Raw genomic sequence first — 196,545 nt, 5'->3', positions numbered from 1 at the left:
ACCTGGGGCGGTTCCGCTCGTGGTTTCGACCAGATCGATAACGCGCCGGAAGAAAAGGCTCGCGGTATCACCATCAACACCTCCCACGTTGAGTACGACTCGGCGATCCGTCACTACGCGCACGTCGACTGCCCCGGCCACGCCGACTACGTGAAGAACATGATCACCGGTGCTGCCCAGATGGACGGCGCGATTCTGGTTTGCTCGGCTGCTGACGGCCCCATGCCGCAGACCCGCGAGCACATCCTGCTGTCCCGTCAGGTAGGTGTTCCCTACATCGTCGTGTTCCTGAACAAGGCCGACATGGTTGACGACGCCGAGCTGCTGGAACTGGTCGAAATGGAAGTTCGCGATCTGCTGAACACCTACGACTTCCCGGGCGACGACACTCCGATCGTTATCGGCTCCGCGCTGATGGCTCTGAACGGTCAGGATGACAACGAGATGGGCGTTTCCGCCGTGCGCAAGCTGGTCGAGACCCTGGACTCCTACATCCCCGAGCCCGAGCGCGCCATCGACAAGCCGTTCCTGATGCCGATCGAAGACGTGTTCTCGATCTCCGGTCGCGGCACCGTGGTAACCGGTCGTGTCGAGCGTGGCATCGTCAAGGTCCAGGAAGAAGTCGAGATCGTGGGCATCAAGGCCACCGTCAAGACCACCTGCACCGGCGTTGAAATGTTCCGCAAGCTGCTGGACGAAGGCCGTGCTGGCGAGAACGTCGGCGTGCTGCTGCGTGGCACCAAGCGTGAAGACGTGGAGCGTGGCCAGGTTCTGGCCAAGCCGAACACCATCAAGCCGCACACCAAGTTCGAGTGCGAAGTGTACGTGCTGTCCAAGGAAGAAGGTGGTCGTCACACCCCGTTCTTCAAGGGCTACCGTCCGCAGTTCTACTTCCGCACCACCGACGTGACCGGTAACTGCGAACTGCCGGAAGGCGTCGAGATGGTGATGCCGGGCGACAACATCAAGATGGTTGTCACCCTGATCGCTCCGATCGCGATGGAAGATGGTCTGCGTTTCGCCATCCGTGAAGGCGGTCGTACCGTCGGCGCCGGCGTGGTTGCCAAGATCATCGAGTAATCGATTGATCTGAAACGAAAAAAGGCCCTTCGGGGCCTTTTTTCTTGCCTCATGAAATTGACAGATGGCAAAAGAGGCGTTCTTGACAGCTGTCAGCGACATCCTTAGAATTGCGCCTCCTTTAATCGGGCACCTTTTTGCCCGAGGGGAAAGCTTGGAGTCTGAGGTCAAATGCAAAATCAACAAATCCGTATTCGGTTGAAGGCTTTTGATCATCGCCTGATCGATCAATCTACCCAGGAAATCGTGGAAACCGCGAAACGTACTGGTGCTCAGGTGCGTGGTCCGATTCCTCTGCCAACCCGCAAGGAACGTTACACAGTGCTGATTTCTCCGCACGTCAACAAGGACGCTCGTGACCAGTACGAAATTCGTACCCACAAGCGTGTGCTCGACATCGTTCAGCCCACCGACAAGACCGTCGATGCGCTGATGAAGCTCGATCTCGCCGCTGGCGTTGAAGTGCAAATCAGCCTCGGCTGAGACCGTCAAGGTTTCAGTCGTGTAACGCTCTGAAATGGGCGGCCATAGCGGGTGAAAGCCCCGTACACTCAAGAGGTTCTCAACATGACGATTGGTTTAGTCGGTCGTAAATGCGGTATGACCCGCGTTTTCACCGAAGAAGGCGTTTCCGTTCCGGTTACGGTCATTGAGATCGAGCCGAATCGCGTAACCCAATTCAAAAGCGAAGAAACCGATGGCTACCGTGCCATTCAGGTAACCGTGGGCGAGCGTCGTGCTTCCCGCGTGACCAAGGCGCAAGCCGGTCACTTCGCCAAGGCCAGCGTTGCTGCTGGTCGTAGCGTCCTCGAATTCCGCCTGGAAGACGGTGAGTACAAGGCTGGCGACGAAGTCACCGTAGCCCTGTTCGAAGCCGGTCAGATGGTTGATGTCACTGGTCAGTCCAAAGGTAAGGGCTACGCCGGTACCATCAAGCGCTGGAACTTCCGTGGTCAGGACAACACCCACGGTAACTCCGTTTCCCACCGTGCACCTGGTTCCATCGGCCAGTGCCAGACTCCTGGTCGAGTGTTCAAGGGCAAGAAAATGTCCGGTCACCTGGGTGCGGAGCGTGTAACCGTTCAGTCGCTGGAAGTCGTGCGTGTAGACGCCGAGCGCAACCTGCTGCTGGTCAAGGGTGCCGTCCCCGGCGCGCCGGGTGGTGACGTGATCGTGCGTCCCGCTGTCAAGGCCCGTGGTTGAGAGGAGAGAGAACATGCAACTCAATGTGAATGGCTCTCAAGCTATCGAAGTCTCCGAGCACACCTTCGGCGGTGAATTCAACGAGACCCTGGTTCACCAGGCAGTCGTTGCCTACATGGCTGGCGGTCGTCAGGGCACCCGTGCCCAGAAGACCCGTTCCGAAGTCAGCGGCGGCGGCAAGAAGCCCTGGCGTCAGAAGGGCAGCGGTCGTGCCCGTGCCGGTACCATCCGCAGCCCCATCTGGCGTTCCGGTGGCGTGGCTTTCGCAGCCAAGCCCCAGGATCACAGCCAGAAGCTGAACAAGAAGATGTACCGCGCTGCACTGCGCTCCATCCTCGCCGAGCTGGTCCGTCTGGATCGTCTGGTCGTGGTTGACGACTTCGCCGTCGACGCGCCCAAGACCAAGACCCTGGTCAGCAAGCTGGACGGCCTGGGCCTGAGCGACGTGCTGATCGTGACCGACGCTGTCGACCAGAATCTGTATCTGGCCGCCCGCAACCTGCCTTTCGTCGACGTGCGTGATGTCCAGGGTTCCGACCCGGTCAGCCTGATCGCCTACGACAAGGTGCTGGTCACTGTGTCCGCCGTGAAGAAATTCGAGGAGCTGCTGGCATGAACCAGGAACGCGTATTCAAAGTGCTGCTTGGCCCGCACATCTCCGAGAAGGCCACCATGCTGGCGGACAGCCAGAAGCAGTTCGTATTCAAGGTTGCCACCGATGCAACCAAGCTGGAAATCAAGAAGGCCGTCGAGCAGCTGTTCGAGGTCAAGGTTCGCAGCGTCAGCACCCTGAACGTCCAGGGCAAGACCAAGCGCACCGCTCGTGGTCTGGGCAAGCGTAACGACTGGAAAAAAGCGTACATCGCGCTCCAGCCGGGCCAGGATCTCGACTTTTCCAGCAGCGCCGAGTAATCAGGGGGCATCATGGCAATCGTAAAATGCAAGCCGACCTCCGCTGGCCGCCGCTTTGTGGTCAAGGTGGTCAACTCTGATCTGCACAAAGGCGCGCCCTACGCTCCTTTGCTGGAGAAGAAGAGCAAGTCCGGCGGCCGTAACAACAATGGTCGTATCACCACTCGCCACATCGGCGGTGGTCACAAGCAGCACTATCGTCTGGTCGATTTCCGTCGCAACAAGGATGGCATCCCTGCCGTCGTTGAGCGTATCGAATACGATCCGAACCGTACTGCACACATCGCTCTGCTGAAGTACGCCGATGGCGAGCGTCGCTACATCATCGCCCCCAAGGGCGTTGCTGCCGGTGACCAGCTGCTGTCCGGCGCTGGCGCGCCCATCAAGGCCGGCAACAACCTGCCGCTGCGTAACGTGCCGGTCGGTAGCACCATCCACGGTATCGAGCTGAAGCCTGGCAAAGGCGCTCAGATCGCTCGTTCCGCGGGTACCTCCGCTCAGCTGGTCGCCCGCGAAGGCGCCTACGTCACCGTGCGTCTGCGCAGCGGTGAAATGCGCAAGGTGCTGTCCGAGTGCCGTGCCACCCTGGGCGAAGTGTCCAACGGTGAGCACAGCCTGCGTTCGCTGGGTAAGGCCGGTGCCACCCGCTGGCGTGGCGTGCGTCCGACTGTTCGTGGTGTTGCCATGAACCCGGTCGATCACCCGCACGGTGGTGGTGAAGGTCGTACTTCCGGTGGCCGTCATCCGGTTTCGCCGTGGGGCGTCAAGACCAAGGGTCTCAAGACGCGCTCCAACAAGCGTACCGACAAGATGATTGTCCGTCGCGGCAAGTAATCAGTAGAGGATTCGACTGTGCCCCGTTCTCTGAAGAAAGGTCCTTTTATCGATCTTCACCTGTTGAAGAAGATCGAAGTCGCGGTGGAAAAAAACGAACGCAAGCCGATCAAGACCTGGTCGCGTCGTTCGATGATCCTGCCGCAGATGGTCGGCCTGACCATCGCTGTGCACAACGGTCGTCAACATGTCCCCGTTCTGGTGAACGAAGACATGGTCGGCCACAAACTCGGCGAGTTCGCTGCTACCCGCACCTATCGCGGTCATGCGGCTGACAAGAAAGCCAAGCGTTAAGGGGTAAGGAAGATGGAAGTAGCCGCTAAGCTGTCGGGCGCTCGTATCTCCGCCCAGAAAGCCCGCTTGGTCGCCGACCAGATTCGCGGGAAGAAGGTGGGCGAAGCGCTCAACCTGTTGACTTTCAGCAGCAAGAAAGCCGCTGAAATCATGAAGAAGGTGCTGGAGTCGGCTGTTGCCAACGCCGAGCACAATGAAGGCGCCGACGTGGACGACCTGAAGGTCTCCACCGTCTTCGTAAACGAAGGTCGTTCGCTCAAGCGCATCATGCCGCGTGCCAAAGGTCGTGCTGATCGCATCGTGAAGCGGTCTTGCCATATCACGGTCAAGGTTGCGGACAAGTAACGGAGTCGATCAGATGGGTCAGAAAGTACATCCCAATGGCATTCGCCTGGGTATCGTCAAGGAGCACACTTCGGTCTGGTACGCGGATAAGCGCACTTATGCGGACTATCTGCTGGCCGACCTGAAGGTTCGTGAGTACCTCCAGGACAAACTAAAAAGCGCGTCCGTAAGCCGTATCGATATTCATCGCCCGGCTCAAACCGCACGCATCACCATCCACACCGCCCGTCCCGGTATCGTGATCGGCAAGAAAGGTGAGGATGTCGAGAAGCTGCGTCAGGACCTGACCGCAAGAATGGGTGTGCCCGTGCACATCAACATCGAAGAGATCCGCAAGCCGGAGCTCGACGGTGCCCTGGTTGCGCAGAGCGTTGCGCAGCAGCTTGAGCGTCGTGTGATGTTCCGTCGCGCCATGAAGCGCGCCGTGCAGAACGCGATCCGCATTGGTGCCAAGGGCATCAAGATTCAAGTGAGCGGTCGTCTGGGCGGTGCTGAAATCGCCCGTACCGAGTGGTATCGCGAAGGTCGTGTGCCCCTGCACACCCTGCGTGCCGATATCGACTACGCCACTGCGGAAGCTCACACCACCTACGGTGTGATCGGTGTGAAGGTCTGGATCTTCAAGGGTGAGGTCATTGGTGGCCGCCAGGAAGAGCTCAAGCCCGTCGCCCCGGCTCCGCGCAAAAAAGCTGCTGCTAAGTAAGGAGTACGCAACATGCTGCAACCCAAGCGTACAAAATTCCGCAAGCAGATGACCGGCCACAACCGTGGTCTGGCTCATCGCGGTAGCAAGGTCAGCTTCGGCGAGTACGCGCTGAAGGCTGTCGGCCGTGGCCGTCTGACCGCTCGCCAGATCGAATCCGCACGTCGTGCGCTGACCCGTCACGTGAAGCGTGGCGGCAAGATCTGGATCCGCGTCTTCCCTGACAAGCCTGTCACCAAGAAGCCTCTCGAAGTGCGGATGGGTAAAGGTAAGGGTAGTGTCGAGTACTGGGTAGCCCAGATCCAGCCGGGCAAGGTCCTGTACGAGATCGAGGGTGTTTCCGAGGATCTGGCTCGTCAGGCATTCGCCCTGGCCGCTGCCAAGCTTCCCGTCGAAACCTCCTTTGTTAAGCGGACGGTGATGTGATGAAAGCGAAAGATTTGCGTGAGAAATCCGTAGAGGAGCTGAACGAGCAGCTTCTCAACCTGCTGCGTGACCAGTTCAATCTGCGTATGCAGAAGGCAACTGGCCAGTTGGGTCAGTCTCACATGCTCTCGCAAGTGAAGCGCGACATCGCTCGCGTCAAGACTGTGCTGAACCAGCAAGCAGGTAAGTGATCATGGCTGAAGCTGAAAAAACTGTCCGTACGCTGACCGGCCGAGTGGTCAGCGACAAGATGGACAAAACCGTGACCGTACTGATCGAGCGTCGCGTAAAACACCCGATCTACGGCAAATACGTGAAGCGTTCCACCAAGCTGCACGCTCACGACGAAACCAATCAGTGCCGCATTGGTGACCTGGTCACCATTCGCGAAACCCGCCCGCTGGCCAAGACCAAGGCGTGGACCCTGGTTGACGTCGTCGAGCGCGCCGTTCAGGTATAAGGGTAGAGAGCCATGATCCAGACTCAATCCATGCTTGACGTCGCCGACAACAGCGGCGCTCGTCGCGTGATGTGCATCAAGGTGCTCGGCGGTTCCCACCGCCGCTACGCCGGCATCGGCGACATCATCAAAGTCACCGTCAAGGAAGCAATTCCGCGCGGCAAGGTGAAGAAAGGTCAGGTGATGACTGCTGTCGTCGTGCGTACCAAGCACGGCGTCCGCCGCACCGACGGTTCCATCATCCGCTTCGACGGCAACGCCGCGGTTCTGCTGAACAACAAGCAAGAGCCGATTGGCACCCGTATCTTTGGGCCGGTGACCCGTGAACTTCGCTCCGAGAAGTTCATGAAGATCGTCTCCCTTGCCCCCGAAGTGCTGTAAGGAGTAGCCGACATGCAAAAGATTCGTCGTGACGACGAGGTAATCGTCATTGCCGGCAAGGACAAGGGCAAACGTGGCAAGGTGCTGAAGGTGCTCGCAGATGACCGTCTGGTCGTTGGCGGGGTCAACCTGGTCAAGCGCCACACCAAGCCCAACCCCATGCTGGGCGTTCAGGGTGGCATCGTAGAGAAAGAAGCCCCTCTGCATGTCTCCAACGTTGCCATTTTCAACTCCGAGACCAACAAGGCTGACCGCGTTGGTTTCAAAGTCGAAGACGGCAAGAAGATTCGTATCTTCAAGTCGACCCAAAAAGCGGTCCAGGCCTGAAGCTGCTAGGTAGATCACCATGGCTCGATTGAAAGAGATTTATCGGAAGGAAATCGCGCCCAAGCTGAAAGAGCAGCTTCAGCTGGGTAACGTGATGGAAGTTCCGCGCATCACCAAGATCACCTTGAACATGGGTCTGGGCGAAGCAGTCGGTGACAAGAAGATCATCGACAACGCTGTAGCTGACCTGGAAAAGATCGCTGGTCAAAAGCCGGTCGTGACTTATGCCCGCAATTCCATTGCTGGCTTCAAGATCCGCGAAGGCTGGCCGATTGGCGTCAAGGTGACCCTGCGTAGCGATCGCATGTATGAATTCCTGGATCGTCTGCTGTCCATCTCCCTGCCGCGCGTGCGTGACTTCCGCGGCCTGAATGCCAAGTCCTTCGATGGTCGTGGCAACTACAGCATGGGCGTGAAAGAGCAGATCATTTTCCCGGAAATCGATTACGACAAGATCGATGCGCTGCGTGGCATGGACATCACCCTGACCACCACCGCTCGTACCGACGAGGAAGGCCGTGCGCTGCTGCGCGCGTTCAACTTCCCGTTCCGTAACTGATTGAGGTCTTCAAATGGCTAAGCAAAGCATGATTAACCGTGAGCTGAAGCGTCAGCAAACGGTTGCCAAGTACGCCAAGAAGCGCGCCGAGCTGAAGGCGACCATCGGTAACGTCAACGCCTCTCCCGAGGAGCGTTGGAATGCCCAGGTCGCCCTGCAGAAGCAGCCCCGTGACGCCAGCGCCAGCCGCATGCGTAACCGCTGCCGCCTGACCGGTCGTCCGCATGGCGTGTACCGCAAGTTCGGTCTGTCCCGCATCAAGCTGCGTGAAGCAGCAATGCGCGGTGACGTGCCCGGCCTGGTGAAGGCCAGCTGGTAACAGCTAGCGCCTTTCATCGCGGTAACTGAATCAAGCCCCTTTTGGGGCTTGATTCGTTTCAGGCCGATCTCTAGAATGCTCGGCTCGCCCGAATCGGCCTATTGCCGAGGGGTGATTTTGAGAGCCGGTAGGCTCAATTTCTGTATTAGGAGCTAATAGCCCATGAGTATGCAGGACCCGTTAGCAGACATGCTAACTCGTATCCGTAATGCCCAGATGGCTGAAAAGGCCGTTGTGAGCATGCCTTCTTCCAAGCTGAAGGCTGCCGTCGCCAAAGTCCTCAAGGACGAAGGTTACATCGCGGATTTTCAGGTCAGCGCGGAATCCAAGCCGTCGCTGTCCATCGAGCTGAAGTACTTCGAAGGCAAGCCTGTCATCGAAGAGCTGAAGCGTAGCAGCCGTCCCGGTCTGCGCCAGTACAAAGCCGTTGACCAGCTGCCGAAAGTGCGTGGCGGTCTGGGCGTGTCGATCGTTTCCACCAACAAAGGTGTGATGACTGATCGCGCAGCCCGTGCTGCTGGTGTTGGCGGCGAAGTGCTCTGCACAGTCTTCTAAGGGGAATCAGCATGTCTCGCGTTGCTAAAAACCCTGTAAGACTGCCTGCAGGCGTCGAAGTTAATCTGGCCGGTCAGGCCCTTTCGATCAAGGGTGCCAAGGGCGCTCTGGAGCTGAAGGTCCATCCGTCCGTTGAAGTCACTCAAGAGTCCGGTGAGCTGCGTTTCGCTGCTCGCAATGGCGATCAGCAGACCCGTGCGATGGCCGGCACTACCCGTGCCCTGGTCAACAACATGGTGGTCGGCGTCAGCCAGGGCTTCGAGCGCAAGCTGCAACTGGTCGGTGTGGGCTACAAGGCCCAAGCCAAAGGTCAGGTGCTGAACCTCGCTCTGGGCTTCTCTCACCCCGTGGACTACGACCTGCCGCAAGGCATCACCGCAGAAACCCCCAACCAGACCGAAATCCTGATCAAGGGTATCGACAAGCAGCTGGTCGGCCAGGTTGCGGCTGAGATTCGTGGTTTCCGTCCGCCGGAGCCTTACAAGGGCAAGGGCGTACGGTATGCCGACGAAGTCGTCCACCGTAAAGAAGCCAAGAAAAAGTAGGGCATAGCAAATGACCGTCAAGAAAGAAACCCGACTGCGTCGCGCTCGCAAGGCTCGCCTGAAGATGCGCGAGCTGGAAGTGGTGCGTCTGTGCGTGTACCGCTCTTCCCAGCACATCTATGCCCAGGTCATCGCGGCCGACGGCAGCAAGGTCCTGGCCAGCGCTTCTACGCTGGACAAAGAACTGCGCGAAAGCGCTACCAGCAACGTCGAGGCGGCCAAGAAAGTTGGTCTGCTGGTCGCCGAGCGTGCCAAGGCCGCTGGCGTTACCCAGGTGGCCTTTGATCGTTCTGGCTTCAAGTACCATGGTCGCGTCAAAGCGCTGGCCGACGCTGCTCGTGAAGGCGGGCTGGAGTTCTAAGTCATGGCAAATAACGATCAAAAGCGCGACGAAGGCTACATCGAGAAGCTGGTTCAAGTTAACCGCGTAGCCAAAACCGTGAAAGGCGGCCGTATCTTCGCCTTCACCGCTCTGACCGTGGTTGGCGATGGCAAAGGCCGCGTTGGCTTCGGCCGTGGCAAGGCGCGTGAAGTGCCTGCTGCCATCCAGAAGGCTATGGAAGCTGCTCGCCGCAACATGATCCAGGTGGATCTGAACGGCACCACCCTGCAGTACCCGGTCAAGGCCGCCCATGGCGCCTCCAAGGTGTACATGCAGCCCGCTTCCGACGGTACCGGCATCATCGCCGGCGGTGCCATGCGCGCCGTGCTGGAAGTCGCCGGTGTGCAGAACGTCCTGGCCAAGTGCTACGGCTCCACCAACCCGGTAAACGTGGTGTACGCGACCTTCGAAGGTCTCAAGCACATGCAGGCGCCGGAAGCTGTTGCCGCCAAGCGTGGCAAGAGCGTCGAGGAGATTCTCTGATCATGGCTAACGCAACCGTCAAGGTCACGCTGATCAAGAGCGTCCATGGCCGTCTGGCCAATCACAAGGCTTGCGTCAAGGGTCTCGGCCTGCGTCGCATTGGTCACACCGTCGAAGTTCAGGACACCCCTGAGAATCGCGGCATGATCAACAAGGCCTATTACCTTCTGCGTGTGGAGGGTTAAGTCATGAAATTGAATGATCTGCGTTCCGCTCCCGGCGCTCGCCGCGAGAAGCTGCGTCCCGGTCGTGGTATCGGTAGCGGCCTGGGCAAAACCGGTGGCCGCGGCCACAAGGGTCTGACCTCCCGCTCCGGTGGCAAGGTTGCCCCCGGCTTCGAGGGCGGCCAGCAGCCGCTGCACCGTCGTCTGCCCAAGTTCGGCTTCGTTTCGCTGAAGGCCCTGGACCGCGCCGAGGTTCGTACCTCCGAGCTGGCCAAGGTTGATGTCGATGTCGTCGATCTGCAGGCGCTGAAAGACGCCAACGTGATCAGCCGAGACATCAAGCGTGTCAAGGTTGTGCTGTCCGGCGACGTCACTCGTGCCGTCACCCTGAAGGGCATTGGTGCCACCAAGGGCGCACGTGCAGCCATCGAAGCAGCTGGCGGCAAGATCGAGGAATAAATGGCTAAGCAAGGTGCTCTCTCTGCGCTCAGCAAGACCGGTGGTATGTCCGAGCTGTGGACCCGCCTCCGATTCCTGTTCCTGGCGATCATCGTCTACAGGATCGGTGCGCACATCCCTGTTCCGGGTATCAATCCCGATCAGCTGGCCGCACTGTTCAGGCAGAACGAGGGGACCATTCTTAGCCTCTTCAACATGTTCTCTGGCGGTGCGCTGGAGCGGATGAGCATCTTTGCACTGGGGATCATGCCGTACATCTCGGCATCGATCATCATGCAGCTGCTTACCGCGATCAGCCCACAGCTGGAGCAATTGAAGAAAGAGGGTGAGTCTGGTCGTCGCAAGATCAGCCAGTACACCCGTTACGGCACACTGGTTCTGGCGCTCGTTCAGGCCACCGGGATGTCGGTTGGACTTGCCAGTCAGGGCGTGGCGTTCAGTGTGGGCTTCAGCTTCTACTTCGTAGCTGTCACCACCTTTGTCGCCGGCGCACTGTTCATGATGTGGCTGGGTGAGCAGATCACCGAGCGCGGTATCGGCAACGGCATCTCGATGCTGATCTTCGCCGGTATCGTCGCGGGCTTGCCTCGCGCCATCGGTCAGTCCTTCGAGTCGGCACGGCAGGGCGATATCAACATCTTCGCGCTGATCATGGTCGGTGTGGTGGCGGTTGCCATCATCGCCTTCGTGGTGTTCATCGAGCGTGGGCAGCGTCGTATTGCCGTGCACTACGCCAAGCGTCAGCAGGGTCGCAAGGTCTTCGCTGCGCAGAACAGCCATCTGCCGCTCAAGGTGAACATGGCCGGGGTCATCCCGGCGATCTTCGCCAGCAGCATCCTGCTGTTTCCGGCATCGCTCGGTTCGTGGTTCGGTCAGTCCGAAGGTCTCGGTTGGTTGCAGGACGTGGCTCAGGCCATCGCGCCCGGTCAGCCGCTGAACATCTTGCTGTTTAGTGCAGGGATCATCTTCTTCTGCTTCTTCTATACGGCGCTGATGTTCAACCCCAAGGACGTGGCAGAGAACCTGAAGAAATCCGGGGCGTTCATCCCGGGTATTCGTCCTGGTGAGCAGTCCGCGCGCTATATCGATGGCGTGCTGACCCGACTGACCATGTTCGGTGCCCTGTACATGACGGCGGTGTGCTTGTTGCCCCAGTTCCTGGTGGTCGCGGCGAACGTGCCGTTCTATCTCGGCGGGACCTCGTTGCTGATCGTGGTGGTAGTGGTCATGGACTTCATGTCCCAGGTCCAATCCCATCTCGTATCTCATCAATACGAGTCCCTGATGAAGAAAGCCAACCTGAAGGGCTACGGCAGCGGCATGATGCGCTGATCCGTTACCCGTAAGGTTAGAGGAGTTGTCATGAAAGTTCGTGCATCGGTCAAGAAGCTGTGCCGTAACTGCAAGATCATTCGCCGCGAAGGCGTCGTGCGCGTGATCTGCAGCGCTGAACCGCGTCACAAGCAGCGCCAAGGCTGAGTGTGAATCACGCGTCTAACCCGGCAGCTAGTGTGCTGCCGGGTTGATCATTTGTTCCTACAGCGTTAATATCGCGCGCCCTTTTCTTGGCTTCCGGGGCGTCGGTAGCTGTCAATTGGAGTTTTTCTGAATGGCCCGTATTGCAGGCGTCAACATTCCAGATAACAAGCACACTGTTATCTCGCTGACCTACATCTATGGTGTCGGTCGCACCACCTCTCAGAAGATCTGCGCGGCCACCGGCATCGAGCCGACCGCCAAGATCAAAGAACTGAGCGACGAGCAGGTCGATCAGCTGCGTAACGAGGTCGCCAAAATCCTCACCGAGGGTGACCTGCGCCGCGAAATCAACATGAACATCAAGCGCCTGATGGATCTGGGTTGCTACCGCGGTCTGCGTCACCGCCGTGGTCTGCCGGTCCGTGGTCAGCGCACCAAGACCAATGCCCGTACCCGTAAGGGCCCGCGCAAGCCGATCCGCAAGTAATCGCATCCGCGAATCGACAGGAATCTAGTCATGGCAAAACCTGCTGCTCGTCCTCGTAAGAAAGTCAAAAAGACAGTGGTTGATGGCATCGCCCACATCCATGCGTCTTTCAACAACACCATCGTGACCATCACCGATCGTCAGGGCAATGCTTTGTCCTGGGCGACCTCCGGTGGCTCCGGCTTCCGTGGCTCCCGTAAGAGCACCCCGTTCGCTGCCCAGATTGCAGCCGAACGTGCCGGCCAAGCCGCTCTGGAATATGGTCTGAAGAATCTGGACGTGAACGTCAAAGGTCCCGGCCCCGGCCGCGAGTCCGCTGTTCGCGCCCTGAATGCCTGTGGTTACAAGATCGCCAGCATCACCGACGTGACGCCCATCCCGCATAACGGGTGCCGTCCGCCGAAGAAGCGTCGCGTGTAATAGGAGACAGTGAGAAATGGCTCGTTACATTGGTCCCAAGTGCAAACTGTCCCGCCGCGAAGGCACTGACCTCTTCCTGAAGAGCGGCGCTCGTGCCCTCGACTCGAAGTGCAAGCTGGAAACCGTTCCTGGCCAGCATGGTCAGCGTCGCGGTCGTCTGTCGGACTACGGTCTGCAGCTGCGTGAAAAGCAGAAAGTCCGCCGCATGTACGGTGTCCTCGAGCGTCAGTTCGCCGGTTACTACCAGGAAGCTGCCCGTCGCAAGGGCGCTACCGGTGAAAACCTGCTGCAACTGCTCGAGTGCCGTCTGGACAACGTGGTGTATCGCATGGGCTTTGGTGCCACTCGCGCTGAATCGCGCCAGCTGGTCTCCCACAAGTCGATCACCGTCAACGGTCAGACCGTCAACATTCCCTCCTATCAGGTCAAGGTCGGCGACGTCGTCGCGGTCCGCGAGAAGGCCAAGAACCAGCTGCGTATCGCTCAAGCTCTCGAGCTGTGCGGCCAGCGTGGCCGTGTTGAGTGGGTCGAAGTGAGCACCGAGAAAAAGGAAGGCACCTTCAAGAGCGTGCCGGCCCGTGGTGATCTCTCCGCCGACATCAACGAAAACCTGATTGTCGAGCTCTACTCCAAGTAAGGGCTAGAAAGTAGGTGCATCCATGCAGAGTTCGGTAAATGAGTTCCTGACCCCCCGCCATATCGATGTGCAGGCGGTTAGTCAGACCCGTGCCAAGATCACCCTCGAGCCTCTCGAGCGTGGTTTCGGCCATACCTTGGGCAACGCGCTGCGGCGTATCCTGTTGTCCTCCATGCCTGGCTGCGCGGTAGTCGAAGCAGAGATCGACGGTGTCCTGCACGAGTACAGCGCCATCGAAGGCGTGCAGGAAGACGTGATCGAGATCCTGCTCAATCTCAAGGGTCTGGCCATTAAGTTGCACGGCCGTGACGAAGTCACCCTGAGCCTGAGCAAGAAAGGTCAGGGGCCGGTTCTGGCCTCTGACATTCAGGTCGATCACGACGTCGAGATCGTCAACGGTGAGCACGTCATCGCCCACCTGGCGGACAACGGTTCGCTGAACATGAAGCTGAAAATCGCCCGCGGTCGTGGCTATGAGCCCGCCGACGCGCGTCAGAGCGAAGAAGACGAAACCCGCGCAATCGGTCGTCTGCAGCTCGATGCTTCGTTCAGCCCGGTTCGTCGCGTGGCCTATGTGGTGGAAAACGCCCGGGTCGAACAGCGTACCAACCTGGACAAGCTCGTGCTTGACCTGGAAACCAACGGTACCCTGGATCCGGAAGAAGCCATCCGTCGTGCCGCCACCATCCTGCAGCAGCAGCTGGCAGCGTTTGTCGACCTCAAGGGCGACAGCGAGCCGGTCGTGGTCGAGCAGGAAGACGAGATCGATCCGATCCTGCTGCGTCCGGTGGACGATCTGGAACTGACCGTTCGTTCGGCCAACTGCCTCAAGGCGGAGAACATCTACTACATCGGTGACCTGATTCAGCGTACCGAAGTGGAGCTGCTCAAGACCCCGAACCTGGGTAAGAAGTCCCTGACCGAAATCAAGGACGTCCTGGCCTCCCGTGGTCTGTCGCTCGGTATGCGCCTGGACAACTGGCCCCCTGCAAGCCTTAAGAAGGACGACAAGGCTACTGCCTGATCGTCATTGTTCACCGAACGATAGTTTGGGAAGGAATTTCAATCATGCGTCATCGTAAAAGTGGTCGTCATCTGAGCCGCACGAGCGCACACCGCAAGGCCATGTTCCAGAACATGGCTGTGTCGCTGTTCGAGCACGAGCTGATCAAAACTACCCTGCCGAAAGCCAAGGAACTGCGCCGCGTTGCCGAGCCGCTGATCACCCTGGCCAAGGAAGACAGCGTCGCCAACCGTCGTCTGGCTTTCGACCGTACCCGTTCGAAAGCTGCCGTTGGCAAGCTGTTCAACGACCTGGGCAAGCGCTACGCCAACCGTCCGGGTGGCTACCTGCGTATCCTGAAGTGCGGCTTCCGCGCTGGCGACAATGCGCCCATGGCGTATGTCGAGCTGATCGACCGTCCGGTCGGCGGTACCGTGGAACAGGCTGCTGAATAAGTAGCTGCGTTCTGGAAAAAGCCGGGCTCTTGCCCGGCTTTTTCATGCCCGGCGTTTGGTGAAGACCAGGCCCTTCGCATCCGACTTCTGATCGCAGATTTTTCTATCAGGATGCTAGGATCAATAAATTAGTCCTAAAGTATTGCCGTGGCGATACTTCTCTCAAGCGATCAGCCAACGCTTTTAGAGGGAGATACCTGTGACTGATACCAAGATCCTCACCACCGCCAGCGGCATTCCGGTGGCCGACAACCAGAATTCCCGCACCGCCGGTCCGCGCGGTCCGCTGATGCTCGACGACTTCCATTTGATCGAGAAGCTGGCGCATTTCAACCGTGAAGTCATTCCCGAGCGACGCGTGCATGCCAAGGGCTCCGCGGCCTATGGCACCTTTACCGTCACCCGGGACATCACGCACCTCAGCAGCGCCAGGCTGTTCGCCGAGGTGGGCAAGCGGACCGAGACCCTGCTGCGCTTTTCCACCGTGGGCGGTGAGCGCGGCTCGGCGGATACCGAGCGCGATCCCCGCGGTTTCGCCGTGAAGTTCTATACCGAAGAAGGCAACTGGGACATCGTCGGCAACAACACCCCGGTGTTCTTCATCCGCGATCCGTTGAAATTCCCCGACTTCATCCATACCCAGAAGCGCGATCCCTGGAGCAACCTGAAGAGTCCGCAGATGATGTGGGATTTCTGGTCGCTGTCGCCCGAATCGCTGCATCAGGTCACCATCCTGTTCTCCGATCGCGGCATTCCGGACGGCTATCGCTTCATGCATGGCTTCGGCAGCCATACCTTCAGCCTGATCAACGCCCAGGGCGAGCGGCACTTCGTGAAGTTTCACTTCAAGAGCCAACAGGGGATCAAGAACCTGGCGCCGGCCGACGCGGCACGCCTGGCCGGTACCGATCCGGACTACAGCCAGCGCGACCTGTTCCAGGCCATCGAGCGCGGCGAATTCCCGCGCTGGACGCTGTGCATCCAGGTGATGAGCGAACAGGAAGCAGCTAGCCGTGCCGAGAATCCCTTCGACGTGACCAAGGTCTGGTCGCAGCAGGACTATCCGCTGCAGGAGGTGGGGGTGCTGGAGCTCAACCGTAATCCGCAGAACTACTTCGCCGAGGTGGAGCAGGCCTCCTTTGCGCCGAGCAACGTGGTGCCGGGCGTGGGGCTGTCGCCCGATCGCATGCTGCAGGGCAGGGTATTCGCCTATGCCGACGCCCAGCGCTACCGGGTGGGCACCAACTATCAGCAACTGCCGGTCAACGCACCCCGTTGCCCCTACGCCAACAACCAGCGTGACGGGGCCATGAGATTCGATGGCAATGGCGGTTCGAAGCCGAACTACGAGCCGAACAGCTATGGCCACTCGCCCAAGCAGGCGCCCCAGTATCGCGAGCCGGCGCTGAACTTCGCCGGGCCGGCCGATCGCTATGATCACCGGGTGGACGAGGACTACTTCAGCCAGGCCGGAGCGCTGTTCCGCCTGATGAATGCCGACCAGCAGGCGCTGCTGATCGACAACATCGTCGGCGCCCTGGGTACGGTAACCCGCGAGGTGCAGCTGCGGCAGATCGGTCACTTCCTCAAGGCCGATCCCGCCTATGGCGTGGGCGTGGCCAAGGGCCTGGGGATAGATCCCAGCGAAGTGGCCTGATCCAGGGGTAGAAAAGAGCCCGGCAACCGCCGGGCTTTTTTTCGTCCGCGAAAAAAGTGCGGGAAAGGCTGTCTCGGACGCCGCTTGCGACGTCGCAGTGCTAAGGTTCGCATCAAGCGCGAAAACACGAGGCTCGCTCTCCCGTCATGACTGTGTTTGGAGTGTCTTTGCGCCAGCTCTGGGCGCACGAAAAGGCCAGCTATGGCGTTCGCGTCTTTGTCGCCCTGAGCGGCGCCATGGCGGTCTGCTGGTCGCTGGGCGATCTGCGCGCGCTGTCGCCGGTATTCCTTGGCATCATCGCCAGCGCCCTGGCGGAAACCGACGACAGCTGGCTGGGGCGACTCAAGTCGCTGGCGGTGACGCTGCTGTGCTTCACCGTGGCGGCCTTCGCGGTCGAGCTGCTGTTTCCCTATCCCTGGATCTTCGTGGTGGGCCTGGGCCTGGCCACCTTCAGCCTGACGATGCTGGGCGCCATCGGCGAGCGCTACGCCTCGGTGGCCCAGGCCACGGTGATCCTGTCCATCTATGCCATGATCGGGGTGGATCAGCGCCTCGGCGCCCAGGTGCCGCTGTGGTACGAGCCGGCACACCTGCTGGCCGGGGCATTGTGGTACGGCCTGCTCTCGGTGCTCTGGTGCGCGCTCTTCGCCCACCAGCCGGTGCGACAGAATCTGTCCGCTCTGTATGGCGAACTGGGGACGCTACTCAGGCTCAAGGCCGAGATGCTCGAGCCGGTGCGCGGGGTGGATCTGCACCGGCGGCGGGTGCTGCTGGCCCAGCAGAACGGCAAGGTGGTGCAGGCGCTGAACCAGGCCAAGGCGACCATCCTCAATCGCTTCGGCCGCTCGGGACGGCCCGGTGCGCGTTCGGGGCGCTATTTCCGCCTGTATTTCATGGCGCAGGACATCCACGAGCGCGCCAGCTCTTCGCACTATCCCTACAGTGCCCTGACCGAGGCCTTCTTTCACAGCGACATCCTCTTTCGCTGCCAGCGCCTGCTCAAGTTGCAGGCCACGGCCTGCCTCAACATGGGCGAGGCGATCCGGCTCGGGCAGCCTTTCGAATATGGCCAGCAGAGTCAGCAGGGACTGACCGATCTGCAGGCCTCGCTGGAGTATCTCAAGCAGCAGCAGAATCCGCGCTGGCGGGGCCTGCTGCGCTCCCTGGACCTGCTCGGACACAACCTTTCGACCCTGGAGCGACAATTCTCCGAGGCGGGCAACAGCGACTCGGGGGCGGCGGATCTGGATACCAGCCTGCTGGATCCGGCGGCACGCTCCCTGCGCGAGGTGTTCCAGCGTATCCGCCTGCAGCTGACCCCGACCTCGCTGCTGTTCCGCCATGGCCTGCGCATGGCGCTGGCGCTGATGGCCGGCTATGGCGTGCTGCACCTGATTCACCCGGTGAATGGCTACTGGATCCTCTTGACCACGGTGTTCGTCTGCCGGCCGCAGTACGGAGCGACCCGGGTGCGGCTGGTGCAGCGGATCGTGGGTACGGTGATCGGGCTGTTGCTGGGCAGCGCCCTGCTGGAGCTGTTCGGGCAGCCGGAGATCCAGCTCTTGCTGGCGCTGGTGGGCGGCCTGGTGTTCTTTATCACCCGGACGGATCGCTACACCGTCGCCACCGCGGCCATCACCCTCATGGTGCTGTTCTGCTTCAACCAGGTGGGCAACGGTTTCATGCTGATCTGGCCGCGGCTGCTGGATACCCTGCTGGGCTGCCTGATCGCGGTACTGGCGGTGTTCTTCGTCCTGCCGGACTGGCAGGGGCGGCGGCTGCACCAGGTGATGGCCAATACCCTGCGTACCAATGCGCTCTATCTGCGCCGACTGCACGAGCAGTACCGCACCGGCAAGCGTGACGATCTCGACTACCGGGTGGCGCGGCGCAACGCCCACAACGCCGATGCGACGCTGTCGGCCGCGCTGGCCAACATGCTGCGCGATCCCGGGCACTTCCGTCGTAACCTGGAAGCGGGCTTTCGCTATCTGGCGCTGTCCAACACCCTGCTGGGCTACCTGTCGGCCCTGGGCGCCCATCGCCGCCAGCTGGAGGCGGCCGAGCACGATGCCCTGGTGGAGCGCGCCGTGACCCGCATCGCCGAGGGTATGGAGTCCATCGCGGCGGCGGTGGCGGAACGCCGCAGTCTGCCGCCGACCGCCGAGGAGGAGACCAGCCTGGCCGATGAGCTGGAGGCCGCGGCCGAGGACAACGACGACGGCTACCGGCTGGTGTGCACCCAGCTGGCGCTGATCTGCCGCCTGCTGCCCAATCTCAAGAGCGCCGCCAACCATACCCTGCGCGAACAAACCCGCGAGCAACCGGCCGCAGGTACCGCCGATGCTTGAGCAAGGTTGGCGCGACGCGCTATGTTGACCGATGTCCGTCGAGTCTTTCGACGCCTGTTTATGCTGGTTTGAAGGCTGTTCCAACACATGCGTATGCGTCTTCTAGTAGTGGGCGGGGAGAGCGCCCTGGGCAAGGCGCTACTCGCCGCCGGTGCCGAAGCGGGCATCGAATTCGTCGCCCCCGAGACTCCCACGGAGGGCTGGTACGCCGCCGGGCTGACCGAGGTCCTCGACCGGGTCCGACCTGGGGCGGTGGTCAATCTCGCCTATTACCACGACTGGCTGCAGGCCGCGGACTTCGATCCGGCGCTGATGCAGCGTCAGGCGCTGGCCGTGCAGCGCCTGGCCGGCCTGTGCCAGCACTATCAGATTCCGCTGATCCAGCCGTCCAGCTATCAGCTGTTCGATGGCTCGCGCGTGGCCGGCTATAGTGAAAAGGATCTTCCGCGGCCCCCTGGGGCACGGGGCGAGGCGCTCTGGCGGGTCGAGCAGCTGGTGCGGGCGCTGTGCCCGATGCACATCCTGCTGCGCCTGGGCTGGGTCCTGGATGACTCCCGTGACGGTCGCCTGGGGCGGTTGCTGCGGCAGCTGGGCACCGAGCAGGTGGTGCCGATGGCGGGCGACCGGCGCGGCAATCCGACCACCGTGGGCGATGCCGCCCGGGTGCTGCTGGCCGTGGTCAAGCAGCTCGACTGCGGCGCGCCACTCTGGGGGACCTATCACTACGGCGCCCAGGAAGCGGTGTCGGAGTTGGGTCTGGCTGAGACCGTCGCCCAGCTCTGGCAGGAATTCGACCGGCCGGTGCGCTGCGAGTGGCAGGAGGTGGCGCACCTCGAGCGTGCGGATGCCGCGGAAGAGCCACAACAGGGGGTGTTGATCAGTCGCAAGCTGCTCAACACCTTTGGCATCAAGGCGCGGCGCTGGCAGCAGGAGCTGCCGGCGCTGTTGCAGGGCTTTCGGCAGGACGAGGTAGGTTTAGATGAGTGATGCGCCCATTCTGATCACTGGCGGTGCCGGTTTCATCGGCTCCCACCTGGCGGACGCGCTGCTGGCGCGGGGCAGGCGGGTGCGGGTGCTGGACGACCTGAGCACCGGCAAGCGCGAGAATCTGCCGCTGGACGACGACCGCATCGAATTGCGGGTGGGAGACGTGGCCGATGTCGCGACCCTGGAAGCGGCGATGGCCGGCTGCGCGGCGGTGGTGCACCTGGCCGCGGTGGCCTCGGTGCAGGCGTCGGTGGAGGACCCGGTGGGCACCCACAGGGCCAACTTCATCGGCACCCTGAATCTGTGCGAGGCCATGCGCAAGGCCGGGATCAAGCGGGTGGTCTATGCCTCCAGCGCGGCGGTCTATGGCGCCAACGGCCAGGGGCAGGCCATCGACGAGGAGTTGCCCAAGGCGCCGCTGACGCCCTATGCGGCGGACAAGCTGGCGGGCGAATACTACTTCGACTTCTATCGTCGCGAGCACGGTCTGGAGCCGGCGATCTTCCGCTTCTTCAACATCTATGGTCCGCGTCAGGATCCGTCTTCGCCCTATTCGGGGGTGATCAGCATCTTCACCGAACGCGCCCGCCGGCAGACGCCGATCACGGTGTTCGGTGATGGCGAGCAGACCCGCGATTTCGTCTATGTCGCCGATCTGGTGGGCATCCTGGTGCAGGCGCTGGAAGCCCCCGAAGTGACGGCCGGGGCGGTGAACGTGGGGCGCGGCGAGACCATCAGCCTGAACGGCCTGCTGGCGGAGATCGGCCAGGTGCTGGGTGGCCTGCCGCCGGTAACCCATGGCGCGGCGCGGGCCGGGGACATCCGCCATTCGAAGGCGGACAACCGCCGCCTGCGCGAGCGCTTCGATTTCAGTCAGCCCACGAGCATGGGCACGGGGCTGGCAGCACTGCTGCGGGATTAGCGGACGCGGCCAGGGGCACTCCCTGGCCGGTTGGGCGTCGACGCTGGAGCTGCCCAGCGCCAACCTGCGGGCGAGTGGCTTGCGCTGGCCTAGAAGCGATAGCCCAGGCCGACCATGTAGACCCAGGGATCCACGTCCAGATCGACCTTGGCGCGGGCGCCGAGGGCGGTGTTGTCGACATGGGCGGTGGTGGCGATGTCGATATAGCGGATCTGGGCGTTGAGCATCACCCGGTCGGTGAGCATGAGATCGGCGCCGACCTGGGCGGACCAGCCCCAGGAGTTGTCGGCGCGGAAGTTGTCGAAGCCGGCCGCGCTGGCGCCGCTGCCGACGTGCTCGTCGTAGATCCAGGTGTAGTTGAGGCCGGCGCCGACATAGGGCTGGAACGTCGCCTTGGCGTCCAGCGGGTAGTAGACCAGGCTCAGGGTCGGCGGCAGGTGCTTGAGGCTGCCGAGCTTGCCGTTGGCGGCGTCCAGCCCGGTGCCCTTGATATTGACCTGGTGCTCGAAGGGCGTGGCCGCCAGCAATTCGAGGCCCAGGTGGTCGGTGAGCATGTAGGCGACGTTTAGCCCCAGCTGGGTGTCGCTGTCCATGGTCGCCTTGCCGCCCAGATTGGCGCCGCTCAGGGCGCCTCTGTCGATCTTGACGTCGGAGCTGCGCTCGTGGGGATCCACGGTGATGGCGCCGGCGCGGAGGATGATGTCGCCGGCCTGGTGGGCCTGGGCGAAGGGCGCGGCCAGGGCAAGGGCGAGCAGGCTGAGACGGAAGAGGGGACGCATGGCGAGGGCTCCGAAGGCATTGAAAAAGGGCTGGGAGCAGCCTAGCGAAGCTGAAACGGCGGACTCTTGATCTCGCTCAAGGGTGGGGCGGATCGCCTTAGGAACCGTCACCCTTGAGAATGTAGGGCTGGATGCGTTGGGCCTGCAGCCAATAGCCGGCGACGGCCACCTCGCTGCGCTGGCTGCCCACGCCCAGGCGGCCTTCCACCCAGTAGGGCAGGTGCAGTTTGGACAGCCAGAGGTCGTGGCTGCCTTTCACGTAGACGATCTGGTTGCCGGGCGGCGGCGGTACGTGGATGCAGGCGCCGTAATAGGGGACCAGCAGGAATTCGGTGACCTCGCCCTCGTCGGTGACCATCAGCGGCACCACGTAACCGGGCAGGCGCACGTCCTGGCCATCCAGGGCGGCCACCGTGGGGGCGTCCGGCCAGGGCTGGCTGGCGGCCGGGCCGTCTTCGCCGAGGCCGTGGTCGACGCTGCCGGGATTGAAGCGCGGCGCATCGGCCGGCACCAGTTCGCGCCAGGCGAGTTGGCGGGGTTCGGCCTGGGCCCAGGGCAGCCAGCAGAGCAACAGCAGGAGCGCCAGGCGCATGGTGGGGCCTCGTCTAGAGTCGCACGGACAACCCGTCCGTGAGGGCCTGGCGACAGCCGCGCCAGGCCGGGATGCAGCCGAGCACCAGGGCCGCGAGCAGGATGCCGCCGAGCAGTTGCCCATCGTAGAGCGAGGGCCAGTCCAGCGGCAATGCTAGGCCGTATTCCGCCAGCAGCCAGGGCCGGCCCAGGGCGATGGCGCCATAGAGCAGCGCCAGCCCGGCGAGACAGCCGGCCAGGGTGAGGGTCAGGGCCTCTGCCAGCAACAGGCCGAACAGGTGGCGCGGCTGGGCGCCCACCGAGCGCAGGATGGCCATCTCCCGGCGTCTTTCGTTGAGGCTGGCGAGCAGGGCGGTGAGCATGCCCACCAGCCCGGTGAGCACCACGCACAGCGACATCACCAGCAGCGCCTGTTCCGCCGTGCCGAGCAGGCCCCAGAGCTCCTGCAGGGCCACACCGGGCAGGATGGCCAGCAGCGGCTCGCCACGGTACTCGTTGACCGCGCGCTGCACGGCAAAGGTGGCCACCCGACTCTTGAGGCCGACCAGGGCGGCGGTCAGGTCCTGGGGCGTGAGATCGCGCCGGCGCACCTCGGCGTCGCTCAGCGAAGGCCCGGGCAGGCCGCCGCGCCAGTCCAGGTGCAGGGCGGTCATGCCGCTCAGCGGGATGTGCAGGGTGCGATCGACCGGGGTGCCGGTGGGGGCGAGGATGCCGACCACGGTGAAGGGGTGGTCGCTGTGCTCGGTCAGACTGATGGTGGCGACGCCATGGGCCAGCACGACCTTGTCGCCCAGCCGATAGTGCAGCGCCTTGGCTACCTCGGCGCCCAGCACCACCTCGAAGACGTCGTTGAAGGGCCGGCCCTGGGCCAGCCGCAGCGGCTGGTTGCGCCCGTAGTGGTAGTAGGTGAAGTAGTTGCCGTCGGTACCCAGCACCCGGTAGCCGCGGTGGGAATCGCCCAGGGACAGCGGGATGGTCCAGGCGACGCGGGGATCGGCAGCGAGCTTCTCGTAGCTCTCCCAGCGGATGTTGTTGGTGGCGTTGCCGATGCGGAACACCGAATAGAGCAGCAGGTTGACCGCGCCGGAACGCGCGCCCACCACCAGGTCGGTGCCGGCGATGGTGCTGGCGAAACTGGCCTTGGCCTCGGTGCGCAGGCGTTCGACACCCAGCAGCAGGGCCACCGAGACGGCGATGGTGAAGACGGTGAGCAGGGCGGTGGCGCGGCGATTGCGCAGGCTGGCCCAGGCCAGTTGCAGGAGCGGCATCCTAGGTCTCCGGCCGGGCGGCGTTGAGCTGGGCCAGGGTCAGGTGGCGGTCGAAGCGACTGGCCAGACTGCGGTCGTGGCTGACGAACAGCAGGCCGGCACCGGCGGCGGCGCACTCGGCGAACAGCAGTTGCAGGAAGGCATCGCGGTGGTCGCTGTCCAGCGCCGAGGTGGGTTCGTCAGCGATCACCAGTTCCGGCTGGCCGATCAGGGCGCGGGCGGCGGCGACGCGCTGCTGCTGGCCGATGGAGAGTTCGCGGGCCGGACGGCGGGGCAGCGCGGGATCGCTCAGCCCCAGGGCGCGGAGCAGGGTCAGGGCCGCGCCCTGGGGATCGCCATGCCGCGCCGAAGCGCGCTCGCGGCGCAGCGCCGAGAACTGGCAGGGCAACAGGACGTTGTCCAAGACCGAGAGAAAGGGCAGCAGATTGAATTGCTGGAAGAGAAAGCCGGTGTGGTCGACGCGAAAACGGTCGCGCCGGGCGGTGGCGAGGGCTCCCAGGTCCTGACCGAGCAGGCGCACCTGGCCGCGACTGGGACGCTGCACGCCGCCGAGCAGGCCGAGCAGGGTGGTCTTGCCGCTGCCGGAAGGGCCTTCGAGAAACAGCGCCTCGCCGGGCGCCAGCTGGAAGTGCCGGATGTCCAGGCATTCCGCCTGGCCGGGCCAGGCGAAGCCGAGGTCCTGGATCTCGACCAGGGGGGCAGAGGTCACGACCGTCCTACCACTTGAGTTGCGGCTGCCGGGCGGTCAGTTCGGCGCCCTGCTGGCCGCTGGCGACGATGGCCTGGACCTCGACGCTGTGACTGTTGGGGAAGCGGGCGAACCAGCCGGAGAGATCCAGGCTGGCGAGCGCGCCCGGCTTGCTGCAGTTGAAGCTCATGCTGGCCTCCACGTCGAGATGGCCGCTGGCGCTGGAATCCTTGGCGAACAGCGGGCTGATGGCGCTGGCTTCGGTCAGGCGGCAATCGGCGGCGGCGGGCAGCTTCACCAGGGCCTGGGGATTTTCCAGACTCTGGCGCAGGGCGGCGACGGCGTCTTCTTCCTGCCGATTGCGCGGGGCATGTTCGAAGCCCAGCAGATCGGCCGCCGGACTGCGCCACTGGAGTTCCAGGCCGCTGTCGGTCTGGGCCACGTCGAGGTGGGATTCGCCGTGCACATGGGCGCCCAGGGCGCCGTGCTCGTGTTCGTCATGGTCGTCATCGGTACCATGAGCAAAGGCCGGTTGGGCGAGCACGGCGGCAAGACAGAGGGTCAGCAGGGGCAGGCGCATGGTGGACTTCCAAAGGGTGGAGAGGCGCTATGTTATGTTGTTGCATTTATGCGCTGCAACCTCGGTTTGGCGTGGGCCGATGGCTGTGGGAGCATGGGCCTCTGCACGACGAGGAGAACACCATGGTACGCATTCGCGGAACCATCGGCAGCCAGCCCGTGGATCTCACGGTGGAACTGGAGGAGGCCGACTGGCAACGCCTGGCCGCCGCCCTGCGGCCGACCGAGGCGCCCCTGCCTGCCGCGGCCGTGAGCGCCGCACCCAGCGGACCCAAGTCGGGTGGCGACATGCTCTGGGATCAGGTGGTGAAGCTGCTCAGCTCCGCCGGACGGCTCAGCGGGCCTGACATCCTCGTGGCGCTGGAAAAGCTGACCGGCAATCTGGGCGTGGCCAAGCAGCTGCTGGTGCGGCTGAGGCACAGTCCCCAGGTGCGCATGGAGCGGGTGGGCGAAGCGCAGTTCTATATCTGGCAGGGGTGAGGCTGGAGCGGTGGAGTGGAAAACGCTGCGCGGTTTTCCACGCTACCGAATGTCCACCGCGCTGGGAGGACGCCCGCGGTGGATAAGGCTGCGTCCGAGGCGACGCAGCCATGGTTGACCGGCGCTTAGTACAGCGCCTGGTACAGGCGGCGGCGATAGGTGGCGACCAGCGGATGGTCATTGCCCAGCAGATCGAAGACCTGCACCAGGGTCTTGCGTGGCAGGTCGTCGCCGTAGCCGCGATTGCGGCGGAACAGATCCAGCAGGCCATCCAGTGCCGGTTCGTATTGCTGGCGGGCCAGTTGCTGCACGGCCAGTTGGTAGGCGGCCTCGTCGTCGCCGGCATCGCGAGCCAGGCGGCTCTTCAGGTCGGCGACCTCGGGCAGGCTGGCGGCCTGGCGCAGGAAGGTCAGCTGGGCACGGGCACCAGCCAGAGCCTGCTTGTGTTCGTCACCCTTGACCGCGTCCAGCACGGCCTGGGCATCGTCCAGTTCATTGCGCTCGGCCAGGCAGCGGGCATAGAGGATCAGCGCCAGGGCGTCGCTGTTGTCTTCTTCCAGCACGGCCTTGAGCAGCGCCTCGGCTTCGGCGAAACGACCCTCGGCGAACAAGGCCTGGGCGGCGTCCAGCGGATCTTCCTCGGCCGGCGGCAGGGCCTGGACATGGGGTTCGAGCAGGGCGCGGATGGCCGATTCCGGCTGGGCGCCGGCGAAGCCGTCCACCGGCTGGCCATCCTTGAACAGCACCACGGTGGGCAGGCTGCGGATGCCGAATCTCATCACCAGTTCCTGCTCGATGTCGCAGTTGACCTTGGCCAGGTGCAGGGCGCCGCCATAGGACTCGGTGATCTTGGCCAGCAGCGGCATCAGCACCTTGCAGGGCGCGCACCACTCGGCCCAGAAGTCCACCAGCACCGGGGTGCTGAAGGAGGCATCGATGACCTGTTGCTGAAAGGTGTCGAGGGTGGCGTCGAAGATGTAGGGGACCTGGCTCATGGCGGACTCGGCAGACGAAAGTTGCACTATAGGTGGGGGCGCCGGGCTTGGAAACAAGGCGGGCCGGCTCAGCCCCGATAGAGCGCCACGCGGCGGAATTCGTCCGGCTCGGCCAGATCCGGCAGGGTGCAGGCCTGGAGCATGGCGACGCGGGTGAAGCCGGGGTGGGCGAGGTCGCGTACCCGCGAATCGGCCAGCAGGATCCGCTCGGCGCGCGCCTGCAGGAGGTCCAGCAAGGGCAGATTGGCACGGTCGTAGAGGACGTCGGCGGCCAGGATGAGATCGAAGCGCTCGGTGCTGGCAGAGAAATCGTCCAGCGTCTCGATCTGCACGGCGTTGGCCTGGGCATTGGCGCGACAGGCCGCCAGGGCCAGGGGATCGAGGTCGCAGCAGACCACCCGCGCCGCGCCGGCCCGGGCGGCGGCGAGTCCGGCGATGCCCGAGCCGCTGCCGAAATCCAGGACCTGGCGCCCGGCAACGTGCTCGGGATGGGCGACGATCCAGCGCGCCAGGGCCAGGCCACTGGCCCAGCAGAAGGCCCAGTAGGGTGGTGCCTCCAACAGGCGCTGGGTTTCCGCGGGGGAAAAGGCCCGCGCCATGTTGGCCGGATCGATCAACCACAGCGACAGATCGCTGTCGGGCAACGCCTGCAGACAGAGACGGGCGTCGCCGAGCAGAGCCGTCAGGGCGGCGACAAGGTCGTCTGGGGGCGTCACGGGGTCTGGTTCAGCACCAGTTCGCCGAGATTCTGCGTGGTCGGTCCGCCGACATTCACCGGCGGCAGATAGCTGGCCAGCTGACCGGCCTGGATCAGGCGCGCGTGGAATTCCACCTTGAGATCCGGGCGGGTGGGAAAGATCTCGGGATTGAAGGGCAGGCGGAAGGCCAGGGGCGCGCCCTTGCCGGTCACCGTCTCGCTGGCCAGCAGGCGCTGCGGCAGGCCCTTGGCATTGACCGCCAGCAGGGCGATCTCCACCTGGGCGCCGGCCGGGACCAGGCCCTGGGCATTGCGCAGCACCCCGGAGATCTCGCGCAGATTGGCCGGGGTGGGAGCGCCGGCCACCGGGACCGGCTCGTCGGCCGGGGTGGTGGGCTGCGGCGGCGTGGTTTCGGGTGGGCTGGAGCAGGCCACGAGCAGACCGGTGAGCAGCAGGGGCAGGAGGACGCGTGGGGTCATGGCGGGATCCGGAGGTCGCCGCCGGCGAGGGCGGCACGGGAGGCTGGAGAGGGGTCGTCGAACACAGTGCGCTCTTATAGCCCGGCGGCTCCTGGCTGTCGATTCGTCTGGTACCCGGAGGTTCCCGCCAGGGGGTGATCGGGTACCATGAGGGCTTTCCCTTCCGGCGGTCGACTCCCCCATGCATTGTCCCTTCTGCGGCGCCCACGACACCAAGGTCACGGATTCCCGGCTGGTTGCGGCCGGCGAGCAGGTGCGCCGGCGGCGTGAGTGCCTGGCCTGCCAGGAACGCTTCACCACCTTCGAGACCGCCGAGCTGGTGCTGCCACGGCTGATCAAGCAGGACGGCACCCGCCAGCCCTTCGACGAGGACAAGTTGCGCGCCGGCATGCAGCGCGCCTTGGAGAAGCGCCCGGTCAGCGTCGAGCGCCTGGAAGAGGCCATCGCCCTGATCAAGCACCGGCTGCGCGCCACCGGCGAGCGGGAGATCCGTTCGCGGGTGGTGGGTGAACTGGTGATGGATGAACTGCGCAAGCTGGACCAGGTGGCCTATATCCGCTTCGCCTCGGTCTATCGGCAATTCCAGGACCTGGCCGAATTCCGCGACGAGATCGAGCGGCTGGCCCAGGATCCGGGCAAGCAACCGGTATGAGCGACACGGACGCGGTGAACGACGAATTCTGGATGGCCCGCGCCCTGGCGCTGGCCGCCTGCGGCCGCTACAGCACGGCGCCCAATCCGCGGGTGGGCTGCGTGATCGTCCGTGACGGCCAGGTGGTGGGCGAGGGCTGGCATCGCCAGGCCGGCGGTCCCCATGCCGAGGTGCATGCGCTGCGCCAGGCAGGAGAGGCCGCACGTGGCGCCACCGCCTATGTGACCCTGGAACCCTGCAGCCACCATGGCCGCACCCCGCCCTGCGCGGATGCCCTGGTGGCCGCCGGGGTGGCCGAGGTGGTGGCGGCCATGACCGATCCTAATCCGCTGGTGGCCGGTCGCGGCCTGGCGCGCCTCGCCGCCGCCGGCATCGCCACCCGCGCCGGGGTGCTGGAAGCCGAGGCGCGGGCGCTCAATGCCGGTTTCATCCAGCGCATGCTGACCGGGCGGCCCTTCGTGCGGGTCAAGCTGGCGCTGAGCCTGGATGGCCGCACCGCCATGGCCAACGGCGAAAGCCAGTGGATCACCGGGCCGGCGGCGCGCCAGAGCGTGCAGCGACTGCGTGCCGAGGCGGGGGTGGTGATCACCGGCGCCGACACCGTGCTGGGCGATGGCGCGCGCCTGACCGTGCGCCCGAGCGAATTGGGCCTGAGTGACCCAGAACTGGAGCTGGCCACCCTGCGCACGCCGCAGCGGCTGCTGGTGGACGGTCGTGGCCGGGTACCGTTGGACGCCCCCTTTTTCCAGGCCGGCACGGCGCGGGTCGTCGGTATGGCCGGCGAGGCGCCGGCCTATGCGGCGGCCGGGCACGACTACCTGGCGCTGCCCGGCGCCCAGGGCCAAGTCGATCTGGCGGCGCTGCTGACCCGCCTGGGCCGCGAGCAGGTCAACGATGTGCTGGTGGAAGCCGGACCGCGTCTGGCCGGTGCCTTCGCCCAGGCCGGACTGGTCGATGAATATCACCTGTTCCTGGCGCCCAAGTTCCTCGGTTCCAGCGCCCGGCCGTTGCTGGACTGGCCGCTGGAGCACCTGGCCCAGGCGCCGCAGCTGGAAATCCTCAGTGCCACGCCGGTGGGCGCGGACCTGCACCTGATCGCCCGACCGGCCAGGGACACCTGACGCCCCTGGCCCCGCGGCGGCGAACTGTGTTACAAAACCTGCGCTGCCTGCGGGCGGCGAGTTCTCAGGGCGGGGTGCAATTCCCCACCGGCGGTAACGCCCGATCAGTCGGGACTAGCCCGCGAGCGCTCTCTCGTCCTCTGCGGCGGGGGAGGTCAGCAGACCCGGTTGGATTCCGGGGCCGACGGTCATAGTCCGGATGAGAGAGAACGGGATAGCCTCGCCTGGCAGGGGTGCGAGCCCCTCGTCCGTCTGATTTCCCTTCTGTCCGTGCGCCCTGTTTTTTCACCGAAACAGGAGTTCGTCGATGTCTAGCTGCACCGCCTTTCTGGCTCTACCTCTCGGAGGCCTGAGCTGATGTTTACCGGAATCATCGAAGCCCTCGGCGAGATCCGCGCCCTCACGCCCAAGGGCGGCGACGTGCGCCTCTATGTCGCCACCGGCAAGCTCGACCTTGCCGACGTCAAGCTCGGCGACAGCATCGCCGTCAATGGCGTCTGCCTCACCGCCGTGGAATTGCCCGGCGACGGCTTCTGGGCCGACGTCAGTCGCGAGACCCTGAGCCTCACCAGCCTGGGCGGTCTCAAGCCCGGCAGCCGGGTCAATCTGGAAAAGGCGCTGATGCCCACTAGTCGCCTTGGCGGCCACCTGGTCAGCGGCCACGTGGACGGACTCGGCGAAGTGGTCTCCCGCGCCGATAACGCCCGCGCCGTGCAATTCCGCCTGCGCGCCCCGGCCGAGCTGGCCCGCTACATCGCGCTCAAGGGCTCGATCACCGTGGACGGCGTCAGCCTCACGGTGAACGCCGTGGACGGCGCCGAATTCGAGCTGACCATCGTCCCCCATACCCTCGGCGAGACCATCATGGCCGACTACCGGCCCGGACGCCGGGTGAACCTGGAGGTGGACCTGCTGGCCCGCTACCTGGAGCGCCTGCTGCTGGGCGACAAGGCCGCCGAGTCCAGCAAGGGCGGCGTCACCGAACACTTTCTCGCCGAACACGGCTATCTGCAGCGCTAAGGACGACACCGTGGCACTTTCCAGCATCGAAGACATCATCCAGGACATCCGCGCGGGCAAGATGGTCATCCTCATGGACGACGAGGACCGCGAGAACGAAGGCGACATCATCATCGCCTCCGAATGCGTCACCGCCGAACACATCAACTTCATGGCCCGCCATGCCCGCGGCCTGATCTGCATGCCCATGAGCAAGGGCCTCTGCGAACGCCTCAACCTGCCGATGATGGCCAGCCGCAACGCCTCTGGCTTCGGCACCAAGTTCACCGTGTCCATCGAGGCCGCCGAAGGCATCAGCACCGGCATCTCCGCCGCCGACCGCGCGCGCACCGTGCAGGCCGCCATCGCCAAGGACGCCAAGGCCGGCGACGTGGTCAGCCCCGGCCACATGTTTCCGCTGATGGCCCAGCCCGGCGGCGTGCTGGCGCGTGCCGGCCACACCGAAGCCGCCTGCGACCTGGCGCGCATGGCCGGTTTCGCCGAGAGCGGGGTGATCTGCGAGGTGATGAACGACGACGGCACCATGGCCCGGCGCGACGAACTCGAAGCCTTCGCCGAGCAGCACGGCCTCAAGGTCGGCACCATCGCCGATCTGATCCACTACCGTCTGCTCCACGAGCACACCGTCAAGCGTATCGACGAGCAGCAGCTGGAGACCGAACTCGGTCCGTTCAAGCTGGTGACCTACCGCGACGAGGTGGAGGGCGACGTCCACCTGGCGCTGATCCGTGGCGACCTGGCCGGCCAGGAGCTGCCGCTGGTGCGGGTGCACAACATGGATCCGCTGCGCGACCTCCTGCAGGTGCACCAGCCGGGTCGCTGGAGTCTGCGCAGTGCCATGGAGCGCGTGGCCCGGGAAGGCACCGGCGTGGTGCTGCTGCTCGGTCACTCGATCGAGGGCGACGACCTGCTGGCGCACCTGCGCGAGCCGCTGCCGGTGCCCAAGGCGCTGTCCACCTACAGCACCGTCGGGGCCGGTTCGCAGATCCTCCGCGACCTGGGCATTCGTCAGATGCGCCTGCTCAGCTCGCCGATGAAGTTCAATGCCATATCCGGCTTCGACCTGGAAGTAGTAGACTATCTGCCTCCTGAAGAATGACCCTTCCGCCTGGCGCGCCCCGCCCGGGTGGCATGGCGCGCTTCACCTGGATTTCCACGGACGGCCTGGCACTGCCGGCCGTCCGGCTCTTTGACAACTGGACCCGCACATGAACATCAAGACCTTTGAAGGCACCTTCATCGCTCCTCAGGGCCGTTTCGCCCTGGTGGTCGGTCGCTTCAACAGCTTCGTCGTCGAAAGCCTGCTGCAGGGCGCCATCGACGCCCTGGTGCGTCACGGCATCAAGCCGGACGACCTGACCATCATCCGCGTCCCCGGCGCCTTCGAGATCCCGCTGGCGGTGCAGAAGATCGCCCAGCGCGACGAATTCGACGCCATCATCGCCCTCGGCGCGGTGATCCGTGGCGGCACCCCCCACTTCGAATACGTGGCCGGCGAGTGCACCAAGGGTTTGGCCCAGGTCTCCATGGAATTCGGCGTGCCGGTGTCCTTTGGCGTCCTGACCGTCGATTCCATCGAGCAGGCCATCGAGCGCTCCGGCACCAAGGCCGGCAACAAGGGCGCCGAAGCCGCCCTGTCCGCCCTGGAAATGGTCAGCCTGCTGGCGCAGCTGGAGGCCAAGTGAGCGGCGATCTGACTCCGCCCGCGGCCGGCAAGCCCGCGGGCAAGAAGGCCCCCACCGGCAAACTGGCTGCCCGCCGCGAAGCGCGCAGCCTGTCGGTCCAGGCCCTGTACCAGTGGCACATGGCGGGCCAGGCGATCAACGAGATCGAGGCGCAGTTTCGCGTCGACAACGATTTCGCCAAGGTCGATGGCGCCTATTTCCATGAAATCCTCCACGGCGTCCCGGCCAACAAGGGCGAGATCGACGGTCTGATCCTGCCCTGCCTGGACCGTGCCATGGACGAGGTCGACCCGGTCGAACTGGCCGTGCTGCGACTGTCCTGCTACGAGCTGCTCAAGCGCATCGACGTGCCCTATCGCGTGGTGATCAACGAGGGCATCGAGCTGGCCAAGATCTTCGGCGCCACCGACGGCCACAAGTTCGTCAACGGCGTGCTGGACAAGCTGGCGCCCAAGCTGCGCAGCGCCGAGTTGCGCGGCAAGCGCTGATCGCCCGCGGGCATGGGTGAATTCGAACTCATCCGTCGCTATTTCGCCGCGGCGCCCTGCGCCCGTGGCGGACCCGGCGTGGCCCTGGGCATCGGTGACGACTGCGCGCTGCTGGCACCCGCCCCGGGTGAACAGCTGGCGGTCTCCACCGATACCCTGACCGCCGGGGTGCATTTCCCCGATCCCTGCCCGGATGCCCATGGCCTCGGCCAGCGCGCCCTGGCGGTGAGCGCCAGCGACCTTGCCGCCATGGGCGCCACGCCGCTGGGCTTCACCCTGGCGCTGACCCTGCCGAGCATCGAGCCCGCCTGGCTGGAAGGCCTGGCGGCAGGCCTTGCGCAGATGGCCGAGCAGTGCGAGCTGCGCCTGGTCGGTGGTGACACCACCCGCGGTCCGCTGTCCCTCACCCTCACGGTCTTCGGTCAGGTGCCGGCCGGTCAGGCGCTCTTGCGCAGCGGCGCCCGCCCGGGTGATCTGCTGTGCCTGGGCGGTGCGCCGGGCGAGGCCGGCGGGGCCTTGCCCTTCGTCCTCGGTCAGCGTGCCGCGGAGGGTGCCGCCAGTCGGCACCTGCTGGCACGCTACTGGGCCCCCCAGCCGCAATTCGACCTGGGCCTCTGGCTGCGGGGTCGGGCGACGGCGGCCCAGGACGTCTCCGATGGCCTGGTGGCCGATTGCGGCCATATCGCCACGGCCTCCGGCGTCCGCCTGGTCGTGGAGACGGCGCGGCTGCCGGTGAGTCCGGCGCTGGCCGAACTCTTTCCCGCCGACGACGTGCTGCGCCTGGCCCTCGGCGCAGGCGACGACTATCTGCTGGTCTTCACCCTGCCGCCGGACCAGGCGCCGGCCCTGGCCGCCGCCTGGCCCCAGGCGCAGGTGATCGGGCGAGTCGAGGCGGGCAGTGGCGTTGGCGTCCTCGCCGCCGACGGTCAACCCATGATCCCGGCGCAGGCCGGCTTCCAACATTTCTAGCGCCCCGGCGCGGAGTCCTCTCTTGAGCGAACAGCAAGCCCCCGCCCAGCCGGTCCCCCCGTCGGTCTGGCGCGATCCCTGGCACTTCCTGGCCTTCGGCCTGGGTTCCGGTACCCTGCCCAAGGCGCCCGGGACCTGGGGTTCGCTGATCGCCTTGCCCTTCCTGCCGCTCTGGCAGCTGCTCGGCGGCTGGAGCTATCCGCTGCTGCTGGTGCTGCTGACCGTCTTCGGCTTTTGGCTATGCGGCAAGGTCGCCCGCGAGCTGGGCGTGCACGATCACGAGGGCATCGTCTGGGACGAGATGGTCGGCATCTGGATCACCTTCTGGCTGGCGCCGCCGGGCCTGATCTGGCTGCTGGTGGGTTTCGTCGCCTTCCGCGTGCTGGACATCTGCAAGCCCTGGCCAATCCGCTGGCTGGATGTCAATGTCCGCGGCGGCGTCGGCATCATGGTCGACGATGTACTGGCCGGCATCCTCGCCTGGCTGGTGGTTCAGGGATTACACATCGGTTGGGGTCATCTCGTCGGCTGACGAGACGCAGGCCCAAGGAGCAGGGCAGTGAAAAGACTGGGCGCGTACGGCCTCCTGTTGGCCGTCGGTTCGCTCGCCTGGGCGCAACCCCAGGTCAGGGTCGTGGGGTTGTTCAATGGCGCGGCGGTGGTCAACGTCAATGGCCAGCGCAAGTTGCTGCGGGTCGGCCAGCGCCTGGACGACGTCGAGGTGGTCAGCGCGGATCCCCAGCAGGCGGTGCTGCGCATCGACGGCCGGACCCAGGCCTTTACCCTCGACCGCGAATATAGCGATGGCTACAGCGCCCCGCAGCGCCGCGAATTCAGCGTGCCGCGCAGCAACAACGGCCATTACCAGGTCACCGCCAACGTCAATGGCCGTCCGGTGTCGCTGCTGGTGGACACCGGTGCCACCAGCGTCGCCCTGAGTGGCGCCCAGGCCGATCAGCTGGGCATCAGCTATCGCGACGGCACCCCGGGCTGGGTGGAGACCGCCAGCGGCCATGCCCGCGCCTGGCGCACCACGCTCAAGCAGGTGCGCCTGGGCGATGTCGAGGTGGTCGGGGTGGACGCCATGGTCCTGGAAGGCAACTATCCCAGCCAAGGCCTGCTGGGCATGAGTTTCCTCAACCGCGTGGGCTGGCGCGAGGCTCAGGGCATCTTCTACGTCCAGGCACGCTGATAGATCATCGGGTATCGACGTCATAACCCCTGGCGATGACGCCGGAGCCGGGGAAAAGGTTACAATGTACGTCTTTCCCCGCCAGGAGCCCGCAGGTGTCCGTCGTCTTTGTTGCCGCCTCCCAACTGCCCACCCCCTTTGGCCTGTTCACCATGCACGGTTTCCTCGACGAAACCGATGGCAAGGAGCACGTCGCCCTGACCTTCGGTGACGTGGCCGATGGCGAGCCGGTCCTGGGACGGCTGCATTCCGAGTGCCTGACCGGCGACGCGCTGTTCAGCCTGAGATGCGACTGTGGCTTCCAGCTGGAAGCGGCGCTGCGCGCCATCGCCGAAGCCGGGCGTGGCGTGCTGCTCTATCTGCGCCAGGAAGGACGCGGCATCGGCCTGCTCAACAAGATCCGCGCCTATGAGTTGCAGGATGCCGGCGCCGATACCGTGGAAGCCAACGAGCGCCTGGGTTTCGGCGCCGACCAGCGTACCTATGCGCTGTGCAAGCCGATGCTCGAACACCTCGGCATCACCTCGCTGCGGCTGATGACCAACAATCCGCGCAAGGTGAAGGCGCTCGAGGTCCTGGGCATCCCGGTCGCTGAGCGGGTGCCGCTGCAGGAAGGCCTCAATCCGCACAACCGCCGCTATCTGCTGACCAAGGCCGGCAAGCTCGGCCACATGCTCGGCAATCTGCATCAGAACGAAGAGACCGCCGATCCGGCCTCCTGATCAGCCGGCTGCGCGCGCCGGTTCCAGGCGCTGCGCGGCTTCCTGCAATTCCAGTACCTGTTGATCCACGTTGCGACTGGCGCCCAGGGTGGTCTGGGCCAGCTCGGCGCTGCGCCGTGCCTGGTCCTGGGCCGCCTGGCTGCGTAGCTGCAGCTGGTTGCCGCTGGTATCCAGGGCCTCCAGGGTGTGGCCGATGTGGGTCAGGTGCTCCTGCAGCGCGCCGACATCGCGATCGATGGCGCCCAAGGCCTCCTGGGCCTGGTCCGAACGACTGCGCGAGGTCTGGGCGTCCGCCTTGCAGCGCTGCATGGCGGCCACCGCCTGTTCCGACAGCAGGCGGATCTGGTCGAGGATGCTGGCGATCTCGCGGGTGGAATCCGCCGAATGATTGGCCAGGCGCCGCACCTCGTCGGCGACCACGGCGAAGCCGCGTCCCTGATCGCCGGCGCGGGCCGCTTCGATGGCGGCGTTGAGCGCCAGCAGGTTGGTCTGTTCGGCGATGCCGCGGATGGTGTCGGTGACATGGCGCACCGCGTGGGTCTGCTCGTTGAGCGCGCTGATGGTGCCGGCCGAGGTGCCGATGGTGCCATCGAGGATTTCCAGATCGCGGGCCACCTGGCCGACCAGAAGATTGCCGTGGTCGCTGCCGTTGCGTGCCCGAGTCGAGAGGCCACTGCTGTCGCGCACATGGGCGGCCATCTCCTGGCTGCCCTGCAGCATCGTCTGCATGGCCTGGGTGTTGGCCTCGGCCGCCTGCCATTGCTGTTCGGCTTCCTGGCTGGCGTGCTGGGCCCCGCGCTGCAGACTGGCGGCATCGGCGCTGAGGGCGCGGGTGACCTGCTTGACGGTCTGCAGCGAGGTGTCGAGGCGATCGACGAAGCTGTTGATCCAGACCGCCAGCTCGCCGGTCTCGTCGGCGCGAAAGCCCTGGCGATCCAGGCGCTGGTCGAGACTGGCGCCGCATTCGGCGATGTCGAGGAAGAAGTCGCCCAGGCGTTGCAGACGGCGGGTACAGGGCCTGACCACCAAGCCGGCGTACAGGACCAGCGCCAGGGCGGCGCTGCCCAGGGCGAAGGCCCCTTGCCAGGCCGGTTGCCAGAGACTCAGGGCGGCTTGCAGGCCCCAGGCGCCCGCGCCCAGCAGCAGGGCGCCGAGCAGCAGGTGCTGGGTCAGGCTGCCGCCACGATAGGCTTCTTCCAGATCCGCTTCGCAGAGCAGGCCCCAGGTATCCGGCGAACCGGGCAATTGCAGGGTGAGGCCGGCGCCGATCACCGGGACGTGGCGGTAATCGGAATAGCCTGGATAGGCGACGAACAGATTGCGCCCCTTGCGAATGGTCTCGCGCACCCCAGGGTGCAATTCCTTGGTCGCCGGGGCGGTGAATTTCAGCTCGAACTCGGTGTGCTCGCGGATCCGTACCGTCCCGAAGGGGGTGGCGACCCCTTGCTTGAGGTTATCGCCGGCGGTGAAGGTGGCGTCTTCGAAGCGCGAGCGCGACAGCGCGGTGCCGGGCGCTATGCTGGGGTCGGCGACCGCCTTGACCATGAACAGGTAGTTGTCGCCGGAATCCGGAAAGACATGCCCGGCCTCGCGCTGGATGAGATCGCTGAGGACATCGTTGGGCAGGCGCAGACAGAGACAGCCCAGCGGCTTGCCGGCTTGGCGCAGCGGCTGGTGGAACAGCAGGGTGACGGCGTCGTGGAAGGCCGAGGTGGTCGGGCCCAGGGCGAGGGTGACCGGATCGCGATAGGGGCCTTGCAGAAAGGGCGCCTGCAGACCGCGGGCGAGGGCCGCGGCGTCGTGCCGCTGCCCCTGGCGCTGACGTGCGGTGGAGGCGAGGACCAGGCCCTGGGTATCCACCACGAAGAGTTCGGAGGCCGCGCCCAGGTGCAGCAGGGCGTCGTCCAGGATTTGGGGATCCAGCGCGGGCCAGCTGGTCTCCACCGCCCCGGCGATCCGTTCCAGTTGCTGCCAGTGTCTCTGGGTCCAGGTCAGCAGCAGATCACGACGGGTGCCGGCCAGGCCGGCAAAGGTCTTTTCCAGGCGTGCCTGTCGACCTCCGTTGCGCAGGCAGGCCCAGCCACGGGCAATCTTTCCATTGCGCCCCAGCCAGGGCAGCCAGCGGCGCTCGGGGCCGCTCAGATCCATGTCACTCATAACACCCATCCTTGTCGCCACGCTGATTGCAGTCAGCAGCCAGCATGGTGGGGGCTCCAGCCGCGCACTAGAGCGGCTGGACGAGGTGTCGGTGCCTTCAGATCAGCGGTGCGCGGCCCTTTAGGCGGAGGCACCGCGGGCCAGGCGTGGCGAGGTATCGGCCTGGGCGGCTTCCAGCCGTGCCAGGCGCTCGCGTACCGCGCGCTCGATCCCGGCGACGTCCAGACCGCACTCGGCCAGCATGTCGGCCGGCTTGGCGTGTTCGATGTAGCTGTCCGGCAGGCCCAGGTTGAGCACCGGCTGGACCAGGGCATTGGCCTGCAGGAATTCGTTGACCGCACTGCCGGCACCGCCCATGACGCTGTTTTCCTCGACGGTGACCAGCAGGTCGTGGTCGGCGGCGAACTGGCGGATCAGGGCTTCGTCCAGCGGCTTGACGAATCTCATGTCGGCCACGCTGGCGTCCAGGCGCTCAGCGACCTGCAGGGCCTCGGCCAGTTGCACGCCAAACACCAGGAAGCCGACCTTGGGGCCGTTTTTCAGGCTGCTCTGGCGACGCACCACGCCCTTGCCGATGGGCAGGGGTTCCAGGCCCGGATCGAGGGCGGCATTGGGACCGCTGCCGCGCGGGTAGCGCACCGCGGCGGGACCCTGATGGCGATAGCCGGTGGTGAGCAGTCGCCGTAGCTCGTTCTCGTCACTGGGCGCCATGATGACCATGCCGGGGATGCAGCGCAGGTACGACAGGTCGAAGCTGCCGGCATGGGTCGGACCGTCTTCGCCGACCAGGCCGGCGCGGTCGATGGCGAAGAGCACGTCCAGATGCTGCACCGCCACGTCGTGGATCAGCTGATCGTAGCCACGCTGCAGGAAGGTGGAGTAGATGGCCACCACCGGCTTCATGCCGTCGCAGGCGAGGCCCGCGGCCAGGGTCACCGCGTGCTGCTCGGCGATGGCCACGTCGAAGTAGCGCTCGGGATAGCGTTCGGCGAAGCGGATCAGGTCGGAGCCTTCCTTCATCGCCGGGGTGATGCCCACCAGCTTGGCATCGGCGGCGGCCATGTCGCACAGCCAGTCGCCAAAGATGTTGGAGTACTTGGGCGCGCCCGGGCGCTTGGGCTTGGCGTCCAGCGGCTCCAGCTTGGTGATGGCGTGGTAGCCGATGGGGTCTGCCTCGGCGATGGACAGGCCCTTGCCCTTGCGGGTGATGACATGGAGGAACTGCGGGCCCTTGGCGTCGCGCAGATTGCGCAGGGTGGTGACCAGGGTCGGCAGGTCATGACCGTCGATGGGGCCGATGTAGTTCCAGCCCAGTTCCTCGAACAGGGTGCCGGGTACCAGCATGCCCTTGGCGGCTTCTTCGGTGCGGCGGGCGATTTCCCAGGCACCGGGCAGCTTGGAGAGGGCCTTCTTGCCGTTCTCGCGCAGGTGCTGGTAGGTGCGGCTGGAGAGCAGTCGCGCCAGGTAGTTGGACAGGCCACCGACATTGCGCGAGATGGACATGTCGTTGTCGTTGAGCACCACCAGCATGTTGGCGCCGGTATCCGAGGCGTGGTTGAGGGCCTCGAAGGCCATGCCCGCGGTCAGGGCGCCGTCGCCGATCACCGCCACCGACTTGCGCTCGATGCCTTGCAGCTGGGCGGCGATGGCCATGCCCAGGGCGGCGCCGATGGAGGTGCTGGAGTGACCGACGCCAAAGGTGTCGTACTCGCTCTCGCTGCGGCGCGGGAAGGCGGCCAGGCCGTCCTTCTGGCGCAGGCTGGCCATGCCTTCGCGGCGACCGGTGAGGATCTTGTGCGGATAGGCCTGGTGGCCGACGTCCCACACCAGCCGGTCTTCCGGGGTGTTGAAGACATAGTGCAGGGCCACGGTCAGTTCGATGACGCCGAGGCCGGCGCCGAAGTGACCGCCGGTCTGGCCCACGGTCCACAGGAGAAAGGCGCGCAGTTCGTCGGCGACGGCTTCCAGCTCGGCGTCACCGAGCTGGCGCAGCTGGACCGGCGAGTCGATGCGGTCGAGCAGGGGCGTCGCGGGACGCTGGCGGGGAATCTCGTGAAACGTCTTGGGCATCTGGCTGATCACTTTGCGCAGAGAATTAGGCAGTTTACCCGATGCCCGCGTGGCATCCCAACAGCGGACAGGGCGTCTTGTTATGCCCCTGTGACAACGGACCCGGGGGCAAATGCGGCCCGGGTCACGAGTTTTTCCGCCGGGAAGCGGCTAGCTGCGCCTGGCGACGATGTAGCGGGCCAGGGCGCGCAGGGGTTCGGCGGGCTCGCCCAGGGCCTCGATGGCGGCCAGGGCAGTGTCGCGCAGCTCCAGGGCATAGGCCTTGGCCGCGTCCAGGCCGAGCAGCGCCGGGTAGGTCGGTTTGTCGCGGGCGAGATCGGCGCCCTGGCGTTTGCCCAGGGTCTGGGTATCGCTTTCGATGTCGAGCACGTCGTCCCAGACCTGGAAGGCCAGGCCGATGGCCTCGGCATAGCGGCCCAGGGCCTCACGCTCGCCGGCACCGGCGGCTTCGCTGGCCAGGGCGCCGAGTTGCACGCTGGCGGCGATCAGGGCGCCGGTCTTGTGCAGGTGCATGGTTTCCAGCGCCGGCTGGTCGATGCGCCGGCCGACCGATTCCAGGTCGATGGCCTGGCCGCCGACCATGCCCGCCGGGCCGCTGGCGCGCGCCAGCACCGCGACCATCTCCAGCCGCACCGCGGCGTCCTGGGGCGCCGCCAGCAGGGTCTCGAAGGCCAGGGTCTGCAGGCCGTCGCCGGCGAGGATGGCGCAGGCCTCGTCATAGGCCTTGTGGGTGGTGGGCCGGCCGCGGCGCAGGTCGTCGTCGTCCATGGCCGGCAGGTCGTCGTGGACCAGGGAATAGGCGTGGATCAGCTCCACCGCGCAGGCGGCCTGGTCGGCGCGCGCCGGATCGCCGCCCAGGGCTTCGCAGGCGGCATAGACCAGCAGCGGCCGCACCCGCTTGCCGCCGCCCATGACGCTGTAGGCCATGGCCGCATAGAGCCGGGCGAGTTCGGCGCGCGGGGCGGTGAAGAGCGGGGCGAGGGCGGTGTCGACGCGGGTCTGGCAGCGTTGCTGGTAGGCCTCGATCATGCGTCGTCCCCAACCGGGGCGAAGGGCGCGGCGCTGAGTTCGCCGTCCTTTTCCAGCAGGATCTGCACCTTCTGCTCGGCCTGGGCCAGGGCGCCCTGGCATTCGCGGGTCAGGCGGATGCCCTGTTCGAAGGCGCCGAGGGAGTCCTCCAGGGACAGCTCGCCACTTTCCAGGCGTTCCACCAGGGTCTGCAACTCGGCCAGGGATTGTTCGAAGTCGGGAGCTTTCTTGCGGGCCATCGGGATTCTCGACAGAGGCGATCGGGTCGCGGGAAGGGGGCAATGGGTCGGCCATTGTGCCACAGCCATCGGCGCCGCTTGACGCCATGCCCGGCCAGGCCCTAGGGTAGCGGTCATGAAAACGCGCAGCCACCAACGCCCCAGCATTATTACCGCCATTACCTGATGGCGGGACAGCGTTAGCTGCGCAACCAGACCCGCCCAAGAGGCGGGTTTGTACTTTCTGACTCCTGGGCCCCGATGAAACACCCCAGGAGCCCGCCATGACCGCCCAGGAACCCGCCACCGATCTCTTGCAGCGCTATGCCCGCAAGATCCTCGAAGCCCCCGTCTACGACGTGGCGATCGAAACGCCCCTGCAACCGGCACGGGCGCTGTCCGAGCGGCTGGGTTGCCAGGTGCTGCTCAAGCGCGAAGACCTGCAGCCGGTGTTCTCCTTCAAGATCCGTGGTGCCTACACCAAGCTGGCCAGCCTTTCGGCCAGCGAAAAGGCCCGTGGCGTCATCACCGCCAGCGCCGGCAACCACGCCCAGGGCCTGTCCCTGGCGGCCCGCGAACTGGGCGTGCGGGCGATCATCGTCATGCCGCGGACCACCCCCGAGCTCAAGGTCATCGGCGTGCAATCCCGCGGTGGCGAGGTGGTGCTGCATGGCGACGCCTTTCCCGATGCCCTAGCCGAGGCTCTGCGCCTGGTCGAGGAGCAGGGCTATACCTTCGTACCGCCCTATGACGATCCCGACGTCATCGCCGGCCAGGGTACCGTGGCCATGGAGATCCTGCGCCAGCATCCGGGNCGNNTGGANNCCATCTTCGTCCCGGTNGGNGGCGGNGGNCTGATCGCCGGNNTCGCNGCCTANGTGAANTACCTGCGGCCCGAGATCANGNTCATCGGNGTCGANCCGGACGATTCCAACTGCCTGCAGCAGGCCATGGCCGCCGATGAGCGCGTGGTGCTGCCGCGAGTCGGGCTGTTCGCCGACGGCGTGGCCGTGGCCCAGATCGGCCATCACACCTTCGAGATCTGCCGGCGCCATGTCGACGAGGTGATCACCGTCAGCTCCGACGAGATTTGCGCAGCGATCAAGGACATCTACGACGACACCCGCTCCATCACCGAACCGGCCGGCGCCCTAGGCGTGGCCGGGATCAAGAAATACGCCGAGCGGGAAGGCTCCGGCGGCCAGGTGCTGGTGGCCATCGATTCGGGTGCCAATATCAACTTCGACCGGCTGCGGCACGTAGCCGAGCGCGCGGAGCTGGGCGAGCAGCGCGAAGCCATCATCGCCGTGACCATCCCCGAGCGGCCGGGCAGCTTCCGCGCCTTCTGCGAGGCCCTGGGCCGGCGGCAGATCACCGAATTCAACTACCGCTACCACACAGGCGAAGAGGCCCATATCTTCGTCGGCGTCCAGACCCATCCCCAGCGCGATCCGCGTGACGCCCTGATCCAGGGCCTGCGCGACCAGGGCTTCCCGGTGCTGGACCTGACCGACAACGAACTGGCCAAGCTGCATATCCGCCACACCGTGGGCGGCCATGCGCCGCGGGTCGGCCAGGAGCAGGTGTTCCGCTTTGAATTCCCCGAGCGGCCCCGAGCGCTGTTCGATTTCCTCGACCGCCTGGGCGGGCGCTGGAACATCAGCATGTTCCACTACCGCAACCACGGCGCGGCGGATGGGCGGGTGTTCGCGGCGCTGGAGGCTAGCCAGGCCGAGCGGCCGGAGCTGTTGGCTACCCTGGATGCCATCGGCTATCGCTATTGGGACGAGACCGAGAATCCGGCGTACCGGTTGTTCATTGGATAGACCGAGTCAGAGGGATCGCGGCCATGGCGGTCCGCAAATGTGGTCAATTCCGGAGATTGGAGTATCGCCAAATCGTGGCCATGGGCCGCTCCTACCTCGTACCTACGGTCACACCTGAGCCTGTAGGAGCGGCCCATGGCCGCGATTGGCACTGGGGCCTATCAGTGGAAAACGCTGCGCGGTTTTCCACGCTACGAAGCGGGCACAAGACGCCGGACCTCAATCCGCGTCATAGCGGGCACTGAACGCCTGTACGAAGGCGTTGCGCAGGATATTGAAGAAGGCCTGCAGCGGGCTGATGTCCTGATCCTTCACGCTGCCGGAGAGATCCACCCGGGTGGCGAACTGGTCGCGGGGCTGGTTCTTCAGCAGCGTCTGGGCAGTGCCGACCACGGCTTCCCAGGCGCTTTCCAGGGCGTTCTTGTTGCGATTCTCGACGTCCTGCTGCCAGTCGAAGATATCGACGTTCTTCATCAGGGGTTTGACGTAGCCGCTGAGCCGGCCATCCACCGCCTTGGCTTCGACCACCACGTCACCGCTGCCGGCGCGGAAATCGAACTTGCCATAGGCACGGGCGAAGTCGTTGAGCTTGGGCAGGTCGATGTCGGTCACGCGCAGACGGAAGTGGAAGTCGGTGAAGTCCTTGAAGGGATCGAAGCGGGCACTGGCTTCCAGCGGCGCGCTGCCGAGCACGGCGGCCTTGCCTTCGAAGTGGGCGATGCGTTCGCCCTGGGCATCGGCGGCGTTGGTCAGGTTGTAGAGGCTAGCATTGACGTCGGTGGCCGCCAGATTCACCTGGGGCCTGGAGTTGAAGTTGCGGAAGGTCACCCGTCCATTGACCACCCGCACCTCGTCGAGGGTGATGGAGATCAGCTTGTCCACCTGGTCCTGCCAATCGGTGCCTTCACCGGTCTGCGACTGCTCCTTGCGTGCGCCGCCGTCGACGAAGTTGAGTTCGGGGCGATCAAAGAGGATGCGTCCGACGATGGCATGCTCCTGCCACAGCGAACGCCAGCTCACTGCGATGTCGATGCCGGGTGCCTTGAGGAAGGGCACCGGCACCTTGCCGTTGACCTTGACGATCTCCAGCCCCTCGATGCGATAGGCGCCGCGCCACCAGGCCAGGTCCACGTCGGTTACCTGGCCGCGGTAGTCGCCCATGTCCGCCAGCTTGTCGTTGAGGTAGTGACGGATCAGCAGGGGCGCGGCCAGGTGCAGGCACAGCAGCAGGACGACCAGGCCGATGAGAATATAAAGAGGCAGGCGCAGACGACGGGACATGACGGTGGCTCGGGACAAACTTCGTCCCCGGTCGACCCTGGGCGCCCCGCCTGAGTTTCTTGCGACCAGGCGTGACGGGAGGAGCCGGTCGCGGCGCTGGCAACGAAGGGCTCTGGCTTGCCGCCTGGCGAACACCAGACCTCGGCGCCGGTCGTCGGTCCGCTCGAATCGCAGATGCAAAAAAGCCGGCTTGTGGCCGGCTTTCGAGGGCGGGTTGAGCTGATTTTTGGTGAGCCCGGCCCGCCCGGGTTGCCCTTGCCGGGCAGATGAGAAAGAGGCCTGGGGCCTCCGGCGGCGATCGGCAGATGGCGGATCGGCGCAGGGTCGCGGATGGCGACGAGGGGTGCAGGGTAGTCGCTTTGCCGCCGGATAGGAAGCCCGGCGTGGCCGCTGTGACGTCCGGAAACAGAAAAGCCCGGCGAACCGGGCTTTGCGACAGCGGCGTGGATCAGCCCTTGTAGGCGGCCACGGCCTTGGTGATCTCGGCGCGGGCGGCGTCGGCGTCGCCCCAGCCTTCGACCTTGACCCACTTGCCCTTCTCCAGATCCTTGTAGTTCTCGAAGAAGTGCTTGATCTGCTCCAGCAGCAGGGCCGGCAGGTCGGTGTATTCCTTCACGTCCTTGTACAGGACGCTCAGCTTGTCGTGGGGGACGGCGATCAGCTTGGCGTCACCGCCGGCTTCGTCGGTCATGTGCAGCACGCCGACCGGACGGGCGCGGATCACGGCGCCGGGAGCGACCGGGTAGGGGGTCACGACCAGCACGTCCAGGGGATCGCCATCGTCGGCCAGGGTGTTGGGGATGTAGCCGTAGTTGGCCGGGTAGAACATGGGTGTGGCCATGAAACGGTCGACGAAGAGGGCGTCGCTGTCCTTGTCGATCTCGTACTTGATCGGCGCGTGGTTGGCCGGAATCTCGATGGCGACGTAGATGTCGTTCGGCAGGTCTTTGCCGGCGGGAATCTTGCTGTAGCTCATGAACGGGTCCCTCTGGTCGGTTGGGAAAAGTGGCCGGGAGTATAGGCGCTTTCAGATCGGGGTTCGAGCCTCGGACCCCGGGGGTGTCGGCTGTTGCACGCTCGCCAGGCTGACGGCGAGACGCTGGCGCGGATCCTGGCGGAACAGCTGCTGCAGCTGGGCATAGACCGCCGGATAGTGTTCGCCGAGCAGGTCGGGCGCGCTGAAGAAGTACTCGCAGGCGACGGCGAAGAATTCCTCGGGGCTTTCCGCCGCATAGGGGTCGAGTGCGGTCTCGGCGTCCGGATCGGCGTCGAGCTGGCGATTGAGTTCGTCATAGGCGTGCTGCAGGGCGCCGGTCCAGGCCGCCTGGGGCATGCCTGGGTGCAGTGGTGGCTGACCGTTGCACAGGCCGCCGGCGAGCAGGTCGATCAGGTGGGCGAATTCATGGATGACCAGGTTGTAGGCCTCCCAGCCGCCACTGGCCTGGATGCCGGGCCAGGCCAGCACCACCTGGCCGCGATCCCAGGCTTCGCCGTCGCGCTCCTCGTCCCATTCGTGCTCCAGGCCGCCCTCGTCGCGATGGCGCTGGGGACTGACGAAGGCGTCCGGGTAGACGACGATCTCGCGGAGGTTGGGGTAGAGCGCCGCTTCCGGCAGGTGCAGCAGCGGCAGCAGGGCTTGGGCGGCCAGCAAGAGGCGGTCGCCGTCGTCCAGTTCCAGGCCCTGGAGCAGGGTAAGGCGCTTCTCGGCGAGAAACAGCACGCAGTGCTCGCGCAGCCAGGCGTCTTCCGCGACGGTCAGGCCATCGAGGATCGGCAGGCGCTGACGCAGGCGCGCCCAGAGCTCGTCGGCGATGGCGACCCACGCAAGCAGGCGCCGCTCGCGCCAGGCGCGCCAGAAACCCAAGGACTCAGACTCCGCTCTGGACCGCGGCGCGTCGGCTCTTGATCAGACCGAGGATCATCGGCAGCAGGGAGATGCCGATGATGGCCAGCACCATCAGGGTGAGATTCTGCTTGATGAAGGGCACGTTGCCGAAGAAGTAGCCCAGGCTCACCAGACCGCCGACCCAGAGCAGCGAGCCGAGCACGCTGTACGCCAGGAAGTAGGGATAGTGCATGCGGCCGACGCCGGCGACGAAGGGGGCGAAGGTGCGGATGATGGGCAGGAAGCGCGCCAGGGTGATGGTCTTGCCGCCATGGTGCTCGTAGAAGGCCTGGGTGCGCAGCAGATAGTCGCGGCGGAACACCTTGGAATGGGGGTTGCTGAACAGCTTGTCGCCGGCGAAGCGGCCGATCAGGTAGTTGGTGCTGTCGCCCGCCACCGCGGCGAACATCAGCAGTCCGGCCAGCAGATAGGGGTCCATGTCGCCGAGGGCGGAGAGCGCGCCGGCGATGAACAGCAGGGAGTCGCCGGGCAGGAAGGGCATGACCACCAGGCCCGTCTCGCAGAAGATCACGGCGAAGAGAATGGCGTAGATCCAGGTGCCGTACTGGGCGACCAACCCGCTGAGATAGACGTCGAGGTGCAGGATCAGATCGATCGGGTTGAATTCCATGGGGCGTGCCTACCGTGGTTGCGAGGGTCCGGCGGCGATTATAAAGGCAGCCGGGACCGGGTTTTGTGGCCTGGTCGAGATCGGCGCCGGGAAAAAACGCCAGCCGCTCAGAGGTCAGGGTAGGGCAAAGGTTCAGTCCCGCGCCCGGATGGGCGCGGGAGTGGCGAGCCAGGTCTCAGCTCAGCGCCATGTCGATCACCACCCGACCCTCGATGCCGCCGCCGTGCATGCGGGCGAAGATGTCATTGATGTTCTCCAGCGGTTCGGCGCTCACCGTGGCCTTGACCTTGCCCTCGCCGGCAAAGTCCAGCGCCTCCTGCAGGTCCAGGCGGGTGCCGACGATGGAGCCGCGCACCGTGGTGCCGTTGAGCACCATGTCGAAGATCGACAGCGGGAAATCGCCCGGCGGCAGGCCATTGAGGGCGATGGTGCCGCCGCGGCGGGTCATGCCGATGGCCTGTTCGAAGGCCTTGGGCGAGACCGCCGTGACCAGGGCGCCGTGGGCGCCGCCGATCTCCTTCTTGAGGTAGGCCGCCGGATCCTGCTCGCGGGCGTTGACCGTGACCTCGGCGCCCAGCCGGCGGGCGAGGTCGAGTTTCCGGTCATCCACGTCTACCGCCGCCACGTTGAGGCCCATGGCCCGGGCGTACTGCACCGCCATGTGGCCAAGCCCGCCGATGCCGGAAATCACCACCCAGTTGCCCGGCTTGGTATCGGTCATCTTCAGGCCCTTGTAGACGGTGACCCCGGCGCAGAGGATGGGCGCGACCTCGACGAAGCCGACGTTGTCCGGCAGGCGGCCGACGTAGCCGGCATCGGCCAGGGTGTATTCGGCGAAGCCGCCGTTCACCGAGTAGCCGGTGTTCTGCTGGGATTCGCAGAGGGTCTCCCAGCCGCCCAGGCAGTGTTCGCAGTGGCCGCAGGTGGAATACAGCCAGGGCACCCCGACCCGGTCGCCTTCCTTGACGTGGGTGACCCCGGCGCCTACTGCCACCACATGGCCGACGCCTTCGTGGCCGGGGATGAAGGGCGGATTGGGCTTGACCGGCCAATCGCCCTGGGCGGCGTGCAGGTCGGTGTGGCAGACGCCGCTGGCGGCGATCTTGACCAGTACCTGGCCGGCACCCGGGGTCGGCACCTCGACTTCGCGGAATTCCAGGGGTTTGCCAAAGGCGGTGACGACAGCGGCTTTCATTGTTTTGGGCATGACGAGTCCCTCATGGAGGCATGATGCGTGGATGAAGCCAGACGGGGCCTGCGCCGGGACGCACCTGTCCACCACGGGCGGCCGTTGCGTCTAGCGTCGGCCACCCACGGGGAGGGGGTGTTGATCCAGGTCAGGCGGGAGGCGCGCCCCGACGTCCTGCTGAGGCGCGCGATCCAGGCGTCGTCTTCGCGGAGCGGCGTTGGCCCCGGGGCACAGTCAGTGGCGGCCGTACCCCGGGGTCTGCCGGTCGCTCCTAGAAGAAGCCCAGCGGATTGATGTCGTAGCTGACCAGCAGATTCTTGGTCTGCTGGTAGTGGTCGAGCATCATCTTGTGGGTTTCCCGGCCGACGCCGGATTTCTTGTAGCCACCGAAGGCGGCATGGGCGGGGTAGAGGTGGTAGCAGTTGGTCCAGACGCGACCGGCCTTGATGCCGCGGCCCATGCGGTAGGCGCGGTTGATGTCGCGGGTCCAGACGCCGGCGCCGAGGCCGAACTCGGTGTCGTTGGCGATGGCCAGGGCCTCGGCTTCGTCCTTGAAGGTGGTCACGCCGATCACCGGGCCGAAGATCTCTTCCTGGAAGACGCGCATCTTGTTGTGACCCTTGAGCAGGGTCGGCTGGATGTAATAGCCGCTGGCCAGGTCACCCTGCAGCTTCTCGACGTTGCCGCCGGTGAGGAATTCGGCGCCTTCCTGACGGGCGATCTCCAGGTAGGAGACGATCTTCTCGAATTGCTGCTGGGAGGCTTGGGCGCCGACCATGGTGTCGGTGTCCAGCGGATCGCCACGCTTGATCTGGGCGATCTTCTTCATCACCGCTTCCATGAAGGGGGCGTAGATGGATTCCTGCACCAGGGCGCGCGAGGGGCAGGTGCAGACCTCGCCCTGGTTGAAGAAGCCCAGGACGAGACCTTCGGCAGCCTTTTCGATGAAGCTCGGCTCGGCCTGCATGATGTCTTCGAAGTAGATGTTGGGCGACTTGCCGCCCAGCTCCACGGTGCTCGGGATGATGTTCTTGGCCGCGCAGGAGAGGATGTGCGAACCCACCGGGGTGGAGCCGGTAAAGGCGATCTTGGCGATGCGGGTGCTGGTGGCCAGGGCCTCGCCGGCCTCCTTGCCGTAGCCCTGCACCACGTTGAGCACGCCGGGCGGCAGCAGGTCGCCGACCAGCTCAACGAACAGGGTGATGGACAGCGGGGTCTGCTCGGCGGGCTTGAGTACCACGCAGTTGCCGGCGGCCAGCGCCGGGGCCAGCTTCCAGGCGGCCATCAGCAGCGGGAAGTTCCAGGGGATGATCTGGCCGACCACGCCCAGCGGCTCGTGGAAATGGTAGCTGGCGGTCTTGTCGTTGATCTCGGCGGCGCTGCCTTCCTGGGCGCGGATGCAGCCGGCGAAGTAGCGGAAGTGGTCGGCGGCCAGGGGCACGTCGGCGTTGAGCGTCTCGCGCACCGCCTTGCCGTTGTCCCAGGTTTCGGCGACGGCCAGTTTTTCCAGATTCTGTTCGATGCGGTCGGCGATCTTGAGCAGGATCAGCGAGCGCTCCTGCACCGAGGTGCGGCCCCAGGCATCGGCGGCGGCATGGGCGGCGTCCAGGGCGCGCTCGATGTCGGCGGCGTCGGAGCAGGGGAATTCACCGATCACCGAGCCGTTCACCGGGGAGGTGTTGGTGAAGTACTGGCCTTTCACCGGGGCGACGAATTCGCCGCCGATGTAGTTGCCGTAGCGGGCCTGCAGGGTCAGCAGGGCGTCTTGGGTGCCGGGAGCTGCGTAGCGCATGGTGGGTCTCCTGTTTGTTCTTGTATGAAGCGGCGCACCGATCCTGAGCAAGGTGCGGGCCAAGTCGGGCGAACCCGCATGGTTGCGGCCTTGCGGCCTGTCTCGGGGAAAGCCGCTCCCTGTCACTGTGACAGAGGTGTCACCCCTTGGCGTGACAGCCTGTCACCTGGGGGTGACAGAGTGCCCAGTCCGCCCGATTTGGCCTATGCTGGGGACCGCGCAGACGCCCCCGCGGAGGACAACAACAATGGCCGCCACCCCGTCCGATCGTCATGCCAGCCAGGTGCTCGAACTCGCTCGCGGCGCCGTCCTTGACGGCCCGGCCAGCGATCCGGCCATCGCCCGCTCCTGGCGGCGCTGTCTCGACGAACACCAGCTCGACCCGGCCGCTCCGGTAGCGCCCTGGGTGCTGGAGCGCGCCCGCTTCGACGAGCATCGCCAGCGCCAGCAACGGGTCCTGCAGATCGCCCGCGGGCAGATGAATGCTCTGCACCAGCAACTGGGCGGCGCCGGCCATGCCGTGCTGCTCACCGATGCCCGCGGGTTGATCCTCGATTGCGTCACCGCCGAGGCCGAGCGCGAGACCTTCCAGCAGGCCGGGCTGTGGCTGGGCGCCGACTGGAGCGAGGCCTGCGAGGGCACCAACGGCATCGGCACCTGCGTGGTGGAGCGCCAGGCGCTGACCATCCACCGCGACGAACACTTTCGCAGTCGCCATACCCAGCTGACCTGCTCGGCCAGTCCGGTCTTCGATCCGGCCGGCGAGCTGCTGGCGGTGCTGGACGTCTCCACCGCCCGCCAGGAAGCCTCGCGCCAGGGCCAGTTCCATACCATGGCACTGGTCAATCTTTCGGCCAAGCTGATCGAGAGTTGCTACTTCCTCGACCGCTACGCCGACGGCTACCTGCTGCGCTTCCATGCCCAGGCGGCCTATGTCGGTCTGCTCAGCGAGGGACTGCTGGCCTTCGACGACGAGGGTCGCGTCCAGGCCGCCAACGAGACCGCCCTGATGCTGCTGGGCCTGGCACGTAGCGCGGTGCTGGGGCAGCGGATGGAGAGCCTGTTCGAGTTGCGGCAGGACGACCTGCTGGAGCGCGCCCGTCCACAACCCAGCGCCTGCTGGGCGCTGCGTGGCCGCCAGGGCCAGGGCTTCCACGGCCTGGTGCGCGGTCCCCAGGTACGGCCGGTCACCTCGGTGGCGGTGCCCAAGGCGCCCCTGCCCAGCGGCATCTGCCTGGCCGATCCGGCCCTGGCGCGGGATTTCAGCCGGGCGCTCAGGGTCCTGGAGCGCGACGTGCCGGTGCTGCTGCACGGCGAGACCGGCACCGGCAAGGAAGCCTTCGCCAGCGCCCTGCACCGCGCCAGCAGTCGCGCCGGCCAGGCTTTCGTCGCTCTCAATTGCGCGGCCATCCCGGAGACGCTGATCGAAAGCGAGCTGTTCGGCTATCGCGGCGGCAGTTTCACCGGGGCGCGCAAGGAGGGCATGGCCGGCAAGTTGCAGCAGGCCGATGGCGGCATCCTCTTTCTCGACGAGATCGGCGACATGCCGCTGGCGCTGCAGACCCGCTTGCTCAGGGTGCTGGAAGAGCGCCAGGTGGTCCCCCTCGGCGGCGGCGCGCCCCGGGCCCTGGACCTGCGCCTGGTCAGCGCCAGTCACCGCGATCTGGAAGCCCTGGTGGCCGCCGGCAGCTTTCGCGAAGACCTCTACTATCGCCTGCGCGGCCTGGTGGTGACCCTGCCGGCGCTGCGCGAACGCAGTGACCGTGGCGAATTGCTCGATCAGCTGCTGGCCGAAGAGGCGCGTGGCGAGTCGATCCGCCTCGACCCGGCGGCGCGCGCCTGCCTGCTGGCCCAGCCCTGGCCCGGCAACGTCCGCCAGTTGCGCACCGTGCTACGCACCCTGGTGGCCCTGAGCGAAGACGGCCATATCGGCCTGGACGAGCTACCGGCGGAGTGTCGTGGCGCCCGGCTGCCCCTGCCGTCCAGCGCGGTGCCGGTCGACAGCGCCCGGGAGGAGCTGCGCGCGGTGCTGGACGACTGCCACTGGCAGATGACCCGTGCCGCCAAGCGCCTGGGGGTGAGTCGCAACACACTCTATCGCTGGCTGCATCAACACGGCCTGCAGCGCCCCCAGGACTAAGAGCCTGTTCAAAGTCTGCTGCGCGTCGGCCAAACGGCGTTAAAAATGGCCTGGAAGGCCAGCCCCGTCGGAATGCTCATTTACTCTTTGTAAACTCGAGCGCGAGTCCGATCCGCTTCCTCAGCTATTTTCGCGGGGCCGCCTAGGCCTTGTTTGTCTCTAGCTCGCGAGCCTTTGAAAAAGCTCTAACGCACCTTCCTGCACAGGTGGGCGATGCAGGGCGAGACGAACAGACCGCCCCGGTAGGCTCCGGCCAGTGTCCGGCTGGCGACCAGCAGCCACAGCAGGGCCAGCAACACCACCAGCGCGGCGCCCAGGCCGGTGAAGAAGGGTGCCGCCAGGGCCTCTCCCAGGCGCAGGGTGGTCAGGGCATAGACGCCCAGGGGAAAGGTGAAGCCCCACCAGCCCAGGTTGAAGGGCATGCCCTCGCGGGCCTGACGCTGGGTCACCAGCACCGCCAGCGCCAGCCACCAGAGTCCCAGGCCCCAGAGCAGCAGCGCGCCCAGCAGGCCCAGGCCCCGGGCGATCTCGCCAATGCCGGCCAGGCCATGGGCGGCGAACACCGCGGGCGCCGCGCTGCCCAGTACCAGGAGACCCAGGGCACCGGTGGCGATCGGACCCAGCGCCAGCCAGCTCGACGCCGCCATACTGGCCGGCGGCAGCCTGTGCAGCGCCAGGCGCAGCAGCAGGATCACCAGCAGGCTGAGGGCGACCGGCACCGAATAGGCCCAGAGCACATAGCTGGCGACGAGTACGGTGAATTGCTCGCCGGCCGCCAGATGCGGCACCAGCAGGCCACCACTGGCCGCCGCCACCTCCGAGGCTACCACCGGCAACAGCCAGACGGCGGTCATCTGGTCGATGCGATGCGCCTGGCGAGTAAACATCAGATAGGGGATCAGCACCCCGCAAGCCAGTGCCATGGCCACATCCAGCCACCAGAGGCCGAGTGCCAGGGGCAGCACCGCCGCGCCCCAGCGCGGCAGGCCGAACAGCAGCAGGCCGTTGATCAGCGTGGCCAGGCCCATGGGGATGGTACCGATAGACATCGAGACGGTGGCGTGGGCGAAGATCTCGCGGGCCTCGTCGAAGAACAGCAGCCATCGAGCGGCATAGAGCCCGGTGAACAGGCCGAACAGCAACACAGCGAGCAGCCAGAGCCCCTCGGCGAGGGCGTGCAACCCAGGAAGCTGCCAGGGAAAGGCGGCCAGAGCGAGGGCCAACACGCCAGTGCCCATGGTCACGGCGAACCAGTTGGGGGTGAACTGGCGGATGACCTCCAGGGGGCGGTCGAGCTGCCTGAAGGGTCTGAGGGCCTGCGCTGGGACAGCGGTGAAAAACGGCATGGCCGGGCTCCTGAAAGGGAAGGCCCTCAGGCTAAGCCTGCTCGCTTATCATTAAAAATGAATGATCATGAAATATTAAACCATAGGATAGATAAGGCGCTGCCCGCATGGGGCAGACAGCGCCCGGGCATCAGGGCTTGGCCACGTGCCAGACCTGATTGACGCCATCCCCGGTGGTATCGCCCGGCTTGCTGTCCTTGACCCAGGTATACAGCGGCTTGCCCTGGTAGGCCCATTGCTGGCTGCCGTCGTCGCGAGTGACCAGGCTGTAGCCATCGGTAGCCTTGGCGCCCGCTTCGGCTGTCAGCGGTGGCCAGTTCTGGGCACAGGGACCGTTGCAGGCGGACTTGCCCGCGCTGTCCTTGGCGAAGGTGTAGAGCGTCATGCCCTTGCCGTCGACGAGCACCTTGCCCAGGGCGGTGTCGGCGACCTTGGTCGGCGCGGCGGCCAGGGCCAGGCTGGCGAAGGAAAGGGTTGCAGCGGTGATCAGCAGGTGTTTCAGCATGGTCGACCTCTTGTGCTTGTTATCAGGGCGAACGGAGCCACGGCTACTTGGGCATCCGCAAAGCCAGGGATGCCTTGCGCACTCTAGTCGAAATCCTGCCGTCCGGGGCCGGCGCAGCGCCGGGTATCCGCGACGGCCATCGCTCCGGCGGCGCGGCCCCCCGTGCTAACCTTGCCGCCGTTCAATCTGCAGCGGAGCCCGCCTGTCATGCACATCCACATCCTCGGTATCTGCGGCACCTTCATGGGGTCGCTCGCGGTGCTGGCCAAGGAAGCCGGCCATCGCGTGACCGGCTCCGACGCCAACGTCTATCCGCCCATGAGCACCCAGCTGGAAGCCCAGGGCATCGAGCTGACCCAGGGCTACGATCCGGCACAACTGGATCCGGCACCGGACCTGGTTGTGATCGGCAACGCCCTGTCGCGCGGCAATCCGGCGGTGGAATACGTGCTGGATAAGGGCCTGCCCTATGTCTCCGGCCCCCAGTGGCTGGCCGAGCACGTCCTGCAGGGCCGCTGGGTGCTGGCGGTCGCCGGCACCCATGGCAAGACCACCACCACCAGCATGCTGGCCTGGGTGCTGGAGCACGCCGGCATGAGTCCGGGCTTTCTCATCGGCGGGGTGCCGCAGAATTTCGGCATCTCGGCGCGCCTGGGCGGCACGCCCTTCTTCGTGGTGGAAGCCGACGAATACGACAGCGCCTTCTTCGACAAGAGGTCCAAGTTCGTCCACTACCGACCGCGAACCACCATCCTCAACAACCTGGAATACGATCACGCGGACATCTTCCCGGATCTCGCGGCCATCGAGCGGCAGTTCCACCATCTGGTGCGGACCATCCCCAGCAGCGGCCTGATCATCCACCCCACCGCCGAAACGGCCCTGGTGCGGGTGCTGGAGATGGGCTGCTGGACCCCGGTGCAGACCACTGGCGCAGGTGGCCAGTGGCAGGCCCGCCTGCTGGCCGAGGACGGCTCGCGCTTCGAGGTGCTGTTCGACGGCGCGGTGCAGGGCACGGTGAACTGGGAACTGACCGGCCAGCACAACGTGGCCAATGCCCTGGCCACCCTGGCCGCGGCTCGTCATGTCGGCGTGGTGCCGAGCCTGGGTGTCGCCGCCCTGAGCGAATTCCGCAGCGTGAAGCGGCGCATGGAAAAGGTCGCCGAGGTGCGCGGCGTGACCGTCTACGACGACTTCGCCCACCATCCCACCGCCATCGCCACCACCCTGCAGGGGCTGCGTGCCCGGGTCGGCAGCGAGCGGATCATCGCCGTCATCGAGCCGCGCTCCAATTCCATGAAGCTGGGCGCCCACCGTGACGGCCTGCCGGCCAGCGTCACCGGCGCCGACAGCGTCATCTGGTACGCCCCGCCGAAGCTGGGCTGGGACCTGGCCGGCACCGCCGAGGCCTGCGCCGTACCGGCCGTGGTCTGCGATTCCCTGGAGGCGATCATCACCCGGGTCCAGGCCGAGCTGGACGGCCCCACCCACGTGGTGATCATGAGCAACGGCGGCTTCGGCGGCCTGCACGGCAAGCTGGCCGCCGCCCTGGAGCAGGCATGATGGCCGGCCCGGAACGCATCACCCTGGCGCTGACCGGCGCCTCCGGCTCCCAGTACGGCCTGCGCCTGCTGGACTGCCTGGTGCAGGAGGAGCGCGAGGTGCACTTCCTCATCTCCAAGGCCGCGCAGCTGGTGATGGCCACCGAGACCGACGTGGTGCTGCCGCCCAAGCCCCAGGCCATGCAGGCCTTTCTCACCGAATATACCGGCGCGGCGCCGGGCCAGGTGCGGGTGTTCGGCCAGAGCGACTGGATGGCGCCGCCGGCGTCCGGTTCCAGCGCTCCGGCGGCCATGGTGGTCTGCCCCTGTTCCACCGGCACCCTCTCGGCCATCGCCACCGGTGCCAGCAACAACCTCATCGAGCGCGCCGCCGACGTGGCCCTCAAGGAGCGGCGGCAACTGATCCTGGTGCCGCGCGAGTCGCCGTTCTCCAGCATCCACCTGGAAAACATGCTCAAGCTGTCCAACCTGGGCGTGACCATCCTGCCGGCCTCGCCGGGCTTCTACCACCAGCCGCAAACCCTCGACGACCTGGTGGACTTCGTGGTGGCGCGCATCCTCAACACCCTGGGCATCCCCCAGGACATGCTGCCGCGCTGGGGCGAACATCACCTGTCCGGCAACGATGACTAGGTTCTGTACGAAAAGTCGCCGAGCGAAGGTCAGGCAAGGCAAAAATCAGCGAGGAAGCGGACCGGGCTCGCGCTCGAGTTTACGAATGGTAAATGAGCATTCCGACTGGGCTGGCATTCCAGCTGATTTTTAACGCAGCATCACCGAGCGCAGGCAGTTTTCGTATAGAACCTAGGGCCGTCGCGCGCCTCGGCCTGCTGCTGACGACTGTCCTGGTCCTCGGCGGCTGCGCCACGGCGCGCACCCTGGACGCCGCCAAGCCCGGCGCGCCGGTGGTCTATGCCGGCACGCGGCTGGATCTCTATGCTCTGCAGGGCGGCTGTTGCGCTTGGGAGCGCTTTGGCGCCGAGGCACCGGCCTGGCCGGTGCTGGACCTGCCTGCCAGCGCCCTGCTCGACACCCTGCTGCTGCCGCTGTCCCTGCCGGCCGCCATCGGTGGGCGCGGCAGTGTGCGTGGCGGCCTCTAGAACGCCTTCAGCAACTCGCCGAGCCTGGCCATGGCCGCCTCGCTGCGGGCGTCCCAGGGATGCCCGCAATTGAGTCTGATGCAGTGGCGAAAGCCCTGCTGCGCGGAAAAGATCGGGCCCGGCGCCAGGCTGATGCCTTCGGCGAGGGCCTGGCGGTAGAGCGCCAGGCTGTCCACCCGGGTGGGCAATTCGAACCAGAGAAAGTAGCCGCCCTGGGGTCGGCTGACGTGGGTGTCGGCGGGAAAGTAGCGCCGCGCCGCAGTCAGCATGGCCTGGCGCTGGCGATCGAGACTCAGGCGCAGACGACGCAGGTGGCGATCGTAGCCGCCGTGCTGGAGGTAGTCGGCCAGGGCGGCCTGGGCCGGCATCGAGGGGGTGATGGTGGTCATCAGCCGCAACCGCGCGACGACGCCGGCCTGGCGACCGGCGGCGATCCAGCCGATGCGATAGCCGGGCGCCAGGCACTTGGAAAAGGAGCCGCAGTGCAGCACCAGGCCGTCGCGGTCGAAGCGCTTGACCGGGCGGTGCGGTTCGCTGCCGCTGTAGAGTTCGGCGTAGACATCGTCTTCCAACAGCGGAACCTGATGGCGTTGCAGCAGGCCATAGAGGCGCTGCTGGGCGCTATCGTCGAGACTGACCCCGGTGGGATTCTGCAGGCCGCTCATGAACCAGCAGGCCTTGATCGGCAGGCGACTCAGGGCTTCTTCCAGGGCGTCCAGGTTGAGCCCGCGCTCGGCATCGACGGGAATCTCCACCGCCTTGAGCTGCAGCCGCTCCAGCACCTGCAGGCTGGCGTAGAAGGCCGGGCTTTCCACCGCCACCAGATCGCCGGGACGGGTCAGGCTCTGCAGTCCCAGATTCAGCGCCTCCAGGGCGCCGTGGGTGATCACCAGTTCTTCGCCGACCTCCGGCATGCCGGCCAGGCCGTAGCGCCGGGCGATCTGCCGGCGCAACTCGGGATGACCGGGGGTGACGTAGGCGGTGAGGTCTTGGGCGGGCAGATCGCGCAGGCCGTGGGCCATGCTGCGGGCCAGGCGCGCCAGGGGAAAGAGATCAGGGCTGGGAAAGGCCGAGCCGAAGGGCACGATGTCCGGATCCTGCAGCGACTGCAGCACCGAATAGACCAGGTCGCTCACCGCGACCTCGGTGCCTTCCAGAGGCGCCAACAGCGGCGCCGCGTCGCGCGCCCGGGCCGGTTCGCGGACAAAATAGCCGGACCGCTCGCGGGCCTCGATCAGCCCGCGACTCTCCAGCAGGTAATAGGCCTGGAACACCGTGGAGGGGCTGATGCCATGGGTCTGGCTGGCGCTGCGTACCGAGGGCAGCCGCTCGCCGGGGGCGAGGACACCGCGGGTCATGAGGGTGGCGAGCTGATTGGCGAATCTTTCGTAGCGCTTCATGCAGGGCCAGGGCAGGGGAGACCGTCACTATAGCGAGCCGGGCCCCATCTGATCCGGTTTTTCATGTGTCTACCTGCTGCTGTAACGCGGGCGGCGGGAGGCCTAAGCTTTATCCATCCCTTTCTGGCATCCCTCGGAGGCAGCCATGGACGATGGTATCTTCATGATTCTCTTCAGCCTGCTCGCACTCATCCTGCTCGGCGGCGGCTACTACGCCTGCGTGGTGTTGAACAAGGACCGGCGCGACGTGGAAAAGAACGATCAGCTGCGCTGATCGCCCACCTCGCAGACATCCACCCAGCGCGCCTCGCTGAGGGCGGCCAGCCGCTCCGGGGTGAGGCGCACGCAGCTGTGGATGGCACCCGCGGCCGGTAGCACCTCGTCGAAGGCTTTCAGCGATTCATCGCAATAGACCGGCAGCGGGGTGGCCAGCCCGAACGGGCAGACGCCGCCCACCGGATGCCCGGTGAGGCCTTCCACGGTGGCGGCATCGAGCAGCTTGGCCTTGCCACCGAAGGCGGCCTTGAGCTTGCGGTTGTCCAGGCGCGCATCGCCGCGAGCCACCAGCAGCAACTGCTGCTCCCCGACTTTCAGCCCCAGGGTCTTGGCGATCCGCCCCGGCTCCACGCCATGGGCGGCCGCGGCCAGGGTGACGGTCGCGGTACTGGTGGTGGCCTCGAGGATCTCGAGATCGGGGGCGATGCGGGCGAGGTGCTGGCGGACGGAGTCGAGGCTCATGGGGCTTCCCGTGCAGGTAAACCCCGACTTTCGGCAATCCGTACCGCCCGCGTCAAGGCTGACTCAGCACTCCACGAAGGTCACGGCCAGGCCGCCGCGCGAGGTTTCCTTGTACTTGCTGTGCATGTCCGCGCCGGTTTCCTTCATGGTGCGGATCACCTGGTCGAGGGAGATGAAGTGCTCGCCGTCGCCGCGCAGGGCCATCTGGGCGGCGTTGATCGCCTTGACCGCGGCGATGGCGTTGCGCTCGATGCAGGGCACCTGCACCAGGCCGCCGACCGGATCGCAGGTCAGTCCCAGGTTGTGCTCCAGGCCGATCTCGGCGGCGTTTTCCAGCTGCGCCGGACTGGCGCCCAGCACCTCGGCCAGACCGGCCGCGGCCATGGCGCAGGCCGAGCCGACCTCGCCCTGGCAGCCCACCTCGGCACCGGAGATGGAGGCGTTCTTCTTGCACAGGATGCCGACCGCGGCGGCGGCGAGCATGAAGCGCACCACGTCGTCGTCGCAGGCGTCGGGATTGAATTTCATGTAGTACATCAGCACCGCCGGGATGATCCCGGCCGCGCCGTTGGTGGGCGCGGTGACCATGCGTCCGCCGGCGGCGTTCTCCTCGTTCACCGCCAGGGCGAAGAGGTTGACCCATTCCATGGCGGAGAGCGTGGAGCCGATGACGTTGGGCTTGCCGATGGCCTGCAGACTCTGGTGCAGGCGGGCGGCGCGGCGACGCACCTTGAGGCCGCCGGGCAGGATGCCCTCGTTGGCGAGACCGTTCTGCACGCATTCGCGCATCACGCTCCAGATGCGCAGCAGGCCGCTGCGGATCTCTTCCTCGGAGCGCCAGCTCTTTTCGTTGGCCAGCATCAGCTCGGCCACGCCCAGGCCATGACGGCGACACAGCTGCAGCAGCTCGGCGCCGCTGGAGAAGTCGTAGGGCAGTTCGGTGGTGTCGTTGTCCAGCACGCCGCTGGCGGCCTGGGCGGCGTCCACCACGAAGCCACCACCGATGGAATAGTAGGTCGCTTCGGCCACCTCGCCGGTGGCGCCAAAGGCGGTCAGGGTCATGGCATTGGGGTGATAGGGCAGGCTCTCGTCCAGGAGCAGCAGGTCTTCCTGCCAGTCGAAGTGGATCGCCTGGCGCCCGGCCAGCAGCAGCTGGCGCTCGTTGCGCAGGGCTTCGATGCGCGGCTCCACGGCGGCGGGATCGACGCGATCCGGCCATTCGCCCATGAGGCCGATCAGGGTGGCGCGGTCGGTGCCATGGCCGACGCCGGTGGCCGAGAGCGAACCGTAAAGGCGTACCTCGACCCGCTTGACCTGTTCCAGCAGACCTTCGTCGACCAGGCGCTGGGCGAACAGGGCGCCCGCCCGCATCGGGCCCACGGTATGGGAACTGGACGGACCCACGCCGATTTTGAACAGGTCGAAGACGCTGATGGCCATGACGATAATCCCTGATTGAGCTTGAATGGTCGCCAGACAAGCTGCCGGCGGATGGCTCATAGTGGTGATAAGCCCTCAGCTCGCACAAACGAAAGCTTCTAAGCGATCCTTTAGCGGAACTCATCGATGAGCCGGATCCTCAACGCCCAAACCCAGGCTTGGTTGCAGGTCTTCGCCTGCGCCGCCCGGCACCTGTCCTTCACGCGCTGCGCCGAAGAGCTGCACGTGACGCCTGGCGCCATCAGCCAGCAGATGCGCCAGCTGGAAGAGCGCCTGGGCTTCAAGCTGTTTCACCGCGTGGCCCGTGGCCTGGAGCTGACCGCCGAAGGCCAGCGCCTGGCAACCACCCTGAATCAGGCCTATGGGCTGATCGACGCCGAATTGCGCCGTCTCAACGCCGGTCAGTTCGGCGGCGTGGTGCGCCTCAGGTCGATCCCTTCGTTCCTGGGCAAGTGGCTGACGCCGCGACTGCCGCGGCTGCAGGCGCGCTTTCCCGACCTGCAACTGCGGCTGGTGGCCGAAGACAGCAGCTGGTCGCTGCGTGAGGGCGAATTCGATCTGGCCATCGACCTCAACGACGGCAGCTATCCGGGCCTGGCCTCGACGCCGCTGATGGAGGAAGAGATCTTTCCGGTCTGCGCGCCCAGCCTGCTGGCGGGGCGACCGCCGCTGGAGCGGCCGGAGGACCTGGAGTTCTATCCGCTGCTGCACGACATCACCGCCTGGCGCGGCAGCTACGAATACGCCGAATGGGAATTCTATCTGGCCAGCATCGGCGCGCCGGCGCTGGATGTGCGCCGGGGTCACACCTTCAACCGCAACCACCTCACCATAGAGGCGGCCATCGCCGGCATGGGCGTCGCCATCGCCCGCCGCGCCTTGATCACCGACGAGCTGGCCCGTGGCGTGCTGGTGGTGCCGCCCTTCGGCCGTTCGGTACCGGCGCACAAGAGGTACATGCTGCTCTATGCCCAGGGCGCCCTGGCCGATCCCCGCCTGCGCGCCCTGCACGACTGGCTGGTGCAAGAGGTCGACCAGATGGTGCTGGCCCAGCCGGCCTGAGGGCCGCGATAGCTCCGTAGCGTGGAAAACGGCGCAGCCTTTTCCGCTGGTGAGTTTGTCGTGAAGCGCGCCCTCACCCCAGCCCTCTCCCAGAGGGAGAGGGGGCTTATCCGAGCATGTGCAGGCGCCGTAGCGTGGAAAACGGCGCAGCCTTTTCCGCGGGTGGCTTCGTCGTGAGGCGTGCCCTCACTCCAGCCCTCTCCCGGAGGGAGAGGGAGCTGTCCGAGCGGGGAGTGGCCGCATCGGCGGACCGCCATGACCGTGAGGGCGGCAACTCTGCCCCTGGCTCTACGCCTCTATCGCCCCAGCTTGCGCAATTCGTCCGATTCCACCACGCGCACGCCCTTGCCTTCTTCCAGGGCCAGGCGCCAGAGCGCGCGGGCCAGCACGGCGGCTTCGATGCCGTGCCACTTGCCGGGCAGCCATTGCGACAAGGGGGCGGCCAGGCGCTCGCCCAGGCGTTCTTCCTGGCGCTGGCCGATCAGCAGCGACGGTCGCGCCAGGGTCAGTTGCGTCCAGCCCTGGGCGCGCAGGGCTTCTTCCAGTTCGCCCTTGACCTTGTTGTAGAAGATCGATGACTGAGGGTCGGCGCCGATGGCGCTGACCACGATGTAGTGACGGGCGCCCAGTTCCAGGGCGCGCTGGCCGACCGCCAGGGGCAGGCCATAGTCCACGGCGCGAAAGGCGGCTTCGGAGCCGGCCTGCTTCATGGTGGTGCCCAGGCAGCAGAAGGCCACATCCAGCGGGCCTTCCAGGGTCGGCAGCAGGCTGTTTAGGTCACCCACCGGATTGTCCAGCCGGGCGTGTTCCGCCAGCGGGCGACGGGTCGGCGCCAGCACCCGGGGGACCGTCGGCTCGTTGAGGAGGCGGTCGAGCAGGTGTTCGCCGGTCAGGCCAGTGGCGCCGGCGATGAGGGCATGCTGAGGCGTCAGGTACACGGGGCTCTCCTTGTAGCGGCGACCGCTGATGTCAGGTTGGACCTCAGGCGTTCCGGTTGTTCGTCAAAGCCCCAAGGCAAAGGCGGCTCTCAGCGACCCGCGCGCCAGGCGCGCCACTTCTGCAGCACGGCCGGCGGCGCCCAGAGCTGCGGCTCGGACGGGTCGAAGCCTTCGGTCTTCTCGCGCACCGACACGGTGTCGCGGGCGCGCTGGAAGGCCTGCTCGGGATCGTCGGTGTGCTGGAAGGCCTCGGCGAACAGGGCGCGGCCGAAGTAGGTGAAATCGGCTTCGTCGGTGCAGCCGAAGGAGGTGCGATCGGCCTTGGAGGCGGTCATCACCAGGGTATGGTCGTCCTGCAGTTGCGGGATGAAGCCGCCGCTGTAGCAGCTGGAGACGATGATCAGCTTGTCGCGACCGCGCAGCGGCGCGAGCAGGCGGCCGAGCTCCGCCGCCGGCAGGCTGGAAAGATCCAGGCCCGGCTGGGAGAGCACCAGCTGATGGTCGGCCGAGCCGTGGCTGGTCAGGTAGATGAGGATCAGGTCTTCCGGACCGGTGCGCTGGGCCAGCGCCTGCAGACTCTGGTAGAGATTCTCGCGGGTGGCCAGCGGATGGTCGCTGCGGATGTCCTTGGCGTTGATCAGGTGGACGACGTCGCGGGCACCCCAGGTGGTGGTCAGGAAGTTGGCCACATAGTTGGCCTCGCGCTGGAACACGCCCTGGCCGCCGTCGCCGGCCAGGACCAGGCCATAGAGTTCGGTGGCGGGGGTGGAGGCAGGGATCTGCTGCAATTCCTGGTCGAGCACCTTGCCCTGGTCGAGCAGGGCGCGCTCCAGGGGATCGGCGATGTACTGGCCCTGGTCGTCGCGGATGCGCTTGCCGCCTTCCCAGAGGCCCCGTTCCACCTGGCCGTCGGCGCGGGTCAGGACGCCCATGCCGGCATAGACGCCATCGGCGAAGTTGCCGCGATAGACGCTGCCGTCGCTGTTGGTGAGCACGCCCTGGCCATCGAATTTCCAGTTGCGGAAGGCGCCGCGGTACTGGCTGCTGTCGCTGCCGACGAATTCGCCGTTGCCGGTCAGCTCGCCGCCACTGAAGCGCCCGCGCCAGAGATCGCCACCGGCGCTGCGATAGACGCCGGCGCCTTCGAACTGGTCGTCGACGAATTCGCCGTCATAGCGATCGCCGCCCGGCTCCTGCCACTGGCCGACGCCGTTGAGGTGGCCGTCGTTGAAGGTGCCGATGGTCTGGGTGCCGTCGCTGTCGAGCTTGGAGCCCTGGCCCTGCATGCGGCCATTGACGAAGCTGCCGTGGTACTCCCAGCCGCTGCTGCTGATCAGATTGCCCTGGCCATGGTAGAGACCGCGGCGAAAGGTGCCCTGGTAGTAGGTACCGTCGGCGAATTGCTGTTCGCCGGGGCCCTCGGCCAGGCCGTCCTTGAAGCGGCCCTTGAGCCAGTTGCCGTTGGGCCACTCGATGCGCCCGCTGCCGTTGAGCAGACCGCTGACGATCTCGCCGGTATAGACCCCGCCATCGGGCAGTCGCACGCTGCTCGCGTTGGGCGCCGCCTGGGCAGCGCAGGCCGCCAGCAACAGCGCAACGAGGGCGAGACGGGGCAGGAGGGCGCTCATAGGTGGGGTCGGGTGGGCGCTTTAACGCGCCTCGAGCCGGACCAGATGACGCTCCAGCGTCGCGGAGTAGGGTTCCAGGAGACGTTCCACGCAACTGGCCCCGGCGGGGCTGGCGATGGTGCGGATACGGGCGCGTTTACGCAGCAGCTCGTCCTCGGCGATGCTCTGCTCGACCAGCAACAGGTTGCGACTGTGGCGACTCAGCGCCTGGGCATTGCGCACGGTGGTGTTTTCCAGCAATTGGGCAAGCTCCAGGCCGGCGAGGCGTTCGCCCTGCGTCAGACCCAGTTGCAGCTGCAGGGTTGCACCGCTGCCAACCACTTCCACCTGCAGCGCATGACCCAGGGCACGCATGATCTCGCCGCAGCACAGCGCGCGGGTCAGGTAGTCGTCGTCGTCGCTGCGCTCGTGGAAGAGGATCAGGCTGCCCCCGTCCTTGAGGGTGTGGAGTTCGCCGTCATAGAGCTCGGTCGCCTGCTGCAGGCAGTCGCGATAGCGCTCTAGCAGCTGTTCGAGGCGGCTGCGCGGCAGCCGGCTGAGCTGGTCCTGGGCGCCGAGCTGGATGGCCAGCACCGCGGAGGTGACGATATCGGGTTCGGTGGGCACCACCGGAGCGGGCGTGGGCGGCGGCTCGGTGAAGGAGTCCGGTACCAGCTCGGCGAAGGCGTCGGCGTCCAGCTCGCTGTCGGCGTCCGCCACGGGCGCCTTGCGCGCGGCCGGTTTGGCGGCGGCCTTGCGCGCAGGCGGCTTGACGCTCAGGCCACCCTGCTCGTCGGCGAAGGGATCGTCGTCTTCGTCGGCCACTTCCGCCTTGGGCGGCTTGGGCGGTACCAGGCGGCTCTGCAGCTGACGAGCCAGGTCGCCCAGTTCGTCGAGGCGACCGGCGCCCGGTGCGGGGTCATCGGGATCGCGCAGCCAGACGCGCAGCTCCAGCAGCGGCGTCGACAGCTGGCGCCCGAGGCGCAGGCTGAGGATCAGCGTCAGGGCCAACAGGATGAGGCCCAGCAGTCCCATGTTCTGCAGGCTGATCATCATCGGCTGCTGGAACTGGTCCATGTCCAGCGCCAGGCGCACCTGGCCGGCGGTGACGTCCTGAAAGCGGATCGGCGTGCTGTAGATGCCGTCGGTAGCGGTCAGCAGGCCCTGGCTCGGGCGCGTGCCGGATTCGGCCAGCACCCGGTTGTCCGGACTGTAGACCGCGGCATGGGCCACCAGCGGATTGCGCGCCAGGTTGCTCAGCAGCACATTGAGGCTGAGGTTGTCGTTGGCCACCAGCAATTCGGCGGCGGAGTTGGCCGTCTGGGTCACCAGGCTCTGGCCGACGGCGTCGGCCTGCTGCTGCATGGCATGGCGAAACTGCATGCTCATGATGCCGGCATAGATCACCAGGGCGGCCGCCACCAGCAGCAGGCTGTGGGAAACGATGCGCAAGGCCACCGGCACACGACGCTGGCGCAGGGCTCGGTAGATCAGCAGGAAGAAATTATCGGGCTTGACGGTCGCGGGGCGGGTCACAGAAATCGTTTCTTTGGACAAAAAATGTGCGGCCAGTATAACCAGCGCGCCAGGGGTGCGAAAACGGCGAATGCAGGGCTTCGCCCGCAAAAGAGGCCGGCGGTGGACTCCCGCCGCCAGCCGGTGCCCATGGCTCGGCACCGTCGGGGCGAAAGGGTAGACTGCGCGCTTTTCCGCGAGGGGATCGCCATGCAAGACGTTATCGGACTCCAGGCCGTGGGCATCCTGCCCGCCGACTGGTTGGCTGCTCTCACCGGCGCCCTGGCCGCGGCCGGTGCCCGGCTGGAATCGCTGCAGCAGCAGGGGCTGGACAACAGTGCCGCCGTGACCCTGCTGGTCAGCCCGGCAAGTGCTGGCGCCGCGTTGCAGCAGGCGCTGCAGGCCCTGGGCCTGCAGGTGGCGCCCCTGGCGCAGCCGGCGCCGGAAACCGGCGAAGCCCATGTCCTGACGCTGATGGGTCGTACCCTGGCCGATCTGCCGCTGACCCGCCTGGCCGCGCTGTGCCGCGAGCAGGGCCTGAACATCCATGCCATCCGCGCCCTGAGCGAGCCGGGCGCGACCACGCGCGCCGCCCTGGAGCTGCGCGTCACCGGCGAGCCGCACGAGCCCCAGGCGCTGCGCGCGGGGCTGCTGGCGCTGGCCCAGGAAGGCCAGGCCGACATCGGCTGGCAACCTGACGATCTGCCGCGGCAGCATCGCCGCCTGGCGGTGTTCGACATGGACAGCACCCTGATCCAGGCCGAGGTCATCGATGAACTGGCCAAGGCCGCCGGCATCGGCGAGCGGGTGGCGGCCATCACCGAGCGCGCCATGCGTGGCGAGATCGACTTCCGCGCCAGCTTCACCGAGCGCATGGCGCTGCTGCAGGGCCTGTCCGAAGAGGTACTGGAAGACATCGGTGCCGGGCTGCGCCTGACCGAGGGCGCCGAGCGGCTGTTTGCCGAGTTGAAGCGGCTGGGCTACAAGACCGCCATCCTTTCCGGCGGCTTCACCTATTTCGCCCGCCAGGTGCAGGCGCGGCTGGGCATCGACTACGTCTATGCCAACGAACTGGAGATCGTCGACGGCAAGCTGACCGGCCGCGCCGTCGAGCCCATCGTCGATGCCCAGCGCAAGGCCGACCTGCTGCAGGAACTGGCCAGCCGTGAAGGCCTGACGCTGGAGCAGACCATCGCCGTGGGCGACGGCGCCAACGACCTGCCGATGCTGGCCCTGGCCGGGCTGGGCGTGGCCTTTCGCGCCAAGCCGCTGGTGCGCCAGTCCGCGCGCCAGTCGGTGAGCGTGCTGGGCCTGGATGGCGTGCTCTATCTGCTCGGCGTGGAAGACCGGCTTACCCGCGGCTGAGGTCCCGTTCGACGGCCACCCCGAGCCCTAGTGCTCGGGGTGGAATTCGTAGTCCATCGCCTGACTGGGCTCCTGCAGGTAGTAGCCCTGGATGAAGTGCACCCCGACCTGCCAGAGCTGGGCCAGCACGCTGGCGCTCTCGACGAAGGGCGCGATGGTCTGGACGTTCTGGGCGCTCAACTCGGCGACCATGGCCTTGAGCCGCTCCTGGTGCTCCGGCTGTCCCAGATCCTTGATCAGCTTGCCCGACAGCTTGACGTAATCCGGTACCAGCAGCCGCAGCGCCGCCAGGGGCGGATCGCCGGCGGCAAAGCCGCTCAGGGTGACCGGATGACCCTGGCGGCGCAGGCGCTGCGCCATGGCCAGGGCCTGCTCCGGCTGGGCCAGCAGGTCTTCTTCGCTGAGCTGGAAGATCACCGCCTCGGCGTCCAGCTGTTGCCCCTGCAGGGTTTCCCGCAGCCAGGGCAGCAACTCCAGATCGCCCAGGGTCGCGCCCGAGAGGTGCACGAAGATGCGGGTACCGTGGCCGCGGGCGCGGTGTTCGCCCAGCTGACGCACCGCCTGCTGGATCACCCAGCGATCGATCTGGCCGCTCAGGCCGCTGTCGCGGGCGGTGCGGGCGAATTCGGCCGGGGAGACCTCTTCGCCCTGGGGATTGACCAGCCGCAGCAGCGCCTCGTAGTACTCGTGGCTGCTGCCGCGCAGGCCGATCACCGGCTGGAACAGCAGGCGGAAGCCGTTCTGCTGCAGGGCCTGCTTGACCATGGCCACCAGATTGCCGCGATTGGCGGCGGCGGCCAGCTCTTCCTGGGGATCGTAGCGTTTGCAGGCGTTGCCGCCGCGCTGGGCGACCTGGCGCGCGGAGCGGTGCGCCCGGTCCACCAGATCACCGGCGCTCTTGGTGTGGTTGTCCAGGCTTACCACGCCGATGGAATAGCTGATCGCCAGGGTGCGTCCGGCCAGGGTCAGCGGCTGCCGCTCCTGACGACCCAGCAGGCGCTCGAAGGCGCTGTCCAGGCTGGCGTCGGCCGCCTGCGGCAGGAGGGCGGTAAAGGCATCATCGGCGAAGCGCGAGAGGGTAACCAGGGTGCCGAAGTGCTCGCGCAGGCGCTCGGCCAGGGCTACCAGCAACTCGTCCATGGCGCCTATGCCCAGCTCCGCCAGCAGGGTCGGATAGCGATCGATGCTCAGGTAGGCGAAGCTGGCCGGCGCGCCGAGTCGGGCGCGTTCCAGGGCGTCTTCGAGCAGTTCGAGCATGCGGCTGCGATTGAGCAGACCGGTGAGGGTGTCCTGGAAGCGCACCTCGCGCAGCTGTTCCTCGAGGGCCTCGGCGGCCGGGGCCGCGCGTTCCTCGCGCAGGTGCAGCTGCACGCAGGGTTCGTCGAGGTAGATGGCCGGCGTCAGGCGCAGGCGCACACCGAGGGTGCTGCCGTCCTGGCGGACGCACCGGCAGTCCAGTTCGAGGGGACTGGGGTCGTCGCGCAACTGGCGAAAGGCCTCGCGCAGCGCCGGCTGGTCGGCGGCGGCGATGAGGTCCATCAGCGGCGTGATCTCCAGGTCTTCCGCGGATGGATAGCCCAGCAGCTCCACATAGGCCGAGTTGACGTGGATATGCAGGCCGTCGTGGACATAGGCGACCGCCTCCACGGCGTTGGCCAGCAGCAGCTGGCAGCGCTGTTCGGCCTCGGCCAGGGCCTGCTCCAGGCGGCGGCGCTCGTGGCGCTCGGCCAGGTTGCCGAGTTCGCGCAGACTGGCCAGCAGCAGGTGCTCGTCGTTGTCGCTGGCGATGCCATCGCGGGCGCCCAGGCGCAGGGCGTCGAGCACCGCTGCGGGATCGTCCGGCGGCACCCGCTGGATGACGGCGAGCTGGGGCACGCGGCGACGCAACTGGCGCAGCGCGCTCAGGCTGTCGAGCTCGGGAGAGGGCGGGGCGAGGATGGCGAGGTCCCAGGGCTGGGACAGCAGTTCGTCGAGACCTGCGGGGTCGGTCAGACGCTGGGCCCGCGTCGCCCGTCCGGCATTGCGGAACAGACTGACCAGGCGTTCCGCCTCGTTCTGCGATGCTTCGAGCAGTAACAGGCGGATCGCACTGTGTTCGGCGGCCATGGTCTATTCGCGCCCTGGCGATAACGATGATTTATCGAAGCTACAGAGACTTCCACAGCGAGTCAAAGTCTTCTTCCTGCCGGGCGCCACCGCCGGCAGGGCCGCCGCTGGGCTTGGCACCGCTCTGTTCCAGCAGGTGATATTCGAAGACGCTGAAGCTGACCGTCATGCTGCGACGCCGGTCGAGCATGCCGCGCTGCTCGTTGCCCTGCTGATTGATCTGCACCTTGCTGCCCTCCTGAAAGGGTAGTCGCGGCGCGATCAGGGTCGGCGCCTGGTCGATGGCCTTGATCTCCGGCAGCAGCAGGGCACGCAGGTACTGACTGTTCTGCTCGGCCTTGCGCAGCAGCTGCAGCCCGCAGGGCCGTGCGGTGGGGGCCAGCAGTTCGACGCCCATGTGGGTTCCGCTGCCGGGCACCTGGCGTACCCAGCGCACCACCGCCGGGCCCCAGTTGTGATCCTCGGGCAGGCGCACGCCGAGCAGTTCGCCGGCCTGCAGCTGCTCGGGGACCTCGCCGCTCCAGCTCAGGCAATAGCCGCCCGGACTGTGGTTGACCACCTGCACCGCATGGATCGGAAAGGCCGGACTGGCCGCCTCGCCGTCGCCGGGCAGGACGTCGTAATGGATTTCTTCCAGGGACTCGGCGCTCCAGTCCAGGGCGTCGGGTGCGCGGGTATCGGCATCGAAGGCCAGCGACCAGACGTCTTCCTTGGGCTTGGGCGCGAAGGCGTCCGGCACGGCCTGCGCCGACAGGCGCAGGGTGTCGGCGAACGCCTGCCCCCCCGCGAGCTGGTAGTGCAGGGCGCTCATGCCGATGCAGACCTGCACCTGGCCCTGGCCGGGCATGCGCTGGAAGGCGCGGTCCGCTTCCTGGCCCCAGGCGCCGACCAGGTGCTGCAGCAGATCCAGGGACAGGTCGCCGTGCACCGGCAGGCGCGCGCGCGGCCGCTGCTCCGGCGCCAGCGCCAGATAGTCCTCGATGGCCTGCACCAGTTGCTGCGGCGCGAGACCGAGCAGACCGTTGAGATTGGCTTCGCGCAACAGCGAGCGATAGCGCGGGGGAGCGTCGATCTGCGGCGCCACCACCATCAGGGTGCCGTTCTGTTCGGGACCTTGCAGGCGGATCAGGCTGGCCCAGTCGTCCAGGTGCAGCGTCAGCTGGGCGATATGGCTCTGGCGCAACTGGTTGCAGCGGGCGGCGCCAAACAGCAGGGCGGCGCCATATGCCTGGGTGATGGTCTGGCTGCCGTCGCCGGGCAGCAGTTCGTCGCGAATCTTCTGGTTGTGCAGGCCAGTGGTCACTGCCAGCCGATAGAGCTGGTGCAGCTCCAGCCAGAGGTTGTCGTGCACCGGGGTATAGAGCTGGGCGGCGCGGATCAGCGGCCCGAGCAGCGCGCGCAGGGCGCGCTGGATGGCAGTGGCCAGCAGGGTGCTGCGTTCGCCGCGCTCGCTTTCCTCGATCACGATCAGCTTGTAGCCGGCGGCCAGCAGGTTCTGCAGGGCCTGGCAGAGATTGGCCACCTTGCGCGAGCGTTCGTCGAGCACGATGGCCTGGTTGAGCACATGACGCTCGAGCTGCTGGCAGACCCGCTGCACGTCCGGGCGCAGGGCTTCGAGCAGGCGCAGGCGCGCTTCCGGCGTCAGGATCAGCCGGTTGAGTTCCAGCAGGCCCTGATAGAGCAGTCGGGCGAATTCGCCCAGCTTGGCCCGTGGCAATTGCTCCAGCCAGCGCTTGAGGCCGGCCGGGGTGGCGTCACAAAACGTCAGGCTGCGCTGATCGGGCGTCGGTACCCGCAACATGAGCTGTGGCCTTTTGCTATCCATTCGCCGCGCACACTCCTGGTTCGATGGGCAATGAACCGCGCATCTAGGCGAGAGGCCCTGGCTCGGAAACGGTGGTCAAGGGGGCCAGCGTGGTCGGAACCCCCAGCAGTTGCCCCATGTTGACGGTGGACAGCGCGCCGAGTTCAGCGGACCAGTTCACCGCGTCCGGGCCGAACAGCACGATGGCGGTGGAGCCCAGCTTGAAGCGCCCCAGCTCGTCGCCGGTACGCAGGGTGATGGGCGCGCGGGCGGCCTCGTCGTAGGCAAAGCTCTTGAGTTCGCGCTTGGGCGGCGTGACCAGGCCGGCCCAGACCGTCTCGATGCTGGCGACGATCATGGCGCCGACCAGGATGACCGCCATGGGGCCCACGGCGGTATCGAAGATGCAGACCACCCGCTCGTTGCGGGCGAACAGTTCGGGCACGTTCTCGGCGGTGAGCTGGTTGACCGAGAAGATGCGGCCGGGCACATAGACCATCTCCTTCAAGGTGCCGGTGAGCGGCATGTGCACCCGGTGGTAGTCCTTGGGCGACAGGTAGATGGTGGCGAAATGGCCGCCCATGAAGGGCGCGGCGCGCAGGCCATCGCCGCCGAGCAGCTCCAGCAGGCTGTAGCTATGGCCCTTGGCCTGGAAGATGCGGCCGTGCTCTATGCGACCGAGCTGGCTGATGGCGCCGTCGCTCGGGCTCACCACCACACCGGCTTCGGCCGGCAGCGGGCGGGCGCCGGGCTTCAGGGCGCGGGTGAAGAAGGCGTTGAAGTTCTCGTAGGCGGTGGGGTCTTCCACCTGGGCCTGGCGCATGTCGACGTCATAGTGACGGACGAACCAGCGGGTCAGTAGATTCTTGAACCAGGGCGCCCGGCACTCGGCGAAGCCACCGATCACCCGCGACAGCAGATGGTGCGGCAGCAGGTGCTGGGCGAGGATGAACAGTCGGTCTTGCAGTTTCATGGGAGGTCCTTGGCAGTCATTCGATGGGGGTGTCGGGGTGGTTGCCCCATTCGCCCCAGGAGCCGGCATAGGCTTTGACCCGCGGATAGCCCAGGGCCTTGGCCGCGAGGTAGGTGAAGCCGGATCGGTGATGGGTCTGGCAGTGGGTGATGATTTCCTTGTCGCGGGTGATGCCCAGGCGTTCGAGCTCGGCGCCCAGGTCCTCGCGGAGGCGCAGCTGGCGCTCGCGATCCATGCCGGCGGTCCACTCGAAGTTGATCGCTCCGGGAATGTGGCCGCCACGGGCGGTCAGCACCTTTTCGCCACGGTATTCATCGGCGCCGCGGGCGTCCCAGATGGCCAGGTCCTCGGCGCCCAGCCGGCTCTGCAGATAGGCGCGGCTGGCGGTGGGCTCCTCGTGCAGGGTCAGGGCGACCGGTGCCCCGGCCGGCGCGGGCACCGCGGTGCTCAGCGGCAGGCCGGCGGCGATCCAGCCCTGGCGGCCGCCGTTGAGGTAGTGATAGTGGCCGTGCCCGATGACATCGAGCAGCCAGATGAAGCGTCCGGCCCAGCCGCCGCCTTCGTCGTCATAGACCACGTAGACGGCTTCGTCGCACTGGCCCAGTTCGCCGAACAGCTGCTCCAGGTCCGCCTGGGCCGGCAGCAGGCCGGGCGCCGGCTTGCTGCCCAGCTGGGTGCGGGCGGGCGCGACATGGCGCGCGCCGGGCAGATGGCCCTCGGCATAGTGGGCGGCGCTGCAGAGATCCACCAGGATGAGTTCGGGCGCATCCAGGCGCGCCGCGAGATCGGCCGGTTCGATCACCAGGGGCAGGGCGGAAAAGGGCATCGCGGATTTCCCGTCGGTCCGTAGCAAAGGTGAAGTGTACCGAGGTTGACCGGCCAGCGTCAGGTCGGTCGTACCCGCGGACGATTGGCGAAGGTGCCGATGGCGCGCTCGATGCAGGTGAAGGTCTTGTCCAGCGCCGCGGTCCGACGGGGATCCGCCGGCTGCAGTTCGCTGTCCAGGATCGCCAGCAGCACCACCCGCTCGCCAAAGCCCAGACTGCGCAGCCAGAGCCGTTCGTTGCTGAACAGCCGGCGCAGATCGGCGGGCAGGTGCGGCGCGAAACGCGCGCGGTTGCCGTCATCGATGCGCAACTGGCCGGGGCTGCCGAACAGCTTGGCCAGCAGCGGATGGCTGGCGATGTCCAGTTGCAGGCCGGGGGCGTCGTCCAGGCCATGGTGCAGCTGGACATTGCCCTTCTGGCCGTTGCGATCCGGGGTCAGCAGCAGCAGCCGCGGCAGGCCGCAGGCCACCAGCGCCTGGCGGGCGCAATCGAACAGCTGGGGCAGGGTGGCGAAGGCGCTGGGCGTGTGCAGCAGCTGTTCGCAGAGGCCGCGCCAGCGCTGCGCCTGACTCTCGCTGGCGACCTGGATCCGGGGCACCGGCTTGAGGCGCCGTTCGCCCGGCGGCCAGACCAGGCCTTCGGCCGGGTGCCAGAGGCCGGGCCGGGCATGGCGCTGGGCATCCTGCACCGCCAGTTCGTGGCTGCGACTCTGTACCCGCGCCAGCGGCAGTTGCAGGTAGAGGGCGCTGAAGCGTTGCCAGCGCAGGGTGTGGGGACCGTCCCAGGCATGGTGGCTGGCCAGCGCCAGGCCATTGGCCAGGAGGATGGTGTTGCCGGGGTGGGTCAGCCAGCGCCGCAGATTGGGGTCGTCGTCGAGGCGCTGCTGCTGTTCGAGGGGATCGTCGCCATGGGCGATGTGCAGCGCCCTGACCAGTTGCCGGCGATCCTGGTCCAGCAGCCGATAGCCTTCGACGATCCACTCGGGCAGCTGCCAGTGGCGGGCCAGCGCCTGGCACAGGCGGATCGCCGGCACGCCGAGCAGCTCGCGCTCGACCTTTATCGCCGGTTCGCCTTCGCCCAGCACCCGGCGTTCCCATTCCTCGAAGAGTTCCGGATAGCGGGTCGCCAGCGGCCAGAGCGGCGCCAGAAAGAGCAGGGCGGCCAGACGGATGTCCGGCCACAGTCGCGCCAGGGGCACGCCGAACAGGCCCAGCCCCAGGGTCATGGCGTGCTGGCTGACCAGGCACAGCTGCCGCAGCGGACGCGGCAGGCGTTCCTCCGGCAGAGTCGGCTGGCGGGCGATCAGGTACTCCGCCGGGCCGAGCCCGACACGGCCGAGCACGGCTTCCAGACTGGCGGCCGGATCGCCGAGGCTGGCATGGCCGCGATTGGCCTCGCGCAGCAGGGCCAGCGCCAGGGGGGGGGACTCGCAGAGCCGTTCGGCGATCTCATGCAACGCCAGACGGCCATCGGCCAGGGCGCGGCGCAGACGCTCCGCGGTGGCGGTGGCCACCGGCAGGCGCACGCCTTCCAGGTGTTTGACCCAGTCTTCGACGGTGTTCGGGCGGCTGGACATACGACGGTCGCCTTGAAATTTGATGAAAGGCCTTCAGTCCGGGGCGCCGGGTCCGATAAAGGGGGCGTGAGGGTGATTCCCCGGCTCAATTTTCCTTAGCACACAGTATTCCCAACCATGGCAAAAATCATCGGCATCATCGTGATATTCGCGGCTGTCCTCGGCGGCTACATCCTCGCGCATGGCAAGATCGCTGCGATCATCCAGCCGCTCGAGGTCCTGATCATCGGCGGTGCCGCCCTGGGGGCCTTCCTGCAGGCCAACCCGGGCAGCACCTTCATGCAGGTGTTCAAGAAGTCGCTGAAGATGTTTGGCAATCGCTTCACCCACGCCTTCTACCTGGACGTGCTGAAGCTGCTCTACGAGATCCTCAACAAGAGCCGGCGCGAGGGCATGATGTCCATCGAGGCGGACGTCGAGGACCCCAAGGCCAGTCCGATCTTCAGCAAGTACCCGAACATCCTCAAGGATGAGCGGATGACCGCCTACGTCGCCGACTACCTGCGACTGATGTCCTCCGGCAACATGGCCCCCCACGAGCTGGAAGGCCTGTTCGACATGGAACTGGCCGGCATCAAGGAAGAGCTGGAGCATCCGTCCCACGCGGTATCGCGGGTCGCCGACGGCCTGCCCGGCTTCGGCATCGTCGCCGCGGTACTGGGCATCGTGATCACCATGGGCATGCTCGGCGAGGGCGACCAGGCGGCCATCGGTGGCCACGTGGGCGCGGCTCTGGTGGGGACCTTCCTCGGTATTCTCGCGGCCTACGGCTTCTTCGGTCCGCTGGCGACCTGCCTGGAGCACGACGCCAAGGAAGAACTCAATGTGCTGGAGGCCATCAAGGCCTGCCTGGTCGCCGCTGCCAGCGGCATGCCGCCCACCGTCGCCGTGGAATTCGGTCGCAAGGTGCTGTTCCCGGCGCACCGGCCGTCCTTCAGTGAACTCGAGCAGGCGATGCGGGGCAGCTGATGGACAACAACCAGCCGATCATCGTCAAGCGCGTCAAGAAGAGCGCCGCCGGCCACCACGGCGGCGCCTGGAAGATCGCCTTCGCCGACTTCGCCACCGCCATGATGGCGTTCTTCCTGGTGCTCTGGCTGATGTCCTCGGCCACCCCGGAACAGAAGAAGGCCATCGCCGGCTACTTCCAGGATCCGATCGGCTTCACCGAAAGTGCCAGCCCCTATGTCATCGACCTGGGCGGTACGCCGACGCCGGCGCCCGACCGCACCCTGAATCCCGAGATCCAGGCCCAGCCGGATTCGACCCAGAACAAGGTCAACCCGGACATGCAGGAGCGCGCCGACCCCAACGATTCCAACCGCGTCACCCCCGACCCCACCCAGGCGCCCGATCCGTCCGACAAGCGTCAGCCCAACGACGCCGCCCAGCAGCAGAAGGATGCCAGCCAGGCGAAGATGGATCCGAGCCAGGCGGAAAAGATCGCCGAGCAGGTCGAGAAGCAGCGCCTGGAGCTGCTGTTGCAGGAGTTACAGAACAAGATCAACGAGAATCCGGAGCTACAGAAGTTCAAGGACCAGATCCTGATGGAGATCACCCAGGATGGCCTGCGCATCCAGATCGTCGATGCCGACAATCGCTCGATGTTCGATTCGGGCAGTCCGCGGCTGAAGTCCTATTTCGAGGACATCCTGCTGGCCATGGCCGACACCATTCGCCAGGTGCCGAACAAGATCAGCATCAGTGGCCATACCGATGCGGCGCGCTACGCCGGCAAGGGCGACTTCAGCAACTGGGAACTGTCCGCCGGCCGGGCCAATTCGGCGCGGCGCGCCCTGGAGGCCGGTGGTTATCCGGACGAGCAGGTGGCACGGATCGTCGGTTATGCGGCTTCGGCTCCCTTCGACCGTGACCACCCGCTCAACCCGGTCAACCGCCGCATCGACATCATCGTGCTGACCAAGAAGGCCCAGCAGGCCATCGAGGGTCGCAACGGTAACAAGGGCTCCTCCGCGACGCCGGCCCCGGGTACGCCCGGGGCCAATCGCGGCGGGGTCTCCAGTGGAGGCGTATCCGCCACCGGCAACCTGGCGCAACCCATCAACAACGCGGCCTTCAAGCAGCAGATCAATGCCTTCGATGCGGGTGTCATCCAGAGCAAGCCCTGAACGGTCGCGCTGATAGATAGGAAAATTCGCTGCTAGCGTTCGGTTTTTTCGTCCGTTGACGTGAAGACGGCTGGTTAAGCTGCAGGGGTTTCATGACGGATCGGGCACCTTGCGCCCTCGTGCGCGGTCTCCCGATCTCCGATTCCCTTGCAGGAGCCTTCCGATGAGCAACGCCTTTATCGACACCATCAAGCGCCGCCGCAGCCAGTACGCGCTGGGCAAGAATCTGCCGCTGGCCCAGGACCAGGTCACCGCGCTGATCCAGGAGGCCGTCGAGCTGTCGCCCTCCGCCTTCAATTCGCAGAGTTCGCGCGCGGTGATCCTGTTCGGCGCCGAGAGCGACAAGTTCTGGGGCTTCGTCATGCAGGCGCTGCGGCAGATCGTGCCGGCCGACGCCTTCGCCGCCACCGAAGGCAAGATCAACAGCTTCGCGGCCGGCGCCGGCACCGTGCTGTTCTACGAGGATCGGCATGTGGTCGCCGGCCTGCAGGACAAGTATCCGGCCTACGCCGACAACTTCCCGATCTGGTCGGAGCAGGCCAGCGGTATCGCCCAGTTCTCGGTGTGGACGGCCCTGGCCAATGCCGGTATCGGCGCCAGCCTGCAGCACTACAATCCGCTGCCCGACGCCCTGGCCGCCGCCGAGTGGAAGCTGCCGGAGACCTGGCACCTGCGCGCCCAGATGCCCTTCGGCTCCAACGAAGGCGACTTCCCCGAGAAGGGCTTCATGGACGACGCCGAGCGCTTCCGCGTCTTTGGCTGATGGTCGTCGACTGATAGAGCAAAACGCCGGGCTTGCCCGGCGTTTTGCCTAGTAGTGCGACTCGCCTTCGAGGCTAGCCAGGATATGCCGGTAACTGGCCATCCGCTGCGGATGGATGTCGCCGCGCTCCAAGGCAGCGAGCAGGGCGCAACCGGGCTCCCGCTCGTGCTTGCAGTCGCGGAAACGGCAGTGGCCCAGGTAGTCGCCGAATTCCTTGAAGCCGGCTTCGACATCATCACGGCTGACGTGACTGAGGCCGAATTCGCGGATACCGGGCGAGTCGATCAGGTCGCCGCCGTCGGGAAAGTGGAAGAGCCGGGCGGTGGTAGTGGTGTGGGTGCCCTTGTTGGTCAGCTCGGACAGCGGGCCGACGCGGGTATCGACGCCCGGCAGCAGGGCATTCACCAGCGACGACTTGCCCACCCCGGACTGACCGACGAAGACACTGACGTGCTCGTCCAGGGCGCTCTTGAGCTGGTCCATGCTCAGGCCATTGTGGGCCGAGACCTCCAGCAGCGGATAGTCCAGTTCGCGGTAGATGCCCAGCAGGTCGTCCAGCGCCGGGCCGTTGTGCTCGTCGATCAGGTCGGCCTTGTTGAGCAGCAGCAGCGGCTGGATGCCGGCGTGCTCGGCGGCCACCAGGTAGCGGTCGATGAGGTTGGCGTGGGGCGTGGGCAGCGGGGCGAAGACGATCACCAGGCGGTCGACGTTGGCCGCCACCGGCTTGAGCAGGCCGCGCATGTCCGGCCGGCAGATTTCCGAGCGGCGCGGCAGCTGGGCGACGATGACGCCATTGCCCTGGAGGCTGGCGCGAAACACCACCCGGTCGCCGGTGACCAGGGTCGGCAGGTTGGCGCGCAGGTGACAGCGCTGCAGCTGGCCTTCGTCATCCTCGACCTCCACCTGAACGCCGAAGTGGGCGATCACCAGGCCCTGTTGCTCCGGTCCCAGATCGCCGCCTTCGAGTTCGTCGATCAGCTTGGATTCGCGCTTTTCCGCGCGAGCGGCGCGTTCGGTCTGGATTTTTTCGATCCGCCAGCTCTGGCGACGGGTCAGGTGGCGTTTGGCCATGGGATGTCCGCGGGTTTCAGGACCGCTGAGTCTAGCATTGGCCGCCTCTCGCGGATTACCTAAACTTGGCGGACCTCGTCGCTTCGGAGCCCCCATGCTGGCCCATCTCGCCTCGCGCTATCCGCTGTTGCTGGCCGTGCTGGTGCAACTGGCCGCCCTGGTGGTCGCCGTCGTCGGCATCCGCCTGTGGGCCAGCTTCGCCGGCCAGCGCCCCTCGCTGCTGGCGCTGGTCTGCCTGCAGGCGGTACTGGCGGCCCTGCTGGGCGAGTTGCTGGGACTCGCCCGCTGGTGGGTCTTCATCAATCTGCTGTTCGCCCCGGCGCTCTATCTGGTCAGCGGTCGCGGGCTCTCGGCGGGCATCGCCGCGCTCGGCTTCCTGCTGCTCCTGCTGCTGAACTGGAACAGCCTGCGCGAGCGGGTACCGCTCTATCTCACCGGCCGCCAGACCCGCGAACGACTGGCCGAACTGCTCGCCGAGCGCGAGCCGACCTTTCGCTTCGTCGACCTGGGCTGCGGCCTGGGCGATACCCTGGTCGATCTGTCCCGGCGCTTTCCGCAGGCCACCTTCGTCGGCGTGGAGACGGCGCCGCTGAGCTTCGCCCTGGCCTGGCTGCGCTGCCTGCCGCGACGCAATTGCCAGGTGCGCTATCGCGATCTCTGGCGGGTGGAGCTGGGCGAGTTCGACGTCGTCTACTGCTTTCTCTCGCCGGCGCCCATGCCACGCCTGGGCGACAAGGCCCGCACGGAGCAGCGCGCCGGCAGCTGGCTGATCAGCAACACCTTCGAGATTCCCGGCCAGCCCGCGGATCGGGTGCTGGAGGTAGGGGACCTGCGCGGCAGCCGGCTGCTGCTCTGGCACCGTTAGGTGCGCGGCAGGCGCGCTGCTACACTGGTGCCATCATCAAGGAGTTCACCATGACCGCCCCCAATCCTCAGCACCTGATCTGGATCGACCTGGAAATGACCGGCCTGGATCCGGATCGGGACGTGATCATCGAGATGGCCACCATCGTCACCGACAGCGATCTCAATGTGCTGGCCGAGGGCCCGGTACTGGCCATCCACCAGTCGGACGAGATCCTGGCCGGCATGGACGAGTGGAATACCCGTCAGCACGGCGGCTCGGGCCTGACCCAGCGGGTGCGCGAGAGCACCGTCGACACCGCCCAGGCCGAGGCCCTGACCCTGGACTTCCTGCGTCAATGGGTGCCCAAGGGCAAGTCGCCGATCTGCGGCAACAGCATCTGCCAGGATCGGCGCTTTCTCTATCGCCGCATGCCGGAGCTGGAAGCCTACTTCCACTACCGCAACCTGGACGTCTCCACCCTCAAGGAACTGGCCGCGCGCTGGGCGCCCCATGTGCGTGACGGCGTGAAGAAGAGCGGCAGCCACCTGGCGCTGGACGACATCCGCGATTCCATCGCCGAGCTGCGTCACTACCGCGAGCACTTCATCAAGGTCTGACGGCCACCCGTCCGTGCTGCTGTCCATCCTCTACCTGGTCGCCATCACCGCCGAAGCCATGACCGGCGCCCTGTCCGCGGGGCGCCGCGGCATGGACCTGTTCGGCGTGGCGCTGATCGCCAGCGTCACCGCCCTCGGCGGCGGCTCGGTGCGTGATGTGCTGCTGGGGCACTATCCGCTAGGCTGGGTAAAGCACCCGGAGTACCTCGCGCTCACCGTCGGCGCGGGCCTCGCCACCGTGGCCATCGCGCGGGTCATGCGCTATCTGCGCCGGTTGTTCCTGGTGCTCGACGCCCTGGGCCTGGTGGCCTTTACCGTGATCGGCTGCCAGGTGGCCCTGGAAATGGGCCTGAGTCCGGCCATCGTCATCGTCAGCGGCACCCTGACCGGCACCTGCGGCGGCATCCTGCGCGACATCCTCTGCAACGACGTACCCCTGATCCTCAGGCGCGAGCTCTATGCCAGCGTGGCGGTACTCTCCGCCGGCTGCTACCTGCTCTGCCGCCCGTGGCTCGGCGAAGAGCAGGCACTGCTCATCACCCTGGCCGCGGGGCTGCTGCTGCGCCTGCTGGCGCTGAGATTCAACTGGCAGATGCCGACCTTCACCTATCCGGACGATCCCCGCGGCTAAGGCCATGACGATTTGCGCGGTATCGCGCTGAAAGGCTTGTCCTAGAGCCTTTTGTGCGGCATTTTTCAGGCCCCAGTTACCGATAGGGAGATCGGTCATGTCTGGAAAGCCCGCTGCTCGCCTGGGCGACGCCGTCGCCTGCCCCAAATGTGGTTCCACTGCTCTGGTCCAGGGCTCCGCCGATGTCACCTTCGATGGCCTGCCCGCCGCGACCCTCGGCCATGCCTGCGGCTGTGGCGCGGCCCTTAGCGCCGCGGTCATCCCCAACGTCCTGATCAACGGCCGGCCTGCGGCGGTGCTCGGCAGCCTCACCAGCCATGGCGGCGTGGTGATCGGTGGTTCCGGCACCGTCATCATCGGCCTGGACGCAGGCGGCGCGGCCAAGGGCGCCTGTGCAAGCCATGCAGGCACTACCGGCCTGGCACCGGGGCAGGGCAAGCCTTCGGCGCTGCGCGACCGGGAGCGACAGGGCAGCGAGGGACCGGCCAAGCGCCCGGACAGCGCGCCCGTCGCCAGGGATGAAGTCGCCGAACAGGCGGAGCGCCCGCTGGAACAGCGCATCACCCTGCGCATCGGCGTCTTCTTCGACGGTACCGGCAACAACCTCTTCAACGCCGCCACCGGCGCCGCCTGCCGGGCGGAAGAGCAGGGGTTTGATACCAATCAAGCCGAGAGCATCGCTCGGCACTGCCAGGCGTTCATGGGCAATCCGGACAGCAGTTATGCCAATGCCGATACGAACATCGTGCGGTTGTATCGGCTCTATCAAGACGATACTCAGCGTGCCGTCGAGCAGGACGAAAAGTCAGCGGCTATTCCGGTCTATATCGAAGGTATCGGCACTCGGGCCGGACAACCTGATAGCGCCTTGTCCATGGGAACGGGCTTGGGTGCCAGTGGTGTGCTGGGATGTGTTCAGACGTTTCCAGTCGCGTTCGGTGAGCGCTACGATCAATTCAAGCGCATCAATCCCAATGTCGTCGTTGAAGCCATCAAATTCGATATTTTTGGCTTTAGCCGGGGTGCCGCGGCTGCACGCCACTTCGCAAACGAGGTGCTCAAGGCGGGCGGCGGTATTGCTGCGGCGGGTTTAGCCAGGTGCTTTTCGTGGCAGAGCGCCAAGGTCAGGCTCAACTTCATCGGACTATTCGATACCGTAACGGCGATAGCGGACCCCAGGCGTGGCGACTTTACCCCGACCAATATCGCCAACCCTGGCGTCAACCTCTATCTGCCGGCAGGATGTGCCGACAAGGTGGTGCACCTGGTCGCACGTGACGAGCACCGGCGTAACTTCGCCCTTACCAGTGTTGCGCCCCAGCATCAAGAAATTGCCCTGCCGGGTGCTCATGCCGACTTAGGTGGAGGCTATGCGCCCGAGATGACCGAGCGCCTGCTGTTGACGCGACCACGCGCCTCGCGAGAGCGCTATGGCACCGACAGCCAGGCGGCCTGGAGCTATCGCCAAGCCCAGCGGGAGCTGGCGCAGTTGCAACGAGAGCCCTGGTACGACCCAGGCTCCACCACCTTGGCAATCGATACCTGGCGCAACAACTTGCCACGTACCCGCGGCGAGATGCCGGAAACCGAGGTTATCGCCGCGATCCGCCTGGAACGTCAGGTGCGCGGTGAGCTGTCCTTGGTCTACTTGCGTGTGATGCATCGCCTCGCCGTTGCCAACGGAGTGCTCCTGGCGGCCATCGATGAAGCTGATCCTGAATTACGCCTGCCCGATGAGTTGAAGGAGATTGCTACCAAGCTGCAAGCCAACGTCCAGGGTGTTCCGCTGCATATCGACCAAGCTGAGGCTCGCCTGCTGTTCGGTCGCTATGTACATCTTTCCGCTCACTGGAACGCGCTATTGGGTAAAGACCTTAGCAACCTGGGCATCTTCTTCGTCAACGCCCCTACGGCCGCTGGTAAACGCAACGTCTATCCCAACCGTCCCCAGGCAGGTTATCCCGAATGAATCGCTGGCTGCTGTGCCTTGTTCTCGCGCTCGGCCTCGCTGGCTGCCAATCCAGCGCCGTGCCAAAGCCTAAGCTTCCTTACGACGCTTGGTACCTGGGTTTTCTAGCACCCAATTACATGGAGGTCTGGTTGGAGTTGGCCAATGTCAGTGACATCGATGGCAGCTTTTTTCCTAATGCCATGGGTGGCGTGGTTGCCATGGGACAGCCCGCGAGTCTGTCAGCGACTGCCAAGGGCTGGCCTAGGAGAATCGGGTCGGGCAAAGGCCTCTACATGACCGGGCTAGATCTGCCCTATATGGTAGCGCTGCGCTGGCAGTCAATGGTTGAGCCCCAAACCTATCAGGCGGTATTCGCCATTCCCGCCTGGGCGCGGGCAAAAATGCTCGAACGCCTGCCAGCCGAGTGTCCGGTCAGTGGTCGCACTTCGGATTATCGCAAGGACCTCACCATCGGCCTGGCGCCCGGCGGGGTGGTCAAGGTCTGGATCATGGGCCCCTGCCTCGACCCCATCGAGGTCCTGACCCTCCAGGCCGAGATTGAGCCGAAGGGGCCCTATGGCGGCAAATCCAACGGCAAGTACCGGCCGCTGTCGCCGGTGGTCAAGCGCTATGTCGACAAGTACGGCGTCCCCTACGGCAGCTGGTGGGCACCCATCCCCTACACTACGGTAGGGCCCTGAGCGCCTAGCTGGCCGCGTGTCGCTGCAGCGCCCATTCCACGTGCTCGCGCACCAGGGGGGAGGGGTGTTCGCGCTGCAGCTTCAGGGCTTCCACCACCGGGATGCTGGTCGGGGCGTTGCCCAGGCCCACGGCCAGGTTGCGCAGCCAGCGCTCGTAGCCGGCGCGGCGTAGCGGCGAGCCTTCGGTGCGGCTGAGGAATTCGGCTTCGGTCCAGCGAAAGAGTTCGGCCAGACTGGCGCTGTCCAGACTGTGGCGTGGCTGGAAATCGCCTTCGGCGGTGGGCTTGGCGAAGCGGTTCCAGGGGCAGACCAGCTGGCAGTCGTCGCAGCCAAAGACCCGGTTGCCGATCAAGGGGCGCAGCTCCGGCGGAATGCTGCCCTTGAACTCGATGGTCAGGTAGGAAATGCAGCGCCGGGCGTCGAGCTGATAGGGGCCGACGAAGGCCCGGGTCGGGCAGATGTCCAGGCAGGCGCGGCAGGTGCCGCAGTGGTCACGCGGGGTGGGTTCGTCCACCGGCAGCGGCACGTCGACGAAGAGTTCGCCGAGAAAGAACCAGCTGCCGGCCTTGCGATTGAGCACCAGGGTGTTCTTGCCGATCCAGCCCAGGCCGGCCTGTTCGGCGATGGCCTTCTCCAGCACCGGCGCACTGTCGACGAAGGCGCGATAGCCGAAGGGGCCGATCTCGCCCTGGATGCGTTCGGCCAGATGCTGCAGGCGCTTGCGGATCAGCTTGTGATAGTCGCGGCCCAAGGCGTAGCGCGAAACATAGGCTGCCGCGCCGTCGGCCAGGCGTTCGCTCATGCGGGTGTCGCCGGGCAGGTAATCCATGCGCAGGGAAATCACCCTCAGGGTTCCCGGGACCAGTTCGGCCGGTCGCGAACGTTTGCTGCCGTGCGCGGCCATATAGTCCATCTCGCCGTGGAAACCGGCGGCCAGCCAGCGCTCCAGATGTTCCTCGTGACGTGCCAGATCCAGCCCGGCGATGCCGGTCTGCTGAAAGCCCAATTCCCGACCCCAGGTCTTGATGAGGTCGGCCAGGGCGGCGAGATCGAGAGCGACAGCGGACATCGATGGGAACGCACAGGCAGGAGGGCCGCCTATTTTGCCAGACTCCGGAGGCTTTCCCAGCATGCACGACGAACTGCCGTTCCAGCTCTACAGCGCCCAGCAGGTGCGGGATCTCGACGCCCAACTGATCGCCGGCGGTCTGCCCGGCCTCGAGTTGATGAGACGCGCGGCGGCCGCGGCCTGGCGCTCGTTGCGCCACGGCTGGCCCCATGCCGGTGCCCTCTGCGTGCTGGCCGGCGGTGGCAACAATGCCGGCGACGGCTATCTGGTCGCGGCGCTGGCGCGCAAGGCCGGCTGGCAGGCACGGGTCTGGCACCTGGCCGATCCGACCGGACTCCAGGGGGATGCCGCCCTGGCCCATGCCGAGGCCCTGGCCGCCGGCGTGGACATCCAGCCCTGGCGCGCGGATGCCCCGCTGGAGGGTCTGGTGGTCGACGCCCTGCTGGGCACCGGCCTCAAGGGCGCGGCGCGCGAGCCCTATGCCGCGGCCATCGAACGGATCAACGCCAGCGAATTGCCGGTGGTGGCCATCGACCTCCCTTCCGGACTGGATGCCGACACCGGCGCCGCGGCGGGCCCTCTGGTGCGCGCCGATCTGACCATCACCTTCATCGGCCTCAAGCTCGGCCTGTTCACCGGCAAGGGGCCTGACCATGTCGGCAGTCTGGTGTTCGAGCCGCTGATGGAGGAACCGCAGAATCCCGCCCACGCCACCGCCCAGCGCCTGGCGCCCGGCAACCTGCCGCGGCTGGCCAGGCGCCCGCTCAATGCGCACAAGGGGCAGTACGGCCATCTGCTGGTGATCGGCGGCGACGAAGGCACCGGTGGCGCAGCCATCATGACCAGCGAGGCGGCGCTGCGTTGCGGCGCCGGCATGCTCAGCCTGGCGACCCGGCCCTCCAATGTCACCGCGGCGCTGGCGCGGCGGCCGGAGGTCATGGTCGCCGGGGTGCATTCCAGTTTCGCCGTGCTGGAACTGGCCAACAAGGCCGATGTGCTCGCCGTCGGGCCGGGCCTGGGGCAGGGCGCCTGGGGCAAGGCCCTGGCCAGTGCCGCCGCGACGCTGGACGCGGCCCAGGTCTGGGACGCCGATGCCCTCAACCTGCTGGCCGCCGGGGTGGTCCAGGCGCCGCGCGGGCCCTGGGTGATGACGCCCCATCCGGGCGAGGCGGCGCGGCTGCTGGAGGTCTCGATCAAGGACATCGAGGCCGATCGTCCCGGCAGCGCCCGCGAACTGGCGCGGCGCTATGGCGGCGTGGCGCTGCTCAAGGGCTTCGGTACCCTGATCGCCCATCCGGACGGTCGCATGGCACTGTGCGGCGAAGGTCATCCGGCGATGGCTACCGGTGGCCTGGGGGACATCCTCACCGGTATCATCGCCGCCCTGCTGGGGCAGGGGCTGGCCCCCTTCGAGGCCGCCTGCCTGGGCGCCTGGCTGCACGGCCGCGCCGGCGCCGAGCTGGGTCGCCAGGGCCGCGGTCTCGCCGCCAGCGATCTGCCCCCGGTCGCCCGCCAGTTGCTCGAGGAACTCCAGCCATGCCTGAACTGACCCTGCACGCCGCCGACGAAGACGCCATGTACGCCCTGGGTGCCCGCCTGGCCCAGGCCAGCGGCGGTCGTGGCGTACTCTATCTGCACGGCGATCTGGGCGCCGGCAAGACCACCCTGTCGCGGGGCATCCTGCGTGGCCTCGGCCACACCGGGGCGGTGAAGAGTCCCACCTTCACCCTGGTCGAGCCCTACGAACTGGCCAGTGGCGCGGTCTATCACTTCGATCTCTATCGCCTGGCCGATCCGGAAGAACTGGAATTCATGGGGATTCGCGACTACTTCACACCCGAGGCCTTGTGCCTGGTGGAATGGCCCGAGCGCGGTCAGGGCTTTTTGCCAAAGCCGGACCTGGACATTACCATTACGCCACGCGCCGACGGCCGTGATCTGCGCCTGACTAGTCATGGCGCTCACGGCGAGGCCTGGTGCGCCGCCCTCGCGCCCTAGGCGCCGATCCCTCGTTCTCCAGCTATACGGTCGCAGGCATGCGCAAGCGTTTTTTCAGGTCGGGACTCGGCCTGTTGTTGTTGATTCTCAGCAGTCAGCTGCTGGCCGCCACCCAGATCAAGGGCATGCGCGTCTGGCGTGCGCCCGACAACACCCGTCTGGTGTTCGATCTGACCGGCCCGGTCAAGGCCAGCGTCTTCACCCTCAGTGCCCCGGATCGCATCGTCATCGACCTGTCCGGCGCGCAGCTCGACGGTGGGCTGAACGAAAAGCCGCTGCGCAACACCCCCATTACCGGTCTGCGCGCGGCCCAGCGTTCGCCGGGCGAGGTGCGCCTGGTGCTGGACACCAAGGGTGCCCTGACGCCCAAGAGCTTTACCCTGGCGCCCAACAAGGAATACGGCAATCGCCTGGTGGTCGACCTCTACGACCAGGGCACCGATCCCGCCACCAGCGACATTCCCGCCACCGTCACGCCCAATCTGCCGGCCACGCCGGTGACCCCGGCGCAGCCGGCGACCCGTCTGCCGTCCAGCCCCAGCGGCAAGCGCGACGTGGTGGTGGTGATCGACCCCGGCCACGGCGGCGAAGACCCGGGTGCCATCGGTCGCGGTCGGTTGTACGAGAAGAACGTGGTGCTGGCCATCGCCAAGCAATTGCAGGCCAATCTCAATCGGCAGAAGGGCTTTCGCGCCGAGCTGACCCGCACCAGCGACTACTTCATCCCGTTGCGCCAGCGGCAGATCATCGCCCGCAAGAAGGGCGCCGACCTGTTCATTTCGATTCACGCCGATTCGGCGCCCAGTGCCAGCGCCGAGGGCGTCACCGTCTTCGCCCTGTCCCAGCGCGGCGCCACCTCCGAGGCGGCGCGCTGGCTGGCCGATGCGGAAAACCGCTCCGACCAGGTCGGCGGGGTGTCCGATGCCCTGGACAACAAGGATCCCATGCTCGCCGGGGTGCTCATGGACCTGTCCATGACCGCCACCGTGGCCTCCAGCCTGGAGGTCGGCCAGACCATCCTCAGCCAGGTCGGGCGCGCCACCAAGCTCTTGCACACGCGGGTGGAGCAGGCCGGCTTCATGGTGCTGAAGTCGCCGGACATCCCCTCGATCCTGGTGGAAACCGGCTTCATCACCAATGCCAACGAATCGGCCAAGCTGGCCAGTCCGGCGCACCAGGGGCTGCTCGCCCGGCAGATCCAGGCCGGTATCGTGCAGTACTTCCAGCACCGTCCGCCGCCCGGCACCTACCTGGCCTGGCAGCGTGAACAGCGGGGCGACAAGGTCGGCAGCGTGCGCGGCTTCGATCAGCACCGGGTGCAGCCCGGCGAAAGCCTGAGCCTCATCGCCCGTCGCTATGACGTCGATCTCTCCACCCTGCGGGCGGCCAATGGGCTGCGCGGCAATCGCATCCGCTCCGGCCAGGTATTGACCATCCCCACCCACGAACTGGCGGCCAGCAATGACTGAACCCCGGCGCATCCAGCTGCTCAGCCCGCGGCTGTCCAACCAGATCGCCGCCGGCGAGGTGGTCGAACGACCCGCCTCGGTGGCCAAGGAGCTGCTGGAGAACAGCCTGGACGCCGGGGCCCGGCGCATCGATATCGAGGTGGAGCAGGGCGGGGTCAAGCTGCTGCGCATCCGCGACGACGGCCATGGCATCCCGCCGGACGACCTGCATCTGGCCCTGGCGCGCCATGCCACCAGCAAGATCTACCACCTGGACGAACTGGAAAGCGTCACCAGCCTGGGCTTTCGCGGTGAGGCCCTGGCGTCGGTCAGTTCGGTGTCGCGCCTCACCCTGACCTCGCGCTTTCGCGGCGAAGACCAGGCCTGGCAGGTGGAGACCGAAGGCCGCGAGATGCAACCGCGGGTGCAGCCCGCCGCCCATCCCCAGGGCACCTCGGTGGAGGTGCGCGACCTGTTCTTCAATACCCCGGCGCGACGCAAGTTCCTGCGCGCCGAAAAGACCGAATTCGATCACCTGCAGGAAGTGGTGCGGCGCCTGGCGCTGGCGCGCTTCGACGTCGGCTTTCATCTGAGACACAACGGCAAGAGCGTGCTGGCCCTGCATCCGGCGGGCGATCCCCAGAGCCAGGGTCGGCGGGTCGGCGCGGTCTGCAGTCCGGCCTTTCTCGAGCAGGCCCTGCCACTGGAGCACGAGCGCAACGGCCTGCGCCTCTGGGGCTGGGTCGGCCTGCCGACCTTTTCGCGCAGCCAGGCGGATCTGCAGTACTTCTACGTCAACGGCCGCATGGTGCGCGACAAGCTGGTCGCCCATGCCGTACGCCAGGCCTATCGCGACGTCCTCTACAACGGTCGCCACCCGGCCTTCGTGCTGTTCCTGGAAGTGGATCCGGCGGCGGTGGACGTCAACGTCCACCCCACCAAACACGAGGTGCGCTTCCGCGACAGCCGCCAGGTGCACGACTTTCTCTACGGCACCCTGCACCGGGCACTGGGCGACATCCGCCCGGATGACCAGCTCGCCGTGGTGGCGCCCACCGCACCGACGCCGCTGAGCGGTCCGGCCGCCGGTGAATTCGGCCCCCAGGGCGAGATGCGCCTGGCCGCCGCCGTGTTGCACGACAGCCCTGCGCCGCCGGCCCAGCCCTTCGCCGGTGGCGGCGGGTCGGGTGGTGCCGCGCACTACAGTCCCACTCCGCAGCCCTATGCGGGTGCGCCGGTGGCCGAGGTGCAGAGCGCCTACAAGGCCTTCTTCGCACCGCTGCCGGAGGGTACCGAGGCCGCGGCCCTGCCCGCGGAGCAGGGCGACGTGCCGCCGCTGGGCTATGCCCTGGCGCAGCTCAAGGGCATCTACATCCTGGCCGAGAACGCCCAGGGCCTGATCCTGGTGGACATGCACGCCGCCCACGAGCGCATCACCTACGAACGCCTCAAGGTAGCCATGGCCAGCGAAGGCCTGCGCGGCCAGCCGCTCTTGGTGCCGGAGTCCCTGGCCGTCAGCGAGCGCGAGGCCGACTGCGCCGAAGAGCATGGTCAGTGGTTCGAGCGCCTCGGCTTCGAACTGCAGCGGCTGGGTCCCGAGACCCTCGCCATCCGCCAGATCCCCGCCCTGCTCAAGCAGGCCCAGGCGGCGCGGCTGGTGCAGGACGTGCTCGCCGACCTGCTGGACTATGGCACCAGCGACCGCATCCAGGCGCACCTCAACGAATTGCTCGGCACCATGGCCTGCCACGGCTCGGTACGGGCCAACCGGCGGCTGACCCTGCCGGAAATGAATGCCCTGCTGCGCGACATGGAAACCACCGAGCGCAGCGGCCAGTGCAACCACGGTCGTCCCACCTGGGCCCAGCTCAGCCTGGACGATCTGGACAAACTCTTCCTGCGCGGCCGCTGACCGCCCGCCGCGCCCAGCGCGGCGCCCCTTCGAGAATCCGCAATGACCGCCCCTCTGCCGCCCGCCATCTTTATCATGGGGCCGACCGCCTCCGGCAAGACCGATCTCGCCCTCGAGCTGGCGCGGCTGCTGCCCATCGAGCTGATCAGCGTGGATTCGGCGCTCATCTATCGCGGCATGGACATAGGCACCGCCAAGCCCAGCGCCGAGCTGCTGGCCGCCCATCCGCACCGGCTGGTGGACATCCGCGACCCTGCGGAGAGCTATTCCGCCGCCGAATTTCGCGCCGATGCCCTGGCGGCCATGGCCGAGATCACCGCGGCCGGACGCATCCCGCTGCTGGTGGGTGGCACCATGCTCTACTTCAAGGCCCTGCTCGAAGGCCTGGCCGACATGCCCGGTGCCGACGCCGAGGTGCGGGCCGAGATCGAGGCGCTGGCGGCCACGGCCGGCTGGGGCGAAATCCACCGGCAACTGGCCGAGGTCGATCCGGTATCGGCCGCGCGCATCCATCCCAACGATCCCCAGCGCCTGCTGCGTGCGCTCGAGGTGTATCGCGTCAGCGGCCAGTCGATGACCGAGCACCGCGCGCTGCAATTGCGCGCCAATGCCGATTCGAACGGGGCGCCCCAGACGCAATTACCCTATACTGTGGCCCAATTGATCCTGGCGCCCGGCCGGCGTGAGGTGCTCCATGCGCGTATCGCCGAGCGCTTCAGCCTGATGCTGGAACAGGGCTTCATCGACGAAGTCTCAGCCTTGCGGGAACGTCCCGATCTGCATCCTGGTCTGCCGTCCATGCGATCCGTAGGCTATCGTCAGGTGTGGGAGTTCCTGGAAGGGCGTTGCACGCAGGAAGAGATGGTGGCGCGTGGCGTTGCGGCGACGCGGCAGTTGGCGAAGCGGCAGTTGACCTGGTTGCGTGGCTGGCCCGCCGCACACACCTTCGACAGCCTGGCTTGTGACAATCTGCCGCGGATCTTGAAATGCCTGGCCGGTGACACCATATCGCCCCGCAGCTGAATCGTTTTTGTCCGCGTGTCCATGGTGGGCAGCGGAAACTGGCATGTCGCCAGATCGGTATTTTCATTTCCTTAGGAGAGCGACACGATGTCAAAAGGGCATTCGCTACAAGACCCTTACCTGAACACCCTGCGTAAAGAGCGCGTTCCGGTTTCCATCTATCTCGTCAACGGTATCAAGCTGCAGGGTCAGATCGAGTCCTTCGACCAGTTCGTGATTCTGCTCAAGAACACCGTCAGCCAGATGGTCTACAAGCATGCAATCTCCACCGTGGTGCCGAGCCGCCCGGTCCGTCTGCCCAGCTCCGAGACGAGCGAGTCGGATAGCGAATAAATAACGAGAGGAGCGCCCTGTTGTTCTTCGAGCGTCACGAAGGTGGTGAGCGGGCCATTCTGGTCCATTTGGAAGGCCTGCATCCCGAGGCGCGCGAAGATCCTCAGGAGTTCCTCGAACTCGCGCGATCGGCGGGTGCGGAGACCGTGGCGTTCGTCACGGTGAACCGCAGCCAGCCGACGGCGCGTTATCTCATCGGTACCGGCAAGGTCGAAGAGCTGCACGACCAGGTGCATGCCCATGCCGCCGATCTGGTCATCTTCAACCATGACCTCACGCCCAGCCAGGAACGCAACCTCGAAAAAGCCTTCGAGTGCCGCGTCCTCGATCGCACGGGCCTCATTCTCGACATCTTCGCCCAGCGCGCCCGTACCCACGAGGGCAAGCTGCAGGTGGAACTCGCCCAGCTCGAGCACATGAGCACCCGGCTGGTGCGCGGCTGGACTCACCTCGAGCGCCAGAAGGGCGGTATCGGTCTGCGCGGCCCGGGTGAAACCCAGCTGGAAACCGACCGTCGTCTCCTGCGGATCCGCATCCGCCAGATCCGCCAGCGCCTGGACAAGGTGCGCAGCCAGCGCGAGCAGGCCCGGCGTGGTCGGCGGCGCGCCGAGATTCCCTCGGTGTCCCTGGTCGGCTACACCAACGCCGGCAAGTCCACCCTGTTCAACAGCCTCACCGAATCCGGCGTCTACGCGGCCAACCTGCTGTTCGCCACCCTCGATCCCACCCTGCGCCGTCTGGAATTGCCGGACCTGGGGCCGATCGTGCTGGCCGATACCGTGGGTTTCATCCGCCATCTGCCGCACAAGTTGGTGGAGGCCTTCCGGGCGACCCTGGAGGAATCCAGCAACTCCGACCTGCTGCTGCACGTGATCGATGCCCACGAGGACGATCGCCAGCTGCAGATCGAGCAGGTCGAGGCGGTGCTGCACGAAATCGGTGCCGACGAGCTGCCGATGCTGGAGGTCTACAACAAGCTCGATCTGCTCGACGGGGTCGAGCCGCATATCCAGCGTGACGATGAAACCGGACGACCGATCCGGGTCTGGGTCTCGGCGCGCGAAGGCCGTGGTCTGGAGCTGGTCGGTCAGGCCGTGGCCGAACTGCTCGGCGAAGATCTTTTCGTCGGGGTGCTGCGCCTGCCCCAGCGGCATGCCCGGCTGCGGGCTCAGCTGTTCGAGCTGGGCGTGGTTCGCCAGGACGATCATGATGACGAAGGCAACATCCTGTTGTCTGTACGAGTACCCCGCGCCGAACTCAATCGACTGCTCAGCCGGGCCGGTGAAGAACCGGAAGTCTTTATCCAGCAACATGTTTTGCAATAAACCCCCGCTCGGCGCTTTTGTTCGGGCAGGGACCATCCGGTAGCATTGGTCGGCGCGCCATTTCGGCGCGTTTTCGCGTTATCAGTAGGGAGAGCGCTATGGCTTGGAACGAGCCCGGTGGCAACTCGAACAATCAAGACCCCTGGGGCGGCCGCAACAACAACGGTGGCGGCAATGGTGGACGCAAGGGGCCGCCGGATCTCGACGAAGCCTTGCGTAAGTTTCAGGACCGCATCAACCGCCTGGTCGGCGGCAAGAAGCGCTCCGGCGGCAGTGGCGGCGACAGCTTTGGCTCGGGTGGTGGCAAGGGTTTGCTGCTGCTGGGCGTGCTGCTGGTCGGCGCTCTCTGGCTGTACAACGCCGTCTACGTCGTGGACGAGCAGGAGCAGGCGGTGGTGCTGCGCCTGGGCAAATACCATGAGACGGTAGGGCCCGGCCTGAACATCTATTTCCCGCCCTTCGAGACCAAGTACCAGGAAAACGTCACCCGTGAGCGGGCCTACAGCAAGCAGGGCGCCATGCTGACCCAGGACGAGAACATCGTCGAGGTGCCACTGACCGTCCAGTACCGCATCACCAATCTCAAGGACTTCGTCCTCAACGTCGACCAGCCCGAGGTCAGCCTGCAGCAGGCGACCGACAGCGCCGTGCGCCACGTGGCCGGCTCCTCGACCATGGACCAGTTGCTGACCGACGGCCGCGAGCAGGTCGCCACCAACGTCCGCGAACGTCTGCAGCGCTTCCTCGATACCTACGGGACCGGCATCACCGTGACCCAGGTGAACATCCAGAGCGCCTCGGCGCCGCGTGAAGTTCAGGAAGCCTTCGACGACGTGATCCGTGCCCGTGAAGACGAGCAGCGCGAGAAGAACCAGGCCGAAGCCTATGCCAACGGCGTGATCCCCGAGGCCCGCGGTGCTGCCCAGCGCATCATCGAGGAAGCCAACGGCTATCGCGACGAAGTCGTCGCCCGGGCCCAGGGTGATGCCTCGCGCTTCAGCCAGCTGGCGGTCCAGTACGCGGCCAATCCGCAGCTGACCCGCGAGCGTCTGTACATCGAGACGATGCAGGAAGTGCTCGGTCAGGCGAGCAAGGTCATGGTCACCGGTCAGGCCGGCCAGAACCTGCTCTATCTGCCGCTCGACAAGCTGATGCAGAACCGTGCCCCGGCACCGACCTCGGCGATCAGCAGTGGCGCTGCCCCGGCGGCGTCGAGCGATACGGCGGCCTCGGTCATTCGCAATCTGCCGCAGTCCACCGAAGCGCGTACGAGGGAGAGCCGCTGATGAGCAATAAATCGCTGGCCGCGCTGATCGTCGTGGTCGTTCTGGGCCTTGCCGCCTGGAGCAGTCTGTTCGTGGTGAAGGAGACCGAGCGGGCGGTGATGCTGCGCTTCGGTCGTGTGGTCGAGCCCAATCTGGAGCCCGGCCTGCACTTCAAGATTCCCTACGTCAACCGGGTGCGCAAGTTCGATGCCCGCCTGCAGACCCTGGATACCCCGACGCAGCGTTTCCTGACCCTGGAAAAGAAAGCGGTGATGGTGGATGCCTACGCCAAGTGGCGCATCTTCAATGCCGATCGCTACTACACCGCGACCTCGGGTCTCAAGCAGATCGCCGACGAACGCCTGCTGCGCCGCCTGGAGGCGGGGCTGCGTGACCAGTTTGGTCGTCGCACCTTGCACGAGGTGGTGTCCGGTGAGCGGGATGCCATGGTCGGTTCGCTGACCGCGGCGCTGAACAAGATGGCCAACCAGGAGCTGGGTATCGAGGTGCTGGACGTGCGCGTCAAGGCCATCGACCTGCCCAAGGAAGTCAGTCGCAGCGTCTATGAGCGGATGAGCACCGAGCGCGAGCGGGAAGCCCGCGAGCATCGCGCCAAGGGTCGCGAACTGGCGGAAGGCATCCGTGCCGACGCCGATCGTCAGCGCCGCGTGCTGCTGGCCGAAGCCTATCGCCAGGCCGAACAGGCCCGCGGTGAAGGTGATGCCCAGGCGGCCCAGGTGTACTCCCAGGCCTACTCGAAGAATCCGGCGTTCTTCTCCTTCTATCGCAGCCTGCAGGCCTATCGCTCCAGCTTCTCCAGCAAGAGCGACGTCCTGGTGCTGGATCCGAAGAGCGATTTCTTCAAGTATTTCCAGAGTCCGGGGCAGTGAGGTCAGGGATGAACGGCGCCTAGGCTTCGCTCGTCGTTCATCCCCGATCGCCGATTTTTTCGTGTTATCATGAATCAGCCGGGGCCATCCCCGGCTTTTTTGCGTCCGTACGAAACCCGTGGAAGGGCGACGCCCTGGCTGATCCGGGTAGCAATCCACGGCAGAGCGGCTCGATCCGGCGGCAGGATTCTCCAGGAATCCACTGCGCCGACCTCGGCAGCCGCGTGCCGATCCATGACATGGAGAAGAGGCCTAATGGCTACGGTAGACCGCTGGCTGCTGCCTGACGGTATCGAGGAAATCCTGCCGCCCGACGCGGCGCGCATCGAAGGCGCTCGGCGTCGGGTGCTGGAACTGTTCCATTGCTGGGGCTACGAGTTCGTCATCACCCCGCACCTGGAATTCCTGGAATCGCTGCTCACCGGCGCGGCCAAGGAACTGGAACTGCGCACCTTCAAGGTGACCGATCCCAATTCCGGCCGCCTCATGGGCTTCCGCTCCGACATCACGCCCCAGGTGGCGCGCATGGAAGCCCATAGCCTCAAGCAGAGCGGTCCGAGTCGACTGTGCTATGCCGGCAGCGTGCTGCATACCCGTCCCCGTGCGCTGTCCACCTCGCGCAGCCCGATCCAGGTCGGCGCCGAGCTCTATGGCGTGCCCGGCAGCGAAGGGGATCTGGAAGTCATCAGCCTGATGCTCGACGTGCTCGAGCAGGCCCAGGTGCCCGACGTCCACATGGATCTGGGGCATGTGGGCATCTATCGCGGGCTGTGCCAGGCGGCCGGCGTCTCTGGCGCCAGCGAGCAGCAGCTGTTCGATGCCTTGCAGCGCAAGGCGGTCGACGAGATCGCCGAATTGACCGCCGGCCTGCCCGCCGCCGAGCGCGGCTGGCTGCGGGCGCTGGTGGAGCTCAGTGGCGATGCCATGGTGCTCGAGCAGGCGCGGCAGCGCCTGGCGGGTGCGCCCGCGGGCGTCCTGCAGGCACTGGACGAGCTGATCGCCCTGGCCGATTCGCTCAAGGGGCGTTTCCCGGGCGTGCCGCTGTATTTCGATCTGGGCGAGTTGCGCGGTTATCACTACCACACCGGGGTGGTCTTCGCCGCTTTCGTGCCGGGCACCGGTCAATCCATCGCCCAGGGCGGTCGCTATGACAACATCGGCGCCGACTTCGGCCGTTCGCGTCCGGCCACCGGCTTTTCCACCGATCTCAAGACCCTCGTCGAGCTGGGCACCGCCGTGCTTGACGAGCCACGCCGCGGCATCTGGGCGCCGGCGGGCGATGCGCCGGTGCTCTGGCAGGCCGTGCGCGAATTGCGTGCCGCGGGCGAGCGGGTGGTCCAGGCCACCGCTCATGACGACGCGGACCAGCTGCACAGCTCGGGCTGCGATCGCCGCCTGATCGAGCAGCAGGGCGCCTGGGTCGTGGTGCCCTTGAATTCCTAAACACCGGATCTGGCATCCGGGTGAACGTGAGCATCGTCGGCCTGGCCGACAGAAATCTTCCTGACAGGGGATAAGGTTATGGGTAAGAACGTCGTCGTCCTGGGCACCCAGTGGGGTGATGAGGGCAAGGGCAAGATCGTGGACCTGCTGACCGACCAGGCCGCTGCCGTGGTGCGTTATCAAGGCGGTCACAACGCCGGCCATACACTGGTCATCGATGGTCAGAAGACCATCCTGCGGCTGATTCCCTCGGGCATCCTGCGCGCCGACACCCAGTGCCTGATCGGCAATGGCGTGGTGCTCTCGCCGGAAGCCCTGTTCAAGGAAGTCGGCGAGCTGGAAGCCCGCGGCGTGCCGGTGCGCGAGCGCCTGCGCATCAGCTCGGCCTGCTCGCTGATCCTGCCCTATCACGTGGCCCTGGATCAGGCGCGCGAGAAGGCGCGCGGCGAAGCCAAGATCGGCACCACCGGTCGCGGCATCGGCCCGGCCTACGAAGACAAGATCGCCCGTCGCGGTCTGCGCGTCGGCGATCTGTTCCACCCCGAGCGTTTCGCCGTCAAGCTCAAGGAAGTGCTGGACTACCACAACTTCGTCCTGCAGAACTACTTCAACGAGCCGCCGGTGGACTTCCAGAAGACCTACGACGAGGCCATGGAACACGCCAAGGTCATGCAGCCGCTGGTCATGGACGTCGTCAGCCGTCTTCACGAGCTGCGCAAGGCCGGTGAGAACCTGATGTTCGAAGGCGCCCAGGGCACCCTGCTGGACATCGACCACGGCACCTATCCCTTCGTCACCAGTTCCAACACCACCGCCGGTGGCGTGGCGACCGGTTCCGGCGTGGGTCCGCTGTACCTGGACTACATCCTCGGCATCACCAAGGCCTACACCACCCGCGTCGGCTCCGGTCCCTTCCCGACCGAGCTGTTCGACGAAACCGGTGCCTACCTGGCCAAGCAGGGCCACGAATTCGGCTCCGTGACCGGCCGTCCGCGCCGTTGCGGCTGGTTCGATGCCGTCATCCTGCGTCGCTCCATCGAGATCAACAGCATCTCCGGTCTGTGCCTGACCAAGCTAGACGTGCTCGACGGTCTGGAAACCGTGCGCATCTGCACCGGTTACAAGGATGCCGCCGGCAACCTGCTGACCGAGGCGCCCACCGACGCCGACAGCTACATCGGTCTGCAGCCGGTCTACGAAGAGATGCCGGGCTGGAGCGAATCCACCGTGGGTGCCCAGAGTCTCGAGGCGCTCCCGGCCAACGCCCAGGCTTACATCCGCCGCATCGCCGAGCTGGTCGAGGCGCCGATCGACATCGTCTCGACCGGTCCGGATCGCAAGGAAACCATCGTGCTGCGCCATCCTTTCGCCTGATGCGCTAAAAGGATGCAGCCGGAAAAGCCCCGCCCCGCGGGGCTTTTCCATTTCTGGCGGGCGAGAGACGCTGGTAGGCCGGGGACGGCCGCTGGTCCGAAATGGCCAGCATATTGCTATGACTATTTACCGCTGAGCCTCCAGCTCCCCTCGAGCTGGCCGACAGCCTGTAAATGTCCCTTGTCGCTGGAGACCTCCATGTCGTTTCTCTTGTCGCTGCTGCGCAGTCGCCTGTTGCTGCCGGTATTCATCAGTCTTTTGCTCGCGGTCATGCTCCAGGTAGCCCTGGCGCTGTGGCTGACCCAGGATGCGGTGAAGGGGCTGCAGTCAGGCCTGGCCACCCGCCTGTCCGGCGAGTCCGAGCAGCTCGCCGACACCCTGCGCCAGGCCGGGGGCGAGGTGGATGGCAGTCTTGCCGAACTGGCGGGGCAGACCCGTGCGCGGCTGGCCGAGGGGCTTGCGCAGCGCCTGGCGCGCGAGCGGCAGCAGGTGGGTGAGACCCTGGCCGCTACCCTCAAGAGCAATGCGCAGAATCTGGCCGAGCTGCTTGCGGGCGTCGCGCCCAAGGCGATGTGGGACGCCGATGTGCCGGCCCTGTCCGACCTGGCGCGGCGGGCGCAAGGCAATCCCGAGGTGCTCTTCGTGGTCTTCCAGGACGCCCAGGGCCAGAATCTGACCCGCTATCTCAATCGCCAGGACGAGCGCGTGGCCCGCCTGCTCGCCGTGGGCCAGGGCGAGGGCGCCCTGGCCAAGGTGCTGGATGCCGCGACGCGGGATCCTTCGGTCTATCGCGTGGAGGCTTCCATCAGTCCCAATGGCGTCGAGATCGGCAAGGTGGTGGTGGGCTTTTCCACCCAGACCATCGAGCGCACCGGCGCGGCCCTGGACAAGAGCTTCAAGACCCTGATCGACGATGCCGGCGGTCTGGTCTCCAGCAGCGTGACGGCCGCGGCCAAGGGCAGTGCGGCGACCCTGGCGACGCGCCTGGAAGGCACGCGCCAGGCTGCCCTGGCCATGAGTCGCAATGCCGGTGAAACGGTCGCCACCCTGGCGGGCGCGCTGCGCTGGCAGATCGCCCTGGGGTTGATCGGGGTCGGCGTGGTGATGGTCGTGGCCGTGGCGCTGGTGCTGGGGCGCCGGGTGCTGCGGCGGATCGGCGTGCTGCAGCGGGCGCTGAACGATCTGGCAGCCGGAGAAGGTGATCTCACCCGCCGCCTGCAACTGGGGCAGGGTGATGAGATCCAGGCGCTGGGTGGCGCGGTCGATCGCTTCCTGGCCAAGCTGCAGCCGCTGGTGGGCGAGGCCCATGGCGTCGCGGCGCGTACCGGCGAGGAAATCCGCGGTCTGGCCGGTAGCAGTGCCACCGCCGAAGCGGCGGCGTTGCGCCAACGCGAAGAGGTGGCGCGTAGTCTGGAGGCCTTGTCCGGCATCGCCGCGGAAGCCCAGGGCGAAAGTCAGGCCATGCAGGGCGCCCTGCAGCAGGTGGAGGCCATTCGCAGTTCCACCCAGAGCAATGCCCGCATCGCCACCGAGGTGGCCGAAGGTATCGAGGGGCTGGTGACCCAGGTCGAGTCCGGCGCCCAGGTGATCGAGCGGCTGGCCGCGCAAAGCGAGCAGATCGAGGTGGTGCTGGACGTGATCCGCGGCATCGCCGAGCAGACCAACCTGCTGGCGCTCAATGCGGCCATCGAGGCGGCCCGGGCCGGCGAGAGCGGACGTGGCTTCGCGGTGGTCGCCGACGAGGTGCGGGCGCTGGCCAGCAAGACCCAGGAATCCACCGGCAGCATCCGGACGCACATCGCCGGTCTGCAGGAAGGCGCGCGCGAAGCCGTCGCCGCCATAGGCGCGGCGCGCCAGCAGGCCGGCAGCGGGCTGGCGGTGCTGCGCGACAGCAAGCGCATCCAGCAGGATGTCCACCGCGCCGTGGATCAGGTGCATGCCAGCATGACCACGGCTGCCCAGGCGGCCCAGCGTCAGGCGGAGGGCGCCGCGGCGGTACGCCAGCGGGTCGAGGTCATCCATGGCGAGACGCTGCGCGCAGCGGAATCGGTGGCGGCCACTGCGCACAGCAGTCGGACTCTGGCGGAGCTGGCCGCCCAGTTGCGCGGCAGTCTGGGGCAGTTCAAGGCGTAGGGGAGGGCCCCACGCCTTTTCGCAGGCAAGAAAAAACCGGCCGAAGCCGGTTTTTTCTGTTGCGTCCGATCCGGGATCGTCCGCTTGGTATTGGTGCCCAGGAGAAGACTCGAACTTCCACGGTGTTGCCACCGCTAGGACCTGAACCTAGTGCGTCTACCAATTCCGCCACCTGGGCCTGCAGTGCGACTTCTGGTCGCTTCCCGTCACCCTTGCGGGTTTCAGGATTAAAAAACCGGCTAGTGCCGGCTTTTCGTCGACCGATCTGCAAATCGATCGACTATAATGAGTGGTGCCCAGGAGAAGACTCGAACTTCCACGGTGTTGCCACCGCTAGGACCTGAACCTAGTGCGTCTACCAATTCCGCCACCTGGGCACTCAAGGCGATGATTGCTCATCTCCGGCGTCGTGATTGCTCACGGCGTCGTGGGGCGGCACTTTACTCAGGGGGCGTTTGCTTGTAAACCCCTGCTGTGAAAAATATTTTATTGAGCATGCCAGGCTAACTATTGCGTGGTTTTCACGTTTCAATAGGCGCCATGGCAGTTCCTACCGAACCAAGACACAGAAGGTAACCCCAGACTGATGGCCGATTGGCAATCCCTCGATCCCGAGGCCGCCCGGGAAGCGGAAAAGTACGATAACCCCATTCCGAGTCGCGAACTCATTCTGGCTCATCTCGCCGATCGCGGCGCCCCGGCCACACGGCCACAGCTCGCCGAAGAATTCGGTCTCGTCACCGAAGACCAGCTCGAAGCCTTGCGGCGCCGCATGCGCGCCATGGAGCGCGACGGTCAGGTGATCTACACCCGCCGCGGTGCCTATGCGCCCATCGACAAGCTGGACCTGGTGCGTGGCCGCATCGCCGGCCATCGCGATGGCTTCGGCTTCATGATCCCCGACGACGGCAGCGACGACCTCTTCCTCAGCCCGGCGCAGATGCGCCTGGTGTTCGATGGCGACATCGCCCTGGCGCGGGTCGCCGGCCATGATCGGCGCGGTCGTCGCGAAGGCGGCCTGGTCGAGGTGGTCACCCGGGCGCACGAGTCGCTGGTCGGGCGCTTCTTCCAGGAGAGCGGCCTGGCCTACGTGGTGCCGGACAATCCCAAGATCGGTCAGCAGGTGCTGGTGCCCGAGGGCAAGCACGGCGGCGCCGCTCACGGCCAGTTCGTGCAGGTGCGCATCGACGAGTGGCCCACCACCTTCCGCCAGGCCCAGGGCGAAGTGGTCGAGATCCTGGGCGACTACATGGCACCGGGCATGGAGATCGAGGTCGCCCTGCGCAGCTACGACATCCCCAACGAATGGCCCAAGGCCGTCGAGAAGGAGGCTGCCAAGCTCAAGCCCGAGGTGGAGGAGAAGGACAAGCAGAAGCGCATCGATCTGCGCCAGCTGCCCTTCGTGACCATCGATGGCGAAGATGCTCGCGACTTCGACGATGCCGTCTATGCCGAGGCCAAGAAGTCCGGCGGCTGGCGGCTGTACGTGGCCATCGCTGACGTCTCCCACTACGTCAAGGTCGGCTCGGCGCTGGATGCCGAGGCGGAAAAGCGCGGCAACTCGGTGTATTTTCCCGAGCGGGTGATTCCCATGCTGCCGGAGGCGCTGTCCAACGGCCTCTGTTCGCTCAATCCCCAGGTGGATCGCCTGGCCATGGTCTGCGAGATGACCATCGCCGCTTCCGGGCGCATGACCGGCTACCAGTTCTACGAAGCGGTCATCCACTCCCATGCCCGTCTGACCTACAACAAGGTCTCGGCGGTGCTTGAACAGCCCAAGTCGGCCGAAGGCAAGCAGTTGCGCAAGCAGCTCGGCGACGTGGTGCCGCACCTGGAGCAGCTCTACAGCCTGTACAAGGTGCTGCTGGCCGCTCGTCATGTGCGCGGTGCCATCGATTTCGAGACCCAGGAAACGCGCATCGTCTTTGGCGCCGACCGCAAGATCTCGGAGATCCGTCCGACCCAGCGCAACGATGCCCACAAGCTGATCGAGGAGTGCATGCTGTGCGCCAACGTGGCCACCGCCAAGTTCCTCGAAAAGCACAAGGTGCCGGCCCTCTACCGGGTGCACGAGGCGCCGCCGCTGGAAAAGCAGACCAATCTGCGCCAGTTCCTCGGTGAGATGGGACTGTCGCTGACCAAGGGCAAGGCCAATCCGGTGCCGTCGGACTACCAGGCGCTGCTGCAGCAGATCCGTGAGCGGCCGGATTTCCGGCTGATCCAGACGGTGATGCTCAGATCCCTGAGTCAGGCGGTCTACAGCCCGGACAACAACGGTCACTTCGGTCTCAACTACGAGGCCTACACCCATTTCACCTCGCCGATCCGGCGTTATCCGGATCTGCTGGTGCACCGGGCGATCCGCAGCGTCATCCGCTCCAAGCTGGAGACCAAGCACGTCAAGCGCGCAGGCGCGACGAGCATGGCCAAGGCGCGCATCTATCCCTACGACGAGTTGCGCCTGGATCAGCTCGGTGAGCAGTGCTCCATGACCGAGCGCCGCGCCGACGAGGCCACGCGTGACGTGTCCAACTGGCTCAAGTGCGAGTTCATGAAGGATCGCGTCGGCGAGACCTATGCCGGCGTCATTACCGCGGTGACCGGTTTCGGCCTGTTCGTCGAACTGTCCGAGGTCTTTGTCGAGGGCTTGGTGCACGTCACCGCGCTGCCGGACGACTACTACCATTTCGACAGCGTCCATCATCGCCTCTCCGGCGAGCGCAGTGGGCGCAGCTATCGCCTGGGCGATCCCATCGAGGTGGTGGTGGCCCGGGTCGACCTGGACGAGCGCAAGATCGACTTCGTGCTGCCGGCCTCGGCCGGCGCGCCGCGGGTCCGTGAAGAGCGCGAGCCGCGCCGCAAGCGTGACGGTCGCGGTCGTCGCCGCGAGGCGCCGGCAGCGGAAGACCAGGCCGTCGCCCCGACGCCGGAAGCCCCGGCTACCTCGGTGTCGCCGGAGTTGCTGGAGCAGGCCGACAAGTTGCTGGGCAATACCGACGTCAAGCGCAGTCGTGCGGTGAAGCAGGCGCTGCTGGCGGAAGCCAAGGTCGAGGGCGGCAAGCCCAAGGCCAAGGGCAAGTCCAGCGGTCAGGACAAGGCCGGCGCCCAGGGCCAGGCCACGGCTCAGGGCAAGACTGCCAAGGGCAAGGCCAGTGCCACGGCCAAGGCGCGTACCGCTCCGGCGAAGCGCCCGGCGCAGGGCACGGCCGCCGAGGGCGCCGCCGCGGTGGAGGCCAAGGTCAAGAAGTCCAAGGCCGCTGCCGCCAAGAAGAAGTCGGCTGCCAAGCCCAAGGTCGAAGGCCAGGCCCAGGCCGCGGCCAAGAGCAGGACCAAGGCCAAGGCCAAGAAGCCGCATCGCAAGGGCCAGGCGCGCCCCAAGGATGACGCATGAGCCAGCTGGAAACCGTCTACGGTATCCACGCCGTGGAAGCGCTGCTGCGCTTCCACCCGCGGCGGGTGAAGCAGCTCTGGATCGCCGAAGGGCGGCGTGAGCCGCGGGTCGAGGCCCTGCTGGAGCTGGCCGCCGGTCAGCGCCTGGCGGTGGAAACCAAGCCGCGGGCGCTGCTCGACGAACTGGCCGAGGGCGTGCATCAGGGCGTGGTGGCCCAGGTCAGCCCCAGCCAGGTCTGGGGCGAGGCCATGCTCGAGGAGTTGCTCGATCGGGCCGAGGGCCCGCCACTGCTGCTGGTGCTCGATGGTGTGACCGATCCGCACAACCTCGGCGCCTGCCTGCGCAGCGCCGATGCCGCCGGAGCCCTGGCGGTGATCGTGCCCAAGGACAAGTCGGCCACCCTGACCGCCGTGGTGCGCAAGGTCGCCTGTGGGGCCGCCGAGGTGCTGCCGCTGGTGGCCGTCACCAACCTGGCGCGGACCCTGGAAAAACTGCAGAAGCGTGGCCTGTGGATCGTCGGGACTGCCGGTGAGGCGACCCAGGAGATCTATGACGTCGACATGAGTGGGCCGACCGTGGTGGTCATGGGGGCCGAGGGCAAGGGCATGCGCCGACTGACCCGTGAGCATTGTGATCATCTGGCCCGGCTGCCCATGGCCGGCAGTGTCAGCAGTCTCAACGTTTCGGTGGCGACCGGGGTCTGCCTGTTCGAGGCCGTGCGTCAAAGACGCGCCTCTGCGCCCAGCTAGCCCGCGCTAAGAAACGTCTGGGTACCGACGCAGCGCGTATCGCACTATACGAATCGCGCTGCAGTGCGCAGAATATCGGCCTCGCTCCGGGAATGCCGGGGCGAGGCCTGTCAACAAGAGGACGCCCGCGTGAGTCAGGAGATCCAGGAGCCGGTAGGCTTGCGAGTGCTGCTCGTCGAAGACGATGCCACGCTGCGCATGCTGACCACCGAAGTCATCGAGGAGCTGGACCACCAGGTCACGGCCGTCGCCTCGGCGGAGGCCGCCCTCGAGTTGCTGCCGCAACGCGAACACGATGTGCTGTTCACCGATATCGGGCTGGGCGGCATGTCCGGCATCGAGTTGACCCGCCGCGCCCTGGCGATGGATCCGACGCTGCGCATCGTGGTCGCCTCGGGTTATGCCTTCGAGCGCGAGCCGGGCATGGAAGCGCGGGTCGGGGTGCTGATCAAGCCCTATGACCTGAACAAGATCCGTCAGGCCCTGGCCGACGTGCAACGCTGAGTACCTGGGGCTGCCCGGCGGTCGCGTCGGTCATGCCTGCGGTTGCGCCCCCCGACGCCCTTCTCTAGAATGTTGCCCCTTGCCCGGAGTGCGTCCGCATTCCGCAGGGCAAGTCATCCGAACTATTCACTCCTTGTCTGACCGCGTTTCCGCGGCAGGCTGCAACCCGTAAGGAGCATTAAATGCGTCATTACGAAGTCGTGTTCCTGGTTCATCCGGACCAGAGCGAACAGGTGGGCGGCATGGTCGAGCGCTACACCAAGGCTATCGAAGAAGACGGTGGCAAAGTCCATCGTCTGGAAGACTGGGGCCGTCGTCAGCTGGCTTACGCCATCGACAACGTTCACAAGGCTCACTATGTACTCATGAACATCGAGTGCAGCGCCAAGGCCCTGGCCGAGCTGGAAGACAACTTCCGCTACAACGACGCCGTGATCCGCAACATGATCCTGCGCCGTGACGAGGCCGTCACCGGTCAGTCCGAGATGCTCAAGGCCGAAGAAAACCGCAACGAGCGTCGCGAGCGTCGCGAGCGTCCTGCCGAGTCCGAGTCCGAGTCCGCCGAAGGCAACTCCGACGACGCCGACAGCGCCGAGTAATCTGGATCTAGCGAGGAATCATTGTCATGGCACGTTTCTTCCGTCGTCGTAAGTTCTGCCGTTTCACCGCCGAAGGCGTGAAAGAGATCGACTACAAGGATCTCAACACCCTGAAGGCCTACGTCTCCGAAACCGGCAAGATCGTCCCGAGCCGTATCACTGGCACCAAGGCCAAGTACCAGCGTCAGCTGGGTACCGCCATCAAGCGTGCCCGTTACCTGGCCCTGCTGCCCTACACCGACAGCCACGGTCGTTGATCGACGCCTGATCACGAATAACGGATAAACACGGCATGCGGCCTCTGGCTGAGTTCATCATGCGCGGCCGTACTCAAGCCACCCTCGTGGTGGTGCTGGGTGCAGTCGTGCCGCTGCTGTACTGGATGACCGCTGCCGGTGGCAGCCTGGTGCTGTTGCGCCGGGGACCTGCCGCGGCGGCCGGGGTGCTGGTCTGGGCCCTGTTGCCAGCGCTGTTCTGGCTGTATCTGGGTGATGCCAGCATCGTGCTGGTGTTGCTGGGTTCGACGCTGCTGGCGGCCATCTTGCGCCAGAGTCTGTCCTGGACCCGGGTGCTGTTGGCCAGTGTCCCCCTGGGGCTGGTCTTCGCCCTGGTGCTGGGCCAGGTCTATGCCGAGGGCATCGCGCAACTGGCGGAGGAAATCCGTCGGCTGCTGCCCCAGGTGTTGGGCCCGAGCGCGGCGCAGTTGCCGCCGGAAAAGCAGGCGCAGTTGCAGCAGTTGCTGCTGCCCGTGCTGACCGGTCTGATGGCGGCGTTCTTCCAGATCACCTGCCTCCTGTGCCTGATGCTCGGGCGCTACTGGCAGGCGGCGCTGTACAACCCCCAGGGGTTCGGTCGCGAATTTCGCGCCCTGCGTCTGCGTCCGGCCATCGCGCTCGGCCTCCTGGCCCTGCTGGTGCTGGCGCCGAACCTGGGCAGCGGGCTTGGCCTGCTGACCCCGCTGTGCAGCGTGCCGCTGGCCTTTGCCGGCATCGCCCTGCTGCACGGGCTGGTGGCGGCCAAGCGCCTGGCAGGATTCTGGCTGGTAGGGCTGTACGTGACGCTGTTGCTGTTCGGGCAGCTGATCTATCCGTTGTTGGTGATTCTGGCTGTGATCGATAGCGTGTTCGATTTCCGTGGGCGGTCCGCGCAAGAGCCGCAGGGGCCCGCGGACGGTGAAGGTTAAAAGTTAAGAGGAAAGACTCAATGGATGTCATCCTGCTGGAAAAGATCGCCAACCTGGGCAACCTGGGCGACAAAGTGAACGTCAAGGGCGGTTACGCCCGTAACTTCCTGCTGCCGCAGGGCAAGGCCACCGCAGCCACCGCTGCCAACGTCGAGGCTTTCGAAGCTCGTCGCGCCGAGCTCGAGAAGCAGGCTGCCGAGAAGAAGGCCGAGGCTGATGCCCGTGCCGCCAAGCTGGCCGACCTGACCGTTACCATCGCCGCCAACTCCGGCGACGAAGGCAAGCTGTTCGGTTCCATCGGCACCCGCGACATCGCCGAAGCCGTCAGCGCCGCCGGCGTTGAGCTGGACAAGAGCGAAGTTCGCCTGCCCAACGGCGCCCTGCGCAGCGTTGGCGAATACGATGTCGAAGTGCACCTGCACACCGACGTCGAAGCTACCGTCAAGGTCGTCGTCGTCGCTGAATAAGCGCGCCGTCGCCTGACTGGCGGACTTGCGCCCCGGCGCCGGTCTGTCGACAATCGGGCACGTCATTGCCGAGGCAGTGACGTGCCCTTTGTCTTTTCTGCCCTATCGAAAATCATTTCGCCGCCCGCAATGGGGGCCCAAGACCTGCGCATGAACGAGATTTCCCTGCCCGAGCAGTACGATCTGCAGACCGCTGCCCTCAAGGTCCCGCCGCATTCCATCGAGGCCGAACAGGCCGTGCTGGGTGGTCTGATGCTGGACAACAACGCCTGGGAGCGCGTGCTCGATCAGGTGTCCGATGGCGACTTCTATCGCCACGACCACAGACTCATCTTTCGCGCCGTGGCCCGTCTGGCCGAGCGCAACCAGCCGTTCGACGTGGTGACCCTGTCCGAACAGCTGGACAACGAAGGTCAGCTGCCCCAGGTGGGCGGCCTGGCCTATCTGGCCGAGCTGGCCAAGAACACCCCCTCGGTGGCCAACATCAAGGCCTATGCGCAGATCGTCCGCGAGCGGGCCACCCTGCGCCAGTTGATCGGCATCAGCGCCGACATCGCCGACAGCGCCTACAACCCGGAAGGGCGCGGGGCCAACGAGTTGCTCGACGAAGCCGAGCGCAAGATCTTCGAGATTGCCGAAGCGCGGCCGAAGTCCGGCGGGCCGGTCGGGGTCAACGACATCCTGACCAAGGCCATCGACCGCATCGATACCCTGTTCAACTCCAGCGATGCCATCACCGGGGTGTCCACCGGCTTCGCCGACCTGGACGAGAAGACCAGCGGCCTGCAGCCGGCGGACCTGATCATCGTGGCCGGCCGCCCCTCCATGGGCAAGACCACCTTCGCCATGAACCTGGTGGAGAACGCAGTGCTGCGCACCGACAAGGCGGTGCTGGTGTTCTCCCTGGAGATGCCCGCCGACTCCATCGTGCTGCGGATGCTGTCGTCCCTCGGCCGCATCGACCAGACCAAGGTGCGTTCCGGCAAGCTGGACGACGATGACTGGCCGCGGCTGACCTCGGCGGTCAACCTGCTCAATGACCGCAAGCTGTTCATCGACGATACCGCGGGCATCAGTCCTTCGGAAATGCGCGCCCGCACCCGGCGCCTGGTGCGCGAGCACGGCGATTTGGCGCTGATCATGGTCGACTACCTGCAGCTGATGCAGATCGGCGGCAGCAGCGGCGAGAACCGCACCAACGAGATTTCCGAGATCTCGCGCTCGCTCAAGGGCCTGGCCAAGGAGTTCAACTGCCCGGTGGTGGCGCTCTCCCAGCTCAACCGCTCGCTGGAACAGCGGCCGAACAAGCGTCCGGTGAACTCCGACCTGCGCGAATCGGGCGCCATCGAGCAGGACGCCGACGTCATCATGTTCGTCTACCGGGACGAGGTGTACCACCCGGAGACCGAGTACAAGGGCGTGGCGGAAATCATCATCGGCAAGCAGCGTAACGGTCCGATCGGTACCACGCGGCTGGCCTTCATCGGCAAATACACCCGGTTCGAGAATCTCGCGCCCGGCAGCTACGTTTTCGAGGACGAATGATGGTCAAGGACAAGCTGAAGATCGCGGTCCTGCTCGGCGGCACCAGCGAAGAACGCGACGTGTCCATCGCCAGCGGTGCCCAGGTGGTGGCGGCGCTGCGCCGGCGTGGGCATCAGGTGGTGACCGTGGATACCGCCCTGGGGCTGCTCGATGAAGACGCCGAGCGCGCCCTGCTGGAAGCCCGCGTCGGCCTCGAACCGCCGGAGCGGACCGCCCTGGTGCGGATGCGCGGCCAGGATGCCGGCGCGGTGCTCAGCCGTGCCCAGCTGGGCGACCAGGATCTGCTGTTCCTCGCCCTGCACGGCGGGACCGGCGAGAACGGCACCCTGCAGACCCTGCTCGACCTGGCCGAGTTGCGCTACACCGGCAGCGGCCGGGTGGGCAGCGCCGTGGCCATGGACAAGGACCTCAGCAAGCGGCTGTTCCGGGCCGCTGGCGTACCCACCGCCGACTGGCTGATGGCGCCGGTGGATGCCGCGACCGTGGCCGACACCCTGGGCTTTCCGGTGATCGTCAAACCCAGCCAGCAGGGTTCCACCGTGGGCCTGAGCAAGGTCAGCCGCGCCGAGGACCTGCAACCGGCCATCGAGCTGGCGCTGCGCTATGACCGCGAGGTGATGATCGAGCGCTTCGTCGCCGGGCGCGAGCTGACCGTGGGCGTACTGGGCGACCAGCCACTGGCGGTGGGCGAGATCGTCCTCGGCCAGAGTGGCGTGTTCGACTACACCAGCAAATACCAGCCCAAGGGCGCTGTGGAAGTCTTTCCGGCCGAGGTCTCCGCGGAGATCGCCGAGGAAGCGCGCCGGCTGGCCCTGGCCGCGCATCGGGCGCTCAAGCTCGACGGCTACAGTCGCGCCGACTTCCGCCTGGACGCCGAGGGACGGCTCTGGTGTCTGGAGGTCAACACGCTGCCGGGCATGACCGCCACCAGTCTGCTGCCGCAATCGGCCGCGGCCATGGGCATCGACTTCGACGAACTCTGCGAGCGCATCTGCCAGCTGGCCCTGCAGGACTGACCCCACGCAGCCGGCGCCGCTATCGCTTCGGGTGGTGGCGGCTGCGTCTCCCGTCGAAGCCGGATCCGGATCCGCCGCCATGCCCCAGACGCTCACCCCGGTGCAGACCCGGGCGCTGTTCTTTTCCGCACTGCTGCTGTTCGTCCTGCCCTTCATCCTGGTCGACTTTCCCTATGTCGACGACAACTGGCGCATCCAGCTGGAGAACGGCCCGGAGTGGCGCCAGCAGGGGCGGGTGCTCACCGAGGTCTTCTATCGGCTGCTGACCTTCAGCGGCAGCACCTTCAACCTCTTTCCCCTGCCGCTGCTGATCGCCTGCGCGGCCGCCGCCTGGGCCCTGACCGATCTGGCCTGCCACTGCTTCGGCGCGCCGCGACCGACCCAGTGCCTGGCCCTGCTGCCGCTGTGGTTCTCGCCGTTCTGGCTGGGCAACCTGACCTACCAGTACGACGGCCCGACCATGGCCCTGAGTCTGGTGGCGGTGATCTATGCGGCGATCTTTCGCAGTCGCCACACCGTGCTGGCGCTGCTGGTGCCGGCGGCGCTGCTGGCGGCGGCCATCGCCTTCTACCAGGTGGCCCTCAATGTCTTCGTCGGCCTCTGCTGCCTGGAATTCATCCGCGCCGTGCAACGCCGCGAGGCCCCGGCGCAGGCCCTGCGGCTGGTTCTGCGCCAGGGCCTGCAGTTGCTGCTGGGTTGCGCCCTCTACTTCCTCACCGCTTATCAGCTGATGGCGACCACGCGACACGCCGGTGTGGGTGGCCAGGTACTGCCCGAGCTCTGGCATCGGCTGGGCGAGGTGCTGCAGAGCGTCGGCCTGCTGGTCACCCCCGGCAATCTCTGGCTGTGGTGGCTGTTTGGTGGGCTGGCGGCGATCGGCTATGGCCTGGGCGGCCTGACCTATGCCCGCGCCTATGGCCGCCGGGCGCTGCTGCCCCTGCTGCTGTACGGCGCGACGCTGCCGGTGCTGGCCGCCTGCGTGGCCGGCATCACCCTGCTGTTCAGCGATTTCATCCTCGAGGCGCGCACCCTGATGGGCCTGGCGGTCATCCTGACCCTGGCCCTGCTGCTGGCCCACGACCTGCTGGAGCGCCTCCAGCCACGGCTGACCTGGCTGCTGGTGCTGCCCGTGCTGTGGATGCTGTCGCTGGCCTATGCCTATGGCCAGGTGCTCTCGGCGCAAAAGACCTTCGAGCGCGGTTTCGTCCAGGAACTGCACCATGACCTCAGCAGCCTTCCGGAGCTGCGGCCGCTCAAGCGGCTGCTCTGGACCGGAGGTCCGCTGGAGGTGGCCTGGCTGCCGCTGGCGCAGAAGACCTTCGAGCAGGTGCCGGTGCTGCCCTTCATCCTCGGCCTGTCGCCGGGCAACTTCATGATCGCCGAACGCCTGCTGGATCTGGGGGTGATCGACGATGCCGACAGCGACAGCTGCACCCAGCGGGTGGCCGTGCCCGGTGCCGCCACGCGCCTCGTGGACAATCGCTTCTACGACATCTGGGCGGTGGACGAGGACGGCTGCATCATCATGAAGCCGCAGCGACCCTGGGTGCCGTTCGAGTAGGGTGTAGGTTGGGCTGAGACGGCTCGATCGTCGAAGCCTAACGAGCGGTGCCTACCCCAGGTGTTGGGCTTCGCTTGTGCTCAGCCCAACCTACCCGTGGTGATCAGCCGCGACGCAGCCGGTAGCAGAGGAACAGGAAGGCCAGCCAGACCGGGATGGCATAGACCGAGACGGCGATGCCGGGGATGCGCAGCATCAGCACCAAGATCATGCCGACGAAGGCCAGGCACAGCCAGTTGGCGAAGGGCGACCAGAAGGCCGGGAAGTGCGAGGTGCGCCCGGCCTGGCGCTGGGCGGCGCGGAATTTCAGGTGGGTCAGGCTGATCAGCGCCCAGGCGATCACCAGCGAGGCCACCACCAGCGACATCAGCAGCTCCAGGGCATTCTGCGGCAGCAGGTAGTTGACCACCACGCAGAGCAGGGTCACCGCCGAGGACACCGCGATGCCCAGCAGCGGCACGCCACGGCGATTGGTGCGCAGCAGGGCGCGCGGGGCGTCGCCCTGTTCCGCCAGGCCGTAGAGCATGCGGCTGGTGCAGTAGACGCCGCTGTTGTAGACCGACAGCGCCGCGGTCAGCACCACGAAGTTGAGCAGGTGAGCGGCGGTGTCGCTGCCGAGCAGGGCGAAGGTCTGCACGAAGGGACTGCCGGCGTAGTCGTCACCGCCGGCGCCGATGCTGCGCACCAGTTCGTCCCAGGGATGCAGCGACAAAAGGATGGTCAGGGCGCCGACATAGAAGATCAGGATGCGCCAGACCACCTGGTTGATGGCCTTGGGGATCACGCTGCGCGGCTGGTCGGCTTCGGCGGCGGTGATGCCCACCAGTTCCAGGCCGCCAAAGGAGAACATGATGATCGCCAGCACGGCGAACAGACCGCTCCAGCCGTTGGGCAAGAAGCCGCCATGACTCCAGAGATTGCTCACCGAGGCCTCGGGACCGCCGCTGCCACTGACCAGCAGCCAGAGCCCGAAGGCCATCATGCCGAGGATGGCCACCACCTTGATCAGCGCGAACCAGAACTCGGTCTCGCCAAAGGCCTTCACGTTGAACAGGTTGATGGCGTTGACCAGCACGAAGAACACCAGGGCGCTGGCCCAGGTCGGCACCTCGGGCCACCAGTACTGCACGTACTTGCCCACTGCGGTGAGTTCCGACATGCCCACCAGCACATAGAGCACCCAGTAGTTCCAGCCGGAGAGAAAGCCCGGGAAGCGGCCCCAGTAGCGACTGGCGAAGTGGCTGAAGGAGCCGGCGACTGGTTCCTCGACGATCATCTCGCCGAGCTGGCGCATGATCAGGAAGGCGATGAAGCCGGCGATGGCGTAGCCGAGGATCATCGCCGGACCGGCGGATTTCAGCACCCCGGCGGAGCCGAGGAACAGACCGGTGCCGATGGCTCCGCCGAGGGCGATCAGCTGGATATGACGATTCTTCAGGCCGCGCTGCAACTGGCCGGCGGCGGGTTGGGGCTGGGACATGGACGGGGGCGTCTCGGTGGTGAAGGGGAGCGGGCGGCTATGGTAGCACTCCTGTCGAGTTGGGCCGCTGAGTGGACTTTCCCTCACTCCGTCCCTCTCCCGGAGGGCGAGGGGGAAGAGCATGCTGCCGTTGGGTAGCGTTCCTCGGTCCTCTCTGGGGAGAAGGGGGCAGCTACGCGTGGACAAGGCTGCGCCGTTATCCACCCTACGGCTGAAGGGCATTGCCGATGGGCTTCCCTAGCCCCGACCCTCTCCCCAAGGGAGAGGGGGACGAATAGCTGCGCGGTGTGCTTTTGCCCCCTCTCCCCCGGGGAGAGGGTTGGGGTGAGGGCGGGTCCAGAGCCACCGTCGATAGCCAAAGGCAATCGATGTCCGGGGGCTGAACTGGTCATTTTTTGTGCTATTCTTCGCGCCCTCCTAAAAACCCCCCTTTCCCGGAAGCTGCCATGCAAGCCGCCACGCCGCTGTTCGACTATCCGAAATACTGGGCCGAGTGCTTTGGTCCTGCACCCTTCCTGCCCATGAGTCGGGCGGAGATGGAGCAACTCGGCTGGGACAGCTGCGACATCATCATCGTCACCGGGGACGCCTACGTCGATCATCCGTCCTTTGGCATGGCCATCATCGGCCGGCTGCTGGAGGCCCAGGGCTTCCGCGTGGGCATCATCGCCCAGCCGGACTGGCAGTCGAAGGACGACTTCATGAAGCTCGGCGAGCCGAATCTGTTCTTCGGGGTGGCCGCGGGTAACATGGACTCCATGATCAACCGCTACACCGCGGACAAGAAGGTCCGGTCCGACGATGCCTATACCCCGGGCAACGTCGCCGGCAAGCGACCGGATCGCGCCAGCCTGGTCTACAGCCAGCGCTGCAAGGAGGCCTACAGCCACGTGCCGATCGTGCTCGGCGGCATCGAGGCCTCGCTGCGCCGGATCGCCCACTACGACTACTGGCAGGACAAGGTCCGCCGCTCGATCCTGATGGACGCCACCGCCGACATCCTGCTCTATGGCAACGCCGAGCGGGCGGTGGTGGAGATCGCCCAGCGCCTGTCGCGTGGCGAGCGCGTCGAGTCCATCACCGATGTGCGCGGCACCGCCTTCATCCGTCGCGATACGCCCGAGGGCTGGTTCGAGGTCGACTCGACCCGCATCGACCGTCCCGGTCGCGTCGACAAGATCATCAATCCCTATGTGAACACCCAGGACACCGAGGCCTGCGCCATCGAGCAAGCCAAGGGTGAGGTTGAGGATCCCAACGAAGCCAAGGTGGTGCAGTTGCTGGAAAGCCCGCGCATGACCCGCGACAAGACGGTGATCCGCCTGCCGTCCTTCGAGAAGGTCCGCAACGACCCGGTGCTCTATGCCCACGCCAACCGGGTGCTGCACCTGGAGACCAACCCGGGCAACGCCCGGGCGCTGGTGCAGCGGCATGGCGACGTGGACGTCTGGTTCACGCCGCCGCCCATCCCCATGACCACCGAGGAAATGGACTACGTGTTCGGCATGCCCTATGCGCGCGTGCCGCACCCGGCCTATGGCAAGGAAAAGATTCCGGCCTACGAGATGATCCGTTTCTCGGTGAACATCATGCGTGGCTGCTTTGGTGGCTGCACCTTCTGCTCCATCACCGAGCACGAAGGCCGGATCATCCAGAATCGCTCCCACGACTCGATCATCCGCGAGATCGAGGAGATGCGCGACAAGGTACCGGGCTTCACCGGCGTGGTCTCGGACCTCGGCGGGCCGACCGCCAACATGTACCGCATCGCCTGCAAGGATCCGGAGATCGAGCGCCACTGCCGCAAGCCGTCGTGCGTGTTCCCCGGCATCTGCGAGAACCTCAACACCGATCACTCGTCCTTGATCGAGCTCTACCGCAAGGCGCGGGCGCTGCCGGGGGTGAAGAAGATCCTGATCGCCTCGGGGCTGAGATACGACCTGGCCGTGGAATCGCCCGAGTACGTCAAGGAACTGGTCACCCACCATGTCGGCGGCTACCTGAAGATCGCGCCCGAGCACACCGAGCGCGGTCCGCTGGACAAGATGATGAAGCCCGGCATCGGCAGCTATGACCGCTTCAAGCAGATGTTCGAGAAGTACACCAAGGAGGCGGGCAAGGAGCAGTACCTGATCCCGTACTTCATCGCCGCGCACCCGGGCACCACGGACGAGGACATGATGAACCTCGCCCTCTGGCTCAAGCGCAACGGCTTCCGTGCGGACCAGGTGCAGGCCTTCTATCCCTCGCCGATGGCCACCGCCACGGCCATGTACCACTCGGGCAAGAATCCGCTGCGCAAGGTCACCTACAAGAGCGATGGCGTGACCATCGTCAAGAGCGACCAGCAGCGCCGCCTGCACAAGGCCTTCCTGCGCTATCACGATCCCAAGGGCTGGCCGATGCTGCGCGAGGCGCTCAAGGAAATGGGTCGCGCCGACCTGATCGGGCCGGGCAAGCACCAGTTGATCCCGGCCACCCAGCCGGTGGGCGACACCGGTTACCAGAGCGCGCGACGCAAGAATTCCACCCCGGTGGGCAGCAAGAAGGCCAGTAACGGCGGCGGACGCATCCTGACCCAGCACAACGGCCTGCCGCCCCGCGCCAGCGACGGCAGCAAGGCCTGGGACAAGGGCCAGGAAGGCCAGGCCGCCGGCTACGCCAAGGGCGGTCCGCGCAAGAAGTCGCGGCGCCAGCCGAACATGCCGCGCTGAGAAGGCATAGGAAAAGGGGAGGCCGAGGCCTCCCCTTTTTTATGGGCAGTAGATCAGGAGCAGGGGTTGTTGGGCTTCGACGGTGGAGCCGTCTCAACCCAACCTACGGGTGGCGTAGGTTGGGTTGAGCGTAGCGAAGCCCAACGCTGAGGACTAGCCGCGCAATTCGGCGAAATGGGCCTGCATGCGGTCGGCGTTGGCGGTACGGCCGCTGAAGAGTTCGAAGGCCTTGACCGCCTGGAAGACGGCCATGGTGCCGCCGTCCAGGGTGCGGCAGCCGAGGGCGCGGGCCTGGCGCAGCAGTTCGGTCTCCAGCGGGAAATAGATGATCTCGGCGACCCACAGGCCGGGATGCAGCAACTCGGCCGGCAGTGGCATGCCGGGCAGCTTGGCCATGCCCACCGGCGAGGTGTTGACCAGGCCATCGGCGGCGGCGACCGCGGCGGCCCGGTCGGTGCCGACCGCGGCGCGCCCGGGGCCGAAGTGGCGGGTCAGGTTGTCCACCAGCGCCTGGGCGCGCTCGGCCTCGACGTCGAAGATGAACAACTGGTCGACGCCCTCGGCGAGCAGGGCGTGGGCCACGGCGCTGCCGGCGCCGCCGGCGCCCAACTGCACCACCAGCCGCTTGGCCACGCCCGGCAGGCCGCGGCGAAAGCCTTCGGCGAAGCCCAGGCAGTCGGTGTTGTGGCCCACAGTGCGGCCGTCGGCCAGCACCACGGTGTTCACCGCGCCGATGCCGCGCGCCTCGGGGGAGAGGTCGTCGAGCAGCGGGATGATCGCCTGCTTGCAGGGAAAGGTGATGTTGAGACCGGTGAAGCCGGTGCGCTGGGCGGCCTGCAGCAGCTCGGGCAGGGCGTCGGCGGAGAGGCCGAGCACGTCCAGGTCGATCAGGCGGTAGAGGTATCTGAGGCCCTGGGCGTCGCCTTCGCGTTCGTGCATGGCGGGCGTCAGCGAAGCCTGGATGCCGGCACCGATGAGGCCGGCGAGAACGGATTTGGGTGCGGTCATGGCGTTAGTTTCCCTGGTGGGCGATGAGGGCGCTGATGGCGGCGCGATACCCCTGGCTGCCGAGGCCGCAGATGATGCCGACGGCGATGCCCGAGACATAGGAATGGTGACGGAAGGCTTCGCGGCGATGCACGTTGGACAGGTGCACCTCGTAGACCGGCAACTCGCTGGCCACCAGGGCATCGCGCAGGGCCACCGAGGTGTGGGTCCAGGCGGCGGGATTGATCACCACCCCGGCATAGGCGCCGCGGGCCGCGTGGATCCAGTCGAGCAATTCGCCTTCGTGGTTGGTCTGGCGGAAATCCACCTCGTACCCCTCGGCAGCGGCGGTCTCGGCACATAGCCGGGCGACGTCGGCCAGGGTCTCGTAACCATAGGTGGCGGGTTCGCGGGTGCCGAGCAGGTTGAGGTTGGGTCCGTTGAGGACCAGGATGCGACGGGAGGACATGACAGCCTTCTCTCTTCGGGTCTTGCCAGGCAAGCACTGCCCGGCGCTGGAGAGAAAATGTACCAGTCGGTTAATTTCGTCAATCGAGGCGAACAGGCGGGCGGCCGGGCAGACCGCGGAAGCGTTCGATTATCGACCTTGGTAGCTCAGATCGCCACCAGTCCCCGTACCCCTTCGGCCTCCATGTCAGCGCCGCGACCGCGCTGGACGATCTCGCCACGGGACATCACCAGATAGCCGTCGGCCAGTTCGCTGGCGAAGTCGTAGAACTGCTCCACCAGCAGGATGGCCATGTCGCCACGCTTGGCCAGGTGGGCGATGACGGTGCCGATCTCCTTGATCACCGAGGGCTGGATGCCTTCGGTGGGTTCGTCGAGGATCAGCAGCCGCGGGCGGCTGGCCAGGGCGCGGCCGATGGCCAGTTGCTGCTGCTGGCCGCCGGAGAGGTCGCCGCCGCGGCGCTGGCGCATCTGCCGCAGCACGGGGAAGAGTTCGTAGATGGACTCGGGCACCTCGCGGGCCTCGCGGGCGGGAAAGCGTGACAGGCCCATGAGCAGATTTTCCTCGACGGTGAGGCGCGGAAAGATCTCGCGGCCCTGGGGCACGTAGGCGATGCCGGATTGCACGCGCTGGTGCGGCTTGCGACTGGTGATGTCCTGGCCTTCCCAGGTGACGCTGCCGCGCTTGGCCGGGATCAGGCCCATGAGGCAGCGCAGCAGGGTGGTCTTGCCGACGCCGTTGCGGCCGAGCAGGCTGGTGACCTCGCCGATGGGGGCGTCGAAGGACAGGCCACGCAGGATGTGGCTGCCGCCGTAGTACTGATGGAGTTCGTTGACCTGGAGCATGGGTGCCTCGGGAAGGTTCTATCGCGGCCATGGGCCGCTCCTACGATAGGGTTTCGCTCGCGGCCATGGCGGTTTGCCGTTGTGACCGCTCCAGGTAGGAGCGGCCCATGGCCGCGATATGCATTCAATTCGGCGCGGTGCTAGCGCCCCAGGTACACCTCGATCACCTGTTCGTTGGCCTGGACCTGGTCCAGCGAGCCTTCGGCGAGGACGTGGCCCTGGTGCAGCACGGTGACGTGGTCGGCGATGCTGCCGACGAAGCCCATGTCGTGCTCCACCACCATCAGCGAGTGCCGGGGCACCAGCGACTTGAACAGCTCGGCGGTGAATTCGGTCTCGGCGTCGGTCATGCCGGCCACGGGTTCGTCGAGCAGCAGCAGTTGCGGCTCCTGCACCAGCAGCATGCCGATCTCGAGGAATTGCTTCTGGCCGTGGGAGAGCAGGCCAGCGGTGCGGCCGCGGGATTCCTGCAGGCGGATGGTGGTGAGCACCTCTTCCAAGCGGTCGCGCTGTTCGCCGGAGAGGCGCGCGCGCAGGCTGGCCCAGACCGACTTGTCGGTCCGTTGCGCCAGCTCGAGGTTTTCCCAGACCGTCAGGGCCTCGAACACCGTGGGCTTCTGGAATTTGCGACCGATGCCGGCCTGGGCGATTTCCACCGGTTGCAGGCGGGTCAGGTCCAGGGTCTCGCCGAACCAGGCGCTGCCACGGTCGGGGCGGGTCTTGCCGGTGATGACGTCCATCATGGTGGTCTTGCCGGCGCCGTTGGGGCCGATGATGCAGCGCAATTCGCCGACGCCGATGTAGAGATTGAGGTCGCGCAGGGCCTTGAAGCCATCGAAGCTGACCTCGATGCCTTCCAGGCTGAGGATGGTGCCGTGGCGGGTATCCAGGCCCGTGCCGGCGCGATGGCCGAGACCGCTGGCTTCCGCGCCAATGCCGGCATCGAGCACTTCCGCGGCGGTGGGAGGTACGGGGGCGGCTTTCATGCGTCGCGCTCCTTCTTGATGAGGCCGATCACGCCACGCGGCAGATAGAGGGTGACGACGATGAACAGGGCGCCGAGAAAGAACAGCCAGTATTCCGGGAAGGCCACGGTGAACCAGCTCTTGGCACCGTTGACGATGCCGGCGCCGAGCACCGGGCCGATCAGGCTGCCGCGTCCGCCGAGGGCGACCCAGATGGCCGCTTCGATGGAGTTGGTGGGGGCCATCTCGCTGGGGTTGATGATGCCCACCTGGGGTACGTAGAGCGCCCCGGCCAGGCCGCAGAGCACCGCCGAGAGCACCCAGACGAACAGCTTGAAGCCGCGCGGATCGTAGCCGCAGAAGGTCACCCGGTTCTCGGCGTCGCGAATCGCCGTGAGGATGCGGCCGAACTTGCTCTGCGCCAGGCGCCAGCCCAGCCAGAGGCTGGCCACCAGCAGGGCCACGGTGAGCAGGAAGAGCACCGCCCGGGTGCCCTGGGCGGCGACCGGAAAGCCCAGCAGGGTGGTGAAGCCGGTGAAGCCGTTGTTGCCGCCGAAGCCGGTCTCGTTGCGAAAGAACAGCAGCATGCCGGCAAAGGTCAGCGCCTGGGTCATGATCGAGAAGTAGACGCCCTTGATCTTCGAACGGAAGGCGAAGAAGCCGAACGCCAGGGCCAGCAGACCGGGGGCCAGCACCGCCAGGCACAGCGCCCAGAGGAAGTGGTCGGTGCCGGCCCAGAACCAGGGATAGCGGGTCCAGGAGAGAAAGCTCATGAACGGCGGCAGACCGTCACCGGCGGCCTGGCGCATCAGGTACATGCCCATGGCGTAGCCGCCCAGGGCAAAGAACAGCCCGTGGCCGAGGGAGAGCATCCCGGCGTACCCCCAGACCAGGTCCAGCGCCAGGGCGACGATGGCGTAGCAGAGGATCTTGCCCACCAGGGTGAGGGTGTAGGCCGAGACCTGGAAGGGGTTGTCGGCCGGCAGCAGGGACAAGAGCGGCAGGGCGATCAGCACGGCGAGGGCAAGGCCGAGCACGGCCAGGCTCAGGCGCGGGCCGGCCTTCTGCACAGCGGTAAGCGCGAGTGGCTGGTTCAATCGATGACCCTCCCCTTGAGGGCGAACAGGCCCTGGGGCCGCTTCTGGATGAACAGGATGATCAGGCCGAGGATGAGAATCTTGCCCAGCACGGCGCCGATCTGGGGTTCGAGGATCTTGTTGACGATGCCCAGGCCGAAGGCCGCCAGCACGCTGCCGGCCAGTTGGCCGACGCCGCCGAGCACCACCACCAGGAAGGAGTCGATGATGTAGCTCTGGCCAAGGTCCGGACCGACGTTGCCGATCTGCGACAGAGCCACGCCGCCGAGGCCGGCGATGCCGGAACCGAGGCCGAAGGCGAGCATGTCGATGCGACCCGTGGGTACCCCGCAGCAGGCGGCCATGTTGCGATTCTGGGTCACGGCGCGCACGTTGAGGCCCAGGCGGGTCTTGTTCAGCAGGGTCCAGGTGAGGATCAGCACGAAGACCACGAAGCCGAGGATGATCACCCGGTTCCACGGCAGGAGCAGGTTGGGCAGCACCTGGATGCCGCCGGACAGCCAGGCCGGGTTGGCCACCTCGACGTTCTGGGCGCCGAACAGCACCCGCACCGCCTGGATCAGCATCAGGCTGATGCCCCAGGTGGCCAGCAGGGTTTCCAGCGGGCGGCCATAGAGGTGGCGGATCACGGTGCGCTCCAGCGCCATGCCGATGGCGGCGGTGACGGCGAAGGCCACCGGCAGTGCCAGCAGCGGATACCAGGCCAGCCATTCGGGCGCCAGGCGTTGCAGGGTCAGTTGCACCACATAGGTGCTGTAGGCGCCGAGCATCAGCATCTCGCCGTGGGCCATGTTGATGACGCCGAGCAGGCCATAGGTGATGGCCAGACCCAGAGCGGCCAGCAGCAGGATGGAGCCGAGCGACAACCCGGTGAAGGCCTGGCCGAGCAGGTCGCCCAGCAGCAGCTTGCGGTCCACCTGGGCAAGGCCGGTGGCAGCGGCCTTGCGGACGTCTTCGTTGGCTTCCACGGCCGGGTCGAGGAGGGCCTGCAGGCGGGTCTTGGCCTGGGGCTCACCGGATTCGCCGAGTAGCCGCACCGCGGCCAGGCGCACGGCGGGATCGGGATCGGTCAGCTGCAGATTGGCCAGGGCGGCGGCAAGGGCGCCTTTGACGTCCTTGTCGGCTTCGCTCTGCAGGCGCTTTTCCAGGAAGGCACGCTGCTCGGGCTTGGCCTCCTGGCGCAGGGCCTGGGCGGCGGCCAGGCGCACGCTGGCATCGGGCGACAGCAGCCCGCCGCTGGCCTGGGCGGCGCCGATGAGGATGCGCAGACGGTTGTTCAGGCGTACCGGCTTGGGTGTGCCGGTGGGAGGGGTGGCGTCGCCTTCGGCGGCGCTGTAGCTGTCGCCGGTCTTGTAGAAGGGCCGCTTGTCTTCATCGACATAGAAGCGGCCGTCCTGCAGTGCCTGGAGCACCGGGAGCTGGGCGGGATCGGGCGCGGCGGCCCAGTCCTGGAGGAGTTTGGCCTGGTCGTTGGCGCTGGCGGCGGCCAGGTCGGCGGCGGGGCCGGCCTGGGCGGTGCCCATGAGCAGCAACAGCAGGGGCAGTAGAAAAAGGCGTAGGGACATACTCGGCCTCGTGGGTGGGTAAAGGCTCCCGCACGGCGTCTCCCGGGGGAGGGCGGGCGTGGCCTCGTTTCTGGTGCCGGCGCCCGGCGGTCTGGCCGGGTGCGCTGGCGGGCCCTCACCCCGGCCCTCTCCCAGGGGGAGAGGGGGCGGAGCGGAGCGTTGGTGTTGCGGGCGCTTCCGGTTCTGGCGGGCAGCGCCTCTTGCCCTCACCCCGGCCCTCTCCCAAGGGGAGAGGGGGAAGAGCTGATGGCCTTAGAGCGTCTCTTGCCCCTCACCCCAACCCTCTCCCCGAGGGAGAGGGGGCAAGAGCTACAAGCTGAGCTGCGTTTTGCTCCCCTTCCCTCGGAGTGAGGGGCCGGGAGTGAGGGCGGGCCGTTACTGGCCGCTCTTCACCGGTTCGTCGGACTTCTTGTCGTTGCCGGGGATGTAGGGGCTCCAGGGCTGGGCGCGGACCGGGCCCTCGGTCTGCCAGACGACGTTGAACTGGCCGTCGTCCTGGACCTCGCCGATCATCACCGGCTTGTGCAGGTGATGGTTTTTCTCGTCCATCTTCACGGTGTAGCCGTCCGGCGCGGCGAAGGTCTGGCCGGCCATGGCCTTGCGCACCTTGTCGACGTCGGTGCTGCCGGCCTTTTCCACCGCCTGGGCCCACATGTGGATGCCGATGTAGGTGGCTTCCATGGGGTCGTTGGTCACGGCGGTCTGGTAGTTGGGCAGGTTCTTGGCCTTGGCGTAGGCCTTCCAGGCCTCGACGAACTTCTTGTTCACCGGGTTATCCAGCGACTCGAAGTAGTTCCAGGCGGCCAGCTGGCCCACCAGCGGCTTGGTGTCGATGCCGCGCAGTTCTTCCTCGCCCACCGAGAAGGCCACTACCGGCACGTCGGTGGCCTTCAGGCCCTGGTTGCCCAGTTCCTTGTAGAAGGGCACGTTGGAGTCGCCGTTGATGGTGGAGACCACCGCGGTCTTGCCGCCGGCGGAGAATTTCTTGATGTTGGCGACGATGGTCTGGTAATCGCTGTGGCCGAAGGGGGTGTAGACCTCTTCGATGTCCTTGTCCTGCACGCCCTTGCTGTGCAGGAAGGAGCGCAGAATCTTGTTGGTGGTGCGCGGATAGACGTAGTCGGTGCCCAGCAGGAAGAAGCGCTTGGCGGCCCCGCCTTCTTCGCTCATCAGGTATTCCACTGCCGGGATGGCCTGCTGGTTCGGCGCCGCGCCGGTGTAGAAGACGTTGGGCGACATCTCTTCGCCTTCGTACTGCACCGGGTAGAACAGCAGGCCGTTGAGTTCTTCATAGACCGGCAGGACCGATTTGCGCGAGACCGAGGTCCAGCAGCCGAAGGTGACCGCGACCTTGTCCTGGGTCACCAGCTGGCGCGCCTTCTCGGCGAACAGCGGCCAGTTGGAGGCCGGATCCACTACCACGGGTTCCAGCTTCTTGCCCAGTACCCCGCCCTTGGCGTTGATCTCGTCGATGGTCATCAGCGCCATGTCCTTGAGCGAGGTCTCGGAGATGGCCATGGTGCCGGACAGCGAATGCAGGATACCGACCTTGATGGTGTCCGCGGCGTGGGCGGCACTCCAGGGAAACAGGCCGCTCATGAGCAGGGCGGAGGCGGCAAGGGTGGTCTTCAGTAGAGGGCGGCGCTTCATGCGAAAGGCTCCTGAGCGAACGTGCGCTGTTGTTGGGCTGGACTGCTGGCCAGCCAGGGCGCCTTTTCAGGAACTGTGCCAGGCGTCGGCGAGACGCATAGGGACTGGCGCCTCGGCCTCGGCGGTGACTTCGCGGTCGGTCGCCCTGCACCAGTCTGGGGCTGGGCAGTGCCCTTGAATCGCGCCTTTGCACGATGCTGGTGCCTCTGGCTCACGTTGCCTTTTGCGCAACATGAAAGTCCGAATGCCGTATTGGTGGTGATGCCTGGGGCCTCCCATACTCGATCGCCAAGGGGCCGGCCACCGGGTCGGTCACCGCCAATTCGAAGCAGAGGAACAAGGCATGGGCAGGCAGGTCGGGGTCATCGGACTCGGCAACATGGGCGGCAACATGGCGATCACCCTGGCGCGCAAGGGCGTGACCGTCACCGGACTGGATCCTTCCAGCGCCGCCTGCGAGCGGGTCGCCGCCCAGGGCGTGGCCATCGCCGGCGACCTGGCGGCCCTGGCCGCCAGCAGCGACGTCATCGTGCTGTCGCTGCCCAAGGCCGAGCATGTCGAGGCCGTGTGCCTGGGCGAGGCGGGTCTGGTCAGCCGCGTGCGACCGGGCACCGTGGTGGTCGACACCACTACCTCCACCCCGGAGACCAGTCGCCGGGTGGCGGCGGCCTTCGCCGAGGTCGGCGCCGACTTCCTCGATGCCCCGGTTTCCGGCGGCCCCGCCGGTGCCGCGGCCGGCACCATGACCATGGTGATCGGCGGTAGCGAGGCGGCCCTGGCCAAGGCGCTGCCGGCGCTGGAAGCCATGAGCGCGACCCGGGTGCATATCGGCGCCGTGGGTGCCGGCAACATCGCCAAGATCGCCAACAACCTCCTGGCCGCGGCGCACCTGATCACCACCGCGGAAGCCGTCACCATGGCCGCCCGTGCCGGCGTCGCCCCGGAAAAGCTGCTCGAAGGCATCAATGCCGGTTCCGGGCGCAGCGCCGCCAGCCAGGGCATGTTCCCCACCTGGGTGCTGAACAAGGCCTATGACTCCGGCTTCACCATGGGCCTGATGCGCAAGGACGTGGGCCTGGCCCAGCAGCTCATCGCCGAACTCGGCCTCGACCTGCCACTGGCCGCGGCCACGGCCCAGGCCTGGAAGGCGAGCGCCGAGACCCTGGCCGATGGCGAGGATTTCTGCGCCATCGCACGACGCACCAGCGAAGACCTGTTCGGCAAGGGGGAATGATCATGATGAACGCCAAGACACTGGAATTGCTCAAGCCCTTCTGGGGCGACCGCCAGCAGGTCGCCAGCTTTGTGGACGGCACCTTCGTCGACGGCAGCGGCGAGCGGATCACCGTGCGCAACGCCCATGACGACAGCCCCGCCTACAGCTACCCCGACGCCGACCTGGCCGTGGTCGAGCGCGCCGATACCGCCGCCCGCCGGGCGCGCGAGGAATGGCGCGCCCTGACCGCCCAGGCGCGCGGGCGCATCATCTACCGGGTCGGCGCCCTGATCCGCGAGGAAGCCGAGGTTTTGGCGCAACTGGAATCCCAGACCGCCAACAAGCCGATCCGTGATGCCCGCGTCGAGGTGCTCAAGGTCGCCGAGATGTTCGAGTACTACGCCGGCTGGGCCGACAAGCTGCACGGCGAAGTCATCCCGGTGCCCACCAGTCATCTCAACTACGTGACCTACGAACCCCTGGGCACGGTGCTGCAGATCACCCCCTGGAACGCGCCCATCTTCACCGGCGGCTGGCAGATCGCCCCGGCCATCACCGCCGGCAACGCGGTGATCCTCAAGCCCTCCGAACTGACCCCGGTGACCTCGCTGCTGCTCGGCGTGCTGGTGGAACGCGCCGGTGCGCCCAAGGGCCTGGTCAACGTCCTCGCCGGCCAGGGGCATACCGTGGGCCAGCAGGTGATCGCCCACGCCGACATCCGCAAGGTGGTCTTCGTCGGCTCGCCGGCCACCGGCCGGCACATCGCCGCCGCCGCGGCCCAGCGCTGCATCCCGGTGGTGCTGGAGCTGGGTGGCAAGTCGGCCAACATCGTCTTCGAAGACGCCGACCTGGACCTGGCCGTGCGCGGTGCCCAGGCGGCGATCTTTTCCGGCGCCGGCCAGAGCTGCGTCTCGGGTTCGCGGCTGCTGGTGCAGGAATCCATCTACGAGCGCTTCATCCAGGCGGTGGCCCGCGCCGCCAGTCAGTTCAAGGTGGGTGACCCGAGCGATCCCGAGACCCAGATCGGTCCGATCCACAACGCCAAGCAATTCGCCCATGTGCGAACCATGGTGGAAGGGGCCCTGGGCGAGGGCGCGCGGCATGTCGCCAATGGTGTCGAACCGCTGCCCGCCGGGACCGGCTACTACGTCAATCCCACGGTGCTGGCCGGTCACAATGGCCTGGCCTGCGCCCAGGAAGAGATCTTCGGGCCGGTGGTGGTGGCCATTCCCTTCAAGGACGAGGCCGACGCCATCCGCATCGCCAACGACAGTCGCTTCGGCCTGGCCGGCGCGGTCTGGACCCGTGACGTCGGGCGCGCCCACCGGGTGGCCCGTGGCGTGCGCGCCGGCACCTTCTGGGTCAACGGCTACAAGACCATCCACGTCAGCTCGCCCTTCGGCGGCTATGGCGAGAGCGGCTACGGTCGCTCCTCCGGCCTCGACGCCCTGCGCGAATACAGCGAGGTGAAGAGCGTCTGGGTGGAAACCGCCGCCGTTCCCGCCGCCGGCTTCGGCTACGGCGCCAGCCTGGAGTAGCCCATGACCATTCACCAAGCGCTGCTGGACGACGCCCGCAGCTGGCGTCGCGATTTCCACGCCCATCCCGAACTGGGTTTCGCCGAGCACCGTACCGCGGCGCGGGTTGCCGAATTGCTCGAGGGCTTCGGCCTGGAGGTCCATCGTGGCCTCGGCGGCACTGGCGTGGTCGGGGTGTTGCGCCATGGCGAGGGCCCCAGTCTGGGGCTGCGCGCCGACATGGACGCCCTGCCGATGCAGGAGGTGGGGGACGTGCCCCATCGTTCCACCGCCGCCGGGCGCATGCATGCCTGCGGCCATGACGGCCACACCGCCATCCTGCTGGCCACTGCGCGCCACCTGAGTGAGAACCGCGATTTCCGCGGCACCCTCTACTTCGTCTTCCAGCCCGCCGAAGAGAATCTCGGCGGCGCCCAGAAGATGATCGAAGACGGCCTGTTCGAACGGTTTCCGATGGACGCCATCTACGGCCTGCACAACTGGCCGGGGCTGCCGGCCGGGCAGGTGGTGGTCAATCCGGGTGCCATGATGGCTTCGCTGGACACCTTCGCCATCACCCTGACCGGCAAGGGCTGCCACGCGGCCATGCCCGAGCGCGGCCGCGATCCCATCGTCGCCGCGGCGGACCTGATCCTGCAGCTGCAGACCATCGTCGCCCGACGGATCTCGCCACTGGCGTCGGCGGTGGTCAGCGTGACCATGATGGAAGCGGGGGAGGCGATCAACGTCATCCCCGAGGTGGCGCGACTCCGGGGCACGGTGCGGTGCCTGGACGGCGCGGTGCGCGCCGAGGTGGAGCGGCTGATCGGCGAGATCGTCGCCCAGGCGCCGCTGGCCCAGGGCGTGCGCGGCGAGCTGGAATTCACCCGCGGCTATCCCGTGACCCAGAACCATCCGGCCCAGGCCGCGCGGGTGCGTGAGGCGGCGGTAAGGGCCTTTGGTGCCGAGCGGGTCAGCGACGGCGTACCGCCATCCATGGCCTCCGAGGACTTCGCCTTCATGCTGGCGGCGCGTCCCGGCGCCTATCTCTGGCTGGGGGTCGACGGCGCCCAGCCCTCGGCGCCGCTGCACAACCCGGCCTATGACTTCAACGACGCCATCATCGAACCGGCCGTACGGTTGTGGGCCGAGCTGGTGCGCCAGGAACTGCCCGCCTGAGACGCCTTAGCGTCTGCTCAAAGGCTTGCGAGCTAGAGTCAAGCAAGGCGCAACGACCAACGGGAGTAACAGCCGAAGGCTGGCCCGGAGGGTGAGCGCTAGCGAATCAAAGGCCTGAGGAAGCGGAGTTTACTCATGGTAAATGAGCATTCCGGCCGGGCTGGCGACCCAGGGCCTTTTCAACGCAGTTTGGCCGACGCGCAGCTGGCTTTGGGCAGGCGCTCAGCGAAAGGCGGTCATCTGCTGCACCAAGCTGGTCCGCAACTCGTCCGCGGCGCGGCTGAGCTTGCGGCCCAGGCGGGTGACCAGCTCGACGTGGGCACGGGCAAAGCCGGGATCGGCCAGGGGCAGGGCGCGCAAGGCGCCGCTGTCCAGTTCCTGGGTCGCGGCGAACAGCGGCAGGAGGGTGACGCCGCCCTGCTGGGCATAGTGCTTGAGCAGGGCGAAGGTGTTGCAGGTCAGGGTCGGCGCCAGGCGCTGGCCGGCGGCCTGCTCCACAGCGTCGAGCATCTGGCGGATGCCGTAGGAGATGTCCGGCAGCGCCAGGCGATGCTGGCCCAGCTCCGTCAGGGTCACGGGGCCCTGGGTCGCGGCCAGCGGATGGTCCGGCGCCACCATGGCATAGAGCGGCTGCCCGCGGCTGCCATGCACCCGCAGGTGCGGATCGCGCGGCGGATTGAACACCAGCCCCAGTTGCGCCTCGTCTTCCATCACCTGGCGAATCACCTCGTTGGTGCCCACCACGTTGACCCTGACCTCGATCTCCGGATGCCGCGCGGAAAAGTCGCCCAGGCTTCGCGACAGGTCGCCGATGAAGCCTTCGCCGATGGCCAGCACCACGCGACCGGTGCGCAGCCCCTGCAGATCGGCGATGGCGTCTCTCAGCCCGTCGAGCTGGGTCTGACGCTGGCGGAAGTAATCCAGCACCAGGCGCCCGGCCTCGGTCGGGGTGATGCCGCGGCGGTGGCGCTCGATCAGGTCGACGCCCAGTTCCGCCTCGACCTGGGCGATCTGCCGGCTGACTGCGGACGGGGCGATATCGAGGGCGTCGGCGGCGGCGCGCACGCTGCCCAGCCGCACCGCCTCGACGAAATAGTGCAAGCGTTGTTCGTGAATTCCACGCATCCGTGTGTTCTCGTAAAGGCAACGGAAAAGGCCATTTCCAGTATTGGAGAGAGAACAGGGCGCTGTCCATACTCGGGCCAAGACCACGGCCGCCCCGGCCTGGCCGAGGCCCGCGACGCAGAGCCCCGGAACGGCGCAGAACCCCGCGCGAGACCCTGTCCGCGGCGGGCTTCCAGCCTCCGGTACGCCAGCCGTGCGACCTCGACCAGACCTCCAGAACGACCGGGTCGCGCTCCCTTGCGGAGCCCTTTTCTGCCCAGCGGGCCTGAGAGCGGCTAACAAAACGTAGCGAGCGGTTGTCAGGCGGGTGCGCGCGGCGCGCAGGAACCGGAGTGTACGAGCGGTACATGAGGATTCCGAGCACTGCACGTGCCCGTCTGGCGGACGCGCAGTAGTTTTGTTGGTCGCTCTGAGTCGCTCGCGACTGCCAACCATACCTACAACCGAGCCCGCGAGCGGGCCGCAGGGGGAAGAATGAGCGCCAATCCGACGCTGGCCGTGGGCCAGGACCGAGCTGTCAGCGATACCGTGAAACTCTATTTCTGGGCGGCGCTGGTGCTGCTGATCGCCGAGCTGATCGGCTCGGTCAGCATCCCGCTGGGGCCGGGCAAGGTGGTGCTGTTGCCGATGATCTGGGCGCTGCTGCTGGGCGCCGCCATTGGCCTGGCCAGCACGCGACTGCCGCAGGGCCTGAGCGTCAGCCGCAGCGCCCAGGTGCGCTCGGCGGCCATCCTGCAGTACGCCTTGCTGATCTTCATCGCCAAGCTCGGCCTGGTGGTGGGCGGTTCCCTGCCCACGGTGATCGCCGCCGGCTGGGCGCTGGCCTTCCAGGAGCTGGGCCATTTCGTCGGCACCATCCTGCTCGGCCTGCCCGTGGCGCTGCTGCTGGGCATCAAGCGCGAGGCCATCGGCGCCACCTTCTCGGTGGGGCGCGAACCGAGCCTGGCGATCATCGGCGAACGCTACGGCATGGACTCCCCGGAAGGCCGCGGCGTGCTCGCCGAGTACCTCACCGGCACCCTGATCGGCGCGGTGTTCATGGCCATCGTCGCCGGCTTCATCGCCAGCCTCAACATCTTCCACCCCTATTCGCTGGCCATGGGCGCCGGCATTGGCTCGGGCAGCATCATGGCCGCCGCGGCCGGTGCGGTGGCGGCCCAGCAGACCCCCGAGGTGGCCAAGGAGGTCATGGCGCTGGCCGCCGCGGCCAACCTCATCACCACCACCCTGGGTACCTATTTCACCCTGTTCATCTCCCTGCCGCTGGCGGTCTGGGGCTATCGGGTGCTGGAGCCGCGCATCGGCCGGACGACCAAGGCCTCCTTCGCCCAGAGCGCGGTAGACCAGACGGTGGTGGACGAGCCGGTGGAGCTGGGCTGGTCGGGACGCCTGAGTGCCTGGTTCGCCGCGGCCGGCCTGGCCCTGCTGGGTACCTTCGTGGCGACCAAGACGCTGCCGGCTGCCGCCCTCATCGCGGTGGCGCTGATGATCGGTGCGGCCGTCGTCGGCGAGCTGCTCTGCCAGCTGTTCCGCCGCAAGGTGCCGGCGGTGTGCTGGGTGTCGCTGGTGGCCATGTTCCTGACCTCGCCCTGGTGCCCGCTGGCACCGCAGATTACCGCCGCCGCCAACAGCGTCGGCGTGTTGGCGGTGATCACGCCCATGCTGGCCTTCGCCGGCCTGTCCATCGCCAAGGACATCCCGGCCTTTCGCCGGCTGGGCTGGCGCATCGTGGTGGTCTCCCTGACCGCCGGCTTCGGCACCTTCATTGGCGCCGTGTTCATCGCCGAACTCTTCCACTGATCCGCCCCGCGCGCACCGGGTCCCCGGTGCGCCGCTTCCCGCTGTCGTACCGCACCGCCGTCTGATCTCTCCGTTTCTCGCATTTCGTGTGTCGCAGCTCCCAGCCTTGAGGGTTGGACGCCCGCTGTCGTCCGTGGACGATCACCGGCGCTTGAGCTGCGCCCCGAGTTGCAGTATCTATGATGGAAAATTAACAAAAACCGTTAATTTAATAACATCAAGAAAAACGGAGGCGCGCTCGGCATGGGCAAAATCGCGGTCATCGGCAGCAACATGGTCGATCTCATCACCTATATCGAGCGACTGCCTGTCCAGGGCGAGACGCTGGAAGCGCCGGACTTCGCCCTCGGCTGTGGCGGCAAGGGGGCCAACCAGGCGGTCGCCGCGGCCAAGCTGGGCAGCGAGGTGCTGATGGTGACCAAGGTCGGCGACGACCTCTTCGCCGACAACACCCTGGCCAACTTCCGCCGCTTCGGCATCGACACCCGCCACGTCACCCGCGCGCCCGGGCGCTCCAGCGGCGTGGCGCCGATCTTCGTGCAGCCCGATTCGCACAACAGCATCCTCATCGTGAAGGGCGCCAATGCCGCCCTCGGTCCGGCCGACATCCAGGCCGCGGAAGCCGATCTGCGCGACTGCGCGCTGATCGTGCTGCAACTGGAGATCGCCCTGGAGACCGTCTATGCCGCCATCGACTGCGGTCAGCGCCTGGGCATCCCGGTGCTGCTCAATCCGGCGCCGGCGGTGGCCGACCTGAGCGCCGCGCACCTCGCCCGGCTGGACTACTTCGTCCCCAACGAGACCGAGCTGGCCCTGGTCAGCGGCCTGCCGGTGGCGGATCGCGACAGCGCCTTCGCCGCGGCGCGGGTATTGGCCGGTCGCGGCATCCGGCACGTGGTGGTCACCCTGGGCGCCGCGGGCGCGCTGTACGTGGGCGAGGAGGGCGAATTCAGCCTGCCCGGCCAGCGGGTGGCGGCCCTCGACACCACCGGCGCCGGCGATGCCTTCATCGGCTGCTTCGCCCACGGCCGCGTCCAGGGCCTGGGCCTGCGGGAGGCCATGCAGCGGGCGGTGGCCTATTCGGCGCTGTCGGTCACCGGGCGCGGCACCCAGACCTCCTATCCCGAGGCCGCGGTCTTCGAAGACTACCTCGCTTCCCTGGATCTCTGACCCGCGCGCGGCGATCCCCCACCCTGGCACCCCTACGGAGAACAACAATGAGCCAGTCACCCCTGCGGCCCAGTGCCGACGGCTACTACCTGAACCGCACGCCGTGGTTCGCCTTCATCCTGCTGTGCTGCATCTTCGCCCTCTGGGCCGCGGCGGCGAGCATGAACGACGTGCTCATCGCCCACTTCAAGAAGGCCTTCCTGCTCAGTGACTTCCAGACCGCCTTCGTCCAGTCGGCCTTCTATCTCGGCTATTTCTTCCTGGCCCTGCCCGCCGCGCTGATGGTGCGACGCTTCAGCTACAAGACGACCATCCTCTTCGGCCTGTTCCTCTACATGGTCGGCTGCCTGCTGTTCTTTCCCGCCGCCTCCATGGCCAAGTACGGCATGTTCCTGCTGGCGCTGTTCGTGATCGCCGCCGGGCTGTCCTTTCTGGAGACCGCCTGCAACACCTATTCGACCCTGCTCGGGCCGCGCGAGACCGGCACCCGTCGGCTGAACATCTCCCAGACCTTCCACCCCTTCGGCGCCATGACCGGGGTCTATGTCGGCAGTTTCGTGATGTTCAAGGAGGGTGACGCCAGCCAGGCGCAGCTGCTGCAGATGAATCCCGCCGAGGCCGCCGCCCAGCAGTTGCAGATGATCCAGGCCACCCTGACGCCCTACCAGTGGATGATCGGCGTGCTGGTGCTGATCTTCGTGCTCATCGCCTGCACCCGCTATCCGGCCTGCAAGGGCAACGAGCGCGTACGCAGCGAGGGCGACGGCGTCGCCGCCAGCCTGGGTCGGCTGCGGCGCAATCCGCGCTTCGTCTTTGGCGTGCTGGCGCAATTCCTCTACGTCGGCGCCCAGGTCGGCGTCTGGAGCTTCACCATCCGCCTGGCCATGCAACTCGGCGGCATGAACGAGCGCAGCGCCTCCTGGTTCCTGCTCACCACCTTCGCCGCCTATTTCGTCGGCAAGCTGATCGCCAACCTGCTGATGCGCCGCTGGCATCCGGCCAAGGTGCTGGGCGTCTACGGGGTGCTGTGCATCGCGCTGCTGGCCTACACCATCCTGGTGCCCAACATCACCGCGGTGTACGCCGCCGTGGGCGTGAGCATCTTCCTCGGCCCCTGCTGGCCGACCATCTATGGCCTGACCGTCGACGGCATCGGCCGGGACACCGAATTCGGCGGCTCGCTGCTGGTGATGAGCATCGTCGGCGGCGGGGTGATCCCGATCTTCCAGGGCCTGCTGTCGGACTACACCGGCGGCAACATGCAGCTGGCCTATTCGGTGCCGCTGCTGTGCTTCACGGTGATCGTCGCCTACGCCCTCTATTGCCTGCGTCACCCGGCCAGCGAACGGCTGCCGGTGGGCGCCGCCCAGACCGCCTGAGGAGGGCGCCGTCATGTCCGTACGCCTGCCCCTGCAGCCTGAGCAATTCACCGCCGACGAGCGCACCCTGCTCGCCAGCGACGCCTTCCAGGTGCGCGCCTGGACCTATCCCTCCGGGGTGCGCGCCCTGGCGCTGGAGAATCGTCGTGGCCGCCTGGTGGTGCTGCCCTACCAGGGGCAGATGATCTGGGACGCCAGCTTCGACGGCTGCCGCCTGACCATGCCGGGGCTGTTCGACCAACCGCGGCCGACCCGGCGGATCATCGAGACCTATGGCTGCTTCATGTTCCACGCCGGGGTGCTGCGCAACGGCTGCCCGGCGCCGGAGGACAGCCACGAGCTGCACGGCGAGTTGCCCTGCGCGCCGCTGGACGAGGCCTGGCTGGAACTGGGCCAGGACGCGGAGGGCGATTTCCTGCGCCTGGGCGGCCGCCACGACTACGCCATGGGCTTCGGCGATCGCTATCGCGCCCAGCCCCGCGTGACCCTGAGAGCGGACAGCGCGGTGTTCGAACTGGGCCTGGAGGTGGAAAACCAGGCCGGCCAGCCCATGGACCTGATGTACATGGCGCACATGAACTACGCCTATGTGCCCGGCGGACGCTTCCATGAGCCGCTCGGGGTGGCCCGCACCCGGGTGCGCACCAGCGTGCCGGCCCATGTGCGGCCGACCGCCGACTGGCAGGCCTTCATCGCCGCACTGGCGGAAGACCCCGAGCGACTGCGGGTGCTGGATGCGCCGGCGCGCTACCAGCCGGAGATCGTCAGTTTCATCGATGCGCCGGGGACCGACGCGGCGGGGGAGGCGCATTTCCTGCTGGAGCATCCGGGCGGCGCCGCCTTCTACACGGCCTATCGCCCGCAGGACTTGCCCCATGCCACGCGCTGGGTGCTGCACAACCCCGATCAGCAGGTGGCGGCCTTCGTGCTGCCGGCGACCTGCGAACCGGAGGGCTATCTGGCCGAGACGACCAAGGGGCAGGTGCAGCAGCTGCAACCGGGAGAGCGTCGCGCCTTCAGCGTCCGGACCGGCTATCTCTCCACCGCCGAGCGCGAGGCGCTGCTGGCGCGCCTGGCCGACCCGGCGCGGATCAGGTAAGCAGTTGCGCGCCGTTCGCCTCGATCCGCTCGCGATAGCTGCGCGGAATGCGTCCGTCACTGACCACCAGGTCGAAGTCGCCGAGCGCCGCGAAATGCGCGGCGCGCACCACGTCGAACTTGGTATGGTCGACCAGCAGGAGCCGCTGCTGGGCCTGGCGCAGGACCTTCTGCTTGACCTCGACCTCGTTGAAGTTGAAGCAGGTGACGCCAAAGTCCGCGCTCACCCCGGCCGCCGAGACGAAGGCATGGGTGAGGCGCACGCCATCGAGCACCCCGGTCTCCAGGCGACTCTCGAAAATCTGGTTCTTGCGCTGGAAGGTGCCGCCGCAGACCACCAGGGTGCAGTTGACCTTCTGCTGCAGCTTGAGCAGCACATTGAGCGAATGGCAGACGGCGGTGAATTCCAGGTCATCGGGAATGAAGTCCACCACGAAGGGCGTGGTGGTCCCGCAATCGAGGAAGACGGTGTCGCCGGCGCGGATCTGCGCCGCGGCCAGCCGACCGATGCGACGCTTTTCCTCGACCTGGCGCAGGTCCTGTTCCACCACCTGGTAGCCGGGCGCCTCGCTGCCGCCGACATCGCGGGTGACATGACCGCCGAGCAGGCGCAGGCCGTCCGGCGGGAGCCGCAGGTCGCGTCTCAGGGTCATTTCCGAGACACCCAGCAGCTGGGCCATCTCGCGCAGGTGAATGGCGTGCTGATCCTGCAGCGCCTGGTGCATCAGCTTGAGCCGAGCGGCTTTCTTGCTATCCATGAGGGGTGCGCTACGGGAGTCCGACTAGAGGTGCAGGCCGCACCAACCAAGAATTCTGATCCGATCATACGCTACCCGTGCCTGAGGAGGCCCCATGCAGCTTGAACCCGGCGAACTCGCCAAGACCATCGACCACACCCTGCTCGCCGCCGATGCCCGCCGCGCCCAGATCGACCGCCTGTGCCAGGAGGCGCGCACCCATGGCTTCTATTCGGTGTGCGTGAATTCCGCCCAGGTCCCCCACGCCGCGGCGCAACTGGCCGGCAGCGCAGTCAAGGTTTGCGCGGTGGTGGGCTTTCCGCTCGGCGCCGGGCTGAGCGCGGCCAAGGCCTTCGAGGCCGCGCAGGCCATCGCCGCCGGGGCCGGGGAGATCGACATGGTGCTCAACCTCGGCTGGCTCAAGGATGGCCTGCTGGAAGAGGTGTCCGCCGACATCGCCGCGGTGCAGGCCGCCTGTGGCGCGGTACCTCTCAAGGTGATCCTGGAGACCGGTCTGCTCGACGATGAGCAGAAGCGCCAGGCCTGCCGGATCTGTCGCGACCTCGGCGTCGCCTTCGTCAAGACCTCCACCGGTTTCGGCCACGGCGGTGCGACCCTGGACGATGTGCGGCTGATGCGCGAAGAGGTGGGTCCGGAAATGGGCGTGAAAGCCTCCGGCGGCGTGCGTGACCGCGCCACCGCCCAGGCCATGCTGGACGCCGGCGCGACCCGCCTGGGGACCAGCTCGGGCGTGGCCATCGTCAGCGGTGGGGAGGGTGGGGCGGGGTACTAAAGCTGGATTCCAAAACATCGAGGCAAGGGTCGCTCCTGTGTTTGGTTGGTGTCATCGCGGCCATGGGCCGCTCCTACGGGGGACGCCTTTGTAGGAGCGGCCCATGGCCGCGATAACGCATTGCACTCGAGCGGTCGCCAGGACGCACCGGCATGCCGCGCTAAGACCTGGGAGGACTAGCCCGGCCCTTGCCGATACAGCTTGGAATCCTGGAAATCCCCTGGCGCCAGTACCTCGCCGACCAGGATCAGCGCGGTGCGGCGGAAATCCTTGTCCCGCGCCCGTTCGACGATGTCGGCCAGGGTGCCCCGGACGCTGTCCTGGTCCGGCCAGCTGGCGCGGTGGACGATGGCCACCGGGCAGCCGGGGCCGTAGTGCGGCAGGAGGTCGGTGACGATGCGCTCCAGCTGGCCGACGCCGAGGTGAATGGCCAGGGTCGCGCGATGCCGCGCCAGGTCGGCCAGCGCCTCGCCTTCCGGCATGGCCGTGCGGCTGGCGTAGCGGGTCAGGATCACCGTCTGGCTGACCCCGGGCAGGGTCAGCTCGCAACCCAGCAGGGCGGCGCAGGCGGCGGTGGCGGTGACGCCGGGCACAATCTCGTAGGGAATGCCCAGCGCCTGCAGGCGGCGGATCTGCTCGCCGATGGCGCCGTACAGCGAAGGATCGCCGGAATGCACCCGGGCCACGTCCTGGCCGCGGGCATGGGCGGCGGCCAGATGGCCGACGATGGCATCCAGGTCCAGGTGGGCGGTGTCGATCACCGTCTCGGCCTGGTGACCTTCCAGCACCGCGGGCGGTACCAGGGAGCCGGCATAGAGGATCACCGGGCACTGGCGGATCAGCCGCTGACCCTTGACGGTGATGAGGTCGGGATCGCCGGGGCCGGCGCCGATGAAATGAACGGTCATGGGATTTCCTCGGCCAGGGCGGCGAGCAGGTCGGCGACGCTGGCGAATTCACGATCGACGCTGGGCAGGGCAGGGCGGCGCAGGATCAGCACCGGCAGACCCCGCTCGCGGGCCACCTGCAACTTGGGCTGGGTGGCGGCGCTGCCACTGTTCTTGCTGATCAGCACATCGAAGTCACCTTGGGCGAACAGCACGCGCTCGGCCTCCAGGGCGAAGGGTCCACGGTCGGCGATGATCCGCGCCCGGAGGTGGCCGGGATGGGTGTCGAGCAGGCGCAGGGTCCAGAACTGGTGGGGCGGGATTTCCGCGAGGTGCTCCAGGGGTTCGCGACCCAGGGTGAAGAAGGGGCGGGTGAAGGAAGCAAGCGCGGTCTGGAGTTCGCTCCAGTCGGCCACCTCGCGCCAGTCGTCGTCGAGGCCGGCCTGCCAGCCGGGGCGGCGCAGGGCCCAGCAGGGGATACCGGCCTGGGCCGCGGCCAGGCCGGCGTTGTGGCTGATCCGGGCGGCGTAGGGATGGGTGGCGTCCAGCAGCAACTCGATGCCTTCACTGTGGAGAAAGGCGGCCAGCCCCGCGGCGCCGCCGTAGCCGCCGACCCGCACCTGGCAGGGCAGGTCCTGGGGCACCCGACCGAGACCGGCGAGGCTGTAGAGGGCCTCGGCCGGCAGCGTGCGGGCGATGGCCAGGGCTTCGGTGGTGCCGCCGAGCAGGAGGATCTTCATGGGCGGTCTTCCCCAGGAGCGGCGGCGGCTTCGTCATGCATGGCGCGCCCTCACCCCCGGCCCCTCTCCCCGAGGGAGAGGGGAGGAAAGGCGGTGCCGGGGGGCGAGCGGCGGAGTAGGGGTATTGGTCTCGCAGGCGGCTTTCCCGCTGGTCATTGCAGCGTGCTCAGCAAGAGTCGCGGGCGTCAGCCCGGACGCCAGACTTCCGAGCCACCACTCAACCACCCCCTCGCCCCCACGGGGAAAGGGCTGGGGTGAGGGGGCAAAACGCCGCTCATGGTCTTCAGGGATGAAGGAGGCACGCCTAACCGCCCCCTCGCCCCTACGGGGAGAGGGCTGGGGTGAGGGGACGAGGCGCTGCTTGCCGCCGCGGATTAAAGGGTCACACCAAACCACCCCCTCTCCCCTCGGGGAGAGGGTCGGGGTGAGGGGGGCGCGTCCAACCCTCACGGCTTCACCACGTCCAGCAAGGTAATAGGCAGCGCCGCACGCCAGGTGTCGAAGGCGCCCAGCGGCTGGGCCTGGGCCACCTGCAGGCGGGTCAGGTCGCCGCCGTGGCGTTCGCGAAAGGCTACCAGGGCGGCCTCGGTCTGCAGGGTCACGGCATTGGCGACCAGGCGACCGCCGGGACGCAAGGCGTCCCAGCAGGCGTCCAGCACCCCCGGCGCGGTGAGGCCGCCGCCGATGAAGATGGCGTCCGGGGTGGCCAGACCGGCCAGGGCCTCGGGCGCCTGGCCGGCCACCAGGTGCAGCGCCGGGGCGCCGAGGTGGTCGCGGTTGTGGAGGATATGGGCCTGGCGACCGGCGTCGGCCTCGATGGCCAGCACCCGGCAGCCGGGATGGCTGCGCGCCCATTCGATGCCGATGGAGCCGCAACCGGCGCCCACGTCCCACAGCAGTTCGCCGGGGCGCGGTGCCAGGCGGGCCAGGGTTACGGCGCGTACGTCTCGCTTGGTCAACTGGCCGTCGTGGCGATAGGCGCTGTCCGGCAGGCCGGGGGTGAGCGGCAGACCCGTCTCCCCGGTCTCGCTCAGGACCTCGATGGCCACCAGGTTGAGCGCCGCCGCTTCCGCCAGCGACCAGTCCCGGGCGCGACTGGCGATCCGGCGCTCCAGAGGGCCGCCCAGGTGCTCCAGCACCTGCAGCTGGCTGGCGCCGAAGCCCTGGTCCACCAGCAGCGCGGCCAGGGCCGCAGGGCTGTGGCCGTCGTTGCTCAATACCAGCAGGCGGGCGCCCGGGTGCAGATGGCGCACCACGGCGGCCAGGGGGCGGGCCACCACCGACAGCAGGGTGACGTCCTGCAGCGGCCAGCCGAGGCGAGCCGCGGCCAGGGAATAGGAGGAGGGCGCCGGCAGCACCTGCAGTTCGTCGGCCGACAGCTGGCGCGAAAGGCTCGCGCCGACGCCGAACAGCATGGGATCGCCGCTGGCCAGCACGCAGACCGGGGTGCCGCGGCGGTCCAGGACCGGGGCCAGGGCGAAGGGCTGCGGCCAGGGCTCGCGGGTGGCGCGGATGCAGGGTGGCAGCAGCGCCAGCTGGCGCGGACCGCCGATGACCACCCCCGCCTCCAGCAGGGCGCGGCGGGCCTGCTTGCCGAGGCCGGGGTAGCCGTCTTCGCCGATACCCACCACGGTCAGCCAGGGGATCATGAACACACCTCATCGAACGTCAGCCGACCGGGCGTTTTCAAGGGGTCGGGCAAAGCGGGCATAATAACGTCTTTCCCCGTTCAGCCCGACCTTCCGCCGTGAATCCTCCGTCTCCTTCCGCCCTCGTCCCGCGGCCTTCGGCCTGTCCGGGGCTGCTGCGCATCGTGCCCGCGCGCGATGGCGGCCTGTGCCGGGTGAAGTTGCCGGGGGGCCGGCTGACGGCAGCCCAGGCGCGGGCCATCGCCGCCGCCAGCGCGCGCTGGGCGAGCGGGGTCTTGGAGCTGACCAACAGGGCCAACCTGCAATTGCGTGGTGTACGCGCGGACGGTGCCGCTGCCCTGGTGGCCGAGCTGCAGGCCGCCGGTCTGGGTCCGGCCGATCCCGCCGCCGATGACGTGCGCAATCTGCTGCTCAGCCCGTCTGCCGGCAGGGATCCGCAGCAGCTGCGCGACGTTCGTCCCCTGGCCGCCGAATTGCTCGCCCTGCTGGAAGGCGACCGCCGCCTGCATGGGCTGTCGGCCAAGTTCGCCCTGCAACTGGACGGCGGCGAAGCCCTGGCCCGGCTCGACCATCCCCATGATGTCTGGCTGTCGGCTCGCGCCGAGGGCTATGTCCTTGGCCTGGCCGGTACCCCGCTGGATATTCCAGTTGGACTGATCGCCCCGGGTCAGGAGGTAGCGACCGTCGCCCGGTTGCTGCATCGCTTCCTCGACCTCGCCGGTCCCGAGCAGCACCGCATGCGCCAGCTGCTGGCGCAGCGTACGCTCGCGGAGCTGCTGGCGGAACTGGACCTGCTACCGGTACCGCCCAGCCTGCGCGCGCCGGCCGACGCCGCGCTGCGCTTGGGTAGCCATCAGCAGCGCCAAGCCGGCCTCCACTGGATCGGCGCCCAGCCCGCCCTGGGGCGACTGCCCGCCAAGAGCCTGGCCACGGTAGCCGACCTGGCCGAACACCACGGCAATGGCGACCTGCACCTCACCCCCTGGCAGGGCCTGCTGCTGCCCGATGTGCCGGTCGACCAAGCCCCCGAGCTACTCGCCGCGCTGGCCGCCCTGGAGCTGACCACCGATCCCGCCGCGCCCCTGGGCCGGCTGGTCGCCTGTACCGGCAGCCAGGGCTGCGCCAAGGGCCAGGCCGACACCAAGGGCGATGCCCTGCGCCTGGCCGAGCAACTGCCGGCAGACGTGGAAGTGCACCTCTCCGGTTGCCCGCGCAGTTGCGCCCTGGCCGGTCAAGCGCCCCACACGCTCTTGGCGGTGGCCCTCGGTCGCTATGACCTCTTCGTGCGCGACGCCACCCAGCCCGGTCCGGGCCGGCGGCGCGCCACCCATTTGTCCCTCGACGAGGCCGCCGCCTGGCTGGCCCGGAGTCCCAGTGATGCTTGAATACGAACGCGACGGCCAGGCGATCTATCGCCAATCCTTCGCCACCATCCGCGCCGAGGCCGATCTCTCGGCCATCCCCGCCGACCTGGAAAAGCTCGCCGTGCGGGTGATCCACGCCTGCGGCATGGTCGACGTGGTCCAGGACCTGGCCTTTTCCCCGGGGGCCGGGGCGGCCGGGCGCGCGGCCCTGGCGGCCGGCGCGCCCATCCTCTGCGATGCGCGCATGGTCGCCGAGGGTGTCACCCGCACCCGCTTGCCAGCGAATAATCAGGTGATCTGCACCCTGCACGACGAGGGCATCCGCGAGCTGGCCGTGGCCCAGGGCAACACCCGCTCGGCGGTGGCCCTGGAGCGCTGGCGGCCGCATCTGGCCGGCAGCGTGGTGGTGATCGGCAATGCCCCCACCGCGCTGTTCTATCTGCTGGAAATGCTCGACGCCGGGGCGCCCAGGCCGGCGCTGATCCTCGGCATGCCGGTGGGCTTCGTCGGGGCGATGGAGTCCAAGGACGCCCTGGCCGCCGACAGCCGCGGCGTGCCCTATGTCATCGTCCGCGGTCGGCGGGGCGGCAGTGCCATGGCCGCCGCGGCGGTCAACGCCCTGGCCACGGAGGTGGAGTGATGGCGGGCCGCCTGCTCGGCCTGGGCGTCGGCCCCGGCGATCCGGAACTCATCACCCTGAAGGCCCTGCGCCTGCTGCAGGGCGCGCCGGTGGTGGCCTATTTCGTCGCCAAGGCCAAGGCCAATGTGGGGCAGGGCGGCAATGCCTATGGCGTCATCGAGGGCTATCTGCTGGACGGCCAGCAGCGCCTGCCGCTGGTCTATCCGGTGACCACCGAGAAGCTGGCACCGCCGCTGTCCTACGAGACGGTGATCGCCGACTTCTACGACACCGCCGCCGCCCAGGTGGCCGACCATCTGGACGCCGGCCGCGACGTGGCGGTGATCTGCGAGGGCGATCCCTTCTTCTACGGCTCCTACATGTACCTGCACGACCGCCTGGCCGAGCGTTACGAGGCCCAGGTGGTGCCGGGGGTCTGCTCCATGCTCGGCGGCGTGGCCATGCTCGGCCTGCCGCTGGTCTATCGCAACCAGACCCTTACGGTACTCTCCGGGGTGCTCTCCGCGGAAGAGCTCAAGGCGCGCCTGGCCAGCGCCGACGCCGCCGTGGTGATGAAGCTCGGCCGCAACTTCGAGAAGGTGCGCCAGGTGCTGCGTGAGCTGGGTCTGGACGAGCGCGCCCGCTACATCGAGCGCGCCACCATGGACAATCAGCGCATCGTCGCGCTGGACGCCGTCGACCCCATGGCCTCGCCGTATTTCTCGCTGGTGGTGGTGCCGGGGGTGAAATGGAAGGGTTGAGCCCGGCCATCGTCATCCTCGGTCCCGGCGCCCTGGCCACCGCCCGCCGCTTGCAAGATGGCCTGCCGGGCAGCCTGGTACACGGCCTGGCCGGGCGGGTCGAGGGCGATGTCAGCTATACGAACTTTGGCGATCATCTGCGCGAGCTCTATCGGCAACAGCGCCCGCTGCTGGTGCTCTGCGCCGCCGGCATCGTCATCCGCAGCCTGGCGTCCTTGCTGGACGACAAGACCGCCGAGCCGCCGGTGCTGGCCGTGGCCGAAGACGGCAGCGCCGTGGTGCCGCTGCTGGGCGGCCTGGCCGGCGCCAATCGCCTGGCCCGTCAGCTCGGTACGCTGCTGAACGTGGCCCCGGCCATCACCACCAGTGGCGAACTGAGATTCGGCACCTGTCTGCTCGATCCGCCGGCCGGCTATGCCCTGGCCGATGTCGACGTGGCCAAGCATCGGGTGGCCGATCTGCTGGCCGGCGCCCCGGTACGCATCGAGGGCGAGGCGCCCTGGCTGGACGCGGTGCCCCTGGCCCGCGATCCCGCGGCGCGGCAGCGCATCCTGGTCTCGCCACTGGCCAGCGCTGACGATCACACCCTGCTGATCCATCCCCGCGCCGTGCTGGTGGCAGCACGCGCCGATGCCACCGCCGCCGCCGTCACCGCGCTGCTCGCCAGCGCCGGCTATGCGCCGGGCGCCGTGGCGCTGCTGCTGGCGCGGGCGGAAGACATGGCCGCGCCCGGTCTCGCCGAGCTGAGCCAGACGCTGGCCGTACCCCTGAGATTCGTCGACGCCTGCACCCCGGACTTCGCCCGGGCGTCGGTGGCGCGGGCCCAGACCCAGGGTCTCGCCCTGCACCTGCATGACCGGCCGCTGGACGCCGAGGACCTCGGCCAGCGCCGCGGGCGCCTCAGCGTGGTGGGCCTCGGCCCCGGCGCGGCGGAGCTCATGGCGCCGGTGGTGCGCCGCGCCCTGGACCAGGCTCAGGACGTGCTCGGCTACGCCACCTACGTGCAGATGGCCGGTCCCTTGCGCCCGGATCAGCTGGCCCATGCCAGCGACAATCGCGAAGAATTGCAGCGCGCCCGCCACGCCTTCGAACTGGCCGCCAGCGGGCGCCAGGTGGTCATGGTGTCGTCCGGCGATCCGGGCGTCTTCGCCATGGCCGCCGCGGTGCTGGAGGTGCTGGAAGGCGCCGACGATTCGCGCTGGGCGGCGGTGGAGCTGGAGATCCTGCCGGGCATCACCGCGGCCATGGCCAGCGCCGCCCTGGCCGGCGCGCCCCTGGGCCACGACTTCTGCCTGATCTCCCTGTCCGATAACCTCAAGCCCTGGGCGGTGATCGAGCAGCGCCTGCGCCAGGCCGCCGCGGCCGACCTGGCCATGGCCTTCTACAACCCCATCTCCAAGGCCCGGCCGCATCAGCTGGAGCGGGCGCTGGACGTCCTGCGCAGCTGCCGTCCGGCGAACACCCCGGTGATCCTCGGCCGCGACGTCGGCCGTCCCGGTGGCGGTCTCGAATACACCAGCCTTGGCGCGCTGCGCAGCGACATGGTGGATTCACGCACCCTGGTGATCCTCGGCTCCAGCCATACCCGGCGTTTCCCGCGGGCCGATGGCGGCGAGTGGGTCTATACGCCGCGCTGGTACGATCCGGAATTGTTATAAAGTAACATTTAGTGCTTGAATCCTGGTCGCCGCTGGCTCACCCTCGGCGACCTTCCTGTTCCCTGGTAGGAAGCCGGTGCAACTCCGGCGCGGTCGCGCCACTGTGAGCTTCGCGAGAAGCGAGCCAGACCTTGCCAGGGGCTACCCAACATCCACAAGGGACGCGTCATCCCAAGGAGAGTCCATGTTTCGCCGTCTTCTGCCGCTGATCGCCGCCGGCCTGTTGTCCGTTGCCTCTCTCACCACCCAGGCGGCCACCGCCTATCCGCTGACCGTGCACAACTGCGGTCGTGAACTGGTCTTCGAGCGCGCGCCCCAGCGGCTGGTCAGCCTCGGTCAGGCCAGCACCGAGTTGCTCTTGCGCCTGGGCGTGGGCGCGCGGCTGGTGGGCACCGGCATCTGGTTCGGCGGCTTGCCCGCGGACCTGCAGGCGGCGGGCAAGGGCATTCCGCGGCTGGCCGACAACGCCCCCAGCTTCGAGGCCGTGGTCGGCACCCGGCCGGACCTGGTGGCGGCCCAGTACACCTATCACGTCGGCCCCGGTGGCGAGGTGGCGGACTTCCCGCGCTTCGCCAAGCTGGGCATCGCCGCCTATGTGGCGCCCAGCGATTGCGAAGGCAAGGCGGTGACCGCCGATTCCAACAGCGATGGCAGCCGCAGCGCGCCCTTCGACATGCAGCTGGTGACCCGTGAAGCCCGCGAGCTGGCGGCCATCCTCGATGTGCAGCCGGCCGGCGAGCGCCTGGTCGCCGACCTGGACCGCCGTATCGGCGCCGCGGGCGAGCAGGCCAAAGCCGCCGGGGTGCAGGGCCGCTCGGTGCTGTTCTGGTTTTCCAGTCCGCGGCTGGAAGGGGATCCCTGGGTCGCCGGCAACCTCGGTGCGCCGGCCTGGATCGCCCGGGCCCTGGGGCTGCGCAACGTGGTCGACAGCGCCGAGGAATGGCCGGCGGTGAGCTGGGAGCGCATCGCCAGCCTGGACCCTGACTATATCGTCGTGGCGCGCATGGACCGGCGTCTCTACCCGGCCGATGACGTGGACAAGAAGCTGGCCTTCCTGCGCAGCGATCCCCTGACCCGCGAATTGCGCGCGGTACGCGAGAATCACCTGCTGGTGGTGGACGCCCCGACCCTCAATCCCTCGCTGCGGGTGGTGGACAGCGTCGAGGCCCTGGCCGCCGACCTGGCCAAGCCGCAACCATGAGTCTGCCCCTCGCGGCCGAAGGCGCCCGGCCCTGGCGCTGGCTGCTGGGCCTGGCCGCGGTGCTGGCGCTGGCGGCGAGCGTGGTGCTGGCGGCGTCCTTCGGCGAGATGCCCATCGCGCCCCTGACCAGTCTGCAGGCCATCGCCAACGGCCTCGGCCTGGGGCCCTATCCGGTGGAGCGCATCGTCCAGGGCATCGTCTGGGAATACCGCCTCAGTCGCGCCCTGGTGGCCGCCTGCTGCGGTGCGGGCCTGGCGGTCTCGGGGGCCATCCTCCAGGCGCTGCTGCGCAACGCCCTGGCCGAACCCTATGTGCTCGGCCTATCCGCCGGCGCCTCCACCGGCGCGGTGCTGGTGATGCTGCTGGGCGTCGGCGGCGGGGTGCTTGGTGTCTCCCTGGGTGCCTTTCTCGGCGCGGTGCTGGCCTTCGCCGTGGTGCTGCCCTTTCTCGGCAGCGGCGGCAGTACCCGCATCATCCTCGCCGGGGTGGCGGCTTCCCAGCTGTTCAATGCCCTGACCGCCTATATCGTCGCCACCGCGGCCAATGCCGAGCAGGCGCGCAGCGTGATGTTCTGGCTGCTCGGCAGCCTGGCCGGGGTGCGCTGGCCGGATGTCTGGCTGGCCGCCGGGGTGGTGCTCGCCGGGCTGCTGGTGTGTCTGGCCTGCGCCCGGGCGCTGGATGCTTTCGCCTTTGGCGAAGACGCCGCCGCCAGCCTCGGGGTGGCGGTGGGACCGCTGCGCCTGCTGCTGCTGGCCGTCACCGGCCTGATCACCGCCTGCCTGGTCAGCCTGGTGGGCGCGGTGGGCTTCGTCGGCCTGGTGATCCCCCATGTGGCGCGTTTCCTGGTGGGTCCGGGGCATGGCCGGCTGCTGCCCACCTGCGCCCTGATCGGCGCGCTGTTCATGGTGCTGGCCGACATCGTCGCCCGCACCCTGGTGGCCAAGCAGACCCTACCCATCGGCGTGGTCACCGCCCTGGTCGGTGCCCCGGCCTTCGCCTTCATCCTCTATCGCGCACGGGAGGTCCGATGAGCCTCGCTGCGCGCGACGTGGCCTGGAGCGCCGGCGGGCAGCCGATCCTCGCCGGGGTAACCCTCGCGGTGCCGCCGGGCGGGGTGCTCGGACTGCTCGGCCCCAATGGCTCGGGCAAGTCCAGTCTGCTGCGGCTGCTGGCCGGGCTGCGGCGGCCGGAGGAGGGTAGGGTCAGTCTCGACGGGACGCCGCTGGCCGAGTTGCGCCGGCGCGACCTGGCGCGCCGGGTCGCCCTGGTGGAGCAGCAGGCCGGTACCGAAGCCGATCTCTCGGTGGCCGAGGTGGTGCGCCTGGGGCGCACGCCCCATCGCGGCCTGCTCGATGCCTGGAGCGCGCGCGACGCCGAGGTTTGCCAGCGCGCCCTGGCCCAGGTCGGCCTGGTCGACAAGGCGGCACGGCGCTGGCACAGCCTCTCCGGCGGCGAGCGCCAGCGCGCTCAGATCGCCCGCGCCCTGGCCCAGGAGCCCAGCGAACTGCTGTTGGACGAACCCACCAACCACCTCGATATCCAGCACCAGCTCGAGATCCTCGACCTGGTCCGCCGCCTGCCGGCGACCTGCGTGCTGGCCATCCACGATCTCAACCTGGCCGCGCTGTTCTGCGATCGCCTGGCGGTGCTGCGCGACGGCCGCCTGGTCGCCGAAGGCGCCCCCGGCGAGGTGCTGACGGCCGAGTTGATCCAGCAGGTCTGGGGGGTGAGGGCGCAGGTGACGCTGGACGGTCCCGACGGTCGGCCGTCGATCCGCTATCGGCTGGGCTGACGACGCCGTACCGGGCCGGCCCGTTCTTCGATCGCCTGCCTGAGCTGCTGGCGACCGCCCAGCCAGAAGACGGCTTCGGTGGCGATGAACAGCGGGCCGATGGCCAGGCCGGCCAGGTCGTCGAGAAAGGCCGGCTTGCGTCCCTCGTAGTGATGACCGACGAACTGGATGGCCCAGCCGACCAGGAACAGACCCAGCCCCCAGGCCAGCCAGACGCCCGTGCTCTGGGCCGCCAGCGCGGCGCCCAGCCAGAGGGCGAGCGCGAGCAGGACGCTCATCAGCAGCCCCAGCGGCCGATCCAGGCGCAGATAGAAGAGCGCCACCGCACCGGCCACCGGCACCGCGGGCGACAGCGGCCAGCCGGCCAGGCTGAAGACCGGTCGCGACAGCAGGATGGCCACCGCCAGCACGATCAGCAAAATGCCGGGGAAGTGGCTGGCGATATTGCGCGGATCGCGGTGGTAGCTCGCGTATTGGCTGAGATGATCTTCCAGGGTCTTCATCGACAGGCATCCAGGCGGCTGGCGGGAAGCCTCAGCATGCACCTGCAGGCCCCTGCGCGTCTGCGGGCGCTGGCAGAAATGCGATTGCGATAATCGCCCCCTCGCTCGATAATCGATCAAAAGCCTGCCGAGGATAGGGTCGATGGACGATAACCGCACCGCTCACGCCACCGGCCTGCCGCCACTGGCCGCGCCGCCCATCATCGCCTCGCCGGCCAAGCGCATCGAAGCCTTTACCGGCGACCCCAACTTCATGACCTCCCTGGCCCGCGGCCTGGCGGTCATCCACGCCTTCCAGGAGCGCAAGCGCCAGCTGACCATCGCCCAGATCAGCCATCGCACCGAGATCCCCCGCGCCGCGGTGCGCCGCTGCCTGCACACCCTGATGAAGCTGGGCTATGTCACCACCGATGGGCGCACCTATTCGCTGCTGCCCAAGGTGCTGACCCTGGGGCACGCCTATCTGTCGTCGACGCCGCTGGCGGTCACCGCCCAGCCGGTGCTCGATCGCCTGAGCGAGCAACTGCACGAGGCCTGCTCCATGGCCACCCTGGAAGGCGACGAGATCCTCTACATCGCCCGCTCGGCCACGCCGCAGCGGCTGATCTCGGTGGACCTCAGCGTCGGTAGCCGGCTGCCGGCCTATTGCACCTCCATGGGCCGCATCCTGCTCGCCGCCCTGGACGATGCCGCCCTGCACGACTATCTGGAACACGCCGATCTGCAGGCCAAGACCAGCCGTACCCTCTATCAGCCGCCGGCGCTCATCGAGTGCCTGGGCCAGGTGCGCCAGCAGGGCTACGTCATCGTCGACCAGGAGCTGGAGGTGGGGCTGAGATCCCTGGCGGTGCCCCTGAGAGACGCCGCCGGCCAGGTGCTGGCGTCGCTCAACGTCGGCACCCACGCCAGTCGGGTCAGTCGTCAGGAACTGGAGACGCGCTTCCTGCCGGTGCTGCTGGCCGCCAGCCAGGAATTGAGCACCCGGCTGTTTCACTAGCGAATCCGGTCGATTATCGGCCATATCGCCGATAATCGAATTGTCAGCTGTCTGGGGTTGGGCTTAACGTCGGCGCAGTGGCGCAACACGCCGATAACAACAACACGAGCAGACCACCATGACGCACACCCTCGCGGGCGCCGTGCCCCTGGCCGATTCCTTGGCCACGGCGACAGCCGGCACCCTGGACGTCCAGCAGTTCATCAATCGCCAGGCGCTGTCCGCCTACCAGTGGCGCATCGTCGCCCTGTGCTTTCTCATCGTCTTTCTCGACGGCCTCGACACCGCGGCCATGGGCTTCATCGCCCCGGCGCTGTCGGTGGAATGGAACATCCCGCGGGCCAGCCTGGGGCCGGTGATGAGCGCCGCGCTGGGCGGCATGGTCTTTGGCGCCCTGGGTTCCGGGCCGCTGGCCGATCGCTTCGGTCGCAAGGGCGTGCTGGTGGTCGCCACCTTCATCTTTGGCGGCTTCAGCCTGCTGTCGGCCTTCAGCAGCAACCTCGAACAGCTGGTGATCCTGAGATTCCTCACCGGGCTGGGCCTGGGCGCCGCCATGCCCAACGCCACCACGCTGCTCTCGGAATACACCCCCGAGCGCCTCAAGTCGCTGCTGGTGACCAGCATGTTCTGCGGCTTCAACCTGGGCATGGCCGGCGGCGGCTTCGTCTCGGCCTGGATGATCCCGGCCTACGGCTGGCACAGCCTGCTGGTGCTGGGCGGCGTGCTGCCCCTGGCGCTGGCCGTGGTGCTGCTGCTCTGGCTGCCGGAATCGGCGCGCTATCTGGTGGTGCACGGCAAGAGCGCCGAGCGCATCCGCCGGGTGCTGGCGCCCATCGGCCGCGAAGCCGCCGAGGCGCGGCACTTCGTGGTGCCCGAGCAGAAGTCGGTCAAGACCGGCAACGTCTTCGCGGTGATCTTCAACCGCAGCTACAGCGCCGGCACCCTGCTGCTGTGGCTGACCTATTTCATGGGCCTGGTGATCGTCTACCTGCTCACCAGCTGGCTGCCGACGCTGATGCGCGACGCCGGCGCCAGCCTGGAGCAGGCCGCCCTGATCGGCGCGCTGTTCCAGTTCGGCGGGGTGCTCAGCGCGGTGTTCGTCGGCTGGGCCATGGACAGATTCAACCCGCACAAGGTGATCGGCCTGTTCTATGTCCTGGCCGGCGTCTTCGCCTATTGCGTCGGCCAAAGCCTGGGCCAGGTCGCCCTGGTCGCCACCCTGGTACTGGTGGCCGGCATGTGCATCAACGGCGCCCAGTCGGCCATGCCCTCGCTGGCGGCGCGGTACTATCCGACCCACGGCCGCGCCACCGGGGTGTCCTGGATGCTCGGCATCGGCCGCTTCGGCGCCATCACCGGCGCCTGGATGGGTGCGACCCTGCTGGGCCTGGGCTGGACCTTCACCCAGGTGCTCACCGCGCTGCTCCTGCCGGCGGGTCTCGCGGCCCTGGCGGTGTTGATCAAGGGGGTGGTCAGTCACGCCGACGCGACCTGAGAGCCCGCTCCTAATCTGCTGCGCGTCGGCCAAACTGCGTTGAAAAGGCCCTGGGTCGCCAGCCCGGTCGGAATGCTCACTTACCGTGGCTAACTCCGTTTCCTAGGGCCTTCGCCTTGTTTAGCTCTAGCTCGCGAGATTATAAGCGGGCTCTGGGAGCGTGGCGGGCGCTAGGCGCAGGCGCTGCCACCGCGTAAAGTTGCACCCTTTGCATGCGCCGCAGTCACCCGTCTAGAGCGGGTGCAGACGTCCAAGGGGTTCCATGAAAGGTTTCGCTCGCAGCGGACAGTGGGCTGTCCCGCTGGTAACGCTTATCGCTTGCTTTCTGATTGCACCGGCCTTTGCCGAGACCCGGCAGGTGACCGACGTCCTCGGGCGCACGGTGACCATCGAGGCGCCGGCCAAGCGGGTGGTGCTGGGCTTCCACTATGGCGACTACCTGGCGGTCGGTGGCGAGCAGGCCTTCGACGCCGTGGTCGGTGTCTCCCGTGGCGCCTGGGAGCGCAAGGTGCCGGCCAACTGGGCGCTTAACGTCGCCCACCGACCTTCCCTGGCCAGCCTTCCCGATGTGGGCGAGACGGAAAACAACAGTTTCTCCGTGGAAAAGGTGCTCGCCCTCAAGCCGGATCTGGTGGTCCTGGCCGCCTGGCAATTCCAGGCGCTGGACAGCGAGGTCAAGCGCCTGGAACAGCTCGGCATCCCGGTGGTGGCGATCGACTACAACGCCCAGACCCTGGAGCGCCACCTGGCGTCCACCCGCCTGCTCGGGGTGATCACCGGCCAGGAGGCGCGCGCCAACGAGCTGGCCGACTTCTACGCCAAGGTGGTGCAGGACATCCAGACCCGCATCGCGGCGGCTCATCGCCCGAAACCACGGGTCTATGCCGAGTTCGGCAACAAGGGTCCGGCCGAATACTCCTTCACCTATGGCCGCAACATGTGGGGTGCCATGGTCACCCTGGCCGGCGGCGACAACATCGCCGCGCCCTTCATCCAGTGGTGGGGGGTGATGAATCCGGAGCAGGTGCTCCTGGCCCAGCCGGAGGTCATCTTCATCTCCGGGCGTGAGGACAACAGCAATCCCTCCGCCTTGCCCATGGGCCCCGGGGTCACCGCCGACGACGCCCGCAGCCACCTGCGCGCCTTCATGCAGCGACCGGGCTGGGCCAATCTGCCGGCGATCCGCGACGGGCGCCTCTATGGCGTCTACCAGGGCGCCTCGCGCAGCCTGGAAGACTTCGCCATGCTGCAATTCATCGCCAAGCAGCTCTATCCGGATCTGTTCCAGGACGTGGATCCCATGGCCAACTACCGCGAGTACTACCGCCGCTATATGCCGATCCAGCCCGAGGGCACCTTTGCCCTAGGCCTGACGCCATGAGCGAGGCCGCGAACGCCAGCCACGGCAACGCCATCGCCGAGCAACGCGCCCGCGAGCGCCGCCGCTGGCGGGCCTGCGGGGTGTTTCTGCTGCTGACCCTGGCGGGTCTGGTGCTGGACATCGCCACCGGGCCGTCGCTGCTCTCGCCGCTGGAAGTGCTCAAGTCGCTGACCGGGCTCGGCGAGCGGCAGCCGATGACCGACGCCATCGTCCGCGACCTGCGCCTGCCGGTGGCGCTGATGGCGCTGGCGGTGGGCGCCGCCCTAGGTGCGGGCGGGGCGCAGATGCAGACGCTGCTCAACAACCCCATGGCCAGTCCCTACACCCTGGGCATGGCCGCCGCCGCCGGCTGCGGCGCCGCCCTCAGCCTGGCGCTGGGCAGCTTCGGCCTGGGCGCGCTGATCGGGGTACCGCTGGGCGCCTTCGCCTTCGCCATGCTGGCGGCGCTGTTTCTCTTCGCCCTGGCCTCGCTCAAGCGCACCGGCAGCGACACCATCATCCTCGGCGGCATCGCCCTGCTGTTCCTCTTCCAGTCGCTGCTGTCCCTGGTGCAATTCCTCTCCTCGCCGGAGCTGTCGCAGCAGATCCTCTTCTGGCTGTTCGGCAGCCTCGGTCGCGCCACCTGGACCACCCTGGCCATCGTCGCCGGGGTGACCCTGCTGTGCTGCCTCCTGCTCCTGCGCGATGCCTGGAAGCTGGCTGCCCTGCGGCTGGGCGAGGCACGGGCCGAGAGCCTCGGCGTCAATATCCGCCGGCTGCGCCTCAAGGTGCTGATCCTGGTGGCGGTGATGACCGCCACGGCCACCAGCTTCGTCGGGGTGATCGGCTTCGTCGGCCTGGTCGCACCCCATATCGCCCGCTGGCAAGTGGGCGAGGATCAGCGCTTCCTGCTGCCGCTGTCGGCCATCTGCGGTGCCCTGATGCTGTCCTTCGCCTCGGTGCTGTCCAAGTCGATCCTGCCCGGGGCGCTGTTTCCGGTGGGCATCGTCACCGCCATCGTCGGGGTGCCCTTTCTGCTCTGGCTCATCTTCGCCCCCCGCAGGTCCAGCCCATGATCCGCCTCCAGGACCTCGCGCTGAAGCGCGGCGATCGTACCGTCATCTCCGGACTCTGCACCGAGCTGCACGCGGGGCAGGTGCATGTGATCCTCGGCCCCAATGGCACCGGCAAGACCACCCTGCTGCGCGCCCTGGCCGGTGATCTGCCGCTGGCGGCCGGCCAGATCGAGCGCGGTGCGCGGCGGCTGGTGGCGGGGGCTTCGCTGCGTGGTCAGCGGGACGGCTGGCGCCAGGGCGTGGCCTACATGCCCCAGGATTCCCATGCCGAGGCGGCGCTGTCGGTGCTGGAGACGGTGGCCATGGGCAGCCTGGAACGGCTGACCCTGCACCTGGACGATGAGCTGCTGGAACGCGCGCTGGGCAAGCTCGACGAGGTGGGCATCGGCCATCTGGCCTCGCGCCAGCTGGGCGCCCTGAGTGGCGGTCAACGCCAACTGGTGTTCTTTGCCCAGGTGCTGATGCGCGAACCCGAGGTGATGCTGCTGGACGAACCGGTCAGCGCCCTGGATCTGCGGCACCAGATCAACCTGCTCGATCGCGTGCGCCACGAGACCCGGCTGCACCAGCGGGTGACCGTGGTGGTGCTGCACGACCTCAACCTGGCCTGCCAGTACGCCGATTCGCTGCTGGTGCTGGTCAACGGTGGCCTGCTGGCCGCCGGCCGACCCGCCGCCATCGTCACCGCCGACCTGCTGGAAGCCACCTACGGCGTGGCGGTGGACATCCTCCACGACCGCCAGGGCCGCCCGGTGGTGCAGCCGCTGACCGGTCAGGCCTTCAGCGAGGCCTGACCGCGGAGCTGCAGAGGGTAGGGCGTCAGAAGGTGTAGGTGAAACCGGCCTGCACCGTACGCGGCTCGCCCGGATAGCTGTAGGCGTTCCAGGAGCTCTCGTCGTAGCCCTTGTTGAAGACGTTGCGCACGTCCAGGTTCAGCCGCAGGTGCTCGTCGACCTTGTAGAAGCTCAGCAGGTCGGTGACCGTGTAGCTGTCCATCGTGTAGTCGCTGACCGCGGTCTTCTGGCCTTCGCGCTCACCCACGTACTTGAGGTTGGCGCCCAGCCCCAGGCCGCGTAGCACGCCGTCGTGGAATTCGTAGACGTTGAGCAGGTTGACGGCATTGCGCGGGATGTTGGTCAGGCGCGTGCCGCGGGCCAGGGTGTTGTCCTTGGTGACCTCGGCATCGGTGAAGGCGTAGCCGCCGAGGATGCGCCAGTTGGGCGTCAGGTCGCCAGTCAAGTTGACTTCGAAGCCGCGGCTGCGTACCTCGCCGGTAGCGACGTTGAAGGTGGGTTCGACCGGATCCGGGGTCAGGACGTTTTCCTTGACCGTATGGAAGATCGCCGTGTCGACGCTGAGGCGGCCGTCCAGCGCCGCCCACTTCATGCCCACCTCGTAGGCCTTGCCTTCTTCGGGATCGAAACCCCCACCTTGGAACGCCGCGCCGGTGTTGGGCTTGAACGACTTGGAGGCGCTGGCGTAGAGGGCCAGTTCCGGGGTGAGGTCATAACTGACGCCCAGGCGCGGGGTGACGGCGTTCGAGTCCTTGCTCCAGTCACCGGTGACAATCCGTCCGTTAGCGAGGACCTGGGGTGGCATCTTGTTATCGTAGTCGTGCTCGAAGCGCTCCAGGCGCACGCCACCCAGCACCTTGAGGCGCTCGGTGAGGGCGATCTGGTCCTGCACAAAGGCGGCCCAGGTCTTGAGCGTCTCATGGTCGTGGGTGGCAACGCGGGTCAGGGCGGGGCGCGGCTGACCCAGGACCGGATCGACCAGATTGACCGGATAGACGTTGGCGCCGCCGGGGGAGCGCTGGATGATGGAGCGGTAGTCATAGTCTTCCACCTCGATCCCGGTGATCAGGGTGTGGCCGAGGCCAAAGGTGTCGAAGCGACCGGTCAGATTCAGCTGCAGGTCGCGATCGCTCCACTCCAGCTTGCGGTAGTTGAAGTTGCGACCCAGGGTCACGCCATCGGCCTGCACGCCGTTGGCTTCCACGGCATTGCCCTTGAGGCTGCCGTCGAGGTACTGGAAGCCGCCGGCCAGGGTCCAGGCGTCGTTCAACTGGTGCTCGAAGCGCAGCTGATAGGCCTCGCTGTCGTTGTGCAGCAGGTTGGTGGTGCCCTTTTCCCAGGCATTGGTGGAGCGACTGGCTTCGGCGCGCTGGGTCAGGTAGTTGGTGCGGCCGCGGTCCAGCGGGGCGTTGCTGCGGATGATGTCCGCCTCGAAGGTGATAAGGGTGGCGTCGGTGGCCTGCCAGCTCAGCACCGGGGCCACTTCGTAGCGCTCGTGCTCGACATCGTCGCGGAAGCTGTCGCCGCCTTCGGCGATCAGGTTGAGGCGATAGGCCAGGCGGCCGTCTTCATCCACCGGGCCGGTGGTGTCCAGGGTGCCGCGCCGTAGGCCCTGGTCGGTGAACTGGCTGCCGAGGGTGGTCTTGCGCTCGCCCAGCGGCTGCTTGGTGACCACGTTGAAGGTGCCGCCCGGATCGCTGCGGCCATAGAGGGTCGCCGCCGGGCCGCGCAGGACCTCGACCCGCTCCAGGGTGGCGGCATCCGGCGCGCTGGGATAGCCGCGATTCATGGGGAAGCCGTTGCGGAAATATTCGGAGCTGGTGAAGCCGCGCACCGTGTAGCTGGTCAGGCCCTGACCGCCGAAGTTGTTGCCACGGCCGACGCCGCCGGCCTGGTCCAGCGCCTGCTGCAGGCGGGTGGCGGAGAGGTCGTCGAGGGCCTCGCGGGAGACCACGCTCACCGACTGGGGCGTCTCGTGCAGCGGGGTGTCGGTGCGGGTCGCACTGCTGGAACGCTCTGCCTTGTAGCCCTGTACCGGACCGGTGGGCGATTCGGCCGCGCCGACGATGGTGAGATCGGACAGCGCCTGGGGCGAGTCTTCCGTCTGCTCCTGGGCATGACCGGCGAGGGGGAGGGCACAGAGGGGCAGCAGATAGAGAGCAGGGACCAGCCGGCGCATTGTTATCGTCCTGGGGTTGGGGAGGCGGATTCTAGAGCGGGTTACAAAGTGGATACAACTGCGAGTCGTTACCGCCTGAGACATATTTTCATCGGGCTGGTCGGTTCGCTGGCGACGTCCGGCCCGGGTGTCCGCGCCGAGGCGCCGGCAGACCTCTACCGGACTCGCCGCGGGAGGCGGGGCCGGCGCTTTTGCCGTAGCATGCCGCTCCTTTGCCGTCGTGACCGCCCATGAATACCGCCACCCTTGCCCGCCTCTCCGAGCTCCTGCTTACCGCCCTCGCTTCGCCGCCCGCCGAGGCACGCCGACTGGTGCATGGACGTGGCCGGCTGCTGCCGGGGCTGGAGCAACTCACCGTCGACTGGCTGGAAGGCGTGGTGCGGGTGGGCCTGTTTCGCGAATTGCCCGCGGCCGAGTTGGAGGCCCTGCGCGCCACCCTGACCGCCCTGGGCGCGACCCCGGTGTGGATGGCCAGCGGTGCCTGCAGCCTGCTGCTGCAGCATCGCTATCGCCTGGATGCGGCCAGCGAGGCGCTGATCGGCGCGCCGGTGGGCGAGCACGTCATCCACGAGGACGGCCTGAAGTTCGGCCTGGACCTCACCCGCCACCAGAACATGGGGCTGTTCCTCGACATGCGCCTGGGCCGCCGCTGGGTGCGCGAGCAGGCCGCCGGCCTGCGCATCCTCAATCTGTTCGCCTACACCTGCGGCTTCTCGGTGGCCGCCCTGGCCGGCGGCGCGGCCCAGGTGGTCAATCTGGACATGGCCCGCGGGCCCCTGACCCGCGGCCGCGAGAATCACCGACTCAATGGCCATGACCTGGGCAAGGTCAGCTTTCTCGGTCACGAACTGTTCAAGTCCTGGGGCAAGGTGCGCAAGCTGGGGCCCTATGACCTGGTGATCGTCGATCCGCCCAGCTTCCAGCAGGGCAGCTTCGCCCTGACCAAGGACTACGCCCGCATCCTGCGCCGCCTGCCCGAACTGCTCACCCCCGGCGGCCGGGTGCTGGCCTGCGTCAACGACCCCGGCGTGGGCGCGGATTTCCTCATCGCCGGCATGGCCCAGGAGGCCCCTGGGCTGGCCTTCGTCGAGCGCCTGGCCAATCCGCCGGAATTCGCCGACGAGGATCCCGAGGGCGGACTCAAGGTGCTGGTGTTCCGGCAGGAACAGGCGTCGTAGTTTGGGTTGAGCGCAGCGAAGCCCAACGGGTGCCCGGGCTAGATCGCGGTTTGTTGGTCTTCGACGATGGAGCCGTCGCAACCCAACCTACACCGGGCTAGGCTCAACCCTGCTTGGGCAAGCGCCGATAGAGCTGTTCGACCTTTTCCCGTGCCCAGGGCGTGCGGCGCAGGAAGGTCAGGCTGGACTTGATGGAGGGCTCATGGGTGAAGCAGCGCAGCGGGATGCGCCGCCCGAGTTCTTCCCAGCCGTGATGCTCCACCAGGCGGGTCAGCAGGGCTTCGAGGGTGATCCCTTCCAGGGAGGCGCGGGGCTTGTCGGACATCGGCAGGGCTCTGGGTGAGGGCAGGGCAGTGTAGCCGCTGCGACGTCGCGCTGCGCAGCGAAGCGGTCGCCCGCCTACTGAACGATGCTGTTCGATAATCGAACTGTTAGTCGATTATCGGATTGTTTGCGCCGATGGGGCTTTGTAGTCTGACCCCAGACCGCCGCACCGGGCGGCGCCGACAACAAAGACGCGAGTCGACAATCCATGGCCCAGATCCTGTCCCTGAGCGAAGCCATCCAGCGCTTCGTCCACGATGGCGAGACCGTCGCCCTCGAAGGCTTCACCCATCTCATTCCGACCGCCGCCGCCCACGAGCTGATCCGCCAGAATCGGCGCGACCTGACCCTGGTGCGCATGACCCCCGACCTGGTCTACGACCTGCTGATCGGTGCCGGCTGCGCCAAGCGGCTGATCTTTTCCTGGGGTGGCAACCCCGGTGTCGGCTCCCTGCACCGGCTGCGCGATGCGGTGGAAAAGGGCTGGCCGCACCCGCTGGAGATTTCCGAGCACAGCCACGCGGCCCTGGCCAATGCCTATGTCGCCGGTGCCTCCAACCTGCCGTTCGCCGTCCTGCGCGGCTACCAGGGCTCGGACCTGGCCAAGGTCAATCCGGACATCAAGTTCATCGCCTGTCCCTTCACCGGCGAAAAACTGGCTGCTGTGCCCAGCGTGCGTCCGGACGTCACCGTCATCCACGCGCAAAAGGCCGACCGCCAGGGCAACGTGCTGATCCAGGGCATCCTTGGCGTGCAGAAGGAAGCGGCCCTGGCCGCCCAGCGCTGCATCGTCACCGTGGAGGAGATCGTCGACGACCTCCAGGCACCGATGAACGCCTGCGTGCTGCCGACCTGGGCGCTCAGCGCCGTCTGCGTGGTGCCGGGCGGGGCGCATCCGTCCTATGCCCACGGCTACTACGAGCGCGACAACCGCTTCTACCAGGCCTGGGATCCGATCGCCCGCGATCGCGACACCTTTACCCAGTGGATCGACACCTACATCCGCGGTACCGCGGACTTCGCCGCCTTCCAGGCGAAGCTGGCTGCGGAGGCCTGAACCATGAGCGACTTCACCACCAATGAAATGATGACCGTGGCCGCCGCGCGCCGCCTCGGCAATGGCAGCGTCTGCTTTGTCGGCATCGGCTTGCCGTCCACCGCGGCGAACCTGGCACGCCTGACCCATGCGCCGGACGTGGTGCTGATCTACGAATCCGGCCCCATCGGCGCCAAGCCGTCGGTGCTGCCGCTGTCCATCGGCGACGGCGAACTGGCCGAGACCGCCGACACCGTGGTGCCCACCGGCGAGATCTTCCGCTACTGGCTGCAGGGCGGGCGCATCGACGTCGGCTTCCTCGGCGCCGCCCAGGTCGACCGCTTCGGCAACATCAACACCACGGTGATCGGTGACTACCACCAGCCCAAGGTACGCCTGCCGGGCGCCGGCGGCGCGCCGGAGATCGCCGGTTCGGCCAAGGAGGTGCTGATCATCCTCAAGCAGTCGCACCGCAGCTTCGTCGACAAGCTGGCCTTCATCACCTCGGTGGGCTTCGGCGAGGGCGGCGATCACCGCCAGCAGCTGGGCCTGCCGGGCAAGGGCCCGACCGCCATCATCACCGACCTCTGCATCATGGAACCGGAAGCCGGCACGAACGAATTCGTGGTGACCGCCCTGCATCCCGGGGTGACTCGCGAGCAGGTGGTGGCCGCCACCGGCTGGGCCCTCCGCTTCGCCGATCAGGTCGCCACCACCGAGGCGCCGACCGCCACCGAACTCGAGGCCCTGCGCGATCTGCAGGCCCGCACCACGGCGGCCCACGGCGGCCAGAAGGGAGGCGAGGAATGAGTCGCCCCGTCTATATCTGCGACGCCGTCCGCACCCCCATTGGCCGGCTCAACGGCGGGCTGTCCGCCGTGCGTGCCGACGACCTGGCGGCCATTCCGCTCAAGGCACTGCAGGAGCGTAATCCCCAGGTGGACTGGTCCGCCGTGGACGAGGTGTTCATGGGCTGCGCCAACCAGGCTGGCGAAGACAATCGCAACGTGGCACGCATGGCGGTGCTGCTGGCGGGACTGCCGGAAACGGTGCCGGGCGTGACCCTCAATCGCCTCTGCGCCTCGGGCATGGAAGCGGTGGGCCAGGCCTACCGCGCCATCGCCCTGGGCGAGATGGACCTGGTGATCGCCGCCGGGGTGGAATCCATGACCCGCGCGCCCTATGTGATGGGCAAGGCCGACAGCGCCTTCGGCCGTGGCCAGAAGTTGGAAGACACCACCCTGGGCTGGCGATTCGTCAATCCGGCAATGAAAGAGGCCTATGGCGTCGACAGCATGCCGGTCACCGGCGACAACGTCGCCGCCGACTATGGCGTCAGCCGCGCCGACCAGGACGCCTTCGGCCTGCGCAGCCAGCAGCGCGCCGCCGCGGCCCAGGAATCCGGTTACTACGCCGAGGAAATCGTCCCGGTGACCATCAAGGGCAAGAAAGGCGACGTGGTGGTCGAGCGAGACGAGCATCCGCGTGCGGACACTACCGCCGAAGGCCTGGCCAAATTGAAGCCAGTCAACGGCCCGGATAAGACCGTGACCGCCGGCAACGCCTCGGGCCTCAACGACGGCGCCTCGGCCATCATCCTGGCATCGGCTGAAGCCGTGAAGAAGCACGGCCTGACGCCGCGGGCCAAGGTGCTGGGCATGGCCAGTGGCGGGGTAGCGCCGCGCATCATGGGCGTCGGCCCGACCCCGGCGGTGCGCAAGCTGCTCAAGCAACTGGACCTGTCCATCGACGCCTTCGACGTCATCGAACTCAACGAAGCCTTCGCTGCCCAGGGCCTGGCCGTGCTGCGCGAGCTGGGCGTGGCCGACGACAGTCCCAAGGTCAATCCCAACGGCGGCGCCATCGCCCTGGGTCATCCCCTGGGCATGAGCGGCAACCGCCTGGTGCTCACCGCGGTGCACCACCTGCAGAAGACCGGCGGCCGCCTGGGTCTCGCCACCATGTGCGTGGGCGTCGGCCAGGGGTTGGCGCTGGCGGTGGAACGGGTGGACGGGATCTGAGGCTTTGTCGCTGGGGCCATCGCGGCCATGGGCCGCTCCTACAAAAGCATGACACTGTAGGAGCGGCCCATGGCCGCGATATAGACCTCTATCGAATGCCTCCGCTACAGCAAATCACTGAAACCCAATCTACCCCATGCCCACACCTCCTGTAACCGCGTGTGTCTCTCCTGGTCCGATGGCGGTAGGCTGTCCTCCGTCCATCCATACCTATAATTAAGGATCTCCATGAGCACTCACCCGCATTACAGCTTCGAGGAGCGCAAGAAGCGCATCTTCGCCATCGTCGGCGCCTCGTCCGGCAACCTGGTGGAATGGTTCGACTTCTACGTATACGCCTTCTGCTCCATCTACTTCGCCGCCGCCTTCTTCCCCAAGAGCGATCCCACCGTGCAGTTGCTGAGCACCGCCGGCGTCTTCGCTGCGGGCTTCCTGATGCGGCCTCTGGGCGGCTGGATCTTCGGGCGCATCGCCGACAAGTACGGCCGGCGCACCTCCATGGTCATCTCCATCCTGATGATGGGCGCCGGCTCCCTGGCCATCGCCTGCCTGCCCACCTATGCCAGCATCGGCGTCGCGGCGCCGGCCCTGCTGCTGCTCGCGCGGTTGCTGCAGGGCATCTCGGTGGGTGGTGAATACGGCACCACCGCCACCTACATGAGCGAGGTGGCGCTGCGTGGCCAGCGCGGCTTCTTCGCCTCCTTCCAGTACGTCACCCTGATCGGCGGCCAGTTGCTGGCGGTGCTGGTGGTGGTGATCCTGCAGCAGGTCTTGAGCGACGCCGACCTGCGTGCCTGGGGCTGGCGGATTCCCTTCCTGGTCGGCGCCGCTGCCGCGGTGATCTCGCTGTTCCTGCGGCGTTCGCTGGAAGAGACCACCACCGCCGAGACCCGCGCCAACAAGGAAGCCGGTACCCTGAGCGGCCTATTCAAGCACCACAAGGCGGCCTTCTTCACCGTGCTCGGCTACACCGCCGGCGGCTCGCTGATCTTCTATACCTTCACCACCTACATGCAGAAGTACCTGGTCAACACCAGCGGCATGGACGCCAAGACCGCCAGTGCCGTGATGACCTGCGCCCTGCTGGTGTTCATGCTCATGCAACCGCTGTTCGGCATGCTCTCCGACCGCATCGGCCGGCGCGCCTCCATGCTGCTGTTCGGTGGCCTGGGCACGGTCTGCACCTGGCCGATCCTCACCGCGCTGGCCAGCGTCCAGAGTCCCTTCGTGGCCTTCCTGCTGATCTGCCTGGCGATGGCCATCATCAGCCTCTACACCTCCATCAGCGGCCTGGTGAAGGCAGAGATGTTCCCGCCGGAAGTACGCGCCCTGGGCGTGGGCCTGTCCTATGCGGTGGCCAACGCGGTCTTTGGCGGCTCGGCGGAATTCGTCGCCCTGAGCTTCAAGACCCAGGGGCACGAGGAAGTCTTCTACATCTACGTCTCGGTGATGCTGGCGGTGGCCTTCCTGGTCAGCCTGAGATTGCCGCGGCAAGCCACCTACCTGCATCACGACCACTGAGCCCCGAGGAGTCCCCATGTCCAACCTGCTGTTCGACGCCTACTTCACCCAGGCCGCCATGCGCGCGGTGTTCTGTGACCAGGGGCGACTGCAGGGCATGCTGGACTTCGAAGCGGCCCTGGCGCGCGCCGAGGCGGCGGTGGGGGTGATCCCCCAGACGGCGGTGGCGCCCATCGGCGCCGCCTGCCGTGCCGAGCGCTATGACGCGGCCGAGCTGGCCCAGGCCGTGGTCAGCGCCGGCAATTCCGCCATTCCGCTGGTCAAGGCCCTGGGCCGGCAGATCGCCGCCCAGGACCCCGAGGCCGAGCGCCATGTGCACCGCGGTGCCACCAGCCAGGACGCCATGGACAGCGGCCTGGTGCTGCAAATTCGCCAGGCGCTGGACCTCCTGGACGCCGACCTGGCACGGCTGGCCGAGGCCCTGGCCATCCAGGCCGAGCGCCATGCCGGCACCGTGCTGGCCGGCCGGACCTGGCTGCAACATGCAACGCCCGTAACCCTGGGCATGAAACTGGCCGGGGTGCTGGGCGCCATCACCCGGCACCGCCAGCGCCTGGCCGAACTACGGCCGCGGGTGCTGGTGCTGCAATTCGGCGGCGCCTCGGGCAGCCTGGCCGCCCTGGGCGCTGACGCCCTGCCGGTGGCCGAGGCCCTGGCCCGCGAGCTGGGGCTGAGCCTGCCGGAGCAACCCTGGCACACCCAGCGCGATCGCCTGGTCGAGGTCGGCGCCTGGCTGGGCCTGGTGGCCGGCAGCCTGGGCAAGCTCGGGCGCGATCTGTCGCTGCTGATGCAGACCGAGGCCGCCGAGGTGTTCGAGCCCTCGGCGCCGGGCAAGGGTGGCTCCTCCACCATGCCGCACAAACGCAATCCGGTCGGCGCCGCGGTGCTGATCGCCGCTGCCACCCGCGCGCCGGGTCTGGTCAGCACCCTGCTCTCGGCCATGCCCCAGGAGCACGAGCGCAGCCTGGGCCTCTGGCATGCCGAATGGGAAACCCTGCCGGAGCTGTTCTGCCTGGTCTCCGGCGCCCTGCAGCAGGCCCAGGCCATCGTCGCCGGGCTGGAGGTGGATGCCGCGCGCATGCAGGCCAATCTGGAGTTGACCCACGGCCTGGTGCTGGCCGAGGCGGTCAGCATCGCCCTCGCCGGACGGCTGGGGCGCGAGACCGCTCACCACCTGGTGGAGCAGAGCTGCAAGCGCGCCGTCCAGGAGGGTCGCCATCTGCGTCTGGTGCTCGGCGATACCCCCGAGGTCACCGCCGAACTCTCCAGCGCCGAGCTGGATCGCCTGCTGGACCCCGCCCATTACCAGGGCCAGGCCCGGGCCTGGGTGGCCCGCGCCCTGGCCGAACATCGCACCCTGCCTACCCATTCCTAAACCAGAGGACTGCCTGATGCCCAGCGTACGTCTCGCCGATGGCGACCTGAACTACCGGCTGGAGGGCCCCGAGGGCGCCCCCGTGCTGATCCTGTCCAATTCCCTGGGCACCAACCTGGCCATGTGGGACGACCAGGCCGCCGCCTTCAGCGAGCGCTTTCGCCTGCTGCGCTACGACACCCGTGGTCACGGCGCCTCCCTGGTGACGCCCGGCCCCTATCGCATGGATCAGAACGGCCGTGACGTCCTGGCCCTGGCCGACGCCCTGGGTATCGACCGCTTCGCCTTCTGTGGCCTGTCCATGGGTGGCTCCATCGGCCAGTGGCTGGGCATCAACGCCCCCGAGCGGGTCACCCGCCTGGTGCTGTGCAACACCGGCGCCAAGATCGGCACCCCCGAGGTGTGGAATACCCGCATCCAGACCGTCGAAGCCGGCGGCGAGCAGGCCATGCGCGACCTGCGCGACGCCTCCATCGGCCGCTGGTTCACCCCCGATTTCGCCAGCGCCAAACCGGATCGGGTCGACCGCATCGTCGCCATGCTCGCCGGCACCTCGCCCCAGGGCTATGCCGCCAACTGCGCGGCGGTACGCGACGCCGACTTCCGCGAGGTGCTGGACGCCATCCAGGCCCCGACGCTGATCGTCGCCGGCACCCACGACGCCGTGACCACCCCGGCCGACGGGCGCTTCCTGCAGGAACGCATCCCCGGCGCCGAGTACGTCGAGTTTCCCGCGGCCCACCTGTCCAACGTGCAGATGGGCGCTGCCTTTACCCAGCGCGTGCTGGCCTTTCTCAGCGCCTGAAGGAGTCGATCTTGGACGAAAGAGAACGTTACGAAGCCGGCATGCAGGTCCGCCGCGCGGTGCTGGGCGACGCCCACGTCGATCGCAGCCTGGAAAAGCTGACCCCCTTCAACGAAGAATTCCAGGAGATGATCACCCGCCACGCCTGGGGCGACATCTGGACCCGCCCGGGCCTGCCGCGGCACACCCGCAGCCTGATCACCATCGCCATGCTGATCGGCATGAACCGCGAAGGCGAACTGCGCCTGCACCTGCGCGCCGCCCGCAGCAACGGGGTGACGCGGGAGGAGATCAAGGAGCTGATCATGCAGAGCGCCATCTACTGCGGCATCCCGGCGGCCAATGCCACCTTCCATCTGGCGGAGGCGGTGTGGGATGAGTTGGGGGTGGAGTCGCTGGAGGGGTGAGTTTCCCCCCTTTGGCCCCTGTTTGGATGATGCCCGCCGGGTTGGATTCGGCGGGCGTTGGTTGTTGGGCGTAGGTTGGGTTGAGCGTTAGCGAAGCCCAACGCCTGTGCTATTGGGTGCCAGGGCTGGTTATCGAGTGCTTTGAAGGTTCTTGTTTCGCCCACCCGGGCGACTCACTTTTTGCAGTCGCCAAAAAAGTAAGCAAAAACGCTTGCCCCGACCATCCGGCCCTCCGCTTCGCTCCGGGTCCGCTCACACCAGTGCCGTTCCGGGGTCGGTCCAGATGGGCCGTCCCTGGCCCACTGGACCTCTCGCCGCATCCCTGCGGCTCGACCCACTCCACGACGCTGGCGTTCGCCCTGCTGAACGGGGCGATTCACGCGCCTGATGCCTTGGGTGCAAACCGGTAGGGTGGACAACGGCGCAGCCTTGTCCACGTGTTAAGCGTTACTCCCTAAGTGGAAAACGCTGCGCGGTTTTCCACGCTACGAATCTTCTGAATACGTAAGCCTCAGGCTGGCGCTCCGTCCCCGTCAGTGAGGCCGAACTGTTGGGGTGTGCTTTCTTTTGCTTACTTTTCTTTGCACCGGGCGGCGATCCGCAAGCAAAGAAAAGTGAGTCGCCGGCCAGGCGAAACCAGGGGCATCAGCAGAACTCAATAAACAGCCAGGGCACCTGCACGGCGCGCAGTTCAAGGCTGAAATCATGCCCTTATCGCGGTCATGGACCGCTCCTACAGCAGGAGTTCGAAACTGTAGGAGCGGTCCATGACCGCGATAGGGCAGTCGCTCTGTACGAAGGCAGCCCCGCCCAGCCACAGGGCCGCAGGCTTGTTACTTGGCCACTACCCGCGTGATCCGATCCCCCTCGGCATCATCCTGCCCCTTGGCCTTGTTGACCGCGTACACCACGCCCTTGCCATCCACCACCGCGTGGTTGGGGTAGGTGCCCAGTTCCAGGTTGGCCTTGATGGTGCCGTCCGGGTCGACCACGGTCAGGGTGCCGGCGCCGCGGTTGGTCACGTAGGCCAGGCGCTTGACCGGGTCGAAGGCCACGTTCAGCGCTCCGGCGCCGGTGGTGACGTTGTGCAGGGTCTTGCCGGTCTTGGCGTCGACGATCAGCAGGTTGTCGCTGCCTTGGGCGGTGATGAACAGGCGATCGGTCTGGGGATCGTGGGCCACGCCCATGGGGGTCTTGGCGCCCTGGATCGGGAAGACCTTCTCGACCTGCTCGGTCTTGGCGTCGATCACCGCGGCTTCGTTGGTCTTCAGGCTGACGGCGTAGAGCTTGTGCACCGCCGGGTCCAGGTGCATGCCGACCACGGCGAACTGCTCGCCGCGCACGCCCGATTCGATGGCGATGTGCTTGCGCACGGCCGGGGTCTTGGCGTCGAAGCTGACGATGTCCGGGGTCATGGCCGCCGAGGCGAAGGCGCGGTCGAGTTTCTCGTCGACCACCACCGTGTGGGCATGGGGCACGAGGCCGGGTTCGAATTGCTTGACCAGGCCCAGGTCGCTCTGGCGATAGACCGCCACGGTGTTCTGCCGGGTATTGGTGGTCCAGACGGTGCCGTTGCGATCGTCCACGCCCACGCCGTAGACCGCGTAGACACCGGCGTCCTCGCCCGGGGCGGCGGCCGGGGTGATCTGGCGCTGGATGGACAGGTCCTTGGGATCGAGCTTGAGCAGCTGCGAGACCTTGACCGGCGGGCGGCCCACGGCCGAGGTGACGAAGAGGGCGCCGGTCTTGGCGCTGCTGTCCACCTGGTAGAGGCCGGGGACCAGTTTGACCGCGGTGAGGCTATAGGCCTCGGCGCCGGACAGCGGTACCACCGGCGAGACCTTGAGCGGGAAGACCGCGGCGCCCGAGGGCTGGGCGGTGCTGATGACGATGGGGTGCTGGCCGGGGGCGGCGTCTTCGGGGATGCGCAGGGTCGCCTTGAAGTTGCCCTGGGCGTCGGCCACGTAGGCGGCGTCGGGGTTGAGCGCCACGCCACCGCGCGACAGGGTGATCTGCTGACCGGGGGTGAAGCCGCGGCCGTCCAGCGCGACCTCGCTGCCGGCCAGGATGGCGGTGCCGGTGACGGGACTGGCCTTGATCTCGCCGTGGTAGTCCGGATCGGGGGCTTCGAAGCTGGAGCGCGCCTGGGCGGCCTGCCCGCCCAGCGCCAGCAGGGCGGCCAGCAGGGTGACGGAAAAGACGCGCCGGCCCTTGGCCGAAGACGCTGGAGCGATGTTCATCAGGGATTCCTTGTAGCGGCGATCAAGATACCCGCGCCAGAGCGCCGGGCAGCGGAGGCCCTCCTGGGCTAGGCCATGTTAAGGCGAAAGCGAAATACTTGCATTTAGATTTGCAGGTTTTACGCTTTGTCGCTGTCCGGGGTATCGAGGGTGCGCTGCATCAGGCAGGCGCCGGCGCCATAGCCGGCCAGCTTGGCCTCGAGCGCGGCGTCGGCCGGAACCGGGTGATAGTGATGGCGCTGCCAGTAGCCGATGGCGTTGGACAGCGACACCAGCCGCCCCTGGCGCAGGCGGGCGCGTCGGGCCTGGCCCTTCGCGTGGCGATAGAGCCGCCCGGCCACGCCCTGGCCCTGGGCGGCGGGATGCACGGCGCAGTCGTGCAGGAACCAGGTCGAGGCCGCGCCCGGCAGTTGCTCCAGGCGGGCGCCCAGCACCGGTGGCAGGCCGTCGTCCCAGGGATAGGCGATCAGATAGCCCTGCAGCCGCGCCTCGGCGTCCAGGGCCGCCCAGCAGTGTTCCGGGGCGAGCTCCAGGCGATTGGCGTAGAAGGCGTGGTCTTCGAGCAGGTCGGCGGGGTAGTTGGCCGCCTGGATGGCGAGGACGGCCGGGAGGTCGGCGGGGCGCAGCGGGCGTATCGAAGGCATGACGAGGCGGGGGAAAAGGTCCGGCCGGGCAGTATGGTCACTGCCCGGCCGGGAGGCAAACGCCTCGGAGCCGTGGGTGGTGAGTCCCGTCGCTAGCCTGCGCCTTGGCGCGGGGACCTGGATTCCAGCGGCGACCTTGGCGTGCCTGGCGCCGCCGCCGGCCTTAGAGCCTGTTCAGAATCTCGCGAGCTAGAGCCAAACAAGGCCTAGGCGGCCCCACGAAAATGGCTGAGGAAGCGGATCGGACCCGCGCTCGGGTTTACGAGTGGTAAATGAGCATTCCGACCGGGCTGGCGACCCAGGCCATTTTCAACGCCGTTTGGCCGACGCGCAGCAGATTTTGAGCAGGCTCTTAGGCCTTGGCGATCAGCCGCGAATTACGCTCGTTCCTGAATTGCAGGTCCTCGATCCGCTGGGTCGCGGTCTCGGCTTCCTGGCGAGCGGCGAGGATGAGGTCGTGGTGCGGGGACTTGGCGCAGACCGGATCGGCGTTGCGTGCATCGCCGGTGAGCATGAAGGCCTGGCAGCGGCAGCCGCCGTAGTCCTTTTCCTTCTCGTCGCAGGAGCGGCAGGGCTCGGGCATCCAGTCGTAGCCGCGGTAGACGTTGAAGCCGAAGGAGTCGTACCAGATGTGCCTGAGGTCCTGCTCCTTCACGTTGGGGAAGGCGATGGGCATCTGCCGGGCGCCGTGGCAGGGCAGGGCGGTGCCGTCCGGCGTGATGGTCAGGAACAGCTTGCCCCAGCCGTCCATGCAGGCCTTGGGGCGCTCTTCGTAGTAGTCCGGGGTGACGAAGATCAGCTTGCAGGGGTGGTTCTCGGCCTTGAGGCGCGCGCGGTAGTCATTGGTGATGCCTTCGGCGCGCTCCAGTTGGGCCCTGGTCGGCAGGAGACCGGCGCGATTGCGCTCGGCCCAGCCGTAGAACTGGCAGGTGGCGAGTTCGACGAAGTCGGCTTCCAGGGACAGGCAGAGGTCGATGATCTGGTCGAGGCGATCGATGTTATGCCTGTGGGTGACGAAGTTGAGCACCATGGGATAGCCATGGGCCTTGACCGCCTTGGCCATGGCCAGCTTCTGGGCGAAGGCCTTCCTGGAGCCGGCCAGCAGGTTGTTCACCTGTTCGTCGCTGGCCTGGAAGCTGATCTGGATATGGTCCAGGCCGGCTTCCTTGAATTCGGCGATGCGCGCCTCGGTGAGGCCGATGCCGGAGGTGATGAGGTTGGTGTAGTAGCCCAGCCGGCGCGCCTCGCGGATCAGTTCGGCGAGGTCCTGGCGCACCAGGGGCTCGCCGCCGGAAAAGCCGATCTGGGCGGCGCCCATCTCCCGCGCCTCGGCCATCACCTTGAACCACTGCTGGGTGGTCAGCTCGCGACCCTGGGCGGCGAAGTCCAGGGGATTGGAGCAATAGGGGCACTGCAGCGGACAGCGATAGGTGACCTCGGCCAGCAGCCACAGCGGCAGGCCGACGTTGTGCTTGCCTACCGCCGGCGGCTGCGGGAGTTGCATGGGCACCCCAGGCAATTGAGAAGTGCCTGCGCTCGGTGATGCTGCGTTAGAAACCCGCTCGGAATGCTCATTTACCATTTGTAAACTCCGCTTCCTCGCGGGTTTCTGCCTTGCCTAACCTTCGCTCGGCGACTTCTCGAATAAGGCTTAGCCGAGCAGGAGCCAGTGCTCTGCACGAGCGACCTCCATGAATTGTTCGACGTCGGCGCCCAGCTCGGGCACGCCGGGAAAGCGTTCGTCGAGGACGGCAATGATGGCAGCCACGTCACGCTGGCCGTCGATGAGCCCGCCGATGGCGGCGGCGCTGTCGTTGAGCTTGATCATGCCCTCGGGGTAGAGCAGCACATGGGCGTCCTGCGCCGGCTCGAACTGGAAGCGATAGCCGGGGCGCCAGCGCGGCACCTGGGTGCGGTCGAAGCTCATAGGTCGATTCCTCGGTGCCAGCGGCGCTCGGCGGTGACGCTGTGATAGGGCGGGCGGTGCAGTTCGTAGGCCATGCTCATGGCGTCGAGCATGCTCCAGAGGATGTCCAGCTTGAACTGCAGGATCTCCAGCATGCGCTGCTGGGACTCCCAGGTGGTGTAGTGCTGCAGGGTGATCTGCAGACCGTGCTCGACGTCGCGGCGGGCCTGGCCCAGGCGGGTGCGGAAGTACTCGTAGCCGGCCGGATCGATCCAGGGATAGTGGGTCGGCCAGGCGTCCAGGCGCGACTGGTGGATCTGCGGCGCGAACAGTTCGGTCAGGGAGCTGCTGGCGGCTTCCTGCCAGGAGGCGCGACGGGCGAAGTTGACGTAGGCGTCCACCGCGAAGCGCACCCCGGGCAGCACCAGTTCCTGGGAGAGCACCTGCTCGCGGTCCAGGCCGGTGGCCTCGGCCAGGCGCAGCCAGGCCTCGATGCCGCCTTCGCTGCCGGGCTCGCCATCGTGGTCGAGGATGCGCTGCACCCATTCGCGACGGATCTCGCGATCCGGGCAGTTGGCCAGGATGGCGGCGTCCTTGAGCGGGATGTTGACCTGGTAGTAGAAGCGGTTGGCCACCCAGCCCTGGATCTGCTCGCGGCTGGCGCGGCCCTGGTACATGGCCACGTGATAGGGGTGGTGGATATGGTAGAGGTCGCCCTTGGCGCGCAGGGCGGCTTCGAATTCGGCGGGCGTAAGGGCGTCGGGCATGGCGTTCACAACTCGATGGACATGCCGTCCCAGGCGACTTCCACGCCCTGGCGCGCGACGATGGCGCGCTCGGGGGAGTCTTCGTCCAGGATCGGATTGGTGTTGTTGATGTGGATCAGCACCTTGCGCTGGCGCTCGAAGCCGGCCAGCACCTCCAGCATGCCGCCGGGGCCGCTCTGCGGCAGGTGGCCCATCTCGGTGCCGGTGCGGGTGCCCACGCCGCGACGCTGCATCTCGTCGTCGGTCCAGAGCGTGCCGTCCACCAGCAGGCAGTCGGCCTGGCCCATCAGCTCCAGCAGTGCGGCATCCGGCTGGCCCAGGCCCGGGGCATAGAACAGCTTGCCGCCGGTGCGTCGGTCGTGGACCAGCAGGCCCAGGTTGTCGCCCGGGTGCGGATCGTGGCGATGGGGCGAATAGGGCGGCGCGGCGCTGCGCAGCGGGAAGGGCGTGAATTCCAGATTCGGACAGGCCGGGATGGTGAAGCTGCCGCTCAGGGCGATGGGCTGCCAACTGAGCCCGCCGTTCCAGTGTTCGAGCATGTTGAACAGCGGAAAGCCGGTGGTGAGGTCCTGGTGGACCATCTCGGTGCACCAGACCTCGTGGGGGCAGCCTTCGCGCAGGCTGAGCAGGCCGGTGGTGTGGTCGATCTGGCTGTCCAGCAGGACGATGGCGCGGATGCCGGTGTCACGCAGGGCCCGCGCCGGTTGCAGCGGGGCGAAGCCGGCCAGCTGGGCGCGGATGTCGGGCGAGGCGTTGCACAGGATCCAGTTCACCCCGTCGTCGGATAGGGCGATGGAAGACTGGGTACGGGCCTGGGCCCTGAGGGTGCCCTTGCGGAAGCCGTCGCAATTGACGCAATTGCAGTTCCACTGGGGAAAGCCACCGCCGGCGGCGGAGCCGAGAATCTGGATATGCATGGGAAAGGCTAAACCTGGAAAAAGTACGCCCCGGCGAACCGGGGCGTGGGGCGCATCAACGGTTGGCGAAGTACATGGTGACTTCGAAGCCGATGCGCAGGTCAGTGTAAGCAGGCTTGGTCCACATGGGAGGTCTCCTCTTTTGACTGCGAAAGCCGGAAGGATCCGGTCGTCAAGTCTAACAAATGTTACCTAGCTAAGGGTTTTTGCCGCGACGAATCGCTGGCGGTCCGGCGGACATAACTGTCTTACCGATCCTGCAACAGATTGACCGCCAAGGCCGGCCGACGCTCCCGGGAAAGTGTTGAAAGCTATGACATCCAGCCGGATGGCGCGCGGGCATTGGCCAGGGCGAAGCGCGGCGCGTCGCTGGCGGTGAGTTGTTGCCAGGCCTGCTGCAGAGCCCCGTCATCCAGGGCGGCGAGGGCCTGCTGCAGGGGCGCGAGATCCAGCGCCCCGCTGCGCTGGAAGCCCCACCAGAGTCGCTCGGCCAGGGCGGCGCGCTGAGGGGTGGCGGGGCTGAAGTCGCGCCCCAGCTGACGGATGTCTTCTGCCAGCGTCGTGGCCTCGGCCATCACCGCCTTGAGGCTATCGGCCAGGCAGCCTTCGATTTCCGCGAGGATCTCCGCCGCCCGGGCCTGGGGCGACTGCACGCCGATCAGCAGGCCACCGTGATCGCCCAGCAGGCGATAGGCGGAAAACACCGCATAGCCCAGTTGCCGCTCGCTGCGCAGGTGCTGGAACAGCGGTCCTTGCAGGCGCGCCGCCAGCAGCCGCCAGGCGGCTTCGGTGGCGGGGCGCGCATCGGGTTGCGGACAGAACAGCAGCAGCGCCTGCTGGGCATCGGCGCTGGGTTCGTGGTGCCAGTGGCGACCGGTGCAGCCCGGGGGTTCGCCCAGCGGCCCGGCCTGGGGCCGAGGCGGCGGCGTGAGGGCGGCCAGGGACGCCTGCGCCGCCTCGGGCAGGCCACAGGCCAGGGCCTGCCAGCGCGGGTCTGCTTCATTGCTAGTCAGCGGCATGACCGCATTTAGTCGCTCGGGCAGGACCTTGAGCAACTGGCGGATCAGCATGGGCTCGATCGAGGCTGCGGGGAGCGGCTGGGAAAGGTCCAGCGCGTTCGTCAGGCGGCCGAGCGCCTGCTCCAGCACCGCCGGCAGCGCCATGGCCCAGCCCTGCAGCCGCAAGTCCCAGGGTGCCCCGGGCGGACTCCAGCGCAGGCTGACGCCCGCCTCGGCGGCCAGCCGGGGTAACGCGCCCAGCACCCGGACATCGGGCGCGACCGGTGCCGGTCCCGGCCATTGCCAGCGCAAAAACAGCAGGCCTTCGCGCTGCTGGGGGGCAAGGGCCTGGCTGATCGGCCAGGACTGCCTCGTCGGGGCGCTCGGCGTGACGGGGTCGGCGAGCAAAGGATTGATCGGAGGCAGGGCGAAGGGGACGGCGGCGGGAGCTGTTGTGCACGGGGAGTCGGCCAGGCCGGCGGCGAAGCCGCTGAGGCGCTTGGGGACCAGTTGCGCGAGCAGCCGGGGCCAGGCGGCCTGGGCGGCCGGGGAAAGCGCCGGTTGTGGCCAGGCGTCTCCTGGCCGATCCAGCCAGAGGCGTTCACCCAGACGCCTTACCAGTGCCAGGGCGGGTAGGGTGGCCCAGAGGCGCTGGGTGCGTTCGGCGTGGCCCTGCTGCAGTGCGGCAAGGGGCGTCTGGCGCAGGGCGTCCAGCCAGGGGCACAGGATGCCGGTCAGGTGGCTCGGGCTGGCCTGGGGGCCGGGCACGAGATCCAGCCGGAGCAGGCCCTGGCGGGCCTGTCGATAGGGCCAGGCGAGGCCCAGTCGTTCGGCCTGGCCGGCTTGGCGCAGGAGGGCGGGCAGACCGCCGGGATGGTCGCCGAGCAGCAGGGTTTCCAGCAGCTCCGCCGCTTCCCAGCTGCCAGGTGGCAGGTCATCGAGGGCGAATTGCACGGCCAGCGTCGGGGGCATTGTGGCGGTGGTCTGCCAGCGTTCGCCTGCAGCCGGGAGCGCTTGGGGCGTCATGGAGCTGGGCGCCGGGCCAGGGGGCAGCAGGGCGCCCTGTTCCCGGGCCAGGTCGGCCAGTTCGGCCAGCGGTTGCGGCCCGGCCAGCACCAGCAGGGCGTTGTCGGCCCGGTAGTGCTGGCGCTGGAAGTCGCGCAGGGCCGCCTGGAAGGCCGGGCTCTGCAGCGGCAGGCTGTAACGGTTGCCGGCATGGAAGCCGGCGGCCGGATGGTCGGCGGGCAGGCCGGCGGCCAGGGCCAGGTCGCGGCGGGTATCGGCGCTGCGTGACCAGGCGATGAATTCGGCGTGCAGCACCTCGCGCTCGCGGCGCTGGGCGTCCGCCGCCAGCAGCGGTGCGGCGAGCATGTCAAGCAGCCGGGCGAGCCCGGCGGCCAGGTGCTCGGGGGCCAGGGCGAAAAAGAAGTCGGTGGTGGTCTCGCGAGTGCTGGCGTTGAGTTCACCGCCGAGGCGCTGCACCAGCGGCATCAGGCCGTCCGCCGCCGGATAGCGCCGGCTGCCGAGAAAGAACAGGTGTTCGAGAAAGTGCGCCAGCCCCGGAAAGGCCCGCGGCGCCTGGTGACTGCCGGCGCCGATGCGCACCAGGGCGGCGGCCTGGGGCAGCTCGGGATCGTGCAGCAGGGCAACGGCCAGGCCGTTGGCCAGGCGCAGCCGGCGATGGAGGGGGGCGGAGGTGGGCATGGGGGTAGCTTAACCGAGTCGGGTGGAGGGGATGGAGCGGGTTTGCCCTCACCCCGGCCCTCTCCCGGGGGGAGAGGGGGAAGAGCGCTCCTGCCGCTTTATGGAGAAAACCCAGGCGAAAAAAATCCCGGCTGGGCCGGGATTTCGGGGTGGGGCGAGGGGGGATTCCAACAGGATGTCAAAAATGCTCGAAGCATCCTCGCCCCGGACCCTCTCCCGGAGGAGAGGGGAGCTCGGGCGCGGGCGCCCTTACTTCTTCTCGGGCAGGGCGAAGGCCATCACGTAGTCGCCCTGCTTGGTGCCCAGCGAGCCATGGCCGCCGGCATAGACCAGCACGTACTGGCGACCGTCCTTGCCGGTGTAGGTCATGGGGGTGGTCTGGCCACCGGCCGGCAGGCGGCCTTTCCACAGTTCCTTGCCGTTCTTCACGTCATAGGCGCGCAGGTACTGGTCCAGGGTGCCGCTCAGGAAGGCCACGCCACCGGCGGTGGTGACGGTGCCGCCCAGGCTGGGCACGCCCATGGGCAGGGGCAGCGGAACCGGCGAGTTGTCGCGCACGGTGCCGTTCTTGTGCTTGTAGACCAGCTTGCCGGTGGTCAGGTCGAGACCCGCCACATAGCCCCAGGCAGGTGCCTGGCAGGGCAGGCCCAGGGGCGACAGGAAGGCCGACAGGATCACGCCATAGGGCGCGCCCTTGTTGGGCTGGATGCCCTCGGTCTCGCTCTTGCGCGCCGGCTGGTTGGCGATCTCTTCACGCGGTACCAGCTTGGAGGTGAAGGCCATGTAGCTGGGATTCAGGAAGGCGATCTGACGCACCGGATCGACCGAGATGCCGCCCCAGTCGAACACGCCGAAGTTGCCCGGGTAGACGATCGAGCCCTGGGTGGACGGCGGGGTGTAGATGCCCTCGTAGCGGTGCTCGCGGAAGGCGATGCGGCACAGCGCCTGGTCGAAGGGCGTACCGCCCCACATGTCGCTTTCCTTGAGGGTCGGCGCGGCCAGGTTGATCGAGGAGACCGGCTGGGTCGGCGAGGTGTGGTCGCCTTCCACCGCGCCCTGGGGCACCGGGGTTTCGGTGATCGGGTAGATGGGCTGACCGTTGGTGCGGTCCAGCACATAGATGCTGCCCTGCTTGGTCGAGGCCATTAGCGCGGGTTTAACGCCGCCTTCGGTCTTGATGTCCACCAGGGTCGGCTGACCGCCCACGTCCATGTCCCAGAGGTCATGGTGGGTGAACTGGTAGTTCCAGCGCACCTTGCCGGTGGCGATGTCGAGGGCGACCACGCCGGCGCTGTACTTCTCGGAGGCCGGGGTACGGTCACCGCCCCACTGGTCGGGCATCTGGTTGCCCATGGGCAGATAGACCATGCCGACCTTTTCGTCGACGGCCATCATCGACCACATGTTGGGCGAGTTGCGGGTGTAGATGCCGTCGGCGGCGATGGGCGCGGTGGCGTCCGGATTGCCGCTGTCCCAGTTCCACACCAGCTTGCCGGTGTGCACGTCGTAGGCGCGGATCACGCCGGACGGCTCGTCGGTGGAGACGTTGTCGGTGACGTGGCCACCGATGATCACCAGGTTGCGGGTCACCGCCGGCGGCGAGGTGGAGTAGTAGCCGCCGGGCGTGAAGCTGCCCATGTTGGCGGTCAGGTCGACCTGGCCGTTGTCGCCGAAGTCGCTGCACACCTTGCCGGTGTCGGCGTTGATGGCGATCAGGCGGGTGTCGGCGGTGGGCAGGAACAGGCGGCGCGGGCAGCTGCTGGCAGCCGGAGTGCTCTGCTCGTCGACCGGGACGGCACTGCCGGTGGCCGGGCTCTGGCCCGCGGTGGTGATGCCGGCATAGGTGGCGTCGTCGTGGTAGGCCACGCCGCGGCAGGTCATGTGCGCCCAGCCCTTGAAGCTGTCGGCGTGCTGGGTGCTCAGCTTGGGATCGAAGCGCCAGATTTCCTTGCCGCTGTCGGGATCCACGGCGATCACCTGGCTATGCGGCGTGCAGACATAGAGCTTGCCGTTGACCTTGAGCGGGGTGTTTTCCGCGGTGGTCTCCTGGGGATCGTTCGGGCCGGGGATGTCGCCGGTACGGAAGGTCCAGGCCGGTTGCAGCTCCTTCACGTTGTTGACGTCGATCTGCTTGAGCGGCGAGTAGCGATCACCGAAGGCGGTGCGGCCATAGGACGGCCAGTCGCCATCGGCGGCGGTCGGCGCGGCGCTCTGGGTGCCGGCGGTGTCGCGGCCCAGGTCACCGTCCAGACGGTTGTAGTTGACGAACTGGGCGACCAGGGCGACGACCGCAGCGATCACCAGGGAGCCGACCAGCGGCAGGCCGCCGCTGCGGCTGTCCAGCGGACGGCGGAACACCGGGATCAGGAGCACCAGGCCAAGGACGAACCAGAGCGCCAGGCGCGGCACCAGCTGCCACCAGTCGAACTGGACTTCCAGCACGGCCCAGGCGGTGGACATCACCAGGAAGAAGGCATAGACCCAGACCCCGCTGGCCCGCCGGATGCACAGCAGGTAACCACTCAGGGCGAGCAGCACGCCGCCGCCGAGGTAGTACAGGGAGCCCCCGAGGGTGGCCAGTTTGATGCCCAGCCCCAAGAGGGCCAGGCCCAGGAGGATGAACAGGATGCCGAGTAACCTGGCAGGCAGGCCTCCCGGTCTCGCGTTGGAAGTGACAGTCATGGCAGCGCTCGCAATGCAATCGTGAAAAGAGACTTCGACTCGATCGACGACATCGCAAATCGGAACCGCATGCGGATCTGTCGTCTGCTACGTCTGAACCTGTTGTCTGTCTTATTGTTCCACCCCTTCGCCGGCTTCCCTGGCAGGAAGTTAGAGCGGTCGCGCTGAGGCGAAGCGGGGGATGGATCGGGGGCGTCGTCTGAATCGGGCGGGTAGATAGTAAGCTAAGCATTGACTGATGTCACTTCGCGATGACGGAAGGAAGAACCCCGCAGCGCGTCGTGCCTGCTACCATCGCGAGCCGTTTCCGCGATGCCTTCCGCCATGTCCGACGTGCTTGCCCTGGTCCAGGCGACCTTCGACGTCACCGCCCCGGTCTTCGCCCTGGTGCTGCTGGGCTGCGTGCTCAAGCGGCTGGGCTGGATCGACACCCCCTTCATCAACACCGCCTCGGCCCTGGTGTTTCGCGCCACCATGCCGACCCTGCTGTTTCTCGGCATCCTCAAGGCCGATCTCGGCGAGGCGCTGCAGCCGCTGCTGCTGGGCTATTTCGCCCTGGCCACGGTGGTGAGTTTCCTGGCCGCCTGGGGCTGGGCGATCTGGCGCTGTCCCCATGCCGATCGCGGGGTCTATGTGCAGGGCGCCTTTCGCGGCAACTGCGGCATCGTCGGCCTGGCCCTGGCGGCGACCCAGTACGGCGACTATGGGCTGTCGGTGGGCGGGATCATGGCCGGCATGGTCATCCTCTTCTACAACGTGCTCTCGGCCATCGTGCTGGCGCTCTACAGTCCGCACCTGGAGGCCAACTGGCGCACCCTGCTGCGCAGCATCCTCGGCAATCCTCTGATCATTGGCATCCTGCTGGCGATTCCCTTCGCCTATTTCCAATGGCAATTGCCGCGCTGGCTGGACACCTCGGCGCGCTATTTCGCCGGGCTCACCCTGCCACTGGCGCTGATGTGCATCGGCGCCACCCTGTCGCTGGCCTCGCTGCGCGAGAGCAGCGGCCTGGCGGTGGGCGCCAGCCTGTGGAAGATCGTCTGGATTCCGCTGCTGGGCGTGCTGGGCGCCCTGGCGCTGGGCATCCAGGGACCGGCGCTGGGCATCCTCTTTCTCTACCTCGGGTGCCCGACGGCGGCGTCGAGTTTCGTCATGGCCCGCGCCGCCGGCAGCAATGCCCAGCTGGCGGCGACCATCGTGGTGCTCAGTACCCTGGGCGGGATGCTGACCACCAATCTGGGGCTGCTCCTGCTGAAAGGTTTCAGCCTGCTGTAGTGCACGCCGCCCAGACATCGGCGTTGTGAGAACGTTTATCGGTTGGCGCCAGCTAAAAGTCGGATTTATGCGTAATAGTGCGGCCTCGACCGTCCCCGGTCGCTTTGCCCTCTCGATGCCTATCGCAATAAGTATTTGCGAGGAGAGCGGCCGCCCACTCCCCAAGTCTCACGTGTGGTAACCATGAAACGCTCGCTCCAATTCAGCCACAAGATCCTGCTGGCGGCCGCCCTGGTGGTGACCCTGGCCCTGGCCGGCTTCGCCAGCTTCAACGCCTATCTGCAGCGCCAGGCCATCACCCAGAGTCTCGAAGCCTCGCTGGGCGAGATCGGCCGCATCACCGCCGGCAACATCGCCTACTGGCTGGACGCGCGGGTCAAGCTGATCGACAGCCAGGCCCAGGCGCTCAGCCGCGACAGCAGCCCGGCCAACGTGGTGGGCCTGCTGGAAGAGAAGCTCTACACGAGCAACTTCGATTCCACCTACCTGGGAGAGGTCGACGGCACCTTCACCGACCGCCCCCATACCCCCATGGAGGCCGGTTACGATGCCCGCCAGCGCGACTGGTACAAGGCCGCGGTCAGCGCTGGCGGTCCCATCCTCACCGAACCCTACCTGACCGCGCCGCCGCAGAGCTTTCTGTGCATCACCATCGCCGCGCCGGTCCTGCAGAACGGCAAGCTGATCGGCGTGGTGGCCGGCGACCTGGTGATGGACAGCCTGATGAAGATGATCACCTCGCTGGACGCCGGCGGTCTGGGCGAAGCCTTCCTGATGGACGGCGACGGCAAGATCCTGGTCAGCAGCCACGCCGACCAGGTGCTGAAATCGCTCAAGGAGGTCTTCCCGGAGCAGACCCCGACCCTGGCCCCGGGCTTCCATCACGTCCTGCAGAACGGCAGCGAGCGGCTGGTGAGCTTTACCCCGGTCGCGGGCCTGCCCTCGGTCAAGTGGTACCTGGCCCTGTCCATCGACCAGACCAAGGCCTATGCCCCGGTGACCCAGGCGCGCAACCTGGCCATCGTCGCCACCCTGGTGGCGGTGGTCGCCATCATCCTGCTGCTGGGCTTCCTCATCCGCGTCCTGCTGCGCCCGCTGCATGACCTGACCCGCGCCATGGACGACATCGCCGAAGGCGAGGGCGATCTGACCCGCCGCCTGCCGGTGCAGTCCCGCGACGAATTCGGCGCCCTGGCCGAGGCCTTCAACCACTTCGTGGCGCGCATCCACACCTCGATCCGCGACGTGGCCCAGAGCACCGGCGAACTCAACCAGGGCACCCGCCGGGTGCTGGAGGCCTCGCAGTCGTCCATGCAGCAGTCCGACATCCAGGCCCAGCGCACCACCAGCGTGGCCGCGGCGATCAACGAACTGGGCGCCGCCGCCCAGGAGATCGCCCGCAATGCCGCCCATGCCTCCGGCGAGGCCAGCACGGCGCGCGCCCAGGGCGAGGAGGGTCGCGAGGTGCTCGACGAAGCCCTCCACGCCATGCAGGCGTTGTCGAGCAAGATCGGCACCAGTTGCGAACATATCGAAGCACTCAACGGCAAGACCGCCAATATCGGCCAGATCCTCGAGGTCATCCGCGGCATCTCCGAGCAGACCAACCTGCTGGCGCTCAACGCCGCCATCGAGGCAGCGCGGGCCGGCGAGGCCGGGCGTGGCTTCGCCGTGGTGGCCGACGAGGTGCGTTCCCTGGCCAGCCGCACCCAGAGTTCGGCGCAGCAGATCCAGCAGATGATCGAGGAGCTGCAGAGCGGCTCGCGCGATGCCGTGGCCCTGATGCAGGAAAGCCAGCGGCAGAGCGCCCACAGCATGCAGGTGGCCAAGCGCGCCGGCGAGCGGCTGGGCAGCGTGACCGAGCGCATCGGCGAGATCGACGGCCAGAACCAGTCGGTGGCCACCGCGACCGAGGAACAGACCTCGGTGGTGGAGACCCTTAACATGGACATCAGCGAGATCAACCTGCTGAACCAGCAGGGCGTCGACAACCTCCAGGCCACCCTGGCGGCCTGTACCGCCCTGGAAGCCGAAGCCGGGCGGCTGCAACGGCTGGTGGGTGGTTTCCGCATCTAGCGCGGGCCTGCTGAAAAGAGGCTGCCGCTCCGCTCAAGTCGTAACGTACATGCCCGATAACGAGTGCGATAGCCATGCCCTGAATCCGGCATGGCTCCCTAGCTACGGACGCAGACCTGTATGAAGCGACACCTGAAATTCAGTCACAAGATCCTGCTGGTCGCCGCGCTGGTGATCACCACCGCGCTGGCCGCTTCCGCCGGTTTCAATGCCTATCTGCAACGCCAGGCCATCGACCAGAGCCTGAGTGCCAACCTCGCGGAAACCGGGCGGGTCACCGCCGGCAACATCGCCTACTGGCTGGATGCGCGGGTCAAGCTCATCGAAGGCGAAGCCCAGACCCTGGCGCGCGATCGTTCGCCCGAAGGCCTGGTCGGTCTGCTGGACCAGAAGATCTACACGGGCACCTTCGATTCCACCTACCTGGGCGAAGTGGACGGCACCTACACCACCCGTCCGCTGCGCAGCCTGCCGGCCGGCTACGACCCGCGCAAGCGGCCCTGGTACGCGGCCGCCACCGCCGCCGGCACCACGGTGCTGACCCCGCCCTATATCTTCGCCTCCTCCGGCCAGCTGGGCGTGACCATCGCCACCCCGCTGCAGCGTGACGGCCAGCTGGCCGGCGTGGTGGCCGGTGACCTCAACCTCTCGGCGCTGGTGGAAATCATCACCTCGCTCAACGTCGGCGGCCTCGGCGAAGCCTTCCTGGTCGACGGCGACGGCAAGGTGCTGGTCAGCAGCCATCCCGAGCAGGTGCTCAAGACCCTCAAGGACGTCTTCCCCGAGCAGACCCCATCCCTGCAGCCCGGGCTGCACGCCGTCACCCAGAATGGCAGCGACCGCCTGGTGAGCTTCACCCCGGTCAATGGCCTGCCCTCGGTCAAGTGGTACCTGGGCCTGTCCATCGACCAGGCCAAGGCCTATGCCCCGGTGACCCAGGCCCGCAACCTGGCCATCGTCGCCACCGTGGTAGCGGTGATCGCCATCATCCTGCTGCTGGGGCTGCTGATCCGCGTCCTCTTGCGCCCGCTGCATGACCTGACCCGCGCCATGGCCGACATCGCCGAAGGCGAGGGCGACCTGACCCGCCGCCTGCCCGTACAGGCGCAGGACGAATTCGGCGCCCTGGCCGAGGCCTTCAACAAGTTCGTGGCGCGCATCCACACCTCGATCCGTGACGTGGCCCAGACCACTGGCGAGCTGAATCAGAGCACTCGGCGCGTGCTGGAGTCTTCGCAATCGTCCATGCAGCAGTCGGACCTCCAGGCCCAGCGCACCACCAGCGTGGCCGCGGCGATCAACGAACTGGGCGCCGCCGCCCAGGAAATCGCCCGCAATGCCGCCCATGCCTCCGGCGAGGCCAGCACGGCGCGCGCCCAGGGCGAAGAGGGTCGCGAGGTGCTCGACGAAGCCCTGCACGCCATGCAGGCGTTGTCGAGCAAGATCGGCACCAGTTGCGAGCATATCGAAGCGCTCAACGGCAAGACCGCCAACATCGGCCAGATCCTCGAGGTCATCCGCGGCATCTCCGAGCAGACCAACCTGCTGGCGCTCAACGCCGCCATCGAGGCGGCGCGGGCCGGTGAGGCCGGGCGTGGTTTCGCCGTGGTGGCCGACGAGGTGCGTTCCCTGGCCAGCCGTACCCAGAGTTCGGCGCAGCAGATCCAGCAGATGATCGAGGAGCTGCAGACCGGCTCGCGCGACGCCGTGGCCCTGATGCAGGAAAGCCAGCGGCAGAGCGCCCACAGCATGCAGGTGGCCAAGAGCGCCGGCGAGCGGCTGGGCAGCGTGACCGAGCGCATCGGCGAGATCGACGGCCAGAACCAGTCCGTCGCGACGGCGACCGAGGAGCAGACCTCGGTGGTGGAGACCCTGAACATGGACATCAGCGAGATCAACCTGCTGAATCAGCAGGGCGTCGACAACCTCCAGGCCACCCTGGCGGCCTGTACCGCCCTGGAAGCCGAGGCCGGTCGCCTGCAGCGCCTGGTGGGTGGCTTCCGCATCTGATTCGCGCGAAAAGTCCGCTAAAAGGGAGAGTCGACGTCAGGTCGGCTCTCCCTTTTTGCTGTCCGGAAGGTCAGGAAGACTTGCGTGAATGCCGATCTTTCCTCGACCACTCGTCAGAAACAGTAAAACTAATTAGCGCGTGAACTTGCTCTGGACTGCCGCTTTGCACGCACCCGCCGCTGCGCTTCAGCCCGGCGGCCGATCCGCGGTATCAAGAAAGCCTTTTTTCCCGCCGATGGGCTAGCTGTTACCGCCAGGTCTGGTGGAGGCCCCGTTCCGTTCGCGCTTCCCGCTCCTGGCACCGCCTAACCAACGGCGTGGCACCTTTTGCCACCAGGGGCTCCATGTTCAGCAGGCTGTACAAATCCTCTCGCGTACGCTGGAGTCTCGGCGTCTTTCTGTTCGGCGTCCTGCTGACCAGCCTGACCATGCGCCATCTGACCGAGCGCAACGAGCGACAGATACATGCGGCCCTCAACGCGGCGGCGACCGACGTACGCGAGCAGATCGCCGAGCGGCTGCGGGTCTATGAGTACAGCCTGAGCGGCATGCGTGACGTCATCGTGGTGGCCGGCGCGGGGCTGTCGCGGGAACTGCTACAGCACTATGGTCGTACCCACGACCTGAATCAGGAGTTTCGCGGTGCGCGTGGCATAGGTTTCATCCGCCGGGTTCCCGTTGGCGAGGAAGAGCGTTTCATCCACGCCGCACGCGCCGATGGCTGGCCGAATTTCGCCATTCGCAGCTTCGCACCCCACGACGGTGACAGATTTGTCGTCCAGTACGTCGAGCCGGTAGCGCTCAACCAGCGCGCCGTCGGCATGGATGCGGCGTCCGAGCCGGTCCGCCGTGAAACGGCCGTGCTGGCCATGCAACGCGGCAGCATGCACCTGTCCGGGCCAGTGGAGTTGCAGGCCTATCAGCCACCGGAGCGCGGCCTGCTGTTGATGCTGCCGATCTATCGTGACGGCCTGCTACCCAAGGACCCGGCGCAACGCGAGGGCGCCACCCTGGGCTGGTCCTATGTGCCGCTGAGCATCGAGGAGCTGTTCGGCAGCCTGCGCCTGGACATTCCGGGTCTGTTGATCCGCCTGACCGACGTGACCGAGCCTGCCAGGCCCACGCCGTTCTATACCCGCGGCGATACCAGTGAGCCGGCGGCCGAAGGACTTTCGGAGGTGGTCGCTACCCGTGATGTCTATGGGCGGCGCTGGCAGATGGCCTTTACCGCCACCCCGGCCTTCGTCGCCGGTCTCAACTTGGTCTCAATACCTCTGGTGCACCTGGTCGGCAAACTGGTCAGCCTGCTGGCTGCCGGCCTCACCTTCGCCGTGCTGACCACGCGCCAGCGGCGCCGCCAGTATCAGCAGGACCAGGCCAACCTCACTGCGGTGGTGGAAAGCTCCTCCGACGGCATCATCAGCAAGGACCTCAACGGCGTGGTACTGAGCTGGAACCACGCGGCGGAAGAGCTGTTCGGCTATCCGGCCAGCGAAGCCGTGGGCCAGCGCCTGCTCGATCTGGTGGTGCCCACCGAGCTGGAACACGAGGAGTGGTGGGTGCTAGAACGCATCGGCCGAGGCGAGCCGGTGCCGCACTTCGAGACCCGTCGCCAGCACCGCGACGGTCACCTGATCGATGTGCTGGTCAGCGTCTCGCCCATGCGTGGCCGTGACGGCCGCGTGGTCGGCGCCTCCAAGACGGTGCGCGACATCTCGCTGCAGAAGGCCGCCCAGGCCGAGATCCTGGCGCTCAACGCCCGCCTGGAAGAGCAGGTGGCCCAGCGCACCGCCGAACTCAGCCAGACCAACCGCCTGCTCGGCGACGTGCTGCGCGCGGCCTCCGAGGTGGGCATCATCGCCACCGACCGCGACGGCCTGATCACCCTGTTCAACGAGGGCGCCGAGCGGCTGCTCGGCTATCGCGCCGAGGAGGTGGTGGGACTCTGGCATGCCAGTGACCTCCATCTGCCGGAAGAACTGGCCACCCAGGGTGCGGCCCTGGAAGCCGAGTACGGCCTGCCGGTCGCCGGTTTCCGGGTGCTGGTGGAGCGCTCCGAGCGCACCGGCGCCGACGCCCGGGAGTGGACCTTCGTCCGCCGCGACGGCGAGCACCGCGACGTCAGCCTGGTGGTGACCACCATGCGCGACGCCGGCGGGCGGATCAGCGGCTACCTGGGCATCGCCTCGGACGTCACCGAGCGCAAGGCGGCCGAGCAGGAACTGGCGGCCAGCCTGGCCCTGACCCGGGCGATCCTGGACACCGCGGTCAGCCCCATCGTCACCGTGGACAGCCAGGGCCTGGTGCGCTCCTTCAACCCGGCCGGCGAACGCATCTTCGGCTATCGCGCCGCCGAGGTGGTGGGTCAACCGGTCCGCCGGCTGATCCCCGGCTACCTGGCCGGCTACGAAGCGCTGTTCAGCTGCCCGCAGGAGATCCCCGACGACCAGGCCAGCCCGCAGGGCCAGGAGATGGAAGGGCGCCGCGCGGATGGCAGCGTCTTCCCCCTCACCCTGAGCCTGGGGGTGATGTGGACCGACGGCGAGCGCCTGGCAGTGGCCATCATCGCCGACATCACCGAGCAGAGTCGCCAGCGCCAGGCGCTGCTGCAGGCCCGCGACCAGCTGACCATGGCCGCCGACGTCGCCCAGCTGGGCATCTGGTGCTGGCAGCCCGACACCGGCCAGGTGCAGTGCAACGACCGGATGTTCGAACTCTACGAGTGGACCGATGCCCAGCGCGCCGCCGGCATCACCTACAACGACTGGCGCTGCCGCGTGCACCCCGACGACCTGGCCAGCGCCGAAGAGCGCCTGGGCGCCGCCATGGCCGGGCGCGCGGTGTTCGATCCGGTGTTCCGCGTGCGCCGTCAGGACGGCTCGCTGCGCCACATCATCGCCGGCGCCCGCACCGAGCGGGATCCGCGCGGCCGGGTGCTGCGGGTGGTGGGCATCAACCGCGACATCACCGAACAGCTGGAGCTGGAGCACCGGCTGCGCGAGGAGCGCACCCGCGCCGACCTGGCCAGCCAGGCCAAGTCGTCCTTCCTGGCCAACATGAGCCACGAGATCCGTACGCCGATGAATGCCGTGCTGGGCATGCTGCAGCTGCTGCAACGCACCGCGCTCGACGCGCGCCAGGGCGACTATCTGACCAAGGCCCAGCAGGCGGCGCGTTCGCTGCTGGGGCTGCTCAACGACGTGCTGGACTACTCCAAGATCGAAGCCGGCAAGCTGCAGCTGGATGTCCATCCCTTCAGCCTGGAGCAGGTGCTGCGCAACCTGGGCGTGGTGCTCTCGGGCAACAGCGGCGAGAAGAACGTCGAGATCAACTACCACCTGGACGCCGGGCTGCCCACCGCCCTGATCGGCGACAGCCTGCGCCTGCAGCAGATCCTCATCAATCTGGCCGGCAACGCCCTCAAGTTCACCGAGGCGGGACAGGTGCTGGTCAGCGTGCGCCAGTTGTCGCGAGCTGACGGTCAGCTGCGCCTGGAATTCTCGGTGCAGGACACCGGCATCGGTATCAGTCCGGCCCAGCAGGAACAGCTGTTCCAGGGCTTCACCCAGGCCGAGGCGTCGATCAGCCGGCGCTTTGGTGGCACCGGCCTGGGCCTGGCCATCTGCAAGCGCCTGGTGGAGCTGATGGATGGCCAGCTGCAGGTGGAAAGCGAACTGGGCGTGGGCAGCCGCTTCTGGTTCGATGCCGCCCTGGCGGTGGATAGCCAGGGCGAGGCCCAGCTGGCGCCGGTACGCCGACGGGTGCTGCTGGCCGACGACAACACCCTGGTCGGCGAGGTGCTGGTGGAGACCCTGGCGGCCCTCGGCTGGCAGGTGGATCTGGTCACCAGCGGCGCCGCCGCCCTGGCGCGGGTCGCCCAGGCCCAGCAGCAGGCACAGCCCTATGAGGCGGTGCTGATGGACTGGCGCATGCCCGACGGCGATGGCCTGCTGGCGGCCCGGCAGCTGCGTGAGCGGCAGGCCGACCACCGACCGAAGGTCATCATGCTCACCGGCTTCGGTCGCGACTTCCTTACCGAGGCCCAGCAGAGCGACGACGCACCCTTCGACGACTACCTGACCAAGCCGGTGACCCCGGCACAGATCGTCGAGGTGGTGGAGCGCGCCCTGGGCGCGGAGATCCCGGCCGGCGTGCACGCCGCCGCGGTGGTCGACGAAAGCCATCGGCTGGCCGGCCTGCGCCTGCTGGTGGTGGAAGACAACGCCCTCAACCGCCAGGTGGCCGCCGAGCTGCTGCTGGCCCAGGGCGCCCAGGTGGAACTGGCCGAAGGTGGCCTGGAAGGCGTCGAGCGGGTGCTCTCCGGCGCGCCGCTGGACGTGGTCATCATGGACATGCAGATGCCCGACATCGACGGCCTGGAGGCGACCCGCCGCATCCGCGCCGATGGGCGCTTCCGCACCCTGCCGATCCTGGCGATGACCGCCAATGCCTCCCACACCGATCGCGACGCCTGCCTGGCCGCCGGCATGGACGACCATATCGGCAAGCCCATCGACCTGGAACTGCTGGTCGCCCGCCTGCGGCGCCTGACCGGCCGGGAGGTGAGCGCCGCGCCCGCTGCCGCCCCGGTCATCGAGGATCGCCAGGTGGAGCCCCTGAGCATCGTCCTGCGCCGCTTTGGCGGCGATGCCCGGTTGTTCGGCTCGCTGCTGGAACGCTTCGCCGAGGATTCCGCCGGTCTGCTGGAAAGGCTCGCCCAGGCCTGGCATACCGCCGACAGCGAGGCGGCGGTGGCGGTACTACACTCCCTCAAGGGCAGCGCCGGCACCATGGGTGCCCAGCGCCTGGCCGCGCGCGCCGCCAAGGGCGAACGCGCCGGCAAGGCCGGAGCGGGTGTCCCCACGGAGGTGGCGGTGGAATTGACGACCCTGCGACAACTGCTCGACGAAGCCCTCGGCGAATTGCGCGGCGCCCTGGCCGAGGTCCTGCCGCCGCCCGTCATTGCCGAAACCACAGCCGCCACCCCCACCGACACCCAGGTGGACTGGCGCGCACGCCTGAACGAACTCGAAGAGTTGCTCAGCCAGGGCAATCTCGACGCCCTGGCGCTGATCGCCGAGCTGCCCGTGCACTGCCGCGCCGAAGCCCAGGTGCGCTACGACCTCTTGCGCGCCCAGGTCGAGACCCTCGACTTCGCGGCGGCGCTCACCACCCTGCCTGACCTGAAGGAAGCCCTATGACTCCGCCGACCGCCGAGGCCGCCGGACGGCGCAGCAAACCCAAACTGCTGATCGTCGACGACCAACCGCTGAACATCCGCATCCTCCACGAACTCTTTCGCCAGGATTGCGAGACGCTGATGGCCACCAGCGGCGCCCAGGCCCTGCAACTGGCCCTGACCCAGCAGCCGGACCTGATCCTGCTCGACGTGATGATGCCCCAGCTCGACGGTCACGAGGTCCTGCGCCGGTTGCAGGCCGATCCGGCCACCGCCGCCATCCCGGTGATCTTCGTCACCGGCCAGGAGGGCCCCGACGAAGAGGTGACCGGCCTGGAGCTGGGCGCGGTGGATTTCATCAGCAAGCCGATCAATCCGGTCATCGTCCGTGCCCGGGTGCGCACCCAGCTGACCCTCAAGGCGCAGCGCGACGCCCTGCGCAGCATCGCCCTGGTCGACGGCCTCACCGGCGTCGCCAATCGTCGCCAGTTCGACGAGGCCTTGCTGCGCGGCTGGCGCCAGAGCCAGCGCGAAGGCACGCCCTTTTCGCTGATCCTCATGGATATCGATCACTTCAAGGCCTACAACGACCACTATGGTCATCTCGCCGGCGACCAGTGCCTGCGCCAGGTGGCCCAGGCGCTGGGTCAGGGGCTGTTCCGCCCCTACGACCTGCTGGCGCGCTATGGCGGCGAGGAATTCGGCTGCCTGCTGCCAGGCACCGACCTGGAAGGCGCCACCCAGGTCGCCGAACGCCTGCTGCAGCAGGTGCGCGACCAGCGCCTGACCCATGGCTATTCCTCGGTGACCGGCTACGTCACCCTGAGTCTGGGCGTGGCCACGGCGCTACCGCCCACCGCCGTCGATCCGGCCGCCCTGATCACCGCCGCCGATGCCCAGCTCTATGCGGCCAAGCACCAGGGCCGCGCCCGGGTCTGCGCCGCGGAACTGGCCGGCTGAGGCGAGGGGTGCCGAAGCGCCCGCTCGGGTAATGCCGGGTAACAGAGGTCCGGGCTTTCTTCGTGGTCCAGTGTGGTGTTTCAGAAGTTCGCGCAAGAATTGGCGAGTGATTTTTGTTCTTGGGCGAGGCGCCGGGACGAGTCATAGCAGGGCTATGGCGAGGAGGGGCAACGACGTCCAAGGACAAAAAGCGCCGGCAAAATTGCGTAGATAACTTTTGAAACACCACACTAGGCTGGGCGGCGAGGCGGCAGACTGTCAGACTGCGGGCAGGGATTCTGCCGCCGGTAATCTATGTACGCCTTCACGCAACGCCAGGCCATCTTGGCCAGCTGGATCATCGTCTTCACCGCGCTCTATCTGGTTCTCCCGCTCAAGCTCCTGCCCAGCCTGCTGGCCGGCCTGCTGGTGTACGAACTGGTCAACACCCTGGCCGGGCGCCTGCAGCGTCATCTGCCCGGCGGCGGCGCGCGCTGGCTCGCGGTTGCCCTGCTCGGCACCCTGGTAGTGAGCCTGCTGACGCTGTTCTTCGTCTGGTTCACCAGCTTCATCATCCAGGAGGTGCAGAACCCCGGACGGCTGCTGGACAAGTTCATGGTGCTCACCGAGCGCGCCCGCGCCCAGTTGCCGCCCTCGCTGGACGCCTACCTGCCGGCCAACGCCGACAGCATGAAGCAGGAGCTGGTGGAATGGGTGCGCGCCCATGTGGCGCAACTGCAGCTGTTCGGTCGCGATGCGGCGCGGACCTTTGTCATCGTGCTGATCGGCATGATCCTCGGCGCCATCGTCGCCCTGCAGCCCACCCCCGATCCCGAGCGCCTGCGGCCGCTGTCCGGCGCGCTGCTGGTGCGTCTCGGCCTGGTGGCCCAGGCCTTTCGCAACATCGTCTTCGCCCAGATCAAGATCTCGCTGCTCAACACCACCCTGACCGGCATCTTCCTGCTCGGCGTGCTGCCGCTGTTCGATGTCCACCTGCCGCTGGCCAAGACCCTGGTGATCCTCACCTTCATCCTCGGCCTGCTGCCGGTGATAGGCAACCTGATGTCCAACACCCTGATCTTCATCGCCGGCCTGTCGCTGTCGATCTGGGTCGCGGTGGCGGCGCTGGGTTACCTGATCGCCATCCACAAGCTGGAATACTTCCTCAACGCCCGCATCGTCGGCGGCCAGATCAGCGCCCGCTCCTGGGAATTGCTGGTGGCCATGCTGGTGTTCGAGGCGGCCTTCGGCCTGCCCGGGCTGGTGGCGGCGCCGGTGTACTACGCCTACCTCAAGAGCGAGTTGAAGGCGGAAGGGCTGGTCTAGCGATGACGCTCGTCTATCGGCAGGCCGGACTCGCCGACCTTGAGGTGCTGACCGGCTTCAATGCCGGCCTGCAGTGCGATCAGGGCAGTCCGCAGCCCCTGGCCGAAGCAGCCTTGCGTCAGCGCCTGGCAGACTGGCTGAGCAATGGTGACTACCAAGCCATCCTGGCCGAAAGGGACGACCGGCCGATGGGCTATGCGCTCTATCGTCTTGAAGACGAGCGCATCTTTCTGCGTCATCTCTATGTGGTGCCCGGGGCGCGCCGACAGGGCCTGGGCCGGGCCTTTTACGATCATCTACGCGAACAGCTCTGGCCGGCGGACCGCCCGGTGCAACTCAATGTCCTGGCTAACAACGCCCGCGGTCAGGCCTTCTGGCAAGCGCTAGGTTTCGAAGCCTTCAGCCTGACCCTGCAGCAGTCGCCAGCGCACCCTCACTGACGATCCAGATTCGACCACATGCGCTGCCAGAAGGCGCCGGCCTCTTCGTTGCTGGCGCGCCAGGTCTGTTCCAGGCGCAGGCGTTCGGGTGCCTCGAGATCCTCCGGGCAGGCCAGGTAGCGATCCGCGGCGGCCTGGGCTTCGGCCTGCAGGCGGCGCCATTCGCGCACGTCATCCAGCCAGCAGCGGCCGGTGACGGTACTCGTAGTACTCGTGGGCGATTGCGTCTTTGCTCATGGGGCGTTCCAGGCAGGGGATACAGCCCTAGACCGCGACTGACGCCGGGGGTGCCCGCCTCAGACGTCGAAGAAATCCACGTGGCCGTTTTCCAGGGTGGAGTAGGCACCCACCACCTTGACCTGGCCCTTCTGTTGCGGCGTGAGCAGGGTCGGCTCGGAGGCCGCGCGCAGCCGCCTGACCGTGCGCTGCACGTTGCTGCGCACCGCGGCTTCCAGCAGATCCGGCGGATTGCCGACCCGGGCGCTGAGCACCGCCGGCAGGATGGGTTCGATCATGGCGCCGATGGCACCGGGATAGAGGGCGTTCTGCTCCACCACCGCCACCGCGGCCTTTACCGCGCCGCACTTCTCGTGGCCCATCACCACGATCAGCGGCACCCCCAGCTGGCTGATGGCGTACTCCACCGAGCCCAGGGCGGTGGTGTCCAGGGTATTGCCGGCGTTGCGCACGATAAACAGCTCGCCCAGGCCGCGACCGAACAGGAGCTCCGGCGAGACCCGCGAATCCGAGCAGGACACCAGCACGCAGAAGGGGGTCTGGCCCTTGGCGATCGCCAGGCGCCGGTCGCGATTGGTTTCCCCGTGCAGCGGCTGGTCGTCCATGAAGCCCTGGTTGCCGTCGATCAGCCGTTGCAGGGCCTGCTCGGCGGTGAGGGTGGTGTGGGCCTTGGTCGGGGCCGCCAGGGCGGCGGCCAGCGGCAGGCAGCAGGCGCACTGGAGGACTTGGCGACGCGACAGGGTGGGCTTCATCGGGACACCTCTTGGCGTGGGGGCGTGCCGGTACGGCGGTCTCCAGCGCTTGAGACAACTATTGTCGCCCGCCGCCGATCCCGCCAGGCGCGGCGCCCGGTATCCGACCCGCGGAAAGGCGCCGGGCAAGAAAAAGCCGCGTCGAGACGCGGCTTCGGGATGGGCTCAGGCAGGGCTTACTGGCGGGCCAGCACCGTGCTGCGACCGGCCTTGGGCGCGCCCGGCAGAGGGCTCAGCGCGCCGGTTTCCAGCCAGCGGCGGACGCGGGTGGCGTCGGCCATGTGGGTGAACTTGCCAAAGGCGTCCATCACCACGAAGGCCACTGGACGACCGGCCATCACGGTGCGCATCACCAGGCAGTGACCGGCCTTGTCGGTGTAGCCGGTCTTGGTCAGCTGCACGCTCCAGTCGGCGTTGTAGACCAGGTGGTTGGTGTTGCGAAAGCCCAGCACATAGTTGGGATTGTGGAAGGCCTGGGTCTTTTCCGGGGTGGTGCTGAGCTGGCCGAGCAGCGGATAGTGCTCGGTGGCCTTGAGCAGGGTGACCAGGTCACGCGCGGTGGAGACGTTGAGCGGCGACAGGCCGGTGGGTTCGGCGTAGCGGGTGTTTCTCATGCCCAGGGCGCGAGCCTTGGCATTCATGGCGGCGACGAAGGCGCGCTGGCCACCCGGATAGTGGTGGGCGAGGCTGGTGGCGGCGCGGTTTTCCGAGGACATCAGCGCCAGTTGCAGCATGTCGCGGCGGGTCAGCTGGCTGCCCAGGCGCACCCGCGAGAAGATGCCGCGCATGGCCGGATTCTCGCTGATGTCGATGTCGATGGTCTGCTCCAGCGGCAGCCGGGCATCGAGCACCACCATGGCGGTCATCAGCTTGGTCACCGAAGCGATGGGGGCGACCTGGTCGGGATTCTGGGAAAACAGTACCTGGTTGGTCTTGAGGTCGACGACCAGGGCGTGGTTCGAGGCCAGGCGCTGGGCGGTGGCGGCGGCCGCGGCCTTGACCTTCGGTGGGGTCTGGGCCAGGACGGCCGGACTCAGCCCGACCAAGCCAGCCAGCAACAGGCCGGCAAGTTGATGACAGATCTTCACGGTGGCAGCTCTCGAAAAGGGGGCGGGGTTAGAACAACCGCGAACGGCAATGCCCCTTGCAGATCAAGGACATTGCTCAGAGATTTCACGTCTTTTATCACCCGGAATGTCGGCTGGGAATCCGACAAGGCAGCTTTTTACACAGCGCGCTGGCAAAAAGTCACAATTAGTTGCAGATGGGCGACGGACGGCAGGGATGGCGGAGCGAAAGGGCGCCCGAGAGGCCTCGGGCGCCTTGCCTTTCAGTCGTGGGCTTCCTGGGCGGCGGGGCCGAGCATGCTGCCGGTGACCAGGTAGCGCTCGTGCCAGGCCAGCGCCTCGGGCAGCAGGTGCGGGGTGTGCTTGCCGTGGCTGCCGGCCAGGGCGCGCTCGAAGTAATCCGCCAGCGCCGGACGGAAACTCGGGTGCACGCAGTGTTCGAGGATGGCCCGGGCACGCTGCTTGGGACTGAGCATGCGCAGGTCGGCCAGGCCCTGGTCGGTGACGATTACCGAGACATCGTGCTCGGTGTGGTCGACGTGGCTGACCATGGGCACCAGGGTCGAGATCAGCCCGTTCTTGGCGGTGCTCGGCGCCATGAACACCGACAGATAGGCGTTGCGGGCGAAGTCGCCGGAGCCGCCGATGCCGTTCATCATCCCTGTGCCCATCTGGTGAGTGGAGTTGACGTTGCCATAGAGGTCGGCTTCGAGCATGCCGTTGAGGGCGATGCAACCCAGCCGCCGCACCAGTTCCGGGTGATTGCTGACCCCCTGCTGGCGCAGGATGATGCGCTTGCGCAGCGACTCGGCGTGCTCGACGAAGCGTTCGATGCCCGCCGGGCTCAGGGAGAAGGAGGTGGCCGAGGCCAGCTCCATCTTGCCGCTGATGAGCAGTTCCAGCATGCCGTCCTGAATCACCTCGGTGAAGGCGGTCAGCCCCTCGAACTCGCTCTCGGCCAGGCCCTGCATGAAGGCGTTGGCGATGTTGCCGACCCCCGACTGGATGGGCAGCAGATTGGCCGGGATGCGCCCCTGGCGGACTTCGAAGCGGAGGAAATCCAGCAGGTGCGTGGCGATGGCCTGGGAGGCGGCGTCCGGCGCCTTGAACGGACTGTTGCGGTCGGGGGCGTCGGTCTCCACCACGGCCACCACCTTGTCCAGCGGCACCTCGAGATAGGGCGAGCCGATGCGGTCGCCGGGGTGCGCCAGTGGAATCGGCGTGCGGTGGGGCGGCAGGGCACCGTCGGTGTAGATGTCGTGCATGCCGTCCAGGGCGTCGGGCTGCCAGCGATTGACCTCGAGGATCACCGCATCGGCCATGTCCAGCCAAGTCTTGTTGTTGCCCACCGAGGAGGAGGGCACCAGCAGCCCGTCTTCGCGAATGGCGGCGATCTCCACCACGGCCACGTCGATCTTGCCGAAGAAGCCATAGCGGACCTTTTCCGCCAGCTGGCCGAGGTGGATGTCCATGTAGTCCAGGCCACCGGCGTTGATGCGGCTGCGGAGCTCCGGATCGGACTGGAAGGGCACCCGCAACTCGATGCCATCGACCCGCGCCAGGGCGCCGTCCAGCTCCGGTGCGGTGGACGCGCCGGTCAGCACCTTGATGCGAAAGGGCTCGCCGGCGCCGTGACTGGCGGTGATGCGCTGGGCCAGGGCACCGGGCACGGCCTTGGGATAACCGGCCCCGGTGAAGCCGCTCATGCCCACGGTCATGCCGTGACGAATGAACTGCGAGGCCTGCTCGGCGCTCTGGCGCTTGGCGGCGAAACCGGGATGGCGAATACGGTGGGACATGACGACCTCTGCGGGTGTTATCGAAAGCACACTAAGAATGTGGATTCTACGCCGAAGGGATGCTTAGGTCCCTAAGCAAAAGGTCGGGTGGGAGGGGAAATTTTTGGGGAGTGGGGCGTAGGTTGGGTTGAGCGGTAGCGAAGCCCAACGGATTAGGGGTATGGGTGCCCTAGCTGTTTATCGAGTGCTCTGAGGGCTTTTGTTTCGCCCACCCGGGCGAGTTACTTTTTGCATTCGCCAAAAAAGTAACCAAAAACGCTTGTCCCCACGTGTCGGCCCTCCGCTGCGCTCCGGGTCCCCTCGCTCCGGCGCCGTGGCAGGGGCACGGCACGAAGGGGCCTCCTGCCCCTCGCGCCTTGCTCGGCGTCCTGCCTCGCAACCCCCGCCACGACACCGGAACTCGGCCTCACTGACGGGGACGGGGGCGCCAGCCTAGGACTTCAGTGTTCACAAGATCTGTAGCGTGAAAACCACGTCCTTATCGCGGCCATGGGCCGCTCCTACAGAAGTCGGATATCCCGTAGGAGCGGCCCATGGCCGCGATTTCCGGTGTCAGGTCGTAACGGCGTTTTCTACAAGTGAGCTTAGTCGGGACCAGTGGATAAGGCTTCGCCGTTGTCCACGCTACGGACGGTTATGGCTCTTCAACTAAAACTTTCAGGCGCGCGAAACCGCCCCGTTCAGAAGGGCGAACGCCAGTGTCGTGGAGTGGGTCGAGCCGCATGGATGCGGCGAGAGGTCCAGTGGGCCAAGGACGGCCCATCTGGAACGACCCCGGAACGGCGCTGGTGTGAGCGAAACGTAGCGCAGTGAAGTAACAGCTGTAGGCTGGCCCGAAAGGTGAGCGACGCGAGTCACCCGCAGCGCAGCGGAGGGCCGGATGGTCGGGGCAAGCGTTTTTGCTTACTTTTGTCCGGGGCGCGTAGCCGCGATTGGCAAAAATGAGTCGCCCGGGTGGGCGAAACAAAAGCCATCTGAGCACTCGATAAGCAGCCAGGGCGCCGATAAACCGAGGCATCACGGCAACCGCCGCACCGTTGGGCCTCGCTATCGCTCAACCCAACCTACGCCGATCCGCCAGGGTCACCACAGCCCGGGCATTGGGCACTTAAAGCCCAACCTGCCCCCCTCACGCCACCATCATGATCCACGGCACCCCGATCCCCAGCAGCACCAGCAGGAACAGCGCCCCGAAGATCGTCCCCAGCCGCCAGTAGTCGGCGCTGGGCAGGTAGCCGCTGCCGTAGTACACCGGGCTCGGCCCGGTGCCGTAGGGGGTGACGATGCCCATCAGCCCTAGGGAGGTACCCAGCAGCAGGGCGAACACCGGCAGGTCGATGCCGGGAATGCCCATGCCGGCGGCCAGCATCACCGGCAGCAGCGCGGTCGTGTGGGCGGTGGAGCTGGCGAAGAGGTAGTGGGCGAGAAAGAAGACCACCACCAGCACCACCATGGCGGTGCCGGCATGGAAGCCGCCCAGATGGCCGGCGACCCACTGGCCGAACCAGGCGACGAAGCCGACCCGGGTCAGGCCATCGGCCAGGGCCACCAGGGTGGCGAACCAGGCGAAGGTGTTCCAGGCGGCCTTGTTGCCCAGGGCGTCGTTCCAGGTGATGACCTTGAGCAGCAACATCAGCACGATCACCAGGATGCCCACCAGCGCTGGATCGGCCCAGGCGGCACCGAAGATCCACAGCGCCAGGGCACCGATCACCAGGGCCAGCAGCAGCTTTTCGTCGCGCGTCAGCGGGCCGAGTGCGGCCAGTTCCTTGGCCGCCCACAGCGGCACCTGGTCGTTGCGCTTGATCTCCGGCGGATACAGCCAGTAGGCCAGCAGCGGCAGTAGGGCCAGCAGGAGGATGCCCATGGGCGCGGCGGCGATGAACCACTGGCCCCAGCTGATGTGCACCTGGGCGGTCTTCTCGATCAGGGCGGCGGCCAGCAGGTTGGGCGCCAGGGCGGTGAGGAAGAGGGTGCTGGTGACGCAGGTGGAGGAGATCGCCACCCACATCAGGTAGGAGCCGATGCGCCGCGCGCTGGGGTCGTTGGGCTTGGAATCGTAGAGCAGCGGCAGGTTGCGGATCACCGGGTAGACGGTGCCGCCGCTGCGTGCGGTGTTGGACGGGGTGAAGGGCGCCAGGGCCAGGTCCGCCAGCATCACCGCATAGCCCAGGGTCAGGGTCCGCCGACCCATGGCCTTGACCAGCAGCAGGGCGATGCGCCGCCCGAGTCCGGTCTTCTCGTAGCCCAGGGCGAACATGAAGGCACTGAAGATCAGCCAGACGGTGTTGTTGGAAAAGCCCGCCAGGCCCCATTTCAGCGCCTCCTGGGGCGCCCGGAAGCCGGGGGTGGCCAGTTGCGCCGGACTGAACAGCACCCAGGGCGCCAGCAGGGCCGCCAGGGCCACGCCGATCAGGCCGATCACCGCGCCGGGCAGGGGCTCGAGGATCAGCCCCACCACCACGCCGGCGAACAGGGCGAAGTACAGCCAGGCATGAACGGGCAGGCCGTCGGGAGCCGGCAGCAGCGTCAGCAGTCCGGTGACGGCGAGGGGCAGCAGGAATTTCCAGGTGGTACGCATCGGGCGCTCGCAGATTCCGGTGGTCTCGGGAAACCGGCCTGGGCCGGGACGGCTGACGCTGCGGTTACAAGGACGGTGCGGTCAGCGGCCGCCAGCTTTGCAAAGGCCGAGGGCCTTTCCCAGCGTTCTGGCCGTGGTCATTCGTCGCAGTCGGGCGGGCTTAGGTTCCCCTGGCATTCTTTCGCTATCGAGAATGACTTGCAACAACGCTGGGGCTCCTGTCGGCGTCGATTGCGCCCAGGCCCCGCGCTGGCGAACAATCGGGCGTTCCGCCAACGACAACAATACGAGGAGCGACACCATGAAATACCGCCTGGGAGAACAGCGGGTCGAGGCCCATCTACAGAGCTGGGTCGCGCCCACCGCCGCGGTGATCGGCAAGGTACGCCTGGACGAGGGTGCCAGCGTCTGGTTCGGCGCGGTGCTGCGTGGCGACAACGAGCTGATCCATATCGGTCCGGACAGCAATGTCCAGGACGGCGCCGTGCTGCACACCGATCCCGGCTCGCCGCTGACCCTGGGGCGCGGCGTCACCGTTGGCCACCAGGCCATGCTGCATGGCTGCGAGATCGGCGACGGCAGCCTGATCGGCATCCACGCCGTGGTGCTCAACGGCGCGCGCATCGGGCGCAACTGCCTGGTGGGCGCCAATGCCCTGGTTACCGAGAACGCGGTGATCCCCGACGGCTCCCTGGTGCTCGGCTCGCCGGCCAAGGTGGTCCGCGCCCTCAGCGAAGCCCAGCAGGCGCAGTTGGCAGCCAATGCCCAGGTCTATGTGGCCAATGCGCGGCGCTATCTGGAAGAGTTGTTCGAGCAGGGGGAGTAGAAGGGGCTCGGGAGCCGCACTCCGCGCTGGATGACCCTCTCTCCCCTTGGGAGAGGGCCGGGGTGAGGGTTGAGCCGTTCCGGCCTGTTGGACTTCGCTGCGCTCAACCCAACCTACGGCGATTCCCGTAGGCTGGGTTGAAACGGCTTCATCGTCGAAGCCCAACACCGGCTGCGTAGCGTGGAAAACGGCGCAGCCTTTTCCACAGGGCATTCGTTGCCAGGTGCGCCCTCACCCCAACCCTCTCCCAGAGGGAGAGGGGGCTGTTCGAGCAGGCCTATGGCTCCGGCAATAGTCCATTCTCACGGCTTCTCGAACCGATAGAACAGATTCGGCTCGCTGACCACATACAGCCGGCCCTGGTCGTCCATGGCCACGCCTTCGGCCTGGGGCACGCTGCGATTCAGGCCGTGCTGGCCGCGCAGCAGTGACAGCGAGCTGATCGGCTTGCCGTCGTCGTCCAGTTCCAGCACCAGCCGCGACTGATCCGAGAGCGCCAGCAGGTGGCCGGTGCCGGGGTCGAATTGCAGGCTGGAGAGATCGCGCACGAACAGGCGGCGATCGCGTTGCGGATCCGTGCGCAGCGACAGCGCCTGCAGGCCTTCGAAGGCTTCGCTGCCGAGACCTTCGATCTCGTAGATGCGCACCGGATCGCTTTCCTTGGCGACGAAGAAGCGCTCGCGCGCCGCGTCGTAGGCCAGGCCTTCGTTGCCGCGGTTGTCGCTTTGCACGTCGCTGAGGCTGAAGGGGTGGCTGACCTGGCGATCATCGATGTCCACCACCCGGGTGTCGGCACCGATGCGTACTCGCACCAGGCGCTGGCGGCGCTCTTCGCTGATCATGTAGACGCCGGGGGCGATGTACTCGATGGCCTCCGGATCGCTGAAGCCCTTGAGCTCCACCTGGCGCAGCAGGCGGCCGTCCAGGTCCAGTTCGAGAAAGCGCGCCGGCTTGTTGGTGACGCTGACCAGGGTGCGGCGGTTAGGGTCGAAGCTCAGCGCCGAGACGTCGGTGATGCCGTCGCCGATGGTCCTGGCCTCGACGGTGACCCGGTAGCCCGGCAGCCACAGCGAGCGGGCCTGGCGGCTTTCGGCCTGGAGCTGGCTCTGGACGTTGAACCAGAGCCGCTCGAACAGCCGGTGCTGCTGGGCCACCAGGGTCAGGGCCAGCAGCAGGGCCCCGCCCAGCAGGGCACCCAGGGTGCGAGGGGAAAACAGCGGAAACATCGACAGGGTCCTGAGGCGGTAATGCCGCGCAGCCTAAGGGCGCGACCCTGAATTCAAGCTGAATAGGCGCTCATTGCGCCGCGCCGGACACCTTGTGAAACACGTGGAAGAGATTGGGTTCACCAATCATGTAGAGATTGCCGGCTTCGTCGAGGGCCACGCCTTCCGGTTGCTCCATGGTCGCCTTGAGGCCGTGCAGGCCGCTTCTGAGGCTGATGAAGCTGACCGGCTGGCCGTCCGCGGTCAGCTCCACCAGGGTGTGGGACTGGTCGGACAGCGCCAGCAGGTGACCGGTACGCGGATCGACCGCCACCGCGGAGTAGTCGATCACCAGCTGCTTGAGCGCAAAGGGCTGCAGGCTGCCGGAGACGCCGCGGCCGTCGCTGGCCAGGGTGAAGAGGGCGGCCGGATCGCGTTCCTTGCTGAGGATCAGCCGCTGGTGCCGCGGATCCCAGGCGATGCCTTCGAAGCCCTTGTTGCCGGCGTCGGGAAAGCCCAGGTCGTGGTGTTCGAAGGTGTTGGCGTCCAGTTCGCGGGCGTCGTCGGCCAGCTGGAACAGCGATAGCCGCCGCTGGCGCTCGTCGACGATGGCCAGACGCCCGTCTTCCAGAGCGGTCACCCCTTCAAGGTTGGAGACGTTGCGGATCGGGATGCGTCTGAGGATGTCGCCGGTCAGGCTCAGTTGCACCAGATAGGGGGTGCTGCCGGTGACGGCGAAGAGGGTGCGGGTACGGGGATCGTAGGTGAGGTCGGAGGTCTCGGCCTCGGCCAGACCCGGCAGCGGCTTGCCCTGGATCACCGCCTGGTAGTCCGGCAGCCAGACCGCCTGGGCGCGCACTTCCGGCGGCGTGCGGTATTCCTGCCACCAGAGCAGCGCCCGGTCGTTCCAGTGCCAGACGAAGGTGAGGACGATCAGCACCAGCAAAACGAAGGCGGGGAGGAGGCGCGACAGGATGAGGCGGGGAAGTCTGGACATGCGGGCTCGGACGGCTTCTTGTTAGAGCGTCGCGGCCGTGCCGACACACCGTCGCCAGGCACCGGCCAGGCGACGGTGGGTGGCGGGGTTATAGCACGCGCGTTTCGAAGCGGCTAACGTCCGGCAGCTCCAGTACCAGGTCATCGCCCACGTTGAGAGGTCCGACACCTACCGGCGTGCCGGTGAGGATGACGTCGCCCGGTTGCAGGGAGAAATGCCCGGCGATGGTCTGGATCAGCGGCAGGATGGGGTTGAGCATGTCGCGACTGTTGCCGTCCTGGCGCACTTCGCCGTTGATGGTCAGGCGCACCGGGATGTCGGCCAGGTCCTCGAAGGCATCGCCCGGCACGAAGGGCGCGAGCACGCAGGCGCCGTCGAAGCTCTTGGCGATCTCCCAGGGATAGCCCTTTTCCTTGAGGCGGCTCTGCACGTCCCTGAGGGTCAGGTCCAGGGAGGGAGCGAAGCCGGAGATGGCATCGCGCACTTCCTCGGCCGACGGCTTCTTCGACAGCGGCTTGCCGATCAGCACGGCGATCTCGGCCTCGTAGTGCACCGAACCCTGATCGGTGGGAATGGCGAAACCCTCGGCCACCGGCACCACGCAGCTGGCCGGCTTGATGAACAGCAGGGGCTCGGTGGGAACCGGGTTGTTCAGCTCCTTGGCGTGCTCGGCGTAGTTGCGGCCGATGCAGACGACCTTGCCCAGGGGGAAGTGGATCTTGGTGCCATCGAGGTACTGGTGCTGGTAGGCCATCTTGTGCTCCTGGTGAGTGGCGTCTGCTGGCGATCTTAACCAAAAGCGGAGGCCGCGGCGCGGTCCTGGTCGCAAGGCGCTCATGGTCGCCCTGAGAAAGCTTCAGGTCGCAACCGGACCTGCATCCGGTGGCTCATGCTAAGATAGCGACCCCTTTGCCGCTGGCTGACCTGGCCTGCGCCGCGCCGGCATCCTTCTCCCTGGACACTCTGGATTCAACGCAGATGAGCAAGACTTCCCTCGACAAGAGCAAGATCCGCTTCCTTCTCCTGGAAGGCGTCCACCAGTCCGCCGTGGATATCCTCAAGTCCGCGGGTTACAGCAACATCGAGTACGTCACCAGCTCTCTGCCGGATGCCCAGCTCAAGGAAAAGATCGCCGACGCCCACTTCATCGGCATCCGCTCGCGCACCCAGCTCACCGAAGAGGTGTTCGACTGCG

186 protein-coding genes, 2 tRNA genes, 1 other RNA gene, 3 pseudogenes and 2 riboswitches (1 of these 194 cut by a window edge) are annotated in these 196,545 nt (G+C 67.1%); of the genes and pseudogenes, 123 read left to right on the top strand and 69 right to left on the bottom strand.

Annotated features, from left to right (window positions below; all coding sequences use genetic code 11):
• From tuf to PSEK12I1_RS0107125, 33 genes are all read left to right on the top strand, one after another.
• Positions 1-1,080: elongation factor Tu (tuf, locus tag PSEK12I1_RS0107285; RefSeq protein ID WP_027601117.1), on the top strand; the 1,080-nt coding region annotated here is incomplete at its 5' end.
• A 171-nt stretch (positions 1,081-1,251) separates the two neighbouring features.
• Positions 1,252-1,563, top strand: a complete 312-nt coding sequence (gene rpsJ, locus PSEK12I1_RS0107280) for a 30S ribosomal protein S10 (RefSeq protein WP_003243886.1) — start codon at positions 1,252-1,254, stop codon at positions 1,561-1,563.
• Positions 1,564-1,647: 84 nt separating this feature from the next.
• Complete coding sequence (gene rplC, locus PSEK12I1_RS0107275; protein ID WP_007161251.1) at positions 1,648-2,283, top strand: 50S ribosomal protein L3; 636 nt, start codon at positions 1,648-1,650, stop codon at positions 2,281-2,283.
• Positions 2,284-2,296: 13 nt separating this feature from the next.
• On the top strand, positions 2,297-2,899 hold the full coding sequence (gene rplD, locus PSEK12I1_RS0107270; protein ID WP_007161250.1) for a 50S ribosomal protein L4: 603 nt from the start codon (positions 2,297-2,299) through the stop codon (positions 2,897-2,899).
• On the top strand, positions 2,896-3,195 hold the full coding sequence (gene rplW / locus PSEK12I1_RS0107265; RefSeq protein WP_007161249.1) for a 50S ribosomal protein L23: 300 nt from the start codon (positions 2,896-2,898) through the stop codon (positions 3,193-3,195). Before rplD ends, rplW begins: the two co-directional genes overlap by 4 nt.
• A gap of 12 nt (positions 3,196-3,207) precedes the next feature.
• Complete coding sequence (gene rplB, locus PSEK12I1_RS0107260; RefSeq protein ID WP_007161248.1) at positions 3,208-4,029, top strand: 50S ribosomal protein L2; 822 nt, start codon at positions 3,208-3,210, stop codon at positions 4,027-4,029.
• A gap of 18 nt (positions 4,030-4,047) precedes the next feature.
• Positions 4,048-4,323 carry a 30S ribosomal protein S19 gene (gene rpsS, locus PSEK12I1_RS0107255; protein WP_007161247.1) on the top strand — a complete coding sequence of 92 codons (276 nt, stop codon included), beginning with the start codon at positions 4,048-4,050 and terminating at the stop codon, positions 4,321-4,323.
• 12 nt (positions 4,324-4,335) lie between these two features.
• On the top strand, positions 4,336-4,668 hold the full coding sequence (rplV, locus tag PSEK12I1_RS0107250) for a 50S ribosomal protein L22 (protein WP_007161246.1): 333 nt from the start codon (positions 4,336-4,338) through the stop codon (positions 4,666-4,668).
• A gap of 13 nt (positions 4,669-4,681) precedes the next feature.
• Positions 4,682-5,371: a 30S ribosomal protein S3 gene (gene rpsC, locus PSEK12I1_RS0107245; protein WP_007161245.1), complete on the top strand. Its 690-nt coding sequence runs from the start codon at positions 4,682-4,684 to the stop codon at positions 5,369-5,371.
• 12 nt (positions 5,372-5,383) lie between these two features.
• A complete protein-coding gene (rplP, locus tag PSEK12I1_RS0107240) occupies positions 5,384-5,797 on the top strand; it encodes a 50S ribosomal protein L16 (RefSeq protein ID WP_007161244.1) in 414 nt (137 codons plus the stop codon).
• Positions 5,797-5,988 carry a 50S ribosomal protein L29 gene (rpmC, locus tag PSEK12I1_RS0107235; RefSeq protein WP_007161243.1) on the top strand — a complete coding sequence of 64 codons (192 nt, stop codon included), beginning with the start codon at positions 5,797-5,799 and terminating at the stop codon, positions 5,986-5,988. Before rplP ends, rpmC begins: the two co-directional genes overlap by 1 nt.
• 2 nt (positions 5,989-5,990) lie before the next feature.
• The gene (gene rpsQ / locus PSEK12I1_RS0107230) at positions 5,991-6,257 is read left to right on the top strand and encodes a 30S ribosomal protein S17 (protein ID WP_007161242.1); all 267 of its coding nucleotides are present in this window, start codon (positions 5,991-5,993) and stop codon (positions 6,255-6,257) included.
• A 12-nt stretch (positions 6,258-6,269) separates the two neighbouring features.
• Positions 6,270-6,638, top strand: coding sequence for a 50S ribosomal protein L14 (gene rplN, locus PSEK12I1_RS0107225; protein ID WP_007161241.1), 369 nt, complete (start codon positions 6,270-6,272; stop codon positions 6,636-6,638).
• Positions 6,639-6,650: 12 nt separating this feature from the next.
• Positions 6,651-6,965: a 50S ribosomal protein L24 gene (rplX, locus tag PSEK12I1_RS0107220; protein WP_007161240.1), complete on the top strand. Its 315-nt coding sequence runs from the start codon at positions 6,651-6,653 to the stop codon at positions 6,963-6,965.
• A gap of 19 nt (positions 6,966-6,984) precedes the next feature.
• On the top strand, positions 6,985-7,524 hold the full coding sequence (rplE, locus tag PSEK12I1_RS0107215; protein WP_007161239.1) for a 50S ribosomal protein L5: 540 nt from the start codon (positions 6,985-6,987) through the stop codon (positions 7,522-7,524).
• A gap of 13 nt (positions 7,525-7,537) precedes the next feature.
• Entirely contained in the window at positions 7,538-7,843 is a 306-nt protein-coding gene (rpsN, locus tag PSEK12I1_RS0107210; RefSeq protein WP_007161238.1) for a 30S ribosomal protein S14, read from the top strand.
• Positions 7,844-8,005: 162 nt separating this feature from the next.
• Positions 8,006-8,398 carry a 30S ribosomal protein S8 gene (gene rpsH, locus PSEK12I1_RS0107205; protein WP_017640285.1) on the top strand — a complete coding sequence of 131 codons (393 nt, stop codon included), beginning with the start codon at positions 8,006-8,008 and terminating at the stop codon, positions 8,396-8,398.
• 11 nt (positions 8,399-8,409) lie between these two features.
• On the top strand, positions 8,410-8,943 hold the full coding sequence (gene rplF / locus PSEK12I1_RS0107200; RefSeq protein WP_017640286.1) for a 50S ribosomal protein L6: 534 nt from the start codon (positions 8,410-8,412) through the stop codon (positions 8,941-8,943).
• A gap of 10 nt (positions 8,944-8,953) precedes the next feature.
• Positions 8,954-9,304, top strand: coding sequence for a 50S ribosomal protein L18 (gene rplR, locus PSEK12I1_RS0107195; protein WP_007161235.1), 351 nt, complete (start codon positions 8,954-8,956; stop codon positions 9,302-9,304).
• A 3-nt stretch (positions 9,305-9,307) separates the two neighbouring features.
• Positions 9,308-9,808: a 30S ribosomal protein S5 gene (rpsE, locus tag PSEK12I1_RS0107190; RefSeq protein WP_007161234.1), complete on the top strand. Its 501-nt coding sequence runs from the start codon at positions 9,308-9,310 to the stop codon at positions 9,806-9,808.
• A gap of 2 nt (positions 9,809-9,810) precedes the next feature.
• A complete protein-coding gene (rpmD, locus tag PSEK12I1_RS0107185; RefSeq protein WP_007161233.1) occupies positions 9,811-9,993 on the top strand; it encodes a 50S ribosomal protein L30 in 183 nt (60 codons plus the stop codon).
• Between the two features lie 3 nt (positions 9,994-9,996).
• Positions 9,997-10,431 (top strand): 50S ribosomal protein L15, encoded by a 435-nt coding sequence (rplO, locus tag PSEK12I1_RS0107180; protein WP_007161232.1) that lies wholly within the window; start codon positions 9,997-9,999, stop codon positions 10,429-10,431.
• Complete coding sequence (secY, locus tag PSEK12I1_RS0107175) at positions 10,432-11,763, top strand: preprotein translocase subunit SecY (RefSeq protein WP_027599183.1); 1,332 nt, start codon at positions 10,432-10,434, stop codon at positions 11,761-11,763. It abuts the gene before it with no gap.
• 30 nt (positions 11,764-11,793) lie between these two features.
• On the top strand, positions 11,794-11,910 hold the full coding sequence (gene rpmJ, locus PSEK12I1_RS0107170; protein WP_002555468.1) for a 50S ribosomal protein L36: 117 nt from the start codon (positions 11,794-11,796) through the stop codon (positions 11,908-11,910).
• Positions 11,911-12,040: 130 nt separating this feature from the next.
• Positions 12,041-12,397, top strand: a complete 357-nt coding sequence (gene rpsM, locus PSEK12I1_RS0107165) for a 30S ribosomal protein S13 (RefSeq protein WP_007161230.1) — start codon at positions 12,041-12,043, stop codon at positions 12,395-12,397.
• A gap of 30 nt (positions 12,398-12,427) precedes the next feature.
• The gene (gene rpsK / locus PSEK12I1_RS0107160) at positions 12,428-12,817 is read left to right on the top strand and encodes a 30S ribosomal protein S11 (RefSeq protein WP_003281811.1); all 390 of its coding nucleotides are present in this window, start codon (positions 12,428-12,430) and stop codon (positions 12,815-12,817) included.
• A gap of 16 nt (positions 12,818-12,833) precedes the next feature.
• Entirely contained in the window at positions 12,834-13,454 is a 621-nt protein-coding gene (rpsD, locus tag PSEK12I1_RS0107155) for a 30S ribosomal protein S4 (RefSeq protein ID WP_007161229.1), read from the top strand.
• Between the two features lie 22 nt (positions 13,455-13,476).
• On the top strand, positions 13,477-14,478 hold the full coding sequence (rpoA, locus tag PSEK12I1_RS0107150; RefSeq protein WP_027599182.1) for a DNA-directed RNA polymerase subunit alpha: 1,002 nt from the start codon (positions 13,477-13,479) through the stop codon (positions 14,476-14,478).
• 44 nt (positions 14,479-14,522) lie between these two features.
• Positions 14,523-14,912 (top strand): 50S ribosomal protein L17, encoded by a 390-nt coding sequence (rplQ, locus tag PSEK12I1_RS0107145; protein ID WP_007161227.1) that lies wholly within the window; start codon positions 14,523-14,525, stop codon positions 14,910-14,912.
• 199 nt (positions 14,913-15,111) lie between these two features.
• On the top strand, positions 15,112-16,569 hold the full coding sequence (locus PSEK12I1_RS0107140; protein WP_027601116.1) for a catalase: 1,458 nt from the start codon (positions 15,112-15,114) through the stop codon (positions 16,567-16,569).
• A gap of 146 nt (positions 16,570-16,715) precedes the next feature.
• The gene (yccS, locus tag PSEK12I1_RS0107135) at positions 16,716-18,920 is read left to right on the top strand and encodes a YccS family putative transporter (RefSeq protein ID WP_027599180.1); all 2,205 of its coding nucleotides are present in this window, start codon (positions 16,716-16,718) and stop codon (positions 18,918-18,920) included.
• Between the two features lie 87 nt (positions 18,921-19,007).
• Positions 19,008-19,907 (top strand): sugar nucleotide-binding protein, encoded by a 900-nt coding sequence (locus tag PSEK12I1_RS0107130; RefSeq protein WP_177323736.1) that lies wholly within the window; start codon positions 19,008-19,010, stop codon positions 19,905-19,907.
• A complete protein-coding gene (locus tag PSEK12I1_RS0107125; protein ID WP_027599178.1) occupies positions 19,900-20,829 on the top strand; it encodes an NAD-dependent epimerase/dehydratase family protein in 930 nt (309 codons plus the stop codon). Before PSEK12I1_RS0107130 ends, PSEK12I1_RS0107125 begins: the two co-directional genes overlap by 8 nt.
• A gap of 89 nt (positions 20,830-20,918) precedes the next feature.
• Here the strand turns inward: PSEK12I1_RS0107125 and PSEK12I1_RS0107120 are convergent, their stop codons facing one another.
• From PSEK12I1_RS0107120 to PSEK12I1_RS0107100, 5 genes are all read right to left on the bottom strand, one after another.
• Complete coding sequence (locus PSEK12I1_RS0107120; protein ID WP_027601114.1) at positions 20,919-21,608, bottom strand: OmpW family protein; 690 nt, start codon at positions 21,606-21,608, stop codon at positions 20,919-20,921.
• A gap of 97 nt (positions 21,609-21,705) precedes the next feature.
• The gene (locus tag PSEK12I1_RS0107115) at positions 21,706-22,200 is read right to left on the bottom strand and encodes a DUF3299 domain-containing protein (protein ID WP_027601113.1); all 495 of its coding nucleotides are present in this window, start codon (positions 22,198-22,200) and stop codon (positions 21,706-21,708) included.
• Between the two features lie 13 nt (positions 22,201-22,213).
• Positions 22,214-23,467 carry an ABC transporter permease gene (locus PSEK12I1_RS0107110; protein WP_027601112.1) on the bottom strand — a complete coding sequence of 418 codons (1,254 nt, stop codon included), beginning with the start codon at positions 23,465-23,467 and terminating at the stop codon, positions 22,214-22,216.
• A gap of 1 nt (position 23,468) precedes the next feature.
• Positions 23,469-24,176 carry an ABC transporter ATP-binding protein gene (locus tag PSEK12I1_RS0107105; RefSeq protein WP_027601111.1) on the bottom strand — a complete coding sequence of 236 codons (708 nt, stop codon included), beginning with the start codon at positions 24,174-24,176 and terminating at the stop codon, positions 23,469-23,471.
• Between the two features lie 7 nt (positions 24,177-24,183).
• Positions 24,184-24,735 (bottom strand): DUF2796 domain-containing protein, encoded by a 552-nt coding sequence (locus tag PSEK12I1_RS0107100; RefSeq protein WP_027599174.1) that lies wholly within the window; start codon positions 24,733-24,735, stop codon positions 24,184-24,186.
• A 122-nt stretch (positions 24,736-24,857) separates the two neighbouring features.
• Here PSEK12I1_RS0107100 and PSEK12I1_RS0107095 point away from each other — a divergent pair, with 122 nt between their 5' ends.
• Positions 24,858-25,214, top strand: a complete 357-nt coding sequence (locus PSEK12I1_RS0107095; protein WP_007161217.1) for a hypothetical protein — start codon at positions 24,858-24,860, stop codon at positions 25,212-25,214.
• A gap of 125 nt (positions 25,215-25,339) precedes the next feature.
• On the opposite strand, the gene trxA is transcribed toward PSEK12I1_RS0107095, so the two are convergent.
• From trxA to PSEK12I1_RS0107080, 3 genes are all read right to left on the bottom strand, one after another.
• Positions 25,340-26,209, bottom strand: a complete 870-nt coding sequence (gene trxA, locus PSEK12I1_RS0107090) for a thioredoxin (RefSeq protein WP_027601110.1) — start codon at positions 26,207-26,209, stop codon at positions 25,340-25,342.
• 68 nt (positions 26,210-26,277) lie between these two features.
• The gene (locus PSEK12I1_RS0107085; RefSeq protein WP_027601109.1) at positions 26,278-26,925 is read right to left on the bottom strand and encodes a methyltransferase; all 648 of its coding nucleotides are present in this window, start codon (positions 26,923-26,925) and stop codon (positions 26,278-26,280) included.
• On the bottom strand, positions 26,922-27,386 hold the full coding sequence (locus tag PSEK12I1_RS0107080) for a YbaY family lipoprotein (protein WP_027599172.1): 465 nt from the start codon (positions 27,384-27,386) through the stop codon (positions 26,922-26,924). Before PSEK12I1_RS0107080 ends, PSEK12I1_RS0107085 begins: the two co-directional genes overlap by 4 nt.
• A gap of 181 nt (positions 27,387-27,567) precedes the next feature.
• On the opposite strand from PSEK12I1_RS0107080, the gene nrdR reads away from it, so the two are divergent.
• From nrdR to ribA, 10 genes are all read left to right on the top strand, one after another.
• Positions 27,568-28,038, top strand: a complete 471-nt coding sequence (nrdR, locus tag PSEK12I1_RS0107075) for a transcriptional regulator NrdR (RefSeq protein WP_007161213.1) — start codon at positions 27,568-27,570, stop codon at positions 28,036-28,038.
• Entirely contained in the window at positions 28,035-29,159 is a 1,125-nt protein-coding gene (gene ribD / locus PSEK12I1_RS0107070; protein WP_027601108.1) for a bifunctional diaminohydroxyphosphoribosylaminopyrimidine deaminase/5-amino-6-(5-phosphoribosylamino)uracil reductase RibD, read from the top strand. The genes nrdR and ribD overlap by 4 nt, the downstream gene beginning before the upstream one ends.
• A gap of 56 nt (positions 29,160-29,215) precedes the next feature.
• A riboswitch (FMN riboswitch) is annotated at positions 29,216-29,374 on the top strand.
• 142 nt (positions 29,375-29,516) lie between these two features.
• Positions 29,517-30,179, top strand: coding sequence for a riboflavin synthase (locus tag PSEK12I1_RS0107065; RefSeq protein ID WP_007161211.1), 663 nt, complete (start codon positions 29,517-29,519; stop codon positions 30,177-30,179).
• A gap of 10 nt (positions 30,180-30,189) precedes the next feature.
• Positions 30,190-31,278 (top strand): bifunctional 3,4-dihydroxy-2-butanone-4-phosphate synthase/GTP cyclohydrolase II, encoded by a 1,089-nt coding sequence (ribBA, locus tag PSEK12I1_RS0107060; RefSeq protein ID WP_007161210.1) that lies wholly within the window; start codon positions 30,190-30,192, stop codon positions 31,276-31,278.
• Between the two features lie 109 nt (positions 31,279-31,387).
• On the top strand, positions 31,388-31,864 hold the full coding sequence (ribE, locus tag PSEK12I1_RS0107055) for a 6,7-dimethyl-8-ribityllumazine synthase (RefSeq protein ID WP_007161209.1): 477 nt from the start codon (positions 31,388-31,390) through the stop codon (positions 31,862-31,864).
• 8 nt (positions 31,865-31,872) lie between these two features.
• Complete coding sequence (gene nusB / locus PSEK12I1_RS0107050; RefSeq protein WP_027599169.1) at positions 31,873-32,352, top strand: transcription antitermination factor NusB; 480 nt, start codon at positions 31,873-31,875, stop codon at positions 32,350-32,352.
• 12 nt (positions 32,353-32,364) lie between these two features.
• A complete protein-coding gene (gene thiL, locus PSEK12I1_RS0107045) occupies positions 32,365-33,321 on the top strand; it encodes a thiamine-phosphate kinase (protein ID WP_027601107.1) in 957 nt (318 codons plus the stop codon).
• Between the two features lie 22 nt (positions 33,322-33,343).
• Positions 33,344-33,853, top strand: a complete 510-nt coding sequence (locus PSEK12I1_RS0107040) for a phosphatidylglycerophosphatase A (protein ID WP_027599167.1) — start codon at positions 33,344-33,346, stop codon at positions 33,851-33,853.
• Positions 33,854-33,880: 27 nt separating this feature from the next.
• A complete protein-coding gene (locus PSEK12I1_RS0107035) occupies positions 33,881-34,513 on the top strand; it encodes a TIGR02281 family clan AA aspartic protease (protein ID WP_027599166.1) in 633 nt (210 codons plus the stop codon).
• 95 nt (positions 34,514-34,608) lie between these two features.
• Positions 34,609-35,235 carry a GTP cyclohydrolase II gene (gene ribA / locus PSEK12I1_RS0107030; protein WP_027601106.1) on the top strand — a complete coding sequence of 209 codons (627 nt, stop codon included), beginning with the start codon at positions 34,609-34,611 and terminating at the stop codon, positions 35,233-35,235.
• On the opposite strand, the gene PSEK12I1_RS25265 is transcribed toward ribA, so the two are convergent.
• The 4 genes from PSEK12I1_RS25265 to PSEK12I1_RS0107010 form a co-directional block, all read right to left on the bottom strand.
• Positions 35,236-35,934 (bottom strand): methyl-accepting chemotaxis protein, encoded by a 699-nt coding sequence (locus PSEK12I1_RS25265; RefSeq protein WP_371099689.1) that lies wholly within the window; start codon positions 35,932-35,934, stop codon positions 35,236-35,238.
• Positions 35,935-37,512: 1,578 nt separating this feature from the next.
• Complete coding sequence (gene dxs / locus PSEK12I1_RS0107020) at positions 37,513-39,462, bottom strand: 1-deoxy-D-xylulose-5-phosphate synthase (protein WP_027601105.1); 1,950 nt, start codon at positions 39,460-39,462, stop codon at positions 37,513-37,515.
• A 150-nt stretch (positions 39,463-39,612) separates the two neighbouring features.
• Positions 39,613-40,491 (bottom strand): polyprenyl synthetase family protein, encoded by an 879-nt coding sequence (locus PSEK12I1_RS0107015; RefSeq protein ID WP_027601104.1) that lies wholly within the window; start codon positions 40,489-40,491, stop codon positions 39,613-39,615.
• Positions 40,488-40,730 (bottom strand): exodeoxyribonuclease VII small subunit, encoded by a 243-nt coding sequence (locus PSEK12I1_RS0107010; RefSeq protein WP_007161201.1) that lies wholly within the window; start codon positions 40,728-40,730, stop codon positions 40,488-40,490. Before PSEK12I1_RS0107010 ends, PSEK12I1_RS0107015 begins: the two co-directional genes overlap by 4 nt.
• A 263-nt stretch (positions 40,731-40,993) precedes the next feature.
• Here PSEK12I1_RS0107010 and ilvA point away from each other — a divergent pair, with 263 nt between their 5' ends.
• Complete coding sequence (gene ilvA, locus PSEK12I1_RS0107005; protein ID WP_027601103.1) at positions 40,994-42,535, top strand: threonine ammonia-lyase, biosynthetic; 1,542 nt, start codon at positions 40,994-40,996, stop codon at positions 42,533-42,535.
• 219 nt (positions 42,536-42,754) lie between these two features.
• Here ilvA and PSEK12I1_RS0107000 read toward each other — a convergent pair whose 3' ends face one another.
• The 6 genes from PSEK12I1_RS0107000 to PSEK12I1_RS0106975 all read right to left on the bottom strand — a co-directional run bounded on the left by PSEK12I1_RS0107000 (position 42,755) and on the right by PSEK12I1_RS0106975 (position 49,313).
• Positions 42,755-43,816, bottom strand: coding sequence for a DUF748 domain-containing protein (locus PSEK12I1_RS0107000; RefSeq protein ID WP_027601102.1), 1,062 nt, complete (start codon positions 43,814-43,816; stop codon positions 42,755-42,757).
• A 448-nt stretch (positions 43,817-44,264) separates the two neighbouring features.
• Positions 44,265-44,792, bottom strand: a complete 528-nt coding sequence (gene ppa / locus PSEK12I1_RS0106995; protein WP_007161198.1) for an inorganic diphosphatase — start codon at positions 44,790-44,792, stop codon at positions 44,265-44,267.
• A 51-nt stretch (positions 44,793-44,843) separates the two neighbouring features.
• Positions 44,844-45,680 (bottom strand): zinc-dependent peptidase, encoded by an 837-nt coding sequence (locus PSEK12I1_RS0106990; RefSeq protein WP_027601101.1) that lies wholly within the window; start codon positions 45,678-45,680, stop codon positions 44,844-44,846.
• A 4-nt stretch (positions 45,681-45,684) separates the two neighbouring features.
• Positions 45,685-46,332 (bottom strand): DedA family protein, encoded by a 648-nt coding sequence (locus tag PSEK12I1_RS0106985; RefSeq protein WP_007161196.1) that lies wholly within the window; start codon positions 46,330-46,332, stop codon positions 45,685-45,687.
• Positions 46,333-46,507: 175 nt separating this feature from the next.
• A complete protein-coding gene (adhP, locus tag PSEK12I1_RS0106980) occupies positions 46,508-47,539 on the bottom strand; it encodes an alcohol dehydrogenase AdhP (RefSeq protein WP_027601100.1) in 1,032 nt (343 codons plus the stop codon).
• A gap of 253 nt (positions 47,540-47,792) precedes the next feature.
• The gene (locus tag PSEK12I1_RS0106975; protein WP_027601099.1) at positions 47,793-49,313 is read right to left on the bottom strand and encodes an aldehyde dehydrogenase family protein; all 1,521 of its coding nucleotides are present in this window, start codon (positions 49,311-49,313) and stop codon (positions 47,793-47,795) included.
• Positions 49,314-49,560: 247 nt separating this feature from the next.
• On the opposite strand from PSEK12I1_RS0106975, the gene PSEK12I1_RS0106970 reads away from it, so the two are divergent.
• Complete coding sequence (locus PSEK12I1_RS0106970) at positions 49,561-51,453, top strand: sigma-54-dependent Fis family transcriptional regulator (RefSeq protein ID WP_027601098.1); 1,893 nt, start codon at positions 49,561-49,563, stop codon at positions 51,451-51,453.
• Positions 51,454-51,638: 185 nt separating this feature from the next.
• On the opposite strand, the gene PSEK12I1_RS0106965 is transcribed toward PSEK12I1_RS0106970, so the two are convergent.
• Both PSEK12I1_RS0106965 and PSEK12I1_RS0106960 read right to left on the bottom strand, forming a co-directional pair.
• Positions 51,639-52,799: a TDT family transporter gene (locus tag PSEK12I1_RS0106965; protein ID WP_027601097.1), complete on the bottom strand. Its 1,161-nt coding sequence runs from the start codon at positions 52,797-52,799 to the stop codon at positions 51,639-51,641.
• 130 nt (positions 52,800-52,929) lie between these two features.
• Positions 52,930-53,304 carry a hypothetical protein gene (locus tag PSEK12I1_RS0106960; RefSeq protein WP_027601096.1) on the bottom strand — a complete coding sequence of 125 codons (375 nt, stop codon included), beginning with the start codon at positions 53,302-53,304 and terminating at the stop codon, positions 52,930-52,932.
• 207 nt (positions 53,305-53,511) lie between these two features.
• Here PSEK12I1_RS0106960 and mpl point away from each other — a divergent pair, with 207 nt between their 5' ends.
• The 3 genes from mpl (at position 53,512) to PSEK12I1_RS0106945 (ending at position 55,966) form a co-directional block, all read left to right on the top strand.
• Entirely contained in the window at positions 53,512-54,867 is a 1,356-nt protein-coding gene (gene mpl / locus PSEK12I1_RS0106955; RefSeq protein ID WP_027598863.1) for a UDP-N-acetylmuramate:L-alanyl-gamma-D-glutamyl-meso-diaminopimelate ligase, read from the top strand.
• Positions 54,867-55,499, top strand: coding sequence for a flavin prenyltransferase UbiX (ubiX, locus tag PSEK12I1_RS0106950; protein WP_007161189.1), 633 nt, complete (start codon positions 54,867-54,869; stop codon positions 55,497-55,499). Before mpl ends, ubiX begins: the two co-directional genes overlap by 1 nt.
• 194 nt (positions 55,500-55,693) lie before the next feature.
• Positions 55,694-55,966 carry a YceK/YidQ family lipoprotein gene (locus PSEK12I1_RS0106945; RefSeq protein WP_027601095.1) on the top strand — a complete coding sequence of 91 codons (273 nt, stop codon included), beginning with the start codon at positions 55,694-55,696 and terminating at the stop codon, positions 55,964-55,966.
• On the opposite strand, the gene PSEK12I1_RS0106940 is transcribed toward PSEK12I1_RS0106945, so the two are convergent.
• Positions 55,963-57,366, bottom strand: coding sequence for a PLP-dependent aminotransferase family protein (locus PSEK12I1_RS0106940; RefSeq protein ID WP_027601094.1), 1,404 nt, complete (start codon positions 57,364-57,366; stop codon positions 55,963-55,965). The genes PSEK12I1_RS0106945 and PSEK12I1_RS0106940 overlap by 4 nt on opposite strands.
• Positions 57,367-57,511: 145 nt before the next feature.
• Between PSEK12I1_RS0106940 and PSEK12I1_RS24915 the strand changes: the two genes are divergently transcribed.
• Positions 57,512-57,640 carry a hypothetical protein gene (locus tag PSEK12I1_RS24915; protein ID WP_007161186.1) on the top strand — a complete coding sequence of 43 codons (129 nt, stop codon included), beginning with the start codon at positions 57,512-57,514 and terminating at the stop codon, positions 57,638-57,640.
• On the opposite strand, the gene PSEK12I1_RS0106930 is transcribed toward PSEK12I1_RS24915, so the two are convergent.
• Together PSEK12I1_RS0106930 and PSEK12I1_RS0106925 are read right to left on the bottom strand one after the other, a co-directional pair.
• The gene (locus PSEK12I1_RS0106930; RefSeq protein WP_027598860.1) at positions 57,628-58,104 is read right to left on the bottom strand and encodes a YbaK/EbsC family protein; all 477 of its coding nucleotides are present in this window, start codon (positions 58,102-58,104) and stop codon (positions 57,628-57,630) included. The genes PSEK12I1_RS24915 and PSEK12I1_RS0106930 overlap by 13 nt on opposite strands.
• A gap of 63 nt (positions 58,105-58,167) precedes the next feature.
• Positions 58,168-59,544, bottom strand: a complete 1,377-nt coding sequence (locus PSEK12I1_RS0106925) for an L-serine ammonia-lyase (RefSeq protein ID WP_027598857.1) — start codon at positions 59,542-59,544, stop codon at positions 58,168-58,170.
• A gap of 126 nt (positions 59,545-59,670) precedes the next feature.
• On the opposite strand from PSEK12I1_RS0106925, the gene PSEK12I1_RS0106920 reads away from it, so the two are divergent.
• A complete protein-coding gene (locus PSEK12I1_RS0106920; protein WP_017642882.1) occupies positions 59,671-60,606 on the top strand; it encodes a LysR substrate-binding domain-containing protein in 936 nt (311 codons plus the stop codon).
• Between the two features lie 296 nt (positions 60,607-60,902).
• Here the strand turns inward: PSEK12I1_RS0106920 and PSEK12I1_RS0106915 are convergent, their stop codons facing one another.
• The 3 genes from PSEK12I1_RS0106915 to PSEK12I1_RS0106905 all read right to left on the bottom strand — a co-directional run bounded on the left by PSEK12I1_RS0106915 (position 60,903) and on the right by PSEK12I1_RS0106905 (position 64,687).
• Positions 60,903-61,544, bottom strand: coding sequence for an oxidoreductase (locus tag PSEK12I1_RS0106915; RefSeq protein WP_017642883.1), 642 nt, complete (start codon positions 61,542-61,544; stop codon positions 60,903-60,905).
• A gap of 89 nt (positions 61,545-61,633) precedes the next feature.
• Positions 61,634-63,172, bottom strand: coding sequence for a C13 family peptidase (locus tag PSEK12I1_RS0106910; RefSeq protein ID WP_027598856.1), 1,539 nt, complete (start codon positions 63,170-63,172; stop codon positions 61,634-61,636).
• 21 nt (positions 63,173-63,193) lie between these two features.
• Positions 63,194-64,687: an AhpA/YtjB family protein gene (locus tag PSEK12I1_RS0106905; protein ID WP_027598855.1), complete on the bottom strand. Its 1,494-nt coding sequence runs from the start codon at positions 64,685-64,687 to the stop codon at positions 63,194-63,196.
• A 189-nt stretch (positions 64,688-64,876) separates the two neighbouring features.
• On the opposite strand from PSEK12I1_RS0106905, the gene serB reads away from it, so the two are divergent.
• The gene (serB, locus tag PSEK12I1_RS0106900) at positions 64,877-66,031 is read left to right on the top strand and encodes a phosphoserine phosphatase SerB (RefSeq protein ID WP_027601093.1); all 1,155 of its coding nucleotides are present in this window, start codon (positions 64,877-64,879) and stop codon (positions 66,029-66,031) included.
• Positions 66,032-66,058: 27 nt separating this feature from the next.
• Here serB and PSEK12I1_RS0106895 read toward each other — a convergent pair whose 3' ends face one another.
• The 5 genes from PSEK12I1_RS0106895 to PSEK12I1_RS0106875 form a co-directional block, all read right to left on the bottom strand.
• Positions 66,059-68,137: an EAL domain-containing protein gene (locus PSEK12I1_RS0106895; protein ID WP_027601092.1), complete on the bottom strand. Its 2,079-nt coding sequence runs from the start codon at positions 68,135-68,137 to the stop codon at positions 66,059-66,061.
• 40 nt (positions 68,138-68,177) lie between these two features.
• On the bottom strand, positions 68,178-69,938 hold the full coding sequence (locus PSEK12I1_RS0106890; RefSeq protein WP_037006767.1) for a hypothetical protein: 1,761 nt from the start codon (positions 69,936-69,938) through the stop codon (positions 68,178-68,180).
• Between the two features lie 67 nt (positions 69,939-70,005).
• Positions 70,006-70,914, bottom strand: a complete 909-nt coding sequence (asd, locus tag PSEK12I1_RS0106885; RefSeq protein ID WP_027601090.1) for an archaetidylserine decarboxylase — start codon at positions 70,912-70,914, stop codon at positions 70,006-70,008.
• A 16-nt stretch (positions 70,915-70,930) separates the two neighbouring features.
• Positions 70,931-71,740 (bottom strand): rhodanese-like domain-containing protein, encoded by an 810-nt coding sequence (locus PSEK12I1_RS0106880; protein WP_027601089.1) that lies wholly within the window; start codon positions 71,738-71,740, stop codon positions 70,931-70,933.
• A 59-nt stretch (positions 71,741-71,799) separates the two neighbouring features.
• Positions 71,800-73,317, bottom strand: coding sequence for an HDOD domain-containing protein (locus PSEK12I1_RS0106875; protein ID WP_027601088.1), 1,518 nt, complete (start codon positions 73,315-73,317; stop codon positions 71,800-71,802).
• A gap of 117 nt (positions 73,318-73,434) precedes the next feature.
• Here PSEK12I1_RS0106875 and motA point away from each other — a divergent pair, with 117 nt between their 5' ends.
• From motA to PSEK12I1_RS0106860, 3 genes are all read left to right on the top strand, one after another.
• Complete coding sequence (gene motA / locus PSEK12I1_RS0106870; protein WP_017642892.1) at positions 73,435-74,286, top strand: flagellar motor stator protein MotA; 852 nt, start codon at positions 73,435-73,437, stop codon at positions 74,284-74,286.
• A complete protein-coding gene (locus PSEK12I1_RS0106865; protein ID WP_027601087.1) occupies positions 74,286-75,446 on the top strand; it encodes a flagellar motor protein MotB in 1,161 nt (386 codons plus the stop codon). Before motA ends, PSEK12I1_RS0106865 begins: the two co-directional genes overlap by 1 nt.
• A gap of 163 nt (positions 75,447-75,609) precedes the next feature.
• Entirely contained in the window at positions 75,610-76,209 is a 600-nt protein-coding gene (locus tag PSEK12I1_RS0106860; protein ID WP_027601086.1) for a nitroreductase family protein, read from the top strand.
• Between the two features lie 48 nt (positions 76,210-76,257).
• Here the strand turns inward: PSEK12I1_RS0106860 and rsgA are convergent, their stop codons facing one another.
• Positions 76,258-77,280 carry a small ribosomal subunit biogenesis GTPase RsgA gene (gene rsgA, locus PSEK12I1_RS0106855; protein ID WP_027601085.1) on the bottom strand — a complete coding sequence of 341 codons (1,023 nt, stop codon included), beginning with the start codon at positions 77,278-77,280 and terminating at the stop codon, positions 76,258-76,260.
• A 94-nt stretch (positions 77,281-77,374) separates the two neighbouring features.
• Between rsgA and PSEK12I1_RS0106850 the strand changes: the two genes are divergently transcribed.
• The 5 genes from PSEK12I1_RS0106850 (at position 77,375) to PSEK12I1_RS0106830 (ending at position 82,027) form a co-directional block, all read left to right on the top strand.
• Positions 77,375-78,145 (top strand): class I SAM-dependent methyltransferase, encoded by a 771-nt coding sequence (locus PSEK12I1_RS0106850; RefSeq protein WP_027598845.1) that lies wholly within the window; start codon positions 77,375-77,377, stop codon positions 78,143-78,145.
• 50 nt (positions 78,146-78,195) lie between these two features.
• Positions 78,196-78,744 carry an oligoribonuclease gene (gene orn / locus PSEK12I1_RS0106845; RefSeq protein ID WP_027598844.1) on the top strand — a complete coding sequence of 183 codons (549 nt, stop codon included), beginning with the start codon at positions 78,196-78,198 and terminating at the stop codon, positions 78,742-78,744.
• A 16-nt stretch (positions 78,745-78,760) separates the two neighbouring features.
• Positions 78,761-79,375 (top strand): trimeric intracellular cation channel family protein, encoded by a 615-nt coding sequence (locus PSEK12I1_RS0106840; protein ID WP_027601084.1) that lies wholly within the window; start codon positions 78,761-78,763, stop codon positions 79,373-79,375.
• Positions 79,376-79,472: 97 nt separating this feature from the next.
• Positions 79,473-81,344: a PAAR domain-containing protein gene (locus PSEK12I1_RS24280; protein WP_027601083.1), complete on the top strand. Its 1,872-nt coding sequence runs from the start codon at positions 79,473-79,475 to the stop codon at positions 81,342-81,344.
• Positions 81,341-82,027, top strand: a complete 687-nt coding sequence (locus PSEK12I1_RS0106830) for a DUF2931 family protein (RefSeq protein WP_027601082.1) — start codon at positions 81,341-81,343, stop codon at positions 82,025-82,027. The genes PSEK12I1_RS24280 and PSEK12I1_RS0106830 overlap by 4 nt, the downstream gene beginning before the upstream one ends.
• 4 nt (positions 82,028-82,031) lie before the next feature.
• On the opposite strand, the gene queG is transcribed toward PSEK12I1_RS0106830, so the two are convergent.
• Complete coding sequence (gene queG, locus PSEK12I1_RS0106825; RefSeq protein WP_007161162.1) at positions 82,032-83,096, bottom strand: tRNA epoxyqueuosine(34) reductase QueG; 1,065 nt, start codon at positions 83,094-83,096, stop codon at positions 82,032-82,034.
• Between the two features lie 61 nt (positions 83,097-83,157).
• On the opposite strand from queG, the gene PSEK12I1_RS0106820 reads away from it, so the two are divergent.
• The 13 genes and pseudogenes from PSEK12I1_RS0106820 (at position 83,158) to PSEK12I1_RS25255 (ending at position 98,240) form a co-directional block, all read left to right on the top strand.
• Positions 83,158-84,645 carry a bifunctional ADP-dependent NAD(P)H-hydrate dehydratase/NAD(P)H-hydrate epimerase gene (locus PSEK12I1_RS0106820; RefSeq protein ID WP_027601081.1) on the top strand — a complete coding sequence of 496 codons (1,488 nt, stop codon included), beginning with the start codon at positions 83,158-83,160 and terminating at the stop codon, positions 84,643-84,645.
• On the top strand, positions 84,633-85,094 hold the full coding sequence (tsaE, locus tag PSEK12I1_RS0106815; RefSeq protein ID WP_007161160.1) for a tRNA (adenosine(37)-N6)-threonylcarbamoyltransferase complex ATPase subunit type 1 TsaE: 462 nt from the start codon (positions 84,633-84,635) through the stop codon (positions 85,092-85,094). Before PSEK12I1_RS0106820 ends, tsaE begins: the two co-directional genes overlap by 13 nt.
• Before the next feature lie 38 nt (positions 85,095-85,132).
• Positions 85,133-86,563: an N-acetylmuramoyl-L-alanine amidase gene (locus PSEK12I1_RS0106810; RefSeq protein WP_027598837.1), complete on the top strand. Its 1,431-nt coding sequence runs from the start codon at positions 85,133-85,135 to the stop codon at positions 86,561-86,563.
• The gene (gene mutL / locus PSEK12I1_RS0106805; protein ID WP_027601080.1) at positions 86,556-88,454 is read left to right on the top strand and encodes a DNA mismatch repair endonuclease MutL; all 1,899 of its coding nucleotides are present in this window, start codon (positions 86,556-86,558) and stop codon (positions 88,452-88,454) included. Before PSEK12I1_RS0106810 ends, mutL begins: the two co-directional genes overlap by 8 nt.
• A 42-nt stretch (positions 88,455-88,496) precedes the next feature.
• Positions 88,497-89,477, top strand: coding sequence for a tRNA (adenosine(37)-N6)-dimethylallyltransferase MiaA (gene miaA, locus PSEK12I1_RS0106800; protein ID WP_027601079.1), 981 nt, complete (start codon positions 88,497-88,499; stop codon positions 89,475-89,477).
• A gap of 87 nt (positions 89,478-89,564) precedes the next feature.
• Complete coding sequence (gene hfq, locus PSEK12I1_RS0106795) at positions 89,565-89,810, top strand: RNA chaperone Hfq (RefSeq protein WP_007161156.1); 246 nt, start codon at positions 89,565-89,567, stop codon at positions 89,808-89,810.
• 20 nt (positions 89,811-89,830) lie between these two features.
• A complete protein-coding gene (gene hflX / locus PSEK12I1_RS0106790) occupies positions 89,831-91,135 on the top strand; it encodes a ribosome rescue GTPase HflX (protein WP_007161155.1) in 1,305 nt (434 codons plus the stop codon).
• 98 nt (positions 91,136-91,233) lie between these two features.
• Entirely contained in the window at positions 91,234-92,421 is a 1,188-nt protein-coding gene (gene hflK / locus PSEK12I1_RS0106785; RefSeq protein WP_007161154.1) for an FtsH protease activity modulator HflK, read from the top strand.
• Positions 92,421-93,290: a protease modulator HflC gene (gene hflC / locus PSEK12I1_RS0106780; RefSeq protein ID WP_007161153.1), complete on the top strand. Its 870-nt coding sequence runs from the start codon at positions 92,421-92,423 to the stop codon at positions 93,288-93,290. Before hflK ends, hflC begins: the two co-directional genes overlap by 1 nt.
• Positions 93,291-93,545: 255 nt before the next feature.
• Complete coding sequence (locus tag PSEK12I1_RS0106775; protein ID WP_027601078.1) at positions 93,546-94,733, top strand: ATP phosphoribosyltransferase regulatory subunit; 1,188 nt, start codon at positions 93,546-93,548, stop codon at positions 94,731-94,733.
• A gap of 78 nt (positions 94,734-94,811) precedes the next feature.
• Complete coding sequence (locus PSEK12I1_RS0106770) at positions 94,812-96,107, top strand: adenylosuccinate synthase (protein WP_027601077.1); 1,296 nt, start codon at positions 94,812-94,814, stop codon at positions 96,105-96,107.
• Between the two features lie 12 nt (positions 96,108-96,119).
• A pseudogene (locus PSEK12I1_RS25260) lies at positions 96,120-97,382 on the top strand (HAMP domain-containing protein); the annotation flags it as partial.
• Between the two features lie 186 nt (positions 97,383-97,568).
• Positions 97,569-98,240, top strand: coding sequence for a methyl-accepting chemotaxis protein (locus PSEK12I1_RS25255; protein ID WP_371099686.1), 672 nt, complete (start codon positions 97,569-97,571; stop codon positions 98,238-98,240).
• 91 nt (positions 98,241-98,331) lie between these two features.
• Here PSEK12I1_RS25255 and PSEK12I1_RS0106760 read toward each other — a convergent pair.
• Together PSEK12I1_RS0106760 and PSEK12I1_RS0106755 are read right to left on the bottom strand one after the other, a co-directional pair.
• Positions 98,332-98,418: transfer RNA gene (locus PSEK12I1_RS0106760), tRNA-Leu, on the bottom strand.
• 112 nt (positions 98,419-98,530) lie between these two features.
• Positions 98,531-98,617, bottom strand: a tRNA-Leu gene (locus tag PSEK12I1_RS0106755).
• A gap of 209 nt (positions 98,618-98,826) precedes the next feature.
• On the opposite strand from PSEK12I1_RS0106755, the gene rnr reads away from it, so the two are divergent.
• The 10 genes from rnr (at position 98,827) to PSEK12I1_RS0106705 (ending at position 109,255) form a co-directional block, all read left to right on the top strand.
• Positions 98,827-101,631: a ribonuclease R gene (gene rnr / locus PSEK12I1_RS0106750; RefSeq protein ID WP_027601075.1), complete on the top strand. Its 2,805-nt coding sequence runs from the start codon at positions 98,827-98,829 to the stop codon at positions 101,629-101,631.
• Positions 101,628-102,380: a 23S rRNA (guanosine(2251)-2'-O)-methyltransferase RlmB gene (gene rlmB / locus PSEK12I1_RS0106745; protein ID WP_027601074.1), complete on the top strand. Its 753-nt coding sequence runs from the start codon at positions 101,628-101,630 to the stop codon at positions 102,378-102,380. Before rnr ends, rlmB begins: the two co-directional genes overlap by 4 nt.
• 129 nt (positions 102,381-102,509) lie before the next feature.
• Positions 102,510-102,884: a response regulator gene (locus PSEK12I1_RS0106740; protein WP_007161147.1), complete on the top strand. Its 375-nt coding sequence runs from the start codon at positions 102,510-102,512 to the stop codon at positions 102,882-102,884.
• Between the two features lie 182 nt (positions 102,885-103,066).
• Positions 103,067-103,483 (top strand): 30S ribosomal protein S6, encoded by a 417-nt coding sequence (rpsF, locus tag PSEK12I1_RS0106735; protein ID WP_007161146.1) that lies wholly within the window; start codon positions 103,067-103,069, stop codon positions 103,481-103,483.
• A 26-nt stretch (positions 103,484-103,509) separates the two neighbouring features.
• Positions 103,510-103,740: a 30S ribosomal protein S18 gene (gene rpsR / locus PSEK12I1_RS0106730; RefSeq protein ID WP_007161145.1), complete on the top strand. Its 231-nt coding sequence runs from the start codon at positions 103,510-103,512 to the stop codon at positions 103,738-103,740.
• A 35-nt stretch (positions 103,741-103,775) separates the two neighbouring features.
• Positions 103,776-104,666 (top strand): hypothetical protein, encoded by an 891-nt coding sequence (locus PSEK12I1_RS0106725; protein WP_027598829.1) that lies wholly within the window; start codon positions 103,776-103,778, stop codon positions 104,664-104,666.
• Between the two features lie 20 nt (positions 104,667-104,686).
• Positions 104,687-105,133 (top strand): 50S ribosomal protein L9, encoded by a 447-nt coding sequence (gene rplI / locus PSEK12I1_RS0106720; protein WP_007161143.1) that lies wholly within the window; start codon positions 104,687-104,689, stop codon positions 105,131-105,133.
• A gap of 150 nt (positions 105,134-105,283) precedes the next feature.
• Positions 105,284-106,678, top strand: a complete 1,395-nt coding sequence (gene dnaB, locus PSEK12I1_RS0106715) for a replicative DNA helicase (RefSeq protein ID WP_007161142.1) — start codon at positions 105,284-105,286, stop codon at positions 106,676-106,678.
• A complete protein-coding gene (locus PSEK12I1_RS0106710) occupies positions 106,678-107,694 on the top strand; it encodes a D-alanine--D-alanine ligase (protein WP_027601073.1) in 1,017 nt (338 codons plus the stop codon). The genes dnaB and PSEK12I1_RS0106710 overlap by 1 nt, the downstream gene beginning before the upstream one ends.
• 79 nt (positions 107,695-107,773) lie before the next feature.
• Positions 107,774-109,255 (top strand): glucosyltransferase domain-containing protein, encoded by a 1,482-nt coding sequence (locus PSEK12I1_RS0106705; RefSeq protein WP_027601072.1) that lies wholly within the window; start codon positions 107,774-107,776, stop codon positions 109,253-109,255.
• A 103-nt stretch (positions 109,256-109,358) separates the two neighbouring features.
• Here the strand turns inward: PSEK12I1_RS0106705 and PSEK12I1_RS0106700 are convergent, their stop codons facing one another.
• The gene (locus PSEK12I1_RS0106700) at positions 109,359-110,735 is read right to left on the bottom strand and encodes an amino acid permease (protein ID WP_007161139.1); all 1,377 of its coding nucleotides are present in this window, start codon (positions 110,733-110,735) and stop codon (positions 109,359-109,361) included.
• Positions 110,736-111,181: 446 nt separating this feature from the next.
• On the opposite strand from PSEK12I1_RS0106700, the gene PSEK12I1_RS0106695 reads away from it, so the two are divergent.
• Complete coding sequence (locus tag PSEK12I1_RS0106695) at positions 111,182-113,449, top strand: YgiQ family radical SAM protein (protein ID WP_027601071.1); 2,268 nt, start codon at positions 111,182-111,184, stop codon at positions 113,447-113,449.
• 153 nt (positions 113,450-113,602) lie between these two features.
• Here PSEK12I1_RS0106695 and PSEK12I1_RS0106690 read toward each other — a convergent pair whose 3' ends face one another.
• The 7 genes from PSEK12I1_RS0106690 to urtA form a co-directional block, all read right to left on the bottom strand.
• Positions 113,603-114,457: a shikimate dehydrogenase gene (locus PSEK12I1_RS0106690; RefSeq protein ID WP_027601070.1), complete on the bottom strand. Its 855-nt coding sequence runs from the start codon at positions 114,455-114,457 to the stop codon at positions 113,603-113,605.
• Positions 114,458-114,461: 4 nt separating this feature from the next.
• Positions 114,462-114,905, bottom strand: a complete 444-nt coding sequence (gene aroQ / locus PSEK12I1_RS0106685; protein WP_027601069.1) for a type II 3-dehydroquinate dehydratase — start codon at positions 114,903-114,905, stop codon at positions 114,462-114,464.
• Between the two features lie 146 nt (positions 114,906-115,051).
• On the bottom strand, positions 115,052-115,750 hold the full coding sequence (gene urtE / locus PSEK12I1_RS0106680) for an urea ABC transporter ATP-binding subunit UrtE (protein WP_027601068.1): 699 nt from the start codon (positions 115,748-115,750) through the stop codon (positions 115,052-115,054).
• Positions 115,751-115,890: 140 nt separating this feature from the next.
• A complete protein-coding gene (urtD, locus tag PSEK12I1_RS0106675; RefSeq protein WP_027601067.1) occupies positions 115,891-116,736 on the bottom strand; it encodes an urea ABC transporter ATP-binding protein UrtD in 846 nt (281 codons plus the stop codon).
• Complete coding sequence (urtC, locus tag PSEK12I1_RS0106670; RefSeq protein ID WP_026084070.1) at positions 116,733-117,812, bottom strand: urea ABC transporter permease subunit UrtC; 1,080 nt, start codon at positions 117,810-117,812, stop codon at positions 116,733-116,735. The genes urtD and urtC overlap by 4 nt, the downstream gene beginning before the upstream one ends.
• The gene (urtB, locus tag PSEK12I1_RS0106665; RefSeq protein ID WP_027601066.1) at positions 117,809-119,377 is read right to left on the bottom strand and encodes an urea ABC transporter permease subunit UrtB; all 1,569 of its coding nucleotides are present in this window, start codon (positions 119,375-119,377) and stop codon (positions 117,809-117,811) included. Before urtB ends, urtC begins: the two co-directional genes overlap by 4 nt.
• 375 nt (positions 119,378-119,752) lie before the next feature.
• On the bottom strand, positions 119,753-121,027 hold the full coding sequence (urtA, locus tag PSEK12I1_RS0106660) for an urea ABC transporter substrate-binding protein (RefSeq protein WP_027601065.1): 1,275 nt from the start codon (positions 121,025-121,027) through the stop codon (positions 119,753-119,755).
• 277 nt (positions 121,028-121,304) lie between these two features.
• Here urtA and PSEK12I1_RS0106655 point away from each other — a divergent pair, with 277 nt between their 5' ends.
• The 3 genes from PSEK12I1_RS0106655 to PSEK12I1_RS0106645 are packed head-to-tail and all read left to right on the top strand — an operon-like array spanning position 121,305 to position 124,939.
• Positions 121,305-122,261 (top strand): NAD(P)-dependent oxidoreductase, encoded by a 957-nt coding sequence (locus PSEK12I1_RS0106655; protein ID WP_255211838.1) that lies wholly within the window; start codon positions 121,305-121,307, stop codon positions 122,259-122,261.
• A 2-nt stretch (positions 122,262-122,263) separates the two neighbouring features.
• Positions 122,264-123,781 carry an aldehyde dehydrogenase family protein gene (locus tag PSEK12I1_RS0106650; protein WP_027601064.1) on the top strand — a complete coding sequence of 506 codons (1,518 nt, stop codon included), beginning with the start codon at positions 122,264-122,266 and terminating at the stop codon, positions 123,779-123,781.
• Positions 123,782-123,784: 3 nt separating this feature from the next.
• Complete coding sequence (locus PSEK12I1_RS0106645; protein WP_027601063.1) at positions 123,785-124,939, top strand: M20 aminoacylase family protein; 1,155 nt, start codon at positions 123,785-123,787, stop codon at positions 124,937-124,939.
• Positions 124,940-125,161: 222 nt separating this feature from the next.
• Here PSEK12I1_RS0106645 and PSEK12I1_RS0106640 read toward each other — a convergent pair whose 3' ends face one another.
• Positions 125,162-126,064, bottom strand: a complete 903-nt coding sequence (locus PSEK12I1_RS0106640; RefSeq protein ID WP_027598815.1) for a LysR family transcriptional regulator — start codon at positions 126,062-126,064, stop codon at positions 125,162-125,164.
• A gap of 273 nt (positions 126,065-126,337) precedes the next feature.
• A non-coding RNA gene (locus tag PSEK12I1_RS24275) (sX9 sRNA) lies at positions 126,338-126,413 on the bottom strand.
• Positions 126,414-126,538: 125 nt separating this feature from the next.
• Here PSEK12I1_RS24275 and PSEK12I1_RS0106635 point away from each other — a divergent pair.
• The 4 genes from PSEK12I1_RS0106635 (at position 126,539) to PSEK12I1_RS0106620 (ending at position 131,512) form a co-directional block, all read left to right on the top strand.
• Positions 126,539-127,864: a DUF3100 domain-containing protein gene (locus PSEK12I1_RS0106635; RefSeq protein ID WP_027598814.1), complete on the top strand. Its 1,326-nt coding sequence runs from the start codon at positions 126,539-126,541 to the stop codon at positions 127,862-127,864.
• Between the two features lie 243 nt (positions 127,865-128,107).
• Positions 128,108-129,034: a ribokinase gene (gene rbsK / locus PSEK12I1_RS0106630; RefSeq protein ID WP_027601062.1), complete on the top strand. Its 927-nt coding sequence runs from the start codon at positions 128,108-128,110 to the stop codon at positions 129,032-129,034.
• Between the two features lie 47 nt (positions 129,035-129,081).
• Positions 129,082-130,413: an L-fucose:H+ symporter permease gene (fucP, locus tag PSEK12I1_RS0106625; protein ID WP_027598812.1), complete on the top strand. Its 1,332-nt coding sequence runs from the start codon at positions 129,082-129,084 to the stop codon at positions 130,411-130,413.
• 13 nt (positions 130,414-130,426) lie between these two features.
• A complete protein-coding gene (locus tag PSEK12I1_RS0106620; RefSeq protein ID WP_027601061.1) occupies positions 130,427-131,512 on the top strand; it encodes an aldose 1-epimerase family protein in 1,086 nt (361 codons plus the stop codon).
• Here PSEK12I1_RS0106620 and deoR read toward each other — a convergent pair.
• Positions 131,505-132,269 carry a DNA-binding transcriptional repressor DeoR gene (gene deoR / locus PSEK12I1_RS0106615; protein ID WP_027601060.1) on the bottom strand — a complete coding sequence of 255 codons (765 nt, stop codon included), beginning with the start codon at positions 132,267-132,269 and terminating at the stop codon, positions 131,505-131,507. The two genes, PSEK12I1_RS0106620 and deoR, sit on opposite strands and share 8 nt — an antisense overlap.
• Before the next feature lie 94 nt (positions 132,270-132,363).
• On the opposite strand from deoR, the gene deoC reads away from it, so the two are divergent.
• Entirely contained in the window at positions 132,364-133,041 is a 678-nt protein-coding gene (gene deoC / locus PSEK12I1_RS0106610) for a deoxyribose-phosphate aldolase (protein ID WP_027601059.1), read from the top strand.
• Between the two features lie 176 nt (positions 133,042-133,217).
• Here deoC and cobM read toward each other — a convergent pair whose 3' ends face one another.
• The 3 genes from cobM to PSEK12I1_RS0106595 form a co-directional block, all read right to left on the bottom strand.
• On the bottom strand, positions 133,218-133,949 hold the full coding sequence (gene cobM, locus PSEK12I1_RS0106605) for a precorrin-4 C(11)-methyltransferase (protein WP_027601058.1): 732 nt from the start codon (positions 133,947-133,949) through the stop codon (positions 133,218-133,220).
• Positions 133,946-134,668, bottom strand: a complete 723-nt coding sequence (locus PSEK12I1_RS0106600) for a cobalt-precorrin-6A reductase (RefSeq protein ID WP_027601057.1) — start codon at positions 134,666-134,668, stop codon at positions 133,946-133,948. Before PSEK12I1_RS0106600 ends, cobM begins: the two co-directional genes overlap by 4 nt.
• 446 nt (positions 134,669-135,114) lie before the next feature.
• Positions 135,115-136,317, bottom strand: a complete 1,203-nt coding sequence (locus PSEK12I1_RS0106595) for a bifunctional cobalt-precorrin-7 (C(5))-methyltransferase/cobalt-precorrin-6B (C(15))-methyltransferase (protein WP_027601056.1) — start codon at positions 136,315-136,317, stop codon at positions 135,115-135,117.
• Positions 136,318-136,415: 98 nt separating this feature from the next.
• Between PSEK12I1_RS0106595 and cobG the strand changes: the two genes are divergently transcribed.
• The 7 genes from cobG to PSEK12I1_RS0106560 all read left to right on the top strand — a co-directional run bounded on the left by cobG (position 136,416) and on the right by PSEK12I1_RS0106560 (position 143,712).
• The gene (gene cobG, locus PSEK12I1_RS0106590) at positions 136,416-137,702 is read left to right on the top strand and encodes a precorrin-3B synthase (RefSeq protein ID WP_081737529.1); all 1,287 of its coding nucleotides are present in this window, start codon (positions 136,416-136,418) and stop codon (positions 137,700-137,702) included.
• Positions 137,695-138,321 carry a precorrin-8X methylmutase gene (locus tag PSEK12I1_RS0106585; protein ID WP_017642945.1) on the top strand — a complete coding sequence of 209 codons (627 nt, stop codon included), beginning with the start codon at positions 137,695-137,697 and terminating at the stop codon, positions 138,319-138,321. Before cobG ends, PSEK12I1_RS0106585 begins: the two co-directional genes overlap by 8 nt.
• Positions 138,321-139,061: a precorrin-2 C(20)-methyltransferase gene (locus tag PSEK12I1_RS0106580; RefSeq protein ID WP_027601054.1), complete on the top strand. Its 741-nt coding sequence runs from the start codon at positions 138,321-138,323 to the stop codon at positions 139,059-139,061. The genes PSEK12I1_RS0106585 and PSEK12I1_RS0106580 overlap by 1 nt, the downstream gene beginning before the upstream one ends.
• A complete protein-coding gene (cobJ, locus tag PSEK12I1_RS0106575; RefSeq protein WP_027601053.1) occupies positions 139,049-140,719 on the top strand; it encodes a precorrin-3B C(17)-methyltransferase in 1,671 nt (556 codons plus the stop codon). Before PSEK12I1_RS0106580 ends, cobJ begins: the two co-directional genes overlap by 13 nt.
• Positions 140,720-140,746: 27 nt before the next feature.
• Positions 140,747-140,873, top strand: a riboswitch (cobalamin riboswitch).
• 30 nt (positions 140,874-140,903) lie between these two features.
• Positions 140,904-141,920 (top strand): ABC transporter substrate-binding protein, encoded by a 1,017-nt coding sequence (locus PSEK12I1_RS0106570; RefSeq protein ID WP_027601052.1) that lies wholly within the window; start codon positions 140,904-140,906, stop codon positions 141,918-141,920.
• The gene (locus PSEK12I1_RS0106565; protein WP_017642949.1) at positions 141,917-142,951 is read left to right on the top strand and encodes an iron ABC transporter permease; all 1,035 of its coding nucleotides are present in this window, start codon (positions 141,917-141,919) and stop codon (positions 142,949-142,951) included. Before PSEK12I1_RS0106570 ends, PSEK12I1_RS0106565 begins: the two co-directional genes overlap by 4 nt.
• Entirely contained in the window at positions 142,948-143,712 is a 765-nt protein-coding gene (locus tag PSEK12I1_RS0106560) for an ABC transporter ATP-binding protein (protein ID WP_027601051.1), read from the top strand. Before PSEK12I1_RS0106565 ends, PSEK12I1_RS0106560 begins: the two co-directional genes overlap by 4 nt.
• Here PSEK12I1_RS0106560 and PSEK12I1_RS0106555 read toward each other — a convergent pair.
• Positions 143,697-144,215 carry a DUF962 domain-containing protein gene (locus PSEK12I1_RS0106555; protein WP_027601050.1) on the bottom strand — a complete coding sequence of 173 codons (519 nt, stop codon included), beginning with the start codon at positions 144,213-144,215 and terminating at the stop codon, positions 143,697-143,699. The genes PSEK12I1_RS0106560 and PSEK12I1_RS0106555 overlap by 16 nt on opposite strands.
• Positions 144,216-144,357: 142 nt before the next feature.
• On the opposite strand from PSEK12I1_RS0106555, the gene PSEK12I1_RS0106550 reads away from it, so the two are divergent.
• The 5 genes from PSEK12I1_RS0106550 to PSEK12I1_RS0106530 all read left to right on the top strand — a co-directional run bounded on the left by PSEK12I1_RS0106550 (position 144,358) and on the right by PSEK12I1_RS0106530 (position 149,937).
• On the top strand, positions 144,358-145,212 hold the full coding sequence (locus tag PSEK12I1_RS0106550; RefSeq protein ID WP_017642952.1) for an IclR family transcriptional regulator C-terminal domain-containing protein: 855 nt from the start codon (positions 144,358-144,360) through the stop codon (positions 145,210-145,212).
• Positions 145,213-145,330: 118 nt separating this feature from the next.
• Complete coding sequence (locus PSEK12I1_RS0106545) at positions 145,331-146,707, top strand: MFS transporter (RefSeq protein ID WP_231501043.1); 1,377 nt, start codon at positions 145,331-145,333, stop codon at positions 146,705-146,707.
• A gap of 358 nt (positions 146,708-147,065) precedes the next feature.
• Positions 147,066-148,088: an ABC transporter substrate-binding protein gene (locus tag PSEK12I1_RS0106540; protein WP_231501044.1), complete on the top strand. Its 1,023-nt coding sequence runs from the start codon at positions 147,066-147,068 to the stop codon at positions 148,086-148,088.
• Complete coding sequence (locus PSEK12I1_RS0106535) at positions 148,085-149,143, top strand: iron ABC transporter permease (protein ID WP_027598797.1); 1,059 nt, start codon at positions 148,085-148,087, stop codon at positions 149,141-149,143. The genes PSEK12I1_RS0106540 and PSEK12I1_RS0106535 overlap by 4 nt, the downstream gene beginning before the upstream one ends.
• Positions 149,140-149,937 carry an ABC transporter ATP-binding protein gene (locus tag PSEK12I1_RS0106530; RefSeq protein ID WP_027601047.1) on the top strand — a complete coding sequence of 266 codons (798 nt, stop codon included), beginning with the start codon at positions 149,140-149,142 and terminating at the stop codon, positions 149,935-149,937. Before PSEK12I1_RS0106535 ends, PSEK12I1_RS0106530 begins: the two co-directional genes overlap by 4 nt.
• Positions 149,938-149,962: 25 nt before the next feature.
• Here the strand turns inward: PSEK12I1_RS0106530 and PSEK12I1_RS0106525 are convergent, their stop codons facing one another.
• Positions 149,963-152,116 (bottom strand): TonB-dependent siderophore receptor, encoded by a 2,154-nt coding sequence (locus PSEK12I1_RS0106525; protein WP_027601046.1) that lies wholly within the window; start codon positions 152,114-152,116, stop codon positions 149,963-149,965.
• Positions 152,117-152,346: 230 nt separating this feature from the next.
• Between PSEK12I1_RS0106525 and PSEK12I1_RS0106520 the strand changes: the two genes are divergently transcribed.
• Positions 152,347-153,294, top strand: coding sequence for a class I SAM-dependent methyltransferase (locus PSEK12I1_RS0106520; protein ID WP_027601045.1), 948 nt, complete (start codon positions 152,347-152,349; stop codon positions 153,292-153,294).
• Positions 153,295-153,397: 103 nt separating this feature from the next.
• On the opposite strand, the gene PSEK12I1_RS0106515 is transcribed toward PSEK12I1_RS0106520, so the two are convergent.
• The gene (locus PSEK12I1_RS0106515; protein WP_027598793.1) at positions 153,398-153,619 is read right to left on the bottom strand and encodes a VF530 family DNA-binding protein; all 222 of its coding nucleotides are present in this window, start codon (positions 153,617-153,619) and stop codon (positions 153,398-153,400) included.
• 207 nt (positions 153,620-153,826) lie between these two features.
• Here PSEK12I1_RS0106515 and PSEK12I1_RS0106510 point away from each other — a divergent pair, with 207 nt between their 5' ends.
• The 7 genes from PSEK12I1_RS0106510 to pcaC all read left to right on the top strand — a co-directional run bounded on the left by PSEK12I1_RS0106510 (position 153,827) and on the right by pcaC (position 160,783).
• A complete protein-coding gene (locus PSEK12I1_RS0106510; protein ID WP_027598792.1) occupies positions 153,827-154,675 on the top strand; it encodes a CoA transferase subunit A in 849 nt (282 codons plus the stop codon).
• Between the two features lie 3 nt (positions 154,676-154,678).
• Complete coding sequence (locus PSEK12I1_RS0106505; protein WP_027598791.1) at positions 154,679-155,464, top strand: CoA-transferase subunit beta; 786 nt, start codon at positions 154,679-154,681, stop codon at positions 155,462-155,464.
• Positions 155,461-156,675, top strand: coding sequence for a 3-oxoadipyl-CoA thiolase (pcaF, locus tag PSEK12I1_RS0106500; protein WP_027601044.1), 1,215 nt, complete (start codon positions 155,461-155,463; stop codon positions 156,673-156,675). Before PSEK12I1_RS0106505 ends, pcaF begins: the two co-directional genes overlap by 4 nt.
• A gap of 228 nt (positions 156,676-156,903) precedes the next feature.
• Positions 156,904-158,196: an MFS family transporter gene (locus tag PSEK12I1_RS0106495; RefSeq protein WP_027598789.1), complete on the top strand. Its 1,293-nt coding sequence runs from the start codon at positions 156,904-156,906 to the stop codon at positions 158,194-158,196.
• 16 nt (positions 158,197-158,212) lie between these two features.
• On the top strand, positions 158,213-159,571 hold the full coding sequence (locus tag PSEK12I1_RS0106490; protein ID WP_027601043.1) for a 3-carboxy-cis,cis-muconate cycloisomerase: 1,359 nt from the start codon (positions 158,213-158,215) through the stop codon (positions 159,569-159,571).
• Between the two features lie 16 nt (positions 159,572-159,587).
• Positions 159,588-160,376: a 3-oxoadipate enol-lactonase gene (pcaD, locus tag PSEK12I1_RS0106485; protein WP_027601042.1), complete on the top strand. Its 789-nt coding sequence runs from the start codon at positions 159,588-159,590 to the stop codon at positions 160,374-160,376.
• Between the two features lie 11 nt (positions 160,377-160,387).
• Positions 160,388-160,783, top strand: a complete 396-nt coding sequence (gene pcaC, locus PSEK12I1_RS0106480; protein WP_017642968.1) for a 4-carboxymuconolactone decarboxylase — start codon at positions 160,388-160,390, stop codon at positions 160,781-160,783.
• Between the two features lie 833 nt (positions 160,784-161,616).
• Here the strand turns inward: pcaC and PSEK12I1_RS0106475 are convergent.
• The 9 genes from PSEK12I1_RS0106475 to PSEK12I1_RS0106440 all read right to left on the bottom strand — a co-directional run bounded on the left by PSEK12I1_RS0106475 (position 161,617) and on the right by PSEK12I1_RS0106440 (position 172,641).
• Positions 161,617-163,023, bottom strand: coding sequence for a YncE family protein (locus PSEK12I1_RS0106475; RefSeq protein ID WP_051399184.1), 1,407 nt, complete (start codon positions 163,021-163,023; stop codon positions 161,617-161,619).
• A 119-nt stretch (positions 163,024-163,142) separates the two neighbouring features.
• Positions 163,143-163,667 carry a GNAT family N-acetyltransferase gene (locus PSEK12I1_RS0106470; protein ID WP_027601040.1) on the bottom strand — a complete coding sequence of 175 codons (525 nt, stop codon included), beginning with the start codon at positions 163,665-163,667 and terminating at the stop codon, positions 163,143-163,145.
• 352 nt (positions 163,668-164,019) lie between these two features.
• A complete protein-coding gene (gene pqqE / locus PSEK12I1_RS0106465) occupies positions 164,020-165,171 on the bottom strand; it encodes a pyrroloquinoline quinone biosynthesis protein PqqE (protein ID WP_027601039.1) in 1,152 nt (383 codons plus the stop codon).
• Between the two features lie 147 nt (positions 165,172-165,318).
• Positions 165,319-165,594, bottom strand: a complete 276-nt coding sequence (gene pqqD / locus PSEK12I1_RS0106460; protein ID WP_007161090.1) for a pyrroloquinoline quinone biosynthesis peptide chaperone PqqD — start codon at positions 165,592-165,594, stop codon at positions 165,319-165,321.
• Positions 165,591-166,340, bottom strand: coding sequence for a pyrroloquinoline-quinone synthase PqqC (gene pqqC / locus PSEK12I1_RS0106455; protein WP_027601038.1), 750 nt, complete (start codon positions 166,338-166,340; stop codon positions 165,591-165,593). Before pqqC ends, pqqD begins: the two co-directional genes overlap by 4 nt.
• Positions 166,341-166,345: 5 nt before the next feature.
• Complete coding sequence (pqqB, locus tag PSEK12I1_RS0106450; protein WP_027601037.1) at positions 166,346-167,257, bottom strand: pyrroloquinoline quinone biosynthesis protein PqqB; 912 nt, start codon at positions 167,255-167,257, stop codon at positions 166,346-166,348.
• 55 nt (positions 167,258-167,312) lie between these two features.
• Positions 167,313-167,384: a pyrroloquinoline quinone precursor peptide PqqA gene (gene pqqA, locus PSEK12I1_RS24270; protein ID WP_003243383.1), complete on the bottom strand. Its 72-nt coding sequence runs from the start codon at positions 167,382-167,384 to the stop codon at positions 167,313-167,315.
• A gap of 184 nt (positions 167,385-167,568) precedes the next feature.
• On the bottom strand, positions 167,569-169,959 hold the full coding sequence (gene pqqF / locus PSEK12I1_RS0106445) for a pyrroloquinoline quinone biosynthesis protein PqqF (RefSeq protein ID WP_027601036.1): 2,391 nt from the start codon (positions 169,957-169,959) through the stop codon (positions 167,569-167,571).
• A gap of 249 nt (positions 169,960-170,208) precedes the next feature.
• The gene (locus PSEK12I1_RS0106440) at positions 170,209-172,641 is read right to left on the bottom strand and encodes a glucose/quinate/shikimate family membrane-bound PQQ-dependent dehydrogenase (protein WP_051399185.1); all 2,433 of its coding nucleotides are present in this window, start codon (positions 172,639-172,641) and stop codon (positions 170,209-170,211) included.
• 333 nt (positions 172,642-172,974) lie between these two features.
• Between PSEK12I1_RS0106440 and PSEK12I1_RS0106435 the strand changes: the two genes are divergently transcribed.
• The 9 genes and pseudogenes from PSEK12I1_RS0106435 to PSEK12I1_RS0106405 all read left to right on the top strand — a co-directional run bounded on the left by PSEK12I1_RS0106435 (position 172,975) and on the right by PSEK12I1_RS0106405 (position 185,886).
• Positions 172,975-173,916, top strand: coding sequence for an AEC family transporter (locus tag PSEK12I1_RS0106435; RefSeq protein ID WP_027598778.1), 942 nt, complete (start codon positions 172,975-172,977; stop codon positions 173,914-173,916).
• A gap of 183 nt (positions 173,917-174,099) precedes the next feature.
• Positions 174,100-175,134, top strand: a pseudogene (locus tag PSEK12I1_RS25250) (cache domain-containing protein); the annotation flags it as partial.
• 93 nt (positions 175,135-175,227) lie between these two features.
• On the top strand, positions 175,228-175,992 hold the full coding sequence (locus PSEK12I1_RS25245; protein WP_371099683.1) for a methyl-accepting chemotaxis protein: 765 nt from the start codon (positions 175,228-175,230) through the stop codon (positions 175,990-175,992).
• Positions 175,993-176,112: 120 nt separating this feature from the next.
• A pseudogene (locus tag PSEK12I1_RS25240) lies at positions 176,113-177,144 on the top strand (cache domain-containing protein); the annotation flags it as partial.
• Between the two features lie 93 nt (positions 177,145-177,237).
• Positions 177,238-178,002 carry a methyl-accepting chemotaxis protein gene (locus tag PSEK12I1_RS25235; RefSeq protein WP_371099681.1) on the top strand — a complete coding sequence of 255 codons (765 nt, stop codon included), beginning with the start codon at positions 177,238-177,240 and terminating at the stop codon, positions 178,000-178,002.
• Positions 178,003-178,346: 344 nt separating this feature from the next.
• Complete coding sequence (locus PSEK12I1_RS0106420; RefSeq protein WP_027601032.1) at positions 178,347-183,203, top strand: PAS domain S-box protein; 4,857 nt, start codon at positions 178,347-178,349, stop codon at positions 183,201-183,203.
• Positions 183,200-184,141 carry a diguanylate cyclase domain-containing protein gene (locus PSEK12I1_RS0106415; RefSeq protein WP_027601031.1) on the top strand — a complete coding sequence of 314 codons (942 nt, stop codon included), beginning with the start codon at positions 183,200-183,202 and terminating at the stop codon, positions 184,139-184,141. The genes PSEK12I1_RS0106420 and PSEK12I1_RS0106415 overlap by 4 nt, the downstream gene beginning before the upstream one ends.
• A 294-nt stretch (positions 184,142-184,435) precedes the next feature.
• Positions 184,436-185,446: an AI-2E family transporter gene (locus PSEK12I1_RS0106410; RefSeq protein WP_007161081.1), complete on the top strand. Its 1,011-nt coding sequence runs from the start codon at positions 184,436-184,438 to the stop codon at positions 185,444-185,446.
• Between the two features lie 2 nt (positions 185,447-185,448).
• Complete coding sequence (locus tag PSEK12I1_RS0106405) at positions 185,449-185,886, top strand: GNAT family N-acetyltransferase (protein WP_027601030.1); 438 nt, start codon at positions 185,449-185,451, stop codon at positions 185,884-185,886.
• Here PSEK12I1_RS0106405 and PSEK12I1_RS23595 read toward each other — a convergent pair.
• The 5 genes from PSEK12I1_RS23595 to PSEK12I1_RS0106380 form a co-directional block, all read right to left on the bottom strand.
• A complete protein-coding gene (locus PSEK12I1_RS23595) occupies positions 185,880-186,056 on the bottom strand; it encodes a hypothetical protein (RefSeq protein WP_177323735.1) in 177 nt (58 codons plus the stop codon). The genes PSEK12I1_RS0106405 and PSEK12I1_RS23595 overlap by 7 nt on opposite strands.
• A gap of 126 nt (positions 186,057-186,182) precedes the next feature.
• Positions 186,183-186,875 carry a carbonic anhydrase gene (locus PSEK12I1_RS0106395; protein ID WP_027601029.1) on the bottom strand — a complete coding sequence of 231 codons (693 nt, stop codon included), beginning with the start codon at positions 186,873-186,875 and terminating at the stop codon, positions 186,183-186,185.
• A gap of 176 nt (positions 186,876-187,051) precedes the next feature.
• Positions 187,052-187,963 (bottom strand): D-alanyl-D-alanine endopeptidase, encoded by a 912-nt coding sequence (gene pbpG / locus PSEK12I1_RS23590; protein WP_037006760.1) that lies wholly within the window; start codon positions 187,961-187,963, stop codon positions 187,052-187,054.
• Between the two features lie 242 nt (positions 187,964-188,205).
• Positions 188,206-189,741, bottom strand: coding sequence for an acetyl-CoA hydrolase/transferase family protein (locus PSEK12I1_RS0106385; protein ID WP_027601028.1), 1,536 nt, complete (start codon positions 189,739-189,741; stop codon positions 188,206-188,208).
• 1,129 nt (positions 189,742-190,870) lie between these two features.
• Positions 190,871-192,322 carry an anion permease gene (locus tag PSEK12I1_RS0106380; RefSeq protein WP_027601027.1) on the bottom strand — a complete coding sequence of 484 codons (1,452 nt, stop codon included), beginning with the start codon at positions 192,320-192,322 and terminating at the stop codon, positions 190,871-190,873.
• Between the two features lie 301 nt (positions 192,323-192,623).
• Here PSEK12I1_RS0106380 and PSEK12I1_RS0106375 point away from each other — a divergent pair, with 301 nt between their 5' ends.
• The gene (locus tag PSEK12I1_RS0106375; RefSeq protein WP_027601026.1) at positions 192,624-193,148 is read left to right on the top strand and encodes a gamma carbonic anhydrase family protein; all 525 of its coding nucleotides are present in this window, start codon (positions 192,624-192,626) and stop codon (positions 193,146-193,148) included.
• Positions 193,149-193,450: 302 nt separating this feature from the next.
• On the opposite strand, the gene PSEK12I1_RS0106370 is transcribed toward PSEK12I1_RS0106375, so the two are convergent.
• The 3 genes from PSEK12I1_RS0106370 to PSEK12I1_RS0106360 form a co-directional block, all read right to left on the bottom strand.
• Entirely contained in the window at positions 193,451-194,374 is a 924-nt protein-coding gene (locus PSEK12I1_RS0106370) for an SdiA-regulated domain-containing protein (RefSeq protein WP_027601025.1), read from the bottom strand.
• A 70-nt stretch (positions 194,375-194,444) separates the two neighbouring features.
• On the bottom strand, positions 194,445-195,350 hold the full coding sequence (locus PSEK12I1_RS0106365; protein ID WP_027601024.1) for an SdiA-regulated domain-containing protein: 906 nt from the start codon (positions 195,348-195,350) through the stop codon (positions 194,445-194,447).
• Between the two features lie 88 nt (positions 195,351-195,438).
• Positions 195,439-196,104, bottom strand: a complete 666-nt coding sequence (locus tag PSEK12I1_RS0106360) for a fumarylacetoacetate hydrolase family protein (RefSeq protein ID WP_027598765.1) — start codon at positions 196,102-196,104, stop codon at positions 195,439-195,441.
• Positions 196,105-196,328: 224 nt separating this feature from the next.
• Between PSEK12I1_RS0106360 and serA the strand changes: the two genes are divergently transcribed.
• A protein-coding gene (serA, locus tag PSEK12I1_RS0106355; RefSeq protein ID WP_027598764.1) for a phosphoglycerate dehydrogenase crosses the window boundary here: on the top strand, positions 196,329-196,545 show its 5' portion. It continues 1,013 nt past the right edge of the window; the window shows 217 of its 1,230 coding nt (coding positions 1-217); it begins with the start codon at positions 196,329-196,331; the stop codon falls past the right edge of the window.

Origin of the sequence: Pseudomonas sp. MOIL14HWK12:I1, from assembly GCF_000510705.1 — a bacterium.
GTDB classification, from domain to species: Bacteria; Pseudomonadota; Gammaproteobacteria; order Pseudomonadales; family Pseudomonadaceae; genus Chryseomonas; species Chryseomonas oryzihabitans.
The sequence above is the reverse complement of the archived record's forward strand: the minus strand, read 5'-3'. Positions and strand labels throughout refer to the sequence as shown.

Bases quoted from the DNA above. Each gene is read 5' to 3' on its own strand.
- aroQ (WP_027601069.1), bottom strand. From the start codon at position 114,905: ATGTCCTCCCGTCGCATCCTGGTCCTCAACGGACCCAACCTCAACCTG.
- rpsK (WP_003281811.1), top strand. From the start codon at position 12,428: ATGGCAAAACCTGCTGCTCGTCCTCGTAAGAAAGTCAAAAAGACAGTG.
- PSEK12I1_RS0106985 (WP_007161196.1), bottom strand. From the start codon at position 46,332: ATGGAATTCAACCCGATCGATCTGATCCTGCACCTCGACGTCTATCTC.
- ubiX (WP_007161189.1), top strand. From the start codon at position 54,867: ATGGCCGGCCCGGAACGCATCACCCTGGCGCTGACCGGCGCCTCCGGC.
- PSEK12I1_RS0106970 (WP_027601098.1), top strand. From the start codon at position 49,561: ATGGCCGCCACCCCGTCCGATCGTCATGCCAGCCAGGTGCTCGAACTC.
- pqqD (WP_007161090.1), bottom strand. From the start codon at position 165,594: ATGAGCTTCGACCGCACCCAGGTGCCGCGCTGGCGCCCCGGCTATCGC.
- PSEK12I1_RS0106960 (WP_027601096.1), bottom strand. From the start codon at position 53,304: ATGCTGAAACACCTGCTGATCACCGCTGCAACCCTTTCCTTCGCCAGC.
- fucP (WP_027598812.1), top strand. From the start codon at position 129,082: ATGAGCCAGTCACCCCTGCGGCCCAGTGCCGACGGCTACTACCTGAAC.
- yccS (WP_027599180.1), top strand. From the start codon at position 16,716: ATGACTGTGTTTGGAGTGTCTTTGCGCCAGCTCTGGGCGCACGAAAAG.
- rpmD (WP_007161233.1), top strand. From the start codon at position 9,811: ATGGCTAACGCAACCGTCAAGGTCACGCTGATCAAGAGCGTCCATGGC.
- pcaF (WP_027601044.1), top strand. From the start codon at position 155,461: ATGAGTCGCCCCGTCTATATCTGCGACGCCGTCCGCACCCCCATTGGC.
- PSEK12I1_RS0107120 (WP_027601114.1), bottom strand. From the start codon at position 21,608: ATGCGTCCCCTCTTCCGTCTCAGCCTGCTCGCCCTTGCCCTGGCCGCG.
- rpsR (WP_007161145.1), top strand. From the start codon at position 103,510: ATGGCACGTTTCTTCCGTCGTCGTAAGTTCTGCCGTTTCACCGCCGAA.
- adhP (WP_027601100.1), bottom strand. From the start codon at position 47,539: ATGCCCAAAACAATGAAAGCCGCTGTCGTCACCGCCTTTGGCAAACCC.
- PSEK12I1_RS0107100 (WP_027599174.1), bottom strand. From the start codon at position 24,735: ATGCGCCTGCCCCTGCTGACCCTCTGTCTTGCCGCCGTGCTCGCCCAA.
- rpsD (WP_007161229.1), top strand. From the start codon at position 12,834: ATGGCTCGTTACATTGGTCCCAAGTGCAAACTGTCCCGCCGCGAAGGC.
- hflC (WP_007161153.1), top strand. From the start codon at position 92,421: ATGAGCAATAAATCGCTGGCCGCGCTGATCGTCGTGGTCGTTCTGGGC.
- rpsM (WP_007161230.1), top strand. From the start codon at position 12,041: ATGGCCCGTATTGCAGGCGTCAACATTCCAGATAACAAGCACACTGTT.
- PSEK12I1_RS0106595 (WP_027601056.1), bottom strand. From the start codon at position 136,317: ATGATCCCCTGGCTGACCGTGGTGGGTATCGGCGAAGACGGCTACCCC.
- rpsQ (WP_007161242.1), top strand. From the start codon at position 5,991: ATGGCTGAAGCTGAAAAAACTGTCCGTACGCTGACCGGCCGAGTGGTC.
- PSEK12I1_RS0106515 (WP_027598793.1), bottom strand. From the start codon at position 153,619: ATGTCCGACAAGCCCCGCGCCTCCCTGGAAGGGATCACCCTCGAAGCC.
- PSEK12I1_RS0106405 (WP_027601030.1), top strand. From the start codon at position 185,449: ATGACGCTCGTCTATCGGCAGGCCGGACTCGCCGACCTTGAGGTGCTG.
- PSEK12I1_RS0106710 (WP_027601073.1), top strand. From the start codon at position 106,678: ATGGTCAAGGACAAGCTGAAGATCGCGGTCCTGCTCGGCGGCACCAGC.
- PSEK12I1_RS0106495 (WP_027598789.1), top strand. From the start codon at position 156,904: ATGAGCACTCACCCGCATTACAGCTTCGAGGAGCGCAAGAAGCGCATC.
- rpsC (WP_007161245.1), top strand. From the start codon at position 4,682: ATGGGTCAGAAAGTACATCCCAATGGCATTCGCCTGGGTATCGTCAAG.
- PSEK12I1_RS0106725 (WP_027598829.1), top strand. From the start codon at position 103,776: ATGCGGCCTCTGGCTGAGTTCATCATGCGCGGCCGTACTCAAGCCACC.
- PSEK12I1_RS0106440 (WP_051399185.1), bottom strand. From the start codon at position 172,641: ATGACTGTCACTTCCAACGCGAGACCGGGAGGCCTGCCTGCCAGGTTA.
- miaA (WP_027601079.1), top strand. From the start codon at position 88,497: ATGACCGCCCCTCTGCCGCCCGCCATCTTTATCATGGGGCCGACCGCC.
- rlmB (WP_027601074.1), top strand. From the start codon at position 101,628: ATGAGCCAGCTGGAAACCGTCTACGGTATCCACGCCGTGGAAGCGCTG.
- rbsK (WP_027601062.1), top strand. From the start codon at position 128,108: ATGGGCAAAATCGCGGTCATCGGCAGCAACATGGTCGATCTCATCACC.
- rplP (WP_007161244.1), top strand. From the start codon at position 5,384: ATGCTGCAACCCAAGCGTACAAAATTCCGCAAGCAGATGACCGGCCAC.
- rplN (WP_007161241.1), top strand. From the start codon at position 6,270: ATGATCCAGACTCAATCCATGCTTGACGTCGCCGACAACAGCGGCGCT.
- PSEK12I1_RS0106365 (WP_027601024.1), bottom strand. From the start codon at position 195,350: ATGTCCAGACTTCCCCGCCTCATCCTGTCGCGCCTCCTCCCCGCCTTC.
- deoC (WP_027601059.1), top strand. From the start codon at position 132,364: ATGCAGCTTGAACCCGGCGAACTCGCCAAGACCATCGACCACACCCTG.
- PSEK12I1_RS0106545 (WP_231501043.1), top strand. From the start codon at position 145,331: ATGACGCACACCCTCGCGGGCGCCGTGCCCCTGGCCGATTCCTTGGCC.
- PSEK12I1_RS0106525 (WP_027601046.1), bottom strand. From the start codon at position 152,116: ATGCGCCGGCTGGTCCCTGCTCTCTATCTGCTGCCCCTCTGTGCCCTC.
- PSEK12I1_RS0106910 (WP_027598856.1), bottom strand. From the start codon at position 63,172: ATGAGCGCCCTCCTGCCCCGTCTCGCCCTCGTTGCGCTGTTGCTGGCG.
- PSEK12I1_RS0106505 (WP_027598791.1), top strand. From the start codon at position 154,679: ATGAGCGACTTCACCACCAATGAAATGATGACCGTGGCCGCCGCGCGC.
- PSEK12I1_RS0106820 (WP_027601081.1), top strand. From the start codon at position 83,158: ATGCACGACGAACTGCCGTTCCAGCTCTACAGCGCCCAGCAGGTGCGG.
- PSEK12I1_RS0106475 (WP_051399184.1), bottom strand. From the start codon at position 163,023: ATGAACATCGCTCCAGCGTCTTCGGCCAAGGGCCGGCGCGTCTTTTCC.
- mpl (WP_027598863.1), top strand. From the start codon at position 53,512: ATGCACATCCACATCCTCGGTATCTGCGGCACCTTCATGGGGTCGCTC.
- PSEK12I1_RS0106360 (WP_027598765.1), bottom strand. From the start codon at position 196,104: ATGGCCTACCAGCACCAGTACCTCGATGGCACCAAGATCCACTTCCCC.
- rpsN (WP_007161238.1), top strand. From the start codon at position 7,538: ATGGCTAAGCAAAGCATGATTAACCGTGAGCTGAAGCGTCAGCAAACG.
- cobM (WP_027601058.1), bottom strand. From the start codon at position 133,949: ATGACCGTTCATTTCATCGGCGCCGGCCCCGGCGATCCCGACCTCATC.
- orn (WP_027598844.1), top strand. From the start codon at position 78,196: ATGACCGCCCCCAATCCTCAGCACCTGATCTGGATCGACCTGGAAATG.
- PSEK12I1_RS0107130 (WP_177323736.1), top strand. From the start codon at position 19,008: ATGCGTATGCGTCTTCTAGTAGTGGGCGGGGAGAGCGCCCTGGGCAAG.
- rplE (WP_007161239.1), top strand. From the start codon at position 6,985: ATGGCTCGATTGAAAGAGATTTATCGGAAGGAAATCGCGCCCAAGCTG.
- rplO (WP_007161232.1), top strand. From the start codon at position 9,997: ATGAAATTGAATGATCTGCGTTCCGCTCCCGGCGCTCGCCGCGAGAAG.
- PSEK12I1_RS0106865 (WP_027601087.1), top strand. From the start codon at position 74,286: ATGGACAACAACCAGCCGATCATCGTCAAGCGCGTCAAGAAGAGCGCC.
- PSEK12I1_RS0106585 (WP_017642945.1), top strand. From the start codon at position 137,695: ATGCTTGAATACGAACGCGACGGCCAGGCGATCTATCGCCAATCCTTC.
- pqqF (WP_027601036.1), bottom strand. From the start codon at position 169,959: ATGCCCACCTCCGCCCCCCTCCATCGCCGGCTGCGCCTGGCCAACGGC.
- PSEK12I1_RS0106570 (WP_027601052.1), top strand. From the start codon at position 140,904: ATGTTTCGCCGTCTTCTGCCGCTGATCGCCGCCGGCCTGTTGTCCGTT.
- PSEK12I1_RS0106490 (WP_027601043.1), top strand. From the start codon at position 158,213: ATGTCCAACCTGCTGTTCGACGCCTACTTCACCCAGGCCGCCATGCGC.
- PSEK12I1_RS0106530 (WP_027601047.1), top strand. From the start codon at position 149,140: ATGATCCGCCTCCAGGACCTCGCGCTGAAGCGCGGCGATCGTACCGTC.
- PSEK12I1_RS0106830 (WP_027601082.1), top strand. From the start codon at position 81,341: ATGAATCGCTGGCTGCTGTGCCTTGTTCTCGCGCTCGGCCTCGCTGGC.
- rplB (WP_007161248.1), top strand. From the start codon at position 3,208: ATGGCAATCGTAAAATGCAAGCCGACCTCCGCTGGCCGCCGCTTTGTG.
- PSEK12I1_RS0106695 (WP_027601071.1), top strand. From the start codon at position 111,182: ATGCAAGCCGCCACGCCGCTGTTCGACTATCCGAAATACTGGGCCGAG.
- PSEK12I1_RS25235 (WP_371099681.1), top strand. From the start codon at position 177,238: ATGCAGCAGTCGGACCTCCAGGCCCAGCGCACCACCAGCGTGGCCGCG.
- PSEK12I1_RS0106535 (WP_027598797.1), top strand. From the start codon at position 148,085: ATGAGCGAGGCCGCGAACGCCAGCCACGGCAACGCCATCGCCGAGCAA.
- tsaE (WP_007161160.1), top strand. From the start codon at position 84,633: ATGCCTGAACTGACCCTGCACGCCGCCGACGAAGACGCCATGTACGCC.
- PSEK12I1_RS0106895 (WP_027601092.1), bottom strand. From the start codon at position 68,137: ATGGCCGCCGAACACAGTGCGATCCGCCTGTTACTGCTCGAAGCATCG.
- PSEK12I1_RS0106940 (WP_027601094.1), bottom strand. From the start codon at position 57,366: ATGAAGCGCTACGAAAGATTCGCCAATCAGCTCGCCACCCTCATGACC.
- PSEK12I1_RS0106375 (WP_027601026.1), top strand. From the start codon at position 192,624: ATGAAATACCGCCTGGGAGAACAGCGGGTCGAGGCCCATCTACAGAGC.
- PSEK12I1_RS0106510 (WP_027598792.1), top strand. From the start codon at position 153,827: ATGGCCCAGATCCTGTCCCTGAGCGAAGCCATCCAGCGCTTCGTCCAC.
- rplW (WP_007161249.1), top strand. From the start codon at position 2,896: ATGAACCAGGAACGCGTATTCAAAGTGCTGCTTGGCCCGCACATCTCC.
- rplV (WP_007161246.1), top strand. From the start codon at position 4,336: ATGGAAGTAGCCGCTAAGCTGTCGGGCGCTCGTATCTCCGCCCAGAAA.
- cobJ (WP_027601053.1), top strand. From the start codon at position 139,049: ATGGAAGGGTTGAGCCCGGCCATCGTCATCCTCGGTCCCGGCGCCCTG.
- PSEK12I1_RS24280 (WP_027601083.1), top strand. From the start codon at position 79,473: ATGTCTGGAAAGCCCGCTGCTCGCCTGGGCGACGCCGTCGCCTGCCCC.
- PSEK12I1_RS0107000 (WP_027601102.1), bottom strand. From the start codon at position 43,816: ATGTCCCGTCGTCTGCGCCTGCCTCTTTATATTCTCATCGGCCTGGTC.
- PSEK12I1_RS0107110 (WP_027601112.1), bottom strand. From the start codon at position 23,467: ATGCCGCTCCTGCAACTGGCCTGGGCCAGCCTGCGCAATCGCCGCGCC.
- rpsJ (WP_003243886.1), top strand. From the start codon at position 1,252: ATGCAAAATCAACAAATCCGTATTCGGTTGAAGGCTTTTGATCATCGC.
- rpsH (WP_017640285.1), top strand. From the start codon at position 8,006: ATGAGTATGCAGGACCCGTTAGCAGACATGCTAACTCGTATCCGTAAT.
- PSEK12I1_RS0106965 (WP_027601097.1), bottom strand. From the start codon at position 52,799: ATGCCGTTTTTCACCGCTGTCCCAGCGCAGGCCCTCAGACCCTTCAGG.
- rpmC (WP_007161243.1), top strand. From the start codon at position 5,797: ATGAAAGCGAAAGATTTGCGTGAGAAATCCGTAGAGGAGCTGAACGAG.
- rpmJ (WP_002555468.1), top strand. From the start codon at position 11,794: ATGAAAGTTCGTGCATCGGTCAAGAAGCTGTGCCGTAACTGCAAGATC.
- hflK (WP_007161154.1), top strand. From the start codon at position 91,234: ATGGCTTGGAACGAGCCCGGTGGCAACTCGAACAATCAAGACCCCTGG.
- rplC (WP_007161251.1), top strand. From the start codon at position 1,648: ATGACGATTGGTTTAGTCGGTCGTAAATGCGGTATGACCCGCGTTTTC.
- nrdR (WP_007161213.1), top strand. From the start codon at position 27,568: ATGCATTGTCCCTTCTGCGGCGCCCACGACACCAAGGTCACGGATTCC.
- rnr (WP_027601075.1), top strand. From the start codon at position 98,827: ATGGCCGATTGGCAATCCCTCGATCCCGAGGCCGCCCGGGAAGCGGAA.
- asd (WP_027601090.1), bottom strand. From the start codon at position 70,914: ATGAAACTGCAAGACCGACTGTTCATCCTCGCCCAGCACCTGCTGCCG.
- PSEK12I1_RS0106580 (WP_027601054.1), top strand. From the start codon at position 138,321: ATGGCGGGCCGCCTGCTCGGCCTGGGCGTCGGCCCCGGCGATCCGGAA.
- PSEK12I1_RS0106410 (WP_007161081.1), top strand. From the start codon at position 184,436: ATGTACGCCTTCACGCAACGCCAGGCCATCTTGGCCAGCTGGATCATC.
- dnaB (WP_007161142.1), top strand. From the start codon at position 105,284: ATGAACGAGATTTCCCTGCCCGAGCAGTACGATCTGCAGACCGCTGCC.
- PSEK12I1_RS0106875 (WP_027601088.1), bottom strand. From the start codon at position 73,317: ATGTCCAGCCGCCCGAACACCGTCGAAGACTGGGTCAAACACCTGGAA.
- motA (WP_017642892.1), top strand. From the start codon at position 73,435: ATGGCAAAAATCATCGGCATCATCGTGATATTCGCGGCTGTCCTCGGC.
- trxA (WP_027601110.1), bottom strand. From the start codon at position 26,209: ATGAGCCAGGTCCCCTACATCTTCGACGCCACCCTCGACACCTTTCAG.
- PSEK12I1_RS0107125 (WP_027599178.1), top strand. From the start codon at position 19,900: ATGAGTGATGCGCCCATTCTGATCACTGGCGGTGCCGGTTTCATCGGC.
- PSEK12I1_RS0107015 (WP_027601104.1), bottom strand. From the start codon at position 40,491: ATGATCGAGGCCTACCAGCAACGCTGCCAGACCCGCGTCGACACCGCC.
- ribD (WP_027601108.1), top strand. From the start codon at position 28,035: ATGAGCGACACGGACGCGGTGAACGACGAATTCTGGATGGCCCGCGCC.
- urtD (WP_027601067.1), bottom strand. From the start codon at position 116,736: ATGAAAGCCGCCCCCGTACCTCCCACCGCCGCGGAAGTGCTCGATGCC.
- urtA (WP_027601065.1), bottom strand. From the start codon at position 121,027: ATGAAGCGCCGCCCTCTACTGAAGACCACCCTTGCCGCCTCCGCCCTG.
- PSEK12I1_RS0106620 (WP_027601061.1), top strand. From the start codon at position 130,427: ATGTCCGTACGCCTGCCCCTGCAGCCTGAGCAATTCACCGCCGACGAG.
- PSEK12I1_RS0106380 (WP_027601027.1), bottom strand. From the start codon at position 192,322: ATGCGTACCACCTGGAAATTCCTGCTGCCCCTCGCCGTCACCGGACTG.
- PSEK12I1_RS0106705 (WP_027601072.1), top strand. From the start codon at position 107,774: ATGCCCCAGACGCTCACCCCGGTGCAGACCCGGGCGCTGTTCTTTTCC.
- ppa (WP_007161198.1), bottom strand. From the start codon at position 44,792: ATGAGCTACAGCAAGATTCCCGCCGGCAAAGACCTGCCGAACGACATC.
- serB (WP_027601093.1), top strand. From the start codon at position 64,877: ATGCAAGACGTTATCGGACTCCAGGCCGTGGGCATCCTGCCCGCCGAC.
- rpsF (WP_007161146.1), top strand. From the start codon at position 103,067: ATGCGTCATTACGAAGTCGTGTTCCTGGTTCATCCGGACCAGAGCGAA.
- PSEK12I1_RS0106890 (WP_037006767.1), bottom strand. From the start codon at position 69,938: ATGTTGCGGGTACCGACGCCCGATCAGCGCAGCCTGACGTTTTGTGAC.
- PSEK12I1_RS0106650 (WP_027601064.1), top strand. From the start codon at position 122,264: ATGATGAACGCCAAGACACTGGAATTGCTCAAGCCCTTCTGGGGCGAC.
- PSEK12I1_RS0106770 (WP_027601077.1), top strand. From the start codon at position 94,812: ATGGGTAAGAACGTCGTCGTCCTGGGCACCCAGTGGGGTGATGAGGGC.
- PSEK12I1_RS0106520 (WP_027601045.1), top strand. From the start codon at position 152,347: ATGAATACCGCCACCCTTGCCCGCCTCTCCGAGCTCCTGCTTACCGCC.
- PSEK12I1_RS0106810 (WP_027598837.1), top strand. From the start codon at position 85,133: ATGCGCAAGCGTTTTTTCAGGTCGGGACTCGGCCTGTTGTTGTTGATT.
- hfq (WP_007161156.1), top strand. From the start codon at position 89,565: ATGTCAAAAGGGCATTCGCTACAAGACCCTTACCTGAACACCCTGCGT.
- thiL (WP_027601107.1), top strand. From the start codon at position 32,365: ATGGGTGAATTCGAACTCATCCGTCGCTATTTCGCCGCGGCGCCCTGC.
- pqqC (WP_027601038.1), bottom strand. From the start codon at position 166,340: ATGCCCGACGCCCTTACGCCCGCCGAATTCGAAGCCGCCCTGCGCGCC.
- PSEK12I1_RS25265 (WP_371099689.1), bottom strand. From the start codon at position 35,934: ATGGCCGCCCATGTGCGCGACAGCAGTGGCCTCTCGACTCGGGCACGC.
- rplR (WP_007161235.1), top strand. From the start codon at position 8,954: ATGACCGTCAAGAAAGAAACCCGACTGCGTCGCGCTCGCAAGGCTCGC.
- rplI (WP_007161143.1), top strand. From the start codon at position 104,687: ATGGATGTCATCCTGCTGGAAAAGATCGCCAACCTGGGCAACCTGGGC.
- pqqE (WP_027601039.1), bottom strand. From the start codon at position 165,171: ATGCAACTCCCGCAGCCGCCGGCGGTAGGCAAGCACAACGTCGGCCTG.
- rplF (WP_017640286.1), top strand. From the start codon at position 8,410: ATGTCTCGCGTTGCTAAAAACCCTGTAAGACTGCCTGCAGGCGTCGAA.
- secY (WP_027599183.1), top strand. From the start codon at position 10,432: ATGGCTAAGCAAGGTGCTCTCTCTGCGCTCAGCAAGACCGGTGGTATG.
- PSEK12I1_RS0106415 (WP_027601031.1), top strand. From the start codon at position 183,200: ATGACTCCGCCGACCGCCGAGGCCGCCGGACGGCGCAGCAAACCCAAA.
- PSEK12I1_RS0106550 (WP_017642952.1), top strand. From the start codon at position 144,358: ATGGACGATAACCGCACCGCTCACGCCACCGGCCTGCCGCCACTGGCC.
- PSEK12I1_RS0106860 (WP_027601086.1), top strand. From the start codon at position 75,610: ATGAGCAACGCCTTTATCGACACCATCAAGCGCCGCCGCAGCCAGTAC.
- PSEK12I1_RS0106370 (WP_027601025.1), bottom strand. From the start codon at position 194,374: ATGTTTCCGCTGTTTTCCCCTCGCACCCTGGGTGCCCTGCTGGGCGGG.
- PSEK12I1_RS0106420 (WP_027601032.1), top strand. From the start codon at position 178,347: ATGTTCAGCAGGCTGTACAAATCCTCTCGCGTACGCTGGAGTCTCGGC.
- PSEK12I1_RS0106635 (WP_027598814.1), top strand. From the start codon at position 126,539: ATGAGCGCCAATCCGACGCTGGCCGTGGGCCAGGACCGAGCTGTCAGC.
- PSEK12I1_RS0106690 (WP_027601070.1), bottom strand. From the start codon at position 114,457: ATGACCGCACCCAAATCCGTTCTCGCCGGCCTCATCGGTGCCGGCATC.
- rpoA (WP_027599182.1), top strand. From the start codon at position 13,477: ATGCAGAGTTCGGTAAATGAGTTCCTGACCCCCCGCCATATCGATGTG.
- PSEK12I1_RS0106645 (WP_027601063.1), top strand. From the start codon at position 123,785: ATGACCATTCACCAAGCGCTGCTGGACGACGCCCGCAGCTGGCGTCGC.
- rplQ (WP_007161227.1), top strand. From the start codon at position 14,523: ATGCGTCATCGTAAAAGTGGTCGTCATCTGAGCCGCACGAGCGCACAC.
- urtE (WP_027601068.1), bottom strand. From the start codon at position 115,750: ATGCTCCAGGTCAACGAACTCCATCAGTACTACGGCGGCAGCCACATC.
- rsgA (WP_027601085.1), bottom strand. From the start codon at position 77,280: ATGGCCAAACGCCACCTGACCCGTCGCCAGAGCTGGCGGATCGAAAAA.
- PSEK12I1_RS0106700 (WP_007161139.1), bottom strand. From the start codon at position 110,735: ATGTCCCAGCCCCAACCCGCCGCCGGCCAGTTGCAGCGCGGCCTGAAG.
- ribE (WP_007161209.1), top strand. From the start codon at position 31,388: ATGAACATCAAGACCTTTGAAGGCACCTTCATCGCTCCTCAGGGCCGT.
- PSEK12I1_RS0106600 (WP_027601057.1), bottom strand. From the start codon at position 134,668: ATGAAGATCCTCCTGCTCGGCGGCACCACCGAAGCCCTGGCCATCGCC.
- PSEK12I1_RS0106930 (WP_027598860.1), bottom strand. From the start codon at position 58,104: ATGAGCCTCGACTCCGTCCGCCAGCACCTCGCCCGCATCGCCCCCGAT.
- PSEK12I1_RS24915 (WP_007161186.1), top strand. From the start codon at position 57,512: ATGGACGATGGTATCTTCATGATTCTCTTCAGCCTGCTCGCACTCATC.
- pcaD (WP_027601042.1), top strand. From the start codon at position 159,588: ATGCCCAGCGTACGTCTCGCCGATGGCGACCTGAACTACCGGCTGGAG.
- PSEK12I1_RS0106470 (WP_027601040.1), bottom strand. From the start codon at position 163,667: ATGCCTTCGATACGCCCGCTGCGCCCCGCCGACCTCCCGGCCGTCCTC.
- rplX (WP_007161240.1), top strand. From the start codon at position 6,651: ATGCAAAAGATTCGTCGTGACGACGAGGTAATCGTCATTGCCGGCAAG.
- PSEK12I1_RS0107080 (WP_027599172.1), bottom strand. From the start codon at position 27,386: ATGACCCCACGCGTCCTCCTGCCCCTGCTGCTCACCGGTCTGCTCGTG.
- PSEK12I1_RS0107095 (WP_007161217.1), top strand. From the start codon at position 24,858: ATGGTACGCATTCGCGGAACCATCGGCAGCCAGCCCGTGGATCTCACG.
- rplD (WP_007161250.1), top strand. From the start codon at position 2,297: ATGCAACTCAATGTGAATGGCTCTCAAGCTATCGAAGTCTCCGAGCAC.
- PSEK12I1_RS0106560 (WP_027601051.1), top strand. From the start codon at position 142,948: ATGAGCCTCGCTGCGCGCGACGTGGCCTGGAGCGCCGGCGGGCAGCCG.
- PSEK12I1_RS0106880 (WP_027601089.1), bottom strand. From the start codon at position 71,740: ATGCCCTTTTCCGCCCTGCCCCTGGTGATCGAACCGGCCGATCTCGCG.
- PSEK12I1_RS0106850 (WP_027598845.1), top strand. From the start codon at position 77,375: ATGCTGGCCCATCTCGCCTCGCGCTATCCGCTGTTGCTGGCCGTGCTG.
- PSEK12I1_RS0106920 (WP_017642882.1), top strand. From the start codon at position 59,671: ATGAGCCGGATCCTCAACGCCCAAACCCAGGCTTGGTTGCAGGTCTTC.
- deoR (WP_027601060.1), bottom strand. From the start codon at position 132,269: ATGGATAGCAAGAAAGCCGCTCGGCTCAAGCTGATGCACCAGGCGCTG.
- queG (WP_007161162.1), bottom strand. From the start codon at position 83,096: ATGTCCGCTGTCGCTCTCGATCTCGCCGCCCTGGCCGACCTCATCAAG.
- PSEK12I1_RS0107065 (WP_007161211.1), top strand. From the start codon at position 29,517: ATGTTTACCGGAATCATCGAAGCCCTCGGCGAGATCCGCGCCCTCACG.
- PSEK12I1_RS25255 (WP_371099686.1), top strand. From the start codon at position 97,569: ATGCAGGGCGCCCTGCAGCAGGTGGAGGCCATTCGCAGTTCCACCCAG.
- PSEK12I1_RS0106395 (WP_027601029.1), bottom strand. From the start codon at position 186,875: ATGAAGCCCACCCTGTCGCGTCGCCAAGTCCTCCAGTGCGCCTGCTGC.
- PSEK12I1_RS0106565 (WP_017642949.1), top strand. From the start codon at position 141,917: ATGAGTCTGCCCCTCGCGGCCGAAGGCGCCCGGCCCTGGCGCTGGCTG.
- pqqB (WP_027601037.1), bottom strand. From the start codon at position 167,257: ATGCATATCCAGATTCTCGGCTCCGCCGCCGGCGGTGGCTTTCCCCAG.
- PSEK12I1_RS0106555 (WP_027601050.1), bottom strand. From the start codon at position 144,215: ATGAAGACCCTGGAAGATCATCTCAGCCAATACGCGAGCTACCACCGC.
- PSEK12I1_RS0107115 (WP_027601113.1), bottom strand. From the start codon at position 22,200: ATGCGCCTGGCGCTCCTGCTGTTGCTCTGCTGGCTGCCCTGGGCCCAG.
- PSEK12I1_RS0107010 (WP_007161201.1), bottom strand. From the start codon at position 40,730: ATGGCCCGCAAGAAAGCTCCCGACTTCGAACAATCCCTGGCCGAGTTG.
- PSEK12I1_RS25245 (WP_371099683.1), top strand. From the start codon at position 175,228: ATGCAGCAGTCCGACATCCAGGCCCAGCGCACCACCAGCGTGGCCGCG.
- PSEK12I1_RS0106775 (WP_027601078.1), top strand. From the start codon at position 93,546: ATGGCTACGGTAGACCGCTGGCTGCTGCCTGACGGTATCGAGGAAATC.
- PSEK12I1_RS0106385 (WP_027601028.1), bottom strand. From the start codon at position 189,741: ATGTCCCACCGTATTCGCCATCCCGGTTTCGCCGCCAAGCGCCAGAGC.
- rpsE (WP_007161234.1), top strand. From the start codon at position 9,308: ATGGCAAATAACGATCAAAAGCGCGACGAAGGCTACATCGAGAAGCTG.
- PSEK12I1_RS0106640 (WP_027598815.1), bottom strand. From the start codon at position 126,064: ATGCGTGGAATTCACGAACAACGCTTGCACTATTTCGTCGAGGCGGTG.
- urtB (WP_027601066.1), bottom strand. From the start codon at position 119,377: ATGTCCCTACGCCTTTTTCTACTGCCCCTGCTGTTGCTGCTCATGGGC.
- mutL (WP_027601080.1), top strand. From the start codon at position 86,556: ATGACTGAACCCCGGCGCATCCAGCTGCTCAGCCCGCGGCTGTCCAAC.
- dxs (WP_027601105.1), bottom strand. From the start codon at position 39,462: ATGCCCAAGACGTTTCACGAGATTCCCCGCCAGCGTCCCGCGACGCCC.
- PSEK12I1_RS0106925 (WP_027598857.1), bottom strand. From the start codon at position 59,544: ATGGCCATCAGCGTCTTCGACCTGTTCAAAATCGGCGTGGGTCCGTCC.
- PSEK12I1_RS0106975 (WP_027601099.1), bottom strand. From the start codon at position 49,313: ATGCGCTACGCAGCTCCCGGCACCCAAGACGCCCTGCTGACCCTGCAG.